Source organism: Streptomyces sp. NPDC006174, from assembly GCF_040614075.1.
In the GTDB taxonomy this organism is placed as follows: Bacteria; Actinomycetota; Actinomycetes; order Streptomycetales; family Streptomycetaceae; genus Streptomyces.
Genome location: NZ_JBEXTJ010000012.1, coordinates 1 through 221,724 on the forward strand (window position 1 = coordinate 1; position 221,724 = coordinate 221,724).

The 221,724-nt window shown below is 71.7% G+C and carries 216 protein-coding genes, 7 pseudogenes and 2 riboswitches (1 of these 225 only partly in view); of the genes and pseudogenes, 95 read left to right on the plus strand and 128 right to left on the minus strand.

Features of this window, described 5'->3' with window-relative positions; translation table 11 throughout:
* Positions 1-109: 109 nt before the first annotated feature.
* The gene (locus tag ABZ267_RS25145; RefSeq protein WP_356756770.1) at positions 110-1,561 is read left to right on the plus strand and encodes a DNA polymerase IV; all 1,452 of its coding nucleotides are present in this window, start codon (positions 110-112) and stop codon (positions 1,559-1,561) included.
* Here the strand turns inward: ABZ267_RS25145 and ABZ267_RS25150 are convergent.
* Positions 1,483-1,854, minus strand: coding sequence for a PRC-barrel domain-containing protein (locus ABZ267_RS25150; RefSeq protein ID WP_356756772.1), 372 nt, complete (start codon positions 1,852-1,854; stop codon positions 1,483-1,485). The genes ABZ267_RS25145 and ABZ267_RS25150 overlap by 79 nt on opposite strands.
* Positions 1,855-2,009: 155 nt before the next feature.
* Positions 2,010-2,107, plus strand: a riboswitch (glycine riboswitch).
* A gap of 192 nt (positions 2,108-2,299) precedes the next feature.
* On the opposite strand from ABZ267_RS25150, the gene gcvP reads away from it, so the two are divergent.
* A complete protein-coding gene (gene gcvP, locus ABZ267_RS25155) occupies positions 2,300-5,185 on the plus strand; it encodes an aminomethyl-transferring glycine dehydrogenase (protein WP_356756774.1) in 2,886 nt (961 codons plus the stop codon).
* Between the two features lie 100 nt (positions 5,186-5,285).
* Here gcvP and ABZ267_RS25160 read toward each other — a convergent pair whose 3' ends face one another.
* Both ABZ267_RS25160 and ABZ267_RS25165 read right to left on the minus strand, forming a co-directional pair.
* On the minus strand, positions 5,286-5,492 hold the full coding sequence (locus tag ABZ267_RS25160) for a DUF5999 family protein (protein ID WP_356756776.1): 207 nt from the start codon (positions 5,490-5,492) through the stop codon (positions 5,286-5,288).
* Positions 5,493-5,807: 315 nt separating this feature from the next.
* The gene (locus ABZ267_RS25165; RefSeq protein WP_356756778.1) at positions 5,808-6,401 is read right to left on the minus strand and encodes a hypothetical protein; all 594 of its coding nucleotides are present in this window, start codon (positions 6,399-6,401) and stop codon (positions 5,808-5,810) included.
* Between the two features lie 484 nt (positions 6,402-6,885).
* Between ABZ267_RS25165 and ABZ267_RS25170 the strand changes: the two genes are divergently transcribed.
* The gene (locus tag ABZ267_RS25170) at positions 6,886-8,391 is read left to right on the plus strand and encodes a glutamate--cysteine ligase (RefSeq protein ID WP_356756780.1); all 1,506 of its coding nucleotides are present in this window, start codon (positions 6,886-6,888) and stop codon (positions 8,389-8,391) included.
* A gap of 92 nt (positions 8,392-8,483) precedes the next feature.
* Here the strand turns inward: ABZ267_RS25170 and ABZ267_RS25175 are convergent, their stop codons facing one another.
* Entirely contained in the window at positions 8,484-10,091 is a 1,608-nt protein-coding gene (locus tag ABZ267_RS25175) for a substrate-binding domain-containing protein (RefSeq protein WP_356756782.1), read from the minus strand.
* Between the two features lie 196 nt (positions 10,092-10,287).
* Between ABZ267_RS25175 and ABZ267_RS25180 the strand changes: the two genes are divergently transcribed.
* Entirely contained in the window at positions 10,288-11,067 is a 780-nt protein-coding gene (locus ABZ267_RS25180; protein WP_356756784.1) for a CPBP family intramembrane glutamic endopeptidase, read from the plus strand.
* A 16-nt stretch (positions 11,068-11,083) separates the two neighbouring features.
* On the opposite strand, the gene ABZ267_RS25185 is transcribed toward ABZ267_RS25180, so the two are convergent.
* The 4 genes and pseudogenes from ABZ267_RS25185 to ABZ267_RS25200 all read right to left on the minus strand — a co-directional run bounded on the left by ABZ267_RS25185 (position 11,084) and on the right by ABZ267_RS25200 (position 13,912).
* Complete coding sequence (locus ABZ267_RS25185) at positions 11,084-11,905, minus strand: PhzF family phenazine biosynthesis protein (RefSeq protein WP_356756786.1); 822 nt, start codon at positions 11,903-11,905, stop codon at positions 11,084-11,086.
* A gap of 88 nt (positions 11,906-11,993) precedes the next feature.
* Positions 11,994-12,221, minus strand: a pseudogene (locus ABZ267_RS25190) (hypothetical protein).
* A complete protein-coding gene (locus tag ABZ267_RS25195) occupies positions 12,205-12,456 on the minus strand; it encodes a DUF6400 family protein (protein ID WP_356756788.1) in 252 nt (83 codons plus the stop codon). Before ABZ267_RS25195 ends, ABZ267_RS25190 begins: the two are co-directional and overlap by 17 nt.
* Before the next feature lie 208 nt (positions 12,457-12,664).
* On the minus strand, positions 12,665-13,912 hold the full coding sequence (locus tag ABZ267_RS25200; protein ID WP_356756789.1) for an MFS transporter: 1,248 nt from the start codon (positions 13,910-13,912) through the stop codon (positions 12,665-12,667).
* A gap of 334 nt (positions 13,913-14,246) precedes the next feature.
* Between ABZ267_RS25200 and ABZ267_RS25205 the strand changes: the two genes are divergently transcribed.
* Entirely contained in the window at positions 14,247-14,864 is a 618-nt protein-coding gene (locus ABZ267_RS25205) for a PadR family transcriptional regulator (RefSeq protein WP_356756791.1), read from the plus strand.
* 65 nt (positions 14,865-14,929) lie between these two features.
* Here ABZ267_RS25205 and ABZ267_RS25210 read toward each other — a convergent pair whose 3' ends face one another.
* Entirely contained in the window at positions 14,930-15,367 is a 438-nt protein-coding gene (locus tag ABZ267_RS25210) for an SRPBCC family protein (RefSeq protein WP_356756793.1), read from the minus strand.
* 61 nt (positions 15,368-15,428) lie between these two features.
* Positions 15,429-15,644 carry a hypothetical protein gene (locus ABZ267_RS25215; protein ID WP_356756795.1) on the minus strand — a complete coding sequence of 72 codons (216 nt, stop codon included), beginning with the start codon at positions 15,642-15,644 and terminating at the stop codon, positions 15,429-15,431.
* A 255-nt stretch (positions 15,645-15,899) separates the two neighbouring features.
* Between ABZ267_RS25215 and ABZ267_RS25220 the strand changes: the two genes are divergently transcribed.
* The 3 genes from ABZ267_RS25220 (at position 15,900) to ABZ267_RS25230 (ending at position 18,692) form a co-directional block, all read left to right on the plus strand.
* Positions 15,900-16,460 (plus strand): Clp protease N-terminal domain-containing protein, encoded by a 561-nt coding sequence (locus tag ABZ267_RS25220; protein ID WP_356756797.1) that lies wholly within the window; start codon positions 15,900-15,902, stop codon positions 16,458-16,460.
* A 76-nt stretch (positions 16,461-16,536) separates the two neighbouring features.
* Positions 16,537-17,568 (plus strand): EamA family transporter, encoded by a 1,032-nt coding sequence (locus tag ABZ267_RS25225; RefSeq protein ID WP_356756798.1) that lies wholly within the window; start codon positions 16,537-16,539, stop codon positions 17,566-17,568.
* Positions 17,569-17,726: 158 nt separating this feature from the next.
* Positions 17,727-18,692: a DMT family transporter gene (locus ABZ267_RS25230; protein ID WP_356756799.1), complete on the plus strand. Its 966-nt coding sequence runs from the start codon at positions 17,727-17,729 to the stop codon at positions 18,690-18,692.
* 71 nt (positions 18,693-18,763) lie between these two features.
* Here ABZ267_RS25230 and ABZ267_RS25235 read toward each other — a convergent pair whose 3' ends face one another.
* Positions 18,764-19,429, minus strand: a complete 666-nt coding sequence (locus ABZ267_RS25235) for a pyridoxamine 5'-phosphate oxidase family protein (protein ID WP_356756801.1) — start codon at positions 19,427-19,429, stop codon at positions 18,764-18,766.
* A 35-nt stretch (positions 19,430-19,464) separates the two neighbouring features.
* Here ABZ267_RS25235 and ABZ267_RS25240 point away from each other — a divergent pair, with 35 nt between their 5' ends.
* On the plus strand, positions 19,465-20,796 hold the full coding sequence (locus tag ABZ267_RS25240; RefSeq protein WP_356756802.1) for an aminotransferase class I/II-fold pyridoxal phosphate-dependent enzyme: 1,332 nt from the start codon (positions 19,465-19,467) through the stop codon (positions 20,794-20,796).
* Between the two features lie 38 nt (positions 20,797-20,834).
* Here ABZ267_RS25240 and ABZ267_RS25245 read toward each other — a convergent pair whose 3' ends face one another.
* On the minus strand, positions 20,835-21,836 hold the full coding sequence (locus tag ABZ267_RS25245) for a DMT family transporter (RefSeq protein WP_356756804.1): 1,002 nt from the start codon (positions 21,834-21,836) through the stop codon (positions 20,835-20,837).
* A gap of 155 nt (positions 21,837-21,991) precedes the next feature.
* On the opposite strand from ABZ267_RS25245, the gene ABZ267_RS25250 reads away from it, so the two are divergent.
* A complete protein-coding gene (locus ABZ267_RS25250; RefSeq protein WP_356756806.1) occupies positions 21,992-22,957 on the plus strand; it encodes a LysR family transcriptional regulator in 966 nt (321 codons plus the stop codon).
* Here the strand turns inward: ABZ267_RS25250 and ABZ267_RS25255 are convergent.
* Positions 22,914-23,387: a pyridoxamine 5'-phosphate oxidase family protein gene (locus ABZ267_RS25255; protein WP_356756808.1), complete on the minus strand. Its 474-nt coding sequence runs from the start codon at positions 23,385-23,387 to the stop codon at positions 22,914-22,916. The two genes, ABZ267_RS25250 and ABZ267_RS25255, sit on opposite strands and share 44 nt — an antisense overlap.
* A 133-nt stretch (positions 23,388-23,520) precedes the next feature.
* Between ABZ267_RS25255 and ABZ267_RS25260 the strand changes: the two genes are divergently transcribed.
* The gene (locus tag ABZ267_RS25260) at positions 23,521-24,192 is read left to right on the plus strand and encodes a cysteine hydrolase (protein ID WP_356756810.1); all 672 of its coding nucleotides are present in this window, start codon (positions 23,521-23,523) and stop codon (positions 24,190-24,192) included.
* On the opposite strand, the gene ABZ267_RS25265 is transcribed toward ABZ267_RS25260, so the two are convergent.
* The 3 genes from ABZ267_RS25265 to ABZ267_RS25275 form a co-directional block, all read right to left on the minus strand.
* The gene (locus tag ABZ267_RS25265) at positions 24,179-24,625 is read right to left on the minus strand and encodes a Rieske (2Fe-2S) protein (RefSeq protein ID WP_356756820.1); all 447 of its coding nucleotides are present in this window, start codon (positions 24,623-24,625) and stop codon (positions 24,179-24,181) included. The two genes, ABZ267_RS25260 and ABZ267_RS25265, sit on opposite strands and share 14 nt — an antisense overlap.
* A gap of 89 nt (positions 24,626-24,714) precedes the next feature.
* Positions 24,715-25,365: a response regulator transcription factor gene (locus tag ABZ267_RS25270; RefSeq protein WP_356756812.1), complete on the minus strand. Its 651-nt coding sequence runs from the start codon at positions 25,363-25,365 to the stop codon at positions 24,715-24,717.
* Positions 25,362-26,600, minus strand: a complete 1,239-nt coding sequence (locus ABZ267_RS25275; RefSeq protein ID WP_356756814.1) for a histidine kinase — start codon at positions 26,598-26,600, stop codon at positions 25,362-25,364. The genes ABZ267_RS25270 and ABZ267_RS25275 overlap by 4 nt, the downstream gene beginning before the upstream one ends.
* A 150-nt stretch (positions 26,601-26,750) precedes the next feature.
* Between ABZ267_RS25275 and ABZ267_RS25280 the strand changes: the two genes are divergently transcribed.
* Positions 26,751-27,311, plus strand: coding sequence for a VanZ family protein (locus ABZ267_RS25280; RefSeq protein ID WP_356756816.1), 561 nt, complete (start codon positions 26,751-26,753; stop codon positions 27,309-27,311).
* A gap of 66 nt (positions 27,312-27,377) precedes the next feature.
* Here the strand turns inward: ABZ267_RS25280 and ABZ267_RS25285 are convergent, their stop codons facing one another.
* Complete coding sequence (locus tag ABZ267_RS25285; RefSeq protein ID WP_356899726.1) at positions 27,378-28,913, minus strand: S8 family serine peptidase; 1,536 nt, start codon at positions 28,911-28,913, stop codon at positions 27,378-27,380.
* Positions 28,914-29,212: 299 nt separating this feature from the next.
* Between ABZ267_RS25285 and ABZ267_RS25290 the strand changes: the two genes are divergently transcribed.
* From ABZ267_RS25290 to ABZ267_RS25320, 7 genes are all read left to right on the plus strand, one after another.
* Positions 29,213-30,091, plus strand: a complete 879-nt coding sequence (locus tag ABZ267_RS25290; RefSeq protein WP_356751221.1) for a HipA family kinase — start codon at positions 29,213-29,215, stop codon at positions 30,089-30,091.
* A complete protein-coding gene (locus tag ABZ267_RS25295) occupies positions 30,088-30,471 on the plus strand; it encodes a DUF3037 domain-containing protein (RefSeq protein WP_356751219.1) in 384 nt (127 codons plus the stop codon). Before ABZ267_RS25290 ends, ABZ267_RS25295 begins: the two co-directional genes overlap by 4 nt.
* A gap of 205 nt (positions 30,472-30,676) precedes the next feature.
* The gene (gene fabG / locus ABZ267_RS25300) at positions 30,677-31,438 is read left to right on the plus strand and encodes a 3-oxoacyl-ACP reductase FabG (RefSeq protein ID WP_015607234.1); all 762 of its coding nucleotides are present in this window, start codon (positions 30,677-30,679) and stop codon (positions 31,436-31,438) included.
* A 20-nt stretch (positions 31,439-31,458) separates the two neighbouring features.
* Positions 31,459-32,214 carry an SDR family oxidoreductase gene (locus ABZ267_RS25305; RefSeq protein ID WP_356751217.1) on the plus strand — a complete coding sequence of 252 codons (756 nt, stop codon included), beginning with the start codon at positions 31,459-31,461 and terminating at the stop codon, positions 32,212-32,214.
* Positions 32,215-32,332: 118 nt separating this feature from the next.
* Positions 32,333-33,913, plus strand: coding sequence for an ABC transporter substrate-binding protein (locus ABZ267_RS25310; protein WP_356751216.1), 1,581 nt, complete (start codon positions 32,333-32,335; stop codon positions 33,911-33,913).
* Between the two features lie 101 nt (positions 33,914-34,014).
* Positions 34,015-34,698, plus strand: a complete 684-nt coding sequence (locus ABZ267_RS25315; protein WP_356751214.1) for a uracil-DNA glycosylase — start codon at positions 34,015-34,017, stop codon at positions 34,696-34,698.
* Between the two features lie 110 nt (positions 34,699-34,808).
* A complete protein-coding gene (locus tag ABZ267_RS25320; protein ID WP_356751212.1) occupies positions 34,809-35,309 on the plus strand; it encodes a hypothetical protein in 501 nt (166 codons plus the stop codon).
* Positions 35,310-35,408: 99 nt separating this feature from the next.
* Here ABZ267_RS25320 and ABZ267_RS25325 read toward each other — a convergent pair whose 3' ends face one another.
* Together ABZ267_RS25325 and ABZ267_RS25330 are read right to left on the minus strand one after the other, a co-directional pair.
* A complete protein-coding gene (locus tag ABZ267_RS25325) occupies positions 35,409-35,894 on the minus strand; it encodes a hypothetical protein (RefSeq protein ID WP_356751210.1) in 486 nt (161 codons plus the stop codon).
* A gap of 141 nt (positions 35,895-36,035) precedes the next feature.
* Positions 36,036-36,548 (minus strand): DinB family protein, encoded by a 513-nt coding sequence (locus ABZ267_RS25330; protein ID WP_356751208.1) that lies wholly within the window; start codon positions 36,546-36,548, stop codon positions 36,036-36,038.
* A 140-nt stretch (positions 36,549-36,688) separates the two neighbouring features.
* Here ABZ267_RS25330 and ABZ267_RS25335 point away from each other — a divergent pair, with 140 nt between their 5' ends.
* Entirely contained in the window at positions 36,689-37,597 is a 909-nt protein-coding gene (locus ABZ267_RS25335) for a Gfo/Idh/MocA family oxidoreductase (protein WP_356751206.1), read from the plus strand.
* Here ABZ267_RS25335 and lnt read toward each other — a convergent pair.
* The 4 genes from lnt to ABZ267_RS25355 all read right to left on the minus strand — a co-directional run bounded on the left by lnt (position 37,518) and on the right by ABZ267_RS25355 (position 41,919).
* A complete protein-coding gene (lnt, locus tag ABZ267_RS25340; protein WP_356751248.1) occupies positions 37,518-39,251 on the minus strand; it encodes an apolipoprotein N-acyltransferase in 1,734 nt (577 codons plus the stop codon). The two genes, ABZ267_RS25335 and lnt, sit on opposite strands and share 80 nt — an antisense overlap.
* A 142-nt stretch (positions 39,252-39,393) precedes the next feature.
* Positions 39,394-39,873 (minus strand): nuclear transport factor 2 family protein, encoded by a 480-nt coding sequence (locus tag ABZ267_RS25345; protein ID WP_356751204.1) that lies wholly within the window; start codon positions 39,871-39,873, stop codon positions 39,394-39,396.
* Between the two features lie 108 nt (positions 39,874-39,981).
* A complete protein-coding gene (locus ABZ267_RS25350) occupies positions 39,982-40,851 on the minus strand; it encodes a universal stress protein (protein WP_356751202.1) in 870 nt (289 codons plus the stop codon).
* A 48-nt stretch (positions 40,852-40,899) separates the two neighbouring features.
* On the minus strand, positions 40,900-41,919 hold the full coding sequence (locus tag ABZ267_RS25355; protein ID WP_356751201.1) for a ferric reductase-like transmembrane domain-containing protein: 1,020 nt from the start codon (positions 41,917-41,919) through the stop codon (positions 40,900-40,902).
* A 221-nt stretch (positions 41,920-42,140) separates the two neighbouring features.
* On the opposite strand from ABZ267_RS25355, the gene ABZ267_RS25360 reads away from it, so the two are divergent.
* Positions 42,141-42,791: a hypothetical protein gene (locus ABZ267_RS25360; RefSeq protein ID WP_356751199.1), complete on the plus strand. Its 651-nt coding sequence runs from the start codon at positions 42,141-42,143 to the stop codon at positions 42,789-42,791.
* A gap of 249 nt (positions 42,792-43,040) precedes the next feature.
* A complete protein-coding gene (locus tag ABZ267_RS25365) occupies positions 43,041-43,637 on the plus strand; it encodes a sigma-70 family RNA polymerase sigma factor (RefSeq protein WP_356751246.1) in 597 nt (198 codons plus the stop codon).
* Here ABZ267_RS25365 and ABZ267_RS25370 read toward each other — a convergent pair.
* From ABZ267_RS25370 to ABZ267_RS25385, 4 genes are read right to left on the minus strand one after another with little or no spacing between them, the layout of a single operon-like run.
* A complete protein-coding gene (locus ABZ267_RS25370) occupies positions 43,623-44,846 on the minus strand; it encodes an MFS transporter (protein WP_356751197.1) in 1,224 nt (407 codons plus the stop codon). The genes ABZ267_RS25365 and ABZ267_RS25370 overlap by 15 nt on opposite strands.
* 7 nt (positions 44,847-44,853) lie before the next feature.
* Complete coding sequence (locus tag ABZ267_RS25375; RefSeq protein ID WP_356751195.1) at positions 44,854-46,077, minus strand: ATP-grasp domain-containing protein; 1,224 nt, start codon at positions 46,075-46,077, stop codon at positions 44,854-44,856.
* A complete protein-coding gene (locus ABZ267_RS25380) occupies positions 46,074-47,171 on the minus strand; it encodes a pyridoxal-phosphate dependent enzyme (protein WP_356751193.1) in 1,098 nt (365 codons plus the stop codon). Before ABZ267_RS25380 ends, ABZ267_RS25375 begins: the two co-directional genes overlap by 4 nt.
* Positions 47,168-47,908, minus strand: a complete 741-nt coding sequence (locus ABZ267_RS25385; protein ID WP_356751191.1) for a class I SAM-dependent methyltransferase — start codon at positions 47,906-47,908, stop codon at positions 47,168-47,170. The genes ABZ267_RS25380 and ABZ267_RS25385 overlap by 4 nt, the downstream gene beginning before the upstream one ends.
* Positions 47,909-48,078: 170 nt before the next feature.
* Here ABZ267_RS25385 and ABZ267_RS25390 point away from each other — a divergent pair, with 170 nt between their 5' ends.
* Positions 48,079-48,636, plus strand: coding sequence for an AAA family ATPase (locus ABZ267_RS25390; protein ID WP_356751188.1), 558 nt, complete (start codon positions 48,079-48,081; stop codon positions 48,634-48,636).
* Positions 48,637-48,752: 116 nt separating this feature from the next.
* Here ABZ267_RS25390 and ABZ267_RS25395 read toward each other — a convergent pair whose 3' ends face one another.
* Both ABZ267_RS25395 and ABZ267_RS25400 read right to left on the minus strand, forming a co-directional pair.
* Positions 48,753-49,625: an undecaprenyl-diphosphate phosphatase gene (locus ABZ267_RS25395; protein ID WP_018516128.1), complete on the minus strand. Its 873-nt coding sequence runs from the start codon at positions 49,623-49,625 to the stop codon at positions 48,753-48,755.
* A gap of 178 nt (positions 49,626-49,803) precedes the next feature.
* Positions 49,804-50,526 carry a TVP38/TMEM64 family protein gene (locus ABZ267_RS25400; RefSeq protein ID WP_356751186.1) on the minus strand — a complete coding sequence of 241 codons (723 nt, stop codon included), beginning with the start codon at positions 50,524-50,526 and terminating at the stop codon, positions 49,804-49,806.
* Between the two features lie 49 nt (positions 50,527-50,575).
* Between ABZ267_RS25400 and ABZ267_RS25405 the strand changes: the two genes are divergently transcribed.
* From ABZ267_RS25405 to ABZ267_RS25415, 3 genes are all read left to right on the plus strand, one after another.
* Positions 50,576-51,292: a DNA alkylation repair protein gene (locus ABZ267_RS25405; protein WP_356751184.1), complete on the plus strand. Its 717-nt coding sequence runs from the start codon at positions 50,576-50,578 to the stop codon at positions 51,290-51,292.
* Between the two features lie 289 nt (positions 51,293-51,581).
* On the plus strand, positions 51,582-52,757 hold the full coding sequence (gene tuf, locus ABZ267_RS25410) for an elongation factor Tu (protein ID WP_356751182.1): 1,176 nt from the start codon (positions 51,582-51,584) through the stop codon (positions 52,755-52,757).
* A 61-nt stretch (positions 52,758-52,818) separates the two neighbouring features.
* Positions 52,819-53,664 (plus strand): fused MFS/spermidine synthase, encoded by an 846-nt coding sequence (locus tag ABZ267_RS25415; RefSeq protein ID WP_356751180.1) that lies wholly within the window; start codon positions 52,819-52,821, stop codon positions 53,662-53,664.
* A 72-nt stretch (positions 53,665-53,736) separates the two neighbouring features.
* On the opposite strand, the gene ABZ267_RS25420 is transcribed toward ABZ267_RS25415, so the two are convergent.
* Entirely contained in the window at positions 53,737-54,894 is a 1,158-nt protein-coding gene (locus tag ABZ267_RS25420) for a hypothetical protein (protein WP_356751178.1), read from the minus strand.
* A 179-nt stretch (positions 54,895-55,073) separates the two neighbouring features.
* Here ABZ267_RS25420 and ABZ267_RS25425 point away from each other — a divergent pair, with 179 nt between their 5' ends.
* Positions 55,074-55,511, plus strand: coding sequence for a DUF4442 domain-containing protein (locus tag ABZ267_RS25425; RefSeq protein WP_356751244.1), 438 nt, complete (start codon positions 55,074-55,076; stop codon positions 55,509-55,511).
* Positions 55,512-55,598: 87 nt separating this feature from the next.
* On the opposite strand, the gene ABZ267_RS25430 is transcribed toward ABZ267_RS25425, so the two are convergent.
* Positions 55,599-56,129 (minus strand): gamma carbonic anhydrase family protein, encoded by a 531-nt coding sequence (locus ABZ267_RS25430; protein ID WP_356751242.1) that lies wholly within the window; start codon positions 56,127-56,129, stop codon positions 55,599-55,601.
* Positions 56,130-56,302: 173 nt separating this feature from the next.
* Here ABZ267_RS25430 and ABZ267_RS25435 point away from each other — a divergent pair, with 173 nt between their 5' ends.
* Both ABZ267_RS25435 and ABZ267_RS25440 read left to right on the plus strand, forming a co-directional pair.
* On the plus strand, positions 56,303-57,058 hold the full coding sequence (locus tag ABZ267_RS25435; protein WP_356751176.1) for an acyltransferase: 756 nt from the start codon (positions 56,303-56,305) through the stop codon (positions 57,056-57,058).
* 60 nt (positions 57,059-57,118) lie between these two features.
* A complete protein-coding gene (locus ABZ267_RS25440; protein ID WP_356751174.1) occupies positions 57,119-57,673 on the plus strand; it encodes a YbaK/EbsC family protein in 555 nt (184 codons plus the stop codon).
* A gap of 7 nt (positions 57,674-57,680) precedes the next feature.
* Here the strand turns inward: ABZ267_RS25440 and ABZ267_RS25445 are convergent, their stop codons facing one another.
* Positions 57,681-58,475, minus strand: coding sequence for an AAC(3) family N-acetyltransferase (locus ABZ267_RS25445; RefSeq protein WP_356751172.1), 795 nt, complete (start codon positions 58,473-58,475; stop codon positions 57,681-57,683).
* 39 nt (positions 58,476-58,514) lie between these two features.
* The gene (locus ABZ267_RS25450) at positions 58,515-58,922 is read right to left on the minus strand and encodes a CoA-binding protein (RefSeq protein ID WP_356751170.1); all 408 of its coding nucleotides are present in this window, start codon (positions 58,920-58,922) and stop codon (positions 58,515-58,517) included.
* A gap of 75 nt (positions 58,923-58,997) precedes the next feature.
* Here ABZ267_RS25450 and ABZ267_RS25455 point away from each other — a divergent pair, with 75 nt between their 5' ends.
* The 3 genes from ABZ267_RS25455 (at position 58,998) to ABZ267_RS25465 (ending at position 63,984) form a co-directional block, all read left to right on the plus strand.
* Positions 58,998-59,624, plus strand: coding sequence for a YigZ family protein (locus ABZ267_RS25455; protein ID WP_356751168.1), 627 nt, complete (start codon positions 58,998-59,000; stop codon positions 59,622-59,624).
* Between the two features lie 185 nt (positions 59,625-59,809).
* Positions 59,810-60,979: an exonuclease SbcCD subunit D gene (locus ABZ267_RS25460; protein ID WP_356751166.1), complete on the plus strand. Its 1,170-nt coding sequence runs from the start codon at positions 59,810-59,812 to the stop codon at positions 60,977-60,979.
* Complete coding sequence (locus ABZ267_RS25465; protein WP_356751164.1) at positions 60,976-63,984, plus strand: SMC family ATPase; 3,009 nt, start codon at positions 60,976-60,978, stop codon at positions 63,982-63,984. Before ABZ267_RS25460 ends, ABZ267_RS25465 begins: the two co-directional genes overlap by 4 nt.
* Before the next feature lie 256 nt (positions 63,985-64,240).
* Here ABZ267_RS25465 and ABZ267_RS25470 read toward each other — a convergent pair whose 3' ends face one another.
* Positions 64,241-64,696: an Lrp/AsnC family transcriptional regulator gene (locus ABZ267_RS25470; RefSeq protein ID WP_356751162.1), complete on the minus strand. Its 456-nt coding sequence runs from the start codon at positions 64,694-64,696 to the stop codon at positions 64,241-64,243.
* A gap of 88 nt (positions 64,697-64,784) precedes the next feature.
* On the opposite strand from ABZ267_RS25470, the gene ABZ267_RS25475 reads away from it, so the two are divergent.
* Positions 64,785-65,288 carry a rhodanese-like domain-containing protein gene (locus ABZ267_RS25475; RefSeq protein WP_356751160.1) on the plus strand — a complete coding sequence of 168 codons (504 nt, stop codon included), beginning with the start codon at positions 64,785-64,787 and terminating at the stop codon, positions 65,286-65,288.
* Positions 65,289-65,359: 71 nt separating this feature from the next.
* Here ABZ267_RS25475 and ABZ267_RS25480 read toward each other — a convergent pair whose 3' ends face one another.
* Positions 65,360-67,048: a DUF885 domain-containing protein gene (locus ABZ267_RS25480; RefSeq protein WP_356751158.1), complete on the minus strand. Its 1,689-nt coding sequence runs from the start codon at positions 67,046-67,048 to the stop codon at positions 65,360-65,362.
* 92 nt (positions 67,049-67,140) lie between these two features.
* On the minus strand, positions 67,141-67,629 hold the full coding sequence (locus ABZ267_RS25485; RefSeq protein ID WP_356751156.1) for an Lrp/AsnC family transcriptional regulator: 489 nt from the start codon (positions 67,627-67,629) through the stop codon (positions 67,141-67,143).
* Positions 67,630-67,688: 59 nt separating this feature from the next.
* On the opposite strand from ABZ267_RS25485, the gene ABZ267_RS25490 reads away from it, so the two are divergent.
* Positions 67,689-68,939, plus strand: coding sequence for a PLP-dependent transferase (locus ABZ267_RS25490; protein WP_356751154.1), 1,251 nt, complete (start codon positions 67,689-67,691; stop codon positions 68,937-68,939).
* On the opposite strand, the gene ABZ267_RS25495 is transcribed toward ABZ267_RS25490, so the two are convergent.
* The 5 genes from ABZ267_RS25495 to ABZ267_RS25515 all read right to left on the minus strand — a co-directional run bounded on the left by ABZ267_RS25495 (position 68,836) and on the right by ABZ267_RS25515 (position 77,683).
* A complete protein-coding gene (locus ABZ267_RS25495; RefSeq protein WP_356751152.1) occupies positions 68,836-70,284 on the minus strand; it encodes a GNAT family N-acetyltransferase in 1,449 nt (482 codons plus the stop codon). The two genes, ABZ267_RS25490 and ABZ267_RS25495, sit on opposite strands and share 104 nt — an antisense overlap.
* A 102-nt stretch (positions 70,285-70,386) precedes the next feature.
* A complete protein-coding gene (locus ABZ267_RS25500; RefSeq protein WP_356751150.1) occupies positions 70,387-73,089 on the minus strand; it encodes a DUF6493 family protein in 2,703 nt (900 codons plus the stop codon).
* Positions 73,086-74,462, minus strand: coding sequence for an SWIM zinc finger family protein (locus tag ABZ267_RS25505; protein ID WP_356751148.1), 1,377 nt, complete (start codon positions 74,460-74,462; stop codon positions 73,086-73,088). Before ABZ267_RS25505 ends, ABZ267_RS25500 begins: the two co-directional genes overlap by 4 nt.
* Positions 74,463-74,557: 95 nt before the next feature.
* The gene (locus ABZ267_RS25510) at positions 74,558-76,147 is read right to left on the minus strand and encodes an alkaline phosphatase D family protein (RefSeq protein WP_356751240.1); all 1,590 of its coding nucleotides are present in this window, start codon (positions 76,145-76,147) and stop codon (positions 74,558-74,560) included.
* 168 nt (positions 76,148-76,315) lie between these two features.
* The gene (locus tag ABZ267_RS25515; protein ID WP_356751238.1) at positions 76,316-77,683 is read right to left on the minus strand and encodes a PLP-dependent aminotransferase family protein; all 1,368 of its coding nucleotides are present in this window, start codon (positions 77,681-77,683) and stop codon (positions 76,316-76,318) included.
* A gap of 131 nt (positions 77,684-77,814) precedes the next feature.
* Here ABZ267_RS25515 and ABZ267_RS25520 point away from each other — a divergent pair.
* Positions 77,815-78,660: pseudogene (locus tag ABZ267_RS25520) on the plus strand (DMT family transporter); the annotation flags it as partial.
* A 42-nt stretch (positions 78,661-78,702) separates the two neighbouring features.
* Here the strand turns inward: ABZ267_RS25520 and ABZ267_RS25525 are convergent.
* Positions 78,703-79,533: an alpha/beta fold hydrolase gene (locus ABZ267_RS25525; protein WP_356751146.1), complete on the minus strand. Its 831-nt coding sequence runs from the start codon at positions 79,531-79,533 to the stop codon at positions 78,703-78,705.
* Between the two features lie 122 nt (positions 79,534-79,655).
* On the opposite strand from ABZ267_RS25525, the gene sigJ reads away from it, so the two are divergent.
* Both sigJ and ABZ267_RS25535 read left to right on the plus strand, forming a co-directional pair.
* Complete coding sequence (sigJ, locus tag ABZ267_RS25530) at positions 79,656-80,540, plus strand: RNA polymerase sigma factor SigJ (RefSeq protein WP_356751144.1); 885 nt, start codon at positions 79,656-79,658, stop codon at positions 80,538-80,540.
* 279 nt (positions 80,541-80,819) lie between these two features.
* Positions 80,820-81,587, plus strand: a complete 768-nt coding sequence (locus tag ABZ267_RS25535) for a GntR family transcriptional regulator (RefSeq protein ID WP_356751142.1) — start codon at positions 80,820-80,822, stop codon at positions 81,585-81,587.
* Between the two features lie 113 nt (positions 81,588-81,700).
* Here the strand turns inward: ABZ267_RS25535 and ABZ267_RS25540 are convergent, their stop codons facing one another.
* Positions 81,701-82,858, minus strand: a complete 1,158-nt coding sequence (locus ABZ267_RS25540) for an ROK family protein (protein WP_356751140.1) — start codon at positions 82,856-82,858, stop codon at positions 81,701-81,703.
* 361 nt (positions 82,859-83,219) lie between these two features.
* Here ABZ267_RS25540 and ABZ267_RS25545 point away from each other — a divergent pair, with 361 nt between their 5' ends.
* Positions 83,220-83,657 carry a hypothetical protein gene (locus ABZ267_RS25545; protein ID WP_356751138.1) on the plus strand — a complete coding sequence of 146 codons (438 nt, stop codon included), beginning with the start codon at positions 83,220-83,222 and terminating at the stop codon, positions 83,655-83,657.
* A gap of 33 nt (positions 83,658-83,690) precedes the next feature.
* On the opposite strand, the gene mug is transcribed toward ABZ267_RS25545, so the two are convergent.
* The 6 genes from mug to ABZ267_RS25575 all read right to left on the minus strand — a co-directional run bounded on the left by mug (position 83,691) and on the right by ABZ267_RS25575 (position 89,676).
* Positions 83,691-84,242, minus strand: coding sequence for a G/U mismatch-specific DNA glycosylase (gene mug / locus ABZ267_RS25550; protein WP_356751136.1), 552 nt, complete (start codon positions 84,240-84,242; stop codon positions 83,691-83,693).
* A gap of 39 nt (positions 84,243-84,281) precedes the next feature.
* The gene (gene purB, locus ABZ267_RS25555; protein WP_356751134.1) at positions 84,282-85,724 is read right to left on the minus strand and encodes an adenylosuccinate lyase; all 1,443 of its coding nucleotides are present in this window, start codon (positions 85,722-85,724) and stop codon (positions 84,282-84,284) included.
* Positions 85,725-85,783: 59 nt separating this feature from the next.
* Complete coding sequence (locus ABZ267_RS25560) at positions 85,784-86,647, minus strand: SGNH/GDSL hydrolase family protein (protein WP_356751132.1); 864 nt, start codon at positions 86,645-86,647, stop codon at positions 85,784-85,786.
* A gap of 70 nt (positions 86,648-86,717) precedes the next feature.
* Positions 86,718-87,737 carry a hemolysin family protein gene (locus tag ABZ267_RS25565; protein WP_356751131.1) on the minus strand — a complete coding sequence of 340 codons (1,020 nt, stop codon included), beginning with the start codon at positions 87,735-87,737 and terminating at the stop codon, positions 86,718-86,720.
* Positions 87,734-89,071: a hemolysin family protein gene (locus ABZ267_RS25570; protein WP_356751129.1), complete on the minus strand. Its 1,338-nt coding sequence runs from the start codon at positions 89,069-89,071 to the stop codon at positions 87,734-87,736. Before ABZ267_RS25570 ends, ABZ267_RS25565 begins: the two co-directional genes overlap by 4 nt.
* Positions 89,072-89,241: 170 nt before the next feature.
* On the minus strand, positions 89,242-89,676 hold the full coding sequence (locus tag ABZ267_RS25575) for a GNAT family N-acetyltransferase (protein WP_356751127.1): 435 nt from the start codon (positions 89,674-89,676) through the stop codon (positions 89,242-89,244).
* Between the two features lie 84 nt (positions 89,677-89,760).
* Between ABZ267_RS25575 and ABZ267_RS25580 the strand changes: the two genes are divergently transcribed.
* A complete protein-coding gene (locus ABZ267_RS25580) occupies positions 89,761-90,018 on the plus strand; it encodes an antitoxin (protein WP_356751125.1) in 258 nt (85 codons plus the stop codon).
* On the plus strand, positions 90,015-90,386 hold the full coding sequence (locus ABZ267_RS25585; protein WP_356751123.1) for a fic family toxin-antitoxin system, toxin component: 372 nt from the start codon (positions 90,015-90,017) through the stop codon (positions 90,384-90,386). The genes ABZ267_RS25580 and ABZ267_RS25585 overlap by 4 nt, the downstream gene beginning before the upstream one ends.
* Positions 90,387-90,398: 12 nt before the next feature.
* Here the strand turns inward: ABZ267_RS25585 and ABZ267_RS25590 are convergent, their stop codons facing one another.
* The 4 genes from ABZ267_RS25590 to bioB all read right to left on the minus strand — a co-directional run bounded on the left by ABZ267_RS25590 (position 90,399) and on the right by bioB (position 94,436).
* The gene (locus ABZ267_RS25590; RefSeq protein ID WP_356751121.1) at positions 90,399-91,076 is read right to left on the minus strand and encodes a class I SAM-dependent methyltransferase; all 678 of its coding nucleotides are present in this window, start codon (positions 91,074-91,076) and stop codon (positions 90,399-90,401) included.
* Positions 91,077-91,176: 100 nt separating this feature from the next.
* Positions 91,177-91,875 carry a dethiobiotin synthase gene (gene bioD / locus ABZ267_RS25595; protein WP_356751119.1) on the minus strand — a complete coding sequence of 233 codons (699 nt, stop codon included), beginning with the start codon at positions 91,873-91,875 and terminating at the stop codon, positions 91,177-91,179.
* A gap of 1 nt (position 91,876) precedes the next feature.
* A complete protein-coding gene (locus ABZ267_RS25600; protein ID WP_356751117.1) occupies positions 91,877-93,220 on the minus strand; it encodes an adenosylmethionine--8-amino-7-oxononanoate transaminase in 1,344 nt (447 codons plus the stop codon).
* Positions 93,213-94,436, minus strand: coding sequence for a biotin synthase BioB (gene bioB / locus ABZ267_RS25605; RefSeq protein WP_356751115.1), 1,224 nt, complete (start codon positions 94,434-94,436; stop codon positions 93,213-93,215). The genes ABZ267_RS25600 and bioB overlap by 8 nt, the downstream gene beginning before the upstream one ends.
* Before the next feature lie 144 nt (positions 94,437-94,580).
* On the opposite strand from bioB, the gene ABZ267_RS25610 reads away from it, so the two are divergent.
* Positions 94,581-95,753, plus strand: a complete 1,173-nt coding sequence (locus ABZ267_RS25610; protein ID WP_356751113.1) for an 8-amino-7-oxononanoate synthase — start codon at positions 94,581-94,583, stop codon at positions 95,751-95,753.
* On the opposite strand, the gene ABZ267_RS25615 is transcribed toward ABZ267_RS25610, so the two are convergent.
* Positions 95,746-95,973, minus strand: coding sequence for a DUF397 domain-containing protein (locus ABZ267_RS25615; RefSeq protein WP_356751111.1), 228 nt, complete (start codon positions 95,971-95,973; stop codon positions 95,746-95,748). The two genes, ABZ267_RS25610 and ABZ267_RS25615, sit on opposite strands and share 8 nt — an antisense overlap.
* Before the next feature lie 37 nt (positions 95,974-96,010).
* Positions 96,011-96,895: a helix-turn-helix transcriptional regulator gene (locus ABZ267_RS25620; protein ID WP_356751236.1), complete on the minus strand. Its 885-nt coding sequence runs from the start codon at positions 96,893-96,895 to the stop codon at positions 96,011-96,013.
* A 245-nt stretch (positions 96,896-97,140) separates the two neighbouring features.
* Between ABZ267_RS25620 and ABZ267_RS25625 the strand changes: the two genes are divergently transcribed.
* The gene (locus ABZ267_RS25625) at positions 97,141-97,572 is read left to right on the plus strand and encodes an ATP-binding protein (RefSeq protein WP_356751109.1); all 432 of its coding nucleotides are present in this window, start codon (positions 97,141-97,143) and stop codon (positions 97,570-97,572) included.
* 28 nt (positions 97,573-97,600) lie between these two features.
* On the opposite strand, the gene ABZ267_RS25630 is transcribed toward ABZ267_RS25625, so the two are convergent.
* Complete coding sequence (locus ABZ267_RS25630) at positions 97,601-98,512, minus strand: LysR family transcriptional regulator (protein ID WP_356751107.1); 912 nt, start codon at positions 98,510-98,512, stop codon at positions 97,601-97,603.
* Positions 98,513-98,584: 72 nt separating this feature from the next.
* Here ABZ267_RS25630 and ABZ267_RS25635 point away from each other — a divergent pair, with 72 nt between their 5' ends.
* Positions 98,585-99,262: a LysE family translocator gene (locus ABZ267_RS25635; protein WP_356751105.1), complete on the plus strand. Its 678-nt coding sequence runs from the start codon at positions 98,585-98,587 to the stop codon at positions 99,260-99,262.
* Positions 99,263-99,337: 75 nt separating this feature from the next.
* On the opposite strand, the gene ABZ267_RS25640 is transcribed toward ABZ267_RS25635, so the two are convergent.
* From ABZ267_RS25640 to ABZ267_RS25655, 4 genes are all read right to left on the minus strand, one after another.
* Positions 99,338-99,808, minus strand: coding sequence for a C40 family peptidase (locus tag ABZ267_RS25640; protein ID WP_356751103.1), 471 nt, complete (start codon positions 99,806-99,808; stop codon positions 99,338-99,340).
* A 3-nt stretch (positions 99,809-99,811) separates the two neighbouring features.
* A riboswitch (cyclic di-AMP (ydaO/yuaA leader) is annotated at positions 99,812-99,999 on the minus strand.
* Between the two features lie 353 nt (positions 100,000-100,352).
* Positions 100,353-100,658 (minus strand): hypothetical protein, encoded by a 306-nt coding sequence (locus ABZ267_RS25645; protein WP_356751101.1) that lies wholly within the window; start codon positions 100,656-100,658, stop codon positions 100,353-100,355.
* A 7-nt stretch (positions 100,659-100,665) separates the two neighbouring features.
* Positions 100,666-101,301 (minus strand): ATP-dependent Clp protease proteolytic subunit, encoded by a 636-nt coding sequence (locus ABZ267_RS25650; protein WP_356751099.1) that lies wholly within the window; start codon positions 101,299-101,301, stop codon positions 100,666-100,668.
* Between the two features lie 148 nt (positions 101,302-101,449).
* On the minus strand, positions 101,450-101,974 hold the full coding sequence (locus tag ABZ267_RS25655) for an excalibur calcium-binding domain-containing protein (protein WP_356751097.1): 525 nt from the start codon (positions 101,972-101,974) through the stop codon (positions 101,450-101,452).
* Between the two features lie 181 nt (positions 101,975-102,155).
* Between ABZ267_RS25655 and ABZ267_RS25660 the strand changes: the two genes are divergently transcribed.
* Complete coding sequence (locus tag ABZ267_RS25660) at positions 102,156-102,455, plus strand: type II toxin-antitoxin system Phd/YefM family antitoxin (RefSeq protein ID WP_356751095.1); 300 nt, start codon at positions 102,156-102,158, stop codon at positions 102,453-102,455.
* Between the two features lie 73 nt (positions 102,456-102,528).
* Here ABZ267_RS25660 and ABZ267_RS25665 read toward each other — a convergent pair.
* Positions 102,529-102,696 (minus strand): annotated as a pseudogene (locus ABZ267_RS25665) (ABC transporter permease); the annotation flags it as partial.
* Positions 102,697-102,788: 92 nt separating this feature from the next.
* On the opposite strand from ABZ267_RS25665, the gene ABZ267_RS25670 reads away from it, so the two are divergent.
* The 8 genes from ABZ267_RS25670 (at position 102,789) to ABZ267_RS25705 (ending at position 109,423) form a co-directional block, all read left to right on the plus strand.
* Positions 102,789-102,998 carry a hypothetical protein gene (locus tag ABZ267_RS25670; RefSeq protein WP_356751093.1) on the plus strand — a complete coding sequence of 70 codons (210 nt, stop codon included), beginning with the start codon at positions 102,789-102,791 and terminating at the stop codon, positions 102,996-102,998.
* Between the two features lie 139 nt (positions 102,999-103,137).
* The gene (locus ABZ267_RS25675) at positions 103,138-103,440 is read left to right on the plus strand and encodes an urease subunit gamma (RefSeq protein WP_356751091.1); all 303 of its coding nucleotides are present in this window, start codon (positions 103,138-103,140) and stop codon (positions 103,438-103,440) included.
* A gap of 13 nt (positions 103,441-103,453) precedes the next feature.
* Positions 103,454-103,765, plus strand: a complete 312-nt coding sequence (locus ABZ267_RS25680) for an urease subunit beta (protein WP_356751089.1) — start codon at positions 103,454-103,456, stop codon at positions 103,763-103,765.
* A complete protein-coding gene (locus tag ABZ267_RS25685; protein WP_356751087.1) occupies positions 103,758-105,479 on the plus strand; it encodes an urease subunit alpha in 1,722 nt (573 codons plus the stop codon). Before ABZ267_RS25680 ends, ABZ267_RS25685 begins: the two co-directional genes overlap by 8 nt.
* A 19-nt stretch (positions 105,480-105,498) precedes the next feature.
* Entirely contained in the window at positions 105,499-106,161 is a 663-nt protein-coding gene (locus tag ABZ267_RS25690) for an urease accessory UreF family protein (RefSeq protein WP_356751085.1), read from the plus strand.
* Between the two features lie 48 nt (positions 106,162-106,209).
* Positions 106,210-106,887: an urease accessory protein UreG gene (ureG, locus tag ABZ267_RS25695; RefSeq protein WP_356751083.1), complete on the plus strand. Its 678-nt coding sequence runs from the start codon at positions 106,210-106,212 to the stop codon at positions 106,885-106,887.
* A complete protein-coding gene (locus ABZ267_RS25700; RefSeq protein WP_356751081.1) occupies positions 106,884-107,669 on the plus strand; it encodes an urease accessory protein UreD in 786 nt (261 codons plus the stop codon). The genes ureG and ABZ267_RS25700 overlap by 4 nt, the downstream gene beginning before the upstream one ends.
* 200 nt (positions 107,670-107,869) lie before the next feature.
* Positions 107,870-109,423, plus strand: a complete 1,554-nt coding sequence (locus tag ABZ267_RS25705) for an alpha/beta hydrolase (RefSeq protein ID WP_356751235.1) — start codon at positions 107,870-107,872, stop codon at positions 109,421-109,423.
* Positions 109,424-109,448: 25 nt separating this feature from the next.
* On the opposite strand, the gene ABZ267_RS25710 is transcribed toward ABZ267_RS25705, so the two are convergent.
* From ABZ267_RS25710 to ABZ267_RS25740, 7 genes are all read right to left on the minus strand, one after another.
* The gene (locus ABZ267_RS25710) at positions 109,449-110,477 is read right to left on the minus strand and encodes an NAD-dependent epimerase/dehydratase family protein (RefSeq protein WP_356751233.1); all 1,029 of its coding nucleotides are present in this window, start codon (positions 110,475-110,477) and stop codon (positions 109,449-109,451) included.
* An 86-nt stretch (positions 110,478-110,563) separates the two neighbouring features.
* Positions 110,564-111,280 carry a lysophospholipid acyltransferase family protein gene (locus ABZ267_RS25715; protein ID WP_356751079.1) on the minus strand — a complete coding sequence of 239 codons (717 nt, stop codon included), beginning with the start codon at positions 111,278-111,280 and terminating at the stop codon, positions 110,564-110,566.
* A 193-nt stretch (positions 111,281-111,473) separates the two neighbouring features.
* Positions 111,474-111,632: a hypothetical protein gene (locus ABZ267_RS25720; protein WP_356751077.1), complete on the minus strand. Its 159-nt coding sequence runs from the start codon at positions 111,630-111,632 to the stop codon at positions 111,474-111,476.
* 65 nt (positions 111,633-111,697) lie between these two features.
* Positions 111,698-112,645, minus strand: coding sequence for a cytochrome c oxidase assembly protein (locus tag ABZ267_RS25725; RefSeq protein ID WP_356751075.1), 948 nt, complete (start codon positions 112,643-112,645; stop codon positions 111,698-111,700).
* Between the two features lie 111 nt (positions 112,646-112,756).
* On the minus strand, positions 112,757-113,782 hold the full coding sequence (locus tag ABZ267_RS25730) for a 6-phosphofructokinase (RefSeq protein ID WP_356751074.1): 1,026 nt from the start codon (positions 113,780-113,782) through the stop codon (positions 112,757-112,759).
* 143 nt (positions 113,783-113,925) lie between these two features.
* A complete protein-coding gene (locus ABZ267_RS25735; protein ID WP_073881336.1) occupies positions 113,926-114,654 on the minus strand; it encodes a glutamine amidotransferase in 729 nt (242 codons plus the stop codon).
* A gap of 34 nt (positions 114,655-114,688) precedes the next feature.
* The gene (locus ABZ267_RS25740) at positions 114,689-115,927 is read right to left on the minus strand and encodes a MurT ligase domain-containing protein (protein ID WP_356751072.1); all 1,239 of its coding nucleotides are present in this window, start codon (positions 115,925-115,927) and stop codon (positions 114,689-114,691) included.
* A 114-nt stretch (positions 115,928-116,041) separates the two neighbouring features.
* Here ABZ267_RS25740 and def point away from each other — a divergent pair, with 114 nt between their 5' ends.
* A complete protein-coding gene (gene def / locus ABZ267_RS25745; protein WP_356751070.1) occupies positions 116,042-116,587 on the plus strand; it encodes a peptide deformylase in 546 nt (181 codons plus the stop codon).
* Between the two features lie 11 nt (positions 116,588-116,598).
* On the opposite strand, the gene ABZ267_RS25750 is transcribed toward def, so the two are convergent.
* Positions 116,599-117,273, minus strand: coding sequence for a TetR family transcriptional regulator (locus ABZ267_RS25750; RefSeq protein WP_356751068.1), 675 nt, complete (start codon positions 117,271-117,273; stop codon positions 116,599-116,601).
* A gap of 186 nt (positions 117,274-117,459) precedes the next feature.
* On the opposite strand from ABZ267_RS25750, the gene ABZ267_RS25755 reads away from it, so the two are divergent.
* Positions 117,460-118,686 carry an acyl-CoA dehydrogenase family protein gene (locus ABZ267_RS25755; protein ID WP_356751066.1) on the plus strand — a complete coding sequence of 409 codons (1,227 nt, stop codon included), beginning with the start codon at positions 117,460-117,462 and terminating at the stop codon, positions 118,684-118,686.
* 60 nt (positions 118,687-118,746) lie between these two features.
* Here the strand turns inward: ABZ267_RS25755 and ABZ267_RS25760 are convergent, their stop codons facing one another.
* Together ABZ267_RS25760 and ABZ267_RS25765 are read right to left on the minus strand one after the other, a co-directional pair.
* The gene (locus tag ABZ267_RS25760) at positions 118,747-119,235 is read right to left on the minus strand and encodes a glutathione peroxidase (protein ID WP_109980834.1); all 489 of its coding nucleotides are present in this window, start codon (positions 119,233-119,235) and stop codon (positions 118,747-118,749) included.
* Positions 119,236-119,285: 50 nt separating this feature from the next.
* On the minus strand, positions 119,286-119,810 hold the full coding sequence (locus tag ABZ267_RS25765) for a GNAT family N-acetyltransferase (RefSeq protein WP_356751064.1): 525 nt from the start codon (positions 119,808-119,810) through the stop codon (positions 119,286-119,288).
* Positions 119,811-119,906: 96 nt separating this feature from the next.
* Here ABZ267_RS25765 and ABZ267_RS25770 point away from each other — a divergent pair, with 96 nt between their 5' ends.
* Entirely contained in the window at positions 119,907-120,143 is a 237-nt protein-coding gene (locus ABZ267_RS25770; protein WP_356751062.1) for a DUF6011 domain-containing protein, read from the plus strand.
* Between the two features lie 8 nt (positions 120,144-120,151).
* On the opposite strand, the gene ABZ267_RS25775 is transcribed toward ABZ267_RS25770, so the two are convergent.
* Both ABZ267_RS25775 and ABZ267_RS25780 read right to left on the minus strand, forming a co-directional pair.
* Complete coding sequence (locus ABZ267_RS25775; RefSeq protein WP_356751060.1) at positions 120,152-121,021, minus strand: acyl-CoA thioesterase II; 870 nt, start codon at positions 121,019-121,021, stop codon at positions 120,152-120,154.
* 34 nt (positions 121,022-121,055) lie between these two features.
* Entirely contained in the window at positions 121,056-123,629 is a 2,574-nt protein-coding gene (locus ABZ267_RS25780) for a DUF3516 domain-containing protein (RefSeq protein WP_356751058.1), read from the minus strand.
* A 77-nt stretch (positions 123,630-123,706) separates the two neighbouring features.
* Between ABZ267_RS25780 and ABZ267_RS25785 the strand changes: the two genes are divergently transcribed.
* Both ABZ267_RS25785 and ABZ267_RS25790 read left to right on the plus strand, forming a co-directional pair.
* A complete protein-coding gene (locus ABZ267_RS25785; RefSeq protein WP_356751056.1) occupies positions 123,707-124,498 on the plus strand; it encodes a metal-dependent hydrolase in 792 nt (263 codons plus the stop codon).
* A 56-nt stretch (positions 124,499-124,554) separates the two neighbouring features.
* Positions 124,555-126,090 (plus strand): ATP-dependent DNA ligase, encoded by a 1,536-nt coding sequence (locus ABZ267_RS25790; protein WP_356751054.1) that lies wholly within the window; start codon positions 124,555-124,557, stop codon positions 126,088-126,090.
* Between the two features lie 37 nt (positions 126,091-126,127).
* Here the strand turns inward: ABZ267_RS25790 and ABZ267_RS25795 are convergent, their stop codons facing one another.
* On the minus strand, positions 126,128-127,489 hold the full coding sequence (locus ABZ267_RS25795; protein ID WP_356751052.1) for an NAD(P)/FAD-dependent oxidoreductase: 1,362 nt from the start codon (positions 127,487-127,489) through the stop codon (positions 126,128-126,130).
* A 151-nt stretch (positions 127,490-127,640) separates the two neighbouring features.
* A complete protein-coding gene (locus ABZ267_RS25800; RefSeq protein WP_356751050.1) occupies positions 127,641-128,663 on the minus strand; it encodes an aminoglycoside phosphotransferase family protein in 1,023 nt (340 codons plus the stop codon).
* 157 nt (positions 128,664-128,820) lie between these two features.
* On the opposite strand from ABZ267_RS25800, the gene ABZ267_RS25805 reads away from it, so the two are divergent.
* From ABZ267_RS25805 to ABZ267_RS25820, 4 genes are all read left to right on the plus strand, one after another.
* On the plus strand, positions 128,821-129,465 hold the full coding sequence (locus ABZ267_RS25805) for a hypothetical protein (RefSeq protein ID WP_356751048.1): 645 nt from the start codon (positions 128,821-128,823) through the stop codon (positions 129,463-129,465).
* A gap of 81 nt (positions 129,466-129,546) precedes the next feature.
* Positions 129,547-130,209, plus strand: a complete 663-nt coding sequence (locus ABZ267_RS25810) for a thioredoxin domain-containing protein (RefSeq protein ID WP_356751046.1) — start codon at positions 129,547-129,549, stop codon at positions 130,207-130,209.
* A gap of 107 nt (positions 130,210-130,316) precedes the next feature.
* The gene (locus ABZ267_RS25815; protein ID WP_356751044.1) at positions 130,317-130,685 is read left to right on the plus strand and encodes a BlaI/MecI/CopY family transcriptional regulator; all 369 of its coding nucleotides are present in this window, start codon (positions 130,317-130,319) and stop codon (positions 130,683-130,685) included.
* Positions 130,682-131,584 (plus strand): M56 family metallopeptidase, encoded by a 903-nt coding sequence (locus ABZ267_RS25820; RefSeq protein WP_356751042.1) that lies wholly within the window; start codon positions 130,682-130,684, stop codon positions 131,582-131,584. The genes ABZ267_RS25815 and ABZ267_RS25820 overlap by 4 nt, the downstream gene beginning before the upstream one ends.
* A 27-nt stretch (positions 131,585-131,611) precedes the next feature.
* Here the strand turns inward: ABZ267_RS25820 and ABZ267_RS25825 are convergent, their stop codons facing one another.
* The gene (locus ABZ267_RS25825; protein WP_356751040.1) at positions 131,612-132,649 is read right to left on the minus strand and encodes an NlpC/P60 family protein; all 1,038 of its coding nucleotides are present in this window, start codon (positions 132,647-132,649) and stop codon (positions 131,612-131,614) included.
* A gap of 233 nt (positions 132,650-132,882) precedes the next feature.
* Here ABZ267_RS25825 and ABZ267_RS25830 point away from each other — a divergent pair, with 233 nt between their 5' ends.
* Positions 132,883-134,421 carry a fused MFS/spermidine synthase gene (locus ABZ267_RS25830; RefSeq protein ID WP_356751038.1) on the plus strand — a complete coding sequence of 513 codons (1,539 nt, stop codon included), beginning with the start codon at positions 132,883-132,885 and terminating at the stop codon, positions 134,419-134,421.
* A 12-nt stretch (positions 134,422-134,433) separates the two neighbouring features.
* On the opposite strand, the gene ABZ267_RS25835 is transcribed toward ABZ267_RS25830, so the two are convergent.
* From ABZ267_RS25835 to ABZ267_RS25855, 5 genes are all read right to left on the minus strand, one after another.
* Positions 134,434-136,215: an ABC transporter ATP-binding protein gene (locus tag ABZ267_RS25835; protein WP_356751036.1), complete on the minus strand. Its 1,782-nt coding sequence runs from the start codon at positions 136,213-136,215 to the stop codon at positions 134,434-134,436.
* Positions 136,212-138,038, minus strand: coding sequence for an ABC transporter ATP-binding protein (locus tag ABZ267_RS25840; protein ID WP_356751034.1), 1,827 nt, complete (start codon positions 138,036-138,038; stop codon positions 136,212-136,214). Before ABZ267_RS25840 ends, ABZ267_RS25835 begins: the two co-directional genes overlap by 4 nt.
* A gap of 164 nt (positions 138,039-138,202) precedes the next feature.
* On the minus strand, positions 138,203-139,711 hold the full coding sequence (locus ABZ267_RS25845; RefSeq protein ID WP_356751032.1) for a Gfo/Idh/MocA family oxidoreductase: 1,509 nt from the start codon (positions 139,709-139,711) through the stop codon (positions 138,203-138,205).
* Between the two features lie 245 nt (positions 139,712-139,956).
* The gene (locus ABZ267_RS25850) at positions 139,957-142,905 is read right to left on the minus strand and encodes an FAD-binding and (Fe-S)-binding domain-containing protein (RefSeq protein WP_356751030.1); all 2,949 of its coding nucleotides are present in this window, start codon (positions 142,903-142,905) and stop codon (positions 139,957-139,959) included.
* 158 nt (positions 142,906-143,063) lie between these two features.
* The gene (locus ABZ267_RS25855; RefSeq protein WP_356751028.1) at positions 143,064-143,573 is read right to left on the minus strand and encodes a MarR family transcriptional regulator; all 510 of its coding nucleotides are present in this window, start codon (positions 143,571-143,573) and stop codon (positions 143,064-143,066) included.
* Positions 143,574-143,679: 106 nt separating this feature from the next.
* Between ABZ267_RS25855 and ABZ267_RS25860 the strand changes: the two genes are divergently transcribed.
* The gene (locus tag ABZ267_RS25860) at positions 143,680-145,659 is read left to right on the plus strand and encodes an ABC transporter ATP-binding protein (protein ID WP_356751026.1); all 1,980 of its coding nucleotides are present in this window, start codon (positions 143,680-143,682) and stop codon (positions 145,657-145,659) included.
* Positions 145,653-146,507: an endolytic transglycosylase MltG gene (mltG, locus tag ABZ267_RS25865; protein ID WP_356751024.1), complete on the plus strand. Its 855-nt coding sequence runs from the start codon at positions 145,653-145,655 to the stop codon at positions 146,505-146,507. The genes ABZ267_RS25860 and mltG overlap by 7 nt, the downstream gene beginning before the upstream one ends.
* 13 nt (positions 146,508-146,520) lie before the next feature.
* Here the strand turns inward: mltG and ABZ267_RS25870 are convergent, their stop codons facing one another.
* From ABZ267_RS25870 to ABZ267_RS25895, 6 genes are all read right to left on the minus strand, one after another.
* On the minus strand, positions 146,521-147,618 hold the full coding sequence (locus ABZ267_RS25870; RefSeq protein ID WP_356751022.1) for an NAD(P)-binding domain-containing protein: 1,098 nt from the start codon (positions 147,616-147,618) through the stop codon (positions 146,521-146,523).
* A gap of 68 nt (positions 147,619-147,686) precedes the next feature.
* On the minus strand, positions 147,687-148,883 hold the full coding sequence (locus ABZ267_RS25875) for an LLM class flavin-dependent oxidoreductase (RefSeq protein WP_356751020.1): 1,197 nt from the start codon (positions 148,881-148,883) through the stop codon (positions 147,687-147,689).
* Positions 148,880-149,911, minus strand: coding sequence for an ABC transporter substrate-binding protein (locus ABZ267_RS25880; protein WP_356751019.1), 1,032 nt, complete (start codon positions 149,909-149,911; stop codon positions 148,880-148,882). Before ABZ267_RS25880 ends, ABZ267_RS25875 begins: the two co-directional genes overlap by 4 nt.
* A gap of 42 nt (positions 149,912-149,953) precedes the next feature.
* Complete coding sequence (locus tag ABZ267_RS25885) at positions 149,954-150,766, minus strand: ABC transporter ATP-binding protein (protein ID WP_356751017.1); 813 nt, start codon at positions 150,764-150,766, stop codon at positions 149,954-149,956.
* Positions 150,739-151,629, minus strand: coding sequence for an ABC transporter permease (locus ABZ267_RS25890; protein ID WP_356751015.1), 891 nt, complete (start codon positions 151,627-151,629; stop codon positions 150,739-150,741). Before ABZ267_RS25890 ends, ABZ267_RS25885 begins: the two co-directional genes overlap by 28 nt.
* Positions 151,630-151,883: 254 nt before the next feature.
* Positions 151,884-151,985, minus strand: coding sequence for a putative leader peptide (locus ABZ267_RS25895; protein WP_356899727.1), 102 nt, complete (start codon positions 151,983-151,985; stop codon positions 151,884-151,886).
* 74 nt (positions 151,986-152,059) lie between these two features.
* Between ABZ267_RS25895 and ABZ267_RS25900 the strand changes: the two genes are divergently transcribed.
* From ABZ267_RS25900 to ABZ267_RS25910, 3 genes and pseudogenes are all read left to right on the plus strand, one after another.
* Complete coding sequence (locus ABZ267_RS25900) at positions 152,060-152,482, plus strand: secondary thiamine-phosphate synthase enzyme YjbQ (protein ID WP_356751013.1); 423 nt, start codon at positions 152,060-152,062, stop codon at positions 152,480-152,482.
* Positions 152,483-152,602: 120 nt separating this feature from the next.
* On the plus strand, positions 152,603-153,007 hold the full coding sequence (locus ABZ267_RS25905) for an FKBP-type peptidyl-prolyl cis-trans isomerase (protein ID WP_356751011.1): 405 nt from the start codon (positions 152,603-152,605) through the stop codon (positions 153,005-153,007).
* Positions 153,008-153,055: 48 nt separating this feature from the next.
* Positions 153,056-153,922 (plus strand): annotated as a pseudogene (locus ABZ267_RS25910) (hypothetical protein); the annotation flags it as partial.
* 150 nt (positions 153,923-154,072) lie between these two features.
* On the opposite strand, the gene katG reads toward ABZ267_RS25910, so the two are convergent.
* Positions 154,073-156,328: a catalase/peroxidase HPI gene (gene katG / locus ABZ267_RS25915; RefSeq protein ID WP_356751009.1), complete on the minus strand. Its 2,256-nt coding sequence runs from the start codon at positions 156,326-156,328 to the stop codon at positions 154,073-154,075.
* A gap of 391 nt (positions 156,329-156,719) precedes the next feature.
* Here katG and ABZ267_RS25920 point away from each other — a divergent pair, with 391 nt between their 5' ends.
* The 5 genes from ABZ267_RS25920 to ABZ267_RS25940 all read left to right on the plus strand — a co-directional run bounded on the left by ABZ267_RS25920 (position 156,720) and on the right by ABZ267_RS25940 (position 162,116).
* Positions 156,720-157,130, plus strand: coding sequence for a Fur family transcriptional regulator (locus tag ABZ267_RS25920; RefSeq protein ID WP_356751007.1), 411 nt, complete (start codon positions 156,720-156,722; stop codon positions 157,128-157,130).
* Positions 157,131-157,231: 101 nt separating this feature from the next.
* Positions 157,232-158,563, plus strand: coding sequence for a pyroglutamyl peptidase (locus ABZ267_RS25925; protein ID WP_356751006.1), 1,332 nt, complete (start codon positions 157,232-157,234; stop codon positions 158,561-158,563).
* Between the two features lies 1 nt (position 158,564).
* Positions 158,565-159,194: a class I SAM-dependent methyltransferase gene (locus ABZ267_RS25930; protein ID WP_356751004.1), complete on the plus strand. Its 630-nt coding sequence runs from the start codon at positions 158,565-158,567 to the stop codon at positions 159,192-159,194.
* 50 nt (positions 159,195-159,244) lie between these two features.
* Positions 159,245-160,114 carry an alpha/beta hydrolase gene (locus tag ABZ267_RS25935; RefSeq protein ID WP_356751002.1) on the plus strand — a complete coding sequence of 290 codons (870 nt, stop codon included), beginning with the start codon at positions 159,245-159,247 and terminating at the stop codon, positions 160,112-160,114.
* 40 nt (positions 160,115-160,154) lie between these two features.
* Entirely contained in the window at positions 160,155-162,116 is a 1,962-nt protein-coding gene (locus tag ABZ267_RS25940; RefSeq protein ID WP_356751000.1) for an acyl-CoA dehydrogenase, read from the plus strand.
* Between the two features lie 47 nt (positions 162,117-162,163).
* Here ABZ267_RS25940 and ABZ267_RS25945 read toward each other — a convergent pair whose 3' ends face one another.
* The 3 genes from ABZ267_RS25945 to ABZ267_RS25955 form a co-directional block, all read right to left on the minus strand.
* Positions 162,164-162,307, minus strand: coding sequence for a hypothetical protein (locus ABZ267_RS25945; RefSeq protein ID WP_356750998.1), 144 nt, complete (start codon positions 162,305-162,307; stop codon positions 162,164-162,166).
* A complete protein-coding gene (locus ABZ267_RS25950; RefSeq protein ID WP_356750996.1) occupies positions 162,276-163,622 on the minus strand; it encodes an OFA family MFS transporter in 1,347 nt (448 codons plus the stop codon). Before ABZ267_RS25950 ends, ABZ267_RS25945 begins: the two co-directional genes overlap by 32 nt.
* Before the next feature lie 111 nt (positions 163,623-163,733).
* Positions 163,734-164,336 carry a TetR family transcriptional regulator gene (locus tag ABZ267_RS25955; RefSeq protein WP_356750994.1) on the minus strand — a complete coding sequence of 201 codons (603 nt, stop codon included), beginning with the start codon at positions 164,334-164,336 and terminating at the stop codon, positions 163,734-163,736.
* A 104-nt stretch (positions 164,337-164,440) separates the two neighbouring features.
* On the opposite strand from ABZ267_RS25955, the gene ABZ267_RS25960 reads away from it, so the two are divergent.
* On the plus strand, positions 164,441-165,385 hold the full coding sequence (locus ABZ267_RS25960) for an oxygenase MpaB family protein (protein WP_356750992.1): 945 nt from the start codon (positions 164,441-164,443) through the stop codon (positions 165,383-165,385).
* A 111-nt stretch (positions 165,386-165,496) separates the two neighbouring features.
* On the opposite strand, the pseudogene ABZ267_RS25965 reads toward ABZ267_RS25960, so the two are convergent.
* Positions 165,497-165,778, minus strand: a pseudogene (locus ABZ267_RS25965) (siderophore-interacting protein); the annotation flags it as partial.
* Positions 165,779-165,905: 127 nt separating this feature from the next.
* Between ABZ267_RS25965 and ABZ267_RS25970 the strand changes: the two are divergent.
* The 3 genes and pseudogenes from ABZ267_RS25970 to ABZ267_RS25980 form a co-directional block, all read left to right on the plus strand.
* Positions 165,906-166,139: pseudogene (locus ABZ267_RS25970) on the plus strand (siderophore-interacting protein); the annotation flags it as partial.
* Positions 166,140-166,607: 468 nt separating this feature from the next.
* Entirely contained in the window at positions 166,608-169,112 is a 2,505-nt protein-coding gene (locus ABZ267_RS25975; protein WP_356750991.1) for an ATP-dependent Clp protease ATP-binding subunit, read from the plus strand.
* 3 nt (positions 169,113-169,115) lie between these two features.
* Positions 169,116-169,283 (plus strand): hypothetical protein, encoded by a 168-nt coding sequence (locus ABZ267_RS25980; protein ID WP_356750990.1) that lies wholly within the window; start codon positions 169,116-169,118, stop codon positions 169,281-169,283.
* Between the two features lie 31 nt (positions 169,284-169,314).
* On the opposite strand, the gene ABZ267_RS25985 is transcribed toward ABZ267_RS25980, so the two are convergent.
* Both ABZ267_RS25985 and ABZ267_RS25990 read right to left on the minus strand, forming a co-directional pair.
* On the minus strand, positions 169,315-170,427 hold the full coding sequence (locus ABZ267_RS25985) for an FAD-dependent oxidoreductase (protein WP_356750988.1): 1,113 nt from the start codon (positions 170,425-170,427) through the stop codon (positions 169,315-169,317).
* Between the two features lie 77 nt (positions 170,428-170,504).
* On the minus strand, positions 170,505-171,008 hold the full coding sequence (locus ABZ267_RS25990; protein ID WP_356750986.1) for a GNAT family N-acetyltransferase: 504 nt from the start codon (positions 171,006-171,008) through the stop codon (positions 170,505-170,507).
* A 104-nt stretch (positions 171,009-171,112) separates the two neighbouring features.
* Here ABZ267_RS25990 and ABZ267_RS25995 point away from each other — a divergent pair, with 104 nt between their 5' ends.
* On the plus strand, positions 171,113-171,769 hold the full coding sequence (locus ABZ267_RS25995) for a DUF6518 family protein (protein WP_356750984.1): 657 nt from the start codon (positions 171,113-171,115) through the stop codon (positions 171,767-171,769).
* Here ABZ267_RS25995 and ABZ267_RS26000 read toward each other — a convergent pair.
* The 4 genes from ABZ267_RS26000 to ABZ267_RS26015 all read right to left on the minus strand — a co-directional run bounded on the left by ABZ267_RS26000 (position 171,747) and on the right by ABZ267_RS26015 (position 174,172).
* A complete protein-coding gene (locus tag ABZ267_RS26000) occupies positions 171,747-172,013 on the minus strand; it encodes a DUF4235 domain-containing protein (RefSeq protein ID WP_356750982.1) in 267 nt (88 codons plus the stop codon). The genes ABZ267_RS25995 and ABZ267_RS26000 overlap by 23 nt on opposite strands.
* Complete coding sequence (locus ABZ267_RS26005; protein ID WP_356750980.1) at positions 172,010-172,543, minus strand: DUF3618 domain-containing protein; 534 nt, start codon at positions 172,541-172,543, stop codon at positions 172,010-172,012. Before ABZ267_RS26005 ends, ABZ267_RS26000 begins: the two co-directional genes overlap by 4 nt.
* Positions 172,540-172,953 (minus strand): phage holin family protein, encoded by a 414-nt coding sequence (locus ABZ267_RS26010; RefSeq protein WP_356750978.1) that lies wholly within the window; start codon positions 172,951-172,953, stop codon positions 172,540-172,542. Before ABZ267_RS26010 ends, ABZ267_RS26005 begins: the two co-directional genes overlap by 4 nt.
* A 169-nt stretch (positions 172,954-173,122) precedes the next feature.
* Positions 173,123-174,172: a YihY/virulence factor BrkB family protein gene (locus tag ABZ267_RS26015; RefSeq protein ID WP_356750976.1), complete on the minus strand. Its 1,050-nt coding sequence runs from the start codon at positions 174,170-174,172 to the stop codon at positions 173,123-173,125.
* A 213-nt stretch (positions 174,173-174,385) separates the two neighbouring features.
* Between ABZ267_RS26015 and ABZ267_RS26020 the strand changes: the two genes are divergently transcribed.
* Positions 174,386-175,246 carry a SigB/SigF/SigG family RNA polymerase sigma factor gene (locus ABZ267_RS26020; protein ID WP_356750974.1) on the plus strand — a complete coding sequence of 287 codons (861 nt, stop codon included), beginning with the start codon at positions 174,386-174,388 and terminating at the stop codon, positions 175,244-175,246.
* 123 nt (positions 175,247-175,369) lie between these two features.
* On the opposite strand, the gene ABZ267_RS26025 is transcribed toward ABZ267_RS26020, so the two are convergent.
* A complete protein-coding gene (locus tag ABZ267_RS26025; RefSeq protein ID WP_356750972.1) occupies positions 175,370-175,837 on the minus strand; it encodes an ATP-binding protein in 468 nt (155 codons plus the stop codon).
* Positions 175,838-176,057: 220 nt separating this feature from the next.
* On the opposite strand from ABZ267_RS26025, the pseudogene ABZ267_RS26030 reads away from it, so the two are divergent.
* Both ABZ267_RS26030 and ABZ267_RS26035 read left to right on the plus strand, forming a co-directional pair.
* Positions 176,058-176,195 (plus strand): annotated as a pseudogene (locus tag ABZ267_RS26030) (universal stress protein); the annotation flags it as partial.
* 478 nt (positions 176,196-176,673) lie between these two features.
* On the plus strand, positions 176,674-177,465 hold the full coding sequence (locus tag ABZ267_RS26035; RefSeq protein WP_356750970.1) for a SigB/SigF/SigG family RNA polymerase sigma factor: 792 nt from the start codon (positions 176,674-176,676) through the stop codon (positions 177,463-177,465).
* Positions 177,466-177,502: 37 nt separating this feature from the next.
* Here the strand turns inward: ABZ267_RS26035 and ABZ267_RS26040 are convergent, their stop codons facing one another.
* A complete protein-coding gene (locus ABZ267_RS26040) occupies positions 177,503-178,039 on the minus strand; it encodes an isochorismatase family cysteine hydrolase (RefSeq protein ID WP_356750968.1) in 537 nt (178 codons plus the stop codon).
* Between the two features lie 132 nt (positions 178,040-178,171).
* Between ABZ267_RS26040 and ABZ267_RS26045 the strand changes: the two genes are divergently transcribed.
* Positions 178,172-179,362 carry an alcohol dehydrogenase catalytic domain-containing protein gene (locus ABZ267_RS26045; RefSeq protein ID WP_356750966.1) on the plus strand — a complete coding sequence of 397 codons (1,191 nt, stop codon included), beginning with the start codon at positions 178,172-178,174 and terminating at the stop codon, positions 179,360-179,362.
* A gap of 36 nt (positions 179,363-179,398) precedes the next feature.
* A complete protein-coding gene (locus ABZ267_RS26050) occupies positions 179,399-180,445 on the plus strand; it encodes an SDR family oxidoreductase (RefSeq protein WP_356750964.1) in 1,047 nt (348 codons plus the stop codon).
* Between the two features lie 19 nt (positions 180,446-180,464).
* Here ABZ267_RS26050 and ABZ267_RS26055 read toward each other — a convergent pair whose 3' ends face one another.
* Positions 180,465-181,262 (minus strand): RNA polymerase sigma factor SigF, encoded by a 798-nt coding sequence (locus ABZ267_RS26055; protein WP_356750962.1) that lies wholly within the window; start codon positions 181,260-181,262, stop codon positions 180,465-180,467.
* 119 nt (positions 181,263-181,381) lie between these two features.
* Positions 181,382-181,516: a hypothetical protein gene (locus ABZ267_RS26060; RefSeq protein ID WP_356751252.1), complete on the minus strand. Its 135-nt coding sequence runs from the start codon at positions 181,514-181,516 to the stop codon at positions 181,382-181,384.
* Here ABZ267_RS26060 and ABZ267_RS26065 point away from each other — a divergent pair.
* A complete protein-coding gene (locus ABZ267_RS26065; protein ID WP_356750960.1) occupies positions 181,500-182,291 on the plus strand; it encodes a VOC family protein in 792 nt (263 codons plus the stop codon). The genes ABZ267_RS26060 and ABZ267_RS26065 overlap by 17 nt on opposite strands.
* Before the next feature lie 22 nt (positions 182,292-182,313).
* Here the strand turns inward: ABZ267_RS26065 and ABZ267_RS26070 are convergent, their stop codons facing one another.
* The 3 genes from ABZ267_RS26070 to ABZ267_RS26080 form a co-directional block, all read right to left on the minus strand.
* On the minus strand, positions 182,314-182,985 hold the full coding sequence (locus ABZ267_RS26070; RefSeq protein ID WP_356750958.1) for an HAD family hydrolase: 672 nt from the start codon (positions 182,983-182,985) through the stop codon (positions 182,314-182,316).
* 71 nt (positions 182,986-183,056) lie between these two features.
* Positions 183,057-183,530, minus strand: coding sequence for a DUF5709 domain-containing protein (locus ABZ267_RS26075; protein WP_356750956.1), 474 nt, complete (start codon positions 183,528-183,530; stop codon positions 183,057-183,059).
* Between the two features lie 41 nt (positions 183,531-183,571).
* Positions 183,572-183,898, minus strand: a complete 327-nt coding sequence (locus ABZ267_RS26080; protein ID WP_356750954.1) for a plasmid stabilization protein — start codon at positions 183,896-183,898, stop codon at positions 183,572-183,574.
* 561 nt (positions 183,899-184,459) lie between these two features.
* Here ABZ267_RS26080 and ABZ267_RS26085 point away from each other — a divergent pair.
* Entirely contained in the window at positions 184,460-184,699 is a 240-nt protein-coding gene (locus ABZ267_RS26085) for a DUF5133 domain-containing protein (protein WP_356750952.1), read from the plus strand.
* A 51-nt stretch (positions 184,700-184,750) separates the two neighbouring features.
* On the opposite strand, the gene ABZ267_RS26090 is transcribed toward ABZ267_RS26085, so the two are convergent.
* Positions 184,751-185,482, minus strand: a complete 732-nt coding sequence (locus ABZ267_RS26090) for a GAF and ANTAR domain-containing protein (protein ID WP_356750950.1) — start codon at positions 185,480-185,482, stop codon at positions 184,751-184,753.
* A gap of 202 nt (positions 185,483-185,684) precedes the next feature.
* On the opposite strand from ABZ267_RS26090, the gene ABZ267_RS26095 reads away from it, so the two are divergent.
* The 3 genes from ABZ267_RS26095 to ABZ267_RS26105 all read left to right on the plus strand — a co-directional run bounded on the left by ABZ267_RS26095 (position 185,685) and on the right by ABZ267_RS26105 (position 187,406).
* Positions 185,685-186,173, plus strand: coding sequence for an anti-sigma factor antagonist (locus ABZ267_RS26095; RefSeq protein ID WP_356750948.1), 489 nt, complete (start codon positions 185,685-185,687; stop codon positions 186,171-186,173).
* A 12-nt stretch (positions 186,174-186,185) separates the two neighbouring features.
* Positions 186,186-186,290: an S-layer homology domain-containing protein gene (locus tag ABZ267_RS26100; protein WP_356751230.1), complete on the plus strand. Its 105-nt coding sequence runs from the start codon at positions 186,186-186,188 to the stop codon at positions 186,288-186,290.
* Between the two features lie 381 nt (positions 186,291-186,671).
* Entirely contained in the window at positions 186,672-187,406 is a 735-nt protein-coding gene (locus tag ABZ267_RS26105; protein ID WP_356750946.1) for a GAF and ANTAR domain-containing protein, read from the plus strand.
* Between the two features lie 27 nt (positions 187,407-187,433).
* Here ABZ267_RS26105 and ABZ267_RS26110 read toward each other — a convergent pair whose 3' ends face one another.
* On the minus strand, positions 187,434-188,033 hold the full coding sequence (locus tag ABZ267_RS26110) for an NAD(P)H-dependent oxidoreductase (RefSeq protein WP_356750944.1): 600 nt from the start codon (positions 188,031-188,033) through the stop codon (positions 187,434-187,436).
* Between the two features lie 216 nt (positions 188,034-188,249).
* Between ABZ267_RS26110 and ABZ267_RS26115 the strand changes: the two genes are divergently transcribed.
* From ABZ267_RS26115 to ABZ267_RS26125, 3 genes are all read left to right on the plus strand, one after another.
* Positions 188,250-189,566 carry an ATP-grasp domain-containing protein gene (locus tag ABZ267_RS26115; RefSeq protein ID WP_356750942.1) on the plus strand — a complete coding sequence of 439 codons (1,317 nt, stop codon included), beginning with the start codon at positions 188,250-188,252 and terminating at the stop codon, positions 189,564-189,566.
* A 56-nt stretch (positions 189,567-189,622) separates the two neighbouring features.
* On the plus strand, positions 189,623-191,653 hold the full coding sequence (locus tag ABZ267_RS26120) for a CocE/NonD family hydrolase (protein WP_356750940.1): 2,031 nt from the start codon (positions 189,623-189,625) through the stop codon (positions 191,651-191,653).
* Between the two features lie 86 nt (positions 191,654-191,739).
* Positions 191,740-193,038 carry a cation:proton antiporter gene (locus ABZ267_RS26125; RefSeq protein ID WP_356750938.1) on the plus strand — a complete coding sequence of 433 codons (1,299 nt, stop codon included), beginning with the start codon at positions 191,740-191,742 and terminating at the stop codon, positions 193,036-193,038.
* Here the strand turns inward: ABZ267_RS26125 and ABZ267_RS26130 are convergent.
* Entirely contained in the window at positions 193,035-193,922 is an 888-nt protein-coding gene (locus ABZ267_RS26130) for an SDR family oxidoreductase (protein ID WP_356750936.1), read from the minus strand. The genes ABZ267_RS26125 and ABZ267_RS26130 overlap by 4 nt on opposite strands.
* A 68-nt stretch (positions 193,923-193,990) precedes the next feature.
* Complete coding sequence (locus ABZ267_RS26135; RefSeq protein WP_356750934.1) at positions 193,991-194,821, minus strand: pentapeptide repeat-containing protein; 831 nt, start codon at positions 194,819-194,821, stop codon at positions 193,991-193,993.
* A gap of 148 nt (positions 194,822-194,969) precedes the next feature.
* Between ABZ267_RS26135 and ABZ267_RS26140 the strand changes: the two genes are divergently transcribed.
* Entirely contained in the window at positions 194,970-195,542 is a 573-nt protein-coding gene (locus ABZ267_RS26140) for a PadR family transcriptional regulator (RefSeq protein ID WP_356750932.1), read from the plus strand.
* Between the two features lie 67 nt (positions 195,543-195,609).
* Positions 195,610-197,334, plus strand: coding sequence for an acyl-CoA dehydrogenase family protein (locus ABZ267_RS26145; protein ID WP_356750930.1), 1,725 nt, complete (start codon positions 195,610-195,612; stop codon positions 197,332-197,334).
* Positions 197,335-197,357: 23 nt separating this feature from the next.
* Here the strand turns inward: ABZ267_RS26145 and ABZ267_RS26150 are convergent, their stop codons facing one another.
* The 16 genes from ABZ267_RS26150 to ABZ267_RS26225 all read right to left on the minus strand — a co-directional run bounded on the left by ABZ267_RS26150 (position 197,358) and on the right by ABZ267_RS26225 (position 216,134).
* On the minus strand, positions 197,358-198,110 hold the full coding sequence (locus ABZ267_RS26150; protein WP_356750928.1) for an IclR family transcriptional regulator C-terminal domain-containing protein: 753 nt from the start codon (positions 198,108-198,110) through the stop codon (positions 197,358-197,360).
* A 94-nt stretch (positions 198,111-198,204) separates the two neighbouring features.
* Positions 198,205-200,268, minus strand: coding sequence for a neutral/alkaline ceramidase (locus tag ABZ267_RS26155; RefSeq protein WP_356750926.1), 2,064 nt, complete (start codon positions 200,266-200,268; stop codon positions 198,205-198,207).
* A gap of 292 nt (positions 200,269-200,560) precedes the next feature.
* Positions 200,561-201,187 (minus strand): hypothetical protein, encoded by a 627-nt coding sequence (locus tag ABZ267_RS26160; RefSeq protein WP_356750925.1) that lies wholly within the window; start codon positions 201,185-201,187, stop codon positions 200,561-200,563.
* A gap of 83 nt (positions 201,188-201,270) precedes the next feature.
* The gene (locus ABZ267_RS26165) at positions 201,271-202,632 is read right to left on the minus strand and encodes a HAMP domain-containing sensor histidine kinase (RefSeq protein WP_356750923.1); all 1,362 of its coding nucleotides are present in this window, start codon (positions 202,630-202,632) and stop codon (positions 201,271-201,273) included.
* Positions 202,629-203,294 carry a response regulator transcription factor gene (locus tag ABZ267_RS26170; RefSeq protein WP_356751228.1) on the minus strand — a complete coding sequence of 222 codons (666 nt, stop codon included), beginning with the start codon at positions 203,292-203,294 and terminating at the stop codon, positions 202,629-202,631. Before ABZ267_RS26170 ends, ABZ267_RS26165 begins: the two co-directional genes overlap by 4 nt.
* Before the next feature lie 71 nt (positions 203,295-203,365).
* Positions 203,366-204,112, minus strand: a complete 747-nt coding sequence (locus ABZ267_RS26175) for a maleylpyruvate isomerase family mycothiol-dependent enzyme (protein WP_356750921.1) — start codon at positions 204,110-204,112, stop codon at positions 203,366-203,368.
* 32 nt (positions 204,113-204,144) lie between these two features.
* A complete protein-coding gene (locus tag ABZ267_RS26180; RefSeq protein ID WP_356750919.1) occupies positions 204,145-204,501 on the minus strand; it encodes a PRC-barrel domain-containing protein in 357 nt (118 codons plus the stop codon).
* 151 nt (positions 204,502-204,652) lie between these two features.
* Complete coding sequence (locus ABZ267_RS26185; protein WP_356750917.1) at positions 204,653-205,432, minus strand: FkbM family methyltransferase; 780 nt, start codon at positions 205,430-205,432, stop codon at positions 204,653-204,655.
* On the minus strand, positions 205,429-205,647 hold the full coding sequence (locus ABZ267_RS26190) for a Trm112 family protein (RefSeq protein ID WP_356750915.1): 219 nt from the start codon (positions 205,645-205,647) through the stop codon (positions 205,429-205,431). Before ABZ267_RS26190 ends, ABZ267_RS26185 begins: the two co-directional genes overlap by 4 nt.
* Positions 205,648-205,707: 60 nt before the next feature.
* Positions 205,708-206,604, minus strand: a complete 897-nt coding sequence (locus ABZ267_RS26195) for a hypothetical protein (protein WP_356750913.1) — start codon at positions 206,602-206,604, stop codon at positions 205,708-205,710.
* A 4-nt stretch (positions 206,605-206,608) separates the two neighbouring features.
* The gene (locus tag ABZ267_RS26200) at positions 206,609-207,337 is read right to left on the minus strand and encodes a methyltransferase domain-containing protein (protein WP_356750911.1); all 729 of its coding nucleotides are present in this window, start codon (positions 207,335-207,337) and stop codon (positions 206,609-206,611) included.
* On the minus strand, positions 207,334-208,635 hold the full coding sequence (locus tag ABZ267_RS26205) for a wax ester/triacylglycerol synthase domain-containing protein (protein WP_356750909.1): 1,302 nt from the start codon (positions 208,633-208,635) through the stop codon (positions 207,334-207,336). Before ABZ267_RS26205 ends, ABZ267_RS26200 begins: the two co-directional genes overlap by 4 nt.
* A complete protein-coding gene (locus ABZ267_RS26210; protein WP_356750907.1) occupies positions 208,632-212,987 on the minus strand; it encodes an alpha-(1->3)-arabinofuranosyltransferase family protein in 4,356 nt (1,451 codons plus the stop codon). Before ABZ267_RS26210 ends, ABZ267_RS26205 begins: the two co-directional genes overlap by 4 nt.
* Positions 212,984-213,712 (minus strand): class I SAM-dependent methyltransferase, encoded by a 729-nt coding sequence (locus ABZ267_RS26215; protein WP_356750905.1) that lies wholly within the window; start codon positions 213,710-213,712, stop codon positions 212,984-212,986. The genes ABZ267_RS26210 and ABZ267_RS26215 overlap by 4 nt, the downstream gene beginning before the upstream one ends.
* A complete protein-coding gene (locus tag ABZ267_RS26220) occupies positions 213,709-214,878 on the minus strand; it encodes a glycosyltransferase family 4 protein (protein ID WP_356750903.1) in 1,170 nt (389 codons plus the stop codon). The genes ABZ267_RS26215 and ABZ267_RS26220 overlap by 4 nt, the downstream gene beginning before the upstream one ends.
* A gap of 272 nt (positions 214,879-215,150) precedes the next feature.
* On the minus strand, positions 215,151-216,134 hold the full coding sequence (locus ABZ267_RS26225; protein ID WP_356750901.1) for a DUF3068 domain-containing protein: 984 nt from the start codon (positions 216,132-216,134) through the stop codon (positions 215,151-215,153).
* A 187-nt stretch (positions 216,135-216,321) separates the two neighbouring features.
* Here ABZ267_RS26225 and ABZ267_RS26230 point away from each other — a divergent pair, with 187 nt between their 5' ends.
* Both ABZ267_RS26230 and ABZ267_RS26235 read left to right on the plus strand, forming a co-directional pair.
* Positions 216,322-216,474 (plus strand): hypothetical protein, encoded by a 153-nt coding sequence (locus tag ABZ267_RS26230; RefSeq protein WP_356750899.1) that lies wholly within the window; start codon positions 216,322-216,324, stop codon positions 216,472-216,474.
* Positions 216,471-217,679, plus strand: coding sequence for a helix-turn-helix domain-containing protein (locus tag ABZ267_RS26235; protein ID WP_356750897.1), 1,209 nt, complete (start codon positions 216,471-216,473; stop codon positions 217,677-217,679). Before ABZ267_RS26230 ends, ABZ267_RS26235 begins: the two co-directional genes overlap by 4 nt.
* Before the next feature lie 22 nt (positions 217,680-217,701).
* Here ABZ267_RS26235 and ABZ267_RS26240 read toward each other — a convergent pair whose 3' ends face one another.
* From ABZ267_RS26240 to ABZ267_RS26250, 3 genes are read right to left on the minus strand one after another with little or no spacing between them, the layout of a single operon-like run.
* On the minus strand, positions 217,702-218,487 hold the full coding sequence (locus tag ABZ267_RS26240) for a 3-oxoacyl-ACP reductase (protein ID WP_356750895.1): 786 nt from the start codon (positions 218,485-218,487) through the stop codon (positions 217,702-217,704).
* Between the two features lie 5 nt (positions 218,488-218,492).
* A complete protein-coding gene (locus tag ABZ267_RS26245; RefSeq protein ID WP_356750893.1) occupies positions 218,493-219,887 on the minus strand; it encodes an aldehyde dehydrogenase family protein in 1,395 nt (464 codons plus the stop codon).
* Between the two features lie 32 nt (positions 219,888-219,919).
* The gene (locus ABZ267_RS26250) at positions 219,920-221,284 is read right to left on the minus strand and encodes a glutamine synthetase family protein (protein WP_356750891.1); all 1,365 of its coding nucleotides are present in this window, start codon (positions 221,282-221,284) and stop codon (positions 219,920-219,922) included.
* Positions 221,285-221,420: 136 nt separating this feature from the next.
* On the opposite strand from ABZ267_RS26250, the gene ABZ267_RS26255 reads away from it, so the two are divergent.
* A protein-coding gene (locus tag ABZ267_RS26255) for an FCD domain-containing protein (protein ID WP_356751226.1) crosses the window boundary here: on the plus strand, positions 221,421-221,724 show its start. The gene runs 434 nt beyond the window's last position; the window shows 304 of its 738 coding nt (coding positions 1-304); it begins with the start codon at positions 221,421-221,423; the stop codon falls past the right edge of the window.

Here is a 221,724-nt window from a genome sequence, read left to right on the forward strand (position 1 = left end):
TGCCCTGATGCAGCAGGTCACCGTCACCCAAGGACCGGCCGGGACCACCGTCGACATGCACGCGTGCCGGGCCGCCCCGTTGTCAGTGGCGTAAGGCAGCATCGAAGGTGTGAGACCCGCGCCGACCATCCTCCACCTGGACATGGACGCCTTCTACGCCTCGGCGGAGCAGGCAGCCAAGCCCAGCCTGCGCGGAAAGGCGGTCGTGGTGGGCGGCCTAGGCCCTCGCGGGGTCGTCGCCACCGCCTCGTACGAAGCACGGATCCTCGGCGTCCACTCCGCGATGCCGACGGCCCAGGCCAGGCGGCTGGCGCCCAACGCCGCCTACCTGGTGCCCCGCTTCCAGCTGTACCGGTCGGTGAGCGAGCAGGTGATGGAGCTCCTCGGGCGGCTCTCGCCGCTGGTGGAGCCGCTGAGTCTGGACGAGGCCTTCGTCGACCTGGAGGCGGGCGGCATGGCGGACGACTCGGTGTCGGCCCAGGTGACGGGGGAGCGGTTGCGTACGGCCATCCGGGAGGTGACCGGGCTGAGCGGGTCGGTCGGGCTCGCCGGTTCCAAGATGCTCGCCAAGATCGCCTCCGAGCAGGCCAAGCCGGACGGGCTGGTGCTCATAGAGCCGGGCACCGAGCGCGAGCTGCTGGCCCCCATGTCCGTACGGACGCTGCCCGGCGTCGGGCCCGCCACCGGCGACCACCTGAGACGCGCCGGCATGACCACCGTCCACGACCTCGCTGAGGCCGGCGAGGCGGAACTCGTACGGCTGGTCGGCAAGGCCCACGGCCACGGGCTCTACCGGATGGCGCTGGGGCTCGACGACCGGCCGGTGGTCGCCGAGCGGGACGCCAAGTCCGTATCGGTCGAGGACACCTTCGACGTGGACCTGCACGACCGGGTGCGGGTGCGCGCGGAGGTGGAGCGGCTGGCTGTGCGGTGCGTGGAGCGGCTGCGGTCCGCCGGGCGGTCGGGGCGCACGGTGGTGCTGAAGGTGCGCCGGTACGACTTCTCCACGCTAACCCGCTCCGAGACCCTCAGAGGCCCCACGGACGACCCCACGGTGGTCCGTGAGGCGGCGGCGAGGCTGCTGGAGGCGGTGGACACCACCGGCGGCGTACGGCTGCTCGGCGTGGGTGTCACGGGGCTCGCGGACTTCACGCAGGAGGACCTGTTCGCGCAGGCCGCCGACGCCCGGGAGCTGGCGGAGCGGGCGCCGGAGCCCGAGAAGCCGGTCGCCGACGGAGACAAGAAGCCGGTCGAGGAGGAGCCCGAGAGCGCCGAGCAGCTCGCCGCCCGGCGCTGGCCCGCCGGACACGACGTACGCCACGCGGTGCACGGACACGGCTGGGTGCAGGGGAGTGGGGTGGGGCGGGTGACGGTGCGGTTCGAGGAGCCCGGCGGGCCGGTCGGCCGGGTCGTCACGTTCCGGATCGACGACCCGGAGCTGAGCCCGGCCGACCCGCTGCCGCTGGTCCGCGACCCGGTCGACTACTCCTCCTGGCCGGCCAGCCTGCCGAAGTCGCGGTCGGGAGCGGTCTCCGTGGCCGGCGGGGAGTCCAGACCGTAATGGCGGTAGAGCTGCAGTTCCTGCTCCGGAGAGAGGTGTCGGCCGACGCCGAAGTCCGGGGCGCCCTTGATCAGCGCGCGGTCGAAGGGGACCCGCAGCGCGTCCTCGACGAACTCGCTGGGCTCCAGCGGGACGAAGGCGTCCCGGCTGAAGAGGCCGGTGCGTACGGCCGCCCACTCGGGCACGCCGGTCGCGTCGTCGAGATAGACCTCGTCCACCGTTCCGATCTTGGCGCCCCTGCGATCGAACGCCTTGCGGCCGATCAGTCGGCGCGGGTCGATGTCGGTCTGCACGGTGCCTCCCACTGGTCGCCACTGGCTCAAGGGATCCCTCGTCACCGCCAGGTGATCCCCTGTCGCTCCACCAGCACCAGACAAGTGCAGATCCGTGGCGTCGGCCACTCGAGGGCTCCGCGGGGATGGCCGCTGGTAGGCTGGCACATGGCTGCTGACCCCGTGCGGGAGAGTCCTCCGGTGCAGAATCCGGAGGCGCCGAAGGAGCAAATCCTCCCCGGAATCTCTCAGGCCCCCGTACCGCACGGACGAGGTCACTCTGGAAAGCAGGGCGGGTTCGTGCGGGCAGATGCCGGGACGGATCGACCCTCACCGACGGTGAAAGTCGGCACGCCTCCGGGCGCGCCGGTGAAGCTCTCAGGTTGAGATGACAGAGGGGGAGGCCGTTCGGGCACCCGCGCCGTGGTGCCCCTCGCAGGTCGTGACAGACCAGGAGGCCTCCACCATGACCCCCCGTCGCACTCCGCTCTCCCAGCTGGAGCAGGGCATTCCGTTCGAGCAGCGTCACATAGGGCCGGACGCCGAGGCCCAGGCGAAGATGCTCGCCCAGGTCGGCTACGGCTCCCTCGACGAGCTGACCGCCGCCGCGGTGCCCGACGTGATCAAGAGTGCGGAGGCCCTGAACCTTCCCTCGGCCCGCACCGAGGCCGAGGTGCTGGCCGAACTGCGGTCGCTGGCCGACCGCAACAAGGTGCTCGCGCCGATGATCGGCCTCGGCTACTACGGCACCTTCACGCCGCCCGTCATCCTGCGCAACGTCATGGAGAACCCCGCGTGGTACACGGCCTACACGCCGTACCAGCCGGAGATCTCCCAGGGCCGCCTGGAGGCCCTGCTGAACTTCCAGACGATGGTCGCCGAGCTGACCGGACTGCCCACCTCCGGCGCCTCCCTGCTCGATGAGGGCACCGCGGCCGCCGAGGCCATGGCGCTGGCCCGGCGCGTCGGCAAGGTCAAGAACGGCGTCTTCCTGATCGACGCCGACACCCTGCCGCAGACCGTCGCGGTGATCCAGACCCGTGCCGAGCCGACCGGCGTCGAGGTCGTCGTCGCCGACCTGAGCGACGGCATCCCCGCCGAGATCGCCGAACGCGGCGTCTTCGGCGTCCTGCTCCAGTACCCGGGCGCCTCCGGTGCCGTGCGCGCCATCGAGCCCGTCATCGAGCAGGCCCACGAGCTCGGCGCGATCGTCACCGTCGCCGCCGACCTGCTGGCCCTCACGCTGCTCACCTCGCCCGGCGCGCTCGGCGCCGACATCGCCGTCGGCACCACCCAGCGCTTCGGCGTCCCGATGGGCTTCGGCGGCCCGCACGCCGGCTTCATGGCCGTCCGCGAGAAGTTCGCCCGCTCCCTGCCCGGCCGCCTCGTCGGCGTCTCCGTCGACGCCGACGGCAACAAGGCCTACCGCCTCGCCCTCCAGACCCGCGAGCAGCACATCCGCCGCGAGAAGGCCACCAGCAACATCTGTACGGCACAGGTGCTGCTCGCCGTCATGGCCGGGATGTACGCCGTCTACCACGGCCCCGACGGACTGCGCACGATCGCCCGCCGCACCCACCGCTACGCCACGATCCTTGCCGAGGGCCTGCGCGCCGCCGGCGCCGACGTCGTGCACGGCGAGTTCTTCGACACGCTCACCGTCAAGGTGCCCGGCAAGGCCGCGGACATCGTCGCGGACGCCCGCGAGCGCGGGGTCAACCTCCGCCGCGTCGACGCCGACCACGTCTCCATCGCCTGCGACGAGACCACCACCCGCGCCCAGCTCTCCGCCGTCTGGGCCGCCTTCGGCGCCGACGCCGACATCGAGGCGCTGGACGGTTCGGCCGCCGACGCGCTGCCCGAGGCACTGCTGCGCTCCGACGACATCCTGACCCACCCGGTCTTCCACCAGCACCGCTCCGAGACCGCGATGCTGCGCTACCTGCGCAAGCTCGCCGACCGCGACTACGCGCTGGACCGCGGCATGATCCCGCTCGGCTCCTGCACCATGAAGCTGAACGCGACCGCCGAGATGGAGTCGATCACCTGGCCCGAGTTCGGCGCGCTGCACCCCTTCGCCCCGGCCGAGCAGGCGCACGGCTTCCTCACGCTCATCCGCGAGCTGGAGGAGCGCCTGGCGGAGGTCACCGGTTACGACGCCGTCTCCATCCAGCCGAACGCGGGCTCGCAGGGCGAGTTCGCGGGTCTGCTGGCCGTACGCGCGTACCACCGGGCCAACGGCGACGACCAGCGCACCGTCTGCCTGATCCCCTCGTCCGCGCACGGCACCAACGCCGCGAGCGCGGTCATGGCGGGCATGAAGGTCGTCGTGGTGAAGACCGCCGACGACGGCGAGGTCGACATCGCGGACCTGCGGGCCAAGATCGAGCAGTACCGCGATGAGCTGGCCGTCCTCATGATCACCTACCCGTCCACGCACGGTGTCTTCGAGGAGCACGTCGCCGACATCTGCGGCGAGGTGCACGACGCCGGCGGCCAGGTCTACGTCGACGGCGCCAACCTCAACGCGCTGGTCGGGCTCGCCAAGCCCGGCAAGTTCGGCGGCGACGTCTCGCACCTGAACCTGCACAAGACGTTCTGCATCCCGCACGGCGGCGGCGGCCCCGGCGTCGGCCCGGTCGGCGTCCGCGCGCATCTCGCCCCGTACCTTCCCAATCACCCGCTCCAGCCCGCCGCGGGCCCGGAGACCGGTGTGGGCCCGATCTCGGCCGCCCCGTGGGGCTCGGCGGGCATCCTGCCGATCTCGTGGGCGTACGTCCGTCTGATGGGCGGCGAGGGGCTCAAGCGGGCCACGCAGGTCGCCGTGCTGGCCGCCAACTACATCGCCAAGCGCCTGGAGCCGCACTTCCCGATCCTGTACAACGGCCCGGCCGGACTGGTCGCGCACGAGTGCATCGTGGACCTGCGGCCGATCTCCAAGGCGACCGGCGTCTCCATCGACGACGTCGCCAAGCGCCTGATCGACTACGGCTTCCACTCGCCGACCATGTCGTTCCCGGTGGCCGGCACGCTGATGATCGAGCCGACCGAGAGCGAGGACCTCGCCGAGCTCGACCGGTTCTGCGACACCATGATCGCGATCCGCGCCGAGATCGAGAAGGTGGCGTCCGGCGAGTGGAGCGCGGACGACAACCCGCTCGCCAACGCCCCGCACACCGCCGCCGCACTCGGTGGCGAGTGGGACCACGGCTACAGCCGCGAGGAGGCCGTCTTCCCGGCCGGTGTCTCCGCCGCGGACAAGTACTGGCCGCCGGTCCGCCGTATCGACGGCGCCTTCGGCGACCGCAACCTGGTCTGCTCCTGCCCGCCGCTGGAGGAGTACGACGGCTGACCCTCAGGGGCGTACGGCTGACATGCGTCGGGGCCGGTGCGGGGAGTTCCCCGGGCCGGCCCCTTCTCCGTACAGCCTGGTCCGTTCCGTACGGCTGGTCTCAGGCGGCCTTCACCACGCGGCCCGCCGCCAACGGCCGGTGCGGTGCGATGATCTGCCCGTCCGGCAGCAGCTCGCCGGTGTCCTCGAAGAGCAGGACGCCGTTGCACAGAAGGCTCCAGCCCTGTTCCGGGTGGTGGGCCGTCAGGCGGGCCGCCTCCCGGTCGGCGGAGTCGGCGGTGGGGCAGGGTGGTTGGTGCTGGCACATGGATGGGTTCTTTCGCTGCGTCGAGTCGAGTGTCCTGCGGCTGGATGAGTGGTTCATGGCCGCCCCCGTATCAGTCGGTCCGGTCCCAGTGTTGCCCTACGGGGGTGATTCCGCAGGGATTTCGCTGCAGCTCCCGTACTCCTCTCATGACGCATCACCCGGGCGGACGGTTCACCGCAACTGCACTGTCACTTCGGGTGGTTCGGGGTGGCCGGACCGGGCTAGTCCGAGTGGGTAAGAGGGAGCCCCCGCGGTGGCCCGTTCCGCCGAGGGGCGTACGGGTCACCGCGGGGGCCTGTCCCTCCCGGCCGCCGGTCAGGCCGAGCTGAGCAGCGGTCCGGGTGCCACGCGCAGGGTCATGACGGGCAGCAGATCGGCGACGCGGTGCGGCCGGTGTGCGGCGATGCCCGGCGGCGCCGGCGCCAGCGGCACCAGGACATCGGTCGGGGCGAGCACTCCGGTGGAGGCGTCGTCGGCATCGTCGCCGGGGTTGTCGTGCAGCCAGAGCGTGAGCATGTACAGCTCCGGCATGGAGAGAAGTCTCGCCTGGTACGCCGTGGGCGAGACCTCCGCCTGGCGGACCGCCAGCTCCGTCGAGGTGAGATACGGGCCCTCGAAGAAGTGCGAGAAGCTCCAGCCGTCCGGAGTGAGCATGGTGTCCGCGGCGGCGATCGCCCGGCCCTCGCTCCGGATCAGGAAGCGCCAGGCCGCCAGACGGGTTCGAGGTACGGTTCTGGTCGGAGCGATCCGGTCCAGGACGTGCACGGGAAGCGGCAGTTCGGGGCTGAGCGGTCCCTGGGCGGACCGGAGGGCGGACGTGCGCGCCTGACGGACCGCGGTGGGGGAACCGAGGGCCGCGAGAACACTGCGCAGGGCGGGCGCGGGAGCCGAGGGGACATGCAGCGGCATAGTGGGTCGCCTCTCACTTGGAGACACGGTGATGCGTGGGCGGGTGCAGACGGCGTTGTCGGCGTGCGGGGCCAGAGGAGGCCGATGACGGGCCGGTTGCGTCAACTCTCTGCCTCGTCAGGCGGAGTTTATACGACACGTGTTCACACAGTGTTTCCGCTAGCTGCCGGGCATATTTCGCGCAAGGCGACATCCGGACTTCGGAATGCGGGTTTCCTGGTGATTTGATCGACCGTTTTCCGCTTCGGCCTGCACCTCTTTCAGCGGAGCGGTAGGCCGAAACTCATCGGTGATTCCGCCACGCACTCTCCGGACGAAAATGCCGCTCGCCGCGTGCCTCCGGAATGTGCCCCCGGTCTCCTTCACTCAGCCTAGCGGGTTTCCGGTGGGCTGTGGGGCGTTACGGATCACTCCCACTGGGCATTATCGATCGTGATGCGCGCGGCCCGGTCGGCGGGCCGACCACTGAAGGAGGGACCCCTCGATGGGGGAGAAGGTCGTGGCGGGAGCCGTTGACCTGTCCGATCGGCAGGCCTACCGGACCAAGCTCAACCAGTGCCTGGAGGGACTGGGCAGACTGCTGGAGGAGCGGAGGTTCGACCGTCCGCGAAATCTGATGGGGCTGGAGATAGAGCTGAATCTCGCCGGCTCCGACGGTCTGCCCCGGATGATGAATCAGGAAGTGCTCCAGCGCATCGCGAGCCGGGATTTCCAGACCGAACTCGGGATGTTCAACCTGGAAGTAAATATCGTTCCGCACCGGCTCGGCGGCCGGGTATTCGATCAGCTCTCGGAGGAGTTGCGGACCGGTCTCGCGTACGCCCACCGCAAGGCCGGTGAGGTGGACGCCGGGATCGTCATGATCGGAATCCTGCCGACGCTCGGCGAGCACGACGTGGTCTCGGCGAATCTCTCGGACGTGGACCGCTACACGCTGCTCAACGATCAAATGGCGGCGGCCCGCGGAGAGGATTTCGCCCTGGATATCGAAGGCGTGGACCACCTGGTCTGCTCCTCGCCCTCGATCGCGCCCGAATCGGCCTGCACCTCGGTCCAGTTGCACCTCCAGGTGACGCCGGCCCGGTTCGCGGACGTGTGGAACGCCGCGCAGGCGATCGCCTCCGTCCAGATCGCGCTCGGTGCCAACGCCCCGTTCCTCTTCGGCAAGGAGCTCTGGCGCGAGTCCCGGCCGCCGCTGTTCCAGCAGGCCACCGACGTACGGCCGCCGGAGCTGGCGAACCAGGGGGTGCGGCCCCGGACGTGGTTCGGAGAGCGGTGGATCTCCTCCGCGTACGAGCTGTTCGAGGAGAACCTGCGCTACTTCCCGCCGCTGCTGCCGATCTGCGAGGAGGAGGAGCCGCTGCGGGTCCTGGACGAGGGTGGTGTGCCGGAGCTGGCCGAGCTGGTCCTGCACAACGGGACGGTCTACCGCTGGAACCGCCCGGTGTACGACGTCGCCGACGGTGTCCCGCACCTGCGCGTGGAGAACCGGGTCCTGCCGGCCGGGCCCACCGTCACGGACGTCATCGCCAACGCGGCCTTCTACTACGGGCTCGTCCGGGCGCTCGCCGAGGAGTCCCGGCCGCTGTGGAGCAAGCTGCCCTTCGAGGCCGCCGCCGAGAACTTCACCGAAGCCTGCCGCCACGGCATCGAGGCCGAGCTGCTCTGGCCGCGTCCGGGCCGTACCGGCGGACTGGCCAAGATCCCCGCCGTACAGCTCGTACAGGAGGAGCTGCTGCCGCTGGCCGCGGCCGGGCTCGATGCCTGGCAGATCGAGCCGGCCGACCGGGACCGGTACCTCGGCGTCATCGAGGAGCGCTGCAAGCGGCGGGTCAACGGGGCCTCCTGGCAGGTCGCCACGTACCGCCGGGCGCTGGAGGCCGGGCTCGGCCGGGAGGCGGCACTGGCGGCGACGACCCGGCGCTATGCCGAGCTGATGCACGCGGGTGAGCCGGTGCACACCTGGCCGGTGGGGTTTCCGGCGCCCTGAGGCACGGTCGTACGCGGGCGGGCGGGCTCGCGTACGGCGGCAGGTTCTTTTCGTACGCGGACGAGGGCGGCGTTCCGGTCGGGGCGCCGCCCTCACTCCTGGGCGGCGCGGCCGTTCTGGCCGGCGGCCATGATGGCCCGGAGGATGACGGCCTGGATCTCCGCCGGGTCGCTCACCTCGTAGCCGTCGCCGCCGGTGACCCGCGCGATCTCGGCGACCTCCTCGCGGTCGGCGTCCGGGCCCACCGCGATGGCGATGATCGGGACCGGGCGCTCGGGGTCGGCCAGTTCCTTGAGGCGGTCGATCAGCGCGCTCCGGGAGATGCCGTCGTCGTCCTGGTCGGAGCCGTCGGTGAGGATCACCAGCGCGTTGAACTTGCCCTTCACGAAGGTCGACCGGGCCTCTTCGTACGAGGCCAGAGTCGTGTCGTACAGCCCGGTCGCCCCACCCGGCACCGGCTGCAGCCCCGCGAACGCCGCCGACAGCTTCTCCCGGTGGGTCGAGCCGCCCTGGACCGGGTCGCCCAGCCGGCGGGTCTCCGTGACCTTGCGGTAGTCCTTCGCGCCGTCCAGCGTCGTGGCGAACTCCCACAGGCCGATCTCGTCGTCCGGCGTGAACTGGGTGAGTGCCTGGATGAGCGACTCCTTGGTGACGTCCATCCGCGACAAGCCGCGTCCTGGCACCAGGGTGGACATGGAGCCGGGGGCGTCGACCACCGTGGTCAGCCGGGCGCTCTGGACGGTGATCGTCCACATCCCGAGCATCTCCTGGAGCTGCTTCGCGGACGGTGGTTCGGCCGCCGAAGTGGCGTACGGCTGCGGTGACTTGCCGCCCGCCGACGCTACGACGGTGTCCTCGGCGGCCCCGCTCGGCGGCCGGAACCCGTACCGGGAGAGGACGGCCCGCGAGCTCCTGTCGTTGAGCAGGGTCATGAAACGCAGGGCCGCACGGGACTGGGCGAGGGGCAGCTTCTCCTCGTCGACCAGGGTGTACGGGTAGTCGAGGAGCGGGGTGCCGTCCTCGGGGTAGAAGAGGTTGAGCTTGCCGCCGCCGGTCGCCTCCGCGTTGTGCGTGAAGGCGGCCTGCTCGGATATGAGGACCGCCTGGTTGCGTCTCGGATTGCCGTCCTCGGCGCCCGCGTCGCTCCGCGCCAGAGTCTCCAGCACCTGCGCGTCGCTGTCCGACATCCGCTCGGCCAGCACTTTCGCGGTCTCCGCGACCCGCGTGTCGCTGTCCCCGCCCTGCTGTGCGGAAGAGCCGCCGATGCTGGTGAGAGCGAGGAGGCCGGTGGCGCTGCGCGCCGGATCTGCCGTGCCGGGGCGGACCTTGTCCGAGGTGAGGGCGGCGGTGACCACCTGGCTCGCGAGGGTGTCGGCGACCTTGTAGGAGTCGCGGGCCACGACCTCCACGTCGAGGCAGTGGCCGTCGGGTCTCACCTCGTCCGCGAGGGCCTGCTCGGCTATGTCCCGGACCGCCGGCGCGATGTCCGGTGAGGCGGCCAGGGACAGGCGTACGGCGGAGTCCTCGCAGGACTCGGAGAACGACAGCAGGCCGCTGTTGACCGCCACTCCTGTTCCCGTCGCCACCGCGAGGACGAGCAGCGTGGCGACGGCGACGGCGACGGTGCGACGCGGGCGCCGGGGAGACGTGCCCCCGCGTTCCTCCGGCGCGTGGGCGTCGGGCAAGCTGTGGCGTCCCATGTCGGTGGTGCCCCCCTGAAGACGAATCATGAACGGTGAACAAGGAAAAGGGGGACCGCACCATCGGCAATGGTGGTCGTCCCCCGGCCTGTCGCGCATGATCTTCGTACCTGCATTCGAGACCCTAGCGGGACGGTGGGCGGGATGAGACGCGATTGCAGAACAAAAGGCAGGTGGACCGGTGGAGGCGGGGCGCGTGGCTGATTATTATCCCCAAGAGGGCGTATCACGAAGGATCTTGCGGTCGGAGACGGTGCTGGTCCTGGCACTCTCGCTGGGCGCGAGTGCGGTCTCCGCGCTCATCAGTTTTGTCGGATCACTGACGAAACCGGGCGGTTTGAAGGACCAGGCGGCGACGCTGAACGGTTCGTACGCACCGGGCCGTCCATGGCTGGATCTGGCTTGGCAAATGTTCGGAATCGCAACGGCCCTGGTGCCGGTGGCGCTGGTGGCGCACCTCCTGATCAGGGAGGGCGCGGGTCTGCGGACGATCGGATTCGACCGCACCAGGCCCTGGTTCGACCTGGGTCGCGGGACGCTGGTCGCGGCGGGCATCGGCAGCGCCGGGCTCGCCTTCTACCTGGTCGCCCGAGCGAGCGGCTTCAACCTCACCGTCGTACCGGAGTCGCTGCCCGACGTCTGGTGGAAGTTCCCCGTGCTCATCCTCTCGGCGGCGGAGAACTCCGTGGTGGAGGAGGTCATCGTCGTCGCCTACCTGCTGCGGAGGCTGGACCAGCTGGGCTGGGCCCCGATGGCCTCGCTGGTGGCCAGCTCGGTGCTGCGCGGCTCCTACCACCTGTACCAGGGCATCGGCGGCTTCATCGGCAACATGGTGATGGGCGTCGTCTTCGTGCTGCTGTACCGGCGCTGGGGCCGAGTGGGGCCGCTGGTCGTCGCCCATACGCTGCTCGACATCGGGGCGTTCGTCGGGTACGCGCTGCTCGCGGGGAAGGTGGACTGGCTGCCGACGCCGTAGGGACCTGCTCCAGGCCTCAGAAGGTGGTCAGCAGTTCGCCGTCGATGACGGTGACCGCCGCGCCGGTCAGCAGGGTGCGCTCGCCGCGCAGTGCGGTGCGTACGAACCCCGAGCGGGCCGAGGCCTGCAGTCCGGTGAGGTCGTCCCGGCCGAGGCGGGCCGACCAGAACGGGGCCAGCGCGGTGTGGGCGCTGCCGGTCACCGGGTCCTCGTCGATGCCGACACCCGGGAAGAAGCCGCGCGAGACGTAGTCGTATCCGCGCGTGGGGTCCTCGGCGGCGGCCGTGGCGATGACGCCGCGCCGCGAGTGGGCCACGAGGCCGGCGAAGTCCGGGGCCAGAGCCCGTACGGTCGCCTCGTCGCGCAGCTCCACGAGCAGGTCGCCGATGTGTTCGCCGGTGTCGTGGACCGAGACCGGCTCCGCGCCGAGCGCCTCGGCGAGGCCGGGCGGCGCGGTCTCCTCGCGGAGCGGTGCGGTGGGGAAGTCGAGGGTGAGGGAGCCGTCCGGGTGGGCGGTGGCGGTGAGGATCCCGCACCGCGCGGTGAACCGTACGGTGCCGGTGGCCCGGCCGGTGGTGTGCAGGACGTGCGCGGTGGCGAGCGTGGCGTGGCCGCACATGTCGACCTCGGTGGCCGGCGTGAACCAGCGCAGCGCCCAGTCGGCCTCGCCGCCGGGCGGCAGCGGGTGGGCGAAGGCGGTCTCGGAGAGGTTGACCTCGGTGGCGATCTCCTGGAGCCGTTCGGCGTCCGGGAAGGCGGCGGTTTCCAGCAGGAGTACGCCTGCGGGGTTGCCGGAGAAGGGGCGGTCGGTGAACGCGTCGACGATACGAATCCTCATGAGGCGACCGTAGAGCGGTGGCGCGGCCGTGGACCAAGGCCAATCGCGGGTTCCTGGCCTGCTCGTCCACCAGGCGGGCGTCGGCGGTTCAGGAGCAGTGGGCGCGGCCCGGGCGGGTGTCGAGCGACCAGGTGTGCGTACAGCCGGGGCACTGGAGGTGCAGGACCGGACCGTTGTTGGAGATCAGGTAGCGTCAGTGCTCGCCGCTGGTGCGGCGGTCCGCGCAGGTCGCGCAGTGGCGGGCGTCGTCGCAGGCGGGACAGGTCACCCAGGCGCGGCGGGCGATGTCCGCCTGCGGATCAATGAGGAGCCGCACGGCCTTGGTCCTCGCCCGGCAGGACACCGGCGGCCACCAGCCGGTCGTAGGTGCGCTGCTGCTCGGCGTCGAGGCCCGAGTGGAGCAGGGCGTAGGCCTCGTCCTCGCCGCGGAGGGCGGCCACCGGATCCCAGGCGGGCCCGAGCGCGGCGACGACCGCGGCCCGTCGCCGGGCTTCCACGAAGGTCAGGTCGATGGAGAAGGGGACGAGGGCGGTGTGCTGGTCCTGGCTCATGGTGGTGCTTCCGGGTGGATGCCGGGGAAACCGCACCATCTGTAGCAGGCCTCCGTGGCGGCAGGGAAGGGTGACCTGAGTCGCCTGGCCGAGGAGGCGGCTCAGCCGTCCGGGTGCGGAGTTCCCGGATCGGCGGGCGAGGGCGGGCGGTTGTCGGTACGGGGCTGACCGGGCTGGCTCGGTCCTCCTCGTGGCCTTGTGGCGCAGGTCATGGCGGGAGCCTCCGGCCCAGGCGTACGAGTGGTGACGCGGCCATGACGGCCGGCGACAGCATCATGCCTGCGGCCGCCACCAGGAGGCCGGTGCGCAGCCCCCACTCCTGTGCGAGGACACCGCCGAGCAGCGAGCCGAGCGGAGTCAGGCCCATACCGGCGAAGGTGATCGTCGCGGCCGCGCGGCCCTGCATCCCGTCCGGCGTGACGGCCTGCCGTACCGACATGACGGTGACGTTCACCAGCTGGCCGAAGGTCCCGAACACGAAGTCGACCGCCAGGAGCGCGGGCACCGTCACCGCCGATGAGCCGTGCAGCGCGGGCACCCAGAGCAGGGCGCCGTTGCCGAGCACCGCGGCGGACACCAGCACCACGCCATGGCCGTACCGGCCCGGCAGCCGCGCGGCCAGGACCGAGCCGAGGAGGGCGCCGGGGCCGGTCGCCGCGAGGGCGAGGCCGATGGTGGCGCCCGTCAGGTGCAGTTCGCGCGGGAGGAAGAGCAGGTAGACGGTCATCGTGGCGGCTAAGAAGAACTGGAAGGCCGCCGAGGCGAGGCAGACGGCCCGCAGCAGAGGATGTCCGGCGACGAAGCGCAGGCCGTCCCGGATCCATGGGGCGCGTTCGTGGTGCTCCGGTACGGCTTCGGCCCGGCGGATCTGTCGCAGGGATACGAACGACACCACGAAGAAGAACGCGCCCGAGGCCACGGCGACCGGCGCCGAGAGCAACGACACCAGCGCGCCGCCGAGCGCCGGCCCGCCGATCTGCGCGGCGGACCGGCTGCCCTCCAGCGCACTGTTGCCCGCCAGGAGCTGATCGCATCTCACCAGCCGTACCAGGGAGGCCTGATAGGCCACGTCGAAGAGGACGGACAGCGCTCCCACGGTGAAGGCGACCACGAACAGCGCGGGCAGACCGAGCAGCCCGAGGAGGCCGACCACGGCGGCCGCGCCCAGCACCACCGCACGGACGGTGTCCGTCAGGACCATCACCGTGCGGGCCCGCCACCGGTCCACCCAGGCACCGGCGAGGAGCGAGAGCAACAGGATCGGCGCCTGCCCCACAGCGCGGAGGACGCCCAGTTCACCGGCGCCGGCGTGCAGCGTCAGGACGGCGACGAGCGGCAGAACGACGAGCGTCGCGTGTTCGCCGAGCTGGGAGGCGCTCTGGCCTGCCCAGAGTCTGCGGAAGTCGGAGTCCCGCCACACGGAGGACGGCACGGAGGAGGACGCGGAGGACGGCACGGAAACCTCTGGAGTTGCCGGAACGAGGACCGCCGGCCCGGCGCGCGAAGGCGCGCCCGGGCCTCGGACGGAGTGAAGGGCTCGCTGTGCCGCGACCTCAGAGGCAGCACGCGATGACGTGCCGGTCTCGGCCTACGACGTCAACGCGCGCTCGGGCGACCGGGCATGCCTCACCGCTTCCCTCGTGGGTCACTCGTCGTCCGGAACGCTAGCGCTCGGTGGCGAGAGGCGAAAGGCGATTACGGCCGCCGCCCGGGGCAGCGCCTTGCCAGGCGATAGCTTCCGATATATCGTTGAGATATCGCGACAGATCAACGATGGAGGGAGCGTAGCGATGCGTTCACACGGATACGAGCACGAGCATGAGCACGGACCGGGGCATTACGGGCCCGGTCATCACGGTCACGGTCGAGGTGGTCACGACGGCCGCCGCGCCGCCTTCGGGCCGTTCGGGCCGCCGTTCGGTGGCGGGCCCTTCGGTGGTGGGCGTGGCCGGGGCGGCGGTCGGGGGAGGGCGCGGCGCGGTGATGTGCGCGCGTCGATCCTGGCCCTCCTGAAGGACCGGCCGATGCACGGGTACGAGATGATCCAGGAGATCGGCGAGCGCAGCGGCGGGGCGTGGAAGCCCAGCCCCGGTTCGGTCTACCCGACGCTCCAGTTGCTGGAGGACGAGGGGCTGATCGTCAGCGCGAGCGAGGGCGGCAAGAAGCTGTTCACGCTCACCGATTCCGGGCGCGGTGAGGCCGAGTCCGGTCCCGAGGCGCCCTGGGAAGAGGCCGGGCGCGGTGCGGACTGGGAAGGCGTGAACGAGATCCGCCAGGCCGGTTTCGGTCTGATGGAGGCGTTCGGGCAGGTCTGGAAGACCGGTTCGGCCGGTCAGCGGCAGAAGGCGCTGACCGTCATCAACGACGCCCGTAAGAAGCTCTACCTGATTCTTGCCGACGAGCACTGAGCAGCTGAGCAGGCACGGCGACAGGGGTCCCGCTGGAGGCGGGGGCCCCTGTCGCGTTCGTGCGGTCAGGGTGTGACCAGGCCGCCCAGTTTGCGCAGGGACTCCTGGAGCGCCGCCGTCGCCGAGTCCTTGAGTTTGCCGCCCGTCAGGGAGACCGCCGCGCCCGCGAACTCACTCTCGATGCGGACCGTGGTGGCAGCCCCGTCCGGTGACGGCGCCAAGGAGTAGCGCATCGCCAGGTTGACCCCCATCGGGCCCTTGCCCCGGGTCGTCAGTAGCCGGCTGTCCTCCAACTCGTCGACCCTCCACGTCACTTCGGCCGGAAAGCCCATGAGCTGCATGTTCTCCTCATAGGTGGCCCCGGTCTCCAGCGTCGCCGGGCCGCCTTTGGGGAAGCTGGTGTGGGTGGTGTTCCACTCGCCGTACGACGAGAAGTCCGTCAGCTGCGCCCAGACCTTCTCGGCGGGTGCCTCGATGCGTGCCTCCGCGCTCACTTCGGCCATGCGACCACCCCTGCTTCGTCCGGTTACGGTGCGCGGAACGTAGCGGCAGCCGCTCCAACATTCAATGCTGATGAGCCGTCAGGTTGGATGGCGCCGCCGGTTCCGCCCGCCAGATCTCCGCCACGTCGAACCGGTCCGACGCGCGCGGGTACGAGCCTTCGTCGTGGCGGTGGAAGGCGGTCCAGAACAGATCGGCGGGCAGCGCGTCGGCCGGTGCGTACACGCGGTAGACGTACTCCATCCCGTCCTGGGCGAGCAGAGCGACCATCCAGAACAACCGTCGTTCCCCTTCCGCCCGGAGCCGAGGCGTCTGATGCGAGTTGTCGTCTGAGGGACGTGTACGCGGGCGTGGCGGTTGCCCGGGGGCGCGCGGCGCAAGGCGGCGCGCTCCCTTGGAGGCGATGGTTGTACGCCGTGGCTCGATCTCATCCGCAGGGATGAGGGGTCGCGCGGGTGTGCCCAACTTGGGTGGGACGCGTGAATGGGCCGCTCCGCCGATGCTTCGCCGTCCGGGGACTGATGGGGTGGAGTAGTGCAAAACCGGACGCCGCGGATCCCCGAACAGCCCGCCCCGAACCCCCTCGGACCCCACAGTTCCGACAGTCCCGACGCCAGATTCACCGTCGAACTGGCCTCGGTGGTGACAGGGGCGCGCAGGCGTGCGCTGCGGGACGGTGACCGGCAGATCGACACCGCCCACCTTCTGCACTCTCTCATCGAGAGCGATCCCGAGGTCCGCGCGGCCTTCGACGGCGGACCGCAGCTCGCGAAGGTGCTCGGCTATCTGGTGCAGCGCAGCATCGGTTACGGGCTCCGCTGGCAGGGGTCGGTGGAGGATTCCGGAGCCGTTCCCGTCGTGCGGGACCCGGCTACGGAGGGCTGGTCGCCGACGGCCGTCACCGCGATGGAGGACGCGCTGCGCCGGGCCGGGCGGCGTGGCGAGACGTGCGCCCGCGGGCTGGATCTCCTCGCCGCACTGGCCGCCGACGGCGAGTCCCGTGCGGTGGAGGTCCTCGGCCGGGCGGGCGTGGACGCGCGGTGGCTGTCGGGCCGGGCGGTGGAACGTACGGCGGAGGCGTCCTGGCCGAGGTGAGCCCCGGGTTCGATGCCGACGTCTCGACAGGTGTCACAGAGGTGACGGTCCTGTCGGCTGCTGTCATGATGTGCCGATGCACGCGTCTCGGGGTACTCAGAAACGTAGCGCCGGCCTGGGGCTCGCGCTCCTTTCGGCCTTCGCCTTCGGCGGCTCGGGGGTCGCCGCCAAGCCGCTGATCGAGGCGGGGCTCGACCCGCTGCACGTGGTGTGGCTACGGGTGGCGGGCGCCGCCGTCATCATGCTGCCGGTCGCCTGGCGCCACCGGAACCTGGTACGTGAGCGGCCCGCGCTGCTGGCCGGGTTCGGGCTCTTCGCCGTGGCCGGCGTGCAGGCGTTCTACTTCGCCTCGATCTCCCGCATCCCGGTCGGTGTGGCCCTCCTGGTCGAATATCTCGCTCCCGCGCTGGTCCTCGGCTGGGTCCGGTTCGTCCAGCGCAGGCCCGTCACCCGGGCCGCGGCCCTCGGCGTGGTCCTGGCGGTCGGCGGCCTCGCCTGTGTCGTCGAGGTCTGGGCCGGGCTCAGCTTCGACACTCTCGGCCTGCTGCTCGCCCTCGGCGCCGCCTGCTGTCAGGTGGGCTACTTCGTCCTCTCCGATCACGGCGGCCAGGAGAGCAAGGGCGAGGACGGCCGGCGTGCCGAGCCTCCGCATCCGCTCGGCGTCATCTCGTACGGACTGATCGTCGGCGCCCTCGTCCTCACCGTCGTGGCGCGGCCGTGGGGCATGGACCGGTCGTTGCTCGGCGGCAGCGCCGGGATGAACGGCACGGCGATCCCCGCCTGGCTGCTGCTCGGCTGGATCGTGCTGATCGCCACCGTGCTCGCGTACGGCACCGGCGTCGTCTCCGTCCGCAGGCTCTCGCCGCAGGTCGCCGGGGTCGTCGCCTGCCTGGAGGCGGTCATCGCGACCGTGCTGGCCTGGGTCCTCCTCGGCGAGCACCTCTCCGCTCCGCAGCTCATCGGCGGCTTCGTTGTCCTGGTTGGCGCGTTCATCGCGCAGTCGGCCGCCCCGAAACCGCCGTCGGGGCCGGTTGCCGCAGGAGCCGGTGCGGGTGCGGTGGCCGGGGCCGCCGAGAGTGAGTTGTCCGCCGGGCGGGCTTCGCATTAGGGTGCCGACCATGCATCTGACTGTGCTGCCGCCGCCTGTCGCCTAGCGCGCGCGGCCACTCCTGACGAAGACCGGGCTCGGGCAGTCCCCGAGCGGTCCGTCGCTGCCCGCGTGCGGAGTCGAGCGACCACCACCCTGTCTTCCCCTGGAGCAGTCCCATGTCCATGCCCGCTGTCTCCGCGCTGCCCGTCGGGCGGAGCCTGCTGTATCTCGTCGTCGCCGGAGTCGCCTGGGGCACCGCCGGCGCGGCCGCCTCGCTGGTCTTCCGGATCAGCGATCTCGGCCCTCTTGCCCTCTCCTTCTGGCGCTGCGCCGGAGGCCTCGTCCTGCTCGCGGGCGCGCTCGCCCTCCGGCCCCGCCGCGCACCTCGGCTCCCCGAGCCCCGGCGCCGCCGGCTGCTGCGCATCCTCGGGACCGGCGTGGGGCTGACCGTGTTCCAGAGCGCCTACTTCGCGGCGGTGGACCTCACCGGCCTCGCCGTCGGGACCGTCGTCACGCTCGGCGCCGGACCCGTCCTGATCGCCGTCGGTGCGCGCGTGATGCTGGGTGAACTCCTCGGCCTGGGCGGTCTGGCGGCGGTGGCCGGTGCGCTGGCCGGTCTCGCCGTACTCGTCCTCGGCGGTGAGAGCGGCGAGGTCGTCCCGGCCGGTGTGCTGCTCGCGCTGCTGTCCGCCGCCGGGTACGCGGCGATCACCCTGCTCACGCGGTGGCTCGGGCGGGACGGCGGTGGCGGTGACGCGCTGACCACCAGCGCCTGGGCGTTCGGCATCGGAGCGGTCGGGCTGCTGCCCATGGCGGCGGCCGAAGGCATCGTGCCGCACACCGCTCAGACGGGCCAGGTGCTGTGGCTGCTGGTCTACGTGGCGGCGGTGCCCACCGCGCTCGCGTACGCGCTGTACTTCGCGGGAGCCGCCGCCGTCCGCTCGGCCACCGTCTCCGTGATCATGCTCCTGGAGCCGGTGAGCGCCGCGCTCATCGCGGTGACCGTTTTGCGGGAGCGGCTGACGGCGGCCACCGTCATCGGAACTCTGCTCCTGCTGACCGCCGTGGCCGGGCTGGCGCTGGCCGAGGCGAGGGGCGCGGCGGTCGCTCGCCGGAGGCAGGCCGAGGCGGTGGCGGTGTAGCGCTGTCGTGGGTCAGGGCCCGGAGCCGGCTGTCGAGGCTCGGGGCCCTGACCGTTCCCGGGTGCCCGGCGTCAGAGCGCACGGAGATAGTCCGGTATGTCGACGGCCGGGTCGAGGTCGTCCGCCGGGACCGGCTGCGCGTAGCCGCGGGTGAGCGGCACGATGCCGGTCCAGTGCGGAAGGTCGAGGTCCTCCGGTTCGTCGTTGGGGCCGCCGGTACGGACCTTCGCGGAGACCTCGTCCAGGTCCAGCCGGATCACGGCGGTGGCCGCCAGCTCCTTGGCGTTGGCCGGCCGCGCGTCCCGCGAGCGTCCGGGGACGGCCTGGTCGACGATCGCGTCCAGGGCGATGCGCCGCTCCTCGGGGTCGGTCACGGAGGTGGCGGTGGAGTGGACCACCACCGAGCGGTAGTTGAGCGAGTGGTGGAAGGCGGACCGGGCCAGCACCAGCGCGTCGACATGGGTGACGGTCAGGCAGACCGGCAGCCCCGGGTCGGCGGCGGCCCGGGTGCTCCGCAGCGGGCGGGAGCCGGTCGACCCGTGGACGTACAGCCGCTCTCCGACCCGGCCGAACATGGTCGGCAGCACGACCGGTGCCCCGTCCCGGACGAAGCCGAGGTGGCAGAGGTAGGTCGCGTCGAGTATCGAGTGGACCAGCTCGCGGTCGTAGGAGGCCCGCTCCTTCGCCCGGGTCGGGACCGTGCGGTCGGTGGCGGTGTAGGCGGCGGTGGCTGACATTGTGTACCTCATTGCACTAGTGCATACTGTTGTTTGTGCTAGGAGAGTATCGGATCAGTGGGCGGCGCGCATCGGAGATTGCCGCCAGTGTGGAGCGCGGGGTCGGTTCCGGAGACCTCCCGCCCGGTCATGTGCTGCCTCCCATGCGGGAGTTGGCCGCGCGTCTGGAGGTCAACCCGAACACGGTGGCCGCCGCCTACCGGACGCTGCGCGAGCGCGGAGTGATCGAGACGGCGGGTCGCCGCGGGAGCCGGGTGCGGCCGCGTCCGGCGAGCACTCCGCGCGGTTCCCTGCGCATCGAGGCGCCGCCGGGCGTACGTGACCTCGGCGAGGGCAACCCCGATCCGGACCTGCTGCCGGCGCTCGGTCCGGCGCTCGCCGTCGCCGCCGCGGTCGACGCCGAGAGCCCCGGTCTGTACGGAGAGGCGCCGGTGGTCCCGGAGTTCGCCGCGTACGCGCGGGGAGCGATGGACGCCGACGGTGTACCCGACGGGCCGGTCGCGGTGGCCTCCGGGTCGCTCGACGCCATCGAGCGGGTGCTCGCGGCGCATCTGCGGCCGGGCGACGCGGTGGCGGTGGAGGACCCGGGGTGGGGGAGCGTGCTCGACCTCGTACCGGCGCTCGGGCTGCACGCCGTACCGGTCGGTGTGGACGACGACGGTCCGCTCGTCGCGGACGTGGAGCGGGTGCTGCGGGCCGGGGCGCGGGCGCTCGTCGTCACCGACCGGGCGCAGAACCCGACCGGCGCCTCAATCGGTGCCGGCCGCGCCCGGGAGCTGCGGGCCGTGCTCGCCGGCCACCCGGACGTGCTGCTGATCGAGGACGACCACGGCCACGCCATCGTCGACCTGCCGCTGCACCCGCTGGCCGGCACCACGGACCACTGGGCCTTCGTCCGCTCGGTGGCCAAGGCGTACGGGCCCGATCTGCGCGTCGCCGTGCTCACCGGGGACGCGGTCACGGTCGACCGGGTGGCGGGCCGGCAGCGGCTCGGGCCCGGATGGGTCAGCCGGCTGCTCCAGCGCGCGGTGCTCCACCTGTGGGCCTCCGAAGCCGTCGACACCGCCGCCGTCGCCCGGTCGTACGCGGAGCGGCGAAACGCCTTGGTGCGCGCGCTGGCGGAGCGCGGAGTGGCGGCACGCGGACGCAGCGGGATGAACGTGTGGGTGCCGGTCAGCGACGAGACCGGCGCCATCGCCCGGCTGCTCCACGCGGGCTGGGCCGCGGCGCCCGGCGCGCGCTTCCGGATGGGCACGCCTCAGGCGGTCCGGCTCACCGTCTCCCGGCTCACGGCCGAGGACATCGGGCCGCTGGCGGACGCGGTGGCGGCGGCGGCCGGGCCCGCGCGGCCGGTGACGTACGGCTGAGGTCTTCGGCGGAGCGAGTGTTCAGCCGTACGCGCCGGTCACGTACGGCTGAGACGCTTCGTACGGTCGACCGCTGTACGGGGCCGTACGGCCGACGGCCGGCTCTGCGTGAGCGCCGCTCCGGCCAGCACGATCACCGCGCCTACCGGCGTGTTCCAGGTCAGCTGCTCGCCGAGCAGGGTCACGCCCGCCGCCGTGGCGATCACCGGGATGAAGTACGTGACCAGCTGGCCGGTCGTCGGGCCGACCTCCTGGACCAGCCCGTACTGGAGCAGCACCGCGAGCCCCGTGCCGAGTGCGCCGAGCGCCAGCACCGAGAGCGTGGGCAGCAGCGGGAACGTGTCCGGAGCCGAGGTGAACACCGGCGTCACCACGGCCAGTTGCAGCGTGCCGACGAAGAGCTGGCTGCCGGTGAGCGTCAGCGTCGAGGAGCCGGTGCCCGCCAGCGTACGGCGGACGTAGATCCAGCCGACCGCGTAGCTGAACGAGGCCAGCAGCGCCATTCCCGTACCGGCCAGGTCCAGGCCGGAGAAGCCCTGCCAGGCGCCGAGGACCGTCAGTACGCCGAGGAAGCCGACGCCCAGGCCCGCGACGCGGCGGCGGGTCGGACGGTCCTCGGAGAGCGCGACCACCGAGAGGGCCATGCCCCACAGCGGCGAGGTCGCGTTGCAGATGCCGGCGAGCGTGGAGGGGATCGTCAGCTCGGCGTAGGAGAAGAGCGAGAACGGCAGTGCGTTGAGGAAGAACGCCGCCACCGTGATGTGTCCCCAGGTCCGGGCCGAGCGCGGCAGCCGCTCACGGCGCATCGCCATCGCGACGGCCAGGACGGCGGTTCCGGCCAGCAGCCGGCCGAGCGTGACCTGGAACGGCGCGTACCCCTCGGTGCCCACCTTGATGAGCAGGAAGCTGAACCCCCAGATCAGCGAGAGCGCGGCGAAGCGGATCCGCCAGTCGAAGGCCGGGCGCGGCGCGTCGGATACGAGAGGTGGGGGTACGGAAGCGGTCGCAGGGGCGGCGGGCTGCTGGCAAGGGGCGCTCATGGCTCAACGATGGCGAACAGTACTGCTTAGAACAAGCGAGAGTTTCTGTGCGTGTTCGCGTAGCATCGCTTACATGTCGGATTCCGGAGCGGGCGCGTTGACCCCGGAGCGGACATGGTGAACCTGGAGCGCCTACGTCGATACCTGGAGGGCTCATGTTGAATCTGGAGCGGCTGCGCACCCTGGACGCCCTCGCTCGGCACGGTTCGGTGAGCGGGGCCGCCGGAGGTCTGCACGTCACCACGTCGGCGGTCTCGCAGCAGATGGCCAAGCTGGAGCGTGAGGTCGGCCAGCAGCTGCTCGCCAGGAGCGGCCGCGGTGTCCGCCTCACCGACGCGGGCCGGCTGCTCGCGGACCACGCCGCGCGGATCCTGTCGCAGGTGGAGCTGGCCCAGTCCGACATCGAGGCCCAGCGCGGCGAGGTGGTCGGTGAGGTGACGCTCTCCGCGTTCCCCACCGCGGCACGCGGACTGCTGCCCGCCACGCTCACCGCCTTGCGCGCGGAGCATCCCGAACTGAAGGTTCATACGCGCGAGTTGGAGCCGGAGCAAGGGCTCCAGGCCGTGCTGCGAGGCGATGTCGACGTGGCGGTGGCGCTCGACTGGAGCAACAAGCGGCTACCTGTCCCCGGTGGCCTGTCCAAGGCCGAACTCCTCGACGACGCACCGGACATCGCCATGCCGGCCGGACATCCGCTGGCCGGCCGGTCCGAGGTGGAGCTGGAGGACTTCGCGCAGGACGAGTGGGTCTCCTGGCCGGAAGGCGAATTCTGTTACGAGTGGCTCATGTTCACCCTGCGCTCCCGTGGCATCGAGCCGCGCATCTCCCATCTGGCCGGTGAGCACCATACGCAACTCGCCTTGATCGCCGCCGGGTTCGGCATCTGTGTGGCGCCTCGGCTGGGCCGCGGTCCCGTGCCCGACGGGGTCACTCTGGTGCCGGTGCGGCAGACCATGCGCCGCCACATCCACGCCGTCTGGCGCACCGACGCCGACCGCCGCCCCTCGGTCCGGGCCGCGGTGGAAGCGTTGCGGACGGCGGGTGCGCGGGTGGCGGCCGGAGCTTGCGAGGCGGTGACTACCGCCCGAGCGCCGCGAGTTTGCGGAAGTCCCACGAGGTGACGGCGTCCGGTGTGAGCCGCAGCCAGGCGTGCCGGCCGTCGTGCGGCATCTCCGCGATCCCGAAGTACTTCGCGGGGAACAGCCGTTCCGGTACGTCGAGTTCGGGACACGGCTCGCCCGTGCGCGGCGCCTCTCCGACGAACTCCGCCGTACCGGACAGCTCCACGCCGCGCAGCTCCTCGTACGCCTCTCCGTCGTCGACCACCACCGCGATCCTCGGGTCCTTGCGCAGCTGGGACCAGCGCAGGCTGCGGGTGATGGAGTACAGCCAGAGCGAGGTGCCGTCCCAGACGAACCAGAGCGCGCCGATGTGCGGAGGGCCGTCGGCGGCGAGCGTGGCGACCCGGCAGGTGCGCTGCTCGCCGAGGTAGGCGTCCCGCTCCTCCGCGGTCATCATGATCCGGCGGCCGCGTCGCTGGGTGTCGGTCATGCGGGCTCCTCCTCTTGCCGTGTGACGTACGGCCTCAGCCATCTGCCGTACCGCCCTTGTCATCTGACGTACTGTCAGAAATCATGGAGGCTCCTTCCCGCCGACGCAACGGGAACAGGCAGGAGGAGCCGCCGTGGTCTCCAGGCAAGCGCAGGAACGGCTCACCGCGCTGCTCGACCCCGCCACCACCGTACTCCTGACCGTCGAATGCCAGCAGGGCGTCGTAGGTCCGGACAGCGCGCTGCCCGAACTCGCCGCGGCCGCACGGTCCTCCGGCGCGCTCGACAACATCGCCCGGCTGGTCGCCGCCGCTCACGAAGGCGGGGTCCAGGTCATGCACGCCGTCGCCGAGAGCCGCCCCGACGGACGCGGCGCCAGCAGCAACGCCCGGCTCTTCCGCGCCGCCGCCCGGCTCCCGGTCCAGCAGCACACCGGCACCACCGCCGTACGGGTCGCACCGCCCGTCCAGGTGGCGGACGAGGATCTCGTCGTACGACGACTGCACGGGCTCTCGCCGCTCGCCGGGACCGATGTGGACGCGCTCCTCCGTAACCTCGGCTGCCGCGCGCTCGTCGTCACCGGCGTCTCGGCCAACGTCGCGATCCCCAATGCCGTGTTCGACGCCGTCAACCTCGGCTACACGGCCGTCGTCCCGGCCGACGCGATCGCGGGAGTGCCCGCCGAGTACACCCCCGCCATGATCCGCAACACGCTCGCCCTGGTCGCCACCATCGCCACCACCGACGACATCCTAGGCTGCTGGAAGGCGCCTCGCAGACGGAGCGGCCGGCCTACGCCAGCGTGATCGACCCGCCCTCCACCGAGATCTCCCGCGCGGGCAGCGGCTGCGTGGCGGGCCCGGCGGTGGGGCTGCCGGTCGCCGCGTCGAACGTCGAGTTGTGGCAGGGACAGGTGATGACGTTGTCCGTGACGTCCTTGACCGCGCAGCCCTGGTGGGTGCACGTGGCCGAGAACGCCTTGAACTCACCGGCGCTCGGCTGGGTCACCACGACCTTCTGCGCGGCGAAGACGACCCCGCCGCCCTCGGGGATGTCGGCGGTTTTCGCCAGGACGGCCCCGCCCGCGCCGCCGCTCCCCGGCTGCTCGACCGACTCCGAACCGCCCGGCCCGTCCGAACCTCCGCACGCGGTGAGTGCGGCAGCCGCCCCGGCCGCTCCCACCGCCAGGACGACGGTGCGGCGTTCGAGGAGGTTGTCGCGCTCCTGCGGTGCGCTCATCGTGGCATTCCCTTCATCGGTGTCCATGGCTTCGGGCATGGATACGGAGAGCGGGGCGCCGGTGTTCAGCGAAGGCATCCGGGAAACGCTCAGGTGCCGCGTCCCACGAGGCCGGTGCGCCAGGCCCAGGCGGCGATCTCGACGCGGTTCCGGGCGGTGAGCTTGGCCTGCACGTTGGTGAGATGGGTCTTGACCGTGCCCACGGTGATGAACAGGGCCGCGGCGATCTCGGCATTGGTCAGGCCCTCGGCCAGCAGCACGACGACCTCCCTCTCGCGCGGCGAGAGCCGGCCGGCGGGCTCGGGCCTGGAGGAGGCCGTACGGAGCCGTCGCAGAAGCCGCACGGTGATGGACGGGCTGACCAGTGAATCACCGGCCGCGGCCGCCCGTACCGCCTCGGCGAGCAGCCGTGGACCGGAGTCCTTGAGGATGAATCCGGCCGCGCCCGCCTCCACCGCGCGGGTCAGGTACTCCTCGTCGTCGAAGGTGGTCACCATGACGACCTGCGGCCGGTGCGCGATGTGCGGGCGGGTGAGCCGGATCAGAGCGTCCAGGCCGTCCAGGCGCGGCATCCGGATGTCCATGAGCACGACGTCCGGCCGGTGCAGGGCCGCCATCTCCACGGCGTGGACGCCGTCCTGGGCGTGGGCGACCACCTCGATGTCGTCCTCGGCGGAGAGGATCATGGCCATACCGGTGCGGACGATCTCCTGGTCGTCGGCGAGAAGGACCCGGATCACGGACGTTCCCTCTCCACGCCCGCGAACGGCGTCCGGCGCTCCACGCTCTCGAACGGGATCCGGACGCTCACCCGCCACTCTTCCCGGCCGACCGTACCCGCGCGGAAGGTGCCGCCCTCGGCGGTGACGCGTTCCTCCAGCCCGAGCAGACCGTATCCCGCTCGCGCCGGTGCTCCCGGGCCTGGCCGGTCGTTGACGATGTCGAGTTCGGCGGTACGGGAGAGGACCTTGAGCGTCACGGTCACCTGCCGGGCCTCCGGCGCGTGCTTGCGCACATTGGTCAGCGACTCCATGACGACCCGGTGCACGACCGCCATGGCCGACACGGGCAGGCCGCCGACGGGACCCTCCTCATGGAGACGGGCCGACGGTCCGTTCTCGTACGGAGCGAACGCCGCCACCAGCGCGCGCAGCTGCTCCACCCCTCCCGCCGGTACGGGCGCGGCCTCGGTGCGCAGCCCACTCACCATGTGCCGCAGCGCCCGGAGAGCCTCCGAAGCCGCTCCCTCGATCTGACCCAGCGCCGGAACGGTCAGCTCCGGCTTCGACGCCGCGACCACCTGCGCGCCCTGCGCCTGTACGACGATCCCCGTCACATGGTGGGCGACGAAGTCGTGCAGGTCCCGCGCGAAGGCCAGCCGCTGTTCGAGGCGCACCCGCTCGGTGTGCCGGCGGCGGTCGACCGCCACCAGTCGGGCCACGAGCGCACCGACCAGCGCGGCACACACGGCGAACGTGCAGAACAGCGCCACGATGAGGCTGTTCTCGCTGACCTCCACCGCCACCGGCCGCAGCACCACCGCCGCGGACAGCACCGGAGCCGCTGCGGCGGCCGGCCGCGCGGCGCCGTACCGGACCGTGAGGACCAGCACCACGATGAGCGCGCTGATCTCGAACAGCGTGTAGGCGTCGGCCCGCCCGGCCGACGACCCCGGCTGCTCCGCCGCCCGGCGCATCCACGCGCTGCACCCGAGTGAGACGGCGCCCGCGATCCCGCCGGCCACCGCCAAGGCCACCGGACCCACCCGCCGCCGGCGCACCGCCCAGGCAGGCACCATCAGGAACGGTGCCGCGGCCGAGAGCCGGACCTGAGGCGCGAGTGCCGTGCGGTGGACGCCGGTACGGAAGTCGGCGGCGAGTGCCAGCGCCAGGACGGACCCCACGAGGCCGACGCCGAGGCAGACCAGCACGCCCCGCAGCCAGGAGGGGCCTCTGCCGAAGTGCGCGATGTACATACCCGCAGCGTACGGACCCGCCGCGCCGGGCTCCTCCGCCGAAAGTCATAGGGCCCGGGGCCGGTCTCCGTCCTTCGGCAGATCCGCGCGGGCACCTCCGACGGACACGATCGCTGACGACGATCGACCGGCACGCCACAGGAGCCCGCCATGAACTTCCAGACCCAGATCCCCACTGCCGCCGTTCTCGGACCGGCGCTGGCGGTCTTCGCCGCCGTGGCTCTCGTACGCCACCGAGGCGGCGTTCCCGGCTGGCGCGGCGGCCCGCTGGCGCTCCGCGCCGCCACCGCGCTCTACGCCACGGCGGTCGCCTCCCTCACCTTCTTCCCGCTGTGGATCTACGGCGGGGACTACCGCAACCAGGCGCCGTGGATCGGACAGCTCCAGCCGATCCCGTTCCTCACGGCGGACCTCTCCATGGTTCCGAACGTGATCATGTTCGTCCCGCTCGGCTTCCTCCTGCCGCTGCTCCTCTCCGGGATCGGCCGCGGCCGCACCGTCGTGATCTGCGCACTGGTCAGCCTCGGCATCGAGGTCCTCCAACTGCTGCAGTACATCGCCTTCGGAAACGGCCGCTCCGTCGACATCAACGACCTGATCGCCAACACCCTCGGCGGCCTCCTCGGCTACGCCGTCCTGCGCGCCGCACAGCGCTCGGCCGCCACACGCACCGTGCTGGAGAAGGTGTCACCGGCGCCCAGCGCGGTCTGACCGGCCGCATACAGCGAGGGCCCGGGGAAATGTCCCCGGACCCTCGCTCATCGGTCGGTCATCCACCTACCAGCGGACCGCGTCCAGCGCGTCCACCACACCAGCCCCGTAGAAGCCGTTGTCGTTCGTGCCGCCTTCGCAGACGGCGTCGATGACTCCGTCACCGTTGTAGTCGTACGGTGCGCCGCACGCCTTGGCGTCCGCCTGGAGGCCGAGCAGGGCCTTCACGGCGGCCGGTGAGGCGTACGGGTGGCGGGACTTGATCAGGGCCGCGACGCCCGCGACGTGCGGAGAGGCCATCGACGTACCGGCCTTGTAGCCGAACCGGCCGCCCGGCAGCGTCGAGAGGATCAGCCCGCTGACGGCCGGCGGCTCCGGCGTCTGGTAGACCGTCGAGTCACCGCCCGGAGCAGCGACATCGATGACGCCCTTGCCGTAGTTGGAGTACGAGGACTTCCATCCCTTGGCGCCCGTCGCGGCGACCGTCACCACGCCCGGCAGCATGGTCGGGATGTCCGGGCAGATGCGCGGGTCGACCGTCCGGGTGACCGGCTCGGTGTCGTTCGGGCTGGACCGGTCCTCGATGGTGCGGGACAGGTCGTGGCGGGCGTTGCCCGCCGCTGCCACGTTCACCGTGCCCTTGCGCTCGGCGTACTTCACCGCGCGGGTGAGCGACTCGACCAGCGCGCCCTGGTCCGGGTCGTTCTTGCAGGCGAACTGCCACGGGTCGGTGTAGTAGCTGTTGTTCGTCACGTCGACACCGCGCTCGGCCGCCCACAGGAAGCCGCAGACGACGGCCTCCGTGTAGAAGTAGCCCTGCGGCGTGGAGACCTTGATGCCGGAGACCTTCACACCCGGCGCGACTCCCGTCACGCCGAAGCCGTTCTTCGCCGCGGCGATGGTGCCCGCCACATGCGTGCCGTGGTCGCTCTCGCCCGCCGCCGGACGCCAGGAGCCGGCGGTGGTGTCCGGAGCGCCGGTCACGCAGTTGACGGAGGCTTCACGGTCGAAGTTGGGTGCCAGGTCGGGGTGCGTGTCGTCGACGCCGGTGTCGATGACGGCGACGGTGACCCGCTGCGAGCCGAGCGACTTCTGGTGGGCCTTGTCCGCCTTGATCGCGGGCAGCGACCACTGCAACGGCTCCAGCGGATCCTCCTCCGCCGTCGCCTGCGCGGCGGCGGCCGCCGCCTGAGCCTCCGTCAGCGGTTGCGCCATGGCACCGACGTCCTTGGTGGCCTGCGGCACGATGGGGTTGGTGCGGGTGGCGCCGGCCGAGTGCACGCCTCGTACGCGGCGGATCGTTTCGCCGAAGGCCGGGTTCTGGGAGTGCGCGACGATGACGCCGATCTGCTCGTACGAGATGACGACCGTGCCGCCGGCCTGCTCGACGGCCCTCTCCACCTGCCGGACGGCCGCGTGGCCGCTGCGGGTGTTGACGACGTAACTCAGTTTCGGCCCGTCGGAGCGCGGAGTCGCGGTGGCCGGTGCGCCGGTGGGCGCCGCCGTGGCCGTGGTGGTCGGGAGGAAGCCGAGCGAGGCGATGAGCGCGAGTCCGACGGGCAGCGCGAGGGCGCGGGTCCGTCTCGATGCCAGATGAGCCATGGGTTCTCCACATCATCCGTGCCGGTCGACCGGACACCTGGCGTGTTCGGTCGCGTACATGACGAGTGAAGCTATCGCCGATCTTCCCGGCCCATCAACGCCTATGGGCAAGTGAGTTCGAGGAGTGCACCTGTGCGGCCGAAGGTGGACGCCGGGTCCGGGGTGTGGCTCGGGCGCTCTTCGCCGGTGATCACCTGGTTACTATGCTCACTCCATGCCTGCGGTCGCCGACCGACGACACCGGGCGAACGGCCACCGGCCGGGAAAAGCAAGGCGGAGAAGATGGGTGGCCCAGGAAAATGCTGAGAGAGGTCACCGCGACCCGCTATGTCACGCCCTTGCGTGAAGGCGGCTCGCTCCCGGGAATCGTCGAGGCCGACGACCTCGGTACGTACGTCATGAAGTTCACCGGCGCCGGCCAGGGCCGCAAGACGCTCGTCGCGGAGGTCATCTGCGGCGAGCTGGGCCGCCGGCTCGGGCTGCGGGTGCCGGAGCTGGTGACCATCGAGCTGGACCCGGTCATCGGCCTCGCCGAACCCGACCAGGAGGTGCAGGAGCTGCTCAAGGCGAGCGGCGGCCTGAACCTCGGCATGGACTACCTGCCGGGCTCGCTCGGCTTCGACCCGCTCGCGTACGAGGTCGGCGCGGCGGAGGCGGGCCGGGTCGTCTGGTTCGACGCGCTGATCAACAACGTCGACCGCTCCTGGCGCAACCCCAACATGCTGGTCTGGCACGGCGACCTCTGGCTCATCGACCACGGCGCCACCATGATCTGGCACCACAACTGGCCGGGCGCCGAGGCCTCGGCCGCGAAGCCGTACAACGCCTCCGACCATGTCCTGGCACCCTTCGCCCCGGACATCGCCGCCGCTGCCGCCGAGCTGGCTCCGCTGGTCACCGAGGAGCTGCTGACCGAGGTGGCCGCCGACGTGCCGGACGCCTGGCTGGCCGACGAGCCCGGGTTCGCCTCCACCGACGAGCTGCGCCGGGCCTATGTGGCGCCGCTGCTGGCGCGCGTCGCCTCCATCCATGAGCGGATCACGCTGGACGCGCCGAGTGCGAACCGGCCCTCGCAGGCCCCGGGCTGGCTCACCGAGCGCCTGCCACCTCGGCCGCAGCGGCCCGGTGAGGCCTCGGTTCCGGCAGCCGCCCGTACCGGCCGGGATGGTGGCCGATGACGCGCCGCGATGTCTTCGAGTACGCGCTCCTGCGGGTCGTCCCGCGGGTCGAGCGCGGCGAGTGCTTCAACGCCGGAGTGCTCGTCTACTGCCGGGCGCACTCGTTCGTCGCCGCCCGCACGCACCTGGACGAGGCGAAGCTGAAGGCGCTGGACCCGCACGCCGACGCGGTGGGCGTACGGGCCGCTCTCCGCGCGGTCGAAGGGGTCTGCGGCGGCGGTGAGGGCGCCGGCCAGGCCTCCGGCGACGATGCCGGGCGGCGCTTCCGCTGGCTGATCGCGCCGCGCTCCACGGTCGTCCAGCCCGGCGCCGTACACACCGGGCTCACCACCGACCCGGCCGTTGAGGTGGAGCGGCTGCTCGACCTGCTGGTGCGCTGACTCCGGTACGAGGAGGCCGCCGCCGGGTGTGACGTGCGGCCTCCCGGGCCGTACGCCGTTGACACCGGGTGCCAGGGCTTCTAGCGTCTCGTCTGCTGAAGGTACTAAGCGGTTGCTCAGTCATCGGGGTCTCTCCGCAAGGGACTGTGAGGGAGACGCTCCGACGTCCGCTGAGCCGCGATTCCAAGGGCGAGGAGAACCAAGCATGTCCACCACCGAGCAGCGCGTCGCCATCGTGACCGGAGCGGCGCGGGGCATCGGCGCCGCCACCGCCGTACGCCTGGCGGCCGAGGGCCGCGCCGTCGCCGTACTCGACCTCGACGAGGCGGCCTGCAAGGACACCGTCGAGAAGATCACCGCCGCCGGAGGCACCGCGCTCGCGGTCGGCTGCGACGTGTCGGACAGCGCCCAGGTGGAAGCCGCCGTCGCGCGGGTCGCCGCCGAGCTGGGTGCTCCGACGATCCTCGTGAACAACGCGGGCGTGCTCCGCGACAACCTGCTGTTCAAGATGAGCGAGTCCGACTGGGACATCGTGATGAACGTCCACCTCAAGGGCGCGTTCCTGATGGCGAAGGCCGTCCAGGCGCACATGGTGGAGGCCAAGTTCGGCCGGATCGTCTCGCTGTCCTCCTCCTCGGCCCTCGGCAACCGCGGCCAGGCCAACTACTCCGCCGTCAAGGCCGGTCTCCAGGGCCTCACCAAGACCCTCGCCAAGGAGCTCGGCAAGTTCGGCGTCACCGCCAACGCCGTCGCGCCGGGCTTCATCGTCACCGAGATGACCGCGCAGACCGCCGCCCGGGTCGGCATGGGCTTCGAGGAGTTCCAGGCGGCCGCCGCCACCCAGATCCCGGTCCAGCGCGTCGGCCGTCCCGAGGACGTCGCCAACGCCATCGCCTTCTTCGCCGGTGACGACGCCGGCTTCGTCTCCGGCCAGGTCATCTACGTGGCCGGCGGCCCCCTCAACTGACCCGAAGGGCAGCGAACGACATGACGGTGCAGGACAGCGGAAAAGTCGCCCTCATCACGGGCGCCAGCCGAGGCATCGGCTACGGGATCGCCGAGGCGTTCGTCGCGCGCGGAGACCGGGTGGCCATCACCGGGCGCGGCGAGGACGCACTCAAGGAGGCCGTGGAGCGGCTCGGTGCCGACCGGGTCATCGCCATCCCCGGCAAGGCCCACGACGAGGCCCACCAGGCGGCGGCGGTCGAGCGGACCATGGAGGCGTTCGGCCGGGTCGACCACCTGGTGAACAACGCGGGCACCAACCCGGTCTTCGGCCCCATGGCCGAGCTCGACCTGAACGTGGCCCGCAAGGTCTACGAGACCAACGTGATCTCGGCGCTCGGCTTCGCCCAGCAGACCTGGAAGGCCTGGCAGAGGGAGAACGGCGGCGCGATCGTCAACATCGCCTCCGTCGCCGGCGTCGCGCCTTCGCCGTTCATCGGCGCGTACGGGATGTCGAAGGCGGCCATGATCAACCTGACCGCCCAGCTGGCGCACGAGTTCGCGCCGGTCGTCCGCGTCAACGCGATCGCGCCGGCCGTGGTCAAGACCAAGTTCGCCGAGGCGCTCTACGAGGGCCGCGAGGCGGAGGCGGCCGCCGCCTATCCGCTCGGCCGGCTCGGCGTGCCGGCGGACATCGGAGGTGCCGCGGCCTTCCTGACCTCCGCGCAGTCGGACTGGATCACCGGGCAGACCCTGGTGGTCGACGGAGGAATTTTCCTCAACGCCGGCGTCGGCTGAGAGTGGCCTGAACCGGTTTGGCCCTGATTGACTCAAGTGCCCCGCTGGACCGACGGATTGTTCCGGCGGGGCGCTGCGGTATGGTCTGCCGACCCATGGCTGATCGAGGAGCGTGCACGTGTTCTACCGGGCCAGTCTGCAGGCCGCTGCAGCCCTAGCATCCCTTTCTCTGCTGGCAGGCTGCGGTCTTCTTTCCGACAGCGGGTCGGAAGAGAACCAGAAGATAACCGTCGGGACGACGAGCTCCCCGTCCACGCTGGACCCCGCTGCGGCCTGGGACGGCTCCTGGGAGCTGATGCGGAACATCTACCAGACCCTGGTGAGCTTCCCCACCGGCAGTACGAGCCCCGAACCGGACGCGGCCGACACCTGCACGTTCACCGACGCCACGAGCATGGCCTACCGGTGCACGCTCAAGAAGAACCTCAAGTTCTCCAACGGCGAGAAGCTCGACGCCCAGGCCGTGAAGCACTCCATCGACCGGGTCGTGGACATCCACTTCAAGGGCGGCCCGGCCGGCATGCTCGGCTCGCTCGACCGGATCGAGACCAAGGGTGACGACACCGTCATCTTCCACCTGAACAAGTCCGACGCCACCTTCCCGTTCATCCTGGCCACGCCCGCCATGTCCCTGGTCGCCCCCGGCGACTACCCCAAGGACAAGATCCGCGACGACGGCAAGATCACCGGCTCCGGCCCCTACCTCCTGGACTCCTACGAGGCCGGTGTCTCCGCCGAGCTGACGAAGAACCCCGACTACAAGGGCTTCGCCAACCGGAAGAACAACGCGGTCACCATCAGGTACTTCGAGAAGTCCAACGAGATGGTGGACGCGCTCAAGGCCAAGGAGATCGACGCCACCTACCGCGGTCTGACCGCCGAGGAGGTCGTCGGCCTGGAGGACAAGAAGGAAGGCAACGACGGCCTCCAGATCATCGAGACCACCGGCGCCGACATCCGCTTCCTGGTCTTCAACCCGAAGGACCCGGCCTCCGCCAAGCCCGCCGTCCGCAAGGCCATCGCGCACATCGTGGACCGCGACGCGCTGGTCGCCAAGGTCTACCGGGGCACCGCGGAGCCTCTCTACTCGATGATCCCCAAGGGCATCTCCGGGCACACCACCAGCTTCTTCGACACCTTCGGCGACCCGGATGTGAAGAAGGCGAAGAAGATCCTCACCGAGGCCGGGATCACCGAGCCGGTGAAGATGACCTTCTGGTACACCTCCGACCGGTACGGCTCCTCCACGCAGCCCGAGTTCGAGGAGCTGGAGCGGCAGCTGGAGAAGTCGGACCTCTTCGACATCACGCTGGAGAGCGCGCCCTGGAAGACCTTCCAGGAAGGCTTCACGCAGGGCGAGTACCCGGTCTTCGGCCGTGGCTGGTTCCCGGACTTCCCGGACCCGGACAACTTCATCGCCCCGTTCGTCGGCGAGGAGAGCGTCACCGGAACTCCCTACCGCAACAAGGAGATCACCCAGCAGCTGATCCCCGCCACGCGGCAGGAGAGCGACCGGGGCGCGGTCAGCAAGCAGTTCGAACGGGCCCAGCAGATCCTCGTCGAGGACGTCCGGCTGCTGCCGCTCTGGCAGGGCAAGCTGTACGTGGCCTCCGGCGAGGACATCGGCGGCGGCGAGCGCGCGCTGGACCCGCAGACCGTCATGCAGATGTGGGAGCTGTACCGCAAGGCCAGCTGGTAGCAGTCGTACGGGCCCGGGGAGTTCGCCTCTCCGGGCCCGTTGTCAGTGGCGGGCGGTAGGTTCTGGGATCAAGAACCTGTTGCTCACCGGAGGTTGTGGACGTGACCGATATCGACCTGCTGCCCGAGTCCTGGCGCGGCGTCCTCGGCGAAGAACTGCAGAAGCCGTACGTCAAGGAGCTGGCGGACTTCGTCGAGGAGGAGCGGGCCAAGGGTCCCGTCTATCCGCCGCGCGAGCAGGTCTTCGCCGCCCTGGACGCCACGCCATACGAGAAGGTCAAGGTCCTCGTCCTCGGCCAGGATCCGTACCACGGCGAGGGCCAGGGACACGGGCTCTGCTTCTCCGTGCGGCCCGGCGTGAAGACGCCACCCTCCCTGCGCAACATCTACAAGGAGATGCAGCAGGAGCTCGGTCTGCCCATCCCGGACAACGGCTATCTGATGCCGTGGGCCGAGCAGGGCGTCCTCCTGCTGAACGCGGTGCTCACCGTGCGCGCCGGCGAGGCCAACTCGCACAAGGGCAAGGGCTGGGAGAAGATCACCGACGCGGTGATCCGCGCCGTCGCCGACCGGCCCGACCCGGCCGTCTTCGTCCTCTGGGGCAACTACGCGCAGAAGAAGCTGCCTCTGATCGACGAGGAGCGCCATGTCGTGGTGAAGGGCGCCCACCCTTCGCCGCTCTCCGCGAAGAAGTTCTTCGGCTCGCAGCCCTTCACGCAGATCAACGAGGCCGTCGCCGCCCAGGGCCACCAGCCGATCGACTGGCGCATCCCGAACCTCGCCTGAGGACCGACCGGGCCGTGGAGCCCGTGCCTGAGCGGTATTGCCCGGGACCGGCGCTAGCGTCGGGAAGGACCGGGACCGCGACCGGCCGGGACGGGCCAGAGGAGACCGCAGTGGTGGAGCAGCAGGAGGCGTCCGAGGGCGCCGTCATGACTAGGATCGGCCAGGCGGTCATGCTGCTCCACGGCGGTGACCGGGAGGAGGCCCGCAACCGCTTCGGCCTCCTCTGGTCGGAGCTCGGCGCCAACGGCGACGCTCTCCACCGCTGCACCCTCGCGCACTACATGGCCGACACCCAGGACGACCCGGGCGACGAGCTGGCGTGGGACCTGCGGGCGCTGACGGCCGCCGAAGGGCTGAGCGGTGACCGGCCCGACGGCCACCGGGACTCCTTGGCGGTCCAGGCGCTCTATCCCTCGCTCCACCTCAATCTGGCGGCGGACTACCTCAAGCTCCAGCGCCCCGACGCGGCCCGCATCCACCTGCGCCAGGCCCGCGACGCGGCGGACCGGCTGAAGGACGGCGGTGGCGGCGCGCAGGGCGCGTACAGCGGTTACGACGGGGGAGTGCGGGCGGCCATCGAGCGGCTGGAGCTGCGGATGCGGGGGACGTGAGGCCGGGGGCGGATGTGAGGCCGAGGGAGGCCGGGCGGGAAGTGCGGCCGGGGGATGCCCGGGCGGCCCGGAGGCTTGCCGTCCCGGTTCCGTCGGCTCTCAGCGGCCGTACGTGTCCTCGCAGATCCGGGCCTCTCTGCTGCCCGCCGGCCAGCCGCCGTACCCACGGCCTAGCGCGCACACATCGTGCGGGCCGACGCCCCGGGCCTGCGGCAGCGCAGGCAGCACACCGCGCGGGACGCCGGGGAGTTGCTGAGGCGGTGTCCGGCGCGGTGGTGGCGTGGTCCGCTCCGGTGACCGGGGCGCCGGCGCGGGTTCCGCCGCCCGCCGGTTCTGCGGAGGAGCGGCGGACGGAGGCGCGGGAGAGGCGAGCCGGCCCGGTGACGGGCTCGGCTCCGCGATGGCCTCCAGCGCCTCGCGGCCGGGCGGCTGCACGACCTGCGGGAACACGTCCTGGGCCGGTCCGCCGCGCTCCGCCTTCACAGGCCGGTGCGGGTCCACCTGCGGGGCGACCGTCACGCACCCGGAGACGGCGGTCACGGCCACGCCGACCAGGAGTTTCGTGGTGAATCTGGTTCGCTGCACGCGGTAACTCTGCGGTGCGCGCGGCCCCTACGGCAGCCCGTGCGCGAGGAATGGCCCGCACGAGTGACCCGGTCAGCACAGCGCCACGGCCCGGCTTCACCAGGCGCGGCCGGCGTCGGAAAGCGCGGCCGGCCGGAACGGCTAGTCGCCCGTCGCGCCGTCGATGCGTTCCCGCACCAGGTCGGCGTGGCCGTTGTGGCGGGCGTACTCCTCGATCATGTGCGTGTAGATCCAGCGCAGGCTGAACGGCTCGCCCGCCGAGCCGACGCCCTGCGAGAATTCGTCCAGGCCGTAGCCGGCGGCGCTCTTCCGGGCCGCCGCTATCTCCGCCCGCCACACGGACTCCGTCCCGGCCCAGGTGGTGGACTCCGTCACCTTGAAGTCTGCGTCCGGGTCCTCCTCGGTGGAGTAGAGGTCCGACAGCTCCTCGCCCGCCAGGATCTCGCGGAACCAGAAGCGCTCCACCTCGGCCAGGTGCTGTACGAGGCCGAGCAGGGTGAGCGCGGAGGGCGGCACGGACGCCTCGCGCAGCTGCGCGTCCGTGAGGCCCTCGCACTTCATGGCGAGCGTCTCGCGGTGGTAGTCCAGCCAGCCCTCCAGCATGGGGCGTTCGGCTGCGTCGAGGGCGGGTTCGGATCGTTCTGCGGAAGTCATCCGGTCATCCTGGACCGTGATCACGATCCTGGCCAGGCATTTCTTCGCCGACCGGCCGCCGGAAGCGGCGCGGCGGCGGCCCCGTATGCTGCCGGGCAACGGAACTTTCGGAACGTCGGCACGGCGAGAGGGAGACCCCTGTGAAGGTCGGTTGCATCGGGCTCGGCGACATCGCGCAGAAGGCGTACCTGCCGGTGCTGAGCGCTGTCCCGGGGGTCGAGCTGCACCTCCAGACCCGTACGCCCGCCACGCTCGACGCGGTCGGCGACACGCACCGCATCCCGGTCGGCGCCCGCCACACGACCCTGGACTCGCTGCTCGCCGAAGGGCTCGACGCGGCCTTCGTGCACGCGCCGACCGCCGTCCACCCGGAGATCGTCGAGCGGCTCCTCGGCGCCGGGGTCGCCACCTATGTCGACAAGCCGATCGCGTACGAGTACGCCGAGTCCGAGCGGCTGGTGAACCTCGCCGAGGAGCGGGCCGTCAGCCTGGCCGTCGGCTTCAACCGCCGCTTCGCGCCGAGCTACTCCCAGTGCGCCGAGCACCCGCGCGAGCTGGTCCTGATGCAGAAGAACCGCGTCGGCCTGCCCGAGGATCCCCGCACCCTGGTGCTCGACGACTTCATCCATGTCGTCGACACCCTGCGCTTCCTGGTTCCCGGACCCGTCGACCACACCACCGTGCGCGCCCGGATCGTCGACGGGCTGATGCACCACGTGGTGCTCCAGCTCTCCGGTGACGGCTTCACCGCGATCGGGATGATGAACCGGCTGAACGGATCCACCGAGGAGATCCTGGAGGTCTCCGGCCGGGACACCAAGCGGCAGGTCCTCAACCTCGCCGACATCGTCGACCACAAGGGCCGGCCCAGCGTGCGCCGGCGCGGTGACTGGGTGCCGGTGGCGCGGCAGCGTGGCATCGAGGCGTGCGTCCACGCCTTCCTGGACGCGGTCCGCGCGGGCGAGGTGCTCAGTGCTCAGGACGCTCTGGCGACCCATGAGCTGTGCGAGCGGATCGTCCGGGACTCCCTGGAGCAGGCCTCCTCCTGAGCGCCCGCATCCCTTCGGCGGCGCACAAGGCGGCCAGCGCCGCCAGCGCCCCGTACACCGCCCAGTCGCCGAAGCGGGTGTAGAGCGTGGTGCCGCGGGTCAGCGGTACGTCGTACACGGCCGCCGCGCTCTCGTCCGTACCGAGCGGCTCACCAATCCGCTCGCCGCGCGGCCCGTGGACGGCACTGATCCCGGTGAGCGTCGCGTGGACCATGGGCCGGCCGCTCTCGGCGGCCCGCAGCGCCCCGAGCGAGGCGTGCTGGGCCGGGGCCCAGCTCTCCTGGAAGGTCGAGGTGGCGGACTGCGCGACGAGCACCTGAGCGCCGTCGCGCGTCAGCCGCCGGCTCATGTCCGCAAACGCCGACTCGAAGCAGACGAGCGGACCGATCCGCAGCCGTCGGTCGCCGTCGGGCAGGGCCATCACCACCTGCCGGTCGCCGCGCAGCCGGTCCTCGCCCGCCGCCTTGCCGACCGAGGTGGCCCAGCCGAGCAGCGAGCGCGCCGGGACGTACTCACCGAACGGCACCAGGCGCATCTTGTCGTACCGGTCGCCGGTCGGACCGTCCGGTCCCACCAGCACCGCCGACTTGAAGATCCCGCTCCGGCCCGACCCGTCCGTCTGCCGGGCATCCACGTTGACCAGCAGATCGGCCCCGGTCTCCCGGGACAGCGCCGCGAGCCGCCGCGTGGTCTCCGGGTCCTTCCAGGCGCCGGCGCCGATGCTGCTCTCGCCCCAGACGACGAGGTCGACGTCCCGGCCCGCGACCGTACGAGTCAGCTCCTCGCCACGGGCCAGGCGCCGCTCGACGCTGTTCGGGCCGGCGATGACACCCGGTTGTACGACGGCGATCCTGGCCGTCCCCGTGGTGGCGGGCTGCGGAGCCCAGGCCCATGCTCCGATCACGGCCGGCGCGCAGAGGACCAGCAGCACTCCGGCCGTCGTCCGGGCTGCGGTCCGCGCGGTCACCAGCAGCACGAGCGCCGTGTTGACCGCCACCACCAACAGGCTCACCAGCCACACCCCGCCCACCGACGCCACCCGCAGCGCCGGCCCCACCTCCCACTGACTCGCCCCGAGCAGCCCCCACGGCCCGCCGAGCCCTTCCCAGGAGCGGACCAGCTCGATCACCAGCCATCCCGAGGGCACGGCCACCACCGCGGCGGCGGCCCGCAGCAGAGACGGCGCGCCGCCGAGCAGCCGCCCGGCCAGTACGCCCCACGGAGCCCACAGCAGACCGAGCAGCGCGGCCAGCAGCACGATGAAGACGTGCAGGCTCGGCATGAGCCAGTGGTGCACGGCGATGACGAACCCGATGCCACCGGTCCAGCCGTCCAGCGCCGCCCGCCGTGTCGTCGCTGCCGAGCGGATCAGCAACAGCCAGGGAACGAGCGCGACGTAGGCCAGCCACCAGAGCGAGGGCGCGGGAAACGCGAGCGCGGGCAGCGCTCCGGCGAGCAGCGCGGCAACTGACCGGAGCCAGCCGGAGGCGGGAAGCGACCACCGACCGGACTGCTTTCCGTCGAGCGCTGGGCCCTCGGTCGGCGACTCTCCGCCGGATGCCAGGTCTCCGTCCGGTGGCTGCCCGTCGGACGCCGGACCCCCGACCGGCCGCCGACCCTCGGACGCCGGACCCCTTCCGCCCCGCATCCGCATGCCGTGCCCTCCTCGTCCCGCGCGGGTGAGCAGCCGCGTGATCTGCCGCGTGATCTGCAAGGTCAGCCTTGTGTACCCAGTGTGGGGGAGGTGATCCCCACCGGACACAGGACGCGGCCGGGCCCCCGCCGGAAGGGACGGTTCAGGCGGGGCCGGGTGTGCGGCGCCACTTCTCGTGGACGGTGACCGTACGGATCCGCCAGCCGGGCTCCGTACGGTGCAGCTCGAAGGTGTACCGCCCGCCGGAGACGAAGTCCGGCGCGGTGTCACCGGAGCCGGAGGCCTCGTCCTCGCGCGCCAGGCGCATCGGGTTGAGGTAGTCGGCCCGCACCTGCGCCCGGTCGCCCGGGTAGCCGCCGAGGTCCTCCACGTCGATGCGCCGGTTGACGATCAGGTGCTGGCGGATCGGGAAGAGGCGCATCGTCCCGGTGAGCCACCGCGCCATCTCGTCCGCCGGGCCCTCCACCCCGCCCGCGCCCGTGTAGTCCGCGCGGCCGTCCGGCGTGAACAGGGCCTCGTACGCGGGCCAGTCGCCGTCGTCCACGGTCACCGCGTATCCGGTGATCACATCATCGATGGCGAGCCGGTCCATCACGGTCGCGAGTGCCACACGCTGTGTCATCGGTCAAGTCTCGGTCAAGCCGCCCGCCACGCCAAGGGCCTTGCGCTATTGGAAAGTCGACAAGGTGACCGCTCGGAACCCGCCGGAAGGCACCCCGAACCCGGCCCGTCAGCAGGGCACCACCGCGACCGGACCCAGCGCGTGCGTGACCGTCGTCTGTGCCACCGGCGAGAGGCCGAGACCGAGCGACTCCCCGCCCTTGCGGCGGCCGATCACCGTCAGTGCCGCCGTCGCGGAGGCGGTGACCAGGGTCCGCGAGGCGGACCCGTTGACCGGCTCCCGTACCACCTCCACCTGCGGATACCGCTCCTCCCAGCCGGCGGTCACCTCCGCGAGGCCCCGCTCGGCCGAGCCCGCCGCGCTCTCCCGGTCGAAGACGGGTCCGCCCGCGAGCATCGAGGAGAACATCGTCCAGCCGTGCACGATCCGCAGCCGCGCGCCCGGCCGGGCGGCAGCGGTGGCGAAGGCGAACTCCAGGACGGCCTCGCTGCTCTCGTCGGCTGCGACGCCCGCCACGATGTCCGTGTAGGCCGACCCGTCGTCCTGCGGCCGGTCGTCCTCGTCCGAGACGCTGTCCTGCACGATGACGACGGGACAGCTCGCCATGGAGGCGGTCGCCAGGCTGTTGGATCCGATCATCAGCGACCGGAAGCCGCCGAGCCCGCGCGAGCCGACCACGACCAGCGACGCGTCCCGGGCGAGCGAGACCAGGGCGGCGGCCGGGAAGTCCAGCGGCGCCAGGGTCGCCGGACGCAGCGCCGGAGCGATCAGCTCGCTCCGGCGTACGGACGCGGCGAGGAGCTCGTCCGCCTCGCGCTGCCGGGTCTCCTCGTCGACGTTCCGGGTGAGGGGCATGACGTGGACGATCAGCAGCGGCAGGCGGCGCCGCACGGCCTCCCGTGCGGCCCAGTCGAGCGCCTGCCTGCTGTGGGTGGAGCCGTCGACGGCGGCGATCACGGGAAGATCATGAGTGGTCATGGACCCGAGCGTACGTCGCCGGGCCCACGTGCCCGGCGAGGGCGCCGGTCAGTCGTGGTTGTGGGTGGAGGAGGTGTCGTCCGGCGGCACGCTCCGACCGCCGTCGTTGCCGCTGACCACCACCACGACCAGCGCCACCATGACCCCGACCACCGCGAGCCGGCCGCCGAGGCGCAGCGCCCAGCCGGTCCGCGAGACGGTGGCGCCGGGAGAGAGCGGCAGCTTCTCGGAGCGGCGGGCCGGGCGGAGGAGGCGGACGAGCAGCAGTGCGGCGATCGGCAGCTGGAGCAGCCAGACGCTGGTGCGGAACCAGCCGTCGTACCAGACGTTCGTCCCGTACAGCAGCGTGTGCCAGACGCTCAGCACGTAGACCACGATCACGAACCGGTGCAGGACCCGCCAGGTCTTCGGGCCGATGCGGTGGCGTACGTAGAAGAGCAGGCCGAGCGGTATGGCGAGGTACAGCGCAGCCTGGCCGATCGGGATGGCGATCTGGCCGGTGCCGGAGGTGTAGCCGCCCGGGACGAACGTCTCGATGAAGGCGGTCGTCAGCGCGGAGTTCCAGGAGGCCGTGGAGTGGCGCACCAACTCGGCGCCGAACAGCAGCGCGTGGGCCGTGATCAGCGCGATGGTGTTGAGGCTCGTGGTGCGGTGCAGACGCTCCAGGCGCGGGCCCGAGAGCGGCAGGCGTGACGGGCGGCGGCCGGAGAGCAGGAGGCCGAGGATGACGGTGCCCCAGGCCCAGAGCAGCGCGGACCAGCCGAACGCCTGGCTGAGGAAGTACATCCAGAAGCCGCCCGCGTCGGCCATGAACGGCATCACGGAGACCGTGGAGGAGGTCTTGTCGCGGATGCGTACGTAGAGGAGGACGAAGACGGCCGCCGTCACCAGGAGCGCGACCAGGCCGTCGGGCCAGGAGGCGCGCAGGTCGGAGCGGAGAGTGGTGCGCTGGGTCGGTCGGGGCGCGCGAGGGCCGGGGAGTTGAGCGTCCGGCGACGTGATCTCGGTTGATTCCACGGGGACTTCGGCGGCCGCTGCCGGTTCGGATGCGGGGGGCTGGTTCGTCATGCGGCCTCTTCGGGGGCGTCGGCTGGCGGGGCGGACGCGTCGGCCCCGGGCCACGAGGCGTGTGCGGACGCGTTGTTGGAGCAGTCGGTGGAGGAGAGGCGAAAGTTCCGCCGAAGGTTGTGTGACATGAATCACAGCGGTGGTGGCCGGGGCAAACGGGGTGAACTCCCGTTGTTTCCGCATCTGCTGGTCTTCTCCGCGAGGCGGGTGCTGCTGGCACGATGGCTGCCATGGGAGCCGGAACCGCACTCCGCCTCGCCCGCACCGCGCTGTTCGCGGTCGTGTGCGTCGCCGTGTCCGGGCTCGGCCATGCCCTGATGTCCGGCGGTCCGCTGCCGCTGCCGTCGCTGCTCGCCGTCCTCGTACCGGTCGCCGCCGCAGGCTGGTGGCTCGCCGGCCGCGAGCGGAACGCCGCGGTCACCGTATCGGCCCATGTGCTCGGCCAGTTGGCGCTGCACGCCCACTTCGCCGCCTCCGCCACCGGAGGCGCGCACCACGCGCACGGTTCGATGCCCCACGCCTCCCACACCGGCCCGGCCGGCGACGTCTCGCACCGGATGGAGCTGCTGGCGGCCTTCGACGCCTCGGTGTTCACCACCGGCATGGCCGCCGCCCACGCGGTGGCCGGTCTGGTCTGCGGCTGGTGGCTGTGGCGCGGCGAGGTGGCGCTCGCCCGACTGGGCCGCTGCCTGGCTCTCTCCGTACGGGCCCCGCTCCGGACGGCCTGGCGCCTCTGGTCGGCGACACCGCTCGACGAGGTCTCGCCGGCCCGGCCGCGCACCCGCCGCAGGCCCGGCCGCCGCCCTCAGGACCTCCTGGCCCTGCACGCCATCTCCCGGCGCGGTCCACCGCTTCCCGTCCTCTCCCTGTGACCTCCAGCCGTCCACCCGGTTCCGTGTGACCCGGTGGCGGTACGGGTGTGCGCTCGCGCCCACACCCGTGACAGGCATGCCGGTACCGCCGGACCCGTCCCCAGGGCCCGTCCGCGCGGCCGGCCACGCGGAGCCGCGCGCCGACCACCGCGCCACGGCTCCGCCAGGACGCGAAGGACCGCTGTGACCCTTACTGCCACCCCCTCCCTCCCCGCCCGGCCGCCGACCACTCCGGCGCCCCGGCATCGCGTGTACGCCACCCGCCAGAACGACGTACAGATCACCGACTGGGCGCTGGCCGCCGGCTGCGGTGACCGGGAGGCCGCCGACCGCTTCGTCCGGGCGACCTACGAGGACGTCCGCCGGTTCGTCGCCTACCTCAGCGCCGATGTCCCCGGCGCCGACGACCTCGCGCAGGAGACCTACCTGCGGGCGATGAGCGGACTGGCCCGCTTCGCCGGACGCTCCTGCGCCCGCACCTGGCTCCTCTCCATAGCCCGGCGCGTCGTCATCGACCGCCACCGCACGGCCGCCGTACGCCCGAGGACCGCCGACACCGCCGACTGGCAGGTCGCGGCGGAACGGGCCCAGCCGCGCCACCTTCCCGGCTTCGACGAGTCGGTCGCGGTCTTCGACGCCCTGGCCCACCTGGACCCGGCCCGCCGCCAGGCCTTCGTGCTGACCCAGGTGCTGGGACTCTCCTACGAGGAGGCGGCGGACGCGGCCGGCTGCCCGGTCGGTACGGTGCGCTCCCGCGTGGCCCGCGCCCGCCGCGAACTGGCCGGACAGTGGCGTACGGAACCGGGGGAGCGGGTGACGGTGGCCGCCGGTTCAGACACCCCCTAGCTCGGAGGCCGTCTCCGCCCGGGGCTTCGGCCGGCCCCGGGCGGTACGGCGGCCGCCGTACATCAGCAGCACCGGCAGCAGCAGGCACTGGAGGCTGGCCACCACCCAGAACGCCCGCGCCGAACCGGCCGACTCCGCCGCCGCGTACAGCTGACCGCCCACCACACCGCTGGCGAACGCACCGATCCCCGCCGCCAGCCGCTGCCGTCCGAACACGGTGGCCGGAGGAGCGGAGACGCGGGCCAGCGCCTCCAGGTCGTTCTTCAGGAAGAGCACGATCTCGCCGACGCAGAGCAGCGCCCCGCCCACCGCGATGCCCACGTGCCCGCCTCCGGCGATCGCCGCCATCCCCGCCGTCATGGCGCCGAAACCCCACCGCAGCGCCGCCGGATAGCTCAGAGCGGCGACCCACGCCGCCAGCAGCGGCTGCGCGACGACGAGGAGGGCCGCGTACGCCATGAGCACCACGCCGTAGAAGCCGGCCGACGTCCGGGGGACCGCGTACAACGCCAGGTAGTGCTGGAAGAACATGAACGCGTAGACGCTCACCACCGTGACCAGGAACGGCGAGAGACCGGACCGCTGTTCGCCGGACGGAGGCTCCTGGGACGCGACCGCCTCCGGACGCACCTCATCACGCGGCAGGAACGCCTGCCCCACCCCGACCAGAGCGAACAACCCGGCGACACAGGTGAAGAGGACGCCGGGCGAGCCCATCACCAGCGGCGCGGCGGCCGGAGGGCCGAGCGCCATTCCCGCGTTGAACGCCGAACTGCTCGCCGACAACAGCCTCGGCCGGTCCTCGTCGGGCGAACCGGCCACCAGGTACGCCTTGTTGGCGGGCAGGTAGAGCGCGGCGCCGGCCGACACCAGCAGCAGCGCGCCGATCGCCAGGACGGGACTGGTCAACCCCGGTACGAAGGAAGCGAATCCGGCCGTCCGCAGCGCCAGCGCCAGCAGCATCGACCGCCGCAGACCGATCCGCGCGGCGACCGGCCCCGCGACCACGCCGCCGGCGAACTGGATCAGCGAGGCCACCGCCAGCACGAAGCCGACCGTGCCGAGCCCGAGGCCGAGCCGCTGGTGCAGCAGCACCGACATGTACGGCAGCACGGCGAAGCTGCCGAGCGTGATGAGGAAGGAGCCGGCCAGGAGGAAGAGTTGTGGTCTGGTGAACCGCCCTTGCTTCCTTGTCCGTTCCGCGTTCACCCGGTCCTCACGGCGTGTCCGCCATCACCGGCCGCACCCGGACCGCCGCGCTCCACGCCCGGTGCTGCGCCAGCTCTGCTGTCGCCGCCTCGGCCAGCACCATGCCGGTGCACCCGCGCTGATCGCCCACGTGCGGCAGGTGCTCGCCCGGTTCGCGTACGGGAAACCACTCCACGGACCCCGGAAAGGCGGCGAGTTCACCGAGACCGTGCCAGCCCTTCAGGACACCGGCCCGGTCCGCGTAGACGAGAACGAAACCGTACGCGGGTCCCCGGCCGTCGAGTTCGGCGTCGAGCAGTCCCGGCCGGCGGCCGAGCGCCTCGTCCATCATCGCCGTGTACACATTGGTGTTCAGCGTCCGGCAGAGCACCTCACCGACCAGCGCACCGCCGATCCGCCGGTTGATCTCCACCAACTCCGGCCCCTCCGAGGTCAGGATGAACTCCACATGAGCGAACCCTCCCCGGTGCCCGGCGGCTTCGAGGACCCGGCCGACCCACTCCTCGATCGCGGCCCGCATCTCGCCCGGCAGTGCCACCGGAAAGGCCGCGACCTCCTCCCGTACCACCGCCGTCCGGGACGTCTGACGGCTCAGCAAGCCGAGCAGCCGTGTGGTCCCCTCCCAGCTCAAGGTCTCCGCGCTGTACAGCGGACCGGCGAGGAACGCCTCCGCGAACAGCGCACCTTTCAGGCTCTGTTGAGCGGACTCCGCCAGCGCCCGGTGCAGCTCCTCCTCATCGTGCACGATCCACACTCCGCGCGAGGAGGTGCCCGCCGAGTCCTTCAGGACTGCGGGCAGACCGACCGTACGCAGGACCGCCTCCGCGCCCTCCGGGCCGGGCGCCACAGCCACGGCCGTCGACCGGCTCAGCCCCTGCGCGTACAGCGCCTCGCGGACCCGGCGCTTGTCCCGCAGCAGCCGGACCGCCTCCGGGTCCGGTCCCGGGAGCCCCAGTTCGGCGGCGAGGTCGGCGGCCGGGACGCTCCAGGTGTCGGTGGTGTTGATCAGGCCGGCGAGCGAGGACACGGAGGCCAGCGCGCGGCGGACCGCCTCCGGGTCGTCGGTGTCCACGTCCACCACGTCCAGCGCGTCGGGCGGCAGGACGGCCAGCTCGTGGCGGTACACCGAGCGGTCGCCGGTCAGCAGGCAGAGCCGGTGGCCGGTCTCCTCGGCGGCCTCGGCCATCCGGCCGAGCCCGAAGGACAGGGACTCCAGAGCGGCGATCGTCACGGCAGCATCTCCACGGTCGGTACGGAGGAGGACGAGGCCTGTTCGGGCAGGCGGGCGGCCTTCGGTGCGGCCCGCCGGCCCCACTCCATCACCGACCACGGCGGCCGCAGCGCGTCGAGCGACTCGATGGGCCGGGGACGCAGTGCGGCCGGGTCCAGCGCCTCGGTGTGGCGGGAGAACACCCGCTCGGCATAACGGTGTCCGGTGTCCGCGCCCAGCACCACATGCAGTCGGCCCGGATCGCGCGCCGCCTCCCAGGAGGCCGCCAGGTGGGCCGCACCGGTGGACAGACCGGCGAACACCGCGTGTCGGCGCAGCAGTCCGACCGCACCGGCCATGGCGTGACGGAAGTCCAGCCAGTGCACGGTGTCGTAGAGCTCGTGGTGGACGTTCCCGAACGGGATCGAGCTGCCGATGCCCGCGATGATCGCCTCCGGGTCGCTGAACTGCTCGCTGCCGAAGGTGACGCTGCCGAACGGCTGGATCCCCACCAGCCGGACCGCCCGCCCCGACTCCCGTAGCGCGCGGGCCAGTCCACCGGTCGACGCACCCGTGCCCACCGCACCCACCACGGTCAGCGGGCCTTTTGGCAGTGAGGCGGTGAGCAGTTCGGCGAACTCCCGGTACCCCTCGTGGTGCACGGCGTCGTGGTACTGCCGCATCCAGTGGAAGTCCGGCCGTTCGGCCAGGAGTTGGCGCACATGGCGGACGCGCAGCTCCTGGTCCAGCCGCAGACTCTGCGACGTCGGCATCTTGTCCACGGTCGCGCCGAGGATCTCCAACTGGGCCAGCATCGTGGCGTCGACGGTGGTGGAGGCCACGATGTGGCAGCGCAGCCCGTAGCGGTGACACGCCATGGCGAGCGCCACCGCGTAGATACCGCTGGAGCTGTCCACCAGCGTCTGGCCCGGCACCACCCGGCCCCGGCGCAGCAGCGAACGGACCGCGCCGAGCGCCGCGTACACCTTCATCGTCTCAAACCGCGCGAGCACCACCTCGCCGTCCAGCCGGATCAGATCCGGCGTCTTCACGGCGTCGGTGATGTGCTCGTGAACGGTCGCGGTGGCGGCGGACTGCCGCGCGTGGGACCTCACTTGCGCCGTCCTCGGACGATGAGCCGGTCGGAGTGCTGGTCGTAACCCGAACCGTCGAAGCCGCCGAAGCACTCCACGTCGGTGAAGCCCGCCCCATCGAAAAGCGCGTGCAGCTCGGCGGCGGAGTAGAGCCAGGAGTGGATGGAGGCCGTACGGGCCGAACTCCCTTGCACCAGCGTCCAGTCGGTGCGCAGCCGTCGCCAGCTGTCGAGGACGGTGTCGCGCTGGACGACGTACGCACCGTCCGGCAGTTCCACCACCTTCGGCCGCCCGATCCAGCCCGCCAGCACCTCCTTGCCCATCACGTCGACCAGCAGCTGCCCGCCGGGTGCGAGGCTCTCGTAGGCGTTGCGGAGCACCTGGAGGTTGTCCTCGGCGTCCGCGAAGTAGCCGAACGAGGTGAAGACGTTGAGCACGACGTCGAAGGCGCCCGGCTCCGCGTACGTGAGCATGTCGGCCCGCTCCAGCCGGACCTCGGCGCCCGCCGCGTCGCAGATGTTCCGGGCCCGCTCCAGCATCGACGGCGAGAGGTCGACGCCCGTCACCGCGTACCCGCGCGCCGCCAGCGGCACCACGAAGAGGCCCGGACCGCAGCACAGGTCCAGCACCCGTGAACCCGGTGGGAAGTCCAGCAGAGGCGAGGAGGCGACGAGAACGGCGGCGGACTCGGCCCGCGCGGGCGGGAACATCGTCGAGGCGAAATCGGACCAGAGCGCGTCGTCCTCGTACCAATGCATGCCTGTCGGCCTCCTCCCGGCCCTCGTGGGGCCGCCGTGCCGCCGCGGCTGTTCGCCGGGCCTCGTTCTCCAGTAGTCGGCGGTCCGGGCCGGGAAGTTCCCGGCCGAGAAATGTCCTACGATCACCGGGCGGAGGCGGGCCGGACCGCACGCGGAGGGAGCCGAGGACGATGAGCTGGACCGAGGTGCCGGTGGACACCGGACCGGCGGCGGGAGCCGTGCTGCTGAGCGGTATCCCGGGCAGCGGCAAGTCCACCGTGGCCGCCGCGCTCGCCGCGCGGTTCACGGCCTCGGCCCACATCGAGGTGGACGCGCTCCAGGAACTCATCGTCACCGGCGGGCGCCGGCCCTCACCTGAGCCGGACGTGGAGGCGGACCGGCAGATCTTCCTGCGCGCCCGCAACGCCTGCCTGCTGGCGGACAGTTTCGTCACCGCGGGCTTTCTGCCGGTCATCGACGACGTGGTCGTGCGCCGGGCCCATCTCGACTTCTACCGGCGCCGGATCGCCGCCGGACCGCTGCACTGCGTGGTGCTCGCACCGGGAGCGGCGAAGGCCGGCGAGCGCAATCGCGCCCGGGACAAGAGGCTCACGACGGACTGGTCGTTCCTGGATGCGGCGATGCGCGCCGAACTGGCCGGCGACGGCGTCTGGATCGACAACGCGAGCCTGACGGTCGAGCAGACCGTGGACGCGGTCCTCGCGGCGACAGGGCTCACGGACCGCTGACCGGCGTTGTCAGACCCTCGCTCTACGGTGGTGACATCTATCCGCGCTGCTGGCTGCTGCGCTGCTGGATCGGCCCTGCCCGGCTGCTCCCGGGCAGGGCCGCACAACCGAGACCGTCAGCCCGCGGACTCACCCGCGTGCGGGCTCAGCGCACCGGTGGAGACGAGGATGAAGATGAGGATACCGAGCGCCACCCGGTAGTAGACGAACGGCATGAAGCTCTTGGTCGTGATGAACTTCATGAACCACGCGATCACGGCATATCCGACGAAGAACGCCACCACGGTCGCGAAGATCGTCGGCCCCCAGGACACATGGCCCTCACCGACGTCCTTCAGCTCGTAGGCGCCCGAGGCGAGTACGGCCGGGATGGCCAGCAGGAAGGAGTAGCGGGCGGCCGACTCGCGGGTGTAGCCCATCAGCAGACCACCGCTGATGGTCGCGCCCGAGCGGGATACGCCCGGGATCAGCGCCATCGCCTGGCAGAAGCCGTAGATCAGGCCGTCGCGGATGCCGAGGTCCTTGAGCGTCTTGCGCTCCTTCACCGCGCGGTGCTTGCCGCCGTCCTCGTCGCGTGCGGCCAGCCGGTCGGCGATGCCGAGGACGATGCCCATGACGATCAGTGTCGTCGCGATCAGCCGCAGGTCGCGGAAGGGGCCCTCGATCTGGTCCTTGAGCGTGATACCGAGCACGCCGATGGGGATCGAGCCCACGATGACCAGCCAGCCCATCTGGGCGTCGTGGTCGGCGCGCATCTCCTTGTCCGTCAGCGAGCGGAACCAGGCCGACACGATCCGTGCGATGTCCTTGCGGAAGTAGATCAGCACCGCCGCCTCCGTGCCGATCTGACTGATCGCCGTGAAGGCCGCCCCCGGGTCGTGCCAGCCTGCGAACGCGGCGGTCAGCCGCAGATGGGCGCTGGAGGAGATCGGCAGGAACTCGGTCAGTCCCTGAACGAGTCCCAGGACGAATGATTCGAACCAGCTCATGGGGCTTTGGCCATCCCGGAAATGATCGTGCATCGGCCAGGGACGACTGGGCCCATCGGCAGAGTGCGGCGTACGGAGTGCGGTCGCGGACATCGCGGACATCGAGGTCGCGGGAAGCGTATCGCCTGTAGGTGAACGCCAGGATGACCGCAGTGGTCCTCCACGTGCCGCAGTACGTTCAGTTGTCCGGCGTGTCCCGGCCGAGCCGGTGGCGCTTGCGCCAGGCCACCAGCGCGCCGCCGAGACCGGACAACACGATGAACCCCATCGCCGCCAGGAAGAGCGGCGAGGTCGGCGAGGCGGCCTCGCTGCCCGCTATGACGTACGCCGCCGTGTTCGGGATGGAGCCGAGGCCGGTGGCCAGGAGGAAGGGCGGGTAACCCATGCGGGAGGTGGCCGCGCAGTAGTTGGCGGCGGCGAACGGGATGCCGGGGAAGAGGCGGAGCGCCAGCACCGAGCGGAAGCCGTGCCGGCTCAGCACGCCGTCGGCGGCGGTGAGCACCTTGCCGCGCAGCAGCGTGCGCAGCGCGTCCTGGCCCAGCACCCGGCCCAGCAGGAACGAGACGCCCGCACCGAGCACCGTCCCCGCCAGGGCCGCCGCGAGGCCCAACTGCGCGCCGAACAGCGCCCCGGCCGCCAAGTTGAGGAGCGGGCGCGGCACGAACGCCACGGTCAGCGCGCCGTACGCGAGCCCGAACAGCATCGCCGCACCGCCGCCGGTCAGCTGCTCCGGCCAGCCCGAGGCCAGCAGTCTCTGCGGTTCGAGCAGCAGCATCGTCGAAGCGGCGGCCAGCAGCACCGCGACGAGCAGCGAGAACCGGGACCAGGGCGAGAGCATCGCCTTCGAACGGCGAAGGGCCGTGGCGCCGGAGGGCCGGGTGGTGCGGACAGGGTCGAACATTCGGGGAGAGTAACCGAAAACGGTGTCGGATCGCCGTAATGTGCGTCGCGTGGACCCCGCAGCAGCCTCCGCTCCCGCCGTACCGGACAGCCCGCTCGCCGACACCGTCCTCGCCCGGCTGACCGAGCTCTACGCCCCGGCCGCCGACCCGGAACGGGCCGAAGGCGCCGCCGGGTACATGAAGCACATCGCTCCGTTCCTCGGGATTCCGACCCCGCGCCGCCGGGCGCTGTCCAAGGCCGTACTGGCGGGCACCGGGCGGCCGGACGAGCGGGACTGCACGGCCATCGCGCTGCGCTGCTGGCGGCTGCCGGAGCGCGAGTACCAGTACTTCGCCGTCGACCACCTCCGTAGGTACGTCTCCTCCTGCTCCTCCGGCTTCCTGCCCGTCCTGCACCACCTCGTCACCACCACCGCCTGGTGGGACACGGTCGACCTGCTCGCCGCGCATGTCGCCGGGCCGCTGGTCGCCGCCGACCCGGCGCTCGCCCGAGCGATGGACCGGTGGATCGACGACGAGAACCTCTGGACCGCGCGGACCGCCCTGCTTCACCAACTCCGCTACAAGGACGCCACCGACACCGACCGGCTCTTCGGCTACTGCCTGCGCCGCGCGGACCACCCGGACTTCTTCATCCGCAAGGCGATCGGCTGGGCGCTCCGGGAGTACGCGAAGACCGATCCCACCGTCGTACGCGACTTCGTCGACGGCGCCCGGGACCAGCTGTCACCGCTGTCCGTGCGCGAGGCGCTCAAGAACCTCTGAGAGGCGCACGGAAAACCATTCGACGCGACCGCCGCGCCCCGCGATGATCAGAGGCATGTTCCGGTACGCCTTCCTCGCAGCGCCGTCCGCAGTCGCGGACGCGCCGAGGGCTGCCGTGAACGACATGGCCGCAGCCACCACCGCAGCCTTCACCGCTGCCGCAGCGCCCATCGGCGGCGCCCGAAGCTGACCCTCCCCCGACAGTCCGGCGGACCCCGTAAGGGGAGGGTCGGCGGGGCCCTGGGGTCTTCTCTCCTCTCAGCTTCGAGTTCTTCCTAAGGAACGAGCCATGTCCAAGACGGCTTACGTGCGCACCAAGCCGCACCTCAACATCGGCACCATGGGCCACGTCGACCACGGCAAGACCACGCTCACCGCCGCCATCACCAAGGTCCTCAGCGAGCGCGGTGGCAGCTCCACGTCCTACGTCTCCTTCGACCGGATCGACCGGGCGCCCGAGGAGGCCCAGCGCGGCATCACCATCAACATCGCGCACGTCGAGTACGAGACCGACACCCGCCACTACGCCCACGTCGACATGCCGGGCCACGCGGACTACATCAAGAACATGGTGACGGGCGCGGCGCAGCTCGACGGTGCGATCCTCGTCGTCTCCGCGCTCGACGGGATCATGCCGCAGACCGCCGAGCACGTCCTGCTGGCCCGTCAGGTCGGCGTCGACCACATCGTCGTCGCGCTCAACAAGGCCGACGCGGGCGACCCCGAGCTGACCGACCTGGTCGAGCTGGAGGTCCGCGAGCTGCTCTCCGCGCACGGGTACGGCGGCGACACCGTCCCCGTGGTCCGGGTCTCCGGGCTCAAGGCGCTGGAGGGCGACCCGCGGTGGACGGCGGCGATCGAGGGGCTGCTGGACGCCGTGGACACGTACGTACCGATGCCGGTGCGTTACACCGACGCGCCGTTCCTGCTCTCCGTCGAGAACGTCCTGACCATCACCGGCCGCGGCACGGTCGTCACCGGTGCCGTCGAGCGCGGCACCGTCCGCGTCGGCGACAAGGTCGCGGTGCTCGGCGCGGAGATCGAGACGGTCGTCACCGGTCTGGAGACCTTCGGCAAGCCGATGGAGTCCGCCGAGGCCGGCGACAACGTGGCGCTGCTGCTGCGCGGCGTGGAGCGCGACCGCGTCCGCCGCGGCCATGTCGTGGCCGCGCCAGGAAGCGTGGTGCCCAGCCGCCGGTTCACCGCGCAGGTGTACGTGCTGTCGACGAAGGAGGGCGGCCGGTCGACGCCTGTCGCCACCGGCTACCGGCCGCAGTTCTACGTCCGTACGGCGGACGTCGTCGGCGATGTCGACCTCGGCGAGATCGCCGTCGCGCGTCCCGGCGACACGGTCACCATGACCGTGGAGCTGGGCCGTGACGTCCCGCTGGAGTCCGGCCTCGGCTTCGCGATCCGCGAAGGCGGCCGCACGGTCGGCGCCGGCACGGTGACCGGCCTGCTCTGAAGGCTGCCGCGGCCCCCCATCCCTGGACCTCAGGGGTGGCGGGCCGCGCGACAATGGAGAGGTGAACGAGCAGATACCCGTCATCCGCGACGTCGACTGCGGCACCGCCCGGCTGCTGCCCGATGTGGACCGCGACCGGGCCTGGCTGCTCACGGTCGACGAGGCGCCGCAGTCCTACGTGGACCTGGACGACCCGACGTACCTGGAGTTCGAGTACGTACGGCGCCTCGCGCACGTCCTGGACTGCGCGGCGCCCGAAGACGCGCCGCTGGAGGTCCTGCACCTCGGCGGCGGCGCGCTGACCCTGCCCCGGTATGTCGCCGCCACCCGGCCCGGCTCGCGGCAGGATGTGGTCGAGGCGGACCGGGAGCTGCTGCGGATGGTCCGGGAGCACCTGCCGCTGCCCGACGGCAGTGGCATCACCGTCCACGCGGCGGACGCCCGCGCCCGCCTGGAGGCCGCACCGCCCGCGTCCGCCGATGTCGTCGTCGCGGACGTCTTCGGCGGATCGCGCGTCCCGGCCCACCTCACGTCGGTGGAGTACGCGCGGGCCGCCGCGCGGGTGCTGCGGCGGGACGGGATCTACGCCGCCAACCTGGCGGACAGCGCGCCGTTCGCGTTCCTCCGCACGCAACTGGCCAACTTCTCGGCGGTCTTCGCGGAGCTCGCGCTGATCGGCGAACCGGCGGTGCTGCGCGGTCGGCGCTTCGGCAACGTCGTGCTGCTCGCCTCGCACACCCCGATCGACACGGCACCGCTCACCCGCCGCTGCGCCGCCGACGCCTTTCCGGCCCGGGTCACCGACGGCTCGGCGCTGGTCCGGCTGATCGGCGGCGCGCACCCGGTGGCGGACGCGGACGCCGTCGCCTCGCCGGAACCGCCGGACGGAGCGTTCAGCATCGGCTGAGCAGTACGGTGCCCTCCGGCCCGGGGGACAGCGTTCCCGGACCGGAGGGCGGATGTCAGCCGTGCCGTCGCGTCAGCCGGTCGGCTTCTCGGCGGAGAGGCGGACCGTGCTCAGGATCTGCTGGATGGTGGTCTCCGGCAGCTCGCCCTCGACGCCCTTGGGACCGTAGAGGACCCACGTCGAGAACTCGTCGTTGCCGTTCCTGAACGAGAAGGCGATCGACTTGCCGTCGGTGTCGCACTTCTCCTTCTTGGCCAGCCCGGTCGCCGTGGCGGTCACGACACTGCCGGAGAGACCCGACTTCGTGGTGAACGGCTTGGCCGGGGCGATCTTGACCTTGTCCTTCGAGTCGGTCTGCCCGTAGGCCGCCCACACCCAGGTGCCCGCCTCGGCGCGTGCCGCCTCGTCGGAGTTCTTCGCTCCGCGCGCGCCCTTCGTGCCGACGCCGGCCAGCTCCGTCTCCTCGTCGCGGCCGTCCTTGTCGGAGTCGTCGACGCACCACTTGCTCTTGTAGTACGCGGGTGCCGAGAAGCCGGCGACGGGCTTGCCGGTCGGGTTCTTGGCGTCCTCGAAGCCGGCGAACGTACCCGAGCTGGAGACCTCCCAGTCACCGGGTACGTCGAACTGCGTGCCCCACTTGGGGTTGGTGACGACCTTCCAGCCCGGGATGAGGGGCTCGGGGTCGCCCTCGGAGCCGCGCGGGTTCTCCACCGGCGCGGAGCTCGTGTCCTTTGAGGCGCTCGGCTTCGCGCTCGGTGAGGCGGACTTCTGGTCGTCGGCGACGGTGGAGCCGTTGTCGTCACCGTCGTTCAGCAGGACGACGCCGGTGACGACGGCGGCCACGACGACGGCGGTCGCCGCCACGATGGCGATGACGGTCGTCTTCTTCTTGTCACCGTCCGGCTTGGGCCCGCCGGGCGGACCCGGCACCGCGTACTGCGGGACGGTCGGCTGCTGGTAGGGATTGGGCTGCCCGTAGCCCGGCTGTCCGTACCCGGGCTGCTGTCCGTAGCCCGGCTGACCGTAGCCGGGCTGTCCGGGCTGGCTCTGCTGACCGGGCTGGCCCGGCGGGTATCCGGGCGCGCCGGACTGGCCCGGCTGCTGGTCCTGCTGCGGATATCCCGGTTGCTGATAGGGATTCGGCTGCTGGTACCCCGGCTGCTGGTACGGGTTCTGATTCGGGTCCTGCGGGTTCTGCTCGCCCCCGGGCGGCTGCTGTCCTGGCCACATGGCCAGTAACCATAGATGGGTGTCGTGTGCACTGCTACGGCCACCCCTGTCCCAGTGCTGTCCCGGTGCCGTAACAGGAGGATGTCCGGACCGGGAACAGAAGGATGTCCGGACCGGACGCAGGGGATGGTCAAACATGGCTACTCATGAGTAACCTTCGGTCCATGAGCGCTGAACAGATGACCGTCGGCGAGATGCTCGTCGCGACGGTTCCGATGGCCCGGACCCTCAACCTCGAATTCCTGGAGACGACCCCCGAGCGCGCCGTCGTCCGGCTGCCGGACCAGGCGGAGTTTCACAACCACGTCGGCGGGCCGCACGCCGGAGCGATGTTCACGCTCGCCGAGTCCGCCAGCGGCGCCATCGTCATCGCCGCCTTCGGCGACCAGATGAACCGGGCCGTACCGCTCGCCGTCAAGGCCGAGATCGGCTACAAGAAGCTCGCCATGGGCGAGGTCACCGCTACCGCCACCCTCGGCCGCCCGATCGCCGACGTCGTGGCGCAGCTCGACGCCGGTGAGCGCCCGGAGTTCCCGGTCGCCATCGAGATCCAGCGCGCGGACGGCGCGGTCACCGGCGAGATGACCGTCGTCTGGACCCTGCGCCCCAACAGCTGACGCCTCCGGGCGTACGGTCCCGGGGCCGCCGCCCCTCCGGTCGGGGAGGGGGCGGCGGCTTCGGCATGTATGCGTCCGGCCGGGGGCTCAGGCCTCGTGCGCCGCGCGGTGGGCCTTGGCCAGCTCCACGTAACCGGCCGCGTTGAACCGGATGCCCTCCAGCTCCTCCACCGTCAGCGGCCGCTTCACCTTGGCGGGCACGCCCGCGACCAGCGACCCCGGCGGAACCCGCATCCCCTGCGGTACGAGTGCCTGCGCGGCGACCAGCGACCCGGCGCCGATGTGCGCGCCGTTGAGCACCGTGGCACCCATCCCCACCAGGACGTCGTCCTCGATGACACAGCCGTGCAGGACCGCGTTGTGGCCGACCGAGACCCGCGCGCCGACGGTGAGCGGGAAGCCGGGATCGGTGTGGACGCTGCAGTTGTCCTGGATGTTGCTGTCCGGGCCGAGCGTGATCGGGCCGCAGTCGGCGCGCAGGACCGCCTGGTACCAGACGCTGGAACCGGCGGCCAGTGTCACCTCTCCGATCACCACGGAGGTCGGCGCCACGAACGCGTCCGCGTCGATGTCCGGCTCCTTGCCGCCCATGCCCGTGATCAACGCCTGCTCCGCCATGGCCTGCTCCTCGGTGGTCCGGTGCTGCTCGGGGGTGGTGCTCCTGGGGCCTTCGATCGGGATCGGGCCGTCAGACACGGTAGGCGACGGCTCCCGGCACGTGCGCGTGGGTAGGGCGAACATCACAGGTCACCGCGCGGATCGCCGCCCGCCGCGCCGACTACCGTGAGCCCGTGCCGAAGAACCGAAACACGTTCTCCTTCCTCGCCCGCCGGCGCCGCCGCGCCGCCTCCTGGCTGGTCCACCGCGGCTGGGAGTGGGCGCGGGAGGCGGGCGCCGTCACGGCCCGGCATCCGGGCCGGCTGCGCTTCGGCGCGATCGGTGAGGGGACGCGGCTCGCCTTTCCGCAGGGCACGGTCTTCGGAGAGCGGTGGATCGCGCTCGGCGGCCACTGCGTCATCGGCGAGCAGGTGACCCTGACGGCCGGGATGATGCCGGACCTGGATCTGGGGCCCGACCCGATCCTCACGCTCGGCGACGGCGTGGTGCTGGGACGCGGCAGCCATGTGATCGCCGACACGACGGTGACCATCGGCCCGGACACGTACTGCGGTCCGTACGTCTACATCACCTCGACCAACCACAGCTACGACGACCCGCACGAGCCCGTGGGCAAGCAGTGGCCCCGGATGGAGCCGGTGGAGATCGGCCCCGGCTGCTGGATCGGCACCGGCGCGGTGATCCTGCCCGGAGCCCGGCTCGGCCGCAATGTGGTGGTCGCGGCGGGCGCGGTCGTACGCGGTGAGGTGCCTGATCACGCGGTGGTCGCGGGTGCTCCGGCCCGTGTCGTACGGAGCTGGGACCCGGAGAAGGGCTGGCAGCCGCCTCTGCGGACGCCGGCGCCCGTGCCGATCCCGAAGGGCGTCACGCCGGAGCAGCTGCTCGCGCTGGCCGAGCTGAAGCTGGAGCAGGAGCCGGACGCCCGCTGACGGTGCTCCAAGGCCCCACGCCCTGCTGAGGCAAGGCGCGTCGCCGTTAATGTGGGCCGCATGCGCGCACCGATCGGCACCTTCGAGGACGCCTCTCCCGCCTCCCGACGGCTCGACCTGCTCCCCGCCCCCGTCGCGGCGGCCCTGGCCGCCGGATGGGGTGACATCACCGCGGAGCGGATCGTCCACGTCGACACGGACCCGGCCGTCGCGGACACGGCGGTCTTCGTCGAGCACCACGGATCCGACCTCCTGGACACCTCGGCCAACTGCGTCGTCCTGGCCGGCAAGCGCGGCGGAGAGGTCACGCTCGCCGCCTGCGTGGTGCTCTCCCGCACCCGGGTCGACGTCAACGGCGCCGCGCGCAAGCAGCTCGGCGCCCGCAAGGTGTCCTTCGCGTCGATGGACACGGCGGTCGGCGAGAGCGGCATGGAGTACGGCGGCATCACCCCGATCGGCCTCCCCGCCCACTGGGCCCTCCTGGTGGATCCGGCCGTGGTGGACGAGGAGTGGGTCCTGATCGGCAGCGGCAGCCGCCGGGGCAAGCTCATCGTCCCGGGCAAGGCGCTCGCGGCCCTGCCGGGCGCGGTGGTCGTGGAGGGCCTGGGGGTCTGAAGGGCGCCTACCGGTGGTCGGTGAGCCACCCGGTGGCGAAGTCGACAGCGGCCCGCAGCCGCAGCAGCCTGCACGGTGCGGATCCGAGCAGGGCCGTACGTACGTCACCGGGCCCGGCGGCCTCCTCGAAGGCGGCGCCCAAGGCCCCGAAGTCGCTGTCGTCCAGGGCGACATCCTCGTACTCCCACCACTGCCGCACGCCCTGCGGGGCCACCACACACCGGTAGCGGCGGCGTGGAGGCCCGGGTCGGCGGTACTCGCCCAGGTGGAAGGCGGTGCAGGTGGCGTAGCCGGTGCCGAGCAGGAGGATCCTGGCGTCGGCCTCGTACAGCCGGGCGAGCGGAGAGTCCTCGCCGAGGTGGCAGTCCGGCCGGTGCCCGGCGAGCAGCTTTCCGGCCGCCGGGCCGATCGCGGAGAAGGAGGTCTGCGGATGGCCGCTGCGCTCGGCTCCCGCCGCCGTCCGTACGGTCTCGGCCAGAGCGCCCATCGACGGTGCGGGCGTGAGCGCCGGGTCGAACGGCTCCATGGACGAGCGGACCGCCTCGCGCGCGTCGGCGTCCAGGCCGTGGACCCGGGCGCGGAAATGGGGCGAGGTGTCCGAGTTCTCCGGAGTGAACGAGGGCACCATCACGGCCCCCTCCCGTCCCACCGCCCGGCGCAGAGCCGCCAGCACGGCCTCGGGCCCGCCGGCCACGGGCCCCATTGACCGCAGCGAGGCATGCACCAGCAGGACGTCGCCGGAGCGCACGCCGAGCGCGTTCAGTGCGGCGGCCGGCCGTTCGCCGTCGAGAGGATCGCTCACGGCCGGAATCCCTCCCCACGCCGGGCGGCCCGCACACCCTTAACCCAGCTGCGGAATCTCGATCGCCGGGCACCGGTCCATCACCATGTCCAGACCCGCCGCCCGCGTCCGCTCGTACGCTTCCGCGTCCACCACGTCGAGCTGGAACCACACCGCCTTCGCCCCGACCGCCACCGCCTCGTCCGCGACCCCGCCCGCCAGCTCGCTGTTGACGAACACGTCCACCACGTCCACCGGGAACGGGATCTCCGCCAGTGAGGCGTACCCCTGCTCGCCGTGGACCGTCTCGGCCTTCGGATGCACCGGCACCACGCGCTTGCCGAAGCGCTGAAGGACCTGCGCCACGCCGTAGGCAGCACGGGAGCGGTTGTCGGAGAGGCCCACCACCGCCCAGGTGTCGCCCGTGTCCTGAAGAATCCGCCGGATCGTCTCTGTCTCGTTGTCCATGCCGGGACAACCGCTGATCCCGGCCCCGTCATTCCCGCCGGAACCCGCTGCCGCCGCGGCGCATAGGGTGGACGGATGCAGGAGCAGTACCGGGCCGTCGCCCGCGCGGGTGTGCACGAGAGCGAGATCAACCGATCGCGTTTCCTCTGCTCCCTCGCCCCCGCCGCCACCGAACAGGAGGCGCAGGACTTCGTCGCACGCGTCCGCAAGGAGCATCCGGCCGCCTCCCACAACTGCTTCGCGTACGTGATCGGCGCCGACGCCTCCGTACAGAAGGCCAGTGATGACGGTGAGCCCGGTGGCACCGCCGGCGTGCCGATGCTCCAGATGCTGATGCGCCGCGAGGTGCGGTACGTCGCGGCGGTCGTCACCCGCTACTACGGCGGCGTCAAGCTCGGCGCCGGCGGGCTGATCCGTGCGTACGGAGGAGTGGTCGGCGAGGCTCTCGACGCACTCGGCACGATCACCCGGCAGCGCTTCCGGCTGGCCACCGTCCGCGTCGACCACCAGCGGGCGGGCAAGCTGGAGAACGACCTGCGGGCCACCGGCCGGGACGTGCGCGAGGTGCGGTACGCGGAGGCGGTGACCATCGAGATCGGGCTGCCGGACGCCGAGGTCGCCGCCTTCACCGCCTGGCTGGCCGACGCGACCGCCGGGACCGCCACGCTGGAGCTGGGCGGCGAGGCGTACGGGGACGTGTGAGCGGCTCGCCATGGAGTGGGACCGGTCCCACGGGCGGCGAATTCTTGATCGATGCGGGATCGGCGGTCCGGCGGCGTTAGCGTGGTCCGTGCCGGTCGCGGGATCACGGGCCGCCCGGCGCGGCCCACGGGGTGGAGGACGACGTACATGCAGCGCACAACCGGCACCAGCGGTGGAGCGATCGCGTGAGGATGCTGCACACCTCGGACTGGCACCTGGGCCGGTCCTTCCACCGCGTCCCTCTGTTCGACGCCCAGGCCGCCTTCCTCGACCACCTGGTGGCCACCGTCCGCGAGCGGGAGGTGGACGTGGTCCTCGTCTCCGGTGACGTCTACGACCGGGCCGTCCCGCCGCTCACCGCCGTCGAGCTGTTCGACCGCGCGCTGCACCGGCTCGCCGCCGCCGGCGTCCCGACCGTCATGATCTCCGGCAACCACGACTCGGCCCGCCGGCTCGGCGTCGGCTCCGGCCTCTTCGAACGCTCCGGGATCCACCTCCGTACCGACCCCGAAGGCTGCGCCACGCCTGTCGTCCTCACCGACGACCACGGCGACGTCGCTCTGTACGGCCTCCCGTACCTGGAACCGGCCCTCGTCAAGGACACCCTCCGCGCCGCCAAGGCCGGCCACGAGGCGGTCCTCACCGCCGCCATGGACCGGGTCCGCGCCGACCTCGCCGCCCGTCCCGCCACAACCCGCTCCGTCGTCCTCGCGCACGCCTTCGTGGCAGGCGGCGAGCCGAGCGACAGCGAGCGCGACATCACCGTCGGCGGGATCGCGGCCGTTCCTGCCGGAGTCTTCGACGGCGTCGACTACGTGGCCCTCGGCCATCTTCACGGTTCCCAGCGCGTCACGAGCCGCGTCCGCTACTCCGGCTCGCCGCTCGCCTACTCCTTCTCCGAGGCCGGCCACCGCAAGACCATGTGGCTGATCGAGCTCGACGGCAGCGGCGCCATCGCCGCCGAGGAGCGGATCGACTGCCCGGTCGAGCGGCCTCTCGCCCGCCTCCGCGGCCGCCTGGACACCCTGCTGGAGGACCCGGCGCTCGACCGCCACGAGCACGCCTGGATCGAGGCCACCCTCACCGACCCCGTCCGCCCCGCCGACCCCATGGCCCGCCTCGCCGCCCGCTTCCCGCACACTCTCAGCCTCGTCTTCGACCCCGAGCGGCCTCCCGAGGACCCGCTCGCCTCCTACGCCCAGCGCCTCAAGGGCCGCGACGACCACCAGATCGCGGAGGACTTCGTGGCCCATGTGCGCGGTGGCAGCGGACCCAGCGAACCCGAACGCACCGTGCTGCGGGCCGCGTTCGACGACGTACGGGTCGACGAGAGCGTGCGCGAGGTGTCCCGATGAGACTGCACCGCCTCACCCTCACCGCCTTCGGCCCGTTCGGCACCACCCAGGAAGTCGACTTCGACGCGCTCTCCTCCGCCGGCCTCTTCCTCCTCCACGGCCCGACCGGCGCCGGCAAGACCTCCGTCCTGGACGCCGTCTGCTACGCGCTGTACGGAGCCGTCCCCGGCGCCCGCCAGAGCCCCGGTGCCACTCTCCGCAGCGACCACGCAGCCGTCGACCTGCCGACCGAGGTCCAGCTGGAGCTGACGGTCGGCGGCCGCCGCCTCGAAGTCAGCCGCAGCCCCGCTCAGCCGCGCCCCAAGAAGCGCGGCGGCGGGTTCACCCAGGAGAAGGCCCAGAGCCGACTGCGCGAGCGTGGCCCCGAGGGAGCCTGGCAGGCCCTCAGCAAGTCGCACCAGGAGATCGGCGAGGAGCTGTCCCAGCTGATCGGTATGAGCCGGGACCAGTTCTGCCAGGTCGTACTGTTGCCGCAAGGCGACTTCGCCCGCTTCCTGCGCTCCGACGCCGAGGCCCGCGGAAAGCTCCTCGGCAAGCTCTTCGACACCCGGCGCTTCGCCGCCGTCGAGGAGCGCCTCGCCGAACTGCGCCGGGGAGCCGAGACCCGCGTGAAGTCCGGCGACGAGCAGATCCTCGCCCTCGCCCAGCGCATCGCCCAGGCAGGTGGACCGGCGGCCACCGAGGCCCCGCAGCCCACCGTACGGGCAGGCGAACCGGCCCTGGCGGAAGCCGTTCTGGAGTGGACCGCCATCGCCCGCAGCACCGCTCGTGAACGCCTCGACATCGCCGGTGCGGTGGTCGCGGCCGCCGAAGGCCGTCAACTGGCCGCCGCCCGGGCCCTGGAGGCCGAACGCGAACGGGACCGGCTCCAGCAGCGGTACGCGGAAACCCTGCGCCGGGCCGAAGCCTTGGAGGAGCGGCGTCCCGAACACGACCGCTGCCAGGAGCAGTTGGAGCGCGCACGCAAGGCGGACCGGGTCGCGCCGGCGCTGGAGCTGCGTGAGGAGGCCGAGCGGGCCTACCGCGCGGCCAGCGACGCTCTCGACCGGACCAGGAGCCGGCTGCCGGACGAGCTGACCGGTGCGGGTGCCGACCAACTGGCCCAGCTGGAGCGGAAGTTCCAGCAGGAGCTGTACGCGCTCGACGCGGCGCGCGAGGCCGAGGAGCGCAGCGCGCGGATCGATGAGGAGCGCGTCCGGTTGAACCGGGAGGCCCAGGCCGACGACGACCTGATTCGCGAGGCGGACGCGTGGCTCGCCGACTGGGACACCACCCGTACGAGGCTCAAGGAGCGCATCGACGCCTCGCAGGAGGCCGCCACCCGCGCCGAGCAGCTCGCCGGACAACTGGCCCCGGCCCGCCGCCGCCTGGACGCGGCACACCGCCGGGACGCGCTCGCCACCGACGTGGAGCAGGCCGAGAAGCAGCTCACCGCCGCAACGGAACAGGAGCTGGACGCACGGAAGTTCTCGCTCGACCTGCGTGAGCGCCGACTGCGCGGCATCGCGGCGGAGCTGGCCGCAGAACTCGTCACGGGCGAGGCCTGCACGGTCTGCGGATCGGCCGAGCACCCGGACCCGGCCAGCCCCGGCGACGGTCATGTCGACCGGGCCACGGAGGAGAAGGCCCTCGCCGCTCAGCGGTCCGCCGAGGAGGCCCGCGCCCGTGCGGAGCAGCAGCTCGGACTCGTACGCGAACGGCATACGACGGCGGAGACGGAGGCCCGCGGGGACGACGCTTCCGTAACCTCCACCGTGGCCGAACTGAGTTCCCTCGTCGACCGGTTGACCGCCGAGCACACCGAGGCCCACCGCCTCGCCGCCGCGACGAACCCCGCACGTGAGGCGCTCACCGCCGCCGAGCGCGAGCACGCCGAGCGGCTGGAGCAGCGGCAGGAGGCGCACGGCAGGACCTCCGCCCGTACCGCCGCGCGTGAGGCGCTCGACCGCGACCAGGCCCGCCTGGAGCAGCAGATCGCCGCCGCGCGCGGCGAGTCGGCGTCCGTCGCGGCGCACGCGGACCGGCTGACCCGCCGCGTAGCGCTCCTCGCCGACGCCGCCGAGGCCGTACGCGCCGAACAGGACGCGGCGCAGCGCCGGAAGGAGGCCGACGACCGGCTCTCCGACGCGGCCTTCAGGGCCGGGTTCGACACGCCGCAGGCGGCCGCCGCCACGCTCCTCGACGCCGCCGCGCAGCGCGAGCTCCAGCGCCGCGTCGACGCCTGGCAGGCGGAGGCGGCGGCGGTCGCCGACCGGCGCACCGAACAGGACGCGCGCGCCGCCGCCGAGCGTCCGGCCGCGCGCCCCGAGGCGGCCGAGAGCGTCCACGACACGGCGGAATGGCTGCTGCGCGAAGCCTCCTCGGCCCTCGCGGCCGCCCGCGACCGGTGCGCCGAACTCGACCGGCTCTCCGGACAGGCGGCCGAGGAGGTCCGGCGGCTGGGACCGGTGCGCCAGGAGTACGAGCGGGTCGCGCGGCTCGCCGGCCTCACCGCGGGCACGTCCGCCGACAACGAACGGAAGATGCGCCTGGAGGCGTACGTTCTCGCCGCCCGCCTCGAACAGGTGGCGGCCGCGGCCACCGCCCGGTTGCAGCGGATGTCCTCCGGCCGCTACACGCTCGTCCACTCCGACGCCCGCACGGGCGGCCGCCGGGCCGGGCTCGGCCTCCATGTCGTGGACGCCTGGACCGGCAGCGAACGGGACACCTCGACGCTCTCCGGCGGCGAGACGTTCTTCGCCTCCCTGGCACTGGCGCTCGGCCTCGCCGATGTCGTCACCGAGGAGGCCGGCGGCGTACGCCTGGACACGCTCTTCATCGACGAGGGCTTCGGCAGCCTGGACGACCAGACGCTCGACGAGGTGCTCGACGTGCTGGATTCGCTGCGGGAGCGGGACCGCAGCGTCGGGATCGTCAGTCACGTGGCCGACCTGCGCCGCCGCATCCCGGCCCGGCTCGAAGTGGCCAAGGACCGGCACGGATCGACGGTGCACCACCGGCTGTGAGCCGCGTGCGGCCTGTACACCGGGAGAGCGTGTCCGGTGCGGGCCGGGCCCGTGGCCGCCGCTGCCACGGCGGCCACGGGCCTTGCTCCGGACGGGCTCAGAGGCGGAAGCGCGCCATGATCGGATAGTGGTCCGCATGCGACGGCACCGTGGACAGCGCCATCCCGGTCAACAGGACGGAACACAGCACCGCGAAGCGGCTCATTCTCTGTCTCATTGATCCACCTTGGCCGGGGGAGAGACCGAACCGAGCACGCTACGACACCGACCGGCCGATCGCCCGGCGCGGGAGCGGTGAGGAGTAGACGACGCTCGTGGTGACGGAGCCGAGGGTGCTGATCCGGCCGGTCACCTCTTCCAGGTGCCGCATCGAGCGGGACGTCACCTTGAGGACGAAGCAGTCGTCGCCGGTGACATGGTGGGCCTCCACGATCTCCGGTGTGGTCTCCAGGAGGTCGTGGAACGGCTTGTAGTTCCCGTGCGGATAGCGCAGCCGTACGAGTGCGAGGATCGGCAGTCCGAGCCGTTCGGCGTCGACCACCGCCGCGTAAGCGCTGATCACCCCGGTCTCCTCCAGACGCCGCACTCTCTCCGTCACGGCGCTCGGGGACATGGCCACCGCACGGGCCAGTTCGGCGAAGGAGACGCGGCCGTCGCGTTGGAGGACGTCGAGAATGCGCCAGTCGGTGGCGTCCGGGGAATACTCGGTCATGGCGGAAGACAACAGGGAAATCCCCGGTGGAATCAAGAGGAGCGCCGAAGAACCTGTCTTCCTGGCTTGGTTGGACGGCCATAGATTCATGGTCATGATCTCTCGGACCACAGCCCCTGCAGCCTCCGTCGCCAACCCCGTCCTCCGCGTCCCGCCCGCCGCTCCGGCCGCGGCGGCCGCCTACTTCGGCGCCTCGCTCGCCTTCCACGCCGATGTCTCCGACGTCGCCTCGGCGCTCGCCGCCGCCGACGATCCCGGATTCGTCGTCGTGGACTCCCGCTCCACCGCCTCCTGGGACCAGGGCCACATCCCCGGCGCGGTCCACCTGCCCACCGCCCTGATACCCGAGCAGGCGGCACGGCTGCTGGACCCGGCCGTCCCGGTGGTCACGTACTGCTGGGGTCCGGGATGCAACGGCGCCACCCGTGCCGCCCTGGCCCTCGCCGAACTCGGCTACCAGGTCAAGGAGATGCTCGGCGGCTTCGAGTACTGGGCGCGCGAGGGCTTCGCCTTCGAGACCTGGGAGGGCGGTGAGCGGCGCGCCGCCGACCCGCTCACCGCTCCGGCCGACGACGCCGACTGCGGCCGCTGACGGCCGGTGGGCGGTGCCCGTCACCGTGAGCGGCGACGGGCACCGGTCCGAGGCGGCCGGAGGAGGGCCGCTCAGAGCCTGGAGAGCTCGTCCACCAGATCGTCCAGGCCCAGCGAACCCTGCGAGAGCGCCGCCATGTGCCAGGCCTTCAGGTCGAACGCGTCACCGTGCGCCGCGCGCGCGTTCTCCCGGCCGAGCAGCCAGGCCCGCTCGCCGAGCTTGTAGCCGATGGCCTGGCCCGCCATCGAGAGGTAGCGGGTCAGCTCACTCTCCACGAAGTCGGCCGGCCGGCCGCTGTGGCTGCCGAAGAACTCCTGCGCCAGCGCGGGCGTCCAGCGCTCGCCGGGATGGAACGGCGAGTCCGCCGGAATCTCCAGCTCCAGGTGCATGCCGATGTCCACGATCACCCGGCAGGCGCGCATCATCTGCGCGTCCAGATAGCCGAGCCGCCGCTCCGCGTCGGGCAGGAAGCCCAGTTCGTCCATCAGCCGCTCCGCGTACAGCGCCCATCCCTCGGCATTGGCGCTGACCTGGCCGAGCGAGGTCTGGTAGCGGGAGAGGCTGTCGGCGACATGCTTCCACTGCGCGATCTGCAGATGATGGCCGGGAACACCCTCGTGGTACCAGGTCGACACCAGGTCGTACACCGGGAAGCGGGTCTCGCCCATGGTCGGCAGCCACGTGCGGCCCGGGCGCGAGAAGTCCTCGGAGGGGCCGGTGTAGTACGGGGCCGCCGCGCCGCCGGGCGGAGCGATGCGCGACTCCACCTTCCGGACCCGCTCGGCCAGGTCGAAGTGCGTGCCGTCCAGCGCTTCGATGGCCTCGTCCATCAGGCCCTGGAGCCACTCGCGTACCTCCTCGACGCCTTCGATGTGCTTGCCGTGCACGTCGAGATGGGCGAGCGCCTCCCACGGGCCTGCGCCGGGAAGGATCTTCGCGGCCTCGGTCTTCATCTCGGCCAGCAGACGGTGGTATTCGGACCAGCCGTACGCGTACGCCTCGTCGAGATCCAGGTCCGTACCGTTGTAGTACCGCGACCAGCGCGCGTAACGCTCCCGGCCCACCGTGTCCGGCGCGCCCTCGATCGCCGGCGCGTAGACGTCACGCACCCAGTCCCGCAGAGCGGTGAGAGCGGCGGAGGCGAGCCTGGCGGCCTCGGTCAGCTCCTCGCGGAGCGGATCCGGCGCCGGCGCTACGAACTCCGAGAAGAACGCCGTGCTCGCGCCGCCGCCGCTCCACTCCGTGAGCTGCCCGACGAAGGTGGCCGTCGGGCGCGGGCCACCGTGCAGCTTGCGCTCCAGACCGAGCCCGAGCGAGGCCCGGTAGCCCTCGACGGCGGCCGGGACCGCGCGCAGCCGTTCGGCGATCGCGGCCCAGTCCTCCTCCGTGTCGGTGGGCGTGACGGTGAAGACCTCGACGAGGCTGTGGACGGGGGAGTGCAGGTTGGAGACGGTGCGCAGCCCCTCCTCGGCGTCGTGCACGGCGAGTTCCGCCGTCAGCCGCTCGCGCAGGAGGCGTCCGCACCGGCGTTCCTCGTCGCTGTCGGCGCCCGGCAGCCGCTCCGCGTCGTCCAGCTTCAGCAGGGTGGCGCGGATGAGGTCGGCGACCGCCTCCTGACCGGCCGGTGAGAAGTCGGGCAGGCGGTGCGAGCTTTCGCGGACACCCATGTAGGTGCCCGTGATGGGGTCGAGTTCGATGATTGCGTCGACGTAGGCGTCGGCGACCTGGCGAGGCAGCGCGCTGCTCGAAGTGTCTGACATGCGGACATCCTCCAACGGCGGGCCCCTCTTCGTCACCACCGTTCAACGGCCCGCGTCCGAAAGGCGATCATGGGCGGGCCGCTCGACGGTCGTCAGCCGCGGGCCGGTTCGCCGAGCGGCAGCAGCGGACCGCACTCCCACTGCTGGAAGATCAGCCGCGTATCCACCCGGGCCACCTCCCGGCGTGAGGTGAACTCGTCCAGGACCAGCCGCTGGAGATCCGCCGCATCGGCCACCGCCACCTGCACGAGATAGTCGTCGGGGCCGGTGAGGTGGAAGAGCGCGCGGGACTCCGGCAGGGCCCGGATCCGGTCGACGAACGGACCGATGAGCTCGCGGCGGTGCGGCCGGACCTGCACCAGCAGCAGCGCCTGAAGGCCCCGGCCGAGCTTCGCCGGATCCAGCCGGAGCTGATCGCCGAGGATGACCCCGGAGCGGCGCAGCCGGGTCACCCGGTCCAGACAGGTCGAGGCCGCCACGCCGACCTCGGCCGCCAGCTCCCGGTAGGTGGTCCGTGCGTCGTTCTGCAACAGCCGCAGAATGTGCAGATCCACCGGATCCAGAGCGACAGAATCAGCCATGCGGCGAACGTAGCACGGTCTTTTGCCGCTACGAGCCGGTAACTGTTCAGACTGTTGTCATGGACAACGAAGTCTCGATGACGCCCCCTGCCCCCACCCCGTCCAGGGCGCTGGCCACCGAAGCCGTGCACGCCGGACGCGACGACCTCGCCTCCCTCGGCCTGCACGCCCCGCCGCTCGACCTGTCCACCACCTATCCGTCCTACGACTCGCGCGGCGAGGCCGAGCGGATCGACGCCTTCGCCACCACCGGCGCCCGGCCGGACGGCCCGCCCGTCTACGCGCGGCTGGACAACCCGACCACCGCCCGCTTCGAGACCGCGCTCGCCCGGCTGGAGGGCACCGACAGCGCTGTCGCGTTCGCCAGCGGCATGGCGGCCCTCACGGCGGTCCTGCTGGCCCGCGCGAGCATCGGGCTGCGCCATGTCGTCGCGGTCCGGCCCCTCTACGGCTGCAGCGACCACCTGCTGAGCGCCGGACTGCTCGGCACCGAAGTGACCTGGACCGACCCGGCGGGCATCGCCGACGCGATCCGGCCGGACACCGGCCTGGTCATGGTCGAGACCCCGGCCAACCCGACCCTCGCCGAGATCGACATCCGGGCCGTCGCCCACTCCTGCGGCTCGGTGCCGCTGCTCGTCGACAACACCTTCGCCACCCCGGTGCTCCAGCGGCCCGTCGAACACGGCGCCCGGATCGTCCTGCACAGCGCCACCAAGTACCTCGGCGGCCACGGCGATGTGATGGGCGGGGTCGTCGCCTGCGACGAGGAGTTCGCCGCCACGCTGCGCCAGGTGCGGTTCGCCACCGGCGGAGTGCTGCACCCGCTGGCCGGCTACCTGCTCCTGCGCGGGCTCTCCACGCTTCCGGTCCGCGTACGCGCCGCGTCGGCGAGCGCCGCCGAGCTCTCGCGCAGGCTGACCGCCGACCCGCGGATCGCCCGGGTGCACTACCCGGAGATCGGCGGGGCGATGGTCTCCTTCGAGGTGTACGGGGACCCGCACGCCGTGATCGCCGGCGTCCGGCTCATCACGCCCGCCGTCAGCCTGGGCAGCGTGGACTCGCTGATCCAGCACCCGGCCTCCATCAGCCACCGCATCGTGGAGGAGGGCGACCGGCAGGCGGCCGGGGTCGGCGACCGGCTGCTGCGTATGTCGGTCGGGCTCGAGGACGTCGAGGACCTCTGGGCCGACCTGTGCCAGGCGCTCAGCGACGGGCCCGTTCCGCGGGCTCGGACCGCTGAGCGGGACGCCCGTCCGTCGGCTGAGCCGTCCGCCCGTCCGGCGCGGTCGTCAGCTGCGGTGCGGTAGCCGGTTCCGTCGCATCCGTCGCATCCGTCGCATCCGTCGTACTCGTCCGGTCCGTCGCGGTCGCCGGCTGTGCCGCACTCGTCAGCCGCGCGGTGATGACCAGAGTGCCTTCCTCGATCTGGTAGTCGAGAGGCAGCTCCAGGGCGCGCATCGCCGCGACCATGCCGGTGTTACGGGACTGGGTGACGGCGTACACGCTGTCGCAGCCCGCCTCCTCCGCGAGCTGCACCAGCCGGCGGAGCAGCTCCGCGCCGATGCCCCGGCGCTGCCAGGCGTCCTCGACGAGGAGGGCCACCTCGGTCTCGTCGCCGTCCCAGAGGAGGTGGCCGAGCGCGACCAGCTTGCCGGAGACGGTCTGGACGGCCAGCGTCCGGCCGAACCGCGGGCTCAGCAGGTGGTCCAGATAGCGGTCCGCGTCACCGACGGGGCCGTGGTAGCGCAGGCCCAGCGTGCGCGGAGAGCAGCGGTCGTGCATCGCGCGGGCGGTGGCGAGGTCGCTGCGGTCCGCGCGGCGCACGGTGATCTCGTTGCCTTCGGGCAGCGTGAGGATGTCCTCGCTACGGGGCACCCGCGGGCCGAGCCGGGCGTCCAGCTCCACCAAGGCGCGGGCCCGGGCGAACTCGGTCGGAGTGAACGGCAGATAGGGCCGCTCGACGGAGATGACGCCGCCGGACGGATCGCGCAGCCGCATCACCGTCTCCTCCAGCACGCCTTCGACCGGGGCGCTCTGTCCGGTCGGGCGGCCGGTGATGGAGACGGCGGGCAGCGAGTGGATGGTGCACCGGCCGAGCAACTGGCGGAGCGCGAGCGGAAGTTCGGCGGCGTCCAGCGCCGTGCGGGTGGCCAGCGAGAGTACCCGGGTCGGGGTGTCGACCAGATCGTGGGTGTCCGCGCGCTCGATCCAGGTGGCGGTGCCGCCGGCGGCCTCGATCTGCCGGGTCAGCTCCTGCGCCGGGAGCACGGCGGGCGCACGCAGCAGGAACTCGTCGACCGTGCCGTCCGTCAGCGGGTGGGTCTGGAGGGTCAGGATGTCGATACGGAGCCGGGCGAGCATCAGGCACAGCGCGGCCAGACTGCCCGGCGCGTCCCGCACGGTCGTCCGCAACCGCCACAGGACCGTCTCGCCGGCACCTGCTCCGTCGATCGAGCCGGTGGCCGTCTCCGGTCCCGTATCGGAGGTGCCCGCTTCTTCCGGCTCCGGCGGAGGATCGTTGCTGTGGCGCTTGGCCCACCAGGCGGCGAACGCCGCCGTGGCCACCAGAGCCACGGCGGACGCGATGAGCAGGTAGGTCACCTCGGAACGCTGCCCGAGCACATGGGCGATCGGATCTGTCACATCAGTCATATCCTTACTGTGGACGTCCGGTGTTGCCTCATCACGAACACCTTGTGACTGATGGGTTAAGTGTGGATCCGATCGCCTATCGTCGTTTTTCGGCCGTATTCTTCACTCCGTGAAGGTCTTCAGCAGGCGCGCCGCCTGCCGGACGGTCTGCGAGGCCCCCTTCCGCCCGGCCGTCGCGGCCAGCCCGGCGATCGGCTCGATCCCCTCCGTACCGCAGCGCTCGGCGCACTCCGCCGCCACGGCCAGCAGGTCCCCGACGCCCCGGGGCGCCTTCTCGTACGCCAGCAGCGTGGGCAGCGCCCCGGCCAGCACGCCCAGAACGGTCCGGTACGCACCGGTGGCCGCTGCCGTGCGGACGGCGTCGGCCAGGCGGTTGACCTTGACCAGGTCGTGGTCGACGAGGACCGCCAGCTCGCGCCCGAGCAGCGCGCTGTCCAGCCGCCGCTGAGCGGCCAGCACGAGGAGCGCGTCCACGGCGGATATCCGGTCCTCGGGATGGCGTGCGCCCAGCCCGTACGCCAGCGCGAGATGCAGGGCGACACCCGCCTCGCCGCCGGTCTCCACGAGCGGCGGGAGGAACCAGGCCCCGCCACGCGGCCCCTCGTCGGCGGTGTTGAGCAGATCCGTCATCAGCCAGGCGGCCAGCGTGTCGCCGTCCTCGGGCAGCGTGGCCAACCAGTGCGGACACTGCTCGGCGCCCCAGTGGTAGCAGGACCGGGAGTCGGGCACGTGCGGCCGGCCCAGCCAGTGGAAGGAGCGTGGGAACTCCTGCTGGATCACCGGCCGTTCCTTGGTGGCGAGCAGCACATGCCGGACGCCGGACGCCGACCGCTGCCACCAGTTGCCGGCCGAGGGCCGGTCGCTGGTCAGCCCGTGCCGCAGGACGGGCGCCACCGGCTCATCGGCCCGTATCCACGCGGCCAGCCGGTCGCCCTGTGCCGTACCGAGTGCGGCCGCTGCCTCGGCGGCCACCGACGCTTCCTTCCGGCGCACGCGCAGCAGCGCCTGCGAGAAGTCGGCGGGCCCTGGGGCGATACCGAGGCGCTGGTACGTCCGCAGTCGCTCGACCAGCTCCGCCGCGTCCAGTGCACCGGTGTGCCAGGTCGGCGTGGCGAGCAGGAAGGGCACGCGGTCGGTCGCCACATCACCGGCAGCCTCCCACGCCCGGGCGAGCAGCACGCCGTTCAGCGCCGCATGGGCACACGTCCCGGCGCCGGTCCACCGGCTCTTCCCCTCGACGACAGCCTGGTACGAGACCCGGCCCAGGAGCGAGCCCACCACCAGCGACAGCGCCTCGCTCGTCGTCACGTACGACGGCTCCGGCTGCTGGTCGATTCCGTGCTCCATGAACCACGTCCCGGCCAGGGCCTCCCACAACGCCTCCGTCAGCCCGGCCCGGTCGGCGCGGGCCAGGCGGACCAGCCCGTCCAGCGTGCGCTCGAAGGCGGAGCTCCCGGACGCGGCGGCCAGGGCTCCCGGCGTGGAACCCTGCCAGGAACGGGACTTGAGCTGGGCCGCCACCTCCTCGACCAGCTCCGCCACGCTCCCGGGCGCCGGGTCGAGCCGGATGAGCTCCGGCACAGGCGGCAGCAACTCCTCGTACGGACCCTCCACCGCACCGTCCTCGTCCACCTCACCGAACAGCGCGGTGACCGCCTCCCGGTGGATCGGCCCCAACTGCGCCGCCGCGAAGGACAGCTCCTCCCGCAACGCCGCGTCCTCGGCCGGAAGATGGCGCGCGACCAGCTTCAACGCCCGCTCCTGGAGCGCCACGTCCTCGTTCCCGAACGCCTCGGCGACCACCGGAAGCAGCTCACCGGCCGTCGATCCGTCCCGGTTCAGCACCTTCCCGAGCAGGATCAACTGACCGCGCACCAGCTTCTTCTCCCGGCGGAAGAGGACCGAGCCCGACACCTCCGCCAGCTCCCGCGTGGACAGCTCGCCTCGTGTGTCCAGCCGCGCGAGCACGTCCTGAGCGTGCGAGGCGACCACCGAGATGGCGTCCGCCGCCATTCCCGTCCAGTCGCGGAGGTGAGCTCTCTCCTCGTCCTCGGTGAGGCTCAGCTGCTGGAGCACGGTGAGGAAGAACCGCTGGTCACCGGTCTTGCCGCCGCGCACCAGGCGCGTCACACACCGTTCGACCAGCTGCGACCGGTCGAGCACACCGTCCGCCGCCAGCGCGCGGAGCGCGGCCGGCCAGTGGTCGGTCGTATCCGGTGTCTCGTACCAGCCGACCTGCGCCGGAAGCTCCCGCATCTCGAAGAGCCGGGGTGCGAGCACGGCGACGTGCGGGTCGGAGCGCAGGATCTCGACCAGCTCCACCCGGCCGGACCGGCCGTGCCACCGCGCGGTGCTGATCCGCTCCGACCAGCCCTCGACGACACTGTCCGTCGTGGGGATCGGGCACGCGGCCATCCGTGCCAGCTCGCTGATGAACGTGTACTCCGCCTCGGAGTTCAGCGACTTCGCCGCCAGCCGGTGCGCGAGATCGCCGAGCCAGGCCGGATCGCGGTCTCCCAGCGCCACGAGGATCAGCGGATACGGAGACCGGGACCAGCTGCGCAGGTCGCGGCCGGCGATCCAGCCGGCACAGCCCGCCGCTCCGGTGTGGCATCCGGCTCCGGCCACATGGAGGGCCTTGCGGATCTTGTCCTGGCGCTGCCAGTCCCAGCCTCTGGCCTCCTTGCGCAGCTCCTTCAGCTCGGCCAGCGCCGCTCGGCGGCCGGCCCGGTCCAGCTTGAGCACCAGCGGCGGTACGGCCCGGTGGTGTCCGTTGCGTACGGCGGTGATCAGGTCGTCGCTCATCGCACGCCTCCGGCGACCGTCGCCCCGCGCCGGACCATCGTCACGGCCAAGGCGTGTTTGCACGGGCCCCGCTTGCCTCGGTAGTCCGCCCACCACTGGCAGGTGCAGGTGAGCCTGCCGTCGCTGTCGCGCACCTGGTAGCGCCGGTCGCCGGAGGCCACGGACGCCAGCGCGCCGTCCAGCGACACCGCTCCCGCACCTGCCAGTTCGCGGGCGGCGACCAGCCGCGGGTTGTGGCGTTCGGCCCGGTCCGCGTCGTACGGCAGTTCGCGGTGGAAGTAGGCCGCGTCGGCCAGGTCGTAGCCGACCCGGCCCGCTGTGCCGAGCCGGGTGAGCGCGGCCCGTACGCGCTCGACGCTCAGCCCCGACTCCTCGGCCAGCGTGGCCGGTTCGATCGTGGGCTCCCAGGCGAGCAGGACGGAGACCAGCTCGGCGTCGGCCGCCGCCTCATCGGTGGCCAGCGCCTCCAGCACGCCGCCCTCGCCCGAGAACCCGCGCGAGGCGTCCGGCGACAGCGTCAGCGTGAGCCGCATGCCCGGCAGCACCACCTCCCATGCGCTCGCCACCGGCGCACCGTCCACCACCGGAGGCCCGTACACGCGCAATGCCGTGGCGTGACGCAGCACCCGTTGCAGAGCCACCAGCCGCTCGGGTCCCGGCAGGCACACCGCGCCCGGCACCGGCCGGGTCGTCGGCCGCAGAGCGGAGCCGGACGCCACCACCCACTGCGCGCCCCGTGCCGCGTTGCCGGAGCCGCGCGGCAGCGAGCGCAGGAACGCCACCGCCCGCGCCGCCGGCAGCTCGGCCCGCAGATCGAACCCGGCCGAGGCCACCTGCGCCTCGGCGAAACCCCGCAGCCACCGGTCCGGCAGCGGCACCTTCTTCTCCACCACCGGCCCGTCCAGCGTGGTGACCGCCAACTCCTCCGGGCCCACCCGCAGATGGAGCGGGTCGTCCGCCGTTATCCGGGAAAGGGCCTCCCGCAGCGGATTGTTGACGTCCACATTGGTCGTACCATGGCCCGTCCGCTCCCCGTCCAGGCCCTCCCGCAGCACATCCAGGCGCGCGTACACCCCGCAGCAGCCCGAGAACGACTCGAAGCGCAGCCGGTCCCCGTTCCCCGTCACCACCGGGTCCAAGGAGGCTGCCAAGGTGCGCTGGTAGTAGCGGGCGGCGGCCACGTCGGCCACCGCCAGCAGGCCTCGGGCGGCGATGCGCGGGGCGGAGAGGAATCCGGCGAAGAACCGCGGATGCGCCTCCGCCCCGCGCGGGGTGAGGCCGCCCGCCGTTTCCAGGCCGAGAGAGGCTCCCACCTGCGAGGACTCCAGGGCGGACGGGCGTGCGTAGGCCAAGGCATGAACGGATCGGGTCATGAGGAAAACGGTAGGACCCACCACTGACAACGGACCCCGGACCAGGGTCGCAGCCGGCCTTGGTACAGCCGTCCGCCCAGGTCAGCGGCGCTCCCTCACTGGCCCACGCGCCCCGGGCCCAGCACCTTGCTGAACAGCACCGCGCCACCTTCGGCCCGCAGACGTACCGTCAGCTCCGCGCTGTCGCCGTCGATCTCGACCTCTCCGAAGAACTGCGGCGACTCCATCGGCGAGACATTGGCCCGGTCCGGCGCCCGGACGAAGACCCGGTCCGGCCCGAACGTGCCGTCCAGCGCATTGGCCGGAAATCCTCCTGCGGCCAGCGGCCCCGAGACGAACTCCCAGAACGGCGCGAAGTCCTTGAACGCCGCCCGCTCGGGCGCGTAGTGCTGCGCCGAGGTGTAGTGCACATCGGCCGTCAGCCACAGCGTGCCGGTGACCTTGTGGTACTTGATGAACCGCAGCAGCTCCGCGATCTGCAGCTCCCGCCCGAGCGGAGCGCCCGGATCGCCCTGGGCCACCGCCTCGAAGTCCGTCGCCCCGTCCGGGACCACCAGGCCGAGCGGCATGTCGGCTGCGATCACCTTCCATACCGCGCGGGACTGAGCGAGGGAGCGTTTCAGCCAACTCAGCTGCTCGGCGCCGAGGATGCCGGTCGTGTCGTCGGCCTGCCGGTTGGGAGAGTTCCGGTTCCGGTACGTGCGCATGTCGAGCACGAAGACGTCGAGCAGCGGACCGTGGTGGACGGTGCGGTACATGCGCGAGCGGCGCGAGGACGAGCCGTACGAGCCGTGCGGTGTCGACACCGGGAAGTACTCGTGGAAGGCGCGCGCGGAACGGGCCGCGAGGATGTCGACGTTCTTCTCGGTGTAGCGGGCGTCGTCGAGGATCTGGCCGGGATACCAGTTGTTGCGCACCTCGTGGTCGTCCCACTGGACCACGGACGGGACCTGCGCGTTGAAGCGCCGTACGTTGCCGTCCAGCAGGTTGTAACGGAAGTTCCCGCGGTACTCGTCCAGCGTCTCGGCGACCTTGGCCTTCTCCTCGGTCATGACGTTGCGCCAGATCCGGCCGTCGGGCAGCGTCACGCTCGGCTGGAGCGGCCCGTCCGCGTACACGGTGTCGCCGCTGCACAGGAAGAAGTCCGGGTCGAGGCGGCGCATCTCCTCGTACACCCGGTAGCCGCCGATGTCGGGGTTGATGCCCCAGCCCTGTCCCGCGATGTCCCCGGACCACAGGAAGCGCACGCCGTCCCGGCGCCTGGCCGGAGCGGTGCGGAAGGTTCCGTACACCGGTTTTCCGGTACGGCGCGGATCGCGCGGGTCGGCCAGCGTGACGCGGTAGTGCACCTGCTCGCCCGCCGGAAGGCCGTACAGCGGCGTGGTGCCGGTGAAGTCGCTTCCCGGGCCGATCAGCGGTCCGTACCAGCTCCGGGAGCGGCGGAAGGACTCGGTCGCCGAGGTCTCCACCAGCATCCGGGCCGGCCGGTCGGAGCGCACCCACACCAGCGCCGACGAGGCGGTGACGCTCCCCACCTGCACGCCCCACGTCGCCTCCGGACGGCCCGCCAGCGCGAGGGCGGGAGCCGCGGTGGCGGCCGTGGGCAGGGCGGCGGCCGGGACGAGCAGCGAGCCCCGCAGGACGGTACGGCGGCGGGGCGAGGGGATACGCGGGCGGTGCGGCATCGGGGCGCCTCCAGGCGGTGGGCGGAACGGGCGGGCGGAGGCCGCGCAGCGCTCCGTCGGGCCGGTGCCGGTCTCCGCCTCCATGCCTAGTGGTCCGCGGAGGCCGCCGTTCGAACACCGGGTGAACGGGTCCGGTCCAAGGCGCCGTCAGACACGACCGCCCGGCCCTCAAGCGGCCGCGAGCAGCGCGACGCCCCGTGAGATCTCACCGACGCCCAGATGTGCGTAGCCGAGGACGAGCGCCACCGTGCCGTCCTCGGGCCCCGCGTCCCCGTAGTCGCTCAGCGGCCGCAGCGCGATGCCGGCCTCGGCCGCGCGGGCCAGGAGCGCGCCCTCGGGGCCGTACCGTTCCGGCAGCCGCGCGATGATGTGCAGGCCTGCCGCGATACCGCTGACCACCGTGCCGGGAAAGTGCTCGGCGAGCGCGGCCACCATGGCGTCGCGGCGCTCCCGGTAGGCGCGCTGACAGCGGCGCAGCTGCCGGTCGTAGGCGCCGCGCACGATGAAGTCCGCCAGCACCGCCTGGTCGATTGCGGGATTGCCGAGGTCCATGGTCCGTTTACGGGCGACGATCCGGTCGGTCAGCGCGGCGGGAGCGATCAGCCAGCCGAGCCGCAGGCCCGGAGCCAGGGACTTGCTCACCGACCCGGTGTACACGACACGCTCCGGGTCGAGTCCCTGCAGAGCGCCCACCGGAGCCCTGTCGTAACGGAAATCGCCGTCGTAGTCGTCCTCCATGATCACGGCGTCCGCCTCGCGCGCCCAGTCGAGCAACTGACGGCGCCGCTCGGCGGAGTAGGCGATTCCGGTAGGGAACTGGTGCGCCGGCGTGGTCACCACAGCGCGCACGCCGGAGCGCCGCAGCGGACCGAGCGTCACTCCTTCCGCGTCGAGGGGCAGCGGTGTCGCGCCCAGACCGGTCGCCGCGAACAGCGACGCGTGTTCCGGGCTTCCCGGATCCTCCACGCCGACCGAGGCCAGGCCCTGCTCGCGGAGGACGAAGCCGAGCAGCGTCGTCGCCTGCGCCACCCCCGAACAGACCACCAGCCGCTCGGGATCGGCCACCGCACCGCGCCGCCGCGCCAGCAGCCCGGCCAGCGCCTCCCGCAGCTCCGGCAGCCCGCGCGGATCGGGATACCCGAGCGCCGCGTGCGGCAGCCGGCCGAGCACGGTCCGCTGGGTGGCGGACCATGCGGCGCGCGGGAAGAGTGAGAGGTCGGGCACGCCGGGCCGGAAGTCCACCCGCGCGCCCGGCGCACGCGGCGCCAGATCCCGTACGGAATGCGCCGCCGCGCGCACTCCGTCACTCACCCAGGTCCCCGCGCCCTGCCCGCTGCGCAGATAGCTCTCGGCGGTCAACTGCTCGTACGCCTCGGTGACCAGCCCGCGCGACACCCCGAGATCGGCGGCGAGCTCCCGGCTGGACGGAAGCCTCGTGCCCGCGGCCAGCCGACCCGAGCGCACGGCCTCCCGCAGCGCGGACCGGAGCGCGCGCCCACGACCGCGCGCCGGTGCGGCGGCGGCGGGCAGCAGCAACTCCCAGGCAGGAGAGGTCGAATCAAGACCGCTGGAGCCGCCGCGGTCGGTCTCACCGCTCGAATTGGTCCCCGAAGACGTCATGGAAGTGGACCTTAAACCGGTCCGCTCCGAAACCTAGCGTCACCGTCATGAACGCGAACTCCTTGCGCGGAGCCCTTCTGGCGGCCTTCGCCTGTGTCCTGGTGGGGGCCTCCTTCACCGCCAACAGCGTCCTCGGCGACTACCCGTACGCGGGCGGCCAGGCGCTCCGCTACGGCCTCGCCGCCCTCCTGCTGGCCGCTCTGCTGCGGCGCGGCCCCGACCCCGTCGCCGTTCCGCTGGGAAGCCTCTCCGCACGCCGGTGGCTGCGGCTCGGTCTGCTCGCCGCGATCGGCATGGTCGGCTTCAACCTGTCGGTCCTGGCAGCGGAACGGACGGCGGAACCAGCAGTTCCAGGCGTCTTCGTCGGCTGCGCGCCCATCGTCGTCGGCGTCCTGGTCCCGCTGCTGGAGCGCCGCCGCCCGTCCCGTACCACCTTGTACGCGGCCGGGCTCGTCGCCGTCGGAGCGTTCACGGTCCAGGGCTGGGGCCGCACCGACCTGGCGGGCATCGGCTGGTCGGTCGGCGCGCTCGCCGGCGAGGTCGGCTTCGCGGTCCTGGCCGTACCGGTGCTGCGACCGCTCGGCCCGAAGCTCCTCGCGGCCACGGTGTGCGCGATCGCCGCCGTACAGTCCGCGCTGCTCGGCCTGGTGATGGACGGGCCCGCGTTCCTGCGGATGCCGACACCGGCCGAGACGACGGCGCTGCTCTGGCAGGCTGTCGTCGTCACCGTGATCGGCTTCGTCTGCTGGTACATGGGCATGCGGCGCATCGGCGCCGAACGAGCCACCCTCTTCTCCGGCCTCATCCCGGTCTCCGCCGCGCTGACGGCACCGCTCGTCGGAGCCGGGACGTACGGCATGGTACAGGGCGCCGGAAGCCTCCTGGTCGGCGCCGGGGTGGCGTTCGGCTCGGGAGTCCTGGCGCGCCGCGCCCGGTCAGCGGCTGGTGTCGAGGATGACGCGCGCCACCAGGGCCGGGTCGTCGTTCATCGGGACGTGCCCGCAGCCCGGCAGCCGCACGAGCCGGGCCTCCGGGATGACGCGCTTGGCGCGGATTCCCTGCCTCCGCAACAGGATGCGGTCGCGAGTGCCCCAGGCGACGGTGACGGGAAGGCCCTTCACGTCCTCGGCGAAGGTGACGCTCCCGCCGGCGGCCAGCGTCTGGTGGAAGCCGGTCGCTTCCCGCAGCGCCAGAGTCTCGGCGACGACCGCCTCGGGTGAACGCCGTCCGGGCCGGGCGTAGATGCTGCTGGTCAGCGCCGTACGCCCGGCGGCGCTGCGGGAGAGCCGCTCGATCGCCGGCACCGGGAGCGCCAGCGCGGCGCGGCGCATCGCCCGCAAGGTCGTGAAGGCGTAGCGGCGCTCCGGCTCGTTCCAGAAGCCCGCGGGCGACAGCGCGGTCACCGAGCGGACCAGCTCCATGCGCCCCAGCTCCAGCGCGAACAGGCCGCCGAGAGAGTTCCCGGCCACATGCGGACGGTCCAGGCCGAGCGCCCCGAAGAGGGACCCGAGGACCGGAACGACCGCCTCCAAGGTGTACGGAACTCCGTCCGGCAGCCCCGGGGATACGCCGAAGCCGGGCAGGTCGACGGCTATCACCTCACGCTCGGCGGCCAGGATCCGCGTCACCGGCTCCCATGCCTGGTGGTGGTGGCCGATGCCGTGGAGCAGGACCAACGGCTCTCCCGTACCGGTCCGTTCGTACGCCACCGAGACCGGACGGGGGCCGTGCGCCGCATCGACGGTGAAGGAGACCGTGGTGGTCATGGAGCCGCTCCCCGGGAGTGGTAGACATCGCGTCAACAACAATTACCGTCCGGTAGCCCGGAGTTCAAGGGCTCCGGCGATTCCCGCTGGACAGCATCCGGCGGGTCGGCTGGGATGGGCCGGTGACAGCCGACCCCGCCGCCGAAGTCTTCGAGGAGCACCGGCCGGTGCTCACCGGCGTCGCCTACCGCATGCTCGGCCGCGTCGCCGACGCCGAGGACGTGGTGCAGGAGGCCTGGCTGCGATGGTCGGCCACGGCTCAGGAAGGCATCCGCGAGCCGCGAGCCTTTCTGGTGCGGATCACCACCCGGCTGGCCATCGACCGGCTGCGCCACCTGAAGTCGCGCCGGGAGGCGTACGTCGGTCCGTGGCTGCCCGAACCGGTGGTCACCGACTTCGGGCCGACCGTGCCCGACGCGGCCGAGCGTGCCGTCCTCGCCGACTCCGTATCCTTCGCCGTCCTGGTCGTCCTCGAATCGCTCTCACCGCTGGAGCGTGCCGTGTTCGTGCTCCGGGAGGCCTTCGGTTTCCCGTACGCCGAGATCGCCGCCGTCCTGGACCGCACCGAGGCGGCCGTCCGGCAGCTCGCCGGGCGGGCCAGACGCCATGTGGACGAGCGCAAGCCGCGCTACGACGTCGATCAGGCCGAGCGCCGCGACCTCACCGAGCGGTTCCTGGCCGCCGCGTCCGGCGGCTCCATCGAGCAGCTGATGGCTCTGCTGGCGCCGGACGTCCGGCTCGTGAGCGACGCCGGCGGCAAGGCGAAGGCGGCGCTGCGGGCCATCGAGAGCGCCGACAAGGTCGGGCGGTTCCTCGCCGCGGTCGGCCAGGAGGTCGGGCCGGACTGGAACATGCGCATCGCTGAGTTCAACGGTGGACCCGCCGTGGCGTGCTTTGTCGGAGGAAAGGCGGATACCTTCTTCCAGATCGAGATCCGGGACGGCGCCATTCAATGCATCTATATCGTTCGTAATCCGGACAAGCTCGCAGAACTGTCCGCCGTGTAGCCGCCCGCGCTTTCCGGCCAACGTGCATCCGGATGATCTCCTTCCGCGACCGCCCCGCCGAAGCCCCGCCACCGTCCCGGTGGTGGGGCTTCATGCTGCGCACGGCTCACGGCACCACGAACGTCTTGTGAACGCTCTGCGCCAAAGTCCCGTTTCGTTCCGTTACGGAATAAGGATTGGTCTTGACCAAGGGGGAGCGTCATCCTAAGGTCACCTTAAGACAGGAACCTTTAATAAATAGCGTCGCGGAAAAGCCGCTGGGCGATTGCGGAGGACTTGGTGGGGACCACGCAGCTGGAATCGGTGCAGGAGCCGAAGTACTGGCACCTCAAGACCGTGCTCAGTGAGGCACTCGACTCGGACTTTGCGGTGGGTGAGATCCTGCCGAACGAACGGGACCTCGCGGCACGGTTCGGAGTCGCGCGCGCCACGCTCCGACAGGCTCTGGAGCAGCTCGAACTCGAAGGCAGACTGCAGCGCCGCCGAGGCGTCGGTACGACCGTCGCGCCGCCGCGCGTCGGTGTGGCCGTCTCCACCGCGCAGCACGAGTGGACGGGCGGTGTGGCCGGTGAGGCGTGGCAGCCGGTCGACTGCGCCGACGAGGCAGCCCCGACCGCCGTGGCCGCCATCCTCGGTACCGGCACCGAGCCCGTGCACGTGGTGCGCCGCATCCGCGACACCCACGGCCAGGCGGTGGCGGCCGAGCTTCTCTACGTACCCGCCTCCTCGGTCCCGGACCTCTCCGCGATCGACGCACCGTCTGGCACCGTGCGCGCCCGGGCCGTGCTGCGCGAGCTGCACCGGCTGGGCCTGGAGGGCCAGGACCGTTCCGTGGAGCTCGGCTCGGCGCGCGCGGACGACGCCAAGGAGCTCGACCGGCTCCCCGGCGCACCCGTCCTCGTCGTCACCACCCGGTACTTCGCGGCAGGCGGCACGGCTGCCGTCTCCATCGCCACCTACCGGGCCGACACCTGCCGGCTCACCTTCGGGGACTCCGGCGCGCTGGAGATCAGCCACGACGAGCAGCAGGAGCGCCAGGCGTCCTGACGACGCCGTACGCCCTTTGTGTCGGCACCTGCGAGAACAGCGCCACCTCATGGCGGCCCACCGGGAGACCGGCCGGGCCGCCATCGGCGTATCTCCCGGTCGCGGCTCCGCGATCAGCGGCGGGCCGTCACCGCGCCCTCCACGGCGAACAGCTGCTCCTCGACATGGTCCAGCGCCAGCCGCAGCGCCCCGGTCGCGACAGCGGCCTCACCGAGCAACGACAACGTCACGCGCGGCGGACGCAGACAGTAGCGGGCCAGCTCCTCGCGCAGCGGCTCCAGCACACCGTCCAGACCGGCGGCCCAGCCACCGACCACCACCAGCTCCGGATCGAGCGCCAGCACCAGGGCCGCCACATCGTGCACCAGCCGCTGGAGGAACCGCTCGACCGCCGCCTGCGCCTCCGCGTCACCCTGCCGGGCCTTGGCGAACACCGCGGCCACCGCCTGCTCGTCCAGCGGCTCCAGCGGCGTCCCCGTGGTCGACAGCAGATGCTCCGGCGTCACGTCCCGGCCCAGCAGGTGCAGCGCCCCGATCTCCCCGGCCGCCCCGCCGAACCCCCGGTGCAGCCGCCCGCCGATCAGCGAACCGGCCCCCGGGCTCAGCCCGGCCAGGACGAAGACGATGTCGTCGGACTCGGTCGCCGCACCCTTCCAGTGCTCGGCCACCGCGGCGGCGTTGGCGTCGTTCTCCACGAGGACCGGGCAGCGGAACGAACGCCGCAGCCGCTCTCCGAGAGCCAGCCCCGTCCACCCCGGCAACGCCGTGCCCAGCCGCACGGTCCCGTCCGCCTCCACGATGCCCGGACTGCCGACGCCGACGGCCCGCAGACTGCTCCGGGCCACGCCGGTGCGGCGCAGCAGGTCCGCGATCACGGCCCGCACCTGGTCGAGCCGCTCGTCCGCACCGGCCGTCTCCGACACCATGCGGGAGCCCGCTCCGCTCACCCGGCCGTCGAGCCCGGACAGAAGGGCCGAAACCCGGTGCGGCCCGATCTCGACACCCAGCAGGTGCCCGGCCTCGGCCCGGAAGCGGAACCGGCGCGCCGGCCGTCCCTGGCGCCGCGCCTCACTCTCGTCGGGCAGCGCCTCGACCACCAGGCCGGCCTCGAACAGGCCCTCGACGACGCCTTCGACCGTCGGCCGGGAGAGACCCGTGATCCGGGTCAGATCCGTGAGCGTCGGCGAACCGGCCCCTCTGAGGGCGTGCAGTACCACCGCTGAATTGATCCGCCGCAGCAGCGACGGATCTCCCCCGGTCAGCCGGCTCACGGTGTGTCCTCCCAGCTCGTGCGCATGTCTGCCGGATCGTACTCGCTGCTCGCAGGGGCTGCGAGCGGCTCCGCAAGCCGGTATCGAGCCGCAACCTGCGTCGGCTCGGAGCCGCGGAACCGGAGGCGTACGCCGCGACGACCGCGTGCGTACGGTCCGGCGTACCCAACTCCGTAAGAATCGAACTGACATAGGGCTTCGCCTTCCCGGCGCCGGCGGACGGCCCGGCGACGACCTCCGCGTACGACAGACTTCGGGCCACCAACCGGAGCAGGCGCACGGCTCGCACGGTCTCCGCAAGGGCCTGCGCGATGCCGGGGGCAGGGCAACGGCTGTCGGTGGCGGACGGTTTACTGACGGTATGACGACCGCACACCATCTCCGCCTCATCGACGGGATGCGCACCAGGGAGTTCCCCCGGGCGCGTACGCCGTCGGGCTCGGGAGTCAGCGGACCCGGCTACCACACGACATTCCTGCGCACCGACCACGAACCGTGGGATGACGACGAGCAAGTCGGCCCGGAGCACCGGGCCCAGTGCCTGGCGGAGCACGACGCGCTGCTCACGCTCCTCACCGCCCGCTGGGGCGAACCGCAGCTGGTGAGCCTGTGGAGCGCGCAGGAGCGGATGCTGGCGGGCGAGGTGATACCGGAACCCTGGGCGGACCCGGTGGCCGGATGCGAGTTCGTCCGGCTGTGGCAGGTCGAGGAGCGGTGGGTCGCGATCGGGCTGGTCCTGGAGGACGGCGGCCCGGGCTGCGAGCTGACGGTGCTGGTGACGGTCGTCGACCCGCCTTGACCTGGACGTCCGGAACCGGCGTACGGTCAGGGATCAGCCGGAGAGGTCCGGCGCACGTACGGCTTCGCGCAGACGGGCGTACTCCTCGGCCATCGTGTCGACCGTCCAATGCGCGTTGAGGCCACTGGGGTTGGGCAGCGCCCACACCTGGGCACCGCCGATCGTGCGCTCCTGGCGGCCGATCCGCGCGCGGGGCTCGCCGAAGGCCGTGCGGTAGGCGGTGATGCCGACGACCGCGAGCCACGCCGGCGCCAGCCGCTCGACCCGCTCGGTCAGAGCCGCTCCGCCTTTCCGGAACTCGTCCGCGCCGAGTTCGTCCGCGCGAGCCGTCGCCCGGGCGACCACATTGGTGATGCCGAGGCCGAGAGGCAGCAGCTCCGCCTGTTCCGCGGGCAGGAACTGACGAGGCGTGAAGCCCGAGCGGTGGAGGACCGGCCAGAACCGGTTGCCGGGATGCGCGAAGTGGTGGCCCGTGGTCGCGGTCATCAGGCTCGGATTGATCCCGCAGAAGAGCACGCGCAGACCGCCCGCGGCCACATCGGGGACGATGCGGTCGCGGGCGGCGCTCAGCTCTTCCGGCGTCATGCGGTGAACCTGCGGGTCATGCCGTGGACGCGGTGCCGGTCAGAGGATCGAGCCGGGAGTGTACGCAGCGGCCTGCGGGTGCTGCTTGGTGATCTCCTCGATCCGGGACACCAGCGCCGCCACCTGGTCGCCCGCCGCCCCTGTGAACGAGAGCTTGTCGGCCATCAGCGCGTCCAGCTGCGCACGGTCGAGCGGGATGCGCTCGTCGGCGGCCAGCTTGTCGAGCAGCTCGTTGCGCTCAGCACCCCGCTCCCGCATCGCCAGTGCGGAGGCGACCGCGTTCTCCTTGATCGCCTCGTGGGCCAGCTCGCGGCCGACCCCGGCCCGTACCGCGCCCATGAGGACCTTGGTGGTCGCCAGGAACGGCAGGTAACGGTCCAGCTCACGCGCCACGACGGCGGGGAAGGCGCCGAACTCGTCCAGCACCGTCAGGAAGGTCTCCAGCAGACCGTCGAACGCGAAGAACGCGTCCGGCAGCGCCACCCGGCGGACCACGGAACAGGACACATCGCCCTCGTTCCACTGGTCGCCCGCCAGCTCACCGGTCATCGAGGCATAGCCCCGCAGGATCACCATCAGACCGTTGACCCGCTCGCAGGAGCGCGTGTTCATCTTGTGCGGCATCGCGGACGAGCCGACCTGACCCGGCTTGAAGCCCTCGGTCACCAGCTCGTGTCCGGCCATCAGCCGGATCGTCTTCGCCACCGACGAGGGCGCCGCGGCGAGCTGGACCAGAGCGGTCACCACGTCGTAGTCGAGAGAGCGCGGGTAGACCTGGCCGACCGAGGTGAACGCCTCGGCGAAGCCGAGGTGTGCGGCGATGCGCTGTTCCAGGTCGCCGAGCTTGGCCGCGTCACCGCCCAGCAGGTCCAGCATGTCCTGCGCCGTACCGACCGGGCCCTTGATCCCGCGCAGCGGGTAGCGGGAGAGGAGGTCCTCCAGCCGGCCGTAGGCCACCAGCAGCTCGTCGGCCGCGGTCGCGAACCGCTTGCCGAGCGTCGTCGCCTGCGCGGCCACGTTGTGCGAGCGACCGGCGATGACCAGCTCGCCGTACTCCGCAGCGAGCTTGCCGAGCCGGGCCAGCACGGCCACGGTACGGTCGCGCATCAGCTCCAGCGAGAGGCGGATCTGCAGCTGCTCGACGTTCTCCGTGAGGTCCCGGGAGGTCATGCCCTTGTGGACCTGCTCATGACCCGCGAGGTCGTTGAACTCCTCGATCCGGGCCTTCACGTCATGCCGGGTGATCTTCTCGCGCTCGGCGATCGACGCCAGGTCGACCTGGTCGAGCACCCGCTCGTAATCGGCCAGTGCTCCGTCCGGCACCTCGATCCCGAGGTCCTTCTGAGCGCGCAGCACCGCCAGCCACAGCTGACGCTCCAGCTTCACCTTCTGCTCGGGGGACCAGAGGACGGCCAGCTCCGTGGAGGCGTAGCGGCCGGCCAGGACATTGGGGATGCGAGGCTTCGCAGACACAGCAGTCACGTAAAGGGATTCTACTGTCGGTTTCTGCAGGCCAGCGCCGCGGGCCTCTTTGTGGCTTGCTACGAAGAGGCGGAGGCCGGGCCCTCCTCGGAGGAGAACCTGCGCCAGCCCGCCACCGGGCCCGGGGTCTCGCCGTCCGCGGGCGTGATCCAGAAGGCCGAGGCCGTCCCGGCGTCGAACTGCGCGCCCCAGCGGCCGTCTCCCGAGGACCGGCCCGTGAGCCGGCGGCCGATCCACGGCCCGAGGTGGCGGCGGGCGAAGCGGATGTCGTCGGCGCGCCGGTTCGCCCAACGCGGCGGCAGAGAGGCGGGGGCCGGCGCCTGCCAGTCGAGCTCCGGCGGCAGGCCCAGCGTCTGCCAGACCGCCTCCGCCACCCGCCGGTGCCCTTCGGCGGCGAGGTGCAGCCGGTCGGCGTCCCACATGCGCGGGTCGCTGAGCGAGGGCGCGGAGTAGAGATCGACCACCGAGGCACCGTGCCGGGCCGCGAGGTCGTCGATCAGAGCGAACAGCGCCTCCATCCGAGGCCGGAACCGGTCGAACACCGGCCCGCTGCGGCCCGGGCTGCGCATCAGCACCAGCTGCTTGCAGGACGGAGCGAGCCGCTCCACGGCCTCTTCCAGCCGGCCCCTGACCATGCCCATGTCGCACTTCGGGCGGAGCGTGTCGTTCAGCCCGCCGACGAGCGTCACCACATCGGCCTGCATCGCCGCCGCCGCGCCCACCTGCTCGTCGACGATCTGGCTGATGAGCTTGCCGCGCACCGCGAGGTTGGCGTACCGGAATCCGGGGGAGCGGGACGCGAGCCGGGAGGCGAGGACATCGGCCCAGCCCCGGTACGTGCCGTCGGGGAGCAGATCCGACATGCCCTCGGTGAAGGAGTCGCCGACCGCGACGAGACTGGTGTAGGAGGCATTCAATTCCATGGCCCGCCGATTCTACCGTGGCGACTCTCCGTACCGTCCGGGCGGTACGGAGAGCCATCGCGCCTGGCGTTCAGCGGGACTGAGCCCTGCCCACCAGCTCACGCAGCACGTCCTCCATCGTGACCATGCCGACCAGCCGGTCGCCCTCGTCGAGCACCGCCGCGAGATGCGTCCGGCTGCGCCGCAGCGCGGTCAGTACGTCGTCCAGCGGGGTCGCCGCGCGGACCCGGGCGATCGGCCGCAGAGCCGTGACCGGGAACGGCGCGTTCCGAGGCGTCGCGTCCAGGGCGTCCTTCACATGGAGGTAGCCCAGGATGCGGCCCTCGCTGTCCATCACCGGGAACCGCGAGAAGCCGGACACGTGCGAGAGCCGCTCCAGCTCCTCGGGCGTGGTGCCGACCCGGGCGTACAGCACCCGGTCCACCGGCATGACCACATCCCGTACCGGACGCCGCCCCAGCTCCAGGGCGTGCCGCAGCCGCTCCGCGGAGCGGTCGTCGACCAGCCCCGCGTCCCCGGCGTCCTTCACCAGCCGAGCCAGTTCGTCGTCCGAGAACGTCGCGGAGACCTCGTCCTTCGTCTCCACCCGCAGGAGCTTGAGCAGGGCGTTGGCGAAGGCGTTGATCGCGAAGATCACCGGACGCAGCGCCCGGGCCACCGCGACCAGCGGCGGCCCCAGGAGCAGCGCGCTGCGCGCCGGTTCGGCCAGCGCGATGTTCTTCGGCACCATCTCGCCCAGTAGCATGTGCAGATAGGTCGCCACGCTCAGCGCGATCACGAAGGAGAGCGGGTGCACCAGCCCGTGCGGCACCCCCACCGCGTCGAAGACCGGCTCCAGCAGATGGGCGATGGCGGGCTCGGCCACGATGCCCAGCACCAGGGTGCAGAGCGTGATGCCGAGCTGGGCGGCGGCCAGCAGCGCCGACACATGCTCAAGACCCCAGATGACGCTGCGGGCCCGCCGGTCGCCGGCCTCGGCCTGCGGCTCGATCTGGCTGCGGCGTACGGAGATCAGGGCGAACTCGGCGCCCACGAAGAAGGCGTTGACCACCAGGGTCAGCAGACCGATGAAGAGCTGAAGAACGATCACCGGCCCTCCTCCGCCTGCTCCTCGGCACCGGGCAGCGGCGCGTGCAGCAGCGCCCGCGCGGCCCGCCGGCCCGTGGCGTCCACCACGTCGATCCGCCACCCCGACAGCTCGACGGTGTCGTCCACCGTCGGGATCCGTCCGAGCTCGGCGGCGATCAGCCCGGCCAGCGTCTCGTACGGCCCGTCCGGCACCCGCAGCCCGATCCGGCTCAGCTGGTCGGTGCGGGCCGCGCCGTCGGCCGACCACAGCGTGCGGCCGTCGGCGTCCTCACCGGCGGCCGCCAGATCGGGCGTCTCATGCGGATCGTGCTCGTCGCGGACCTCGCCGACGACCTCCTCCACGATGTCCTCCAGCGTCACGACCCCGGCCGTACCGCCGTACTCATCGATCACCACCGCCATCGCGAGCTTGCCGGACAGCTGGTCCAGCAGCCGGTCGACGGTGAGCGTCTCCGGTACGAGAAGAGGCTCACGCAGCATCTCCGACACCCGTTTGCGGGGACGCTCGTCGGCCGGGACCGCCAGCACGTCCTTGATGTGGGCGACGCCGACCACCGTGTCCAGGCTGCCGCGGTAGACCGGGAAGCGGGAGAGGCCGGTGGCGCGGGTAGCGTTGGCCACGTCCTCGGCCGTCGCCCGCATCTCCAGCGCGGTCACCTGGACTCGAGGCGTCATCACGTTCTCCGCGGTCAGCTGCGCCAGATTCAGGGTCCGTACGAAGAGTTCGGCGGTGTCCGCCTCCAGCGCGCCCTCCTTCGCGGAGTGCCGCGCCAGCGCGACCAGCTCCTGCGGACTGCGGGCTGAGGCCAGCTCCTCGGTCGGCTCCAGGCCGAAGCGGCGCACGATCCGGTTGGCCGTGTTGTTGAGGTGGCTGATGAAGGGCCGGAACACGGCGGTGAACATCCGCTGCGGTGTGGCGACCGCCTTGGCCACGGAGAGCGGCGAGGAGATCGCCCAGTTCTTCGGCACCAGCTCGCCGACCACCATCAGCACCACCGTGGACAGGGCCGTACCGATGACGAGCGCCAGCGTGGACGCCGCGGCGGGCGGCATCCCGGCGGCCTCCACCGGGCTGCGGATAAGCTTGGCGATCGACGGCTCGGAGAGCATGCCGATCACCAGGTTGGTGACGGTGATCCCGAGCTGCGCGCCGGAGAGCTGGAAGGTCAGGCTCCGTACGGCCTTCAGAGCGCTCCCGGCACCACGGTCACCGCGCTCGGCGGCCCGTTCCAGCTCCCCGCGCTCCACCGTGGTCAGCGAGAACTCCGCCGCGACGAAGGCACCGCACGCGACACAGAGCAGCAGGGCGACGAACAGCAGAAGCACTTCGATCATCGGTTCACCTCCGTCCCATGATCGGGCAGGGTCGGCGGGATCGCGCGATGTCGGCGGATGCGGCTACCGGGAGGCTCGCCCATGGACGGACTCTCACACCTTTCGGCAGGAGGTGACGGGAGGGGCATGTCATCGTAGGCGTCTGCCCACCGGTGCCGTGTCCTACCGGGTCAGTCCGCGAGTGGCTTCACCCAGCGGCTCCACTGCGGCTGATGCCCGTACCCGGCCGCGCGCCAGGCGTGGTGTGCCGGCTCGTTGCGGTCCAGCACCATGGCGTCGGCGCGCCGTCCGCCGAGCGCGGCGAACCGTTCCTCCGCCGCCGCGAGAAGCGCGCCGCCCACACCTGCACGCCGCTGCTCCGGATGGACCGCGAGCCGGTAGAGATGGCAGCGCCAGCCGTCGAAGCCCGCGATCACCGTGCCCACCAGCGTTCCGTCCCGCTCCGCGAGGATCAACGCCTCAGGGTCCCGTTCCACCAGGCGTGCGACCCCGTCCCCGTCGTCGCTGATGCTGGTGCCCTCCGCGGCCACCTTCCAGAACGCGAGGACCTGGTCCAGATCGGCCGAGGTCGCCGGCCGGAGCGAAAGATCGTCCATGGCGGCCATCCCACCACCCGCCGGCCCGGGAAGTCGACCGCTTTCCCGGACCTCCTCTTGCCGGTGCTAGCGCACCCGCGCTAGCTTGGAAGGGTGCCCAAGACTCAGCTGAACGTCCGAGTGGACGAGGCCACCGCCGAGGCCGCGCGGCAGCGCGCGCTCCAGAGGGGGATGAGCGTGAACCGCTATATAGAGGAGCTGGTCAAACAGGACGCCGGCGAGGTGGGACACACCTTCGTCGAGGCCGCCGCCGACTTCATGAAGCAGTACGAGTCGGTCTTCGCCGAGGAGTTCGGCCCGGAGGGCGAAGGTCCTCGGCGCGAAGGCACTCAGCACGAAGGCACCCGTTGAACCTGCGCATCGACCTCTCCTGGCTGCTCATGGTCGCCGAGCACAAGACGCCCGGTGACCCGCAGGTCGTCGACTGGGGCGCGCTCGTCGCCGCGGTCGCCCGCCACGAGGCGGAGATCTTCGGCAGCGCCGTCTACAGCGACCCGCACACGCGCGCGGCGGCCCTGTTGCAGCTGCTGCTCCACGTGCCCGCCCTGGAACGCTCCAACGCGATGTTCGCCTCGGCCGTCGCGTACGGCTATCTCGTCGCCTCCGGCCTGAAGGTCATCACCTCACCCGAGCAGGTCCGCGATCTGGCCCTCCTGGTCAAGCAGGGCAAGGCGGACGTGCGGGCCATCGCGGACGAGCTGCGCCGGTGGAGCGTATGAGACGCGGCGCGGTCACTCCACTGTGAACGGCTTACGGGCCACGCCCAGCACACACGGCGACGACGGGAACCGCACACCCTTCTCCGGGATCCGCAGCCTTCTGTACGTCCCCAGCTCGAAGCCCGCCGCCTCGATCGCGGCCAGCGGCTCCCGGGCCGTATGACAGCCGCCGAAGAGGAGCGGCCACACCGTCCGGTCCGCCGTGCGCTGTGCGGCCGCCAGCGCCCTGCCCGGTGCCAGTCCGTGTTCGAAGAACCGCAGCTCGCCGCCCGGGCGAAGGACCCGCCGGATCTCGGCGAGCGCCTTCGGCAGATCCCGTACGGTGCACAGGACCAGTGAGGCCACCGCCGCGTCGAACGCCTCGCTCTTGGCCGGCAGCGCCTCGGCCGCTCCCGGTACGACGTCCACCGGCACCTCGGCGCGCAGCCCGGCGCGGACGGCGAGCTGCCGCAGCGAGCGCTCCGGCTCCAGCGCCACGACCTCCGAGACGGCTCCCGGATAGTGCGCGAAGTTCAGCCCGTTCCCCGCACCGATCTCGATGACCCGGCCGGAGAGCCCCGCCAGCAGCTCCTCGCGGTACGCGGCGACGCCGCCCTTGAGGTCGGCCGTCACGCTCATCCGGGCGTAGAAGCGGGCGAAGACCGGGTGGTGCACGGCGTCGCGCGGGAGCTTCCCGTTGCGCAGCTGCATGACGGACCTCCGTGAGCGTGAGGGAGAGGACGAGGCGGCTCTCCTCATCGATTCTCCCCCGTACGGACGGGTCCAGGCATGTCCGTACGGCACCTCCGCCTCACAGCGACGGCACGGTCCATGTCCCGCCGAGCTCCGGCGCCAGCCAACCGCCCGCCCGCGCCGCGAAGTCGCCGCCCGACAGCGCTCCCGCACCGGCCGGCACGGCTCCCAGCAGCGGTGCGCCCGCCACCACCGGGAGGTCCTCGATGTTGCACCGGGAGGCCAGGTCCGGCCGCTCCGGCATGCTGCCGACCACCACGCCCCGGCACTCCAGCCCACGGGCCCGCAGCGCCTCGGCCGTCAGAGCGGTGGCGTTCAACGTGCCCAGCCCCGCCGGCGCCACCACCAGCACCGGTGCGGACAGCAGCCGTGCCGCGTCCGCCAGCGTGGCGCCCTCGTCGTCGAACCGGACGAGCAGCCCGCCGGCTCCCTCCACCAGCACCAGGTCATGCTCGGTGGCCAGCTTCTCCGCCGCCTCGGCCACCTCGTGCGGCCGCACCGGCGCGAGCCCGGCCCGCCGAGCGGCCGTCGCCGGTGCCAACGGCTCGGGGAATCGGGCCAGTTCGACCGCGGTCACATGGCCGCCGGCCAGCCGCGCCACCTCCGCCGCGTCTCCCGGCTCCCCGGGCGCGAGCCCGGTCTGCGCGGGCTTCAGCACCGCGACCCGGCGCCCACGCGCGGCGGCCGCCACCGCGGCGGTCACCACGGTCTTGCCGATCTCGGTGCCCGTGCCGGTCACCACAAGGATCGTCGCCATGTCAGCCCTCCCGTGCCGCGGCGCACACGGCTCGGCAGATCCGTCGTACGTCGTCGTCCCCGGTGACGTACGACGGCATCGTGTACACGAGATCGCGGAACGGCCGCAGCCACACGCCCTCGCGCACGGCCGCCCGGGTCGCCGCCGCCATGTCCACCTCGTGGTCGAGCTGGACGACGCCGATCGCCCCGAGGACGCGTACGTCCACGACGCCGGGGATCTCCGACGCGGCCGCCAGACCGGAGCGCAGCCCCGCGCCGATCCGCGTTACCTCGCCCTCCCAGTCCTGCCCGAGCAGCAGGTCCACCGAGGCCGAGGCGATCGCGGCGGCCAGCGGGTTGCCCATGAACGTCGGGCCGTGCGCCAGCACCGGCACCTCGCCGCGCGAGATCCCTTCGGCCACCCGCGAGGTGCAGAGCGTCGCCGCCATTGTGAGATAACCGCCGGTCAGCGCCTTGCCGACGCACATGACATCCGGCGAGACACCGGCATGCGCGGCGGCGAACAGTTTGCCGGTCCGCCCGAAGCCGGTCGCGATCTCGTCGAACACCAGCAGCACGTCCAGCTCGTCGCACGCCTCGCGCAGCACCCGCAGATAGGCGGGCGAGTGGAACCGCATCCCGCCGGCCCCTTGCACCACCGGTTCCACGATGACGGCCGCCAACTCGTGGGCGTGCGCGGCGATCAGCTCCCGCAGATGGGTCACGTAGGCGGGGTCCGGCTCCGCGTCGAAACCGTCCGGCGGGGCGTCGGCGAAGACCTGGCGGGGCAGGGCGCCCGACCACAGCTCGTGCATCCCGCCGTCCGGGTCGCACACCGACATCGGCTGCCAGGTGTCACCGTGGTAGCCGCCGCGCCAGGTCAGCAGCCGCCGCTTCTCCGGACGGCCGGCCGAACGCCAGTACTGCAGGCACATCTTGACCGCGACCTCGACCGACACGGACCCCGAGTCGGCGAGGAACACGTGCTGGAGCGGCTCCGGCGTGATCTCCACCAGCCGGGTCGCCAGCCGGACGGCGGGCTCATGGGTGAGCCCGCCGAACATCACATGGCTCATCCGGTCCAGCTGGCCGCGCGCGGCCTCGTTGAGGACCGGGTGGTTGTAGCCGTGCACCGCCGACCACCAGGACGACATGCCGTCCACCAACTCGCGCTGCCCGTCGACGGGTTCGGCGAGACGGAGCCGTACACCGGAGGCCGACTCCACGACCAGCGGCTCCTGCCGGCCCGGCATCGGACCGTAGGGGTGCCAGACGTGCGCGCGGTCCAGTGCCCGCAGCTCGTCGGGAGCGTACGGTTTCGGCTCGGCGGGCCGGCGGAGTCCGGGGTCGTACGGCTCAGGCATTGGGCGCGAGATCCGTCCCCGCACCGCGGCGGCGGACCGCCACCAGATCCGTACGCGCGCCGGTTGTCTCCGCGGCCAAAGTGCTCTCCTCGCCGCCTCCGACGGCCGCATGACCACCGCACGGCCCGCAGCCGCCACCGGACCCTTCATGCGAACCACAACCGGCGGCACCGGACGTCTCATGCGAACCGCACCCGCCGGCGAGCGCGTCGGCCCGGTGGCGCGGCAGCGTCGTCGTGCCCTGGCCCTCCACCTCGAAACCGGCGTCCGCGATCATGTCCAGGTCGGCCTGGCCCGCCTGGCCCTCGCTGGTCAGGTAGTCGCCGAGGAAGATCGAGTTCACCAGGTGCAGCGCCAGCGGCTGCATCGAGCGCAGATGCACCTCACGCCCGCCCGCGAGCCGGACCTCCACGTCCGGGCAGACGAAGCGGACCATGGCGAGGATCCGCAGGCAGCGCTGCGGGGTCAGGTTCCACTCCTTGGCGAGCGGCGTGCCTTCGAACGGGATCAGGAAGTTGACCGGCACCGAGTCCGGGTCCAGGTCGCGCAGCGCGAAGACGACGTCGACCAGGTCCTTGTCGCTCTCGCCCATCCCGGCGATCAGCCCGGAACACGCCGAGAGCCCGGCCGCCTGGGCCTGCTGGACGGTCTCCACCCGGTCCGCGTACGTGTGGGTGGTCGTGATCGCCCCGTACGTCTCCTCGGACGTGTTGAGGTTGTGGTTGTACGCGTCGGCGCCCGCCGAACGCAGCCGGTCGGCCTGTCCGTCGGAGAGCAGACCGAGACAGGCGCAGACCTCCACGCCGTCGTTCTGCTCCTTGATCGCCTCGATGGTCTTGGTGACCCGGTCGACGTCCCGGTCGGTCGGCCCGCGTCCGCTCGCCACCAGGCAGACCCGCTTGGCCCCGCCCGCCACTCCGGCGGCGGCCGCCTTCGACGCCTCGTCCGGCTTCAGCCAGGTGTACTTGAGGATCCCGGCCTTGGAGCCGAGCCGCTGCGAGCAGTACGAGCAGTCCTCGGGGCAGAGCCCGGACTTCAGGTTGACCAGGTAGTTGAGTTTGACGCGCCGCCCGAACCACTGGCGGCGTACCTTGCCGGCGGCGGCCACCACGTCGAGCAGGTCGTCGTCGGAGGTCGCCAGCACGGCGAGCGCTTCTTCGCGGGTCGGCAGTTCGCGCCGCAGCCCCTTGTCCACCAGCGTGTTCAGCAGGTCCATGAAAGATGATCCTGGCGTACCGCACCGCCTCCAGCCAAGGAGGAACCAGACAGGAGACGCGGGGGAGGGTGTGTGTATTGCCACACCCTGACCTGCTGCGCACCCCGCTAGGGTCTGTGAGCTGCCTACAAAAGGGACCACCTCATGTCCTTCGCTCCGCCCTCCTCCCCATTCGACTGGATCGACGACGAGGCCCGCCGCCGGGCCGCCGCCGGACTCGTCCGGGCCCTGCGCCCGAGGAGTGCGGAGGCCGAGCTCCTCGACCTCGCGAGCAACGACTACCTGGGCCTCACCCGCCACCCCGAGGTCACCGCCGCGGCGGCCGGTGCCGCGCACCGCTGGGGCGCGGGCGCGACGGGTTCCCGGCTGGTCACCGGCACCACCGCACTGCACACCGAACTCGAACGGGAACTCGCCGACTTCTGCGGCTTCGAGGCGGCCCTCGTCCTCTCCTCCGGCTACGCGGCCAACCTGGCGGCGCTGACCGCGCTGAGCGGGCGCGGTTCGCTGATCGTCTCCGACGCCGGTAACCACGCCTCCATCGTCGACGGCTGCCGACTCTCCCGCGCGGAGACCGCCGTCGTCCCGCACGCCGATCCGGACGCCGTCGCCAAGGCGCTCCAGGCTCACGACGGACGGGCGCTCGCGGTCACCGACTCGGTCTTCTCGGTGGACGGAGACGCGGCACCGCTCGCCGCGCTGGCCGAGGTCTGCCGCGCCGCCAACGCGGCCCTCGTCGTGGACGACGCGCACGGCCTCGGCGTCCTCGGCGACGGCGGACGCGGCGCACTCGCCGCCGCCGGCCTGGCGGGCGGCGCGGGCACCGTCGCCACGCTGACCCTCTCCAAGTCGCTTGGCAGCCAGGGCGGCGCGGTCCTCGGACCGGCCCGGGTCATCGACCACCTGGTCAACACGGCCCGTACGTTCATCTTCGACACCGGCCTCGCCCCGGCGGCGGCGGGCGGCGCGCTCGGCGCGCTGCGGCTGCTGCGCCGGGAACCGGAACGCGCGGCCAGGGCCCGGGAGGTGGCGGCCGCGCTGTACGGGCGGCTCACCGCCGCCGGGCTGACGGCGGTCCGCCCGGACGCGGCGGTCGTCTCCGTACGGGCACCTTCCGCCGACGCGGCGGTGCGGTGGGCCGCCGACTGCCGTGCGGCCGGCGTGGCGGTCGGATGCTTCCGGCCGCCGTCCGTGCCGGACGGCATCTCGCGGCTGCGCCTCACCGCGCGGGCCGACCTGACCGAGGAGCAGATCGGCGCCGCGGTGGCCACGGTCGTCGCCACCGCTCCTCGGGAGGCCGGCGTTCCGCTCAACTGAGGAGGCCCGGCTCCAGCCCGGCCACGAAGGTGGTCCAGACCGTCGCGGAGAAGCGCAGTGGCGGCCGCTCCACGTCCTTGGAGTCGCGTACGGCGAGGAGCGCGCCGCCGGGCTCGGGGCCGTACAGCCGCGCGGTCTCCACGCAGTTGTTCATTCCGGTGGAGCGGCTGCTGCGGCGCCACCTGAGCGGCTCCGTGTGAGGTACGAGACGGTCGGACATGGTGCCCCCCTCGGGCAGAGTCGGACGTCCTGTCGGGTCAGCGGATCGCCGGATCAGCGTGCCGGCGAAAGCCGCGGCGGATCGCGGCGATGAGCTCCAGCGAGTGGTCCGGCGGCAGTGCGTGTGTCTGCAAGGTGCGGAAGGCCGAGCTGTACGCGTCGAGGTCTTCTTTCCGCTCCAGATAGAGGCTACTCGTCAAGTGGTCGAGAACAACCACATCCAGATCAGAAATGTTCGGAAAGGAGAAGATGACGAAAGGCGAAGTGAGCCCGACGTACCCGCCGACCGAGAACGGCAGCAACTGGAGCTGTACGTGGGGGAGTTGAGCCACCTGTGCCAGATGGTCCAGCTGGTCCCGCATCACCTCGGGCCCGCCCACCTCCCGGTGCAGCACCGCCTCGTCCAGTACGGCGGTGAAGCGCAGCGGCGGCTTCGCGCGCAGCACGCGCTGACGGGTCAGCCGCACCTCGACCAGCGAGTCGAGATCGTCCGCCGGCAGGCCGTCGAGCGAGGCCCGGGTCACCGCCCGCGCGTAGCCGGCCGTCTGAAGGAGGCCCGGCACCACCGAGGTCTCCAGGGTCCGCACCGTATCGGCCTGGGACTCCAGGCTGATGAAGTCGCGGTACTGCGGCGGGATCAGCCCGCGGTACGCGTGCCACCACCCCGCGCCTCCGCCGCCCGCCGAACCCGCCAGCACTTCGAGCAGCGCGCGCAACTGCGCGTCGCGCACCGCGTAGAGGTCGAGCAGGCGCGTCACATCGCCGGGCGTGACCCCGCTCGCGCCGGTCTCGATACGGCTCACCTTCGACTGGTGCCAGCCGAGCAGGTGCGCCGCGTCCCGGCTGGTCAGTCCGGAGCCGTGGCGCAGGTTCCGTAACTCCTCGCCGAGCTTCCGTCGTCGGACGACGGGGCCGTGCTGCATCCGGGTCTCCTCGCGCTGTGCGGAACGGAACGGAACCGTCACGCATCGCACGGTCCGGCCCCGCAAGGGGGTCAGTGTGCCCGTCGTCCGGGTGGTGCGGGACCCGAATTCACCGCTTCGAGCGACAGATATATGCATATCTTGGTCGAACGTCGTTACAGCGAGCTTCAACAGTGGCAGTCTGGCGCGAAGCACAATCCCGGCCGACCGCGGGTCGGCCGGGGCGCGAAAGGGACGGCGTCGCCATGGCAGACCATCAGGAAGCAACCGTCACCCTGCCGAGCGATCCGGTCTCGGTCTCCTCGGCTCGTAGATATGTGGCCAGGACGTTGGCCGAATGGGGCCTCTCGGAGGAGACGGAGCTGGCCGACACCGTCCGGCTGATCATCTCCGAACTGACGACCAACGCGGTCCAGCACACGTTCGGCCAGTCGCCCACCTTCACCGTGGATCTGCGCCTCGAACGCGACGAGGAACTACGCCTCGGCGTGACGGACAGTCACCCTCGGTGGCCTCAGCGGCTGCCCGCCGCCGTACGGCAGGACAACGGGCGCGGCATGGTGATCATCCGGGCACTGGCCAAGGAGTACGGCGGCCGGCTGACGGTCGTCCCGACGGCCGAGGGCGGCAAGACAGTCTGGATCGCGCTGCCGTGGGCGGTACCGGTCCAGGGCTGAGAGCCGGGCGCGGGCGGGACGGCGGAGTTCAGGCCGCCGCCCGGCCGAACCCGCTGCGCAGCAGGGCCAGCAGCGTCGCCGCCGCCGCGGTCGCCCGGTCGCCGCGGTGCACCACGGAGATGGTCCGGCGGAACTCCGCGGGCTCCAGCCGCCGGACCGCCAGCGGCGTGGCCGACAGCGACGCCACCATCTCCGGCACCACCGCCACCCCGAGCCCCGCACTGACCAGCGCGCACACCAGCGCGTAGCCGGGCGACTCGCACACCACCGCCGGTGCGGCGCCCGCCGCCGCCAGCGCGCTCTCCACCCCGCGCCGGGGCGGATGGGCCGGAGCGCTGCTGATCAGCGGCCGGCCCGCCAGCTCGGCGACCGGCAGCCGCCCGGTGCCTTCGGAGAGCCGGTGGCCGACCGCCGTCGCCAGTACCAGCTCCTCGACCAGCAGCGGCTCGACGGTGACCCCGACGGGCGGCGGGTCGGCCACCGCCGGCTCGTACGTGTGGGTCAGCGCCAGGTCCACCTCGCCGGCGGTGACCGCCGCGACGCCGTCCGGCGGCTCGCACTCGGTGACGGCCAGCTCCACATCCGGATGGGCCCGCCGGAACGCGCTCAGGACCGGCGGCAGCAGATGCACCCCGGCCGTCGTGAACGTCCCGACCCGCAGCCTGCCGCCCGACAGCCCGGCCAGCTGCGCCAGCTCGTGCCGCGCCTGTTCCAGCTCGTCCAGCACCCGCCGCGCCCGGCCCGCCAACAGCTCACCGGCGGCCGTCAGCCGCGCGCCGCGATGGTGGCGCACCAGCAGCGTCGCGCCGGCCTCCCGCTCCAGTTTGGCCAGCTGCTGGGAGAGTGCGGGCGCGGTGTAGCCCAGGTGGGCGGCGGCCCGGGTGATCGATCCGGTCTCGGCGACCGCCACCAGCGCGGTGAGCCGCGTCGGGTCGTACATGAAGCGTTCCTTTAGGCAGACCCAGAAGATTCCAAGTACACGCTAAAGGCTCCGCCGGTCCACGCTGGACCCATGGACGCACAACTGATCGCCTTCACCGGGGTCGCCGCCGGGATGGTCGCGCTGCCCGGAGCCGACTTCACCGTCGTCGTACGCAACGCTCTGGCCTCGCGCACCGCCGGTCTGGCCACCGCGCTCGGTATCGCCGGAGGACTGCTCATCCATACCGCGCTCGCCGTGGCCGGCCTCGCGGCGGTGCTGCTGACGATGCCGGTACTGTTCCGCACGGTCCAGCTGCTCGGCGGCGCGTACGTGCTCCACCTCGGGATCAGCGCGCTGTACGCGATCCGGCGCCGGGTCGCCGAGGAGAGCCGCACGCCGGACCAGGTGCCGTCTGAGGGGCCCGAGGCGTCCGGCGGCGGACCGGAACAGCCGGTACGCGAAGGGTTCGGGCGCGCGCTGCGGCAGGGCTTCCTGACCAACGCGCTCAATCCCAAGGCGCCGGTCCTCTTCCTCAGCCTGCTGCCGCAGTTCGTCCCGGCCGGGCAGCCGCCGCTGCCCAGGACCCTGCTGCTCGCCGCCCTGGTCGTCGCTCTCGCCCTGGTGTGGTTCCCGGCCCTCGCCCTGCTCGTGGACCGGCTGGGACGGTGGCTGCGCCGGCCGCGTACCGCCCGGGCGATCGAGGGCGGCAGCGGCGTGGCGCTCACCGGACTGGGACTGGCGCTGGTGGCCGGGCCCCTCCTGCGCTGAGGTGCGCAGAGGGGGCCCGTGCCGCCCGCGGAGGAGAAGAGTGCGGCCGCAAGGGAAGAGCGTCCGGTCGGTGGGTCAGCGGACCCGTCCGTACCAGACGCTCTTGGACCAGATTTTCGCCTTGCGGACCACGTCCCCGGATTTGGGGGAGTGCCAGATCTTGCCGCCTCCGGCGTAGATGCCCACGTGGTAGACGCTGCGCCCGGAATGGAAGAAGACCAGGTCACCGAGTTTGCGCTGCGACTTCGAGATATGGCGGGTCTTGTTGTACTGCTGCTGTGCGGTGCGGGGAAGTTTTTTCCCGGCCTTCTTGAACGAGTAGAGAGTCAGTCCCGAGCAGTCGAACCGGCTGGGACCTGCTGCTCCGTACTTGTAGGGAGCACCCTTCTTCGACGCGGCGATCTTGAGCGCCTTCGTCGAATGGGTGGCGGCCTCGGCGTCGTTGACGAGGCCGGGCGCCAGCATCGCGGACGTCACGGCGAAGGTGAGTACGGAAGCCGTACCGACCCGGGCGAACAGAGACGGGACATGAACCTGCGCAGACATGCGCAACCCTTCGTCAGCCGCCTGTGAAGGATGACCTGTCGGGTTCGGGCTGGCGAAGTTGCCCGGCCGCGCGATGCGGCTTCACCCCGAGGGCTTACCGGTCTCCCGGTCGGCCCGTTGTGCTCGGGTCCTCCACTCCTGCCGATCCACTCCTTGTCGACCAGTCATCCGGGAGGCGGCAGGACTCGGCGTCCACCCGGACCGCCCCGCCGCGGTGGCGGGGGCTTGTCGTCCCAGGGATCTTGACTCACGAAGTGCCGGATTTCCGAGCTGAAACGGCGATTTGTGAGTCTCCTCACCACTGATCCATTCAGGTGGACAGGAGGCATTCGCGCCCGCTGGCGAGCCCGGCGCACACCCTCGTACCAGCGACGAAAGGGTGGATTTCGAGTACGACCCGTGCGTCGAGCGCAAGTTGGGACGTCGCTCGCGCGGGTGATCGCCTACGCCGAACGAGCGAGGAAAATCGGTCGCGGAACCGGGCGTGTCGCACGCCAGGTCGACCGGCCCGCTCCCGTAATGCGCTCCCGGCGCGCGTGGCGGCTCAGTTCGGAGCCGGCGGCATGGTGACCCTGCCTGCCCGCCGCTCGCCGTCCAGCACCCGCAGGGCCCGCGCGAGCGTCGCCGCGTGGATCTGCCGCTCACCGCGCTCGTGCATCAGGGCCAGCGCGTCGCGCAGGGCCGCCGCTCCGGAGGCCAGGGCCTGCGCGGCCCGCAGTGCGCTGTAGGTGTCGCTGCCGCGCGCCGGGTTGATGCGTCCCACCTGGTCGAGGACCGCCAGGTAACAGTCGATGAACTCGCCCTCGGCGCGGGTCAGTGCGGGCAGCGGCGGGAACTTTGGCGGCTCCATCGGCGGGTCACCTCACGTCGTGCGGCGGCTGGGAGAGCGCGCGGTTCTCCACGACGTGGTCCACCAGCCCGTAGGCGCGAGCGGCCTCCGCGTCGAGGATGGTGTCGCGCTCGACGTCGGCGGTGACCCGCTCGGCGGTCCGGCCTGTGTGCCGGACCAGCATCTGAGTGAACAGCTCGCGGGTGCGCACCAGTTCGCGCGCGTGGATCTCCAGGTCGGACGGCTGGCCCCGCAGCGGCTCGGCCCGTGCGGGTCGCTCAATGACTACCCGCGCGCCGGGCAGAGCATGTCGCCGCCCGGGAGCTCCGGCGGCCAGCAGAGCGGCCGCGTAGGAGCCGGCCTGCCCGAGGCAGAAGGTCTCCACCTCGCACGTCAGGTACCGCATCGTGTCGTAGACCGCCGCCATCGCCGCGAACGAGCCGCCGGGACAGTTGATGTAGAGGGCCAGCGGCCGGTCCGGCTCCGCGTGCTCCAGGTACATGAGCTGCGCGATCAGATCGCTCGCCGCGGTGTCGTCGATCGGGCTTCCGAGGAGGACGATCCGCTCGGACAGGAGCTTGGAGTACGGGTCCTGGGTGCGGGTTCCGGTCGCGGTGCGCTCGGTGAACTCGGGAAGTACGTGACGGGCGTCGGGTCGGATCATGGCGGAGCCCCTCTCCTGGGCGCGTGACGGAACGCAAGGAGCAGCGCAGGTGCGGCCCTACGCTCACGCTCCGTCAAAAATGTACAGGACGTACAGAGGAGGAGAGGGGCTTCCGTGTTCGCGGGATCCAGGAGCGGGCGGTGGACTGCTACTCGCAGCCGACTCCGTCGCCGTCGCGGTCGAGGTGGGAGGCGTACCCGGGGTCGCCTTGTCTGATGGGCGCGGCCCCCGCGGCACGGACGGCCGTGCAGTTCTTGTAGTACGTGGAGCCGCCGGCGGAGTCGTCGTCCTCGTCGTAGACCGGGTCGGGCGCCTCGGCGGCGGGCTCCGGCGGAGGAGCGGTGACGGTCACCCGTACCTTCTTGATCTTCGTGACCGTGGGGGCCGGTTCCGGGCTCGCCGTCACCGTGACCTTCGCCGTCTCCGTCACGGTGACGGTCACCGTCGGCCCCGGCTCGGCCTTCACCGCCGCCGTCCGCACGGTCTCCGGCTCCTCGCCGGTGGCGCCGATCCCGATGCCGAGCAGGAACAGCACACCGGCGGCGGGAAGGACGACACGCTTACGGGCCCAGCGCGGCCCGGACGTCGGACTCGGCGGGCCCGGCGGCGGCACGTTGGCGCCTTGTCCCCAGTCCGACTGCCGCGACGGGTGCTGCGGGTCGTTCCAATTCATCTTCCCCCCAAGGAAGTTCGTGGAGGAATGACGCTAGTGAGCCGGACGCACTCGCAGGAGGAGGATGTTCCGTTGGTGATGGAGTTGTGACCAAAGCGCGAGGAGGTAATGGTCAGGGGACCGGGTTGAACGGATGCCGCACGGCCCCGTCGTAGTTGTGCGCGCGCCTTAAGCTGGGGCCATGGCTTACGAGATTCCGGTGACGCAAGCACGGGCGGAGCTCGCCGACCTGATCAACCGCGTCGTCTACGGCGGTGAGCGGGTGGTCGTGACGCGCCACGGCAAACCGCTCGTCGCGCTGGTGTCCGCCGCCGACCTGGAACGGCTCGAAGGGCTCGAAGAGAAGGAGGCCGTGGTCGAGGAGCAGGTGATCAGCTCGGTCTCGTCGATCGGCTCCGCCGCCTCGGCTCCCGCCTCCAGCGACCGGCAGCGGTTCGGGATCGCCGCCGAGCATCGTGGGCAGGGCGGCTCGGGCGCCTGATGCCCGGCCGGGGCGGTTGAAGTCGGATCGGCTTGGCTCCAGCACGGTGACAGCCGCACGGGCACCCGTCCTCCGCCGCCGTCACCGCCTCACGCGGCGGCTGGGCGAGGACAGGGCTCGTGGCCGTCGCGGTGAGCGCATACGGGCCTTCCGGTCCGGCGGCAACCGCTCCGTATACGACCCGGCCCTTCACCGCTTCCCGCGCCGCCGCCTCGTCGGTGAAGCGGCATACCTCGAAGGCGCGGAGAACTTCGCCGCCTCGCCGTACAGCTCCGGTCCGAGACGCCGCGCGGCAGGCGACTCGCCGCACAGCTGGACGGCGCTTACGCCACGATGCGCGTCGCATGGACCACACTGATCGAGGCCTACCGGCACGCCGGGATCCTGAGCGGCGACGTGGCGGCCGGCCACGTGGCGCGCACGATGATCGCCGCAGTCCAGGGCTTCATCGTGCAGGAGGCGCTCTTCGGAGACGTACACCACGAGGTGCTGGAGAGCGGCCTGCGCGGGTCGATGTCCATGAGCCCGCAAAAGGCCAGTTAACGCAACGGAAAAACTTCCGCCCTAACGTGCAATACCTGGTCGCGGGAGCCGGATTCCCCGTTCAACGAACTGTTGAACGGGGATAGGGTCCCGCTGCGCCCGGAGGCCGGTACCGGGCGGTAGACGATGAGGTGGAAGCGTGCAACTGACCCCGCACGAGCAGGAACGCCTGCTCATCCATGTGGCCGCCGACGTGGCCGACAAGCGCCGGGCACGTGGGCTGAAGCTCAACCACCCCGAGGTCGTCGCCCTCATCACCGCCCACCTGCTGGAAGGCGCCCGGGACGGCCGTACGGTCTCCGAACTCATGGCGTCCGGCCGCAAGCTGCTCACCCGGGACGAGGTCATGGAGGGCATCCCGGAGATGCTGCACGACGTCCAGGTCGAGGCCACCTTCCCGGACGGCACGAAGCTCGTCACCGTCCACGACCCGATCGTCTGACGGGGCCGCGCCGATGATTCCCGGAGAGATCCTGTACGGGGACGGAGGCATCGCCCTCAACGAGGGGCGTCCCGTCACCCGCCTCACCGTCCTCAACGCCGCCGACCGTCCCGTCCAGGTCGGCTCCCACTACCACTTCGCCGAGGCCAACCCCGGGCTGCACTTCGACCGGGCGGCCGCGCACGGACTGCGGCTCCACATCGCGGCCGGTACGGCGGTCCGCTTCGAGCCCGGCATTCCCGTCGACGTCGAGCTCGTCCCTCTCGCCGGGCGCCGCATCGTCCCCGGCCTGCGCGGCGAGACCGGAGGTGCCCTCGATGCCTGATCTCAACAGGGCCGTGTACGCGGACCTCTTCGGGCCCACCACCGGCGACCGGATCCGCCTCGCCGACACCGACCTCTTCGTCCAGATCGAGGAGGACCGCTCCGGCGGCCCCGGACGCGCGGGCGACGAGGCGGTCTTCGGTGGCGGCAAGGTGATCCGCGAGTCCATGGGCCAGGCCCGCACCACCCGGGCCGAAGGCGCGCCGGACACCGTCATCACCGGCGCGGTCGTCATCGACCACTGGGGCATCGTCAAGGCCGACATCGGCATCCGCGGCGGCCGCATCACCGGCATCGGCAAGGCCGGCAACCCGGACACCATGGACGGCGTCCACCCCGACCTGGTGATCGGCCCGGAGACCGAGATCATCGCGGGCAACGGCAAGTTCCTGACGGCCGGAGCGGTCGACGCGCACGTCCACTTCATCTCACCGACCCTCATCGACCAGGCGCTCTCCAGCGGCATCACCACGCTCGTCGGCGGCGGCACCGGACCCGCCGAAGGCACCAAGGCCACCACCATCACACCCGGTCCCTGGCACCTGGCCCGGATGTTCGAGGCGCTGGAGACCTTCCCGGTCAACATCGGGCTGCTCGGCAAGGGCAACACCACGTCCCGCGACGCCATGTACTCCCAACTGCGCGGCGGAGCACTGGGGTTCAAGATCCACGAGGACTGGGGCGCCACTCCGGCCGCCATCGACGCCTGCCTCACCGTCTGCGAGGAGACCGGCGCCCAGCTCGCCATCCACACCGACACGCTCAACGAGGCCGGCTTCGTCGCGGACACCCTCGCCGCCATCGCCGGACGCACCATCCACGCGTACCACACCGAGGGCGCGGGCGGTGGGCACGCGCCCGACATCATCACGGTGGTCTCGGAGCCGTACGTCCTGCCCAGCTCGACCAATCCGACCCGGCCGCACACCGTCAACACCATCGAGGAACACCTCGACATGCTGATGGTCTGCCACCACCTCAACCCGGCCGTCCCCGAGGACCTCGCCTTCGCGGAGTCCCGTATCCGGCCCTCCACCATCGCGGCCGAGGACATCCTCCACGACCTCGGCGCCATCTCGATCATCTCCTCGGACTCCCAGGCGATGGGCCGGATCGGCGAGGTGATCCTGCGGACCTGGCAGACCGCCCACGTCATGAAGAAGCGGCGCGGAGCCCTGGCCGGCGACGGACGGGCCGACAACCGCCGGGTCCGTCGCTATGTCGCCAAATACACCATCAACCCGGCGGTCGCGCAGGGCCTGGACCGCGAGATCGGCTCGGTGGAGAGCGGAAAGCTCGCCGACCTCGTGCTCTGGGACCCGGCGTTCTTCGGCGTGAAGCCGCAGACCGTCATCAAGGGCGGCCAGATCGCGTACGCGCAGATGGGCGACGCCAACGCCTCCATCCCGACGCCTCAACCGGTCCTCCCACGGCCGATGTTCGGCGCGCTGGGCCGGGCGGCCGCGCGTGGCTCCTTCAACTTCGTCACCGAGACGGCGATCGCGGACGGCCTGCCCGAACGGCTGAGCCTGGAGAAGGAGTTCACGCCGATCACCAGCACGCGCGGGGTCACCAAGGCGGACATGCGGGAGAACGACGCGATGCCGCACGTCCACGTCGACCCCGACAGCTTCGCCGTCACCATCGACGGCGAACCGGTCGAGCCCGCACCGGCGGCGGAACTGCCCATGGCCCAGCGTTACTTCCTCTTCTGAGCCGGGCGGACCTCCAGCCATGTCACGCGCAGCTCTGCTCGTCCTCGCCGACGGCCGGTTCCCCGCCGGTGGCCACGCCCACTCCGGCGGCGCCGAACCGGCCGTCACTCAAGGCCGCATCCGTGACGCCGACGACCTCGCCGCCTTCTGCCGGGGCCGCCTGCACACCACCGGGCTCACCGCCGCCGCTCTCGCCGCGGCCGCCGCCCACGGCCTCGACCCGCTCGCGCTGGACGAGGCCGCCGACGCCCGTACGCCCTCACCGGCTCTACGGGCCACCGCCCGCAAGCTCGGCCGCCAGCTGATGCGGGCCGCCCGCGCCACCTGGCCGAGCCCCGAACTCGACGCGCTCGCCACGGCCCGGCCGCGCGGCGCCCACCAGCCCGTCGTCCTCGGTCTCACCGCGAGAGCGGCCGGGCTGGATCCCGAGGACGCCGCGCACTGTGTCGCGTACGAGACGGTCAGCGGCCCGGCCACCGCCGTGGTCCGGCTGCTCTCCCTCGACCCTTTCCAGGCCACCGCCGTACTCGCCCGCCTCGCACCGGAGCTGGACCGGGTGGCCGCACAGGCCGCCGAGGCCGCACGCCAAGGCATCGACGCCCTGCCCGCCGCCTCGGCCCCGCTCCTCGACATCACGGCCGAGGCGCACGCCGCCTGGCCGGTCCGCCTCTTCGCGTCCTAGCCGGCCGGCCCCCGAGCCGGCTGCCCGACCACCCCGAATGGAGTCCCCATGCATCTCGGCCACACCCACGACGCCCCCGCCGCCGTCAGCGCCGACGCCACCCGCCCCGATGGCACCCGGCGCGCCCTGCGCATCGGGCTCGGCGGCCCGGTCGGCTCCGGCAAGACGGCCACCGTCGCCGCCCTCTGCCGCGAACTGCGCGACCGGCTCTCCATCGCCGTCGTCACCAACGACATCTACACGCGCGAGGACGCCGCCTTCCTCCTCCGCAACGCCGTCCTGCCGCCCGAGCGCATCCAGGCCGTGGAGACCGGCGCCTGCCCGCACACCGCGATCCGCGACGACATCTCCGTAAACCTCGAAGCGGTCGAGGACCTGGAGGACGCGGTGGGCCCGCTCGACCTGATCCTGGTCGAGTCCGGTGGCGACAACCTGACCGCCACCTTCTCCAAAGGTCTTGTCGACGCCCAGGTCTTCGTCATCGACGTGGCGGGCGGCGACGACATCCCGCGCAAGGGCGGCCCCGGCGTCACCACCGCCGACCTCCTGGTCATCAACAAGACCGACCTCGCACCGTACGTCGGCTCCGACCTCCAGCGGATGGCCCGCGACGCCAAAGAGCAGCGCGGCGAACTCCCCGTGCTCTTCACGTCGTTGACCTCCGCCGAGGGTGTCGGGCCGGTCGCGGACTGGGTGCGGGCGCAGCTCGCCGCCTGGACCGCATGAGCCTCCACGCCACCGCCCGCCTCCGCGCCGAGTCCGACGGCCGAGGCGGGACGGCCCTGCCCCTCCTGGAGAGCGCCGGCCCTCTCGCGCTCCGCCGCACCCGCTCGCCGCTGCCGGAACGCGCCCGGGTCACCGTCGTCGGCGCCATGAGCGCCCCGCTCAACGGCGACCGCCTGGCGATCGACACCGAGGTCGCCGACGGCGCACACCTCACCGTGGACGCGGCGGCGGCCACGGTCGCGCTCCCGGGCCCTCGGGCGGCCACCGGCCCGTCCACGTACGACATCCACCTGACCGTGGGGGAGCGGGCCACCTTGCACTGGCTCCCCGAACAGCTCGTCTCCGCCCGCGGCAGCGACCTCCACCAGACGAACCGCGTCGAACTGGCCGCCACCGCACGCCTGTTGCTCCGCGAGGAACAGATCCTCGGCCGCCACGGCGAACCCACCGGCTCGCTCGCCACCCGCCTCACCGTCCGCCGCGCGGGCCGTCCGCTCCTGGACCAGCAACTCGCCTACGGACCAGGCGCGTCCGGCGGCTGGGACGGACCGGCCGTCCTCGGCGGCCACCGTGCGGTCGGCCAACTCCTGGTGGTCGACCCGTCCTTCGAGGACACACCGCTCCGAGCCCGCCTCCTCGGCCCCACCGCTGCCCTCACCCCACTCGCCGGCCCCGCCGTCCTGGTGACCGCCGTGGCTCCCGACGCCCGCCTGCTGCGCGCGATCCTGGACGAGGCGATGCACGAGCTGCTGGACGGGCTGAAGGCGGACAGCAGCTCCTGAAGTCCGCTCAGCGGATTTCCTTCACCGGTTATGGGTTCGGTAAAGAAACAGGTGTACGCCCTGGCCCCAGGAACCCCACAGGCGAAAGGATCCCCGGAACGCTCCGATGGAGACCACGCCGCCACCGGCGGCGCCTCGGACGACGATGGGGGAGGTTCCACGTGGGACGCACAGCAGGGCTCGGCGCGGCCGGCGCGCTGATGGCGGGCGCGCTCATCGCGGGAGCGATCACCGCGCCCGCCGCAGAAGCGATATCCGCCGCCGGCCGCCACCACGGCCGGGCGGACTCCGAGGCGCTTGGCGTCAAGGTCGCCGCCGAGCGGGCGGGGAAGGCCGGGATCGACTGGCGGGACTGTCCGAAGGACTGGGGCCTGGCCGCTCCCATCCAGTGCGGCTGGGTGACCGTACCGCTCGACTACGCGAAGCCGTACGGCAAGAAGATCGAGCTCGCCGTCGACCGGCACACCAGCACCGGCACGCAGGACGAGCGCCAAGGCGCCCTGGTCTACAACCCGGGCGGGCCCGGCGGTTCGGGGACGCGCTTTCCCACGCGCGTCACCAGCAAGAACCCGCTCTGGACGAAGACCGCCAAGGCGTACGACTTCGTCGGCTTCGACCCGCGCGGAGTGGGCCGGTCGGCGCCGATCTCCTGTGTCGACCCGCAGGAGTTCGTGAAGGCGCCGAAGGCCGATCCGGTGCCGGACAGCGAGGCCGACAAACGTGCGCAGCGGAAGCTGGCCCGTGAGTACGCGGAAGGGTGCGGCGAGCGCAGCGGCTGGATGCTGCCGCACATGACCACGCCGAACACCGCACGCGACCTGGACGTCATCCGGGCCGCGCTCGGCGAGAAGAAGCTGAACTTCCTCGGCGTCTCCTACGGCACCTACCTGGGCGCCGTCTACGGCACGCTCTTCCCGACCCACGTACGCCGCATGGTCGTCGACAGCGTGGTCAACCCGGCGCGGGAGAACATCTGGTACCGGGCCAACCTCAACCAGGACATCGCCTTCCAAATGCGCTGGGACGACTGGAAGGCGTGGGTCGCCGAGCACGACTCCGTCTACGGCATCGGCGACACTCCGCAGAAGGTCGAGGAGGAGTGGCTGAAGCTCCGCGCGGCCGCCAAGAAGAACCCTATCGGCGGCGTCGTCGGACTCGCCGAGCTCATCGGCTTCTTCCAGAGCGCCCCGTACTACGACTCCGCCTGGGCACCCACCGCCAAGACCTGGAGCGCCTACCGGGCCGGTGACACCCAGGCGCTGATCGACGCCGCCGCTCCGGACCTGAGCGACCTGGCGGGCAACGCGTCGGCCGAGAACGGCAACGCCGTCTACAGCGCCGTCGAGTGCGCGGACGCCAAGTGGCCCACCGACTGGCGCACCTGGGACCGGGACAACACCCGGCTGCACCGGAAGTACCCGTTCATGACGTGGGCCAACGCCTGGATGAACCTGCCCTGCGCCACCTGGCCGGCCAAGCAGCGGACCCCGCTGAACGTGAAGACCGGTAAGGGCCTGCCGCCGGTCCTCATCGTGCAGGCCGAGCGCGACACCGCCACTCCGTACGAAGGCGCCGTCGAGCTGCACCAGCGGTTCAAGGGCTCGCGGCTCATCACCGAGAAGGACGCCGGCTCCCATGGCGTCACCGGGCTGGTCAACCCCTGCGTGAACGAGCGGGTGGACACCTACCTGCTCACCGGGAAGACCGACCGGCGCGACGTGGTGTGCGCTCCGCACGCCACGCCGAAGCCGTAAGGACCCTTCCGGCGACCGGGGCCGCTCAGCGGCGGCCCCGGTCGTACGCCTCCAGCCACGCGTCCTCCGCCGCATAGTCGAAGAGCGTCTCTCCGTAGTTCCGCGCCATCTTCCGGAACGCTTCCCGCCAGTCCCGTCCCGCCAGCTCCGCGGCCAGCCACTCGACCGTCTCCGGCAGCGACTCCACGTACCCCGTCACCGGCCGGTACCCGAGCTCCCGCTCCGCCGCCGCCATGTCGTACACCACCGGATGCGCCCCGCTCCACGGCGTATCGCCGACACCCTCCTCGGGCGGCGGACCGTCGACCAGGACCGTCTCCGTCTCCCGGCCCAGCACCGCGTCGATCGCCGCTCCGATCTCGGCGACCGTCGGCGCCTGCGGATCCGCCGCGTTGAGGACCCGTGAGCCGGGCCGACGGGCCGCCAGCCGGATCAGCTCGGCCGCGTTCGCGACATGGACCGGATGGAAGCGGCTCTCGCCGCCGTACGCGAGCACCCGTCGCCGCCGTCCGTCCAGCAGCCGCTTCACGAAGTACAGCTCACGCGGCGTCCGGCAGTACGGGCCGTGGACCGCGCCCGCCCGCAGCAGCGTCACGGGCAACGCGTCGCCCGCCAGCAGTTCGCGCTCCAGCAGCACCTTCCGCGTTCCGTACGTGGCATCTCCTGGAGCCACCGTGGCCTGGCTCTCCGACAGCGGCACCGGATAGCGCGGGAAGCCGTCGGGCTCGGCCTGGGTGTCGAAGCTGCGGCCGCGCTCGTCCTCGTACACCGCACCGCTGGAGATCACCACCGCCGAGCCGATCCGGCCGGCCAGGCCGGTCAACTGCCGGGCATGCGCGCCGTCGAACGCGACCATGTCGACCAGCACGTCACAGCCGTCGCCCAGCGCCTTCTCCAGCGCGCCTTCCTCATCCCGGTCCAGCGCCTGCGCCCGCACTCCGTCGTCCCACCGCTCGTCCCGGCCGCCGCCGCGCGATACGGCGGTCACCTCCCAGCCGTCCTCGGCGAGCGCACGCACCGCCGCCCGCCCGATCTGGCCCGTCGCTCCCAGCACCCATGCATGTCCGTTGCTCATGGAATCGACGCTAGGCGCAGCGGGAGCGGCCGGGCCAGCCCGCTCTGCCGTGGGCGGATCCGCCGTCAGCGTCGCAGCTTGGGGAACTTCCTCGGCGGCGCGGCCTCCTGCTCGGCCGCCTTCACCTTGGCCGCGTACTCGTCCACGTACTCCTGGCCGGAGAGTTCGAGGATCGCGTACATGATCTCGTCCGTCACGGCCCGGATCGCGGCCTTCTGGTTCTCCATGCCCGCGTACCGCGAGAAGTCCAGCGGCTCACCGAACCGGATCGCGACCTCCTTGATCTTCGGGAGTTTCTGGCCGGGCGGCTGGATCTCGAACGTGCCGAGCATGGCGCACGGGATCACCGGCACCTGCGCGGTGATCGCCATGACCGCCACCCCGACCTTGCCCTTGTAGAGCCGGCCGTCGTGCGAGCGCGTGCCCTCCGGATAGATCCCCAGCAGCTCGCCCTTGCTCAGCACGCCCAGCCCCTCGCGGATCGCCGCCTGCCCGGCGTCCTTGCCCGAGCGGTCCACCGGGATCTGGCCCGCGCTGTGGAAGAACGCGGCGGTGAGCTTGCCCTTGATGCCCGGGCCGGTGAAGTACTCGGCCTTGGCGAGGAAGGTGATGCGCCGCTTGAGGATGGCCGGCATGAGGAAGTGGTCGGAGAAGGAGAGGTGGTTCCCGGCGACGATCGCCGCGCCGTCCTCCGGAATGTTCTCCAGCCCTTCGATACGAGGACGGAACAGCACCCGCAGCAGCGGTCCCAGCACGACATATTTCAGGACGTAATAAAACACCGTGTGGGTGCACCTCGCTCTGCCGGGCCGGCGTCAGGGTCGCGTACCGCCGGGTCGCTGCGGACTTCCAGGTCATGGTCGTGCCGGGGACCGTCAGTGTAGGTCCCCGGCATCACCGTGCGACCGTAGCGAACCGTCCCTCCGGCTCGTACCCGCCACCGCGCCCCTCAGGCATGGCCACCCGTCGTGCCGGTCAGCCGTCCTGCGTGGCCAGCATGCCGAGCGTGCAGAGCCCCAGCACGATCCAGCCGAACCAGAGCCAGCCACTGCTCCCGAGCGCCACCGTGTACGCCGTCACCGTGACCAGCGCCCCGACGGTCAGGTATCCCATGGTTTTCGTCGATCCGGACATGCGCGTCCCTCCTCGTCGGCCGCGCGGCCGTTCACCCCATGGTCACCCCGATGGCGCTCCCGGCGCTACTGTCGCGCCTGCAATGACGCGAGATAGGCGTTGTACGCCTCCAGCTCCTTGTCGCCGTCGCGGTCGGCGGCCCGGTCCGAGCGCTTGGCCGTACGCTGCTCCGACCGGTACCACTGGTAGACCAGCGCGATCAGCACCAGCACCGAGGGGATCTCGCTGAACGCCCAGGCGATGCCACCGGCCCAGTTCTGGTCGGACAGCGCGTCGATACCGAGCGAGGCGGGCGGGTTCTCGTACGTCTTGACCATCGGCGTGCTCGCCATCATCAGCGCGATCCCGAAGAACGCGTGGAACGGCATCCCGGCGAACAGCTCCAGCATCCGCATCACATAGCCCGGCCGGTGCGGGCCCGGGTCGACGCCCATGATCGGCCAGAAGAAGACCAGGCCGACGGCGAGGAAGTGCACCATCATCCCGATGTGGCCGGGCTTGGAGCCCATGAGGAAGTCGAAGACCGGCGTGAAGTACAGCGCGTACAGGCTCGCGATGAAGAGCGGGATCGTGAACGCCGGATGCGTGATGATCTTCATATAGCGGCTGTGCAGCAGCTTCAGGAGCAGCTCACGCGGCCCGGTCCGGCCCCGCCCGGCGGGCGGCAGCGCGCGCAGCGCCAGCGTCACCGGCGCGCCGAGCAGCAGCAGGATCGGCGACAGCATGCTGATCACCATGTGCTGGACCATGTGCACGCTGAACATGACCATGCCGTAGTCGTTGAGCTTGGTGCACATCACCAGCGCGATGCTCAGCACGCCCACGGTGAAGAAGACGATCCGGTTGACCGGCCAGCCGTCCCCGCGCCGCCGAAGCCGCGCCACGCCGTACCCGTACAGGGCGAGCGCCAGGACGCAGCCGGTCAGGAAGAACGGGTCGGGTGAGAGCTCCAGCCCCCGTCCCAGCGTGAACGGCGGCAGATCCATGTTCATGCCGTGCCCGCTGTGATCCATCTGTTCACTCCCGATGGGGACACGTCCCCGTTTCGTGCCGGTTGTCCGGTACAGCGTAGAACTGCCCCCGGTCGCGGTTGCGGCCGGGGGCAGTTCTGGAAGAGCGGCGAACTAAAGTACGCACTCCGCTTCGGCGTACCGCTCGGCCGGGACCGTCTTCAGCGTCTCGACCGCCTCCGCCAGCGGGACCATCACGATGTCGGTGCCGCGCAGCGCGGTCAGCATCCCGAACTCGCTCCGGTGCGCCGCCTCCACCGCGTGCCAGCCGAACCGGGTCGCCAGGACGCGGTCGTACGCGGTCGGCGTGCCGCCGCGCTGGACGTGGCCGAGGATGACCGGGCGGGCCTCCTTGCCGAGCCGCTGCTCCAGCTCACCGGAGAGCTGCGTGGCCACTCCGGCGAACCGCTCGTGGCCGTAGATGTCCTTGACGCCCTGCTCGAACTGCATGGAGCCCTCGCGCGGCTTGGCGCCTTCGGCGACCACCACGATGGCGAACTTCTTGCCGGCCGAGAAGCGCTGGCCGACCAGCTCGGTCAGCTCGTCGATGTCGAAGGGGCGCTCGGGCACGACGATGGCGTGCGCGCCGGCCGCCATCCCGGAGTGCAGCGCGATCCAGCCGGTGTGACGGCCCATGACCTCGACGATCAGCACGCGCTGGTGCGATTCGGCGGTGGTCTTCAGCCGGTCCAGCGCCTCGGTCGCGACACCGACGGCGGTGTCGAAGCCGAAGGTGACGTCGGTGGAGGCGATGTCGTTGTCGATGGTCTTGGGGACGCCGACGATGGGCAGTCCGGCCTCGGAGAGGAGGTTGGCCGCCTTCAGCGTGCCCTCGCCTCCGATCGGGATGATGGCGTCCAGGCCGAGGTCGGCGACATGGCCGCGGGCCCGCTCCACACCGTCGCGCAGATGCGCGGGCTGGACCCGGGAGGAGCCGAGGATCGTGCCGCCACGGGCCAGGATGCCGCCGACCGCGTCGAGGTCGAGCTTGCGGTAGTCCGCCTCCAGCAGGCCCTTCCATCCGTCGTGGAAGCCGATGACCTCGTCACCGTGGTCCACCACCGCGCGGTGCACGACGGAACGGATGACGGCGTTGAGGCCGGGGCAGTCGCCGCCGGAGGTGAGTACGCCAATGCGCATGGCCCGGAAACCTTTGCAACGTTGAGTCGACGACCGGACCACGTCGTCCGGTTGGATCCCCGCCACCCTACCGGGGCAGGGTGACGGGACCGAACCGTCCGTCCGCCTGCTGGACTCCGCTCAACCGAGCGGAAAACCCCTCATCAGGCGGGCTGTGTCGCCGACGCAATCCGCTCCGCGCGCAGCGCCTCGTACCAGCGGTCGTCCGTGGGCGGCAGCGCGTTCACGTCGAGCGCCAGCTTCAGCAGGTGGTCGGCGATCTGCGGGTTGCGGGCCATGACGGGACCGTGCATGTACGTCCCGAAGACCGTGTCGTTGTACGCGCCCTCCGTGCCGTCCCCGGTCCCGTTGCCGCGGCCGAACCGCACCCGGGCGAACGGCCGTGCCGTCGGGCCGAGATGGGTGACGCCCTGGTGGTTCTCGAACCCGGTCAGCGCCTCCAGGCCGAGGTGCGGGTCGATGTCCGCCAGTACGTCGCCGACGCACCGCGCACCCTCGCCGCGGGTCGAGACCACGTCGAGCAGACCGAGACCCTGCTCGCGCTCACCGAGGTCGTTGACGAACTCGTGGCCGAGGATCTGGTAGCCCGCGCAGACCGAGAAGATGATCGCGCCGTTGGACGCGGCCCGGCTCAGCCCGCCGTCGCGGCGCAGCCGCTCCGCCGCGAGGCGCTGCGGCCGGTCCTCACCGCCGCCGATCAGATAGATGTCACCGGACGTCGGCACCGGCTGGTCGCTGCGCACGTCGACGCGCTGCACGTCCAGACCGCGCTGCCGGGCCCGCCGCTCCACGACCAGCGCGTTGCCCTGGTCGCCGTAGGTGCTGAGCAGGTCGGGGTAGACCCAGACCAGACGCAGACCGTTGTTGCTCATGCTTCGTCCTCTCCGGAGGTGGCCGGGGCCGGGGTCAGTTGCCGACACGACGGCGCAGATCCTGGAAGGCGGTGTAGTTGGCGATGACCTCGATACGGCCGGGCGGCGCGTACTGCACGGCCTCGTCGAGGTTCTCGCAGACCCGGAAGTCGAGACCGGCGACTTCGAGGCGGACCGCGAGGTCCAGCTTCCGGTCGCCGAGCACGAAGATCGGGTGACCGGCGAGCTGCGTGTAGTCCACGTCCCAGAGCCAGGAGGTGTCCGTGCCGTCGGCGCCGCGCGCGTTGACGGAGAGGATCACCGGCGTCGGCGGCGGGTCGATCAGCGAGAACGTCTCCAGCCAGCCGGCCGGGTTCTTCGCCAGCAGCAGGCGCAGCTCACGGTTGTTGAAGCTCACGACGTCGTAGCGTCCGGCCACCGCCTGCACCTGGTACATGCGCTCCAGCGCGACCTGCGGCGGCACGCCGAAGACGGCGGCGACGGCGGCCGAACTGGTGGCGTTCGCCTTGTTCGCGCGGCCGGGCAGCTGGAGGTGGATCGGCCAGGCCGAACCGTGCGGGTCCAGGACGTAGTCACCGTTGAGCGCCCAGCTCGGTGCGGGACGGCGGAAGCCGCACTGACCGCAGAACCAGTCGTCGCCAGGGCGCTGCATCACACCGCCGCAGGACGGGCAGGACCAGGCGTCGTCCTTCCACGCCTGACCGGCCGCCACCCACACCACGTTCGGCGAGGAGGAGGCCGCCCAGACGACCAGCGGGTCGTCCGCGTTGGCGATGATCACGGCCTTGGAGCCGGAGAGGCCCTCGCGCCAGTGCTCGGCCATCATCCGGGTCTCGGCCGCGCGGTCCAGCTGGTCGCGGGAGAGGTTGAGCAGCGCGATCGCCTTCGGCGTGGTGTCGCGGGCGACACCGGCCAGGTACTTCTCGTCGACCTCGATGACGCCGAACTTCGCGTCCGAGCCGCCGGCCAGCGCCGACGTGATGCCCGCCGGCATGTTCGCGCCGAGCGCGTTCGACACGACGGGCCCGGCGGCCCGCAGCGCCTCGGCGATCAGCCGCGTGGTGGTCGTCTTGCCGTTCGTCGCCGAGACGAGGATCACGTCCAGGTGCTGCGCCAGCCGCCCCAGCAGGTCGGGGTCGAGTTTGAGCGCCACCCGGCCGCCGATCACCGATCCGCTGCCCCGCCCCGCGGCGCGTGACACCGCCGCCGCGGCCTTGCCCGCCGTCACGGCCAGCTTGGCCCGCGGCGACAACGGCTCCGTGTTGCCTGCCATCGTCCTAGATCCTCCTTGCATCGGTCCGCGCCCAGCCTATCGATGTCCGGTGCGGCGACCGCACCGCGGCACCACGGGAACTCCCCGGCCACGGCGGAACGTACGCTTGCCGCCATGCGAAACCGCCCGATCCCCGGCAGTTCCGGACTCGTCCGTGAGATGAGTCTGCTCGGCGACCCGTTGCTCCACCGCGCCTGTGAGGACGTGACGGATTTTGGCCCCTCGCTCGCGAGGCTGGTCGAGGACATGTTCGCCACGATGTACGCCGCGCAGGGTGTCGGGCTCGCCGCCAACCAGATCGGCGTCCCGCTCAAAGTGTTCGTCTACGACTGCCCGGACGACGACGACGTCCGTCACCTGGGACATGTCGTCAACCCCGAACTGGTCGAGGCGGACGGACTCACCGTACGCGGACCGGAGGGCTGTCTGTCACTTCCGGGTCTGGAAGCGGGCACGGAACGCTTCGACCATGCGGTGGTCGAGGGCCTCACGATGACGGGTGAGCCGGTGCGGATCGCCGGGACGGGATGGTTCGCGCGGTGCCTCCAGCACGAGTGCGACCACCTGGAGGGCAGGGTCTACACCGACCGGCTGACCGGGCTGCGGCGGTCCCGGGCGCTGCGGGCGGCGCGCCGGGCGCCGTGGGCGCGTCAAGCCTGAGGCGTACGGGGTCAGAACCCCGGCCCGCCCTGCACGTCGCGGTCGCCCGCCTCCGCCAGCCGGCCCCACAGCAGGTCGGCGAGGCTGCGCACCAGCCGCTCGCGCGAGCAGGGCCGGTCGGCGAGCCACCAGTCGCCCGCCGCGTGCATCATGCCGACGATGCCGTGGCCCCAGATGCGCGCCATCTGCTCGCTGTCGGGCCCGAGGTCCACGCGCTCGACGATCACCTGGCCCAGCTCCTCGCCGAGGCGGCGCAGCAGCGGGGCGGAGTGGCGGCCTACGTCGAAGCCCTGCTCGGCGGAGAGGGCCACCTCCGCCGAGGTGGCGGAGTCGTCGGACGGGTGCATCAGGAAGCGGTAGACCTGCGGGCGGGCCTCGATCGCGGCGAGGTAGGTGTCGAGCGTGGCCTCGACCCGGGCCCGGCGCTCGGCCGGCGCGTCCAGAGCCGCGCGCAGCGCGCTGAGCAGGGCGTCGGTGTGGCGCTTGGCCAGCGCGCGGTAGAGGCCGCCCTTGTCCCCGAAGTGGCGGTAGAGGATGGGCTTGGTGATCCCGGCCTCGGCGGCGATCGCGTTCATGGAGGCCTGCGGGCCGTCCCTGAGCACCACCCGGTCCGCCGCTTCGAGCAGCTCACGGCGGCGGGCCTCGGCCGCGGTCCGCTGCCGCTCGGCGCCGCGTGTGGTCTCCATGTCGTCTCTCCCGCCCCTGGCCATGCGATTTCTTCACGACTGCTTCTTCGCGCCTGCGCAACGTAGCACCACGCCCGGCGCCCTTGTCGATCAGCTCCGAGGCGGTTGACAGCGGCTACTGTCCGGTAACAGACTGCGGTTACCGCAAGTAACGCATGCTTTTCATGGCAGTGCATGGAGGGGAACATGGCCGAGTTCACGCTCGATCTCAACGATGACCAGAAGCAGGTCCGTGACTGGCTTCACGGCTTCGCGGCGGACGTGATCCGTCCGGCGGCCTCGGAGTGGGACGAGCGTGAGGAAACGCCCTGGCCCGTCATCCAGGAGGCGGCGAAGGTCGGCATCTACTCCCTCGATTTCTACGCCCAGCAGTTCTTCGACCCTACGGGGCTCGGCATCCCCATGGCCATGGAAGAGCTGTTCTGGGGCGACGCGGGTATCGCGCTCTCCATCGTCGGTACGGGCCTGGCGGCCGTCGGCGTCCTCGCCAACGGCACCGAGGAGCAGATCGGCACCTGGATCCCGCAGATGTACGGCGACGCCAACGACGTGAAGGTCGCCGCCTTCTGCTCCTCCGAGCCCGACGCCGGATCGGACGTCGCCTCCATGCGGACGCGGGCCGTGTACGACGAGGCCAAGGACGAGTGGATCCTCAACGGCACCAAGACCTGGGCGACCAACGGCGGCATAGCCAACGTCCACGTGGTGGTCGCCGTCGTCGACGCGGACCTCGGCTCCAAGGGCCACGCCTCCTTCATCGTGCCGCCGGACACGCCGGGCCTCTCGCAGGGCCAGAAGTTCAAGAAGCACGGCATCCGTGCCTCGCACACGGCCGAAGTGGTCCTGGAGGACGTCCGCGTCCCCGGCCACTGCCTCCTCGGCGGCAAGGAGAAGCTCGACGAGCGGCTCGCCCGCGCCCGGGAGCGCGCCAAGGCCGGCGGTGAGCGCGTCAAGAACGCGGCGATGGCCACCTTCGAGGCCTCCCGCCCGGCCGTCGGCGCCATGGCCGTGGGCACCGCGCGAGCGGCGTACGAGGTGGCGCTCGACTACGCCAAGACCCGCAGCCAGTTCGGCCGCCCGATCATCGACAACCAGGGCATCGCCTTCCAGCTCGCCGACATGCGCACCCGGATCGACGCGGCCCGGCTGCTGGTCTGGCGCGCCTCCTGGATGGCCACCACCGGCAAGCCGTTCACCTCGGCCGAGGGCTCGATGTCGAAGCTGTACGCCAGCGAGACCGCCAAGAAGGTCACCGCGCAGGCGATCCAGATCCTCGGCGGCAACGGCTTCACCCGCGAGTACCCGGTCGAGCGGATGCACCGGGACGCCGCGATCTACACCATCTTCGAGGGCACCAGCGAGATCCAGCGCCTGGTGATCGCCCGCACGCTGTCGGGCATGCCGATCCGCTAGCGGAGACGCCAGAAGAAGGGGGCCGTCCACGGACGGCCCCCTTCACGTTCACGCCATCGCTCAGCCGGGCAGCTGCGCCTCGATCGCCGCCACGACCTCCGTCGACTCCGGCTCGCTGCGCGGACGGATCCGGGCCACCGGCTCACCGGCCGGCGAGATCACGAACTTCTCGAAGTTCCACTGGACGTCCCCGGCCTCACCGTCCGCGTCCGCCAGCTTCGTCAGCTCCGCGTACAGCGGGTGCCGGCCGGCCCCGTTGACCTCGATCTTCTCCAGGAGCGGGAAGGTGACGCCGTACGTCGTCGAGCAGAAGGTCTCGATCTCCTCCGCGCTCCCCGGCTCCTGCCCGGCGAACTGGTTGCACGGCACCCCGAGCACCGTCAGCCCCCGGTCCCCGTACGCCTGCTGCAGCCGCTCCAGGCCCTCGTACTGCGGCGTGAGCCCGCACTTGGACGCCACGTTCACCAGCAGGACGGTCCGGCCGCTCCAGGCGCCCAGCGTGGTCGGCTCACCGGCGAGGGTGTGCAGCGGAATGTCGTGCAGCGTCATGAAGCTCTCCCTGATCATCGCGTGCGTGGTGCCATTGTGCCGCTCGCCGGTCACCGACCGGCGAGCTCCTTGTAGTAGAAGGTGGTCGGCTTGAGGCTGCCCGCCGGATCGGCCGCGTATCCCGGCACGGAGCCGACCTCCGTCCACCCCGCCTTGCAGTAGACCTGTTCGGCCAGGCTGCCGCTCTCGGTGTCCAGGATCAGCAGCGTGATGCCTTCCACCTCCGCGTACGCCTCCACGGCCTCCAGCAGCGCCCGCCCGAGCCCTTGGCCGCGGGCGGCGGGGCGGACCATCAGCTTGGCGACCTCCGCGCGGTGGCGTGCGTTCGGCAGCGGCGCGCGGACCAGCGCGATCGTCCCGGCGACCCGGCCTCCCTCCCGGGCGATCCAGATGGAGACCTCACCGGACTCCACGGCACCCGCGCGCTCCCGCCACCAGACGGCGGCCTTCTCCCGGTCCAGCGGGGCCAGAAACCCCACCGACGAGCCCTCCTCGACGGTCTCCACCAGCAGCTCGGCCATCTCATCGGCATACGTGACCAGCTCGGGGGCGCTCACGTGGACGATCTCGGTCATGGGTACGGGGTCCTTTCACGCGGAACGGTCACGGTGCGAAGGTCGGGCGCACCGGTCAGGGCCCGATACGGCTTTCGATGAGGAAGGATCTCCTCTGTGCAGTCTCCCGAACCTTTCCCCGAACCGCTGCCCGCACCCGCCCGCGAGGAGCATTCCGGTGACGGCCCGTCCCGCCGCCTGATCCGCTGCCGCCTCTGCGGCCGCCCGCTCACCGGCGCCGACTCCCGCCGCACCGGCCTCGGCCCGTCCTGCGACGCCAAACTGCACCCCGCACCACCGGACATCCGCACCCGCCGCCACGAGGTCGACCAGGACACGCTGCCCGGCACCTGACACGGTCCCTACGACAGCCGCCGGAACAGTCCCTCCTGCACCACCGACACCAGCAGCTGTCCCGCACGGTCGTAGATCCGGCCGCGCGCCAGACCGCGCCCGCCCGTCGCGACCGGCGACTCCTGGTCGTACAGGAACCACTCGTCCGCCCGGAACGGCCGGTGGAACCACATGGCGTGGTCCAGAGACGCCATGTCGAAGCCGCGCGGGCCCCACAGCGGCTCCACCGGGATGCGGACCGCGTCCAGGAGCGTCATGTCGCTCGCGTACGTCAGCGCGCACGTGTGCACCAGCGGGTCGTCGCCCAGCGGGCCCACCGCGCGCATCCACACCGCGCTGCGCGGATCGGCGTCCCTGATCTCGTCCTTCGTCCAGCGCAGCCGGTCGACGTAGCGGATGTCGAACGGCTGGCGGCGGGCCATCCGCTCCAGCGCCTCCGGCAGCGCGCCGAGGTGCTCGCGTACCTCCTCGGCGACCGTCGGCAGCTCCTCCGGGTCCGGGACGATCCGGGCCGGCGGCAGCTGGTGCTCGAAGCCGGCCTCCTCGGGACGGTGGAAGGAGGCCGTCAGGTTGAAGATCGTCCGGCCCTCCTGGACGGCTGTGACCCGGCGCGTGGTGAAGGAGCGGCCGTCGCGGACCCGCTCGACCTGGTAGACGATCGGTACGCCGGGACGGCCCGGGCGCAGGAAGTAGGCGTGCAGCGAGTGCACCGGCCGCTCCCCGTCGGTCGTGCGGCCCGCCGCCACCAGCGCCTGGCCGGCGACCTGGCCGCCGAAGACCCGTTGCAGGGACTCCTCCGGGCTGCGGCCGCGGAAGATGTTGACCTCGATCCGCTCCAGGTCGAGAAGGTCGACCAGGCGCTCGGCCGGGTTCGTCATGCCGTACCTCTCCAGTTCCGCGTCGGGGATCCGCTCACAGCTGGCCGACCTCGGTGACCCGGACGACCGCCCGGCCCTCCTCGTCGGACGCGGCGAGATCCACCTCGGCCTTGATGCCCCAGTCGTGGTCGCCCGCCGGATCGGCGAACGCCTGCCAGACCCGCCACAGCCCGTGCGCCGGGTCCTCCTCGATCTTCAGCAGCTTCGGACCGCGCGCGTCCGGGCCGGTGCCGATCTCCTCGTGCGCGTCCCAGTACCCGTCCAGCGCCTCGCCCCACGCGTCCTCGTCCCACCCGGAGTCGCCGTCCAGCTCGCCCAGGTCCCGTACCCGGTCCAGCGCGGCCAGCTCCACCCGCCGGAACATCGCGTTGCGCACCAGCACCCGGAAGGCGCGCGGGTTGGCCGTGACCGGCTTGACCTCGTCCGCCTTCTCCTGCGCCTGCTCGGCGGTCTCCACCTCGGGGTTGGCCAGCTGCTCCCACTCGTCCAGCAGACTGGAGTCGACCTGGCGGACCATCTCGCCGAGCCAGGAGATCAGATCCTGGAGGTCCTCCGACTTCACGTCGTCCGGAATCGTGTGCTCCAGCGCCTTGTACGCGCTCGCCAGATACCGCAGCACGATGCCCTCGGTCCGGGCCAGCTCGTAGTGCGAGGTGAACTCCGTGAAGGTCATGGCCCGTTCGAACATGTCCCGGATCACCGACTTCGGCGACACCGGATGGTCGTTCACCCACGGGTGGCTCGTGCGGTACACGTCGTAGGCGTGCCACAGCAGCTCGCTCAGCGGCTTGGGGTACGTGACCTCCTGGAGCAATTCCATCCGCTCCTCGTACTCGACCCCGTCGGCCTTCATCTGGCCCACGGCCTCACCGCGCGCCTTGTTCTGCTGGGCCGCCAGGATCTGCCGCGGATCGTCCAGCGTCGACTCGACGACCGAGACCATGTCCAGTGCGTACGACGGCGATTCGGCGTCCAGCAGGTCGAACGCGGCCAGCGCGAACGTGGAGAGCGGCTGGTTCAGCGCGAAGTCCTGCTGGAGGTCGACCGTCAGCCGCACGATCCGGCCCTCGGCGTCCGGCGTCTCCAACTGCTCCACCACACCGCCGTCCAGCAGCGAGCGGTAGATGGCGATGGCCCGCCGGATGTGCCGCAGCTGTGCCCGGCGCGGCTCGTGGTTGTCCTCCAGCAGATGCCGCATCGCCGCGAAGGCGTTGCCGGGACGCGCGATGACCGCGAGCAGCATCGTGTGCGTGACCCGGAAGCGGGAGCTCAGCGGCTCCGGCTCGGACTGGATCAGCTTGTCGAACGTGGTCTCCGACCAGGCGACGAAACCCTCGGGCGCCTTCTTGCGGACCACCTTGCGCTTCTTCTTCGGGTCGTCGCCCGCCTTCTTGACGGCCTTCTCGTTCTCGATGACGTGCTCGGGAGCCTGCGCCACGACGAACCCGGCCGTGTCGAACCCGGCCCGCCCGGCCCGCCCGGCGATCTGGTGGAACTCCCGCGCCCGCAGCGTCCGCACCCGGGTCCCGTCGTACTTGGTGAGCGCCGTGAACAGCACCGTACGGATCGGTACGTTGACGCCGACGCCGAGCGTGTCCGTACCGCAGATCACCTTCAGCAGACCCGCCTGCGCCAGCTTCTCCACCAGGCGGCGGTACTTGGGCAGCATGCCTGCGTGGTGCACGCCGATGCCGTGGCGTACGTACCGGGAGAGGTTCTGGCCGAACTTGGTGGTGAAGCGGAAGCTGCCGATCAGATCGGCGATCTTCTCCTTCTCCGCCTTCGTGCACATGTTGATGCTCATCAGCGACTGCGCCCGCTCGACCGCCGCCGCCTGCGTGAAGTGCACGATGTAGACCGGCGACTGCCGGGTGTCCAGCAGCTCGGTCAGCGTCTCGGTGATCGGCGTGAAGCGGTACTCGTAGCTCAGCGGCACCGGACGGGTCGCCGAGCGCACCACGGAGGTGGGACGGCCGGTGCGGCGGGTCAGGTCCTTCTCGAACATCGCGACATCGCCGAGCGTCGCCGACATCAGGACGAACTGGGCCTGCGGCAGCTCCAGCAGCGGGATCTGCCAGGCCCAGCCACGGTCCGGCTCGGCGTAGAAGTGGAACTCGTCCATCACGACCTGGCCGATGTCGGCGTACTTGCCGTCGCGCAGCGCGATGGAGGCCAGCACCTCCGCCGTACAGCAGATCACCGGAGCGTCGGCGTTGACCGAGGCGTCACCGGTCAGCATCCCGACGTTCTCGGTGCCGAAGAGCTTGCACAGGTCGAAGAACTTCTCCGAGACCAGCGCCTTGATCGGCGCGGTGTAGAACGTCACCTTGTCCTGGGCCAGCGCGGTGAAGTGCGCGGCGGCCGCCACCAGGCTCTTGCCCGAGCCGGTCGGCGTGGAAAGGATCACGTTGGCGCCGGAGACCACCTCGATCAGCGCCTCCTCCTGAGCCGGATACAGCGTGATGCCCTGGCTCTCGGTCCATGACGAGAAGGCCTCGAAGAGGGCGTCGGGGTCGGCGGTCCGGGGGAGCTGGTCGATGAGGGTCACGCCCCCATCTTGCCTGCCTTCGGACCGGATGAGGGAACCGGCGGGCACCACGAAGATCATGGGCGATACGCTGCGCACTCAACCAGCCCGCACCGCACCGGTGATGGGCACGTGACGCACTGGGGGCGGAAGCGACCATGATGGGACCGGCACACTCCCTGTCAGGGGCAGCGGCCTGGCTGGGGGTGGGCGCGGCGGCGGCCGCCGCGGGCCACACGATGCCCTGGCCCGTCCTCGTCGTCGGAGCGCTGATCTGCGCCGGAGCCGCGCTCGCGCCGGACCTCGACCACAAGTCGGCCACCATCTCGCGCGCCTTCGGCCCGCTCTCCAAAGGGCTCTGCGAGATCACCGACAAGCTCTCGTACGCCGTCTACAAGGCCACCAAGAGCAAGGCCGACCCTCGCCGCACCGGCGGCCACCGGACACTGACCCACACCTGGTTCTTCGCCGTCCTGATGGGCGCCGGCTGCTCCTTCGCCGCGGTCAGCGGCGGGCGCTGGGCGGTCCTCGCGATCCTCTTCGTCCACCTGGTGCTCGCCGTCGAAGGCCTGCTCTGGCGCGCCGCCCGGGTCTCCAGCGACGTCCTCGTCTGGCTGCTCGGCGCCACCAGCGCCTGGATCCTCGCCGGCGTCCTGGACCAGCCCGGCAACGGCGCCGGCTGGCTCTTCGACGCTCCCGGCCAGGAGTACATGTGGCTCGGCCTGCCCATCGTGCTCGGCGCCCTGGTCCACGACATCGGCGACGCGCTGACCGTCTCCGGGTGCCCGGTCCTGTGGCCGCTGCCGATCGGCGGCAAGCGCTGGTACCCGCTCGGCCCTCCGAAGTTCATGCGGTTCCGGGCCGGCAGCTGGATCGAGATCAAGCTGCTGATGCCCGCGTTCATGGTGCTCGGAGGAGTGGGCGGAGCGGCCGCGCTCAACTACATATGACCCGTCGGCCGCGTTGCGGGCGGGCGGTCCGCCCGGCCCCGTAGCACCATGGCCGCATGCTGCTCGCCGAGCTCGCCCAGGTCTCCCTGGAGGTCGCCGCCACCTCCGCCCGGTCCAAGAAGGTGGCGCTCCTCGCCGCGCTCTTCCGGGACGCCGGACCCGACGACGTCCCCGTCGTCATCCCGTACCTCGCCGGACGGCTGCCCCAGGGCCGGATCGGCGTCGGCTGGCGGTCCTTCGGCGACCCCGTCGAACCCGCCGCCGAGCCCACGCTCACCGTCACCGGCGTCGACGCCGACCTGACCGCGCTGGCCGCCGTCTCCGGCACCGGCTCCCAGGCCCTGCGCCGCGAACGGCTCCGCGCTCTCTTCGCCGCCGCCACCGAGGACGAACAGCGCTTCCTGAAGGCCCTGCTCACCGGCGAGGTCCGCCAAGGCGCTCTGGACGCCGTCGCCGCCGACGCGCTGGCCAAGGCCGCCGAAGCCCCGCCCGCCGACGTCCGCCGGGCCGTGATGCTCGCCGGATCGCTCCAGGACGTGGCCCGGACCCTCCTCGCGGACGGGCCCGAAGCGCTCGCCGCCTTCCGCCTCACCGTCGGCCGGCCCGTCCAGCCGATGCTGGCCCACACCGCCGCCTCCGTCCTGGAGGCCGTCGACAAGCTGGGCCCGTGCGCGGTGGAGGAGAAGCTCGACGGCATCCGCGTCCAGGTGCACCGGGACGGCGACCGCGTCCGTGCCTACACCCGGACCCTGGACGACATCACCGACCGGCTGCCCGAGCTCGTCACGGCCGTGGCCGCGCTGAAGACCGGACGCTTCATCCTGGACGGCGAGGTGATCGCGCTCGGCGGTGACGGCAGGCCGCGCCCGTTCCAGGAGACCGCCGCCCGGGTCGGCTCGCGCCGGGACGTGGCCGCCGCGGCCGCCGGCGTACCGATCGTGCCGGTCTTCTTCGACGCTCTCTCGGCCGACGGCGAGGAGCTGCTCGACCTGCCGTTCGCCGAGCGCCACGCCGCCTTGGCCCGGCTGGTCCCCGAGAACCTGCGGGTCCGGCGCGCGCTGGTGCCGGACCTCGAGGACGCGGACGCGCGCCGGCGAGCCGAGGCGTTCCTCGCCGAGACCTTGGAGCGCGGCCACGAAGGCGTCGTCGTCAAGGACCTGGCCGCCGCCTACAGCGCGGGCCGCCGCGGCGCGTCCTGGCTGAAGGTCAAGCCGGTGCACACCCTGGACCTGGTGGTGCTGGCCGCCGAATGGGGGAGCGGACGGCGTACGGGAAAGCTCTCCAACCTTCACCTCGGCGCGCGCCGGCCCGACGGCAGCTTCGCGATGCTCGGCAAGACCTTCAAAGGGCTCACCGACGCGCTGCTGGAGTGGCAGACCGAGAAGCTGCGGGAGCTGGCGACCGAGGAGAACGGGCACGTGGTGACCGTACGGCCGGAACTCGTCGTGGAGATCGCCTACGACGGCCTCCAGCGCTCCACCCGCTACCCGGCCGGTGTCACCCTCCGCTTCGCCCGCGTCCTGCGCTACCGCGAGGACAAGACGGCCCAGGAGGCGGACACGGTGGAGACGGTCCTCGCACAACAGCGGTGAGCGCGCCCCGCCGGAACGGAGCGCGCTCACCGTGCGGTCAGTGCTTGATCGTCGCCGAAGCCGTGTGCTCCTTGATCTGCTCCGGCGTCAGATAGGCGTCCGTGTACTCGAAGTCCCGCAGCGTCGCCGGCTTGCGCGCCTGGAACCCGGTCCGTACGAAGTCGTCACCGGCGACCGCGTTGAGCAGCCAGTTCGTCATGACCCGGGTCTTGGCGACGTTCGTCCGCAGCGCCGACCAGTGGTAGCCGCGCGCCACGGCCTGCGCCGGCAGCCCGTGCAGCTCGATGCCGAGCGGCTTGGAGACCGCGTCCTTGCCACCGAGGTCCACGACGAGACCCAGGTCCTTGTGGACGTAGTCCTTGAGCGGCTGATTGCGCAGCGAGGCGATCAGGTTGTCCGCCATCACCTTGCCCTGCCGCATCGCGTGCTGCGCGGTCGGCGGACAGACCGCCCCGTCGCCCTTGGCCAGATCGGGCACCGCTGCCGCGTCGCCGAGCGAGAACACCCCGTCCGAACCCGGCAGCTTCAGCTGCGGTGTGACGGCGAGCCGGCCGCGTACGGTCTCCGCGCCGAGCGTGGCGATCAGCGGGCTGGCGGCGACTCCGGCGGTCCAGATCAGCGTCCGGCACGGCAGCACCCGGCCGTCGGTGAACGTGACCTCCTCGGCCTCGGCCTTGGCGATCGAGACGCCGAGCGACACGTCGATGTTCCGCTTGCGGAGCACGTCCAGCGCGGCCCGCCCCAGCTTGTCGCCGAGTTCTGGCATGAGCTTGGGCGCGATGTCGATCAGGTGCCACTTGATCAGCCTCGGGTCCAGCCGCGGATAGTGCCGGATCGCGTTGGTGGTGAGGCGCTGGAGGCAGGCAGCCGTCTCCGTACCGGCGTAACCGCCGCCGACCACGACGAACTGGAGCCGCGAGGCGCGCTCCGCCTCGTCCTGGCTGGCGTCGGCCAGATCGAGCTGCGCGATGACGTGGTCCCGTACGTACGCCGCCTCCGCCAGCGTCTTCATGCCGCGCGCGTGCTCCACCAGTCCGGGGATGTCGAACGTCCGGGTCACACTTCCGGCGGCCAGCACGATGTAGTCGTACGCCTCGTTGACGACTTCGCCCGTGATCTTGCGGATGACGCAGACTTTGGCCTTCGTGTCCACGCCGATCGCTCCGCCGGGGATGATCCGGGTGCGGTGGCGGCGGCTGCGGCGCAAAGAGACCGCGACGGACTGCGGGGTCAGCACGCCGGAGGCCACCTGAGGCAGCAGTGGTAGATAGAGCTGGTACGAGAACGGTGTGACGAGCGCGATGTCGGCCTCGCCCGGAGCGAGCTTGCGCTCCAGCCGCTGTACACATTCGACACCTGCGAAGCCGGCGCCGACGACGAGAATCCTGGGTGGTGCCACGGTCTGCGTCCCTTCTCGGGCTTGCGTGGTTCTGCGCTCGCCTGCCCCGTATACCGGCCGATGCACTCCTCATCCTCACCGGATGCACTCCGGACCGCCTCCCGACGGGGGTGAACGGGCCGCCGCACGGTGGACCGGCGGGCCGCCACGGTCACATCGGCGGCTCGGTGCGCAGTTCGCACAGCCAGTGGGCCGTCTCGGCGCCGCCGGGTGCGGCCGGAGCGCCGGGAGCGGGGAACATCCGGCCCCAGGAGGCGGCCCGGCCCAGCGCGGCGAGCCGCCAGGCCAGGCTCACCGCGCGCCGCAGGTCGCCCGCCGCGATCCCGTCGCCCGTCCACGGCTCCAGATAGGCGTCCCGGAGCCGGGTCAGGGCCGCCGGCCCGAACCGGTCCTCGGCCGACCGTGCGGGAACCAGCAGGCTGGAGAACGGGTGGCCGACCAGCGCGTCGCCCCAGTCGAAGAAGGTGAACCGGCCGGGAGCGGGACGGAAGAGCTGGCCGTCGTGCAGATCGGCATGGTCCAGCGAATCGGCCACGCCCACCGCCGCCAGCTCCTCACACCACTCCACCAGCCGGGGCCGCAGCGCCTCCAGCGCCGTCCGGTCGTCTCTGGTCAGCGCCTCGTTCTCCGCCGCCAGTGTGTCGAACAGGCCCGGCAGTTCGTACGGGCGGGCGCTGGGCACACCGAGACCCGCCATCTTCTCCGCGTACGGGACGAGCGCGCGCTGCATCACCGCGTAACTCCGCACGGCGTCCTCCCAGTCCGCGAGCGTGCCCGCGCCCTCGTCCAGCACCTGCCGGAACAGCGGCCCGCCGTCCGGCAGCAGGCACCAGCCGCGCTCCGCCTCGACGGCGAGCGGCGCCAGGACATGGTCCGGCACCCAGGCGGCCAGGCCGGCGGCGAGACCCGCCTCGAAGGCGGCGGCAGGCGGCACGGCCTTGAACCACACCGGCCGGTCGCCGTGGCCACCGTCGACGGAGAACCGTACGAGCACCGACCACGGGCGCAGCCGGACCCGCCGGCGGCCGGACGCGCGCAGCCCGTGGGCCGCCAGCCGGCCGGTCGCCCAGTCCAGTGCCTCGGCCCGGCGGTCCGGGTCGTCCCAAGGGGTCCTGGCGTCCGGAAAGCGGCCGCGGTCCACGGCCTCGGCCCTGTCGTCGTCACCTCTGCGCATCGGAACATTCGACCACCAGCACGATCAACCACGCATGTCCATTTCGGTCGCTCTCATCCCGTAGAAGGGAGGCCTAGGCGCGACGAGTACGCTGCGGGTGCGTGCGCGGTCGTGCGCAGGCCCTCCGCAGCCGCTCCGCCTCCTTGAAAGCCCTGGTATGCCGCCGCTCCGCGCCTCGCGCACCGCCTCACCGGCGGCCGGGATGGCGCGCGGGCTGCGGGCCGGGTCGCTCGCCGTGCTGTGCGTGTCGCTGCCGCTCGCCGCTCATCTCCTCGAGCGCTGCCAGGCACCGATGTGGGCCGTCGTCGCCGCGGTCGCGGTGATCGCGGTTCCGGCGGCGGTGGTGCTGACGCGGCGGCGCCTGTCGGACAACCAGGTCGTCGGCGTCCTCGCCGTCTCACAGCTGGCCTACCACCTGGCGTACGCGCTGCCCGGTGTCTGCCGGGCGGTTGGCGCGGACGGCGTGCCGCTCTGGACCGAGCACGCGGCTAGCACGCATGTCCCTTCAGGCGTGCTGCTCTCCGGACAGCTGGTCGCTCTGCTCGTCGCGGCACGCGCCCTGGGCCTCACGGAGCTGCTGCTCGGGCCCGGACGGCCCTTGCTGGCGGCGGTCGGCCGCCTCCTGGACGTCGTACGGCCGCCGGCCCGCGAACCTCGCGTCCATGGGTCGCGGCGCGGGCACCGAAGGCGTACGCGGCGGCTCAGGTCCGCCGTCCTCGCGCGGCTGCGGTCGGGGCGGGCCCCTCCGGCCGGGCCGCCGCTCGTCCGGCCGATGCCGGCCGGCGGCCTCTGCCTGCCCTGACGGGCCCCGCCACGCCCGTCCTGCCCCGCCGGACACCCGACCACCGGCGTGTCCGGCCACATCCATGAGGACGAACGACCCATGAAGAAGCATCTGATCGTCGCCGCAGTGATCCTGGCGGCCTTCGCCGCCGGCCTCGGCTCCTTCCTGCTGCTGGCACCCGAGGACCGCGACCGAGGAATGGCGGACATCGAGGCCGCAGCCCAGGCCCAGCCCGTACGAGCCTCCAGCCACCGGCTCACCTCGCCGGAGCGGAGCGAGCTGACGGTGGTGGAGTTCCTGGACTTCGAGTGCGAGTCGTGCGGAGCGGTGTACCCGGCCGTGGAGAAGCTGCGTGAGGAGTACGGGGACCGGGTCACCTTCATCGCCCGCTACTTCCCGATGCCGGGCCACAGGAACGGCGGGCTCGCCGCCCGTACGGTGGAGGCCGCCGCACAGCAGGGCAAGTTCGAGGAGATGTACGGCAAGCTCTTCGCCACCCAGGCGCAGTGGGTCGAGGCCGACGAGTCCAAGGAACCGCTCTTCCGCACGTACGCCGAGGAACTCGGCCTCGACATGAGGAAGTTCACCGCCGCGCTGAACGATCCGGCGACCGCCGAGCGGATCGAGGCCGACCAGCGCGACGGCCTCGGCCTCGGCGTCCAGGGCACACCGACGTTCTTCGTCGACGGCCTCAGGATCCCCAACCCCGGTTCGTACGAGGAGTTCCGCGCGCTCGTCGAGAAGCGGCTCGCGCGTAAGTGATGCGGCCGCGCGCAGCCCGTATGGTCCGTGCTCCTGAAGCCGCCTCGCGAACCTAGTATGTGAACGCGGGCGCATAAAAGAGGCGCGGGACGGGAGAGGGACGGGGCATGCGAAGGCTCGGAGAGCTTGAGGCCGAGATCATGGACCGCCTGTGGACCTGGGACAGACCGGCGACGGTCCGCGAGGTCGTGGACGACATCAACCTCCGCCGTCCCGCCGCCTACACGACGGTGATGACCGTGGCCACGATCCTCTACAACAAGGGCTGGCTGACCCGGCGGAAGCAGGGCCAGGCCTGGCTCTACACGCCGGTGCGCAGCCGTGAGGCGTACGCGGCGGCCCTCATGGAGGACGCTCTGGGAGCGAGCCGGGACCGCTCGGCCGCTCTTGTCCACTTCGTGGAGCGGATGACCGACGAGGAGGTCGCCGCGTTGCGTGAGGCGCTGCGGGCGACGGGCCGGGACGGCGCGCTGTGAACGCCGCCCCGGCCTTCCTCGGCTACGCGGCCGCCGTCGGCGTACTGGCTCCGCGCCTGCTGCTCCGCAGCGGTTGGCCGCAGCGCGCACCGCTGCTGGCGGTCGCCGTCTGGTTCGCGCTCGCGGCGTCCTTCTCGCTCTGCGTCCAGCTGGCCGCCGCGCACCTCACCACACCAGGTGCTCATCTGCACGGCATCCTCTACTCCTGCCGCGCGGCCCTGGGACTCGGCGGCGAACCCGACGGAGGCACGGGCCCGTCCTGGGGCCTGGTGGCACTCGTCGTGCTGCTCGCCGCGCATCTGTCCGGCTTCGCCTTCCACGCCGTACGGGCGTACGCCGCACGGGCCCGGCACCGCGATGTCCTGGACAAGGTGGGCCGGCCCTCGGCGCTGCTGCGGGCCACGGTGGTGGAGCACGCCGAGCCCGCCGCGTACTGCCTGCCGGGCCGCCGGCCGCGGGTCGTCGTCAGCAGCGGCGCGGTCGACGCCCTCTCGCGCGATGAGCTCGGCGCCGTCGTCGAACACGAGCGGGCCCACATCCACGGCCGCCACCACCTGCTCATCGCGGCGGCCCACGCCTTCGCCTGGATCTTTCCGGCGCTGCCGCTGGCCCGCCACCTGCGCGAGCAGATCCCGATGCTGCTGGAGATGGCCGCCGACGACCGCGCCCTGCGCCGCGCCCCGCACCACGCGCTGGCCACCGCCATGTTCACGCTCGCCGCCGGCCGGGCGCCGCGCGGGACGCTGGCGGTCGGCGGCGAGACGGTGGTGATCCGCCTCCGGCGCGTCCTGGCGCCCCAGCGCGGCGCCCACCCGGCCCTACGCTGCACGGTCGGCACCGGCGCTCTCCTGGCTCCGCTGCTGCCGGTCCTGCTGACCTGTCACGCCGGACTGGCGTGAGCGGCAGGACTCGCGTGAGCGCCGGACTCAGATCCGTACGCCCCACATGAACGGCATCCCGCTGCGCGCCATGGACTCGAAGCGCACCACGGCACCAGGCTTCGGCGAGTGGAGGATCTGGCCGTTCCCGGCGTAGAAGCCGACATGGCTCAGGTCGGTGCGCATGATGACGAGGTCGCCGGGCTTGAGCGCGCTCAGCGAGCTGATCCGGGTCCCGGCGTCGGCCTGCGCCTGCGAGGTGCGCGGCAGGTTGACGCCTGCCTGGCGGAACGCCCAGGAGGTCAGCCCCGAGCAGTCGAACGACCCCGGACCCGTGGCGCCCCACACGTACGGCATGCCGACCCGGGACTCGGCCGCCGCGAAGGCCGCGGCCGTGATGCCCGACGCGCTGGCCTCGTTGCCGAGCTCGACCCGCGCGCTGGAGCGGTTGGCGCGCTCCTCCTTGGCGGCGATCTCGGCCCGCTCCTTGGCCGTCAGCGTGTTGAGGAGCCGCTGCGCCTCGGCCAGCTTGCCCTGGATCTCCTTCTTCCGGTCGCCCAGTTCCTTCCGGGTGTCCTGGAGGTCGGCGAGCTTGGTACCGGCCTGGGTGCGCTGCTGCTGGAGGGCGCGCTGCTCGGAGAGGAAGCGGTGGAGCGCCTGCGACTGGCGTGCGCTCAGCCGGTCAAGGACCGCCGCCTCGTCCAGATACGCGTCCGGGTCGGAGGAGAGCAGCAGCCGCACCGACGGGTCGATCCCGCCGCCGCGGTACTGGGCGGCGGCCGCCGAACCGAGGCCGCGTCGCAGCTCGTTGAGGTCGTCCTGCTTGCGGGCCACGGCCTCCTGGAGATTGTCGGCCTCCTCGCGGAGCTTCTCCGCGTTCTCCTTCGCCCCGTTGTACTTCTCCGTGGCCTGGGTCGCCTCCTCGTAAAGGCGGTCTATCTGCGCCTGCACGCCCTTCTTGTTCGGATCGGGCTGCGGGTCGGCGGACGCCGGCGAGGCGGAGAGCGCCACGCTCACCGCGGCGGTCGCCGTGAGCACGGACGCGTAGCCGCTGGTGGGCTGCTTGGGACGACGGTGGGAGGCCACTGGGGCGGGCTCCTTCTTCCTCGGCCGCCGACCGAGGGGCCGTGCGGAGGCTAGGCCACGCATACTAATCAACTTAGTGGGCGCTCTCCAAGCGCCGTCCGCCGGGCCCGAGTTCCGTCCACCCGCGATCCGGCTTCCGCCGACCGCCGGACCGGAGTCCCGTCAACCGGTAGGACCCGGGTTCCACCGTCCGTCCGCCCGGAGCTCCGCCGTCCGCGTGCGAGGATGCTGCCGTGACCACACCGTCCTCCCCGCCTCCGGCCGACGACCCGCCCCGCCACGAAGGCCTGGGCCAACGCGCCGCCGCGGTCCTCGTGTTCGGATCCTCGGCCGCGGTCCTGGTGGTCGAGATCGTCGCGCTGCGGCTGCTGGCCCCATACCTCGGCCTCACCCTCGAAACCAGCACCCTGGTCATCGGCATCGCGCTCACCGCGATCGCGCTGGGCTCCTGGCTCGGCGGACGCGTCGCCGACCAGGTCGATCCGCACCGGCTCATCGGTCCCGCGCTCGGCGTCTCCGGCGTGGTCGTCGCGCTCACGCCGCTCCTGCTCCGCACCACCGCGGAGTGGGCGCCGCCGGCGCTCCTGCTGGTCGCCGCGGCCACTCTGCTCGTACCCGGCGCGCTGCTCTCCGCGGTGACCCCGCTCGTGACCAAGCTGCGGCTCACCAGCCTCGCCGAGACCGGGACGGTGGTGGGACGGCTCTCCGGCGTCGGCACCTTCGGCGCCATCGTCGGCACGGTCCTCACCGGCTTCGTCCTGATCTCACGGCTGCCCGTCAGCTCCATCCTGATCGGCCTCGGCACTTTGCTGGTCATCGGCGCCGCGCTGGCCGGATGGCGGGCGCGCCGCTGGCGCCGGGCCTCGGCCGTGGCGCTGGCCACCGTCGTCGCGGGCTCCCTCGCCACCGCGTTCGCGCCCGGCGGCTGCGACGCGGAGACCCGCTACCACTGCGCCCGGATCGTCGCCGACCCCGAGCGGTCCACCGGCCGCACGCTCGTCCTGGACGGGCTGCGCCACTCCTACGTCGACGTCGAGGACCCGACGTATCTCCGGTTCGGTTACGTACGCGCCTTCGCGGCCGTCGTCGATGCCACCTTCGCCACGGCTGAACCGCTCGCCGCCCACCACATCGGAGGCGGCGGCCTCACCTTCCCGCGCCATCTCGCAGCCACCCGACCCGGAACCCGCAGCCTCGTCTCGGAGATCGACGGCGGCGTCGTCCGCATCGACCGCGAGCAGCTCAACCTCGGCGCCTCCAGCGGCATCGACGTACGCGTGGAGGACGCACGGCTCGGCCTGAAGCGGATCGACGCCGACAGCCGCGACCTCGTCGTCGGCGACGCCTTCGGAGGCGTCAGCGTGCCGTGGCACCTCACGACGTCGGAGGCGCTGCGGGACGTACGCCGGGTGCTCAAGGACGACGGGCTGTACGCGGCCAACCTCATCGACCACGGCCGACTGGAGTTCGCCCGCGCCGAAGTCGCCACGCTGGCCGAGGTGTTCGCGTACGTCGCCGTCGTCGGCACCGCCGTGGACATCGGCCTCGATCCGGCCGCCGTCCCCATGGGCGGCAACATGGTGGTGCTCGCCTCCGACCGGCCCTTCGACGCGCCCGCGATCCAGAAGGCCCTGGACGCCCGCGAGACGGGCTGGAAGATCGCCACCGGCGACACCGTCACCGCCTGGACCGGCGACGCACCGGTCCTCACCGACGACCACGCACCCGTGGACCAGCTCCTCCAGCCCCACCCCACGCGAACCGTACGGTGAGGCCGGGGCCGCTCACCCGTGCCAGGACCGCCACAGCGCCGCGTACGCGCCGTCCGCCGCCACCAGCTCGTCATGGCTGCCGAGTTCGCTGATCCGGCCGTCCTCCACGACCGCGATCACGTCCGCGTCATGGGCCGTGTGCAGCCGGTGCGCGATCGCCACCACCGTACGGCCCTCCAGCACCCGGGCCAGTGAACGCTCCAGGTGGCGGGCGGCCCGCGGGTCGAGCAGCGAGGTCGCCTCGTCCAGGACCAGCGTGTGCGGATCGGCCAGCACCAGCCGGGCCAGCGCGATCTGCTGCGCCTGCGCGGGCGTCAGCGCGAACCCGCCCGAACCCACCTCCGTGTCCAGCCCCTTCTCCAGCCCCTTCGCCCAGCCGTCCGCGTCCACCGCCGCCAGCGAGACCCACAGCTCCGCGTCCTTCGCGCCGTCCCGCGCCAGCAGCAGGTTGTCCCGCAGCGAACCGACGAAGACGTGGTGCTCCTGGTTGACCAGCGCCACATGCTCCCGCACCCGCTCGGCCGTCATCCGCGACAACTCGGCGCCGCCGAGCGTCACTTCCCCGGTGCGCGGAGCGTAGATCCCGGCCAGCAGCCGTCCGAGCGTCGACTTGCCCGCGCCCGAAGGCCCGACCAGCGCCAGCCGCGTCCCCGGAGCCACGTCCAGCGACACCCGGTGCAGCACGTCGACGCCCTCCCGGTAGCCGAACCGCACCTCGTCCGCCCGTACGTCCCGGCCGTCCGGCCCGACCTCCGTGTCACCGGCGTCCGGCTCGATCTCCCGTACGCCGACCAGCCGCGCCAACGACACCTGGGCCACCTGGAGTTCGTCGTACCAGCGCAGGATGAGGCCGATCGGGTCGACCATCATCTGGGCCAGCAGCGCACCCGTGGTCAGCTGGCCGACCGTCAGCCAGCCCTCCAGCACGAACCAGCCGCCGATCAGCAGGACCGCGCCGAGGATCGTCACGTACGTCGCGTTGATCACCGGGAAGAGCACCGAGCGCAGGAACAGCGTGTACCGCTCCCACGCCGTCCACTCCGTGATCCGCCGGTCCGACAGCGCCACCCGGCGGGCGCCGAGGCGGTGCGCCTCCACGGTCCGCCCGGCGTCCACCGTCTCAGCGAGCATCGCGGCGACGGCCGCGTAACCGGCGGCCTCCGCGCGGTAGGCCGAGGGGGCGCGCCGGAAGTACCAGCGGCAGCCGACGATCAGCAGCGGCAGCGCGATCGCCACGGCCAGCGCCAGCGGAGGAGCGGTCACGGTGAGCGCGCCGAGCAGCAGCCCGGCCCAGACGACGCCGATCGCCAGCTGCGGCACGGCCTCGCGCATCGCGTTGGCCAGCCGGTCGATGTCCGTGGTGATCCGGGAGAGCAGATCGCCGGTCCCGGCCCGCTCCAGGACGCCCGGCGGCAGCCCCACCGACCGTACGAGGAAGTCCTCGCGCAGATCGGCGAGCATCTCCTCGCCCAGCATGGCCCCGCGCAGCCGCATGGACCGGGTGAACACCGTCTGGATGACCAGCGCGACGGCGAAGATGGCCGCCGTGCGCTCCAGATGGAGGTCGGTGACCCCGTCGGCGAGGTCCTCGACCAGCCCGCCGAGCAGATACGGCCCGGCGATCGACGCGATGACCGCCACCGCGTTGGCACCGACCAGGAGCGCGAAGGCCTTGCGGTGACGCCGCAGGAGACCGCGTACGTAGGTCCGTACGGTCGTGGGGGTGCCCACGGGCAGGGTGGTGGCCGACTCCGGGGCGGCCGGGTCGTACGCCGGTGGTGCGACGCCGATCATGCCGTCTCCTCGATTTCCTGGGTGCTGGTGTCCATGGCGGGGACCGTGACGTTGTCCGCCGCCGCTTCCTCGTCGGTCTCGCGGGTGACGACGGCCCGGTAGCGCGGTTCCGTGCGCAGCAGCTCGCGGTGGGTGCCCGCGGCGACCACGCTGCCCTCGTGGACGAGGACGACCCGGTCGGCCACGTCCAGCAGCAGCGGCGAGGAGGCGAACGCGACCGTCGTACGGCCCCGGCGCAGCGCCGCGACCCCGGCGGCGACGCGCGCCTCGGTGTGCGAGTCGACGGCTGAGGTCGGCTCGTCCAGGACCAGTGCCTCCGGGTCGGTGATCAGCGACCGGGCCAGCGCGAGGCGCTGACGCTGACCGCCGGAGAGCGACCTGCCGCGCTCGGTGATCCGGGTCCGCATCGGATCCCCGTCGTCGTCCGGCGAGGCCTGCGCCAGCGCGGCGAGCACATCGCCGCACTGCGCGGCCTCCAGCGCCTGCTCGGCGGTGACCAGGCCCGAGGACGGTACGTCCAGCAGCTCCTGGAGCGTGCCGGAGAGCAGCACCGGATCCTTGTCCTGGACGAGGACGGCGGTACGCGCGGTGTCCAGCGGAAGTTCGTCCAGTGCGACGGCGCCGAGCAGGACGGAGGGTGCCTTCTTCTCCGCGTCGGTGCTCTCGTCGCCGGTCTGCGCGTGGCCGCCGAGGCGTTCGGCCAGCCGTCCCGCCTCGTCCGGATCGCCGCAGACCACCGCGGTGAACTGGCCCTGGTGGGCCATCAGCCCGGTGGCCGGGTCGTACAGATCGCCCGACGGAACGCCCGCCTCGGTGGCCGTCCGGTCACTGCGGCGCAGCGACAGCACCCGTACGGCGCGCTGTGCGGACGGCCGCGAGAAGGAGTAGGCCATCGCGATCTCCTCGAAATGACGGAGAGGGAACAGCATCAGCGTGGCCGCGCTGTAGACCGTGACCAGCTGGCCCACGTCGATGCGGCCCTCGCGCGCCAGCGTCGCTCCGTACCAGACCAGCGAGATCAGCAGGATGCCCGGCAGCAGCACCTGCACCGCCGAGATCAGCGCCCACATCCGCGCGCTGCGCACGGCCGCCTTGCGGACCTCCTGCGAGGCGCGGCGGTAGCGGCCGAGGAACAGCTCCTCGCCGCCGATGCCGCGCAGCACCCGCAGTCCGGCCACGGTGTCCGAGGCCAGCTCGGTCGCCTTGCCCGCCTTCTCACGCTGCTCGTCGGCGCGCCGGGTGGCACGGGGGAGGAGCGGCAGGACGGCGAGGGCCAGCACCGGCATGGCGACGGCCACCAGGACGCCGAGGGTCGGAAGGTAGATGACCAGGCCGACGCAGACCACGACCAGCGCGATGGCGGCGGCCAGGAAGCGCGAGAGAGCCTCGACGAACCAGCCGATCTTCTCCACGTCGCCGGTCGACACGGCCACCACCTCACCGGCCGCGACCCGCCGGGTCAGTGCGGCTCCCAGCTCGGCCGTCTTACGCGCCAGGAGCTGCTGCAACCGGGCGGCGGCGGTGATCCAGTTGGTCACGGCGGTCCGGTGGAGCATGGTGTCGCCCAGTGCGATGAGGACGCCGAGGGCCAGGATCAGACCGCCGGCCAGCGCCAGGCGTGCGCCGGAGCGTTCGATGACGGCCTGGACGGCGACGCCGACGGTGACCGGGAGGCCGGCGATGCTCAGCTGGTGGAGCAGTCCCCAGCCGAGCGCCTTGAGCTGTCCGCCGAGCTGATGGCGCCCGAGCCAGTACAGGAAGCGAGGGCCCGACCGCACATCGGGGTCGCCGGGATCCGAATACGGAAGATCGCGAATCTGCATGACGTCCCAGGGCTCGGTATGCGCGAGGCCCGTGCGGACCTCGGAGAACGGGGTGACCAAACCGTGCAAGGTTCGCTTCCCGTCCCCCTTCGGGGCAACCGGTTTTCCGCTGCTGGGAGACCGTGCGGGGTCCCGTGCCGAGCCGGCCGGGACCCCGCAGCCCGTCAGGCCGCCGGCTTCTCCGAGTCCATGCCGGACCTGGCCTTCTTCCACGCGCCGCGGGTGAAGTCCGGTATCGGCAGCGGCGCGCCCTTGGCCTTGATGGAGAGGTGGCTCAGCGGCACGGGAGCCGTCCAGACGGCCGCGTCGTACACGTCGAAGTCCGGGACGAGGCCGAGCCGCATGCACTGCATCAGTCGGAAGATCATGATGTAGTCCATCCCGCCATGGCCGCCCGGCGGATTGGCGTGCTCCTTCCACAGCCAGTGGTCCCACTCGGCGTACTTCTTGAAGTCGTCCCACTGGTGGTCGGTGTTCGTGGGCTCCAGGTAGATCCGCTCCGGGTAGTCCTCGAAGACGCCGCGGGTACCGCCGAGGCTGTTGATACGCGAGTACGGATGCGGCGAGGACACATCGTGCTCCAGCCGGATCACTCGGCCCTTGGCGGTCTGGACGAGGCTGATCGTCCGGTCGGCGCCGATGTACGACTCCTTCCAGCTCGGGTCGCCGGCCGGCATGTGCTCCTTCCGGTACGCGGCGAGGCCGAGAGCCGGAGTGCCTACGCTGGTGATGGAGACGGCACGGTCGCCGCGGTTGACGTCCATGTAGTTGGCGACCGGCCCGAACCCGTGGTTCGGGTAGAGGTCGCCGCGCAGCCGCGTGTGCCAGAGCCGCCGCCACGGGCCCTCGTAGTAGTCCGGGTCGAACATCAGCTCACGCAGATCGTGGTTGTACGCTCCCGCGCCGTGCAGCAGGTCCCCGAAGAGGCCCGCGTGCGCCATCCGGAGCACCCGCATCTCGTTCTTGCCGTAACAGCAGTTCTCCAGCTGCATGCAGTGGCGCCGGGTGCGCTCGGAGAGGTCGACGAGCTGCCAGAGCTCGTCCAGGCGCATCGCGATCGGGCACTCCACGCCGACGTGCTTGCCGTTCAGCATCGCCGCCTTGGCCATCGGGAAGTGCGTCTCCCACGGGGTGGCCACATAGACGAAGTCGATGTCCCCGCGCCGGCAGAGGTTGACGTAGTCGTCCTCGCCCTTGGCGTAGACGGCGGGCGCGGGCTGTCCGGCGGCCGTCACCTTGGCGGCGGCCTTCACCGTCTTCTCGCGCACCGGATCGCAGACCGCCACGACCCGGACGCCGGGAACGGCGAGGAAGAGGTCGATCATGCTGTCGCCGCGGTTGCCGAGGCCCACGATGCCGACCCGTACGGTCGAGCGCCGCTCGAAGGGGACGTCGACCATGGTGCGGCCCTGACGCGCGGGAGCGGCCGCGGCGGCCTCCACGGCCTCCGGGATCGAGGCCCCGGCGGCCGACGCGGTGCCTCCCGTGAGCGCGCTCAGGCCGAGCCCGGCGCCGGCCACGCCCGCCGTGGTCCACAGCACCGAACGGCGGCTGGGATCCTGCTGGTTGGCATTGTTGCCGGTGTCCGGCGGGTTGCCGGTGCTCTGCGGGTTGCCGGAGTTCTGCGGGGGGAGGTCCTGCGGTGTCTGTCCGGGCCGGGCGTCGTCGTTCATCGAGCCTCCAGGTGGGGTGTGGGGGTTCTGGACGTGCGCGAGCGGGGCCGGTCCCGGAGGGGGGCGTGAGCGACCTCGGGACGGGCCTCGGTAAGGACCCTGGAGGGTGAGGCTGACGGTGCGCAAGGGAGCCAATTGGACTCTTGTCCTCAAACCATGGACTTTTCTTCCGGGCACGCCAATGCCCCAACTGGTTCAACCAGTTGGGGCATCTGACCTGCGCTCGGCCGGGCCGCGCGGTCCGTTCAGCGACCCGGTGGACGGGTGGCGCGCTCCAGCTCGATCAAGGCCGAGCGGTACGGGCGTCCGGTGGCCCGTTCCATGCCGATCTCACACATGCGGTTGGCGGAGAGATAGCTGTCGTACGTACGGGAGTTGACCTCTGCCGCCTCCTTCGCCGTGGCGGAATCGGTCAACTCCTTGTGCAGCATGCCTCGGTCGCCGGCGAACGCGCAGCATCCGGCGTCGTCGGGGACGGTGACCTCCTCGGCGCATGCCTGGGCCAGTTCGCGCAACTGACCGACGTCACCGAGGTGTTCCATCGAGCAGGTCGGATGGACGGCGGCCGAGCCCACCTTCTCGAACACCGTCAGCTCCGGCAGCAGCTCATCGGCCGCCCACACGAGCGAGTCCACGACGGTCAGCTCGCGGTGCAGCGCCTGGTTGTCCTCGGTGAGGTAAGGCACGACCTCTTCGGCGATGCCGAGCGTGCAGGAGGAGGCGTCCACGACGAGCGGCAGGGTCCCGCCGGCGGTCCAGCCCCAGGCCGCCTCGACGATGCGGTTGGCCATGATCCGGTTGCCGGCGTCGTAGCCCTTGGAGTGCCAGATCGTGGCGCAGCACGTTCCGGCCACGTCGTCGGGGATCCAGACGGGCTTTCCGGCCCGCTCGGAGAGGGCCACGAGGGCCTCGGCCAGCGAGGTGTCGACCGGTCCTGCCTCCGGTCCCGCGAAGATGCGGTTCACGCAGGCCGGGTAGTAGACCGCGCTCGCGCCGACCCGCGCGGTGCGGGGCAGCTGCCGAGCGGCGGCACCGGGGAGCTGAGGCAGCCATTCCGGTACGAGATCGGGCCGTACGGCCTTGCGCGCGAGCCGGGTCACCGACTCCAGCAGCCGGTCACCGCCGCGCTCGCCGATGGCGTTACCCGCCGCCACGGCGAGCCGCGCCGAAGCCTCCACCACACGGAAGTTCCTCGCGGTGAGCGCGGCGATCCGCTCCTCGCGCGCGGAGTGCCTGCGCTGCCGGAAGCCCTTCATCATCGCGCCGGTGTCGATGCCGACCGGACAGGCGAGCTTGCAGGTGGAGTCACCGGCGCAGGTGTCCACCGCGTCGTAGCCGTAGGCGTCGAGCAGTCCGGCCTCCACCGGCGAGCCGTCGGCCTGCCGCATCATCTCGCGGCGCAGCACGATCCGCTGGCGCGGCGTGGTCGTCAGATCCTCGCTGGGACAGGTGGGTTCGCAGAAGCCGCACTCGATGCACGGGTCGGCGACCGCCTCCACCTTCGGAATGGTTTTCAGTCCGCGCAGATGGGCCCGCGGATCCCGGTCGAGCACGATGCGCGGCGCGAGCACGCCTTCAGGATCGATGACCTGCTTCGTCCGCCACATCAACTCCGTCGCCCGCGCACCCCACTCGCGCTCCAGAAACGGCGCGATGTTGCGGCCGGTGGCGTGCTCCGCCTTGAGCGAGCCGTCGAACCGGTCCACGACCAGTGCGCAGAACTCCTGCATGAACGCGTCGTACCGCTCCACATCGGTGGCCCGCGCCGCGTCGAAGGCGAGCAGGAAGTGCAGATTGCCGTGGGCCGCGTGACCGGCGACGGCCGCGTCGAAGCCGTGGCGCGACTGGAGCTCCAGCAGCGCCTCGCAGGCGTCGGCCAGCCGGTCCGGCGGCACCGCGAAGTCCTCCGTGATCAGCGTCGTACCCGAGGGCCGGGAACCGCCGACCGCCGTCACGAACGCCTTCCGCGCCTTCCAGTACCCGGCGATCGTCCCGGCGTCCCGGGTGAACGCGTTGGTGACGGAGGTGGCCGGAACCACCAGGTCCAGTCCGCGCATCACCTCGGCCGCCGCCTCTTCGAACGCCTCCTGACCCGTCTCGTCCGGAGCGCGGAACTCGACCAGCAACGCTGCTGTCTCCCGAGGCAGCGCCGCCCAGTCCGCCGGGACACCTTTCACGTTGACCGAGGCGCGCAGGGTGTTGCCGTCCATCAGCTCCACCGCGATGGCGCCGGCCGCGTTGAACCGGGGCACGGCGGCCGCGGCGGCGGTGAGGGACGGGAAGAAGAGCAGCGCGCTGGTCACCTTCCGGTCCAGCGGCAAGGTGTCGAAGACGGTCTCCGCGATGAAGCCGAACGTGCCCTCGGAGCCCACCATGAGCCCGCGCAGGATCTGGACAGGCGTCGCGCCGTCGAGGAAGGCGTCGAGGCGGTAGCCGTTGGTGTTCTTGATCGCGTACTTGGCGCGGATCCGGGCCGTCAGCTCCTCGTCCGCCTCGATCTCCGCCTTGAGCGCCAGCAGATCGGCGCACAGCTGCGGCTCCGCGTGGGCCAGCTCCTCGTCGGCGGCGGGGTCGGCGGTGTCGACGACGGTGCCGCTCGGCAGGACGAAGGTGAGCGAGACGAGCGTCCGGTAGGAGTTGCGGGTGGTGCCGGCCGTCATGCCCGACGCGTTGTTGGCGACGACCCCGCCGACCGTGCAGGCGACGGCGCTCGCCGGGTCGGGGCCGAGCAGCCTGCCGTACCGGGCGAGCGTGGTGTTGGCCCGCAGGACGGTGGTGCCGGGTCGGATACGGGCCCGCGCACCGTCGTCCAGCACGTCGACACCGGTCCAGTGGCGGCGTACGTCGACGAGGATGTCCTCGCCCTGCGCCTGGCCGTTGAGGCTGGTTCCGGCGGCCCGGAAGACCACCTCGCGGCCTTTGCCGTGGGCGTACGACAGGATCGCGGAGATGTCGTCGAGGTCCTCGGGGACGAGCACGACCCGCGGGAGGAAGCGGTACGGGCTGGCGTCGGAGGCGTACCGCACGAGGTCGGAGACCTTCCAGAGCACCTTGTCCGCGCCGAGCAGCGCGGTCAGCTCGGAGCGCAGGGGCTCCGGTGTACCGGCCGCGCTCCGGTCGGTGACCCGGTCGATGGCGGGCTCGCGTGCCGTACCGGGGCGGAGGGCTTCCGGGTCGGGCTCCAGCAGCGGCATATCGGCGTCCCCTTCGGCGGTCGGTGCGGTCCGGCGTACGGTCCGGTGGCTCGTACCCCGGCGACGGTCCCGATATCTGGCGCCTCGCCTCCGAGGTCCGGGCTCCAGCACCCGGGCTCCAGCACCGGGGTCCGGCACTCGAGCTCCGGCACCCGGTCTCAGCAGCGGCGCTCCGGCATGCCGTCGACCAGAGCCGAGAGCAGCCCGCCGAGCACGTCCCGCTGGTCGGTGGTCAGTGGAGCCAGGATCTCCTCTGCGGCCGCCCGGCGCGCGTTGCGCAGGGAGCGCAGCGTGGCGCGTCCCTCGTCGGTGATCTCGATGCGCACCACCCGGCGGCTGTCCGGATCCGGCGCGCGGCGGACCCGGCCGCTCGCCTCCAGCGCGTCGACCAGCGTCGTCACGGCGCGCGGGACGACGTCCAGGCGCTGGGCGAGATCGGCCATCCGGGGGGCCGCGTCGTAGCTCGCGACCGTCCGCAGCAGCCGGAACTGGGCCGGCGTGATGCCGATCGGCTCCAGCTGGCGGCTCTGGATGCGGTGGAGCCGGCGCGTCAGCCGCAGCAGCTGCTCGGCGAGCATGCCGTCGGAGTCGCGGTCACGATCGTGGGACCGCTCGTCGGCGGCCACCGCATCCGTGGCATCGGCGTCGCGGGAATCTGAGGCGTCCATACGGGAACAATATCAGGACCCCGTTCATTGTGAGTATAGGTAACAATGAGCTGAGCTCTGAACGTCGGACACCTCCGGCCGTTCCGCACGTCCCACGAAGGAGCCCATGAAACCCGACGAACTCACATGGACGCCCCCACCTGATGCCCGCGCCGCCTCCGACCGGCCGCCCGGCGAGGTGCGCCGCATCCTCCGCCTCTTCCATCCCTACCGCGGCCGCCTCGCCGTGGTCGGCCTGCTGGTCGGCGCCTCCTCCTTGGTGTCGGTCGCCTCTCCGTTCCTGCTGCGCGAGATCCTTGACACCGCGATCCCGCAGGGCCGCACAGGCCTGCTGACGCTGCTGGCCCTCGGCATGATCCTCACCGCCGTGATGAACAGCGTCTTCGGCGTCCTGCAGACCCTGATCTCGACGACCGTCGGCCAGCGCGTCATGCACGACCTGCGCACCGCCGTGTACACCCAGCTCCAGCGGATGCCGCTCGCCTTCTTCACCCGGACCCGCACGGGCGAGGTCCAGTCCCGCATCGCCAACGACATCGGCGGTATGCAGGCGACGGTCACCTCCACCGCGACCTCGCTCGTCTCCAACCTCACCGCCGTCATCGCCACCGTCGTCGCCATGCTCGCGCTCGACTGGCGCCTCACCGTCGTCTCGCTGCTCCTGCTGCCGGTGTTCGTCGCGATCAGCCGCCGCGTCGGCCGGGAGCGGAAGCGGATCACCACCGAGCGCCAGAAGCAGATGGCCGCCATGGCCGCCACGGTGACCGAGTCCCTGTCGGTCAGCGGCATCCTCCTCGGCCGCACGATGGGCCGCTCCGACTCCCTCACCCAGGGGTTCGCCGAGGAGTCCGAGCGCCTGGTCGACCTGGAGGTGCGCTCCAGCATGGCGGGCCGCTGGCGGATGTCCATCATCGGCATCGTGATGGCCGCCATGCCGGCCGTCATCTACTGGGTGGCAGGCCTCACCAGCCAGCCCGGCGGGACCGCCGTCTCCATCGGCACGCTCGTCGCCTTCGTCACCCTGCAACAGGGGCTCTTCCGCCCGGCCGTGAGCCTGCTCTCCACCGGCGTGCAGATGCAGACCTCGCTCGCCCTCTTCCAGCGGATCTTCGAGTATCTGGACCTCACGGTGGACATCACCGAACCGGAGAAGCCCGTCCGTCCGGCGAAGATCCGCGGCGAGATCGCCTTCGAGAACGTCGACTTCAGCTACGACACCACGAGCGGCCCCACGCTCAGCGGCATCGACGTGACCGTCCCCGCCGGCAGCAGCCTCGCCGTCGTCGGCTCCACCGGCTCCGGCAAGTCCACGCTCAGCTATCTCGTGCCCCGGCTCTACGACGTCACCGGCGGCCGGGTCACGCTCGACGGGGTCGACGTCCGTGACCTGGACTTCGGCACGCTGGCCCGAGCGGTCGGCGTGGTCTCCCAGGAGACCTACCTCTTCCACGCCTCCGTCGCCGACAACCTCCGCTTCGCCAAGCCGGACGCCACCGACGAGGAGATCGAGACCGCCGCCCGCGCCGCGCAGATCCACGACCACATCGCCTCCCTGCCCGACGGGTACGACACCCTCGTCGGTGAGCGTGGCTACCGCTTCTCGGGCGGCGAGAAGCAGCGCCTGGCCATCGCCCGTACGATCCTCCGCGACCCGCCGGTGCTGATCCTCGACGAGGCGACCAGCGCGCTCGACACCCGTACGGAACACGCCGTGCAGGAAGCGATCGACGCACTCTCCGCGGGCCGCACCACCCTCACCATCGCGCACCGGCTTTCCACCGTCCGCGACGCGGACCAGATCGTCGTCCTCGACGGCGGCCGGATAGCCGAGCGCGGTACGCACGAGGAGCTGCTCGACCGGGACGGCCGCTACGCCGCCCTGATCCGCCGCGACTCCCACCAGGCCCCGGTCCCGGCCCCGTGTCGCGCGCCGCGTGTGGTGCCGCGCCCCGGCTCCGCACACGCAGCGCCGCCGCCGATCCCCTTGTCCTGGCCCTGCGGTACGGCGTTCGTGTCGCCGCAGCCGACGCCGCAGCCGGGCTACCGGCCCGGGGGAGCGGACCGGGTTAACGTGCCCGCATGGTGAACGAGTCCCCGGACGTCCGTCCCCGTCGCAGACTCCGCCCGACCCGCCGCGGAAAGATCGTCCTGGCCGTGGCCGCGCTGCTCGTGGCATCGGCCGCCGTGCTGATCCCGCTCTCCTTGCTCGGCTCGGACGAGGAGAAGAAGAAGGAGCGCCCGCAGAGCACGCTGGTGATCCCGGAAGGCTGGCGCGCCTCGCAGGTGTATGGCGCCGTCGACCGGGCGCTCGGCCTCACGTCCGGCTCCACCGAGAAGACCGTGGAGACGGTGGATCTGGCTCTGCCGGACCAGGCCGAGGGCAACCCCGAGGGGTACCTCTTCCCGGCCACCTATCCGATCGACTCCGCCACCAAGCCCGCCGGCCTGTTGCGCTACATGGCCGACACCGCCCGCAAACGGTTCGGCGCGGACCACATCACCGCCGGAGCGCAGCGCAACAACGTCACCGTCTACGAGACGGCCACCATCGCCAGCATCGTCCAGGCCGAGGCCGACACCGCCTCCGACATGGGCAAGGTCGCCCGGGTCGTCTACAACCGGCTGCTCAAGGACATGCCGCTGCAGATGGACTCCACCATCAACTACGCCCTCAAGCGGTCCACCCTGGACACGACGAACGCCGACACCCAGCTGGACAGCCCGTACAACAGTTACGTACACAAGGGCCTGCCGCCGACGCCCATCGGCAACCCGGGGGAGGAGGCGCTGCGCGCCGCCATCGGCCCCACGCCCGGCCCGTGGCTCTACTTCGTCACGGTCGCGCCCGGGGACACGCGGTTCACCGACAGCTACGACGAACAGCAGAAGAACGTCGAGGAGTTCAACCGCAACCGCCGCGAGGCCACGGGCTGACGGCCACCGGCCCTCAGCCGGCCACCCCGGCCTTCTCCTCCACGCTCGACCGGCCGCCGGTCCTCTCCAGCAACCGCAGCACCGACCGCACAGCGGCGCGCCCCGCCCGGTTGGCGCCGATGGTGCTGGCGGACGGACCGTACCCGACGAGGTGGACGCGGCCGTCCCGTACGGCACGCGTGTCCTCCGCCCGGATGCCGCCGCCCGGCTCGCGCAGCTTCAGCGGCGCCAAGTGGTCCACGGCCGGCCGGAAGCCGGTGGCCCAGAGGATGACGTCCGCCTCGACGCTCCGGCCGTCGTCCCAGGCCACGCCGGTCGGCGTGATCCGGTCGAACACCGGCAGCCGGTCCAGCACTCCCTGCTCCCGGGCGCGCCGCACAGCGTCGGTGAGCGGCAGCCCGGTCACGCTCACCACGCTCTGCGGCGGCAGCCCGGCCCGCACCCGCTCCTCCACCATCGCCACGGCCGCCCGTCCCCACTCCTCGGTGAACGGCCCGTCGCGGAAGACCGGTTCGCGCCGCGTCACCCAGAACGTCTCGGCCGCGTACTCGGCGATCTCCATCAGATGCTGCGTACCGGAGGCACCGCCGCCGACCACGATGACGCGCTGCCCGGCGAACTCCTCGGGTCCGGGGTAGTTCGCGGTATGCAGCTGGCGCCCACGGAAGGTCTCCTGTCCCGGGTAGCGCGGCCAGAACGGCCGGTCCCAGGTGCCGGTCGCGTTGATCAGCGCGCGAGCGGCGTACGTCCCCTCGGACGTCTCCACGAGCAGCCGCCCGCCACTTCCCTCGCGTACGGCACTCACCTCGACGGGCCGGTGAACCCGCAGGTCGAAGCGGTCCTCGTACGCCGTGAAGTACGCGCCGATCACTTCGGAGGAGGGCCGGTCGGGGTCGGCGCCGGTCAGCTCCATGCCCGGCAGCGCGTGCATCCCGTGGACCTTGCCGTACGTCAGCGAGGGCCAGCGGAACTGCCACGCGCCGCCCGGCCGGGGCGCGTGGTCCAGGACGACGAAGTCGCGGTCGGGTTCGAGCCCGACGCGGCGCAGGTGGTGGGCGCCGGAGAGCCCCGCCTGTCCGGCGCCGATCACGACCACGTCCAGCTCGCGCACCCCAGTAATGTTCACGTTTCTACTAACTCGTGGGGCGCCCGGGATCTTCCCGGGCGCCCCGCTGGGGTTCAGCGCCCGCCCGCCACCGGCAACGGCGCTCCGGCCGTCCGCGATTCCACGCCGGGCACCCCCAGCAGCGGGGACGCCGGTACGGTCGACAGCAGCCCGCGCCGGGCCAGCTCGGGCGTCACGCCCTCACCGAACCAGTACGCCTCCTCCAGGTGCGGATAGCCCGAGAGCACGAAGTGCTCCATGCCCAGCGCGTGGTACTCCTCGATCCGGTCGGCGACCTCCGCGTGGCTGCCCACCAGCGCGGTCCCGGCCCCGCCGCGCACCAGGCCGACGCCCGCCCAGAGGTTCGGCGCGATCTCCAGCTTGTCCCGCGAACCGCCGTGCAGAGCCAGCATCCGCTGCTGCCCGACCGACTCGCTATTGCCCAGCGCCTGCTGCGCCGCCGCGATCGTGTCCGCGTCCAGATCGCCCAGCAGCCGGTCGGCCGTCGCCCACGCCTCCCGCGACGAGTCACGAGAAATGCTGTGCAGCCGGATCCCGAACCGGACCGTACGCCCCTGCTCCTCGGCCAGCCCACGGATCCAGTCGATCTTCTCCTTCACCTGAGCCGGCGGCTCACCCCAGGTCAGGTAGACATCGGCATGCGCGGCGGCCACCGGTCCGGCGGCCGCCGACGACCCGCCGAAGAAGATCTCCGGCAGCGGGTCCGGCGGCAGCGCGGTCAGCCCGCCCTCCACCTGGTAGTGCTCGCCGTCGAAGTCGTACGGCTGCCCGCTCCACGCACCCCGCACCACGGACAGGAACTCCGCCGTGCGCGCGTACCGCCGGTCGTGGTCCACGTGGTCGCCGAACCGCCGCTGTTCGGTCGAATCGCCTCCGGTCACCACATTGAGCAGCAGCCGGCCCCGGGTGATCCGCTGATAGGTGGCGGCCATCTGGGCGGCGAGCACCGGCGAGATGACTCCGGGCCGGAAGGCGACCAGGAACTTCAGCCGCTCGGTGTGCTGCGCGAGTGCCACCGTGGTCAGCCAGGCGTCCTCGCACCATGTACCGGTCGGCGTCAACACGGCCTCGAATCCCAGCTGTTCGGCCGCCTTGGCGATCTGCGCCAGATACTCGATGTCCGGCGCGCGCACGCCGCTCACCGGGGTGATCCGGTCGCGCTTGATTCCGCCGTCGGTGTACGCGTGCCGGTCCACGAGCGTCCGGCCGTCACCGCCGGTGGGCAGGAACCAGTGGAGATGGACGTTCACGAGGAAGCCTTTCCGTACGAGCGCGGAGCGGTGGTGGACGGCGGGAGGTCACGGTTGAAGCGGGTGTCGACGTAGTCCTTGAAGGCGAACCGCCCTGGGATCAGCCTGAGTTCGGCGAAGGTGTCGGCGATCTCCTGCTCGGAGGCGATGGCGGCGTCGTCGATGGCCACCGGGACCCGGGTGCCGTAACTGCGCTTCACCGCGTCCAGCGCCACCTCGTAAGGCAGCCCGGTCTCCTTCGCCCAGACCTTCGCCCACTCCTCCGGATGCTTGAAGACCCAGCTCTGCGCCCGCTCCAGCCGGACGAGCAGATCGCCGATGGCCTTCGACTTCTTCGGATCCTTGAGCGAGGCAGGCGAAGCGACCTGGAAACCGAGGCCGCTGACGACACCCTCGCCGGTCGTCAGCACGCGGGCGTTGCCGGCCCGCAGGATCTGCGAGGTGTACGGATCCCAGATCGCCCAGGCATCCACCTTGCCCCGGCTGAACGCGGCCAACGCATCGGCGGGCTGGAGGTAGTTGAGCTTCACGTCCTTGATGGAGAGGCCGGCCTTCTCGAGCGAGGCGACCAGTTGGAAGTGGGCCGAACTGCCCTGCGCCACGGCGACGGACTTCCCCTTGAGCTCCTCGGGCTTCTTGAGCGGTGAATCCTTCGGGACGACGATGGCCTCACCGGCCGGCGAACCGTGAGTGGCACCCACGACCGTGATGTTCGAGTCGGACCCGGCCGCGAAGACGGGCGGTGTGTTGCCCACTCCGCCGATGTCCACAGCACCGGCGCTCACGGCCTCCAGGAGCGGTGGACCGGAGGTGAAGGTGGACCATTTGATGCGGTAGTCCAGGTCGTCGAGCTCTCCGGAAGCCCGCAGGATGGCCTCGTAACCACCTTTCTGGTCACCGATGTTGAGCGTGACGCTGCCCTTGCCGTCGGTGCCGCTCGCCGACGCCGTGGACGAGGCGCCGCCACCGCAGGCGGCGAGGAGCAGAGTGAGAGGAAGGAGCAGGGCGGGTAGGGTGCGGCGTTTCATGGTGGTTCTCCGTGTGTGTTGCCGGGAAAGGAAAATGAAGGGTCATACGTCCGAGTGCGCGACGGCAGCCGCTTCCTGCTGGTCCGCTCCGGTCTCGGCGGCACCGTCCTCGACGCCCAGCTCGCTCAGCAGCCGCGCACGCAGATCGGCGAAGCCGGGTGCGCCGACACCGCGCGGGCGGTCCAGGCCGACGGACGTGTCGTACGCGATCTGGCCGTCCCGCATCACCAGCACCCGGTCGGCCAGCAGCAGGGCTTCGTCCACGTCATGGGTGACGAGCAGGACCGCGCAGCCGCGCCGCTGCCAGAGCTCGGCCACCAGCTGCTGCGCCTTGATCCGGGTCAGTGCGTCGAGCGCGCCGAACGGCTCGTCGAGCAGGAGCAGATCGGGCTCGCGTACCAACGCACGCGCCAGAGAAGCGCGTTGGGCCTCGCCACCGGAGAGCGTCTTGGGCCAGGCGCCGGCCCGGTCGGTCAGCCCGACCTCGGCCAACGCCTTCTCGGCCAGGGCCCGTTCGGGCTTGCCCGGCAACCCGAGCAGGACGTTGCGCCAGACCCGCTTCCAGGGCATCAGGCGCGGCGCCTGGAAGGCCACGGCGCGGCGGCGAGGCACCAGGACGGTCCCCGCCATCTCGCGGTCGAGTCCCGCCAGCACGCGCAACAGAGTCGACTTGCCGCAGCCGCTGCGCCCGAGCAGCGCCGTGAACTCCCCTGCTTTCAGCGTGAGATCGAGGTCATCGATGACCGCGCGCCCGTCGAAGGCCCGGATGAGCCCTTCGACCCGTACGGCGGCTTCCGGCTCTCCGGTGGGGGAGGGGGCCGGGACGGTCACTGGCCGGTGAAGGTCGGTCGCCATAGCAGCAGCAGCCTTTCGAGGGTCCGGACGATGACATCGGCGGTGAGGCCGAGGAAGGCGTACACGACGAGGCAGACGACGATCACGTCGGTCCGGAAGAACTCCCGGGCCTGGTTCATCAGGAACCCGATCCCGGCATCGGCGTTGATGGACTCACCGAAGACGAGCGCGAGCCAGGCGGTGGCGAGCGAGTAGCGCAGCCCGGTCATGGCCCCGGGCAACGCGCCCGGCAGCACCACATGACGTACGAGACCCCACCGGTTGAGACCCAACGACTCACCGGCCTCGATGAGTTGGGCATCCACACCGCGAATCCCCGCATACACGTTCAGGTACAGATGGAAGGCGACCCCGAGCGCGATGAGCGCCACCTTCGGCGCCTCGCCGATTCCGAGCCAGATGATGAACAGCGGGATCAGCCCCACCCAGGGGACGGTGCGCAGCATCTGTACGGTCGCGTCGACGAGGTCCTCGCCGAGCCGCGAGAGCCCCGAGACCAGCGCGAGCGCCGTTCCCACGACCCCGCCGAGCACCAGCCCGACGGCCACCCGCTGGAGCGACACACCCATGGCGGCCGGCAGCGTCCCGTCGGCGATCAGATCCGCTCCCGCGCGGCCGATGGTCCCCGGCGAGGCGAGCACGTCCGGATGCAGGACGCCCGTGGCGCTGAACACCTGCCACAACGCGAGCAGCAGCAACGGCCCCACGGTCCGCCGCAACCACCGCGGCACGGACCGCAGCCGCGCCCGGCGCACGGATGCCGGGACGATCGGCTCCAGATCGGGTGACGTACGGCCGGTACCGGATACCTGGACTTTTTCCGCGATCATGGATGGATCGGGCGGTGCGTGGCTGACGGTCATGGCGGCTCCACGGGAGGTCGTACGGCGGGGGGCATCGGGCGCGTCGCCCCGCCCGTCCCTCTCGCGGCGACGGCTGTGCCGGTACGGACCGGCCGCTCGAAAAGCCGGCAGGCGGGACCACGGCGATCCGAAGCGGTCAGGAGACCGGCAGGACGCGGCGGCCCACGGCGGCGCGCGAGGCGAGAGGTGCGGGAGAGGAGACGGAGCGGGCGGCGGGCCCGGTCAGAAAGTGCGCGAAGAGCGCTGAGAGAACGTCAGCAGCCGCGGCGACACGCGGCGGATGCCACCCGCAGCAGGTCGATGTGACCGCGCGAGGTGAGCAGAGCTGATCGGAACATGGCGATGAACGTAGTCATCCGGTCAGGACACGGTCAATGGTGTCTCGGAGCTTGGACGTGTGATCTCGCCCTCCGGAAGAGAAGATGGAGGCATGTCCGATTCCTTCACCACCACCATCCTGAACCTCACCACCGGCACGGCGGAGACCGTCATGGACCTGACGCGGGAGTGCGAGGAGTTCCTCACCCGCTCGGCGTCCGGCCGCGACGGCCTGCTCAACATCTTCGTACCTCACGCCACGGCGGGCATCGCCATCCTGGAGACGGGCGCGGGCAGCGACGACGACCTCCTGGCCGCCCTCCACCACCTGCTCCCGGCCGACGACCGCTGGCAACACCGCCACGGCACCCCGGGCCACGGCCGCGACCACGTACTCCCGGCCCTCGTCCCACCGCACGCCACGTTGCCGGTGATCGGCGGAGCGCTGGAGCTGGGGACCTGGCAGTCGGTGTGCCTGGTGGACACGAACAAGGACAATCCGGAGCGGCAGGTGCGGTTGAGCTTCCTCGGGTAAGGGCTGCCGGCTGGAACGGTGAACGGGAACTCCCGCGTAGCGTGATCACCTGCCGCATGGAAGGTCCATGTGTCCGGCCGGCCCGTGCGAGGGAGGCCGGTGGCGAGCGATGGGGCCGTGATGAGCGAACTGACGAAACCCGTGATCGAGGTTCCGGAGGGAGAGGCGCCCGCCGACCTGACGATCCGGGACCTCGTGGTCGGGGACGGGCCCGAGGCGCGTCCGGGCAGGGTCGTCCAGGTCCACTACGTAGGAGTGACGTTCGCGTCCGGGAGGGAGTTCGACTCCTCCTGGGAGCAGGACCGGCCGTTCAAGTTCGCCGTGGGCGGTGGCAGGGTCATCAAGGGCTGGGACCGGGGACTGCGGGGCATGAAGGTCGGCGGCCGGCGTGAGATCATCGTTCCCCCGCGGCTCGGCTACGGCAAGCAGTCACCTTCTCCGCTGATCCCGGCGGGCTCGACGCTGATCTTCGTCGTGGACCTGCTCACGGTGGTGGGTGGCCCGCCGGAGCGAGGTTCGGCCTGACGGACCTGGTCTCAACTCGGCGCTGCGGAGCGCGAATTCGCAGGCACGACGTTCATGCCGGTCGGTAAAGCGGCTGCAGGCGGTGCCGTCGGTGGGGCCGGTGCGACAGCCGGTATTGCGGCTGGCGGCAGTGCCGCGCTCACCGTGGCCGCGCCGCTCGTGCTCATGGCCGTGGCGGTGGGGGTGAGCGCGCGTGCCGACCAGAAGCGCCAGCAGGCCATCGAGCACATAACGGAGCTGCTGGAGCAACTGCACGAAGAGAAGCTCGATGACGAGCACAGCGCACTCGACGGTTGCCGTGATGCCATCGACAAGGCCACGGCCATCCTGCTCGACCAGGGCAAGCTCGGCATCTCGCTCGGGCTGGACTCGGCGGTGCACGCCATCAACACGGCGCTGGGCGCCGCCGACCGCCGCCTCGCACGGTGGCAGAGCGCACTGGACAAGCTTCCCGCCGGCGAGGCCGTCGAGATCGCCACGCTGACCAAGTCGTTCCCCGGCATCGACGAGGACGGTGGCCGGTTCCGTACGCACCTCGAACTCGCCGCCCTGGCCACGGCGTTGAAGCGTCGGGTCAACGTCCTCCAGGCCGTCGAGCACGCCCAGAGCAACCCTGACAACCTGTTCGAGAGCTTCACCCGTGCTCTCAAGCGCGACCAGCAGCGCCTGGACGAACTGGAGTCGGGCATCGCCGGCGTCCTGATGCGCCTGTCGGTGCTGGAGTTGGCCCGGCCCGGCGGTCTGCGGCCGCCCGTATTCACACCGGGTGAAGTCGATCGCCTGATGCGCGCCACGCACCGGATCCATCGGCTGGGCGACGACGTCACGGTCGGGGGCCGTGCCCATGACGTGGCGATCGAGATGGCCCGTGACCGGGACGGCTCGCTGGTCGTGTTTCCGGCGGTGCCCGCGTAGGCCTGTTCGAACGCGCTCGGCGGGCGGGGCCGAGTCGCCGTCGGAGCTCGGACCTGACCGGATGCCGGGGTCGAACGGTCCGGCCACGTGCCGCGGGGGCCGGTGCGCGTACGCACCGGCCCCCGCGGTCCCCTTCGTGCTCCGGACCGGCTAGACCAGGTCGAAGCGGTCCAGGTTCGTGACCTTGGTCCAGGCCGCGACGAAGTCCGTCACGAACTTCTGGCGGGCGTCGTCGCTCGCGTAGACCTCGGCGAGGGCGCGGAGCTCGGAGTTGGAGCCGAAGACCAGGTCGGCGCGGGTGCCGGTCCACTTGACCTGGCCGTTCGCGTCGCGGGCCTCGAACTCGTCCTGTGCCGATGACGTCGACTTCCAGGTGGTGCCCAGGTCGAGCAGGTTCACGAAGAAGTCGTTGGTCAGCGTGCCCGGGCGGTCGGTGAGGACACCGTGCTTCGAGCCGCCGGTGTTGGCGCCCAGGACGCGCAGACCGCCGACCAGGACGGTGGTCTCCGGCGCGCTCAGCGTCAGCAGGTTGGCCCGGTCGAGGAGCAGGTACTCGGCGGGGAGGCGGGTGCCCTTGCCGACGTAGTTGCGGAAGCCGTCGTAGGCGGGCTCCAGGGCCGCGAAGGACTCGATGTCCGTCTGGTCCTGCGTGGCGTCCACGCGGCCACCGGTGAACGGCACCTCCACCTCGACGCCGGCGTCCTTGGCCGCCTGCTCGACCGCCGCGTTGCCCGCGAGGATGATCAGGTCGGCCAGCGAGACCTTCTTGCCGCCCTTGGCGTTGAAGGACTCCTGGATGCTCTCCAGGGCGCGCAGGACCTGGGCCAGCTCGTCCGGGTTGTTCGCCTCCCAGCCGCGCTGCGGCTCCAGGCGGACCCGGGCGCCGTTGGCGCCGCCGCGCTTGTCGCTGCCGCGGAAGGACGCGGCCGAGGCCCAGGCGGCCGATACCAGCTGCGCCACCGTGAGGTCCGTGGCGAGCACCTGCTCCTTGATCGCGGAGATCTCCGCGGCGTCCAGCGGCTCCTCGGTGCGCGCGGGCAGCGGGTCCTGCCACAGCAGCACCTCGGACGGCACCTCCGGGCCCAGGTAGCGCTGGATCGGGCCCATGTCGCGGTGCGTCAGCTTGTACCAGGCACGGGCGAAGGCGTCCGCGAACTCCTCCGGGTTCTCGTGGAAGCGGCGCGAGATCTGCTCGTACGCCGGGTCGAAGCGGAGCGACAGGTCGGTGGTGAGCATCTGCGGCTTCTGCTTCTTCGACGCGTCGTGCGCGTGCGGGATGGTCGCCTGCGCGTCCTTGGCGATCCACTGCTTCGCACCGGCCGGGGACTCGGTCAGCTCGTACTCGTAGGCGAAGAGGTTGTGGAAGAACTCGTTGCCCCACTGCGTCGGCGTGCTGGTCCAGGTCACCTCCAGACCGCTGGTGATCGCGTCCCCGCCCTTGCCCGACTTGTAAGAGCTGCGCCAGCCGAGGCCCTGCTCCTCCAGCGGGGCGCCCTCGGGGTCCGCGCCGACGCTCTCGGCCGGGCCGGCGCCGTGCGTCTTGCCGAAGGTGTGGCCACCGGCGATGAGGGCGACGGTCTCCTCGTCGTTCATCGCCATCCGGCGGAAGGTCTCGCGGATGTCGCGGGCGGCGGCGATCGGGTCCGGGTTGCCGTTGGGGCCTTCCGGGTTGACGTAGATCAGGCCCATCTGGACCGCGCCGAGCGGGCTCTCCAGCTCACGGTCGCCCGTGTAGCGCTCGTCGTCGAGCCAGGTGGTCTCCGGGCCCCAGTAGACGTCCTCCTCCGACTCCCAGACGTCCTCACGGCCGCCGGCGAAGCCGAAGGTCTTCAGGCCCATGGTCTCCAGGGCGACGTTGCCGGTGAGGATCAGCAGGTCGGCCCAGGACAGCGCCTGGCCGTACTTCTTCTTGACCGGCCACAGCAGGCGGCGGGCCTTGTCCAGGTTGCCGTTGTCCGGCCAGCTGTTCAGCGGCGCGAAGCGCTGCTGACCGGCGCCCGCGCCACCGCGGCCGTCGCTGATGCGGTACGTGCCGGCGCTGTGCCAGGCCATCCGGACCATCAGCGGTCCGTAGTTGCCGAAGTCGGCCGGCCACCAGTCCTGCGAGGTGGTGAGCACCTCGGCGATGTCCCGCTTCACCGCGGGCAGGTCGAGCGCCTGGAACGCGGCCGCGTAGTCGAAGTCCTCGCTCAGCGGGTTCGCCACGACCGGGTTCTTGGCGAGGATCTTCAGGTTGAGGCGGTCCGGCCACCACTGGCGGCTCCCGCCGCCCTGGGTCGGGTGCGGAGCGCGGCCGTGGGCCACCGGGCAGCCGCTCGCCTGCGCCTCGGGCACCTCCGGGATGGCCGTCTCGGGCGAATCCGGGACGACGGGGTCGAAGACGTGCGACTCGTTGTTCTCGGTCATGGGTGATCCTTCCGGCCCCGGAGGGTGGTGGGGGCGCTGAACGGGGGAGGAGGATTCGAGCCGTGCAGAAGGGGCACGCTGTGAGCCAGGACCTCGCCGTGGGCCGTGCGAACGCCTCGCGGATCACCGGGCCGTACGGGCCCGGCCGATGCGACGAGGGCGGTGCTCGGCCGACGGGCGGCGCCGCGCGATGGAGGCGGCGGTGTCCTGTCGTGTGTCTCTGCTGCCGTAGCCGGAGTCTTCCTGTCTCTTGGATGTCGCCGGTATCGATCCTACAATGGACTTCGTCCAAGTCAAGAAGCACACTAAAAACATACCGACCCAAGGCATGGCGTCGCGGGACCTTCCTGGGACCGTGCGTCCCTGCGCGAACCGGAGCAGGTGAGACGAGATGAGCGACCTCCTTCAGCGGCTGCGGGGCCGTGGCTGGCGACTGACCTCGCAGCGGCGTGTCGTCGCGGAGGTTCTCGACGGCGATCACGTCCACCTCACGGCGGACGAGGTGCATGTACGGGCCGCCGCACGGCTGCCCGAGATCTCCCGGGCGACCGTCTACAACACGCTGGGCGAGCTCGTCGCGCTCGGTGAGGTGCTGGAGGTCTCCACCGTCGGCCGCGCCAAGCGCTACGACCCGAACGCGCGCAACCCGCACCAGCACCTGGTCTGCTCCGGCTGCGGCACGGTCCGCGACGTCCACCCGGACGGCGACGCCCTCGGCGATCTGCCCGAGGCCGAGCGGTTCGGCTTCACCGTCGGCGCGGTGGAGATCACCTACCGCGGCCTCTGTCCGGCCTGCACCTGAACGTCCCTCCGACGACGCACCGGCTGCGCCCCCGCCCCATGGCGCTGGCTCCCGCGGGGCCGCGATACTGCGGGCCAACCGTTTCCGTCGGAAGGGCCCACATGACGTACCACCTCCCCGCCACCACCCGGCTCGGCATCGGCGGCGTAACGCTTCTGCTCGTCCTCACGGGCTCCGCCCTGCCCGCCACCGCGTCCTCCGCCGACACCGCCCGCGCCGGCGCGCAGCCCACCGTCGAGGAGCGGCGCCTGGAGCGGGCCGTGCCGCAGGAGATCCTGCGGCGCAGCGGATTCGATGTCCTCGCGCCGCGCTTCGCCCGTGCCTTGGAAGGATCGCGCAGTTACGTACAGGCGGAGCGCACGGTGGCCCGGCACGCCTCGGCGCTGTGGCAGCGGGCCGTGGACCGCGCTCAGGGGCGCGGGCCCGCCTCGGGCGACCTGAGCCGGGGCGACGACCGGCCGTTGTACTGGGCCCGGCTCGCGCTCAGCCGTGAACTGCGTTCCTGGACGCCTCGGTTCGACCTCGGCGACCAGCGGCGCAAGGCTCTGCACACCGCTCTGGAGACCTCTTCGCGCGGCCAGGACGACGTCCGCCATCCAGGCCGTCACACACGCGGCCAGGACGACGTCCGCCACCCCGGCCGTCAGGTGAAGCGCGTCCTCGTCACCGGCTTCGACCCGTTCACGCTGGACCGGGACATCCGCATCGGCAACCCCTCCGGCGCGAGCGTGCTCGCTCTGGACGGCACCCTCGTGCACACCGCCGACGGGCCGGCCCGGATCGAGGCCGTCGTCTTCCCGGTGCGGTGGACGGACTTCGCCGAAGGGGCCGTCGAGCGGGCGCTCGCCCGGCATCTGCCGTACCTGGACGCGTTCACCACCATCAGCCAGGGCCGCCAGGGCCGCTTCGACGTGGAGCGCACCAACGGCGCCTGGCGCGGTGGCTTCGCCGACAACGAGAACCTGTCCCGTACGGGCACCGTCCCCGTCACCGACCCCGCCTCGCAGCCGCAGTGGACCTCCACGACCCTCCCGTACCGGCAGCTCACCGAAGCCGACACCGGCCGCTTCCCGGTGTACGACAACACCGAGGTCACCGAGATCCCGGCGGGCGCCACGCAGCCGGTGACCAGGCCGGACGGGCCCACCGAGGGCTCGGCCGCGCGGGCCGGTGGCGGCGGCGACTACCTCTCCAACGAGATCGCCTACCGGGCCACGCTCCTGCGCGACCGGCTGGGTCTTTCGAAGCTGCCGGGCGGCCATCTGCACACGCCGGTCCTGCAGTTCGGTCCGGGCAACGAGAACCCGGCGACCGGCGCGGTCACCGACCCCGGCTTCGAGCGCAACCGCTCGGATATCGTGCGCCAGGTACGGGCCCTGGTGAAGACGGCGGTGAGCGGAGCCGCGGCCGAGGCCGAGCGGAGGACAGGCTGACATGACCGGAAACCGGGACCGCTGGGCGGAACTGACCGGCGGGCAGGCCGGAGAGCGGTACGCCCGGCGGTTCGCGGACCTCGCCGCATCCGGCCACGACATCCACGGCGAGGCGACGTTCTGCGCCGCGCTCGTCGAGCCCGGCGCCCGGGTCCTCGACGCCGGCTGCGGCACCGGGCGGATCGCGGTCCGCCTCGCCGAGCTGGGACACCGCTGCACCGGCGTGGACATCGACGCCTCGATGCTCGCCGTCGCCCGCCGCGACGCACCCGAGCAGGAGTGGCTCCTCGGCGACCTCGCCCGTACGGACGCGCTCGGTTTGCAACCGGACTACGACCTGGTGCTCGCCGCCGGCAACGTCATCCCGCTCCTGGCCGCGGGCACCGAGGCGGCCGTCATCGGACAGCTGGCCGCCGTGCTGCGGCCCGGCGGTCTGCTGGTCACGGGCATGGGCCTGGACGCGGCGCACCTGCCGCTGCCCGAGGCGCCGTTCGGCCTCGCGGAGTTCGACGCGTGGTGCGAGCGGGCCGGGCTGGTCCTGCGGGAGCGTCACGCGACGTGGAGCGGTGAACCGTACGTACCGGAGTGCGGTTACGCCGTGAGTGTGCACGCCCGTCCGGACGGGCGGTGAACTGCGCTCCGGACCGATGAGTTCCGGCGGCGGCGACGGTCTGCCCAGGTATGAAGACTCACACGCTCAGCACACCCGGCGCCGACCTCGTGTACGACGTACGCGGGCCGCTGCCCACCGCCGACGGACGGCCGCCGCTGCTCATGATCGGTCAGCCCATGGACGCCACCGGCTTCGTCGCGCTCGCGTCCCGCTTTCCGGAGCGGACGGTGGTCACCTACGACCCGCGCGGACTCGGCCGCAGCGCCCGCAAGGACGGCCGGACCGACCACACTCCTGAGACCCAGGCCGACGACCTGCACGCTCTGATCCAGGAGCTCGGTGCGGGCCCGGTCGAGATCTTCGCCAGCAGTGGCGGCGCGGTCACCGCGCTCGCGCTCGTGGCCCGGCACCCCGGAGATGTGAGCGTCCTGGTCGCCCACGAGCCGCCGCTGATCACCCTCACGCCGGACGGTCCCGAGGCCGTACGGGCCCGCGCGGCCCTCCGGGACGTGTACGAGAAGCGGGGCTGGGGAGCCGGAATGGCCGCCTTCGTGGCCATGACCTCCTGGGAGGGCGAGTTCACCGAGGCGTACTTCGCTCAGCCGGAGGCCGATCCGGCCGCGTTCGGGATGCCGGCCGAGGACGACGGATCGCGCGACGATCCGCTGCTCTCCGACCGGTCCTGGGCCATCAGCGACCACCGGCCGGACGCCGACGCGATCGGCCGTGCCGCCACGCGCGTGGTGATCGCCGTGGGCGAGGAGTCGCGGGCCGTCCAGACCGGGCGTACCTCCGACGCGACCGCCGGACTGCTCGGGCAGCAGGTGACCGTGTTCCCGAGCCATCACGGCGGTTTCCTCGACGGAGAATTCGGCTATCCCGGAAAGCCGGACGAGTTCGCCCGCCGTCTGCGTGAGGTCCTCGACGGCGCGGCGTGAGCTACCGCGTGATCGCTCCCGGTCGGGGTAGCGAAAGGGTATGACCACCGACAAAACAGTTACCGCCACCGCCGGATACGTACAGCCGGAGCTCGACGTCCGGGCCCTCACCGAGGTCCTGGACGGCGAGTACGCCGGAATCCGGGATCTGGTCCGCACCAACCTGGTGACGTACGCCTCCGTCCTGGAGGAGGCCGACGAGCTCTCCATCGACGCGTTCCGCGAGCGGGTGCGTGAGCTCGTGGTCGAGATGGCGGCGACCGGTCAGACCGGCATGGGCTTCCCGAAGCAGTACGGCGGAGGCGGCGATGTCGGGGCCTCGATCGCCGCCTTCGAGACGCTCGCCTTCGGTGATCTGTCGGTGCTGGTGAAGGTCGGCGTGCAGTTCGGGCTCTTCGGCGGCGCGATCCTGCACCTGGGCACCGAGCGCCACCACGACGCCTATCTGCCCGACCTGATCACCGGGAAGCTGATGGGCTGCTTCGCGATGACCGAGACCGGGCACGGCTCCAACGTGCAGGCGCTCGGCACGTTCGCGCGGTACGACGCCGCCGCGCAGGAGTTCGTCATCACCACCGAGGGTGACCAGGCGCGCAAGGACTACATCGGCAACGCGGCCCGCCACGGTGAGCTGGCCGTCGTCTTCGCGCAGCTGGAGGTCGGCGGCGAGTCCGAGGGCGTGCACGCCTTCGTCGTACCGATCCGGACCGGCGGCGAGGCGGCGCCCGGCGTCGACATCGAGGACGACGGCCGCAAGATGGGCCTCAACGGCGTGGACAACGGACGCCTCCGGTTCGACGGCGTGCGGGTTCCTCGCGAGGCGCTGCTCAACCGGTTCGCCGACGTCACTCCGGAAGGCGTCTACGAGAGCACCATCGACAACCCCGACCGCCGCTTCTTCACCATGCTCGGCACTCTGGTCCAGGGCCGGGTCAGCGTCGGCGGCGCCGGGGTCAACACCGCCAAGGTCGCGCTCGCCGTCGCCACGAAGTACGCCCTGCGGCGCCGGCAGTTCGCCGCAGGACCGGAGGGCGAGGAGCAACTGCTCCTGGACTACGGCCTCCACCAGCGCCGACTGCTTCCGCTCATCGCCCGTACGTACGCGCTGCACTTCGCCCAGGACGTCCTGCGCACGCAACTGCACGACGTCTTCTCCGGCCTGGAGGACGACCCGCAGGCCCGCCGCCGGCTGGAGGCACGGGCCGCCGGGACCAAGGCGCTCGGCACCTGGCACGCCACCCGGACGGTCCAGGAGTGCCGCGAGGCGTGCGGCGGCGCCGGCTATCTCGCCGTCAACCGGTTCGCCGCTCTCAAGGCCGACAGCGACATCTTCACGACGTTCGAGGGCGACAACCACGTCCTGCTCCAGCTCGTCGCCAAGGGCCTGCTCACCGACTACGCGAGCGAGTTCGAGGACCTGGACCAGCTCGGCATGGTCCGGTACGTCACCGGCCTCGCCGTCGAGACGGTCATCGAGAAGACCTCGGCCCACAAGCTGCTCGAACGCGTACGTGATCTGCTGCCGGGCGGCGACGAGTGGGACCAGGAGGCCGGGCTGCTCGACTCCGAGTACCAGCTCGCCATGTTCCGCTACCGCGAGGAGCACATGCTCGCCGGAGTGGCCCGCAGGCTCAAGCGCGGCATCGACCAGAAGCGCGATCCCGGCGCCGTCTTCTCACAGGTCCAGGACCACGTCATCGCCGTCGCCCACGCGCACATGGAGCGGCTGGTGCTGGAGGCGTTCATCGAGAAGATGCGTACGCTGCCCGAAGGTGGCAACAAGGTCGCGCTCGGGCTGCTGTGCGACCTGTTCGCCCTGTCGACCATCGAGGCGGACCGGGCCTGGTTCATGGAGCACGGCCGGCTGACCACCCAGCGTTCCAAGGCGATCAGCCGCGAGGTCAACGACCTCTGCCGCAAGGTCCGGCCCCTCGCCGGCGAGTTCGTCGACGCCTGGGGCATCCCGTCGCCGATGCTGCGCGCTCCGGACCTGGTGGGCTGATCCGGCCACGACGCCCGCCTCTCAGCCCGGGGGCGGGCGTCTCGGGGTCAGCCGGTGAACAGCTGAGTGGCCTTGCGGAACAGCTCGTACAGGCCGTAGGCGAGCGGGGCACCGACCCACAGCCAGGTGAGGACGAACAGCGGCCGCCGGTCCCTCACCTCAGGCGGATTCGGACTGCTGCTGCCGGACATCGGACGCTCCCTTCTGCGCCGGTACGGCGTCGAGGTGGTGGGACGGGTCGACCGGCCGGACCAGTTCGTTGGCGACGAAACCGACCGCGAGCAGGGCCATCATGATGAGCAGCGACGTGCTGTACAGCTCCGCGCCGCCCTTCCCGGCCTCCTCCTGCCGGTCGGCGATCCAGTTCACGATGAGCGGTCCCAGGACGCCGGCGGTGGACCAGGCGGTGAGCAGCCGTCCGTGGATCGCTCCGACCTGATAGGTGCCGAACAGGTCCTTCAAGTAGGCCGGGATCGTGGCGAAGCCGCCGCCGTAGAAGGAGAGGATGACCAGCGCGCACAGGACGAACAGCGGCTTGGAGGAGCTTCCGACCAGCGCGATGAGCGCGTACATGAGCACGCCCGCGCCGAGATAGACGCGGTAGATGTTCTTCCGTCCGATGAGGTCGGAGGTGGAGGACCAGCCGATGCGGCCGGCCATGTTGGCCGCGGAGAGCAGAGCGACGAAACCGGCGGCGGCCGTGGCCGATACGGGAGCGGAGGTGTCCGCGAAGAAGTCCGAGATCATCGGCGCGGCCTTCTCCAGGATCCCGATACCGGCGGTCACGTTCGTGCAGAGCACGACCCACAGCAGCCAGAACTGCGGAGTACGCAGAGCCTGACGCGCCGACACCCGTGGGCCGACCGGGGCGGTGGTGCGACCGGCCGCACTCTCCTCGGCGCGCGGGCGCGGAACCCGGACCAGCAGGACGCCGAGCAGCATGAAGACGGCGTAACTCAGTCCGTGCACGAGGAAGGCCAGCGCGATGCCGGAGGTGTCGCTGCCGAAGGACTCCAGCATCTGCGCCGACCAGGGTGAGGCGATCAGCGCACCGCCGCCGAAGCCCATGATGGCGATACCGGTCGCCATGCCGGGCCGGTCGGGGAACCACTTGATGAGCGTCGAGACCGGCGAGATGTATCCGATGCCGAGACCGATACCGCCGACGAAGCCGTAGCCGAGGATGATCAGCCAGAACTGTCCGGTCGCGGCGCCGAGCGCCGAGAGCAGGAAGCCGGAGGAGAAGCAGACGAGAGCGACCGTCATGGCCCAGCGCGGCCCGCGGCGCTCGACGAGCGTGCCACCGAAGGCGGCGGAGAGGCCGAGCATGACGATGCCGAGCTGGAAGGGCAGCGCGCTCTGTGTGCCGCTCAGGCCGAGCGCGTCTTCCAGTGGGGGTTTGAACACGGACCAGGCGTAGGCCTGGCCGATGGAGAGGTGGATCGAGAGAGCGGCAGGCGGAACCAGCCAGCGGCTCCAGCCCACAGGTGCGATGGGGGGACTCATGGGTCCCCAACCGTACTGAGGTGGAAAGTGGTTGAGAAGGTTGTTGAACGTTCTTTCACTGTGTTCGTTCTGTGTGACGGTGAGGCGCCCGCGCCTCGCACCGGCGAAGGGTCACGTCCGGGCCGATGTCGCCGCGAGCACCAGCTCCACGCAGTGTGCCTCCAGCCGCTCGCGCGGTACGTCGAGCGTGCCGTGCAGCCATCCCGCGAAGAGGCTGGCCAGGCCGCCGACCAGCGCGTGCGCGGCCATCCGGCGGTCGATGCCGTCTCCCGTACCGGCGAGCTGGCCACCGACGAGGTCGGTGAAGACCGGCATGAGCCGATGGCTGTGCGCGCCGAGAGCGGGGTCCGCGAAGGGCTCCAGGAGCAGGAGGCGGCCCTTGTGCGGAGCGTCCAGGACCAGAGCGACGAAGGCGGCGACGGCGGCCCGGGCCCGGACCTCCGGCTGCGGGTCACTGAGTGCCACGGCCTCCTCCAGCGCCCTCCTGGCCTCGTCGGCGACCCGCTCGAAGGCGGTGAGGAGCAGGTCGTCGCGGCCGGCGAAGCTCTCGTAGAAGTAGCGGTCGGTGAGGCGCGCCTGCCGGCAGACGGACCGGACCGTGACGGCCGCGCATCCTTCCTCGCCGGCCAGGCGCTCGGCGGTGTCCAGCAGGATCGTCCGGCGGGCCGCGCGACGATCGGCGAGTTTGGTCCCGCCCCAGCTCCGCTCGGCCAACTCGCCTTCCTCTCCGCTCCGTTGCCTTCCGGCCCATTGACGACAGCCGTCCTCACATTTTACCTTTCGATGTGATGACAGGTGTCCTCAGAATGGAGGCGCACGTGGAACCATCAGCTCATGGCCCGGCCGGGCCGAGATCCGTCGAGCCGCTCGGCCCCGACTCGCTCACCTGGCGCTGGTTCGGCGACTGGAGAGGTCTTCTCCTCGCTCCGTGGGCCGGGTCGATGCAGAACATGCACCCCGGACTCGGCGCGGGCGTCGCCGAGCACTCGCGCTTCTTCGAGGAGCGGTGGGAGCGCCTCTTCCGCTCGCTGTACCCGATCGGCGGAGTCGTGTACGACGGCCCGCTCGCCGCCCGTACGGCCCGCGAGGTGCGCGGCTACCACGCCTCGGTCAGCGGCGTCGACGAGCGCGGCCGCCCGTACCACGCGCTCGACCCGGCGACGTTCTACTGGGCGCACGCCACGTTCTTCATGCTCACCGTGCAGGTGGCCGAGCACTTCGGCGGCGGCCTCACCGAAGCCCAGCGGCACACGCTCTACGACGAGCACGTCCGCTGGTACGCGCTGTACGGCCTGTCCATGAGGCCCGTTCCCGGCAGCTGGGAGGAGTTCCAGCGGTACTGGGACCACATGTGCGCCGACGTCCTGGAGGACAACCGGCCGACCCGGGACGTCCTGAACATGCGCCGCATCGCCCGGCCGCCTCTCCTGCGGTGGCTGCCGCCGCCGCTGTGGGCGCTCGTCCGGATCCCGATGGTCCGGCTGACACTGTGGATCACGGTCGGCCTCTATCCGCAGGCCGTACGGGAGCGCCTCGGGCTGCGCTGGACGCCGCGCGACGAACGGCTGCTGGCCGGGCTCGGACGGCTGGTGCACCACGTCTGGCGGTGCGTTCCCGAGCGGTACCGCTTCCACCCGCGCGCCCGTGCGGGCTGGGACCGCGAGCGAGGACGGCCGGTGCCGGGCGCGGTGGAGACGCCCGGCCGCAATCTGCCGCCGGAGGAGCGGCGGGGGCTTCCGCAGCATTATGTGCCGGAGGGCTGACGGGCCGGGGGCGTTCGGCCGGCCGGCATTGGCCTCCGGTGTCCGGCCTGCGGACGTCCTGCCGAGGGGCGCCCGCCCCTGGACGTCCGCCCGAAGACGACCCCGTACACCTCACGCCCTGCGCAGCACCGTCGCCTCCGCGCCCCAGCCGAGCGCGACGGTCCGTTCGACCTGCCAGCCCGACCGCTCCGCCAGCGCCGCGATCGCGGCCGAGTCGCGGAGCGGGCTGCCGGTCGCGGCGTACGCGTGCAGCGCCGCCTCGGCCGCGTGCGGGCTCAGGCCGTCGGGACGGGAGGCCTCGATGAGGACCGCTGTCCGGGTCTGGTCGGCCAGTTGAGCGAGGAGCAGCGCGGCCTCTGCAACGCGGCCCGTGCGACCAGCCACGGCAGCGGCGACGGGATCCCGGCAGGCTCCCGTACGGCGGTGTCGGCCGTGGCCTCCGCCTCCGGTGCGGGCGCCTCCTCGCGGTGCCAGTAACCCGTCACGTTCAGGCGGTCCTTCGGAAGCTTCCGTTCCCACCGATCCGCTCTGGGAGGACGTCGAAAGCTGCCTGCTGACCGGTCCTGGCAGCGCCTCGGTGGCCGCCGCTCTCGACGACGCCGGGCGGCAGCCGCAGCTGCGCGACGCGGAGGATGCCGTACCGGCGGCGGTCCTGCGCGGACACATCACGGACCCGGACCGGATCGACTGGACGGCCGGCGCCGCCGATGTCGCCGTCGCCGCGAAGGCCCTCGCCCACCGCACCGACGAGGACGGCCCGGACCTCCGCCCTGCGTCTCGCGGGACGCCGTCCAGATCGCCTCGATCCCGAGCGGACGGTATCCGTCCTCCGGTGTCCACGACGATGAGCTGGAACGTTCCTGAAGGTGAGCGGGCGTCAGAGGCGTCGGCAGTGCCTTGCGCTCGATGCCGCCGAGGCGTCGTTCGAAGTTCATCGGCGGAGCCGCGCCGGGACGGTCATCGCGGACACGGCCCGGAAGTCGTCACATTCGAAACGAAAGAGGCTTTCCGTCGCCGCACTCCGCGCAGCGATCTCTCCCGCCGGGAGGAATGCGGCATCCGGGTGAACCGGCGCACCCCGGCCGCTGCCCTCGGCCCGGCGCGATGGCCGTGCGGCCGCCGTCCACGAGGGCGGCCCGGCTCCGCTTCTCCGTACCGTTTGCGGACCCAAGGGCATCGGGTTTGAGTGGATGGGACCCCCTTTCGCTCATCTGGAGCTGGCATGTCGATGGCATTCGGTTCTCCCTCCGGTTCGCCGGACCCCTTCAGCGAGCTGCTGAATCGCTTCTTCGGTATGTCGCCGGCCTCGTCGCCTCCGGCCGTGCAGCGCGTGCCCATCGGCCGGCTCCTCTCGGAGCCCTCGCGCGAACTCCTGGACGCCGCCGCCCGCAGAGCGGTCCAGGACGGTACGTCCGACCTCGATACGGAGCACCTCCTCTGGGCCGCCACCCAGGTCGAGCCCACCCGGCGGCTGCTCACCCAGGCCGGGGTCGATCCCGGACGGCTCGGCGACCGGATCGCCGAGGTGCTGCCCCACGAGTCGCAGGAGCCGTCCTCCGAACCCGGCCTGACCCCGGCCGCCAAGCGGACCCTCGCCCTCGCCCACGCCAGGTCGCAGGCGGCGGAGGTCTCGTACATCGGGCCCGAGCACATCCTCGGCGCGCTCCTGGACGACGCCGACTCCGGCGCCTCCCGGTTCCTGCGCTCCGAGGACCTGGATGTCGGGAAGCTGCGCGGAGCGACGGACCGGACGTCCGGCGCGGACGGGACACCGGCCGGTGGCAAGCAGCCGTCCGAGACGCTCGACGAGTTCGGCAGGGACCTGACCGAGGAGGCGAAGGCCGGCAGGCTCGACCCCGTGGTCGGCCGGGCCGAGGAGATCGAGCAGACCATCGAGATCCTGTCGCGGCGCTCCAAGAACAACCCGGTGCTCATCGGCGAACCAGGAGTCGGCAAGACCGCCATCGTGGAGGGGCTGGCGCAGAGCATCGTCGCGGGCGAGGTGCCCGACACCCTCAAGGACAAGCGGGTCGTCTCGCTGGACCTGTCCGGCATGGTGGCCGGAGCCCAGTACCGCGGCCAGTTCGAGGAGCGGCTGAAGAAGGTCATCGAGGACGTCCAGCAGGCGAGCGGCGAGATCATCCTCTTCATCGACGAACTCCACACCGTCGTCGGCGCCGGCGCGACCGGCGAGGGCTCGATGGACGCGGGCAACATGCTCAAGCCCGCCCTCGCGCGCGGCGAACTCCACGTGGTCGGTGCGACGACGATCGACGAGTACCGCAAGCACATCGAGAAGGACGCCGCCCTGGAGCGCCGCTTCCAGCCCGTCCTGATCCCGGAGCCCACCGTCGAGGAGACCGTACAGATCCTCGAAGGACTGCGGGACGCGTACGAGGCCCACCACCAGGTCCGCTTCGCCGACGGGGCCCTGACGGCGGCCGCCGAACTGTCCGACCGCTACATCGGTGACCGGTTCCTGCCCGACAAGGCCATCGACCTGATGGACCAGGCCGGTGCCCGCGTACGGCTGCGCAGCGCCAACCGCTCCACCGAGGTGGTCAGCCGGGAGGACCGCCTCGCCAAGCTGCGCCGGGAGAAGGACCAGGCGGTGGCGGCGGAGGAGTTCGAGCGGGCCAAGGAGCTGAAGGAGCAGATCGCCGAGGCCGAAGGAGAACTCGCGGGTATCGAGGAACGCCGCGAGGGCGTCGTCTCGGTGACGGCCTCCGACATCGCCGACATCGTCTCCCGCCGCACCGGGATTCCGGTCTCCCAGCTCACCGCCGGCGAGAAGGAGCGGCTCCTCAAGCTGGAGGAGGAGATGCACGCCCGGATCGTCGGCCAGGACGAGGCCGTCACCGCGGTCTCCGAGGCCGTACGCCGCAACCGCGCGGGCATGGGCGACCCGAACCGGCCCGTCGGCTCGTTCCTCTTCCTCGGACCCACCGGCGTCGGCAAGACCGAGCTGGCCAAGACCCTGGCCGAGCTGCTGTTCGGCGCCGACGACCGCATGATCCGGTTCGACATGAGCGAGTTCCAGGAGAAGCACACGGTCGCCCGGCTCGTCGGAGCGCCGCCCGGATACGTCGGTTACGACGAGGCCGGCCAGCTCACCGAGAAGGTGCGGCGCAACCCGTACAGCGTGGTGCTCTTCGACGAGGTGGAGAAGGCGCACCCCGACGTCTTCAACACGCTGCTCCAGATCCTCGACGACGGCCGGCTCACGGACGGCCAGGGCCGCACGGTCGACTTCCGCCACTGCGTCGTCATCATGACGTCCAACATCGGCGCGCACCGCATCCTCGCCCACCAAGGCGATGCCGCCGAGCTCAAGGACGAGTTGATGGAGGATCTGCGGGGACGGTTCCTGCCGGAGTTCCTCAACCGCATCGACGACATCATCGTCTTCCACAGCCTCACCGAGGACGACCTGTCCGAGATCGTCGGGCACCTGCTGGACCGCAGCAAGCACCGCGTCCACGCGCAGGGCCTGACGCTGGAGGTCACCGAGGCGGCGAAGAAGCTCCTCGTGGCCCACGGCTACCAGCCGGAGTTCGGCGCCCGTCCGCTGCGCCGCACGATCCAGACGGAGCTCGACAACCGCCTCGCCTCGCTGCTCCTCGGCGGCGAGGCCGAACCCGGCGACACGATCGTCGCCGATGTGAAGGACGACTCCCTGCACTGCACGATCCGCACGGACGGCAACCGCACGGACGACAAGGAGTGACCGATGGCTCACCACCACCACAAGTCGAACGAAGAGGTCGAGGGCGACCCCGACACCGGCCACAGCCGTGGCATGCCCCGCCGCCCGGACGAGAGGAAGCTCGACGAGCGGCTGGAGAAGGACCGCGAGGAGGTACGTCGTCCTCCGGAGGACGACAGCCGGGCCGACTAGCCGGCTCTGACGCCCCGGGACCGATACGGCCTCAGCGTCCCGCCGCCGTCCGGCCGAGGGCGAACCGGGCGGTGCCCGGACGGCCTTCGACCAGGTCGGCGGCGAGGTCGCCGATGGCGGGTCCGAACTTGAACCCGTGGCCGGAGAAACCTGCCAGCACGGTGACCGGGCCCTGCCGGTCGATGACGAAGTCCTCGTCCGGCGTCGTGGTGTAGAGGCAGGTGAGAGGGGCCGGCTCGGTGCCGGCCACGCCGGGCAGCCACTCCTCGGCATAGGCGCGGAGGCGTTCGACGGCGGCCGGATCCGGCCTACGGTCGCGGTGGTCGGGATCCACGACCGGCCCGACGCCGTGCAGGCCGATCTTGACGGCGTCCGCGCTGCCGAGCCCGTACAGACCGCCCGGCACGTTCCAGCCGGCTCCCGGGTGGTGGATGAACGACGGCCACTCCAGCGCGTCCGGGACCGGGAAGTGCACCGGCTGCTCCTGGGTGACCCGCATCGGCGGCAGGCCGCTCACCAGGCCGGGCAGGAAGCCGGGTGCCCAGCCGCCCACGGCGACCACGACCGCGTCCGCCGTCAGCGCCTCGCCGGCGTCCGTGACCACGGTGACTCCGCCTCCGGTACGTGCGGTGTGCCGGATCTCCGTCACGCGCACCCCGTGCCGCACCTCCGCTCCTCGCTGCCCGGCCGCCTTGAGCAGCGCGGACACGGCGTCGTCGGCGTGCACCCGGCCGGCGTCCGGGTGGTACAGCGCGGCCGTGTCGGCCCGCAGCCCCGGCCACCGGCCGGCCACCTCCTCCGGTGACAGGCGCTGAGCGGACCGGCCCGCTCCGGCGAGCACGTCGGCCAGCCGGTCCAGCGCCTCGGGCAGGCCGTGGTCGACGGCCCCGGTGAGCGTCAGCACCGGCTGCCCGCTCTCTTCCTCCAGAGCCCGCCACAAGGGCAGCGCCCGGAGGGCCAGTTCCGTGTACGGGGGCTCCGCGTACGCCAGCCGGAAGATCCGGGAGCTGCCGTACGAGCTGCCGCGGTCGTGACCCGGCCCGAACCGTTCGAGCACGGTGACCTGGTGACCGCGTACGGACAGCCGCCACGCGGCAGCCGCTCCCATCAGCCCGCCACCGACGACGAGAACCCGCAGTGCCATGTCTCTGTGTTCCTTTCGCGTGCCGGACCCTGACGGTTACCGGGTGAAGCTGAAGACCTCGGGGGAGTGGTACCGCGTCACGGCAACGAGCGCGTGAGCCAGGCAACTTCGCCGTTCTCCTCCATGGAGACGCGGTCCCGCTCGAACCCGAGCTTCTCCAGGACGCGGAGCGACGGTGTGTTCCACGTGCCGACGGTCGACCAGAGCCGTTTCCGCCCGGTCGCCACGGCGGCGTCGAGCACCGCGCCGGCCGCCTCGGTGGCGTAGCCACGCCCGTGCACGCGCCGGCACAACTCGTAAGCGATCTCGGGCTCCTCCAGGGTGGTGCGGCCGATGATCAGCCCGCAGTAGCCGATGAAGTCGCCTTCGTCGCGCCGCTGGACGGGCAGCAGCGCGATCCCGGTCCTCGCCGTCGCGGCGAGCAGCTCTCCGATGGACATCCTGGCGCGCTCAAGCGTCGGCGTGCCCTTGCCGCGTTCGGAGAGGAGAGCGCTGAAGTCGGCGGCATCCGACTCGGCCCACGGCCGCAGGACCAGCCGCTCGGTCTCCAGGTGGAACGACATCGTCTCGTACGGGGACATGCCCCTACTCTGCCGCACGGGCCGTCATGGCCGCGGTGAGGGTGCGGGAGGGATACGCCGCGCTTTCCCGGATCCTGCCTCGAAGGCGAGCCGGAGTAGCCGCGGTGGCGGCCGGGAGCGGTCTGCGGCTCGGTGTGCTCACCGACCTGACGCGGGGATGGCCGCCTGACACGTGGCAGCAGCTCGCCGACTCCGGTGCGGTCCGGTCCGCCGTCGCCTTCGTCCTCGGCGCGGTGCTGTACCGGCACGAGCGGCTCGTACAGGCCGCGTTGGGCGGCGCGGTCGCGGAGGCCGGGCTGGTGGTCGGGTACTACGGGTACGCCGAGTTCGGGCGCGACAGGGCGGGAAGTCTCTTCTTCCCACCGGCGCTTGTCGCCGGGCCCTTGTCCGGTGCGGCGGGCTGGTGGTGGCGTGGCGTGGCCGGGACGTGCGGCGCCGCGTCGCGAGCTTGGGTGCGTTCGCCAAGGCTCTGGGGGATGGAGGGGCTGATGTACGCCGTGGACCTCGGCTACATGCCGGAGGCGTACGCCTGTCTGGCGCTGTTCGTCCTGATCCCGCTGCTGATGGCCCGGGATTACGAGGAGCGTGCCCTGACGCTGGGAGCCCGCCATGGTCTGCGCGCTCGTCGCGTACGGCGCCGTGCAGGTGCCCCTTCAGATGCTCAGCGCCTGACCTGTACTCCAGCCTGCCGCCCGGGCGGTGCCGGCCCGCTCGTGCGAGGGCCGGCACCGCGGCGGGTCAGGCCGGCCAGGTGCCCGTGACGCGCCGGGTCGCCTGGGCGCCGGAGCGTTCGACCGTGGCCTTGACCACGGCGAAGATGGCGCCCTGTACGGCGGCGGCGAGGAGGATCTGCCGCCACGGGCGGTCCTCGTCCAGGGCGTCGGGTGCGTCGCCCTCGCCTTCGATGAGCTTCCACGCCTTCTTGAACGCGGCGCCCGCGATCATGCCGCTGACCGCGCCCAGGGCGAGACCGACCGGCCTGTAGGCGATCTTGGACTTCTTCATCGGTTACGCCCCCGGCTACGGCGGATCAGCAGGAAGGCGAGCAGCAGCGCACCGCCCGCGATCAGCGGCGTGCGGTTGGCGCGGGCGGCCGTCGCGGCCCGGTCCGCCTTCTCCAGCAGCGGGTCGGGCGTCTTCTCCGCCGCGTACCGCTTGGCCTGGGCCGCGCTCTCGCGCACCTGTGCTGCGGCCTGCGCCGTCTTCTCCAGTACGGCGTCCGGCGTCTTGTCCTTCACCGCCTGCGCGGCCTGCTCCGTCTTCTCGCGGAGCTGAGCGGAGGCCGCCGCCGTCTTCTCGGCGGCCTGCGCCCTGACCACCGCGGTCTTCTCGGCGGCCTGGTCCTTGACCGCTGCCGTCTTCTCCGCGGCCTGTTCCTTGACCGCCGCGGTCTTCGCCTTCGCCTGTGCCTTGACGTCGGCCTTGGCCGCCAGCGCCTCGACGGTCTGCCCGAGTTCGTCGCGCGTGCGCTCGACCTGCTCGCGCAACTCCTCGGGGGTCGGGGTGCCCATCTGGTTCTGCGATTCGTCGTTCATCGGTGAGCCTTCTCCTTGACCTCGGCCAGATCGGCCTTGACGCTGTCGATGGTCTGTTCAGGGGCGGGGGTGCCGGCTTGGGCGATCTGCTTCTTCCCGGCCAGCGCGGCCAGGCCCGCCACCGCCGCCAGCACCACCGTGACGATGAGGGCCGCCGCCCACACGGGCAGGACCAGCGCGAGTGCGGCGATGCACGTCACCACCAGGGCCTGGGCCGCGAGGATGCCGACGAGACCGGCGGTGCCGAAGAGGCCGCCGCCCTTCCCGTAGCGCTTGCCCTTCTGCGTCATCTCCGAACGTGCCAGCTGCATTTCCTCGCGGACCAGCTCCGAGATCTGCTGCGAGGCACGCGCGACCAGCACACCCACCTGCTCGCCGGACCCGTCGGCCTGCCGCTCTGCTGTGCTCATGATGAGGTCACCTTGCTCTCCTCGCTCTCGTTGAACGGACGGAAATCGTCACCGGACGTGGGCCGCCAAAGCGGAACACCGGCATCCGGATGTGTACGCCGTCACCGTCCGGCTACCCAGCAACCGCCGCCGCACCCGCACCCGTCCCCGTCGAAGATGCCGACACCGCTCACGGCTGCTCCATGCGGCGGCGGGTCCCGTCGCTCCACGCGCGGGTGTCGCGAGGTTCCACGTACGGCTCCTCGTCCTCGGGGTGTCCGCCGACGATCGCGCGCTGGCGGACCATCTCCGCGTCGAACTCCAGCCCCAGCAGGATCGCCAGGTTGGTGATCCAGAGCCATACCAGGAAGACGACCACACCGGCGAGGGCGCCGTAGGTCTTGTTGTACGAGGCGAAGTTCGCGACGTAGAACGCGAAGCCGGCTGATGCGGCCAGCCAGATCACCAGCGCCAGGAAGCTGCCCGGCGTCACCCACTTGAACCCGCGGCCCTTGGCGTTCGGCGCGGCCCAGTAGAGCACCGCGATCATGACGATGACGAGCAGGACCAGGACCGGCCACTTCGCGATCGACCAGATGGTCAGCGGAGTGTCCCCGATGCCCAGCGCGGCACCGGCCTGCCGGGCGATACCGCCGGAGAAGACCACGATCAGCGCGCTGGCACACGCGAGGACCATCAGCGTCACGGTCAGGGCCAGACGCAGCGGCAGGATCTTCCACACCGGTCGGCCCTCCGGTATGTCGTAGATGGCGTTCGAGGTGCGGATGAACCCGGCGACGTAACCGGAGGCCGACCACACCGCGACGACCAGACCCACGATCGCCATGAACGAGCCGACACCGGCATTGCCCTGGAGCTGCTCCACGGCATCGCTGATGATGTCCCGGGCGGAGCCGGGCGCCAGCTTCTGGAGGTTCTCGAGGACCTGCTCAGTGGCGGACTCGCCCGCGATGCCCAGCAGAGACACCAGCACCAGGAGGGCCGGGAACAGCGCCAGCACCCCGTAGTACGTCAGAGCGGCGGCCCGGTCCGCGAGTTCGTCGTCCTGGAACTCCTTCAAGGTGCCGCGCAGCACCGCCGTCCAGGAGCGCCGGGGCAGCTCCGTCGGCTGGTCCGGTGCCCGCTCCTCCACCTCCGCGTCAGGTCCCGCTCCACTCTCGCGACGGACGTTCTCGCGCCCATCTTCCTTGCCGGGTCCCGGCTTCGCTGTGTCTGTCATACCCAGCGGGTTTCCCGGTCGGCGGTACTCATGTCCCAGGAGGTGGCCGTCTTGGCCGGCGGTGAGCTGGCGGCCCTGGCCGTCCGTAAGACCGCAGGTTCCGGCGAGTCCCCGAACACCGCCGCTCCAACAGGCGTGTTCCGAGGCAGCCTGGGTACTCGCAGCCATATGCAGGCGGAATTCCGCGGCAGGGTCTGGAACAGGAAGGTCGTAATGTCGATATCCATGGAGGCCGCGACCGGGATCGCCGCACCGGCGGCGCTCCCGCAGATCGACGATCCGCAGAAGATCGCACCGAAGGACGCCCGGGCGCTGGGCGCGCTCTTCTTCGCACAGCTGCAGGTGCTCGAAGAAGGCACCCACGAGTACCAGTACGCCCGCAACACCCTCATCGAGATGAACCTGTCGCTGGTGCAGTTCGCCGCGAAGAGGTACCGCAACCGCGGCGACGGCCAGATGGAAGACATCATCCAGGTCGGCACCATCGGCCTGATCAAGGCGATCGACCGCTTCGAGCTGTCGCGCGAGGTCGAGTTCACCTCCTTCGCGATCCCGTACATCGTCGGCGAGATCAAGCGCTTCTTCCGCGACTCCACCTGGTCCGTCCACGTTCCCCGGCGCCTCCAGGAGCTGCGTGTCGCGCTGGCCAAGGCCAAGGAGGAGCTCACCTCCGTCCTGGGCCGCGACCCCGGCGTCGCCGAACTCGCCGACCACCTCGAGATCAGCGAGGAGGAGGTCATCGACGGCCTCATCGCCGCCAACGGCTATACGGCGGGCTCCCTCGACCTCCCGATCGGCGGGACGGACCAAGGCAACTCCGACAGCACCACCAGCTACGCCGACATCACCGGCGACTACGACCCGGGCATGGAGCTGGTCGAGAACCTCCACGCCCTGGCCCCGTTGCTGGAGACCCTTGAGGAGCGTGACCGCGAGATCGTCCGGATGCGCTTCGGCCAGGAGATGACCCAGGCGCAGATCGGCGAACACCTGGGCATCTCCCAGATGCATGTCTCCCGACTGCTCTCCCGCCTCCTCACCACGCTGAGGAACGGCATGCTCACCCAGAGCTGAGCCACCGGAACCGAGGTATCCGAATCGAGCCACCGGTACCGGTCCATGAAAAGAACCCCCGCGACGGTCCGTTGCGGGGGTTCTGCCTTGCCAGGCTGTCTGCCTTGCCCGGCTGAGGGAGGCCTACCAGGCCGCCTCACTCTGCGGGCCGTCGAGCAGCGAGATCTCTACGCGGACGCGCTTGCCCACCGGTTCGCGGCGTACTTCGAAGCTCTCGCAGACCGCCAGAACGATCTCGAGTCCGTGCTGCCCCATCCGCGTCGGGTCGGCCTGCCGACTGGTGGGCAGCACCGAACCCGTGTCCCACATCGTGATGCTCAGCAGGCTGTCACCCGCTTCGAGGTCGAGCAGGCACGGGCCCGGAGCGTACTTGCAGACGTTGGTGGCCAGCTCGCTCACCACCAGCTGCGCGACATCCATCGCCCGCGCGGAGACGGGCAGACCGTGCAGCGACCGCGCGTCCGTCAGGAAGTCCCGGACGAAGCCCCGGGTTCGGGCGATCTCTCCCGAACCCATGTCGTACGCGGCGCTGCCCAGCACGGTGCCCGTGCCCGACGCCTGCGGGTCCTGTTCGGTCGCTCGATCCGCCATCAGCAGTTCCATGTCGTGTCCCCCGGTCGCATCGGCCGCACCACGCAGCCCTCAAACGCAAGCCGCCTACCCGCCACCACACGTTTCAGTCCTCGGCCCGCATCCGGTGGGATCCACGCTGGTCGGCACCGCCTGTCCGCCGGTGCGCGCCGAGCGAAAGGCCGGCTCCAGCGGCCGGTCGAGGGGGCCGGTCACGCACGGATCGTACGGAGGCAGACGCGTGAAGAAGGCCGTGGTCATAGGGGTGGACGGTTCGCCGGAGAGTCTGGCGGCGGCCGACTGGGCGGCGCGCGAGGCGGTCCTGCGCGGTCTGCCGCTGCGCATCGTGCACGCCCTGGAGCTGTCCACGCCCGACGGCGGAGGCACCCGACTGGTCTGGCGCGCCCCGCTGACCTGAGCGGCCGATGAGGGCCGACCGGCCCTGTCAGCCGAGGTTCCTCCGCGCGCCTCCCACCGCCGTACCAGGGCCGCGGTGAGAGCGCCGGCGCCGCCGACCGGCATCGGGAAGCCGTGGAACTGGCCGGACGACCGTGCGCACCTGGGACCTCGCGCCCGGCGGACGATCCGTTCTCGCGTGCAATTCTGCTCCGGTGCGGGCCATCTGGCCGTTCGGCGGGCACCGTCGGCGCGCGGGTGGTGCTCGGCCGCCCGGGTGAATGCCCGGCCCGCCGGTTTTCGTGGCCGTCCCGGCGTGGCAAGGCCACGGAGTGCTTCGGAGGTGAGGTACGCCCCGGCGAAGGCTGCCGTGCGGGTCGCGCTCGTCGACGTACGACCCGCTGCGGCGCACCTCCTCCCGGCGACAGCGATCTTGTACGGCGAGGAGTTGAGCCGCACCCATGGCCGAGGACAGCCGGTACGCCGACGACCCCGACACGGCGGCGGACTTCCGCCGTCTCCTGGAGCTGCCCGGCGGCCCCGCCCGGGAGCGGCTGCGCTCCCAGGTCATCTGCGCCTGGCTGCCCATGGCCCACCGGCTGGCCGCCCGCTACCGCAACCGCGGCGAGACGCTGGAGGACCTGCGGCAGGTCGCGGCTATCGGTCTCGTCAACGCCGTCGACCGCTACGACCCCGCCATCGGACGCGCCTTCGCGCCCTTCGCCGTCCCCACCATCACGGGCGAGATCAAACGGCACTTCCGGGACCGCATGTGGTCGGTGCACGTCCCTCGCCGGGTCCAGAACCTCCGTAACGTCGTCCGCCTCGCCCGTGCCGAACTGGCCGCCTCGGGCACCGCGCCCACCTCCGCCCGGATCGCCGAGCACACCGGGCTGAGCGAGGAGGACGTACGGCAGGGGAGCGAGGCGCTGTACGGCTTCAGCGCGCTCTCGCTCGACGCCGAGACCGCTCCGGACGGCGGTGAGCCGCTCCTGGGCGACCGACTGGGTGCGGTGGACGAGGCGTACGACCTGGTGCTCGACCGCGAGGCGGCGAAACCCGGGATCCTCAGGCTCGCCGAGCGCGAGAGGCGGGTGCTCTACCTGCGGTTCTTCGCCGGGATGACGCAGAGTGCCATCGCCGCCGAACTCGGCCTCTCGCAGATGCACGTGTCCCGGCTGATCACCGAGTCCTGCCGCCGCATCCGCGAGAGCGCCCACGAGCCCGCCACGGAGCGGCGCAGCCTCGTCTGACAGCCGCCGGTGACCTGTACAGACACGCACCGACTCCTCAGAACGCGACGGTGTCCGCCGTCCGGATCGCGGCGCTCATGTTCCGTTCCATCATGCGCAGCGCGGCCTCGGCGAGATCCTCGTGGATATGGGCCACCGCGTCCTGCGGCACGGTGACGCGCAACTGCCGGATATGCGCGTCCAGCGCCGAGTACAGCACGCACTGCTCGGTCACCTGGCCGCAGAGCACCACATGGTCCACGCCCAGCTGCGCGAGCAGATAGCTGAGCGGTGTCTCGTAGAAGATGGAGTGCCGCGCCTTCACGACGAAAAGCGACTTGTCGTCCGGCAGGACGGGCTCGACCAGTTCCGCGTTCTTCCCGGCGAGCGCCTTCTCGATGATCTCTCCGTGGTGCGAGCGCCATTCACCGAAATTGTCGTTCGCGTAGATGACCGGAACACCTTCGCCACGGGCGCGGTCGATCAGCCGGGTGAGCTGCGGAAGAGCTGAGCGGACGGAGGGAACGAGCAGTTCGGCGTCGGGATGGTCATAGGCATTGATCATGTCGATGACGACGAGAGCGTTCTTTCCCATGGCTTCATCCTCGCACCACGTCCACGGCGGTGCGTGTCCGTGTTTCACCGGGAGTCGCGTGGGAACTCGGCACACGTCCATCGCTCCGGGGGAACCAAGGCGGAATCCGACGCGGAATAGAGGAGTGGCATCGTGCGCGCATTGACCTACCAGGGAAAGCGGGACGTCCGGGTGGAGACCGTTCCGGACCCGCGGATCCAGGATCCGACGGACATCATCGTCAAGATCACCTCCACCGGGATCTGCGGCTCCGATCTGCATCTCTACGAGGTGCTCGGCCCCTATCTCGATCCGGGCGACATCCTCGGCCACGAACCGATGGGCATCGTGGAGGAGGTGGGCCCCGACGTGCACTCCGTCGCCGCCGGGGACCGGGTGGTCATCCCGTTCAACGTGTCCTGCGGCCACTGCTACATGTGCGGCTCCGGGCTGCACTCCCAGTGCGAGACCACGCAGGTCCGCGAGTACGGCTCGGGCGCCTCGCTCTTCGGGTACACCAAGCTGTACGGGCAGGTGCCCGGCGGCCAGGCCGAGTACCTCCGGGTGCCCTTCGGCAACGATCTGCCGATCAAGGTCCCGCACGGCCCCTCCGACGACCGGTTCGTCTATCTGTCGGACGTCCTGCCGACCGCCTGGCAGGCCGTGGAGTACGCGGACATCCCGCCCGGCGGCAGCGTCACCGTCCTCGGCCTCGGCCCCATCGGCGCGATGGCCGCGCGCATCGCCCTCCACCGCGGCGCCGGCCTCGTCATCGGCGTGGACCGCGTCCCCGAACGCCTCGACCGGGTCAGCGGATACGGCGCCACCTGTCTCGACCTGCGCCGGTACGACAAGGCGAAGGAGCTCGGCGACGCCGTCCGGGACCTCACCGACGGGCGCGGCACGGACGCGGTGATCGACGCGGTCGGCATGGAGGCCCACGGCGCACCGGTCGCCAAGGCCGCGCACGCGGCGGTCGGCCTGCTGCCCGACAAGGTCGGCCGACGCCTGATGGAGACGGCCGGAGTCGACCGGCTCACCGCTCTCCACGCCGCCGTCGACCTGGTGCGCCGAGGAGGCACGATCTCCGTCTCCGGTGTCTACGGCGGCTCCGCCGACCCGATGCCGATGCTGACCATGTTCGACAAGCAGATCCAGCTCCGCATGGGCCAGGCCAACGTCAAGCGCTGGGTCGACGACCTGCTGCCGCTGCTGGTCGACGGCGACCCGCTGGGCGTGGACTCCTTCGCCACGCACCACCTGTCGCTCGAAGAGGGCCCGCAAGCCTACGAGACGTTCCAGAAGAAGGCCGACGGCATGATCAAGACCCTGCTCGTCCCCTGACCTCCTGACCTCGATTCACGGCGGAAGGAAGCTTTCATGGAGACCACCGGACGAGCCGGCGGCAAGCGGGTCGTGGTCACCGGCGCCACCGGCAACGTGGGCACGAGCGTGGTCCGCGCGCTGGCCCAGGACCCGGAGGTCGGCTCGGTCCTCGGCCTGGCCCGCAGGCGGCCCGCACTGGAGATTCCAGGGGTGGAGTGGGACACCGTCGACCTCTCGCGCGACGACAGCGAGGAGCGGCTCACCGGACTGCTGGACGGCGCGGACGCGGTCGTCCACCTGGCGTGGCGCTTCCAGCCCACCCACGACCCGGTCACCACCTGGCGGAGCAACGTGCTCGGCTCGCAGCGGGTCTTCCGCGCGGTGGAGCGGAGCGGCGTGCCGGCGCTGGTGCACGCCTCGTCCGTCGGCGCCTACTCGCCAGGTCCCAAGGACGAGCCCGGGGTGGACGAACAGTGGCCCACGCACGGCTGGCCGGACGCGGCCTACTGCCGCGAGAAGGCCTACCTCGAACGCGTCCTCGACACCTTCGAGCTGCGCCACCCGCAGATCCGGGTGGTCCGGATGCGGCCCGGCTTCCTCTTCAAGGAGACGGCCGCGCCCGAACAGCGGCGGATCTTCGCCGGCCGTTACGTCCCGGGCAACCTCCTCCGCCCGGACCTGCTGCCGTTCGTGCCGGACCTGGAAGGGCTGCGGTTCCAGGTGCTCCACACCGACGACGCCGCCGAGGCGTACCGGCTGGCCGTGCTCCGCGACGTACGCGGCCCCTTCAACCTGGCGGCGGACCCGGTGATCGACGCCCGCGCGCTGGCGGAGCTGCTCGACGCCCGCGTCGTACGGATTCCCAGGGCACTGGTGCGTACAGCGCTCGCGGGCGCCTGGCGGGCCCACGCCGTACCGGCCTCGCCGCACCTCTTCGACGCCGTGCTGCGACTGCCCGTACTGGACTCCACGCGGGCGCACGAGGTGCTCGGCTGGCAGCCGACCCGTACGGCGCAGGAGGCGCTGACCGCCTTTCTGCGCGGCGTGCGGGAGGGCCGGGGCGAGGAGACCGCTCCGCTGGCCGGCCGGAAGGTCGGCTGACGGCCGATGGAGGAGGTGCTCAGCCGGCTCCCTTGAGAGCCCCGGCGCGCACACGCTCGCAGGACCCGCTGATCAGGCGGGAGACGTGCATCTGGGAGATGCCGAGGCGCTCGGCGATCCCGAGCTGGGTCATGTCGCGGAAGTACCGCAGGTAGAGAATGGTCCGCTCGCGCTCCGGCAGCCTGCGCAGCTCCGGTTTGACGGCCTCGCGGTCGACGGCGACATCCAGAGCGTGATCGCAGGCGCCCAGCCGGTCGGCCAAGGTGGTTCCGCCGCCGTCGCCGCCCGCCGGTTCGGCGTCCAGGGACAGGGCGCTGTAACTCTCCAGCGCCTTCAGGCCGAGCAGCACGTCCTCCTCGGCCAGCCCCGACTCCGCCGCTATCTCGGCGCAGGCGGGCGCGCGTCCGCCGAGCCGCTGGGCGAGGTCGCGCCGCGCGGTGCGGACCCGGTTGCGGAGGTCCTGGACCCGGCGCGGCACGTGCACGTCCCACGTGTGATCGCGGAAGTGCCGCTTGATCTCGCCGGTCACCGTCGGTACGGCATACGTCTCGAAGGCCTTGCCGCGCGCCGGGTCGAAACGGTCGACCGCCTTCACGAGCCCCATCGCGGCCACCTGGCGCAGGTCGTCCATCGACTCACCGCGGCCGCGGAAGCGAGCTGCCAGCCGGTACGCCATCGGCAGCCAGGCGCAGATCGTCTCGTCCCGCAGAACCTCCCGCTCGGGTCCCGGAGGAAGGGCGCTCAGCCTCTCGAAGGCTCCGTCGGCGGACGGAACGCCCGCATCCGGAGGAAACCCGGGGACGGGTGCAGCCTGCATGGTGGTCACTCCTCGACGGTGATGCCTGGTCGCCGCAGGAGCGTTCGCACACCGACAGCCGGCCGCCCGGAACTCCCACGGGCGCCTCATATCCGAAGCACGATCGGCCTATACCCGGATCAAACGCTTTCAAGCGTGTAAAAACCGGTAAACAGTGCGAGCAGCGGCGAGGAGGTCGTGGCCTCTTCCGGCGTACGGCCTTGGCCGAAAGGGGTACCCGCCTCGGTCGAGGAGACGATGACCATGCCGATCACGACCCTGGCCCCACCGGTGCGCGGCGCACCGTGCTGGGTCAATCTGCTGGTGCGCGACCTGGCCGCCGCGCGGGCCTTCTACTCCGCCGTGCTCGGCTGGAAGTTCGACGGCTCCGGACTGCTGGGGGAGGGCTTCTCGGTCGCGCTCGCCGACGGGCGGCCTGTCGCCGGAATCGGGTGGACCCGTTCACCGTTTCTCGCCGCTCCGACGGTGTGGACGCCGTACTTCGCTTCCGCCGATGTGAACGTGTCCGCCGACCGGATCCGCGAACGCCGCGCTACGGTCGCGGTCGGACCGCTCGCGGTGGGGGAGGGGCGGGCCGCGATCGCCTCCGACCGGGACGGTGCCGTCTTCGGGATCTGGGAGGGCTCCGCACCCGTCTGGTCACCCGGCGCGGCTGGCACCTCGCCCTGGCTGGAGCTGTGGACCCGGGACGCCTTCGAGGCCGCCCTCTTCTACGGCGAGGTCTTCTCCTGGCCGCGCCCCGGACCGGACGCCATCGACGTCGCGTACGAGGAGGAGCAGGTCGTCGCCCGCATGGCCGGCCACCCCATGGCCGTGCTCTCGGGCGGCGCCGTCGGAAGCGCCCCGGACCCGAGGATCCGGCCGCGGTGGATCGTCCACTTCCCGGTGGAGGACGCCGCGCGGGCGGCCGCGCAGGCGGACCGCGCGGGCGGAGAGACCTTTCCGGCGCCCGGCGTACGAGGCTCCGAGTACGTCGTCCGGGACCCGGAGGGAGCGCTGTTCACGGTGGCGGAGGAGACGGGCGACTGACCTCTGCCGGCCCGTTCGGCCCTCAGCCCTGCTCAGGCCCGAACGGGCTGTCGTCCAGGTGGGCGAGCAGGTCGGCGACGTCCCGGAAAACCGCGTCCGCTCCTGCCGCCTCCAGGTCCGCCCGCGGAATGCCGCCCGACAGCAGCGCCACCGCGCGCACTCCGGCCCGGCCGGCCGCCTCCATGTCCCACACCGTGTCCCCGACGAACACCGCCTGCGAGGCGCCTGTCCCGGCCAGCTCCAAGGCCAGCTCCACGGGCTCCGGCGAAGGCTTGCCCTCATCCACGTCGTCCGAGCTCGCCGTATCCCGGATGGCCTCGTCCGCGTCCACCGCCCGCCGCAGGGCCGCCAGCTCCGGCCCGCTCGCCGAGGTGGCCAGGACGACCCGCCAGCCGCGCCCGGCCAGCGTGCGCAGCAGATCGCCCGCGCCCGCGAAGGCCGGCAGCCGGTCGAAGTACGTTCCGTAGAGCACCTTGTGCGCCGAGCTGATGGCGGAGTCCTGGTCACGGTCCCGGCCGGGGCCGAGCAGCCGCTCGATCAGATCGTCCGAGCCGAGGCCGACGGCCCGGTGGATGTCCGGCATCGGCACGGTGTGCCCGGCCTGCCGGAACGCCTCCCACCACGCCACCACATGCAGATGGTTGGTGTCGGTGAGCGTGCCGTCCACGTCGAAGATCGCCGCGCCTGCTGCCATGTCCGCCTGCACCTGTTTCCTTCGCTGCCGGTCCCGTACGGGCGGTCCGCTGCCGTCTCACGTCAGGCGGGTCAGGCCCCGCGGCCTCCGCCGTCCTCCTCGTCGGCCACGTGCACGGCCGCTTCCTCGGCCGACGCGGCACCACCGTCGATGCCGACGTCCTCGGCGAAGACATCGGTGTTGCGGCCGGTCGCGTCGTCCGCCGCGGTGAGCCGTCCGGCCCGGGCGTCGCCGTCGATCCGTTCCTCGGGCTCGCCCTCGCCCTCCGCCACATCGCCGATGCCGTCGCCGTCCGGCGGCTGGACGTCCGGGACCTCCTGCGCGAGCCGCTGGTCGAGCGATTCGCCCTCGCGCTCCTCCTCGCCCGTGGTGCCGAACTTGTTCACACCCAGCGGACGTTCGGGCGGCGAGTAACCCTCTTCCATCTGGTCGTCCAGGTCACGCTCGCCGAGCGTGTTCTCCAGGTCCAGCTCGTCGTTGGGCGGGTCCTGGCCGTCGTCGTTCTGCGGCTGGTACACATCGTCGCCGCGTGCTTCATCGCTCATGCGTCCTCCTCTGCGTAGGGCTCACCGGCTGCACGGAAAGGTCAGCGTCCGAGGGCCTTCCGCAGCTCCGCCTTGTTCATCGAGGAGCGTCCGTCGATGTTCTTCTTCTTCGCCTCGGCGTAGAGCTGGTCCTTGGTAGGACCCTGCGCGCCCTGGTGGGAGCGTTCACCACCGCGCTCGTAGGCGGACTTCTTGTCCTGGGTCGACGTCTTGCTCGCCGTCCGCGATTCGCCGGACCGGGCCCGCTCCTTGTTCACCGTCCTGGCGGCGATCTCCTTGGCGCGCTTCTCGGAGCTGCCCCGTTCCTCCTGGCTCTCCTTGATGTGCTCGTACTGGCGTTCCCGCTTCGCGTTGGACCCAGCAGGCATGAGGTACTCCTTACCCGTCTCGATTTCCCGAGGGACGCTGACCCGCGTTTCCCGTACGAGCCCCAATAAACAACGCGGGAGGGCAGGAGGCACTTCCGTCCCACGGTTCCGCGTCCACCGGAGTGACGGCAGTTCGTCGAAGGAAGGGCAGACGTCCATGCCCCGAGCGGCGCCGAGGGCTGCTTTCCCAACCCGCCGGCGCCTTCAGTTCCGCGTACGCCGGATACCTTGTAGGAGGAGTACCCATGGGCCGGAAGGTAAACATGGGTGCCGACAAAGCCCTCACGCTTGCATGAATCGTGTGCGGCTGGGCACAGTTATAGGGCAGAGGTCAGGAAACGGCCGGATCTCATCCGTCCGCGTTCCTCCAGGTGAGCCGTGCTGTTACCGGATCACCCGCCACCTCTCTCCTCTGTATCGGTATTCGGCATTACCCCGGGCATGCGCGATGCGCCGCTGATGGCGTCCGTCGTAGGTCCTCGCTGGTCGGTCCCAGGAACGCTTTCCGCGCCCGTTCGGCCTACACGGGTGCCCTTGGTAGTGAGAGAAAGGCAGAGCGCGATGCTGATGGCACACCCCGCGGTACTCGAGGAACTTCTGCGCCGCTACGAGGAACTCCGGGCACAGCACGGGCAGGGCGTCGACGGGGTGGCCCGCAGGCTGGAGGACGTGAGCTACACGCTCTGCGTCTCCACCGGCACCCGCGAGATCGCCGCCGCGCTCGTCGTCGCCCGCGAGCAGCTGAGACGCTCGGCCCCGGGACGGGAGACGCCGGTCGTCCCCACCTCGGTCCCTGTCTGAGAGTTTCCGTCCGAGACGTCCGAGAGATGCGGTACGTCGGCGGCGAGGGCCTCAGGGACGGGGACGCAACGGAAGTCCGCCCGGCGGCATGCTCCCCGAGATGGATCCGACGAGCTGCGCGCAGAGGTCGCGCAGCTTGACGTTGCGGTGCTGCGACGCGTTGCGCAGGGTCGCCAGTGCCTCTTCGGCGGAGCAGCGGCGCTGATTCATGATGATGCCCGCCGCCTGGTCGATCACCGTGCGTGACTTCAAGGCGGCCTGGAGGTCCGCGGTGAGGGCCTGCGTGTCGGAGAGCCGTTGGGCCAGCGCGATCGCGCCGGTCGCCTGGGCGGCGAGGTCGCGCAGACCGCCGAGGTCGGCCTCCTCGAAGCCGTTCGCCTTGGGCGAGTACAGATTCAGCGCGCCCGCGGTGTGGGAGTGCGCGGCGATCGGCAGCGAGAGGGACGACCGTGTCCCGGCGGCGACGGCGAAGGCCGGATAGCCGTTCCACCGGTTCTCCAACTGCATGTCACCGACGCTGACCTCGTGTCCCTCGCGCAGGGCTTCGAGGCAGGGGCCGTCGTCCTGCGCGTACTGCGCCTCGTCCAGCGGCGGCGCGCTGATCCCGGCGCTGACCACGGTCAGGGGCCGGTTCTGCCGCTCCAGGGTGACGCCGCAGCCATCGGCGCCCGGCGCCTGGACGAGTGCGCTCTCCGCCAGCACTTGGAGGAACTCGTCCAGTGTGTCGCTGTCCAGGAGAAGGGAGACGAGGTCAGGCGTCCCGGGCGTGAGGGCGTCGGTCATGGTCGCTCCCTTCCGGGCCGGAGCCCGTGCAGCCAGCATGGCACGATACGGGAAGAGGCGTCGCGACCCCACCGGAGACGGGCTCGGCCGCGCGACGAAGAACCGCGCGCCGAGGGGGTGTCGAAGGTGCGAGCGGCGGGCAGGCGCAGCATCAGAGGTCAGGAAGCGGCCCTCCCGTCGGCCTGCCTTCATGGAGTACACGATGCCTTTGCTGAGCTACCGCCTGGACGAGTCCCACCTCGTCGTCGAGTTGTGCGACGTCGTCGACCCCGACAACGAGTCGGCGATCGAACAGGAGCTTCTGACACTGCTGCCCTGCTGCGGCCCCAGCACGGTCATCGTGGACGTCGTCACCCCCTTGCTCACACCGCGCGCCCTCGGTGTGCTGCTGCGCGTGCGCGGCGACGCCGAGCAACGCGGCGTATCGATCGCGGTGGTGGCCAGATACGAAACGGCCCGTGAGGCCCTGAGCGCCGCCGCGCTCAACCGGGTCCTGCGCGTGGCGCACACCCTCCAAGGTGCCGAGCTCCGCAGCCGTGGATGCCGGCCGGGCGCCGTGGCGCCTCGGAGAGGAGGGCTGCTGGAGCGGCTGGAGCGGCGCGTCACCTCGTCGGACCCGGTCCCGCCCACGGCCCGCGCGGTCGGTCCGTACGCCGACACCTCCCTCCCACGCTTTCCCGGCAAGGGCTGACGGCACGCGGCGCTGACGGCACACGGCGTCATACGCCGGACGCCCGGTGGCACATTCCGGCCGCGTCGGGCCGTGTCCCGCGACGCCCTCTCGGCCGCGGCGGCCGAGAGGGCATAATGAAGGGCTGGTGGTCAGGAAGCGGCCCTTGAGATTTCTTCCTGCCTCCGTGGAGTTTCCGTGAACCGCTCTCTCCGTCGTCACCCTGCCGCCGCCGCCGGTGCCCTCCGCACCGCGCGCACGCCGGCCCCGGCCGCCGCGCGAAGTCGCCCGCCCGCGATCCGGCGCCGCAGAACCACCAGCAGTCCCGTGACAGCGGCCGGTGGCGCGCCAGCCCTCGTACGGCTCTCGCTCACCCACGTCTGACACTCCCGCCGCACGCCCGGAGCCCGTCCCAGGCACCGGTGCATCGGTGGAGGTTGCCCTGTCCCAGCGGCCCTGGACTGCGCCGCGCCAGCTCTGCCCCGCCCATTCGGTAGGCGGGTCACCGCCCAGAACGAGATGATCATGACTGACAGGCCCGTGGCCGAGGCGCCGGACACGACCGCGCTGCTCCTGGAGACGAAATCGCTGGACGAGTTCCTCCACGCACTCGCCCGCAGCGCCCTGGCCCTGGTGGAGGCTGCCGACGGATGCGGCGTCACGCTGGAGCGGCAGGGCCGGCCCGTCACCGTCTCCAGTGTGGGAGCCTCCGCCACCAAGCTGGACGAGGCCCAGTACGGACAGGACGACGGTCCGTGCCTCCAGGCGATGCGCACCGGCCTGGAGGTCAGCGTGCCCGACACGCTCCGGGAGAGCCGCTGGGCCGACTACCCCGCCTACGCCGCGGTCTGCGGCGCCCGCTCCTCGCTGTCGCTGCCCATCGCCCCGCACAGCCACACCGCCGGAGCCCTCAACCTGTACGCGCCGCTCCCGAACGCCTTCGAGAACGCCGACCTGACGGCCCTGAGGCTGCTCACCGCCCAGGCCACCGGCGCCATCGCCCTGGCCCAGCGCATCGCCGACACCGAGGAGTTCGCCGCCGATCTGGAGGCCGCGCTCCAGTCCCGTACGGTCATCGACCAGGCGATCGGCGTGGTCGTCGGCCAGCAGCGCTGCACCCCGGAGAAGGCCTTCGACGTCCTGCGTACGGCGTCCCAGCACCGCAACGTCAAGCTCCGGGCGCTCTGCGCCGAGCTGATCGCCAGCATCACCGGTGAGACGCCCCCCGAGGCCAGGTTCCAGCCCCGGGCGTGAGGTGCCGTCGGGCGGCGGCACGTCGGATCAGGCCGCCGGGTAAGGGGCGTCGGCGAGCAGCCGGGCCAGGTGTACGGCGTTGGCGGCGAGCGTACGGGTCGTCGACGCGACGGTCTCGGGCGTCTCGTCCAGGTCCTGGTAGTCGGTGCCCTGCATGGCTTCGCCGACCCAGTACGTGACTGCCCCGGGCGCCAGGGAGAAGCCGACGTCGTCAAGTCCCTGGAAGAGGTCGGCGCTCACCTTGTGAGCCCCGTCCTCGTTGCCCACGACTGCCACGGTCGCGACCTTGCCGTAGACGAGGGGGCGGCCCTGGTCGTCGGACTCCGACAGCTCCCCGTCCAGCCGCTCCAGGACACGCTGGCAGAGGCTGGAGGGGTGGCCGAGCCAGATGGGTGTGGCGATCAGCAGGATGTCGGCGGCCAGCATCTTCTCCCGGATGGCGGGCCAGGCGTCGCCGTCGCCCATGTCCACCTCGACACCCGCGCGGACGTCGTGGTCGGCGATCCGGACGGTCTCGCCCTGCACCCCGTGGCGTTCGAACTCCCTCATGACCTGTTCGGCCAGGTGCTGGCTGCTGGAGCGGGCGGGCGAGGCGTTCAACGTACAGACCAGGGCGAGTGCGCGCATGACGGGGTGTCTCCTTCGGGCTGCGGGCGGGGGAGGAGTGCCGCGCGGTGGGCACGGCGACACTGGTGCCCCGTCAGTCCCCGCCGTACGCGCGGGAGACGCCAAATGCCCCGAACGGAAGTGGCCCGGCATTCCGGAGCCTCGGACTTTTCCGTTTGAACCTCCGTGCACGGGTAGACGACGCAGAACCCTGCCCGCTCCCTGAGAGGAATTCCTGTGTCCCGGGACCAGTGCAAGAACGTTTTCATCATCGGAATGGACGAGGCCAACCTGCGTACGCTCCAAGCCGTTCCGGACGCCGAAAACCTCCGCCTCCACCCGCTCCTCAGCATCAAGGAGTTGCAGGAGGACGCCACCACCGTCGACGAACTGCTCACCAGGGCACGCGCCGTGCTCGACGCGCACGACGGCTCCGTCGACGCGATCGTCGGCTACTGGGACTTCCCGGTGAGCACCCTCGTCCCTCTCCTGAGCAAGGAGTACGGGACGGTCAGCACCAGCCTCGAATCCGTCGTCAAGTGCGAGCACAAGTACTGGAGCCGGCTGGAACAGCAGAAGGTCAGCGACGCACATCCGCGCTTCGGCATCGTCGACCTGGACAGCGACGATCCGCGACCGCCGGAAGGCATGAGCTTCCCCATGTGGCTGAAGCCCGCGCTGGCCTACTCCTCCGAGCTGGCCTTCGGCGTGGCGGACATGGACGAATTCCGCACCGCCGTCGCGGAGATACGCGGAGGCATAGCCCGCGTCGGAAAGCCTTTCGAGGCGATACTCGATCTTCTGGAACTCCCGCCGGAGATGGCCGGCGTCGGCGGCCAGGTCTGTCTCGCCGAAGAGGCCATGAGCGGAATTCAGGTGGCCGTCGAAGGATATGCGCACAACGGCGAGGTCACCGTCTACGGCGTGCTCGACTCGATCAACTACCCCGACTCCTCGTCCTTCCTGCGCCACCAGTACCCGAGCACCCTCCCGGCCCCGGTGATCCGGCAGCTGCACGAGGTCAGCGAACGGACCATGCGGCAGATCGGCATGGACAACGCCACCTTCAGCATCGAGTACTTCTACGACCCGAAGACGGGCGACGTCAGCCTGCTGGAGATCAACCCCCGGCACTCGCAGTCGCACGCGGAGATGTTCCACTTCGTCGACGGCGTGCCCAACCACCACCGCATGTTCCGCCTCGCCCTCGGCGGCGACCCGGCCCTGCCGGCCGGCGGCGGCCGCTACAAGGTGGCCGCCAAGTGGTACTATCGCTGGTTCGGCGAGGGCCGCGTCCACCAGGTGCCGACCGCCGAGGAGATCGCCGCCATCGAGCGGGACATCCCGGGCGTCCACATCGACATGGTCCCCGACGAGGGCCAGAAGCTCTCCACCGTCCACGGCCAGGACAGCTACAGCTACGAACTCGCCCACATCTTCACCGGCGGCGAGGACGAGGACGACCTGCGCCGCAAGTTCGACGCCTGCGTCGCCGCCCTCGGCCTGGCCTTCGACGAGACCGAGCCGGGCGGGCGCGGCCGGAATTCTTCGTGACGTCCCGGGTACCCGCCCCCACCGGACCCGACGTCAGGAAGGACCCTGCCACCCGTATGCGATTCGTCGAACAACTCCCGTACGAGACCGAGGTCGAGGACCACGTCACCATCACCATGGCGGACGGCGTGCGCCTGTCGGCCAGGATCTGGCGGCCCGTCTCCGCCGACGCGGAACCGGTCCCGGCGGTCGTCGAGACCATCCCGTACCGCAAGAACGACCTCACCTCCACCCGCGACGCCATCCACCACCCGTACATCGCGGGCCACGGCTACGCCTGTGTCCGCGTGGACCTGCGCGGGACCGGTGAGTCGGAAGGCGTCCTGCTGGACGAGTACCTGGAGCAGGAGCAGCGCGACGCCGAAGAGGTGCTGGCCTGGGTCGCCGCCCAGCCCTGGTGCGACGGCAGCACCGGCATGATGGGCATCTCCTGGGGCGCCTTCGCCGCGCTCCAGACGGCTGCGCGCCGGCCGCCGAGCCTCAAGGCCATCGTCATCGCCTCGTTCACCGACAACCGGTACGCGGACGACATGCACTACCTCGGCGGTGCCATGCTCTCCGACAACCTCGCCGAGGCCGGCACGATGTTCGCGTACGCCACCTGCCCGCCCGACCCCGAGGTGGTCGGCGACCGGTGGCGCGACATGTGGCGGGAGCGGCTGGAGTCCGCCCGCCCGTGGGTCCTGGAGTGGCTCCGCCACCCGCACCGCGACGCCTACTGGCAGCACGCCTCACTCAGCGAGGACTACGGACAGCTCCAATGCCCCGTCCTGGCCTCCAGCGGCTGGGCGGACGGCTACTCCAACGCCGTCACCCGCCTCCTCGCCGGCGTCGACGTGCCGCGCAAGGGCCTCATCGGCCCCTGGTCGCACAAGCTGCCGCACCTCGGCGAGCCCGGCCCCGCCATCGGCTACCTCCAGGAGGTCGTCAAGTGGTGGGACCACTGGCTCAAGGGCGTCGACAACGGCGTCATGGAAGGGCCGATGCTCCGCACCTGGATGCAGGAGAGCGTCCCGCCCTCCACCTCGTACGAGGAGCGCCCCGGCCGCTGGGTCGCCGAACCCTCCTGGCCCTCGCCGCACGTCGAGGAGGTCGTGCACCCGCTGCGAGGCGCCACCATCGTGACCGGAGAGGAGGAGTCGCTGCCGCGCGGCCGGACGCGTACGGTGCAGTCGCCGCTCTCCGTCGGCCAGTTCGCCGGCAAGTGGGCCTCCTACAACGCCCCTCCCGACCTGCCCTACGACCAGCGCGAGGAGGACGGCGGCTCCCTGGTCTTCGAGACCGAACCGCTCACCGAGCGGCTGGAGATCCTCGGCTCACCCTCCGTCGACCTGGAGGTCTCCGCCTCCGCGCCCGTCGCGCAGGTCACCGCGCGGATCTCCGACGTGGCCCCGGACGGCCGCGCCACCCGGGTCACCTACGGCGTGCTGAACCTGACCCACCGCGAGAGCGACGAGCACCCCGAACCGCTGGAGCCCGGCCGCCGCTACCGCGCCCGGATCACGCTGAACGGCGTCGGCCAGGCGTTCCCGACCGGCCACCGCATCCGACTCTCGCTCTCCACCTCGTACTGGCCCCTGGTCTGGCCGGCCCCGGAACCGGCCCTGCTCACCGTCCACGAGGACGGCGCCGCCCTGACCCTGCCGGTACGCCCCACCGAGGAGCCCGACGGCATGCCCCAGGCCTCCTTCGGCGAGCCGGAAGGCTGCCGTCCGCCTCCCGTCACCCGGCTCACCGAGCCCGAACAGGCCTGGAACGTCTCCAGGAGCCTGGTGGACTACCACTCCGCGCTCGACATCGTGAAGGACCGGGGACTCCAGCGGTACGAGGAGAACGGCATCGAGGTCGGCCTGCGGGCCTGCGAGCGGTACACCTCCGTGGCCGACGACTTCTCGTCCCTGAGCGGCCGTTCGGCGTGGACGATGACCTTCTCCCGGCCCGGCTGGGACGTACGGGTCGAGACGAGCACCGTCCTCACCTCCAGCGCCGACGAGTTCACCGTCGACGCGACCTTGGACGGTTACGAGGCGGGCCGCCGGGTCTTCTCCCGCACCTGGAACGAGACGGTGCCGCGGAACCTGGCCTGAGCCGGGAGAGACACCCCTGGCGTGGCCTCGCGGCCCGCCGCCCCGGACCGGACCGAAGCGGTCGGCCGGCCGGACATGAAGAGAAGATGAGGCCTCACGTGTCGATCACCACCGTGGGTGCGGTGTACGGGTGCCTCGGCATAGGAGCCTTCCTCGCCGCCGCGCTGCCCCGGCTGCTCTCCCGCCTGCCGGTCTCCGTACCGATGGTGTTCCTCGCCGCCGGCGTGCTCCTCTACCTCACGCCGCTGCCGCTGCCCGAGGTCGACCCGGTCGCCGACCGCGTCTGGACGCAGCACCTCACCGAGCTCTGCGTGATCACCTCGCTGATGGGGGCGGGCCTCGCCATCAACCGCCCCTTCGGGTGGCGGTCCTGGGCCGCCACCTGGCGGCTGCTCGGGGTGGCGATGCCGCTGACGATCGGGGCGACGGCACTCGCCGCCTGGTGGCTGCTGGGCTGGCCGGTCTCCGCCGCGCTCCTGGTGGCCGCGGCCCTCGCGCCGACGGACCCCGTCCTCGCCTCCGAGGTGCGGGTGGGAGAGCCGTCCGACGACGAGGAGGACGAGGACGAGGTCCGCTTCGCGCTGACCAGTGAGGCCGGGCTCAACGACGGGCTGGCCTTCCCCTTCGTCCTCGCGGCGGTCGCTCTCGCGGCGGCCGGGGAGAGCTGGACCGGCGGCTGGCTGACGCACTGGGCGTGGAGCGACGTGCTCGTGCGGATCGGGGTGGGTGTGGCGGCGGGCATCGCCATCGGGCTCCTGCTGGGGCGGGTGCTCTTCCGGGCCCGGGCGAAGTCGCTGCGGCTCGCCGAACACGGCGAGGGGTTCGTGGCGCTGGCCGCGATGTTCCTGTCGTACGGCGTCACCGAGGCTCTGCACGGGTACGGCTTCCTCGCGGTCTTCGCCACCGCGTGCGCCCTGCGCAGGTCCGAGCGCGACCACGGCTACAACAAGGTGATGCACGGTTTCGTCGAGCAGGTCGAACGCCTGCTGATGGCCCTGCTCCTCTTCGCCGTGGGCGCGTTCGTGGCCTCGGGCGGCCTGGCCGCACTCACCTGGCGGGGCGCGGCGATAGGCATCCTCCTGCACGTCCTCATCCGCCCGGCCACCGGCTGGCTCGCCCAGCTGCGGGGCCCCGGGCTTCCGACCGAGCGGGCGGCCACCGCCTTCTTCGGGATCCGGGGCATCGGCTCGTTCTTCTACCTCGCCTACGCCTTGGGGGAGGGCGGTTTCGGGCGGTACGAGCGGGAGATCTGGGCGGTGGTGGTCTTCGCGGTCCTGATCTCCGTGGTCGTCCACGGGGTGGCGGCGACCCCGGTGACCGCGTACCTCGACCGTCGCGGGGCCAAGGCCGCGGCCGGGAAGGAGGCCGGGGAGGAGGTCTCCTAGGGAAGCGGTGTGCCGCCGGTGGCGTTCATGACCTCGCCGGTGATGAACGAGGCGTTCGCGGAGGCGAGGAAGACATAGGCGGGCGCCATCTCGGCGGGCTGCGCCGGACGGCCCAGCGGGCTCTGCTTGCCGAACTCCGTGGTGTCCGGCAGGGTCGCCGGGATGAGCGGCGTCCAGACCGGGCCCGGGGCCACCGCGTTGACGCGGATACCGTCGGCGGCCAGCATCTGCGCGAGGCCCTGCGTGAACGTGACGATCGCGCCCTTCGTCATCGCGTAGTCCAGCAGGTGCGGACTGGGCTTGTACGCCTGCACCGAGGTGGTGTTGATGATCGAGCCGCCCGCCGGAATGTGCGGCAGCGCGAACTTGGAGAGCCAGAACATCCCGTACAGGTTGGTCCGCATCACCCGGTCGAACTGCTCGGTCGAGATCGCGGCGATACCGTCGGGCTGGGACATCTGGTACGCCGCGTTGTTGACCAGGACGTCGATGCGCCCGAAGTCGGAGACGGCCCGCTCGATGAGCGCGCGGCACTGCTTCTCGTCCCGGATGTCGGAGGCGACGGTGACCGCCGTCCGGCCCGCCTCCTCCACCAGGCGCGCGGTCTCCCGCGCCTCCTTCTCCTCCTCCGGGAGGTAGGTGAGCAGCACGTCCGCGCCCTCGCGGGCGAAGGCCAGCGCCACGGCGCGGCCGATGCCGGAGTCGCCGCCGGTGATCACCGTCTTCCGGTCGGTGAGCAGGCCCGAGCCTCGGTAGGAGTCCTCGCCGTGGTCCGGCGGCGGGTCCATCGGGCCGGTCCAGCCAGGGTGCTCCTGGTCCTGCTGCGGGAAGTCGGGGCGCGGGTGGAGGTGGTTGGGGTCCTGTGGCTGTTCGCTGCTGGTCATGGCAGCTGGGTGCCCCGGCGTCCGGGGTCGAAACGCGCCTTTTGCCGTGGGCCGGGTGGTCCCGTGGCTCAGGAGGTCCAGTGGACCGGCCGGTGCAGCGCGGCCGGGATCCTGGTCGCCGTGTCGCCTCGGGCCGCGTTGAGCTGCGGCTGGGTGAGGAAGAGCGCGCCGGTCAGGTCGGCGCCGCACAGATTGGCGTCGCGCAGGTCCGCGCCGATCAGGTCGGCGTCGCGCAGATCGGCGCCGGAGAGGTCGGCCGCGATCAGGCAGGCGCCGCGCAAGGTGGCCCCGCGCAGCTTCGCGCCGCGCAGCCGGGCGCCGAAGAGGTCGGCGCCGCGGTGGTTCTCCCTCCTGCCGGGGACGGCGGCGGTGCGGGCGAGGTCGCCGGCGCGCAGCAGGTGAGCGTTCACCTCGGCGCGGAGGGCCGGTACGTCGACGGCCAGAAGGGTCTCGGCGCTCTCCCGGGTCAGCGCGTCGAGCCGGTCGTAGGCGGCGCGCAGGTCGCGGTGGACCGCCATCGCCGCCGGCAGGTCCAGGGCCTCGGCGGTGTGGCGGAGCAGCTCGTGCAGCTGCCGTACCACCGCGAAGACCTCGTACATCGTGCGGGCCGAACCCGGCTCCGTACGCCAGCTGCGGCCTCCGAAGGTGACCTGCGAGACCTTCTGGCCCGCTCCGAAGCAGTCGAACACCGTGCAGCCCTGGTAGCCGCTTTCGCGCAGCCGCTCATGGATCCCGCAGCCGAAGTCCTCCCGGAGGTTGGAGCACGGCGTCCCGGCCGCCTTGTCCGCGGCGAAGTCCGACGAACGGGCGAAGGGCAGCGCCACACAGCACAGGCCGAAGCAGTTCCCGCAGTCGGCCCGCAGGTCGGGGTGGTCGGCGTGTGCGGTGTGCTGGGACAAGGCGGTGGTTCTCCTGGTACGGCAAGCGGATGGTGGGCGCGCGGTCCATTGTCCCCGGCGGCCCGAGCGCGGCGGAGCGCGGGTGACCCGTGTCTCACCCGGCCCCGGCGACTTGTCTATGCAACGAGTTGCATAGAAGGATCGCGGTATGGCGCTCGAACACGCGATCCTCGTCTCCCTGCTGGAGAAGCCCGGCTCCGGCTATGAGCTGGCCCGGCGGTTCGAGCGGTCCATCGGCTACTTCTGGACCGCCAGCCACCAGCAGATCTACCGCGTCCTGGCCCGGATGGAGGCCGACGGCCGGCTCACCGTTCGCGCGGTCGAGCAGCAGGGCCGGCCGGACAAGAAGGAGTACTCCGTCGCCGGACCCGGCCGCGCCACGCTCGCCGAGTGGCTGCACAAGCCGATCGAGCCCGAGAGCCTCCGGCACGACCTCGCCGTCAAGATCCGCGGCGCCGCCTTCGACGATCCGGCCGCGCTGGTCCGCGAGGTCGAGCGCCACCGCCAGGCCCACCGCGACCGCCTCGCGCACTACCTCGCCGGAGAGGTCCGCGACTTCACCGGACCCGAGGCGCCCGCGGCCCCGGACGCGGGCCAGGAGCTCCAGCACGTCGTGCTGCGCGGCGGCATCGCGTACGAGCGCATGACGATCGCCTGGCTCGACGACGTACTCGACACCCTCCGCCGGCTGGCCGGTCCATCGACGGGCCCCGGCGCCTGACGGCACCGGCCGTCACCTCCGTACCACCGAAAGAACCCTCAACCCTCCCTCCCGGAAGGCGATCTCCATGGCTGAGTCCGCGTCCCTGCTCTTCAACCCGCGCACCTACGACCCGCAGCACTTCGACCCGGAGACCCGCAGGCTGCTGCGCGCCACCGTCGACTGGTTCGAGGAGCGCGGCAGGCGCCGGCTGATCGAGGACTACCGCTCCCGCGCCTGGCTCGGCGACTTCCTCGCCTTCTCCGCCAAGGAGGGCCTCTTCGCCACCTTCCTCACCCCGGCCTCCGCCGCCGGGAACGAGGACCAGCGCTGGGACACGGCCCGGATCGCCGCGCTCAACGAGATCTTCGGCTTCTACGGACTCGACTACTGGTACGCCTGGCAGGTGACCATCCTCGGCCTCGGCCCGGTCTGGCAGAGCGAGAACGCCGAGGCCCGCGCGCGGGCCGCCGAACTCCTCGCGCAGGGTGAGGTGTTCGCGTTCGGACTCTCCGAGAAGACGCACGGCGCCGACATCTACTCCACCGACATGCTGCTGGAGCCGGCCGGTGACGGCGGCTTCCTGGCCTCCGGCTCCAAGTACTACATCGGCAACGGCAACGCCGCCGGTCTCGTCTCCGTCTTCGGCCGCCGCACCGACGTCGAAGGCCCCGACGGCTATGTCTTCTTCGCGGCCGACAGCCGCCACGACGCCTACCACCTGGTGAAGAACGTCGTCGACTCCTCCAAGTTCGTCAGCGAGTTCCGTCTGGAGAACTATCCGGTGGCGGCCGCCGACATCCTGCACACCGGCCGCGCCGCCTTCGACGCCGCGCTCAACACCGTCAACGTCGGCAAGTTCAACCTCTGCACCGCCTCGATCGGCATCTGCGAGCACGCGATGTACGAGGCCGTCACGCACGCGAGCAACCGCATCCTCTACGGCCGTCCCGTCACCGCCTTCCCGCACGTGCGCCGCGAGCTGACCGACGCCTATGTCCGCCTCGTCGGGATGAAGCTGTTCAGCGACCGTGCCGTCGACTACTTCCGCTCCGCCGGGCCGGACGACCGCCGCTACCTCCTCTTCAACCCGATGACGAAGATGAAGGTGACCACGGAGGGCGAGAAGGTCATCGACCTGATGTGGGACGTCATCGCCGCCAAGGGCTTCGAGAAGGACAACTACTTCGCCCAGGCCGCGATCGAGATCCGTGGCCTGCCGAAGCTGGAGGGCACGGTCCACGTCAACCTCGCGCTGATCCTCAAGTTCATGCGCAACCACCTGCTCGCACCCGTCGACTACCCGGCCGTCCCGTCCCGCCTCGACGCGGCCGACGACGACTTCCTGTTCCGGCAGGGACCGGCGCGCGGCCTCGGTGGCGTACGGTTCCACGACTGGCGGCCGGCCTTCGACGCGTACGCCGAGGTGGCCAACGTCGCCCGCTTCCGTGAGCAGGCCGACGCGCTCCGCACCTTCGTGGAGACCGCCGCGCCCGACGAGGAGCAGAGCCGCGACCTGGACCTTCTCCTCGCCGTCGGCCAGCTCTTCGCCCTTGTCGTCCACGGCCAGCTGATCCTGGAGCAGGCCCGGCTGACCGGCCTGGACGAGGAGCTGCTGGACGAGCTGTTCGCCGTCCTCGTACGCGACTTCTCCGCGCACGCCGTCGAGCTGCACGGCAAGGACTCCGCCACCGAGGCGCAGCAGGAGTGGGCGCTCGGTGCCGTACGGCGTCCCGTCGTCGACGGTGAGCGGTCGGCGCGGATCTGGGAGCGCGTGGAGGAGCTCTCGGGAGCGTACGAGATGGCCGAATAGCACCCACGCCACAGCCCCCCGCGTCACTCCGGGATCGTCAGCCTCCGGGTGACGCGCAGCGCCGACGACAGCAGCTGGGCCCGGACCTCGCTGGTCCGGTACATCCGGTCCGACCGGAAGGAGATGCCGAGCGAGCCGACCTGGTCGCCGCAGTACACGCGGACGGCGACACAGGTCGTGCCGCGCCGGTACTCCTCCCGGTCCCGGGCCAGCGGTGCCATCGGCGGCGACTCCAGCTCCCGGAGCAGCTCCTCGCGGCGCGTGATGGTGTGGGACGTGAGGTCGGCCAGCGGGTGGCGGGAGAGGTAGTTGGCGCGGGCCTCCTCGTCCAGGCCGCCGAGCACGCTCTTGCCGAGCGCGGTGGCGTGTCCGGCGTCCTCGAAGCCGACCCAGAGGTCGACCCGAGGCGTCCGTGGGCTGTCGACGATCTGGAGGACCCGGATCTCGCCCTCGTCGTACAGCGTCAGGTAGGCGGCTGCGGACAGGTCGTCGCGCAGCGAGGTGAGCAGCGGGCGGATGCTCTGCGTCCATGTTCCGGCACCGGCGCCGGGCGACGGGCCCCGGTCGGCCAGCGCGAAGGCGCCGTCGTCCAGTGCGCTGAGGTAGCCGTCCTCGGCCAGCGCGCGCAGGTGGCCCTCGGCCATGCCGAGAGGCAGCTCGGCCTCGCGGGCCAGCTGCTCGGCAGGCGCACCCGCCGGATGTGCCCCAGCGGCCTCCAGCAACCGGAGATCCCGCTGGACGGACACGGTGGGCTCGGGGCCGGCCTGGTCACCCATGCCCCCAGCATGGACCCGGCGCCCGGGTGCGGCATCTCGTGTATGAATGGCGTGCTGGGCGGGGTTCCGGCGCTCGGGGCCCCGCCCACCAGCGCTATCCGGTCACGGTGAACGCCGAGGACGTCCCGGTGAACGGCGTGATCCTGCCCAGCAGGTTCTTCGCGTCTCCGTGGTGCACGATCCGGTAGGTGCCCGGAGCCGTGTCCGGCCCGATGTCCCAGGTGACCGTGGCCTTCGACGTACCGGTCAGGCCGTTGATCCGGGTCCAGCGGTACCTGGTCTCCCAGTCACCGTCGTCCAGCACCCGCACCCACTGTCCGGCCTCCAACCGCTGGACCTCCAGGAAGGTGCCGCCTCGGCGCACGTTGTTCTTCGGGTGACCGGTGGCGAACTCGACGGTCGCGGTGGAGCCGAGTGCGTACGAGGAGGCCGGCGCGGTCAGGACCGAGCCGAAGGACTTGCCGAGCGGCGGGTTGTCGTAGACGACGCCGGTCTGGAAGGTGAACTGCCGGGCCGACTCGTCCGGCGGCAGCGTGCCCCGGTCCAGTGCGGAGCCCTGGCGCAGCGAGGCCGCGACCCGCGCGTACTCCTGCTGGTAGGCCGGGAGCGTGTTGCGGCCGTAGAGCGTGGAGCCGCCCTCGTAGTTCTGCGTGTCGTACTCCTCCGGCGTCGTCACGTACTGGCTGTAGGCGTTGGCGTACCCCTGGAGCAGCACCCGCTCCAGCGGCACCCCGAGCTCCTGCGCCACGGTCCGGCGGACCCGGAGCCCGGCGGTGATCGTGAACTCGCCCGGCCCCGCCACCAGGTACAGCTCGCCGATCCGCATGATCTGGAGCGGCAGGATCTTCGGCGTGACCGGGTGGACGTTGCTCAGCAGGCCCGTCGGGATGAGGCTCGCCTTCGGGTACTGGCAGGTCGCGAGCCAGGACGGGGTGTCGATGCGCAGCGCGTCGATGATCGACGCGACCGGTGTGCGCATGCCTTCCTCGAAGCCGGGGATCGCCGGGCCGTCCTCCACACTGCCCGCGAGCGTGGAGGCGCCGACGACGGCGGGACAGGTGCGCTGCTCCTTGCCGTCACTCGTGTACTGCCCGCGTACGGTGACGTTCTCCATGTCGACATAGGTGAGGCGGGAGTCGACGCCGCCGGTCACCGGCTTCGCGTCCCGGTAGACCTCGCGGGCCTTGTCCAGCTGACGCTCACCGATGATGCGCGTGTTCTCGAACTCGTCCTCGGTGGGCCCCGATCCGGGCTTCAGGTTGAGGTTCGGGGACATGTCGCCGGCGTTGGTGTTGGGGAACGCGGCGACGAATCCCGGGGTGTTGTCGAGGTAGCGCACGCCTTCGTGGTCGTGCTCCCAGGCGTAGGCGGCATAGCCCTTGTTGTCCGGGCTGATGAGCGTGTTCTTGTTGGTGATCGAGGTGTTGTGCGTGGCGAACCAGCTGATCGCGCCGGCGTCCTTGCCGCCCTGCCGGAACCGCAGCACGGTCATCGCCGGGTCGATGCCGTCCGGGAAGGCCGCGCGGTCGGCCGCCGGGTTGCGGTCGAAGGCCTCGCGGGAGCGGTTGACGCTGGCGTTGGTGAGGGTGCCGGTGCCGAGGCTGATGGTGCCGGGCTTCAGGTCGTCGTGGGCCTTGGCGACGGACTCCGCAATGCCGTCGACGATGGCCCGGTAGGTGCCGTTCTGGAAGCCGAGCACGGAGAGGTTGTACGCCACGTGGTGCGAGTAGCCGCCGGGGCCGGAGTGGGTGTGGGTGGCGGAGAGGAGGACGTTCTCCTCGCCGTACAGGCTGCCGTACCGCTCCTGGAGGCGGGCGAGGACGCCCTGCCGCACGGACTGGAAGATCATCGCGAGGTCCGCGTTGACGTAGACCACGCGCTTGCCGGTCGTCCGGTCGGCCACGACGTACGCGCGTGACCGCTGGCGCTGGTGGATGCCGGAGGTCTTCTGGTCGAAGCTGGAGTAGCCCATCATCCCGGTCTCGGCGGCCTCACCGGTGACATCGGCGATGCCGCGACCGACGAGGTAGTCCGGTTCGGCGGCGGCGGCCGGTGAGGCCGAGGCCGGCGAAGGCGCGCCGAGAGCCACGGCTCCCAGTGCGGCGGCGAGGACGAGAGCGGAGAGCTTGCGAGGGGCGCGGCTGGGGGATCGGGGCATCGGACCTCCTGGGGCGGGAGACGTGCGGGACCCCGGAGCCCGGTCGGCGGCTCGCCGGCATCGGCGGGACCCGGAGCGCTGCCCCGACGGTAGAGGTGTGTGACCTGCGTCGCATAGATCTCTACCGGCCAGTAAATGAGCATTCCTCAGAAACCCTGTCCGGCCTGGTGTGTTGTGCCCTGAAGGCCGGGAATGCGCACCGCTCAGGTGGCCGGCGCGATCGTCGCCTTGACGTGCTTCATGATCGGCTGGTCGCTCTGCGTGCTGTAGTCGCCGAGCGCGCACAGCACGTTCATCTCCGGCATGTATCCGGCCGCGCAGCCGCGGTACGGGCACCGGAGGCGGCTTCCGTGCGGTCGGCCTCGGTGCGCGGGTACAGGGGCGCGGCGAGGTCGAAGGCCTCTTCCGTGGTGGAGTCCTCCTCCTCCGGCTCGGGCTCCTCCGCTTCCTCCTCGGCCGGTTCGCAGGTGAGGGCCGGAACGCTGCCGCCGACTCCGCGCAGGTCGAAGCTGACGATGTCGAAGCGGGCCCGCACCGCCGCGCCGAACGCCTCGTCCATCCCCTCTTCCAGCGAGCTCACTCCGCCCGCGCCCGGACCGCCCGGGTTGTAGACGAGCGAGCCGATGCGCCGGCCCGGACCCGTCGCGGCGGCGCGCGCCACCGGGAGCACGAACGTCCGGCCGTTGCCGGGGCGCGCGTAGTCCAGCGGGACGGTCAGCCGCGTGCACTCGTACCCGTCCGTCGCGCAGCCGGTCCACTCCAGCCGCTGGCTGTAGAACGGTTCGAGGTCGGCTCGCGACGCCGGGTCGGCGGGCCGGACCGTGTTCGTGCCGGGCACCGCGCCGCTCGTGCAGGCGGTGAGGGAGAGGGTGCCGAGGAGGGCCGAGGCGGTGGCGGCGAGGGTGGCGCGGCGGTTCAACGGAGTGCTCCTGGAAGGGGTGGTGAGGTTCCGGCCTGAAGCATTCCTGAGCGATGCTGAGGTTTTGATGAGGCGCTGTACGGTCAGCCGCCGGTGGCCGGGCCCTCCGGCGGCAGGCGCAGCGTGAACCGGGCCCCGCCGCGCCGCCCGGTCTCCGCCGTGAGGCTGCCGCCGTGCGCGTGGGCGACCCAGGAGGCGATCGACAGGCCGAGCCCGGTCGAGCCGGAGCCGCTGCGGAACCGGTCGAAGAGCGCGCCCGCCACCTCCGGCGGAAGACCGGGCCCCGCGTCCTCCACCGTGACGGTCCCCTCGCCGCCGACGGTCACCTCCACCTCGGCCGGCGCACCGGGCAGGTGGCCGTGGACCAGCGCGTTGCCGACCAGATTGGCCACTGCACGGCGTACGAGATCGGGGTCGGCGACCACCACCACGGCCCGCTCCAACCGCACCGCCACCTGCCGGCCTTCGTCCGCCGCGTCCTCCACGACGGCCTCCACCAACTGGTCCAGCCGCAACGGCTCCACCGCCGGCACGGCCGTTCCCGACATCAGCCGGGCCCGGGTCAGCAGCCCGTCGACCAGCGTGCCCATGCCTTCCGCGAGCCGGAGTGTGCGCCGGTGCACATCGGTGCTGTCCGTCTCGCCGCGCAGCGCGGTCTCGGCGAGCGTCCGCAGCGAGGCCGCCGGGGTCCGCAGGTCGTGCGCGGCGTCGGCCAGGAACGACTCCTGCCGCTCCAGCGCCTCCAGAGCCGGCCGGACCGCGCGGCCCGAGAGCAGATGCCCGACCCCGGCCGAGAGGAGGACCAGCACGGCACAGCCGCCGGTCACCACCCGGACCAGCCGCCGGTGGTCCGCCTGCTGTGCCGAGGCGTCGGCCACGGTGACCAGGGCTCCTTGCGGCGCCGCGTCCTCCTCCGCGTCCGGCGGATAGAAGGGCAGCGCGAACAGTCGTACCGGCTCACCGTCCGCCGTCCGCGCGTCCCGGGACCGTGGTGCATCGGCCCGTACGGCGGCCTCGGCGGCCCGCCGTACGGAGGCGGCGGAGACGGTGAGACACGGCCGGTCCGGCGCGTGCTCGACGACCAGCTCGCCGGGGCCGTCCGGAGCCGGGAGGCCGTCCGGAGCCAAGAGACTGTCCGCAGCCGAGAACAGGAAGAGCGGCGGGCACGCGGTTCCGGCGTTGTCGAGCAGCACCTCGGTGTCCAGCCGGCCGTCCTCGTCGGTCTCCAGCAGGCCCAGCGCCCAGTTGGTGTCGGCGCTCATGGCCTGGTCCAGCTGTTCGCGCCCGCGCACGCCGTCGCTGCGCACCGCCAGGACGGCCATCGCGACCAGACCCGCCGCGCTGGTCAGCGCGAACAGCACGGTGATGCGCCGGCGCAGTCTCCGTACGCGGGCGGTCGGCGTGAGCGCGCGGGAGGAGCGCCTGAAGCGCGGCGGGACCTTCACCGGGCGGGCTCGTCGGACAGGCGGTAGCCGACGCCTCGTACGGTGTGGAGGATCGGCGGCCCGCCGAGCTTCCGCCGCAGCTGCGAGACCAGCACCTCCAGGACGTTGGACTGCGGCTCCGCCATCTCGTCCCAGCACCGCTCGATCAGCTCCGACCGGCCGACCGCCTGGTCGGCGCGGGTGGCCAGCACCTCCAGGACCGCGAACTCGCGGCGGGTGAAGGTCAGCAGGACGCCCGCACGGTGCACCTGGCGCCGAGCGGTGTCGATCTCCACGTCTCCGACGCGCAGCACCGGCGGGCTCACCGCCGGAGCGCGGCGGCACAGGCTGCGCACCCGGGCGACCAGCTCCGGCACGGCGAACGGCTTGACCAGATAGTCGTCACCGCCGCGCGCGAACCCCTCCACCCGGTCGGCGACGGTGTCCCGGGCGGTGAGGAACAGCACCGGAACGGCCCGTCCGTCCCGCCGGAGCCCTTCCACATGGTCGGCGGCGTCGCCCGAGGGCAGCATCCGGTCGAAGACCGCGCAGTCGTACGCGGTGACGAACAGCGCCTCGTCGGCCTGTGGCAGATCGACGGCCTCGTCGACCGCGAGCCCGGCGGCCCGCAGCGCGGCGGCCACTGCGAACCGGAGGTCGGCGTCGTCCTCGACCAGCAGCACTCTCACGCCGACACCCTAGATGACCTGCGGAGAGAGGCGAGCGCCGAGCCCGTAAGAGGGATGGCCGGCCGTCAGATCCAGTACGGGGCGGTAGGCACCGTACCGCCGTCCGACGAGGTCAGGCCCGAGCCGCCGGTCCGGCCGGTCAGCCAGCCGAGGAGGTCGGCCTGCGGCCCGCCGACGGTCGGACCGCCGCTCCCGAGTTCGTGGACGAGGCCGGTGTCGGTCGCCTCGATGCGCAGCGGCGGCACGCCGGAGCGCCGACGCTGGGCCGTGACGATGTCGTGGATGATCCAGCGGGCGGCCTCGGGCGGAACGTCGGCGAAGGTGTATCCGGCGGCCAGGTCGGCGTGGTGCACTTCGAGCTCCCGCAGCCGCGTCGGCACCAGCTCGGCGGGCGTGCGCAGCTCTCCGGTACGCATACGGACGTGCTGCTCCCAGGCGGCCGGCGGCAGCGACCGTACGGCCTCGTCGAAGCGTGCGGCGCTCTCGGCGGTGTCGTTCAGCAGCTCCGCGACCGGGCGGCCGGCGCCGGCCTCGATCTCCGCCGCGCGGGCGTCCATGCTCGCGTACTGCGGGGTCTCCACGCTGGTACGGGCCCAGGTCAGCAGCCGGCAGAGGCTGTCGGCGGCCCGGGCCACATGGGTGATGACATGGCCGCGCGTCCACGGCGGGATCAAGGTGGGGCCGGCCGCGTCGGCCTCCGTGAGCGCCTCGACGGTCCGGAGGAAGCGGTCTGTCGAGGCGTCGATCGGGTCCAGCGCACGGGCGTGCCGCAGGTCGGTCCGCGTCTCAGCGGTCTGCCAGTCATCCGTCATGCGGAATACGTTATCCGCATGACGAGAGGTGATCAGCGGCGGGCCAGCACGCGGACACCGTCGGCCGGAGGCAGGTACGGCAGGCCGAAGTAGGCGAAGAGCGCCGGCTCGTCCTCGGCGGGCAGGACGTCGTCCGTGCCGATCGACGGGCCGTCCTTCACCTTGGCCTTGGCGTGCGCGACCTTCAGGTAGTCCGGGCCGACGACGGCCTCCGCCAGCGGGACGAAGACCAGCCGGTGGCGGGTCGGCAGGCCCGTCAGCACGGTGGCGAACGCGGGCTGGTCCGTCCCGGTGTCGACGTACACGGACTCCAGGGAGCCGATCCGGCGCCCGTCGGGGTCGACGACGTCACGCGTACGCCACTCGCGGATGTCTGCGCTCTCGATCACGGTGGAACTCCTCGGGGTCGGCCGCCGCGCACGTATGCGGCGGTCTCGGTGGTTCGCCGCGCGGCCGCCCCGGACGAGGACGGCCAACCCGGCTCTTCCCTCACCTGCCCCGCAACCTCCCGGTCAGCGCAGGCCGCGCCGACAGATCGGCTCAGGCCGTCGTGAAGCCCGGCGCCCGGCCCTCCGGAAGGAACAGGACCGAGTTGATGTACCGGGTGCGGTGCGGCACCAACGCCCGGCGCGCCAGGCCCTGGTGGACCAGGTGTTCCGTCCGCGCCTGGTGGGCCGGCAGGTCGAAACCGGCCAGCGGCATCCACCGCCGCCCGGTCAGGATCCACCCCGCGTAGCCCTGGCCGGTGAGCAGGTCGACCGCCGGAGCGATCGGGCCGAGGCGGCTCTCCAGCTCGACGAGGAGCGCCGGACGGTCCCGTCGCAGCAGCTCCACCGCGCCGCGCAGAGCGGCCACCTCCGCGCCGTCGACGTCCATCTTCACGAAGCCGACGCCGTGCAGCTCCAGGCTGTCGATGGTGAGCGACTCCACCTCGACGCTGTGCGCGTGGATGTCCCGGCGCTCCAGCGAGGAGACGCCGCGGTCGCCGTCGTCGCCTTCCGGCAGCCAGAGCCGCACTGTGGAGCCGGCGCGGTCCGTCGCCGCGCCCTGCACCACCCGGACGTTCGACGGCAGCGTACGGCGCAGATGGCCGGCCAGGTGCGGTACGGGCTCCACGGTGACGACCTGGGCGCACCGCCGGGCGAGCCGGCGCGACCAGGGCCCGTACCAGCCGCCGATGTCCACGGCGACCGTGCCGCGCGGGCAGAAGTCGGCGAGCCGGCGCAGCTCCGGCTCGAAGCGCGGATAGAGGGCGACGGCGGCGGCGCCGACCAGACCCGTGGGCAGCCGGGACGCCACCGCCGCGGCGAACGTGGTCACGCGGCCGAGGCCTTCAGGTGCGCGAGGTATCTCTCGTGCGCGTCGGCCTCCACCTTGCGGCCCGAGGAGGGCAGCAGCTGCGGGATGCCGTCGAGGATGGGATAGCTCAGGCGCAGCCGCGGGTTGTACAGCGCCTCCTCGTCGGTCAGCAGGGCGAGCGGGCCCTTGTCGAGCGGGCAGGCCAGGATGGCAAGCAGCGGGTCGTCGGCGTTCATGAGGCTCCCTCGGTTACAGGGGTGGGGGACGGAGGAGACGGGTCGTGGCTGGATGGAGGGTCAGGACGGGGCCGCCGCCGGAGGAGGGTCGTGGCGGGGCATGGCGAGCAGGACGGTGAGGGCCAGCGCGGTGCCGGCCAGCCGCAGGGTCAGCAGCAGCGGATCGTCGGGCAGGGACTCGCCGAAGGCGAGCGTCCCGAGGACCGCGGTGAACAGACAGGTCACCGTGGTGCAGACGGGCACGATCAGCGAGGCCCGGCAGCGCTGGAGCGCCGTCTGGGACATCACGAGACCGGCCACGGCGGTGAAGAGCAGGAGGTACGGGTACGGCGAGCCGAACAGTGAATGGGCCGCCTCGCCGAGGTCGGTCGTGGTCAGCCGGCTGGAGGTGCCCTTCACCGCCAGCGAGCTGACGCCGTACAGCAGCCCGACCGCCACTCCGTAGCCGATGCCGCTGGTCGGCACCCGGTGGCGCTTGTTCGCCCGGCTCTCCACCCGTACGTAGAGCCAGACGCCCGCCGCCAGCGCCGGGACGCAGACCAGGAGCACCAGCATCCACGGGGCGCCGGAACTCACCGTGTCCTCGCCCTCGCGTACCGAGGCGACGACCATCAGCAGCGCCACCAGGACACCGCCGAGCGCATAGCGTTCGCGTCCGGTCGACTCCTCGCCGAGGACGGTCGAGGAGAGCAGGAGCAGCAGCACCAGGCCGGAGACGAAGATGCCCTGCGCCGCCGCGATCGGCAGCGCGCGGTAGACGATCAGCTGCGCCGCGAACCCGGCCGCCAGCGACAGCCCGCCCAGGATCCACAGCGGGCTGGTCAGCAGGACGAGGATCACGCGCAGCGGCTGGCCGGCGGAGAGCGCGGGCAGATTGCCCAGGGCCCGCTTCTCCACCACGAACCCGACGCTGTACAGCAGGTTGGCCACCAGCGCGGCCCCCACACCCCACCACATCGCGCTATCGCCGCCGCGCGTGGGCCAGCAGGATGGACGCCGCGCCCGGCACCGCGCACGCCGCCTTGTCCACCAGCCGCAGCGGACGCGGCACCCCGTGGAAAGGAGCGCCGGTGATCTTCACGTCCTCGAAGCCGGACGCCGTCAGGAAGGAGCGCAGCGCGCGGGCGGTGTAGAGCCGCAGATGGCCCACCACCTCCGAGCCCGGCCGGCCGTGGATCCCGCGCAGGCTCACCTCGGAGAACACCGGCTGCACCCCGGCCAGCAGCAGCGCCCGGTTGTACCAGGCGGCCAGGTTCGGCGTGGACAGCATCAGATGGCCGCCGGGCTTCAGGACCCGCCGCAGCTCGTCCAGCGCCTGGTCCGGGTCGACCAGGTGCTCCAGGATCTCGCTGAAGAGCACCGCGTCCGCGCACCCGTCGGCGAGCGGCAGCCCGCCGTGCTCCAGCTCGCCCCGGACCACCGAACCCATCCGGGTGCGGGCCCGGCGCAGCGCGTCCTGCGACCAGTCGACGCCGATCAGCCGGTGGCCGGTGAGGATCGGCGCGGCGGTGGCGGCGGCCGTCCCGTCACCGCATCCGACGTCCACGATGACCTGACCGGTCCGTCCGCGCAGCGCGTCGGCCAGCAGCCGCGCCTGACGCCGGCTGCGCCCGTCGCCGGACGCGACGGGGACGGCCGGGTTCTCGTAGAAGTCCCGCAGCCCGGGAGAGGGAGAGACGGTGTCGGTCATACGGTCTCCGAGGATGTCGCGGCCAGATGACGGGTGAACAGGCCGAGCAGCGCCTCGCCGTCCTCGTCACCCAGCAGGGTCCGCGACCAGCGCAGGGCCAGATGCAGCCGCCCGTCGGTGGACGCGGTGGTGAACGTGAGCCCTCTCGGCATCCGGGCGGGCGCGGAGAACCACACGGCGGTGGCCTTTCCCGCGTCGCCGAAGTCCAACGGGTACGGAATGCGGCCGATGTTGCTCAGCAGCGTCGTCGAGGTCCACGGCCCCGCCAGCACCCGCAGCCCCCGGGTGTACGCCGCACGCGCGGCGACCGGCAGCAGCGGCGTGGTCAACAGCGATACCGAACGGCCCAGTTGAGGACGCGGCTGCGCCTTCAACGCGCGGGTGCGCTCGGCGGTGAGGCGCAGCAGCGCGGGGATGTCCGTGCCGGACGCCACCTCCGCCGCGTCGAAGCCGACCTCGACCAGCCGGGTGCCGTTGCCGATCGGCATCTCCGGACCCCGGGTGCGGTCGTCGACCGGCATGGTGATCCGCAGCGGCCGTTCGGCCGCGCCGTGCGCACGGTTCCACTCGGCCACCGTCAGAGCGGTGGCCACCATCAGCTGGTCGTTCACCGTGTAGGGCGCGCCGGACTCCCGCCGTGGCACCGGGAGTTCGACCAGCAGCTGCGCGTTGCCCGGCACCGTGCCCGGCGTGCCCGCCACCACCCGGGCCGGCCGCGCGAGAGCGGCGGGCCGGGAGCGCTGGGGCTCCGGTGCGGGCGCCGGGCGGGCCGGAGCTGTCGGCGGGGGAGTGGACCGGCCGCTGTAGATCTCGGCGGCGGTGGCCGCCAGCCGCAGACAGGCGGGCCCGTCGAGTGCGGTGTGGTGCACGGTCAGCACCAGCGCACACCCCTCCCGGTCCGGCTCCTCCACCACGGTGACCCGCAGCGGAGGAGAGACGGTGAGCGGCGGAGCGGCGGCGAGCGACGCCGCCCGCACCCGGTCGAGCGCCCCGGGCGCGGCCGGCGGGAAGCTGACCGGGTCCCGGTCCGGGCCGTCCGTCAGCTCCCACTCGTACCGCCGGGCGAACGCGGAGCGCGGCCGCTCCCGCATCAGCGCCCGTGGATGCCGGGCCAGCGACGCGGCGAACGCGGCACGCAGCCGGTCCTCATCGAGCCGGCCGGGCAGCCGCACCTCGATGTGTACGGTGCTGGGCTCGGCCTCCTGCGCGCAGTGCCTGTCCACCTCGTCCACGACGGGGAACGGAATGCGGGGCAGCCGCCCGGCCGCGAACGGCCGGGCGGGGTGCGTGGCGGTCATCCGCTGGTTCCTCCACTGCCGGGCGGAGCCGTCGGGCCGCCCGGACCGCGCGCGGGCGGATCGGTGTGCGGCCGCTTGGCGTCGGCGGAGAGGGTCCGGCCGGACGGCGGCACCGCCTGCTGCGGGACCGTCGCCGGACCATCGCCTCCATCGGCCGCCACCGCCGGCTCGGTGGACCGGCCGGCCCGTCGCCTGCCGCGGACCGGGGCGGACCCGACCGTGACGAGTGCGGCGAACAGAGCGATCAGCGCGAGGAGTTGAGCCGTCGGGCCGAAGGCTCCCTTCCCGACGGCGGTGTACTCGCCGGTGGAGAGGGCCACGACCACTCCGGCCGCCGCCATCGACGCGAAGGCGACCGGTGCCAGCAACGACGGGCGGAGGTGGGCCAGTACGGCGAGCACGGGCACCACCAGAGCGACCGGTCCGGCGATCACGATGCCGACCAGGGTCAGCGCCACCGTGCCCAGGATCAGCCCGGGAGCCGGCGGCACCGGCTGCTCCACACCCTCGTACGCACCCTCGTCGGCGCCCTTCGACGGGCCGGAGCCCTTGCGCCGGAAGAGGGCCAGCGCCACCAGGACCAGGAACAGCACCCCGGCCCCGATCAGCCCGGCCCGGTAGAGCAGCGCGGGCTCGTACTCCATCGTGACCGTGCCGCCCTCACCTTCGGGGACCAGCCAGGCCTGCTGCCAGCCGTCGATCCGCAGCGGCGTCAGCTCCTTGCCGTTGAGCGTGGCCTTCCAGCCCTCGTTGTGGTTCTCGTGGAGCTGGAGGTACGAGGCCTCGCCGGCACCGACCGTCAGCGTGCGGCGGTCACCGTCGCTCTGCTTCACGTCGACCGTCCGGGCCGTGGCCGCCGGAGCCTTCGTCCCGCCCGTGGAGAGCGTGACATCGGTGATGGCGAGCGGACCGGCGTCACCGGCCTCCACGGTGTGGGTCGACGCGCCGAGCTCCACCTCGGACCGCTCGGCGCAGAGCGAGACCGCGATGGGACGGCGCTGGGTCAGGTCCCTGACCCGGCCCTCGGCCCTGGTCTCCATGAGCGTGCCGCCGATGGAGAGGACCGGCCCCTGACCGCAGGGCAGGCTGAACTTCTTCTCCGGGGCGGGCTGCGGCGAACGGAACGCGTCCAGCGCCGGGATGTAGACCTCGCTCAGCCCGACCGGCAGCTGCAACTGGTCGCCGGCGAACGGGTTGTGGACGGTGAGCGGTGCCGTGCGCGAGATGGTGATGTCCATCCTGTCGGTGGTGATCGGCGAGAAACGGGCCATGCCGTTCTCGTCCACCGCCGCCACCGCCGTGCCGTCCGGCGAGCTGATCTGCACCTGCTCGGGCCGGGTGGAGATCCCGCCGGCCGCCGCGAACACGATCTCGCCGACCTGGGTCTTCGCCGGCCAGGACAGACGGAGTACGGGACGGTCGCCGGCGATCCACGCGGTGGTGAGGTCGCCGTCCGTCAGGTTGCGGGCGCTGAGGTTGGTGCCCAGACGCGCCGTTGAGTCGGCGCTCACCAGGATCTTCTCGCGCTCGCCCGTCAGGTCGAACAGCAGTTTGTCCAGCGCCTCGCCCGGAACGGGCACCGCGCTCGCGGCGACCTTGTACGGACCGGCCTGGCCGGCCGTGAACTGGCGGTGCAGTCCGGTCTCGGCGGCCACCGCCGAGAGCCCGCCCGGGTCGCTGCCGCGCTTCAGCGAGTAGACCGACGCGTCGGCCCCCTCACGCGGAGCGTCGGACGGCAGCTCCAGCATCCGGGTCACCTGCACGCCGGGGATGGCGATGTCGGTGAACCCGGCGCCGGTGAGACCCGGCCGCCCCTGCTGGGACTTGAGGATCGTCACCTTCAGCCACGAGGCCGGCCCGGCGGGCGCGGCCACCTCCTGCGGCGAGCCGTCGGGGCGGACCGGGCTGTCCTTGGAGCCGCGGTCCGTCTCGACCCGCACCTCCGTGGCCGCCGCCCGCACACCGTTGCTCGGCAGCGGGGTGAGCTGCAGCGAGGCCGGGATCTCCTGCGTACCGGAGAAGTCGATCCGTACCCACTCGTCCTTCGGCGAGGCGGCCGAGCCCTCCGCCCAGGCGGTGTCCGGGTTGCCGTCGAAGGCGTTGGCCGGGTCGTACTGCGGCAGATGGAACAGCCAGTTGCCGATGGACGACGCGCTCACCGACTTCGCGCCGCGCAGCACCGCCGTGGTCTGGTGCTCCTCGCCTTCGGTCGGCAGGATCTGGCGCGGCGAGGCGCCCGGGTCCTGCTCCGACTCCGGCGCGTTCCGCTCGTCGGCCGTATAGGTGTGCGACGTATTGGTGTTGACCAGGCCGAACCGGGTGTCGGCCCGGCGCAGTCCGTCGCCCGCCGCGTAGAGCGACGGCTTGCCCACGCCCGGGTGGGCGTCACCGGCGAGCACGGCCGGCCGGCCCTCCAGGGCGCCGCTCGCCGAGAGCGGCAGCAGGGACTCCGGGCCGCCGCTGACGACGGCGGTCGCGGAGACGGGAGCGATGGTCGCCCGCCCGGGACGCTCGGTGCCGGTCGGCGGCTCGTAGATCTCCACCGCCTCCTGGCGCGGGAAGAGGCCCTCGATCTGCACCGGCGTGCCGTCGGCTATGCGGCCACCGGTCATGACGGGCCCGAAGCCGGTGACCCTCTTGTATCCGGAGGCCTCCAGCGTGCGCTTGACCGTGGTGGTCGGGACGTAACCCAGCTGGTCCGGGTCGAGGTCGTTGCGGACCACGACGTAGTGCAGTCCGGCCCGGTTCAGGTACTCGCTCAGCCCGGGCACCTGGCCGCCGGAGGTCAGCGCCTGCTCGACCGCGTCCATCGCCCGCCGGTTGCCCGGCGTGCCGAACGGGACGTAGTCGCGCTGGGCGTACGGCGTGTCGGCCAGCACGTCGAGCGGCTGGTCGATGGTCGAGCCCCAGGTATAGATGCCGTGCGCGGTGGCCGGCACCACGAGGGCCCGGTCGTCAGGCGAGTTGTCCTTCAGCCAGCCCGCGGCCTTCGACCAGTGGTCCGGGATCTCCTTGAACGAACCCGGTTGCAGGATCGACCCGTTGACGTACGGCCAGGCCAGACCCGGCAGCACGAGGACGGCGGCGATCACCGGAGCCAGCCGGCGCGCCCGCACCGGCACCCGCTCGTCGCGGCCGGACCACAGCGCGGCCACGGCGGCGATGTGCGCCAGGCCGAGCGCCAGAGCGAGGGCCAGACCGGTCTGGAACTTGTAGATGTTCCGGAACGGCACCAGCCAGGTGTCCAGCCACTCCTGCACGGTCCCGTGGAAGAGGCCGCCCAGCGCACCGCCGTACCCGGCGAGCGTGACGAGCGCGACGGACAGCACGGTCAGCACCAGCCAGCGGCGCTCCGGCAGATTGCGCCGGGCCAGACCGGCCAGGCCCAGGGCGGCGGCGAGCGCCGAGCCCAGGATGGTGACGGTCGCGGTGGCGACGGTCCAGCCGGCGGGCAGCCAGGCCTCGCCGAAGTTCAGATAGCCGACCCAGTTGCCGGCGCCGCGCAGCAGCTCGACCGCCGACATGGTCGTCGTGGTGGTGTACGAGGACTCCACGTACGGCATGAAGTTCTCACCGAAGGTGCCGAGCAGCAGCAGCGGAACGATCCACCAGAAGGTCGCCAGGATCACGCCCGGGATCCACCACAGCAGCAGCGCCCGCTTGCGCGGACCGGCGGGCCGGGTGAGCAGGTAGAGGCCGACCGGCAGCAGCGAGGCCAGCGTGGACGCCGCGTTCACGCCGCCCATCAGCGGGATCAGCAGCGCGGAGCGGGCCGCGGCGATCCGCGGCGCGAGGCGCGGGTTCGTCAGCGGCAGCAGCACCCACGGCAGCAGCGCGCCGGGCAGGGCGGCGGCCGAGGTCGAGCCGACCACGATGGTGTACGTCGGCCAGAGCGCATACACGACGGCGCCGAGCAGCCGGGTGGCCGAGGAGCCCACGCGCAGCCGCTCCGCCAGCCGGAGCACACCCCAGAAGGCGGTCGCCACGATCAGCGAGAGCCAGAGCCGCTCCGCCAGCCAGGTCGGCACCCGCAGCAGGTCGGCCAGGCCGTAGTACGGCAGCATCGGCACCAGGTAGCCGATGTACTGGTCGGTGATCCCGCCGAAGCCGGAGCGGCTGTGCCACAGCTCGCCCAGGTCGCCGAGGAACCGTCCGGGATCCACGACGACGCCGAGCTTGGTGTCGAACGTCATGCGTCCCGGCGACACCGCGAGGAACGCCGCGAACACCACGGCCCAGAACCCCAGCAGCCAGCGCCGCGAACGGGGCGCCTCGTCGTCGACCGGTCTGGCAGGCGGTGGATCGCCGCCGTCCGGGGTCTGGTGGGGTGGGAGGTGGACTGCGCTGGTCATGAACACCGCCGGAGAATGAGAAGGAGGTTCCAGGTGGCGAATTCCCGCAGTCCGGGCACCCGGGTAACAAGTTCGGGCAGGACCGGCCAGTACCGCGACCGGGCGGACACGATGTCCACGTCGGTGCGGCCCCGCACATGGCGCAGCGTCGGGCCGACGCCGATCCTGAAGAGGTTCTCGCCGAGGCGGTGCTTGGCCGGATGGCCCGTGCGCCGCTCGTAACGGGCGCGGGCGCGCTCGGCGCCGGCGTAGTGCCAGGGGGCCCACTCGTGGCCGCCCCACGGCGAGTACCAGTTGGTGAACGAGACGTAGATCAGCCCGCCGGGGCGGGTGACGCGCGCCATCTCGCTGAGAAAGGTGTGCGGATCCGCGACGTGCTCCAGCACGTTGGAGGAGAAGGCGACATCGGCCGCCCCGTCCGCCAGAGGCAGCAGATAGCCGTCGGCGACGACGGTGTCCCGCGGCCCCCGCGACCGCTGGTCACCCAGCTCCCCGCGGTCCGGCTCGAAGAGGTAGCTCTGCGCGCCGCGCCGCCGGAACTCCCGGGTGAAGTAGCCGTTGCCGCCGCCGATGTCGGCGACGACCTTCCCGTTCAGCGGCATGTGCCGTTCGACCTGGTCCGCCGCGTCCCTGGCCAGCAGGGTGTAGACGGTCTCCGGGTCCTCCGCCTCGCGGAGGAAGGCCCGGAACAGGACGGCGGAGCGGCGGAAGGACGGGTCTTTCACGAGCGGGCACCCGTCGGCCAGGACCCCGTACCGCTGATCGCCTCGGCGGCCACGGCCTCCAGCTGGGTCACGCTGCTGCTCCACCGGTAGGCGGCGGCCCGCTCACGCGCGGCCTTGCCCATCGCCTCGCGGCGCTCCTCGTCCAGCGCCAGCGCGCACCAGGCCGCGGCGAAGGACGACTCGCCGCGCGCGAGGATGCCGGTGACGCCGTCCTCGACGGAGTCGCGCAGCCCGGGCACGTCGAAGCCGAGCGTCGGCGTCGACCGGGTCCCGGCCTCCGTGACGACCAGCCCCCACCCCTCCACCGCCGCCGGATGCAGCAGCATCCAGGACGCGCAGAGCAGCCGGTGCTTCTCCGCCTCGGACACATGCCCGGCGAAGTCCACATCCGGGCCGGCGAGCTTCTCCAGCTTCTCCCGCTCGGGACCGTCGCCGACGATCACGAGCCGGCCGCCGGTGACCGGCCGGACCCGCTCCCAGAGCTGGAGCAGCAGATCGATGCGCTTGTAGTCGACCAGCCGGCCGAGCGCCAGGAAGAGCGGTGTCGCGGACCGTTCGCTCTGCGGCAGCGGATCCTGGACGCCGTTGTTCACCAGCCGGATCCGCTCGTCCGGAACGCCCAGCTCACGCAAGGCGCCCGCGGTGGACGGCGAGACGGCGATCATCAGATGGTCCCGGTAGGCCCGGGAGAGCGCCCAGTGTTCGAGCTGACGCCCGGCGCGGGCCACCGGCGCCGGGAATCGCATGTCCCACAGATCGGTGTGGACGTGGTTGACCAGGCACACGGTCGGGCCGCGGTGCCACAGCGGCGCCAGGTACGGCATGCCGTTGCAGACCTCGATCAGCAGGTCGCAGCTGCCGACCTGCCGGGCGAACGCGGAGCGCGCGCCGAGGTAGTGCCCCAGCTGCGATCCGGCGGAGACGACCCGGTAGGGCCGGCGCGCGGCCTGTCCGCCGCACAGGAGGGTGACGTCGTGACCCCGTTCGGTGAGGCCGAGGGCGAGCTGGTCGATGAGCAGCTCGGAGCCGCCCGCGGCCGGGTTGCCCAGGTCGCGGTGGGCGAGGAAGACGATGCGTCTCGGGGAGGCGGGAATCCTGGGGGAGACCGGGCCCTGACCCTGCGGCGCGGCTGCGGGAAGCAGCGGGGGAGGAACGTGCTGGGGCATGGGTGCTCCAACTCGGCTCGGGGGGCGGGGGACTCGGGGCGGGGCTTGAGAAGTACGGAGAAGGGACGGAGAGGAAGGACGGGGACGAAAAGGGAGGGGCTGGGGCACTACGGGAGCGGGACGAACGGTTTCGGGTACGGGACAGAGGAACGCGGCTGTGGGGCGCGCGAACAAGGGATGAGAGACCGGGGGCCGTGCAGTGGTGGGGATAGACAGTTTTCGGTACGGCTACGCCCCCGGGCTACTCACCGATGCGACAACTTGCCGGTAACTCAGGTGGGCGAGTTCGTCATCATGTGAGTATTCGGGCCTTCCGGCTCCGTCCGACGGCCCCGGATGACGAGCACGATGCCCACAGCCGCGAGCACGAGACCCAGTCCGACCGCTCCGGCCGGCGCGGTCCCGCCGAGCAGCGCCAGCCGGTCGCTGTCCGCCGAGGCCAGCTCGACCTGCTTGAGCTGGGTCTCCTTGGTGAACTCGACCCGCTCGCTCTCCAGCAGCGTGACGGCGTCCTTCTTCGAGCCCGGCGCGCGCAGCGTCTTCTTCGGGCCGATCGCCGCGTTCATGATGCGCCCGGTCCGCCGGTCCACGACCAGTTCGATGCCACTGTTGGAGTACCACTCCTCGGCGAGGATCTGCGGCGTACGAGGCTTGCCGACGAGCACGCCGGGCACCTGGCGCACGCCGGTCCGGGTCGGCTCGACCGTGCCCTTGAACAGGTACCCCTCGTACCCCTGCACCTTCTTCGTACCGGCGTAGTCGAGCCGGACGACGCCGCCGAGCGTGCCGTCCCACCAGCGGTAAGCGCGTCTTTCGACATCGAACGGGAACTTCAGATAAGCCTCCCCGTCGAAGGTCGGCGTCTCCTCGCAGCAGTGCACCGGCTCATTGGTGTACCGGTCGGTCACCCAGCGCTCCATCGTCCACTGCAGGGCGTCGCGTGGGTCCGATGCGGGCAGGGTCTCGCTGTGGTCGACGGAGGTGGAGACGTCCCACACGGCGTTGCCGCTCTTGACGCTGTCGGCCACGTCCCCGCGCACCTGGCGGGTGATCGTGATCTCCTTGCCCTCGACCGTCTCGACCTTCGAGGTGTCGAAGTAGCTGCCGGTCCCGGTGAAGACCGTAGTCGTATCGATATCTATAGGGGTGCGCTTCGCCTGCGGCTGGACATACCAGACGAGCAGGGGCGCGAGTACGAGCAGAAAGACCCCTGCACCCAGCAGAAACAGTGACAGAGGTGAAGCATTGCGGCGCATCCGGGCACTCCTGGGTCGAATCTCTTCGCGGGAGGTGCACGGGCCCCGGGCCGGTCAGCCCTTGATTGGCGTGAACAGTAAGCAAGCCCTTGACGGCATGTCAATGGACTGCCGACACTGTGTGCCAGCCGGAGGGGCCCGGCCATACGGAGCAGGGATCGACTCCAAGCAAGGAGCTGACCCGATCATGCGCAGACTCATCGCCGCCGCTGCCACCACCCTGGTGGCCGCAGCGCTCGCCTTCGGTGCCGCCTTCGGCATCGTGGCCCTGCTCGACGCCACACCCGAGCAGCCGAACACACCCTTGATCAGTTACGACACCGCACCGGCGGGCTCGTGACGCCTCGCGCCTGGCAGGAGGTGCCCCGGTCGAAGGTGGAGCGGTTCGCCTCCATCGCCCTGGCCGAGGCGCCGGAGATCGCCCAGAAGATCCTCACCGAGATCCGGCAGGACTACCCGTACCTCCAGCTCGTCGAGGACGAGTCCGGCGAGCCGATGGCCCTGGTCGGCATCCGCCGCGCCATCGAGGGCTTCGTACGCCACCTCGCCTCCGGCGCCGCCGACCCGCGCGTGCCGCCGGAGGTGTTCCAGGAGTTCGGCCGGGGCGAGGGACTGCACGGCCGCACCCTCGACTCGCTCCAGGCCGTCTACCGGCTCGGGGTCCGCCTCACCTGGCGCCGGTTCGCCGAGATCGGCCAGCAGGTCGACATCGCCGCGCCCGCCATGTACGAGCTGGCCGAATCGGGATTCGAGTATCTGGACGGCCTCGTGGAACAGTCGGTCCTGGGCTACGCCGAGGCGGCGGCCCGCCGCGCCAGTGAGCGGCTGCGCCTCCAGCGCCAGCTCATCGACCTGCTCCTGATGGAGCCCCGCGGCGACTCGGCCCGCACGCTCGCCGAGCGGGCCGCCCGGATCGGCTGGGAGCTGCCGGAGACCATCGCGGTGGGCGTGCTGATGCGCCCGGCCCGCGAGGCCGTGGCTCCGGCGGTGGGACAAGGGATCCTGCTGGAGACGGAGAGCGAGCAGCCGCGCATCGTCATCCCCGACCCGGAGACCGCGGGCCGGGCGGACACCTTGCGCCGGGCCACCGCCGGCTGGTCCGGCGCGATCGGCCCGCCGGTGCCGCTGGCCGCCGCCGCGACCTCGCTCCGGTGGGCCGAGACCGCCGTCCAGCTGATCAAGAAGAACCTGCTGCCGCAGGGCGAGGTGCTGCACTGCACCGAGCGCACGGAGGAGCTGGTGCTCCTGCCGTCCCGGGAGCTGATCGACGCCGCCGCCCGCCGCTGCCTCGCGCCGCTGGACGGCCTCGGCCCGACCGCGGCGAAGCGGCTGGCCGAGACCCTCCTCGCCTGGATCGAGACGCCCGGCGGCGCGCCCGAGGTGGCCCAGCGGCTCGGCATCCACCCGCAGACGGCGCGCTACCGGCTGCGCCAGATCCGCGAGCTGTGGGGCGACGCGATCGACGACCCCGACCAGCGCTTCGAAATGCTGCTGGTGCTCCGCTCGCAGCGGCTGCGGGGAGCGTTGGCGCAGGGGACGGAGTAGCGCGCCCCCTGCGCGTACCGGCTCAGACCGGTGTGACGTACGCTCCGGCGATCCCGCCGTCCACCAGGAAGTCCGTCGCGTTGACGAACGAGGAGTCGTCGCTCGCCAGGAACGCCACGGCCGCGGCGATCTCGGCCGGCTCGGCGAACCGGCCGACCGGGATGTGCACCAGCCGCCGCGCGGCCCGCTCCGGGTCCTTGGCGAACAGCTCCTGGAGCAGCGGTGTGTTCACCGGCCCCGGGCAGAGCGCGTTGACGCGGATGCCGTCCCGCGCGAACTGCACGCCCAGCTCACGCGACATCGCCAGCACTCCGCCCTTGGACGCGGTGTACGAGATCTGCGAGGTCGCCGCCCCCATCCGGGCCACGAACGACGCCGTGTTGATGATCGAGCCGCGGCCCTGGGCGCGCATGTACGGGATGGCGGCCTTGCAGCACAGGAAGACCGAGGTCAGATTGGTCTCCTGCACCCGGCGCCAGGCCTCCAGGCCGGTCTCCAGGATCGAGTCGTCGTCGGGCGGCGAGATGCCGGCGTTGTTGAACGCGATGTCGACCGAACCGTAGGTGTCGAACGCCGCCTTGAAGAGCGCCTCGACCTGCTCGGCGTCGGTGACGTCGGTACGGACGAAGAGCCCGCCCGCCTCCTCGGCGGCCGCCTTGCCGCTCGCCTCGTCCACATCGGCGCAGACGACCTGGGCGCCCTCGGCGGCCAGCCGCCGCACGGTGGCCAGACCGATGCCGCTGCCGGCTCCGGTGACGACGGCGGTGCGGCCGACCAGGCGGCGGCAGACAGGAGAAGTGTCGGTCATGGTGCTCAGGCCTCCGTGCTGATGAAGATGTTCTTGGTTTCGGTGAAGGCGGCCAAGGCGTCGGGCCCGAGCTCACGGCCCAGCCCCGACTGCTTGTAGCCGCCGAAAGGCGTCGAATAGCGCACGCTGGAGTGCGAGTTGACGGAGAGGTTGCCTGCCCGCAGGCCCTGGCCGACGCGCAGTGCCCGCCCGATGTCCCGGGACCAGACAGATCCGGCCAGCCCGTAGTCGGTGGCGTTCGCCAGGCGCAGAGCCTCCTCCTCACCGTCGAACGGCAGGACCACCGCGACCGGCCCGAAGACCTCCTCGACGGCCACCGGAGCGTCGGCCGCGACCCCGGCGAACACGGTCGGCGGATACCAGAACCCGGGCCCTTCCGGCGCGTTGCCGAGGATGGCCCGTACGCCGTCGGCTTCCCGGACACCGTCGGTGAAGCCCCGCACCCGGTCCAGCTGGAGCGCCGAGATCAGCGGGCCCATCTGCGTCTTCTCGTCCGCCGGATCGCCCACCACCACAGCCTCGACGGCCGGCACGAGCAGCTCCAGGAACCGCTCGTACACCGGCCGTTCGACCAGGATCCGCGTGCGGGCACAGCAGTCCTGGCCCGCGTTGTCGAGGAACGACATCGGAGTGGCGGCCGCCGCCGCCTCCACGTCGGCGTCGGCGAAGACGATGTTCGGGCTCTTGCCGCCGAGTTCGAGTGTGAGGCGCTTCACGCGCTCCGCGCACCGCGTCATGATGTGCTTGCCGGTCCGCGTCGAGCCGGTGAACACGATCTTCGCGACGCCCGGATGGTCCACCAAGGCGCTCCCGGCCACCGGGCCCTCGCCGGGCAGAACCTGGAACAGTCCTTCGGGAAGGCCTGCCTCCAGGGCGAGTTCGGCCAGTCGCAGAGCGGTCAGCGGGGTCGTCTCGGCGGGCTTGAGGAGGACCGCGTTGCCCGCGGCGAGCGCCGGGGCCAGACCCCAGGCGGCGATGGGCATCGGGAAGTTCCAGGGCGCGATGACACCGATGACGCCGAGCGGCTCCAGGATCGTGAAGTCGATGCCGCCCGCCACCGGGATCTGCCGGCCGAGCAGCCGCTCCGCGCCGCCCGCGCTGTAGTCCAGGAGGTCGCGGACATTGCCCGCCTCCCAGCGGGCGTTGCCGATGGTGTGTCCGGCCTCGCGGACCTCCAACTGGGCCAGTTCCTCGGTGTGTTCGTCGACAACTGCGGCGAAGCGGCGCAGCAGCCTGGCCCGGTCGGCGGGCGCTGCGGCGGCCCACGGGCGCTGTGCGGCGGTGGCACGGACCACGGCCGCGTCCACATCGGCGGGAGAGGCGGCGGGCACGGTGGCGATGACCTCGGCGGTCGCCGGGTTCAGGACGTCCAGTGCGGACGCTGCGGGGTGCTGTGACACGTACGGACCTCGATCAAGGGAGCTGGTGGTGGTCAGAGGCGTTCGAAGGAGCGGCGCAGCTCCCAGTCGGTCACCGCGGAGTCGTAGGCGGCGAGTTCGACCTTCGCCATGTTCAGGTAGTGCGCGACGACCTCCTCGCCGAACGCCTCCTTCGCGATGGGGCTGGCCTCCCACAGCTCGGCCGCCTCGCGCAGGGTCGTCGGCACCTGGTCGTACGCGCCGGTGTAGGCGTTGCCCGTACACGCCTCCGGCAACGGCAGCCGGTGCTCGACCCCGTACAGACCGGCGGCGACCAGTCCGGCGACGGCGAGGTGCGGATTGACGTCACCGCCGGGCAGCCGGTTCTCGAAGCGCATCGAGCGGCCGTGGCCGACGACCCGCAGAGCGCAGGTGCGGTTGTCGACGCCCCAGGCCACGGCGGTGGGCGCGAAGGAGCCGGGCTGGAAGCGCTTGTAGGAGTTGATGTTCGGCGCGTAGAGAAGCGAGAAGTCGCGCAGAGCGGCGAGCTGGCCGGCCAGGAAGTGGCGCATCAGCTCGGACATGCCGTCCGGCCCGTCGCCGGCCATCACGTTCTCGCCGTTCCCGTCGGTGAGCGAGAGGTGGATGTGGCACGAGTTGCCCTCGCGCTCGTCGTACTTGGCCATGAAGGTCAGCGAGACGCCTTCCTGGGCGGCGATCTCCTTGGCGCCGGTCTTGTAGACGGCGTGCTGGTCGCAGGTGGTCAGCGCCTCGTCGTAGCGGAAGACGATCTCGTGCTGGCCGGGATTGCACTCGCCTTTGGCCGATTCGACGGTCAGCCCGGCCTGCTGCATCTCGTTGCGGATGCGGCGCAGCAGCGGCTCGATGCGGCCGGTGCCGAGGATGGAGTAGTCGATGTTGTACTGGTTGGCCGGGGTCAGCCCGCGGTAGTCGCGGTCCCAGGCCTCCTCGTAACTGTCCCGGAAGACGATGAACTCCAGCTCGGTGCCGACCTGCGCCGTGTAGCCGAGCGCCTCCAGCCGGTCCAGCTGGCGGCGCAGGATCTGGCGCGGTGCGGCCACCACCGGGCTGCCGTCGTGCCAGGCGAGGTCGGCGATGAGGAGCGCGGTGCCGTCGTGCCAGGGGACCGGGCGGAGCGTGGCGGGGTCGGGGACCATGCCGAAGTCGCCGTAGCCGTTCTCCCACGACGACATCGCGTAACCGTCGACGGTCCGCATCTCGGTGTCCACGGCCAGCAGGTAATTGCAGCCCTCGGTACCGTGCTCCAGCACCTCGTCGAGGAAGAACCCGGCCGCGAATCGCTTTCCCTGGAGCCGGCCCTGCATGTCCGGGAAGGCCAGCACCACAGTGTCTGTCGACCCGTCCGCGACGCGTGAGCGGAGCTCGTCGACGGTGAGCGGGGGTGTGCGGTCTGCCACGGGATTCCTCCTTGGGTGAACCGGGAGGCTTAAGGTATGACAGAGAACCATTGCTTGGGAAGGGGATCGGCGCGTGGTCACCAGAAGGAGAACCGACGGCACCCGGTCGGCGGCGGACGAGGGCGCTCCGGAGGCCGTGGGCGAGGAGGTGACGGGCGGGGAGGGCTCCGGGCCGCTGGCCTCCGTCCTGCGCCCGGTCCGCACGGGCAACGGTTTCGAGGAGACCCTGGAACAGGTCCTGCAACTGCTCCGCCTCGGCCTCGTCCCGCCCGGCGACCGCCTCCCCGCCGAACGCGAACTCGCCCAGCACCTCGGCGTCAGCCGGGTGACCCTGCGCGAGGTGCTCAAGGTCCTCCAGGACCAGGGCGTGGTGGAGAGCCGGCGCGGCCGCTACGGCGGCACGTTCGTCCTGCCGCGGACGAACGCCGCCGACGGCAGCG

What these genes read in the sequence shown, in the direction of transcription:
- ABZ267_RS26210 (WP_356750907.1), bottom strand. Translation starts at nt 212,987, where the DNA reads ATGACCAGCGCAGTCCACCTCCCACCCCACCAGACCCCGGACGGCGGC.
- ABZ267_RS25275 (WP_356756814.1), bottom strand. Translation starts at nt 26,600, where the DNA reads ATGTACATCGCGCACTTCGGCAGAGGCCCCTCCTGGCTGCGGGGCGTG.
- ABZ267_RS25980 (WP_356750990.1), top strand. Translation starts at nt 169,116, where the DNA reads ATGGCTCACCACCACCACAAGTCGAACGAAGAGGTCGAGGGCGACCCC.
- ABZ267_RS25800 (WP_356751050.1), bottom strand. Translation starts at nt 128,663, where the DNA reads ATGCGCAGAGGTGACGACGACAGGGCCGAGGCCGTGGACCGCGGCCGC.
- ABZ267_RS26055 (WP_356750962.1), bottom strand. Translation starts at nt 181,262, where the DNA reads ATGCAGGCTGCACCCGTCCCCGGGTTTCCTCCGGATGCGGGCGTTCCG.
- ABZ267_RS26025 (WP_356750972.1), bottom strand. Translation starts at nt 175,837, where the DNA reads ATGGCGGATCGAGCGACCGAACAGGACCCGCAGGCGTCGGGCACGGGC.
- ABZ267_RS25905 (WP_356751011.1), top strand. Translation starts at nt 152,603, where the DNA reads ATGAGCGAACTGACGAAACCCGTGATCGAGGTTCCGGAGGGAGAGGCG.
- ABZ267_RS26120 (WP_356750940.1), top strand. Translation starts at nt 189,623, where the DNA reads ATGCGATTCGTCGAACAACTCCCGTACGAGACCGAGGTCGAGGACCAC.
- ABZ267_RS25355 (WP_356751201.1), bottom strand. Translation starts at nt 41,919, where the DNA reads ATGACGAACCAGCCCCCCGCATCCGAACCGGCAGCGGCCGCCGAAGTC.
- ABZ267_RS25885 (WP_356751017.1), bottom strand. Translation starts at nt 150,766, where the DNA reads ATGGCGACCGACCTTCACCGGCCAGTGACCGTCCCGGCCCCCTCCCCC.
- ABZ267_RS25390 (WP_356751188.1), top strand. Translation starts at nt 48,079, where the DNA reads ATGAGCTGGACCGAGGTGCCGGTGGACACCGGACCGGCGGCGGGAGCC.
- ABZ267_RS25510 (WP_356751240.1), bottom strand. Translation starts at nt 76,147, where the DNA reads ATGCCGCACCGCCCGCGTATCCCCTCGCCCCGCCGCCGTACCGTCCTG.
- ABZ267_RS25810 (WP_356751046.1), top strand. Translation starts at nt 129,547, where the DNA reads ATGAAGAAGCATCTGATCGTCGCCGCAGTGATCCTGGCGGCCTTCGCC.
- ABZ267_RS25920 (WP_356751007.1), top strand. Translation starts at nt 156,720, where the DNA reads ATGAGCGACCTCCTTCAGCGGCTGCGGGGCCGTGGCTGGCGACTGACC.
- ABZ267_RS26085 (WP_356750952.1), top strand. Translation starts at nt 184,460, where the DNA reads ATGCTGATGGCACACCCCGCGGTACTCGAGGAACTTCTGCGCCGCTAC.
- ABZ267_RS25840 (WP_356751034.1), bottom strand. Translation starts at nt 138,038, where the DNA reads ATGCAGATTCGCGATCTTCCGTATTCGGATCCCGGCGACCCCGATGTG.
- ABZ267_RS25880 (WP_356751019.1), bottom strand. Translation starts at nt 149,911, where the DNA reads ATGAAACGCCGCACCCTACCCGCCCTGCTCCTTCCTCTCACTCTGCTC.
- ABZ267_RS26090 (WP_356750950.1), bottom strand. Translation starts at nt 185,482, where the DNA reads ATGACCGACGCCCTCACGCCCGGGACGCCTGACCTCGTCTCCCTTCTC.
- bioB (WP_356751115.1), bottom strand. Translation starts at nt 94,436, where the DNA reads ATGGACCTGCTGAACACGCTGGTGGACAAGGGGCTGCGGCGCGAACTG.
- ABZ267_RS26035 (WP_356750970.1), top strand. Translation starts at nt 176,674, where the DNA reads ATGGCCGAGGACAGCCGGTACGCCGACGACCCCGACACGGCGGCGGAC.
- ABZ267_RS26020 (WP_356750974.1), top strand. Translation starts at nt 174,386, where the DNA reads ATGTCGATATCCATGGAGGCCGCGACCGGGATCGCCGCACCGGCGGCG.
- ABZ267_RS25765 (WP_356751064.1), bottom strand. Translation starts at nt 119,810, where the DNA reads ATGACCGAGATCGTCCACGTGAGCGCCCCCGAGCTGGTCACGTATGCC.
- ABZ267_RS25400 (WP_356751186.1), bottom strand. Translation starts at nt 50,526, where the DNA reads ATGTTCGACCCTGTCCGCACCACCCGGCCCTCCGGCGCCACGGCCCTT.
- ABZ267_RS26140 (WP_356750932.1), top strand. Translation starts at nt 194,970, where the DNA reads ATGGCGCTCGAACACGCGATCCTCGTCTCCCTGCTGGAGAAGCCCGGC.
- ABZ267_RS26150 (WP_356750928.1), bottom strand. Translation starts at nt 198,110, where the DNA reads ATGGGTGACCAGGCCGGCCCCGAGCCCACCGTGTCCGTCCAGCGGGAT.
- ABZ267_RS25245 (WP_356756804.1), bottom strand. Translation starts at nt 21,836, where the DNA reads ATGAGCGCCCCTTGCCAGCAGCCCGCCGCCCCTGCGACCGCTTCCGTA.
- ABZ267_RS25205 (WP_356756791.1), top strand. Translation starts at nt 14,247, where the DNA reads ATGCGTTCACACGGATACGAGCACGAGCATGAGCACGGACCGGGGCAT.
- ABZ267_RS25650 (WP_356751099.1), bottom strand. Translation starts at nt 101,301, where the DNA reads ATGATCCGACCCGACGCCCGTCACGTACTTCCCGAGTTCACCGAGCGC.
- ABZ267_RS25235 (WP_356756801.1), bottom strand. Translation starts at nt 19,429, where the DNA reads ATGTCAGCCACCGCCGCCTACACCGCCACCGACCGCACGGTCCCGACC.
- ABZ267_RS25815 (WP_356751044.1), top strand. Translation starts at nt 130,317, where the DNA reads ATGCGAAGGCTCGGAGAGCTTGAGGCCGAGATCATGGACCGCCTGTGG.
- ABZ267_RS26200 (WP_356750911.1), bottom strand. Translation starts at nt 207,337, where the DNA reads ATGACCGACACCGTCTCTCCCTCTCCCGGGCTGCGGGACTTCTACGAG.
- ABZ267_RS25280 (WP_356756816.1), top strand. Translation starts at nt 26,751, where the DNA reads ATGAACTTCCAGACCCAGATCCCCACTGCCGCCGTTCTCGGACCGGCG.
- ABZ267_RS25570 (WP_356751129.1), bottom strand. Translation starts at nt 89,071, where the DNA reads ATGATCGAAGTGCTTCTGCTGTTCGTCGCCCTGCTGCTCTGTGTCGCG.
- ABZ267_RS25990 (WP_356750986.1), bottom strand. Translation starts at nt 171,008, where the DNA reads ATGTCCCCGTACGAGACGATGTCGTTCCACCTGGAGACCGAGCGGCTG.
- ABZ267_RS25525 (WP_356751146.1), bottom strand. Translation starts at nt 79,533, where the DNA reads ATGACCACCACGGTCTCCTTCACCGTCGATGCGGCGCACGGCCCCCGT.
- ABZ267_RS26195 (WP_356750913.1), bottom strand. Translation starts at nt 206,604, where the DNA reads ATGTGGTGGGGTGTGGGGGCCGCGCTGGTGGCCAACCTGCTGTACAGC.
- ABZ267_RS25790 (WP_356751054.1), top strand. Translation starts at nt 124,555, where the DNA reads ATGCTGCTCGCCGAGCTCGCCCAGGTCTCCCTGGAGGTCGCCGCCACC.
- ABZ267_RS26075 (WP_356750956.1), bottom strand. Translation starts at nt 183,530, where the DNA reads ATGAGCGATGAAGCACGCGGCGACGATGTGTACCAGCCGCAGAACGAC.
- ABZ267_RS26070 (WP_356750958.1), bottom strand. Translation starts at nt 182,985, where the DNA reads ATGGCAGCAGGCGCGGCGATCTTCGACGTGGACGGCACGCTCACCGAC.
- ABZ267_RS25345 (WP_356751204.1), bottom strand. Translation starts at nt 39,873, where the DNA reads ATGACACAGCGTGTGGCACTCGCGACCGTGATGGACCGGCTCGCCATC.
- ABZ267_RS25360 (WP_356751199.1), top strand. Translation starts at nt 42,141, where the DNA reads ATGGCTGCCATGGGAGCCGGAACCGCACTCCGCCTCGCCCGCACCGCG.
- ABZ267_RS25685 (WP_356751087.1), top strand. Translation starts at nt 103,758, where the DNA reads ATGCCTGATCTCAACAGGGCCGTGTACGCGGACCTCTTCGGGCCCACC.
- ABZ267_RS25250 (WP_356756806.1), top strand. Translation starts at nt 21,992, where the DNA reads ATGTTGAATCTGGAGCGGCTGCGCACCCTGGACGCCCTCGCTCGGCAC.
- ABZ267_RS25950 (WP_356750996.1), bottom strand. Translation starts at nt 163,622, where the DNA reads ATGAGTCCCCCCATCGCACCTGTGGGCTGGAGCCGCTGGCTGGTTCCG.
- ABZ267_RS25230 (WP_356756799.1), top strand. Translation starts at nt 17,727, where the DNA reads ATGTCCATGCCCGCTGTCTCCGCGCTGCCCGTCGGGCGGAGCCTGCTG.
- ABZ267_RS25700 (WP_356751081.1), top strand. Translation starts at nt 106,884, where the DNA reads ATGAGCCTCCACGCCACCGCCCGCCTCCGCGCCGAGTCCGACGGCCGA.
- ABZ267_RS25430 (WP_356751242.1), bottom strand. Translation starts at nt 56,129, where the DNA reads ATGGCGGAGCAGGCGTTGATCACGGGCATGGGCGGCAAGGAGCCGGAC.
- ABZ267_RS25670 (WP_356751093.1), top strand. Translation starts at nt 102,789, where the DNA reads ATGCGCGTCGCATGGACCACACTGATCGAGGCCTACCGGCACGCCGGG.
- katG (WP_356751009.1), bottom strand. Translation starts at nt 156,328, where the DNA reads ATGACCGAGAACAACGAGTCGCACGTCTTCGACCCCGTCGTCCCGGAT.
- ABZ267_RS25760 (WP_109980834.1), bottom strand. Translation starts at nt 119,235, where the DNA reads ATGACGCTGCACGACATTCCGCTGCACACCCTCGCCGGTGAGCCGACC.
- ABZ267_RS25440 (WP_356751174.1), top strand. Translation starts at nt 57,119, where the DNA reads ATGCGCGCACCGATCGGCACCTTCGAGGACGCCTCTCCCGCCTCCCGA.
- ABZ267_RS25645 (WP_356751101.1), bottom strand. Translation starts at nt 100,658, where the DNA reads ATGGAGCCGCCAAAGTTCCCGCCGCTGCCCGCACTGACCCGCGCCGAG.
- ABZ267_RS26080 (WP_356750954.1), bottom strand. Translation starts at nt 183,898, where the DNA reads ATGCCTGCTGGGTCCAACGCGAAGCGGGAACGCCAGTACGAGCACATC.
- ABZ267_RS26000 (WP_356750982.1), bottom strand. Translation starts at nt 172,013, where the DNA reads ATGAAGAAGTCCAAGATCGCCTACAGGCCGGTCGGTCTCGCCCTGGGC.
- ABZ267_RS25945 (WP_356750998.1), bottom strand. Translation starts at nt 162,307, where the DNA reads ATGTCCGGCAGCAGCAGTCCGAATCCGCCTGAGGTGAGGGACCGGCGG.
- ABZ267_RS25495 (WP_356751152.1), bottom strand. Translation starts at nt 70,284, where the DNA reads ATGACTGATGTGACAGATCCGATCGCCCATGTGCTCGGGCAGCGTTCC.
- ABZ267_RS25640 (WP_356751103.1), bottom strand. Translation starts at nt 99,808, where the DNA reads ATGTCTGCGCAGGTTCATGTCCCGTCTCTGTTCGCCCGGGTCGGTACG.
- ABZ267_RS25290 (WP_356751221.1), top strand. Translation starts at nt 29,213, where the DNA reads ATGCTGAGAGAGGTCACCGCGACCCGCTATGTCACGCCCTTGCGTGAA.
- ABZ267_RS25805 (WP_356751048.1), top strand. Translation starts at nt 128,821, where the DNA reads ATGCCGCCGCTCCGCGCCTCGCGCACCGCCTCACCGGCGGCCGGGATG.
- ABZ267_RS26225 (WP_356750901.1), bottom strand. Translation starts at nt 216,134, where the DNA reads ATGCGCCGCAATGCTTCACCTCTGTCACTGTTTCTGCTGGGTGCAGGG.
- lnt (WP_356751248.1), bottom strand. Translation starts at nt 39,251, where the DNA reads ATGCGGATGCGGGGCGGAAGGGGTCCGGCGTCCGAGGGTCGGCGGCCG.
- ABZ267_RS25385 (WP_356751191.1), bottom strand. Translation starts at nt 47,908, where the DNA reads ATGCATTGGTACGAGGACGACGCGCTCTGGTCCGATTTCGCCTCGACG.
- ABZ267_RS25455 (WP_356751168.1), top strand. Translation starts at nt 58,998, where the DNA reads ATGCAGGAGCAGTACCGGGCCGTCGCCCGCGCGGGTGTGCACGAGAGC.
- ABZ267_RS25610 (WP_356751113.1), top strand. Translation starts at nt 94,581, where the DNA reads ATGTCCTTCGCTCCGCCCTCCTCCCCATTCGACTGGATCGACGACGAG.
- ABZ267_RS26175 (WP_356750921.1), bottom strand. Translation starts at nt 204,112, where the DNA reads ATGACGGATGACTGGCAGACCGCTGAGACGCGGACCGACCTGCGGCAC.
- ABZ267_RS25845 (WP_356751032.1), bottom strand. Translation starts at nt 139,711, where the DNA reads ATGAACGACGACGCCCGGCCCGGACAGACACCGCAGGACCTCCCCCCG.
- ABZ267_RS25935 (WP_356751002.1), top strand. Translation starts at nt 159,245, where the DNA reads ATGAAGACTCACACGCTCAGCACACCCGGCGCCGACCTCGTGTACGAC.
- ABZ267_RS26105 (WP_356750946.1), top strand. Translation starts at nt 186,672, where the DNA reads ATGATCATGACTGACAGGCCCGTGGCCGAGGCGCCGGACACGACCGCG.
- ABZ267_RS25170 (WP_356756780.1), top strand. Translation starts at nt 6,886, where the DNA reads ATGGGGGAGAAGGTCGTGGCGGGAGCCGTTGACCTGTCCGATCGGCAG.
- def (WP_356751070.1), top strand. Translation starts at nt 116,042, where the DNA reads ATGCGAAACCGCCCGATCCCCGGCAGTTCCGGACTCGTCCGTGAGATG.
- ABZ267_RS25425 (WP_356751244.1), top strand. Translation starts at nt 55,074, where the DNA reads ATGACCGTCGGCGAGATGCTCGTCGCGACGGTTCCGATGGCCCGGACC.
- ABZ267_RS25660 (WP_356751095.1), top strand. Translation starts at nt 102,156, where the DNA reads ATGGCTTACGAGATTCCGGTGACGCAAGCACGGGCGGAGCTCGCCGAC.
- ABZ267_RS26205 (WP_356750909.1), bottom strand. Translation starts at nt 208,635, where the DNA reads ATGACCGCCACGCACCCCGCCCGGCCGTTCGCGGCCGGGCGGCTGCCC.
- gcvP (WP_356756774.1), top strand. Translation starts at nt 2,300, where the DNA reads ATGACCCCCCGTCGCACTCCGCTCTCCCAGCTGGAGCAGGGCATTCCG.
- ABZ267_RS25940 (WP_356751000.1), top strand. Translation starts at nt 160,155, where the DNA reads ATGACCACCGACAAAACAGTTACCGCCACCGCCGGATACGTACAGCCG.
- ABZ267_RS25590 (WP_356751121.1), bottom strand. Translation starts at nt 91,076, where the DNA reads ATGCAGCTGCGCAACGGGAAGCTCCCGCGCGACGCCGTGCACCACCCG.
- ABZ267_RS25175 (WP_356756782.1), bottom strand. Translation starts at nt 10,091, where the DNA reads ATGGGACGCCACAGCTTGCCCGACGCCCACGCGCCGGAGGAACGCGGG.
- ABZ267_RS25655 (WP_356751097.1), bottom strand. Translation starts at nt 101,974, where the DNA reads ATGAATTGGAACGACCCGCAGCACCCGTCGCGGCAGTCGGACTGGGGA.
- ABZ267_RS25620 (WP_356751236.1), bottom strand. Translation starts at nt 96,895, where the DNA reads ATGCAGCACGGCCCCGTCGTCCGACGACGGAAGCTCGGCGAGGAGTTA.
- ABZ267_RS26240 (WP_356750895.1), bottom strand. Translation starts at nt 218,487, where the DNA reads ATGACCGACACTTCTCCTGTCTGCCGCCGCCTGGTCGGCCGCACCGCC.
- ABZ267_RS26065 (WP_356750960.1), top strand. Translation starts at nt 181,500, where the DNA reads ATGACCATGCCGATCACGACCCTGGCCCCACCGGTGCGCGGCGCACCG.
- ABZ267_RS26130 (WP_356750936.1), bottom strand. Translation starts at nt 193,922, where the DNA reads ATGACCAGCAGCGAACAGCCACAGGACCCCAACCACCTCCACCCGCGC.
- ABZ267_RS25625 (WP_356751109.1), top strand. Translation starts at nt 97,141, where the DNA reads ATGGCAGACCATCAGGAAGCAACCGTCACCCTGCCGAGCGATCCGGTC.
- ABZ267_RS25505 (WP_356751148.1), bottom strand. Translation starts at nt 74,462, where the DNA reads ATGACCCGATCCGTTCATGCCTTGGCCTACGCACGCCCGTCCGCCCTG.
- ABZ267_RS26125 (WP_356750938.1), top strand. Translation starts at nt 191,740, where the DNA reads ATGAGGCCTCACGTGTCGATCACCACCGTGGGTGCGGTGTACGGGTGC.
- ABZ267_RS25930 (WP_356751004.1), top strand. Translation starts at nt 158,565, where the DNA reads ATGACCGGAAACCGGGACCGCTGGGCGGAACTGACCGGCGGGCAGGCC.
- ABZ267_RS25730 (WP_356751074.1), bottom strand. Translation starts at nt 113,782, where the DNA reads ATGCGCATTGGCGTACTCACCTCCGGCGGCGACTGCCCCGGCCTCAAC.
- ABZ267_RS26145 (WP_356750930.1), top strand. Translation starts at nt 195,610, where the DNA reads ATGGCTGAGTCCGCGTCCCTGCTCTTCAACCCGCGCACCTACGACCCG.
- ureG (WP_356751083.1), top strand. Translation starts at nt 106,210, where the DNA reads ATGCATCTCGGCCACACCCACGACGCCCCCGCCGCCGTCAGCGCCGAC.
- ABZ267_RS26050 (WP_356750964.1), top strand. Translation starts at nt 179,399, where the DNA reads ATGGAGACCACCGGACGAGCCGGCGGCAAGCGGGTCGTGGTCACCGGC.
- ABZ267_RS25835 (WP_356751036.1), bottom strand. Translation starts at nt 136,215, where the DNA reads ATGATCGGCGTCGCACCACCGGCGTACGACCCGGCCGCCCCGGAGTCG.
- ABZ267_RS25635 (WP_356751105.1), top strand. Translation starts at nt 98,585, where the DNA reads ATGGACGCACAACTGATCGCCTTCACCGGGGTCGCCGCCGGGATGGTC.
- ABZ267_RS26040 (WP_356750968.1), bottom strand. Translation starts at nt 178,039, where the DNA reads ATGGGAAAGAACGCTCTCGTCGTCATCGACATGATCAATGCCTATGAC.
- ABZ267_RS25165 (WP_356756778.1), bottom strand. Translation starts at nt 6,401, where the DNA reads ATGCCGCTGCATGTCCCCTCGGCTCCCGCGCCCGCCCTGCGCAGTGTT.
- ABZ267_RS25690 (WP_356751085.1), top strand. Translation starts at nt 105,499, where the DNA reads ATGTCACGCGCAGCTCTGCTCGTCCTCGCCGACGGCCGGTTCCCCGCC.
- ABZ267_RS25630 (WP_356751107.1), bottom strand. Translation starts at nt 98,512, where the DNA reads ATGTACGACCCGACGCGGCTCACCGCGCTGGTGGCGGTCGCCGAGACC.
- ABZ267_RS25485 (WP_356751156.1), bottom strand. Translation starts at nt 67,629, where the DNA reads ATGGCTGATTCTGTCGCTCTGGATCCGGTGGATCTGCACATTCTGCGG.
- ABZ267_RS25305 (WP_356751217.1), top strand. Translation starts at nt 31,459, where the DNA reads ATGACGGTGCAGGACAGCGGAAAAGTCGCCCTCATCACGGGCGCCAGC.
- ABZ267_RS25420 (WP_356751178.1), bottom strand. Translation starts at nt 54,894, where the DNA reads ATGTGGCCAGGACAGCAGCCGCCCGGGGGCGAGCAGAACCCGCAGGAC.
- ABZ267_RS25780 (WP_356751058.1), bottom strand. Translation starts at nt 123,629, where the DNA reads ATGATCTTCGTGGTGCCCGCCGGTTCCCTCATCCGGTCCGAAGGCAGG.
- ABZ267_RS25740 (WP_356751072.1), bottom strand. Translation starts at nt 115,927, where the DNA reads ATGGCAGGCAACACGGAGCCGTTGTCGCCGCGGGCCAAGCTGGCCGTG.
- ABZ267_RS25265 (WP_356756820.1), bottom strand. Translation starts at nt 24,625, where the DNA reads ATGAGCGCACCGCAGGAGCGCGACAACCTCCTCGAACGCCGCACCGTC.
- ABZ267_RS25490 (WP_356751154.1), top strand. Translation starts at nt 67,689, where the DNA reads ATGGACAACGAAGTCTCGATGACGCCCCCTGCCCCCACCCCGTCCAGG.
- ABZ267_RS25500 (WP_356751150.1), bottom strand. Translation starts at nt 73,089, where the DNA reads ATGAGCGACGACCTGATCACCGCCGTACGCAACGGACACCACCGGGCC.
- ABZ267_RS25855 (WP_356751028.1), bottom strand. Translation starts at nt 143,573, where the DNA reads ATGGACGCCTCAGATTCCCGCGACGCCGATGCCACGGATGCGGTGGCC.
- ABZ267_RS25465 (WP_356751164.1), top strand. Translation starts at nt 60,976, where the DNA reads ATGAGACTGCACCGCCTCACCCTCACCGCCTTCGGCCCGTTCGGCACC.
- ABZ267_RS25480 (WP_356751158.1), bottom strand. Translation starts at nt 67,048, where the DNA reads ATGTCAGACACTTCGAGCAGCGCGCTGCCTCGCCAGGTCGCCGACGCC.
- ABZ267_RS26010 (WP_356750978.1), bottom strand. Translation starts at nt 172,953, where the DNA reads ATGAGCACAGCAGAGCGGCAGGCCGACGGGTCCGGCGAGCAGGTGGGT.
- ABZ267_RS25475 (WP_356751160.1), top strand. Translation starts at nt 64,785, where the DNA reads ATGGTCATGATCTCTCGGACCACAGCCCCTGCAGCCTCCGTCGCCAAC.
- ABZ267_RS26190 (WP_356750915.1), bottom strand. Translation starts at nt 205,647, where the DNA reads ATGAACGCCGACGACCCGCTGCTTGCCATCCTGGCCTGCCCGCTCGAC.
- ABZ267_RS25560 (WP_356751132.1), bottom strand. Translation starts at nt 86,647, where the DNA reads ATGGAATTGAATGCCTCCTACACCAGTCTCGTCGCGGTCGGCGACTCC.
- fabG (WP_015607234.1), top strand. Translation starts at nt 30,677, where the DNA reads ATGTCCACCACCGAGCAGCGCGTCGCCATCGTGACCGGAGCGGCGCGG.
- ABZ267_RS25725 (WP_356751075.1), bottom strand. Translation starts at nt 112,645, where the DNA reads ATGGATCACAGCGGGCACGGCATGAACATGGATCTGCCGCCGTTCACG.
- ABZ267_RS25545 (WP_356751138.1), top strand. Translation starts at nt 83,220, where the DNA reads ATGACGACCGCACACCATCTCCGCCTCATCGACGGGATGCGCACCAGG.
- ABZ267_RS25295 (WP_356751219.1), top strand. Translation starts at nt 30,088, where the DNA reads ATGACGCGCCGCGATGTCTTCGAGTACGCGCTCCTGCGGGTCGTCCCG.
- ABZ267_RS25160 (WP_356756776.1), bottom strand. Translation starts at nt 5,492, where the DNA reads ATGTGCCAGCACCAACCACCCTGCCCCACCGCCGACTCCGCCGACCGG.
- ABZ267_RS25450 (WP_356751170.1), bottom strand. Translation starts at nt 58,922, where the DNA reads ATGGACAACGAGACAGAGACGATCCGGCGGATTCTTCAGGACACGGGC.
- ABZ267_RS25985 (WP_356750988.1), bottom strand. Translation starts at nt 170,427, where the DNA reads ATGGCACTGCGGGTTCTCGTCGTCGGTGGCGGGCTGATGGGAGCGGCT.
- tuf (WP_356751182.1), top strand. Translation starts at nt 51,582, where the DNA reads ATGTCCAAGACGGCTTACGTGCGCACCAAGCCGCACCTCAACATCGGC.
- ABZ267_RS25470 (WP_356751162.1), bottom strand. Translation starts at nt 64,696, where the DNA reads ATGACCGAGTATTCCCCGGACGCCACCGACTGGCGCATTCTCGACGTC.
- ABZ267_RS25285 (WP_356899726.1), bottom strand. Translation starts at nt 28,913, where the DNA reads ATGGCTCATCTGGCATCGAGACGGACCCGCGCCCTCGCGCTGCCCGTC.
- ABZ267_RS26005 (WP_356750980.1), bottom strand. Translation starts at nt 172,543, where the DNA reads ATGAACGACGAATCGCAGAACCAGATGGGCACCCCGACCCCCGAGGAG.
- ABZ267_RS25720 (WP_356751077.1), bottom strand. Translation starts at nt 111,632, where the DNA reads ATGTCCGGATCGACGAAAACCATGGGATACCTGACCGTCGGGGCGCTG.
- ABZ267_RS25210 (WP_356756793.1), bottom strand. Translation starts at nt 15,367, where the DNA reads ATGGCCGAAGTGAGCGCGGAGGCACGCATCGAGGCACCCGCCGAGAAG.
- ABZ267_RS25680 (WP_356751089.1), top strand. Translation starts at nt 103,454, where the DNA reads ATGATTCCCGGAGAGATCCTGTACGGGGACGGAGGCATCGCCCTCAAC.
- ABZ267_RS25705 (WP_356751235.1), top strand. Translation starts at nt 107,870, where the DNA reads ATGGCGGGCGCGCTCATCGCGGGAGCGATCACCGCGCCCGCCGCAGAA.
- ABZ267_RS26155 (WP_356750926.1), bottom strand. Translation starts at nt 200,268, where the DNA reads ATGCCCCGATCCCCCAGCCGCGCCCCTCGCAAGCTCTCCGCTCTCGTC.
- ABZ267_RS25890 (WP_356751015.1), bottom strand. Translation starts at nt 151,629, where the DNA reads ATGACCGTCAGCCACGCACCGCCCGATCCATCCATGATCGCGGAAAAA.
- mltG (WP_356751024.1), top strand. Translation starts at nt 145,653, where the DNA reads ATGGTGAACGAGTCCCCGGACGTCCGTCCCCGTCGCAGACTCCGCCCG.
- ABZ267_RS25750 (WP_356751068.1), bottom strand. Translation starts at nt 117,273, where the DNA reads ATGGAGACCACACGCGGCGCCGAGCGGCAGCGGACCGCGGCCGAGGCC.
- ABZ267_RS25395 (WP_018516128.1), bottom strand. Translation starts at nt 49,625, where the DNA reads ATGAGCTGGTTCGAATCATTCGTCCTGGGACTCGTTCAGGGACTGACC.
- ABZ267_RS25185 (WP_356756786.1), bottom strand. Translation starts at nt 11,905, where the DNA reads ATGAGGATTCGTATCGTCGACGCGTTCACCGACCGCCCCTTCTCCGGC.
- ABZ267_RS25775 (WP_356751060.1), bottom strand. Translation starts at nt 121,021, where the DNA reads ATGACGAACCCGGCCGAGCGCCTGGTCGACCTTCTCGACCTGGAGCGG.
- mug (WP_356751136.1), bottom strand. Translation starts at nt 84,242, where the DNA reads ATGACGCCGGAAGAGCTGAGCGCCGCCCGCGACCGCATCGTCCCCGAT.
- ABZ267_RS25330 (WP_356751208.1), bottom strand. Translation starts at nt 36,548, where the DNA reads ATGACTTCCGCAGAACGATCCGAACCCGCCCTCGACGCAGCCGAACGC.
- ABZ267_RS25975 (WP_356750991.1), top strand. Translation starts at nt 166,608, where the DNA reads ATGTCGATGGCATTCGGTTCTCCCTCCGGTTCGCCGGACCCCTTCAGC.
- ABZ267_RS25755 (WP_356751066.1), top strand. Translation starts at nt 117,460, where the DNA reads ATGGCCGAGTTCACGCTCGATCTCAACGATGACCAGAAGCAGGTCCGT.
- ABZ267_RS26095 (WP_356750948.1), top strand. Translation starts at nt 185,685, where the DNA reads ATGCCTTTGCTGAGCTACCGCCTGGACGAGTCCCACCTCGTCGTCGAG.
- ABZ267_RS25900 (WP_356751013.1), top strand. Translation starts at nt 152,060, where the DNA reads ATGTCCGATTCCTTCACCACCACCATCCTGAACCTCACCACCGGCACG.
- ABZ267_RS25350 (WP_356751202.1), bottom strand. Translation starts at nt 40,851, where the DNA reads ATGACCACTCATGATCTTCCCGTGATCGCCGCCGTCGACGGCTCCACC.
- ABZ267_RS25895 (WP_356899727.1), bottom strand. Translation starts at nt 151,985, where the DNA reads ATGACTACGTTCATCGCCATGTTCCGATCAGCTCTGCTCACCTCGCGC.
- ABZ267_RS25785 (WP_356751056.1), top strand. Translation starts at nt 123,707, where the DNA reads ATGATGGGACCGGCACACTCCCTGTCAGGGGCAGCGGCCTGGCTGGGG.
- ABZ267_RS25600 (WP_356751117.1), bottom strand. Translation starts at nt 93,220, where the DNA reads ATGCCTGAGCCGTACGACCCCGGACTCCGCCGGCCCGCCGAGCCGAAA.
- ABZ267_RS25860 (WP_356751026.1), top strand. Translation starts at nt 143,680, where the DNA reads ATGAAACCCGACGAACTCACATGGACGCCCCCACCTGATGCCCGCGCC.
- ABZ267_RS26220 (WP_356750903.1), bottom strand. Translation starts at nt 214,878, where the DNA reads ATGCCCCAGCACGTTCCTCCCCCGCTGCTTCCCGCAGCCGCGCCGCAG.
- ABZ267_RS25575 (WP_356751127.1), bottom strand. Translation starts at nt 89,676, where the DNA reads ATGGCCGCCATGGACGATCTTTCGCTCCGGCCGGCGACCTCGGCCGAT.
- ABZ267_RS25850 (WP_356751030.1), bottom strand. Translation starts at nt 142,905, where the DNA reads ATGCCGCTGCTGGAGCCCGACCCGGAAGCCCTCCGCCCCGGTACGGCA.
- ABZ267_RS25195 (WP_356756788.1), bottom strand. Translation starts at nt 12,456, where the DNA reads ATGAGCCAGGACCAGCACACCGCCCTCGTCCCCTTCTCCATCGACCTG.
- ABZ267_RS25255 (WP_356756808.1), bottom strand. Translation starts at nt 23,387, where the DNA reads ATGACCGACACCCAGCGACGCGGCCGCCGGATCATGATGACCGCGGAG.
- ABZ267_RS25735 (WP_073881336.1), bottom strand. Translation starts at nt 114,654, where the DNA reads ATGAGCAACAACGGTCTGCGTCTGGTCTGGGTCTACCCCGACCTGCTC.
- ABZ267_RS26230 (WP_356750899.1), top strand. Translation starts at nt 216,322, where the DNA reads ATGCGCAGACTCATCGCCGCCGCTGCCACCACCCTGGTGGCCGCAGCG.
- bioD (WP_356751119.1), bottom strand. Translation starts at nt 91,875, where the DNA reads ATGGCGACGATCCTTGTGGTGACCGGCACGGGCACCGAGATCGGCAAG.
- ABZ267_RS25615 (WP_356751111.1), bottom strand. Translation starts at nt 95,973, where the DNA reads ATGTCCGACCGTCTCGTACCTCACACGGAGCCGCTCAGGTGGCGCCGC.
- ABZ267_RS25225 (WP_356756798.1), top strand. Translation starts at nt 16,537, where the DNA reads ATGCACGCGTCTCGGGGTACTCAGAAACGTAGCGCCGGCCTGGGGCTC.
- ABZ267_RS26015 (WP_356750976.1), bottom strand. Translation starts at nt 174,172, where the DNA reads ATGACAGACACAGCGAAGCCGGGACCCGGCAAGGAAGATGGGCGCGAG.
- ABZ267_RS25925 (WP_356751006.1), top strand. Translation starts at nt 157,232, where the DNA reads ATGACGTACCACCTCCCCGCCACCACCCGGCTCGGCATCGGCGGCGTA.
- ABZ267_RS26110 (WP_356750944.1), bottom strand. Translation starts at nt 188,033, where the DNA reads ATGCGCGCACTCGCCCTGGTCTGTACGTTGAACGCCTCGCCCGCCCGC.